The sequence below is a fragment of the Pseudomonas maumuensis genome (assembly GCF_019139675.1).
Classification (GTDB): domain Bacteria; phylum Pseudomonadota; class Gammaproteobacteria; order Pseudomonadales; family Pseudomonadaceae; genus Aquipseudomonas; species Aquipseudomonas maumuensis.
Genome location: NZ_CP077077.1, coordinates 732170 through 958520 on the forward strand (window position 1 = coordinate 732170; position 226351 = coordinate 958520).

The following is a 226351-nucleotide window of genomic DNA, read 5'->3' on the forward strand; positions in this document are numbered from 1 at the left end:
CCGGGAAGGGCTCATCGTAGTCGGTGCTGTTAGCGAGAGGACAGATGTGCCTACCACATCTAGCAAGCCCCGCTATGCATTGAATTCAGATTTGGCTGATCTCTTCGATCCGGCATTGACGGATGCAGCCCTTGAACAAGCGATTTTCGCCTGGCAGTCAAAGAATTTGACACCAAGCGCCTTAGCACGAGTGTCTTTGTTGCGTATGGGGGCAACTGGAAAATCCGGAGTTGCAGTTCAGTTTCCAAATGGTGATACTCGCACACTATCGACAGGTCCGAGCTCGATTATTTCCAAAGCAGTGGTAGAGGTATTTGCTTCAAAATTCTTGAAGCAGCCTGGTGTACTTTGGCTAAGCGAGTCTAGCAACAAGGTCGCCCACCAAGATGTAAAATTGGCTTCAGCGATTGGCCTAGATATTGTTGCGGCTAAAGATCTACCTGATCTAATTCTCGTCGATCTTGGTCCGGCAGATCCTCTCATAGTCTTCGTAGAGGTAGTTGCGACCGATGGCGCGATCACTCCTAGGCGTCAGAATGCGCTATTTGAGCTAACTGACAAAGGTGGGTTCGATCGTTCACAGGTGGTTTTTGTTACCGCTTACGCCGATAGAGAGGCGGCGGGGTTCAAGAAAACAATCACAGGCGTAGCTTGGGGAAGCTACGCTTGGTTTATGAGTGAACCAGAAAATATTGTATATTTTCAGAGCGGCTCTAGTTTGATATCGTAATAAGTGACAGGTCCTGGACGGCAAATTGGTTTGGGGCCTGTCGCTTGGTGTAATGGTTGGAGTTTGATATGCGAATTACCAAAAAAGTACTCATCACTGATTTAGATAATACGCTTTTTGATTGGGTCGAGCTTTGGGTTCGCTGTTTTTCGGCAATGCTCGATGAGATAGTAACCATTAGCGGTGTTTCTCGAGAACAATTGCTTCCGGAGATTCGTACTGTACACCAGCGACATGGGACGTCTGAGTATTCATTTCTAATCGAAGAGCTGCCGTCGCTTCAGCGCTTTCTTGCAGGCCGAAATGCACTGGAAGTTTTTTCTCAGGCTATTGATGCTTTCCGAGCAAAAAGAAAAGAGTACCTTGTGCTATATCCTGGGGTAAGTGAGGTGCTGAATGAACTAAAAAACAACGGAGTTTTAATAATCGGATATACCGAGTCTATGGCATTCTACTCAAATTATAGAGTAAGGCACCTCGGTTTAGATGGGGTTTTTGATTATATTTTTTGCCCGGAAGATCACATAGTTCCCGAAAATATTGAAGAAATTAGGCGTTATCCAGCAGAGAATTACGAGTTAAAATTGACTCGGCAGCATTACACTCCAAAGGGCTCAAAAAAGCCGGATGTCGATGTGTTGCAGTGGATAGTTTCGGATCTTAAATTGACGGCAGACGAATGTGTTTATGTTGGAGATAGCTTGATGAAGGACATCGCTATGGCCAATGACTGCGGGATTGATAGCGTTTGGGCCAAGTATGGAGTTGCTCATAGACGTGAAGAGTATAGATTGCTTCAAGATGTGACCCATTGGACGTCAGCTGAAGTTGAGAGAGAGCAGCGAATTAGTGCGCGAGATGATGTCTTTCCACGCTATACTCTAGAAGAAGGTTTTTTGGGGTTGCTGGAAATTTTCGACTTTAAAAAATTTGAGGGTGTTAGGAGCTAATATGTCACGAGACAGGGAATCGGAGATCATTGAGGTCTGGAAAGCGGTTATCAATGTCCAGGTTCATTTCAATGATATCGCAATGCGTATTCGAGGAATGTTCGTCACTATTATTCTAGCGCTATTCGCTTCGCTTGGCTTTTTGCTGGATAAGAAGATAGGTCTTCATGCAGGTAATGTAGTCATTCAATTTGCTGTTATTGTGCCGATATTTGGGGTGCTCGGAACTTATCTTTTCTACTTCATGGATAGGTATTGGTATCACCGTCTGTTGATTGGTGCAGTAAAGCAAGGTATTGCAATTGAGCAGCTCGGCTTAGCCACACTTCCAGAACTGAATCTCACTAAAGCTATTGGTGATGAAAGCCCGTACCAGCCTAGAGGTATGGCTAAAAGCTTTGCCAAATTAGTAGTTAGCCATGAGAAACTTAAAACGACGGGGATGTTGCATTCTGATGGCAAGCTCGAGTTTTTTTACAAATCGGTAATGATTGCATTGGCTTGCACCTCTCTACTAATAGCTATTATGGGAGGTGTTGAGTTTAAGGATAATAAAGCTGGGCAGCTAACTAAAAGCTCGTCTGATCAGACCGTGACTAAAGTGCCGTCGTCCAGCGAATCTCAAGATGCTGTGGGGGGATTGGCGTTGCCCCTGAGACCTGCTGAAGTTAAGGCGCAAGATAACGTATCCAATAGCGCTACTGAGGCCAAGGGGCATGCAGGTTCTTCCAAGAAACTGTCTCAAGCTGAAACTGGTGCGTCCGGAAAGATTACCGAAGTCAAAAGCGAAGCGAGCACACACAAAGCGAATCACGCTGAAACCTCTAATCAAAATGAGACGGTGACAGTTGACAGCCATCTTGATAAACAGGTCCCAAAAATTTTGACACCGAAGGTGGGCCATAAAAGTGAGAGCGTTCGGGGCGCTCCCGCATCCGTGACTATTGAGAATGTGGAGAAGTAGGTTGTAGTTGTGAGTCCCAAAGGTTTATTTTTTTTGAGCTTTGATTTTATGGTTGTAGGTGTGTCGAGAGATTGGCAGGGCAAAGTTTTTATTAAGTTTCTTAAGGACTAATTGGGCAGTAAGCTTGTAGTAATATCTGGTGGAAGGTAAGTGATTTTTTAAGTGGTGGTTAAAGAACCAGTGTAGGTGTTTTAGCTTCCAGCACCAAGGGCTGGTGATTTTCCATCTATTGCAAATGGCTTTCTGCATATAGGTTGCCTGTCTTAGGTGACGCTGTATTGTGGTGTGCGAGCCGCTCAGGGCACCGCAGAGGAATAAATTCATTTGAAATGACCTTTTCATTTCTTGGCTCCGATGTATGCAGTAGTGATATCGATTCGTTTGTGGCCTAGTTCCACTGCGATTTTTAAGCGTGCTTCTTTGTCTAACTCACGATTTATTTTATGGCACCTTCCGCCATTAACTGGAGCTAAATGTCCGGTAATTTGCTGATAGCGATCGCAGGCGTAAGATGCCCTCAGTTCATGAAAACCTTTAACGCCATGTTCTTGCAGCGTTTTACGTGCGGGTAGGACGATTTTTTGTAGGAAGTGACCATAACACTCGTTTGGTTCAAGTAGATTCTTACTGTTCCTAGGTGCTACGGCCTTTGCATATTGGAGCGCCTTTTTTACCTCATCTCCGGACGCAATCCACCGAGGAGCTCTCGCCCCAGATCGCCCGCCTTTAGTGCCTTCCTGAACATTGATCTGACCATACTTTTCGGCTTCTCGAATTAGGCGTGGCAAATTCGCTAAAATTGCTTCCCGCAGCCGCATTCCAGTTGCTCGCGCCAGTAATACGATGGCAGCTACACGTTCTTGATGCTGGTCCATCAGGGTAACCAGTAATCGCTGTAATACTTGGTACTCCTGACCGTCAGGTGCGTTGATACGTATTGTTGACCGCCGTAGTCTTAATGCCTGACTGGGACTTACGATTTGCACATCCTGATCGCCGCGAAGCGCTGCGAGGGTTCGGTTTACGCTGCTCAGGCGGTTTTGCGCGGTAGCAATGCACAGTTCGCCTTGGTGGATCTGCTGACGCAGGTATGCGACGTAGTCATCCAGCGTCTCTCGATCAATCTGGCGCGCATCGTTGTAACCGGGGCCATTCACTGACCGGCACCAGCGCACAAAGGCTTGCCAGCGATCGCTGTGCGCTTTGACCGTGGCGAAGTGGCCGCCGGCAAACAGATCCTCCAATGCCTGCCGACCGGCGTAGCTCAGTTGGCGACCGTACCCAAAGTTGCGACCGTTACGCCGACCGACCAGCGCCATTGTCTTCACCTTGATCGCAGGTTTGTAGGTGCAGCAGCAGAGCTTTCCAGTGGGAGCCAATGCTGTCCAGCTGTCCCCAATGTGCTGGGCGGATGAGAAGGGCATTTTCGCTGTGTTGGAACAGAGCGCCTTCTTCTTGCAACTGCTCGATGAACCGAGCGAGGTCGATTGACCCAGGCGTTGGAGTGGCGACAGCGGCGACACTGGCGACGACCCCCGCCGCATCTGGATTGGCATGTGGCGACAAAGTGGTGACGTTGGCGGCGACAAGCCGTAACTCGGTCGACGAGCGATTTTGCGCCTGGTAGCGGCGCACGGCGTCATTGAGGCGGAACATGGCGCACCTCGAATATGTCCCCGTCATTGTCCAGCCAGTTATGGGCAACCAGCTGCAGCAATAACTCGAAAGTGTGCCGGGTGCTTTTACGGGCAAAGCGAGGGCCGTTCCGCGTGAGATCGCGGAGGCGAAACGGTGGCCAGTTCTTCTTTATCAACCAGCGCAGCAGGCAATCAGCCTCAGCGCGAAGCTTATTCAGTGGTTCCTGTTCAGTCAGGCGTTGGTTCTCGGCCAGGTAGTAATCCATCAGCGTGGAGGCGCGCTGAATGTGCATGTCTTCCAATACAGTCGATTCCTCAACCACCGCCATCACACCAGCTATGCGTAGTACGTTCGCGGCGGCTTTGCCCGCGGCAGCTTGCACGTTGACCAGCTCGCCGAATTCCCCGGACTCGCATTCAATGGTGTCGTGAATGGCAATCCAGGCCTCACGGGCGCGGGGGCTTAACTCCAGCGCCGCAGGGTTGAGGCCACCATCTTTATGGCGTGCCCAAGGCTTCTGCATCAGCGCGGCAATGCGCAGCTGGTACAGGTGCACCTTTGGATCTCGGGTCAGGTCGATGGCTTTGTACAGCCGTTGTCCAACCAGACGCTCGGGCCAACTGATCAGGCAACGTCCCAGGATGCCTTGGTCTTTGATATCAGCGTCCTGCAGCAAGCGGTCGGCCAGGCGGGGTTGCAGCATCAAGTGCATGCTGAGACGGCGGTCATAGGCACGCAGACTTTCCCCAGCCATCGCGCGCGACCGATCAATCGGGCTACCGTCCCATAACGTCGACAAGTGAGTGATGGCCGTTATCATGTTGTCCTTATTCATGGTACTGCCGCCCAAAAACTGGCCGCCTTCATCGCTGAACAGCCCCATGCTCGGCAAACCATGGCAGAGGCTTTTGACCAGGCCTTCAATGGTCGGCTCAGCACTGAGGAGTCTCGGCTGGGCGGGTTCAGGTTGGGCGTCCAGCGCTAGCTGTGCTGACTTTTTCGAGGTTGGCGATTTCGCGGTGAGGCTCAGGGCAGCTCGGTGCGCCTTGAGTTGTTCGCCGTAGGCGATCCACTGCTGTCTCTCCCAGTCGCGTACGGCTTGCAGCGCAATTTGGTCCACCGCGCTCTTGCGATCACCCGAGCAAGCCACTGTCAGCAAGTACAGCGACAACGGATAGATTCGGCCGTCGAGGTGGACATTGGCGTGCGCCTGGCTCGCCACAGCTGCCGTGGCCAGAACGGATTGCGCGGCCATGGCGCAGGGCACGCCGATCACATCGGAGATGCGTTCCACGGCAGGCCCCAATAGATCGCCCAGCGCCGCGACCGGGTAGGGTAGGGGCGTAATCTGCTGTTCCAACAAGGGGCGTGGTGGCCCTTGTACTTCGCGCAGTAGCATAGCCGTCCTCCATTAATTACCGATCTCTCCCCCACGTCATCCCGCCAAGAATGCTGAGTGTTATCAGGGATCAAGGCCCCTGCGACCTGTGAGGATGTCCACTGACGCGGGACTGGCGGCTCTTTACGACCAGGAGCAAGGGCATCTCATGATCTGGCCTCCTGAGCACCGTTACCGGTGGGCGGGTGGAGGCTGCACTGGCTGACGAGACCAGCGCCGCGAGATCCTGAGCCACAAGCAAGCAGCAATGCGATGACCGGGGCATGCCTGACTGTCAGTCAGGTGCAGTCCATTCCTTGGGCTGCGGCACCATCATCTACAGCGCTGTTGCTGGTGACATCGGCGTTTGTCACGCCGATTGTCACGAGGGGGATTGCCGCAAAGCCATGTGCGATCAGGGCTGCCGCAGTGTCAGGAGCGCCCGTCTCTTTTCTAGAAAAAGAGACGGGCGCAAGTTGGCGCAAGAATCTGCCAAGCGATTAGGTTGCTGCAGGACAGCGCAGTACGGTGTAGCTGGCGCACGAGGGCCATGAGGTTAAAGAGCACCCATCACCAGGAAGGTGACCGGGCGAGCTGCCGGATGCTAATCGCCCTTGGGAGAACCACCGCATAAAGCGGCGTGACCTTGAAGGTTCGGGTCACCTGGGTGCTGCCAGCGGCAGCGCTTCGAGGCTTCTTTCTAGCGCCGGTGGGATGGCTGGGTCAATCAAGTTAGGCACTGCTCATTGCGCCAAAATTCGATAGCGGAAAGTGGTAGCCGTGAGTGGTGGTGAGTGGACGATGGACCGTTTATCGCTTTCTTGATGCGAGCCCCTGTGCATGGGAATGCGGAGCCTTCCCATGCACAGGGACTTTGCCTGAAAAGCGGAGAGCGAATGGAGAATTGGCGACGGTCGCTATACCAGTCGCCATTCTGTACCCCACGTGTTTCAACGTGTAGCGCCGTTGTCGCCGCTGTCGCCAAAACAGTCAGCTTGCGTTTTTAGCCGGGTCAGCGGATCGGCACAACGTTCTTGTCTCTGACTTGGCCATATGCTGAGGCGAGCAGGCTGCCGGTCGCGGCTTTCTGGATGTACTCACTCCACCAAGCCATCATCGGACGCCGGCGCTCGATGTAGACGGCTCGGTTGTAGGCGCTGCGCACCTCATCCTTGTCTACGTGAGCTAGTGCGACTTCGATGAGCTCCGGGTCCCACCCATGCTCATTCAAGATGGTGCTCGCCATCGAACGCAGGCCGTGGCTGACCAGGCGATCCTGGAACCCCATGCGTTTCAACGCCATGTTGGCAGTCTGGCTATTGGCGTGGGTGCGCGGATTTCTGTCTGACGGGAAGACGTATTCGCGATGGCCGCTGTGAGTCTTTAGTGATTGCAGCAGTGCGACAGCTTGATCACTCAACGGGATGCTGTGTGGACGGCGCTTTTTCATTCGCTCCGGAGGGATGGTCCAGACACGCCTTTCAAAATCAATGTCTGCCCAGCGAGTAGTCGCCGCCTCGACGGGGCGAGTCATCGTGTGCAACTGCCATTCGATCAGGCATCGGGTGGTGCGCTTGATACTGGCGTTCGCGATCTCCAGCATGAGCTCGGGGAGCTCTTCTGGTGGAAGCGCAGCCATGTTTTCTTTCTTCGGTTTCTTGAACACCGCACGAATTCCATTGAGCGGATTCGCGTGTATCAGGCCGGCGTTCACCCCATAGGTCATGATCTCGTTGAGTCGTTGGCTCAATCGCTTCACAGTCTCGAGGCTGCCTTTAGCCTCGATTGGGCGGAGGATTTTGATGACCATTGGGGCGGTAATTTCCGAAAGCGGTGTTGTCTTCATGCTCGGGAAAACGTGAAGGCTCAGCGATCGCCAAATGTCCTCGGCGTAGGCGGGGGTTACCGAGTCTTTCTTCAGCTCGAACCAAGCAGTGGCCACCTTCTCGAAGGTGTGCTCAGTCTCAGCAAGCTTGGCTTGCCTTACCTCATCACGTTGGACCTTGGGATCAATACCCAGGGCAAGTAGCTCGCGCGCCTCGACAGCTTTTTTTCGAGCGTTGGCTAGTGAGAGGTCGGGGTAAGGACCGAGTGCCATGTTGATGCGGCTTCTGGTCAACGGTTCGCGGTAATTGAAGTTCCACATCATCGAGCCGCTGGCTCTGACGCGAAGCTGTAGGCCGTCACCATCGCTGAGGACGAAGTCTTTACCAGTTGCCTTGACCGCCTTGAGCTGGCGATCGGAGAGACGGGTTGCTTGAGTAGGCATGAGAGCTACCTCCGGCACCGTTTTGGTATCCTAAAAATAGCACCGGGTAGCCTGGGATACCACCTGGGATACCAAACCGATTGGAACTCAAAAAACCTGCATGGCCCTCAAAAGCACTGTAACTCGTTGATTTTAGTGAGTTGCAGGCACAAAAAAAGACGTCCGTGGACGTCTTTGATTGATCATTTGGTGGAGCCGGGGGGATTTGAACCCCCGTCCGCCAGTACTCCGCTGTCGGTACTACATGCTTAGCCGTGTCTACTGATTTAATCCGCAGCCGCCCGACGGGCAGGGTGCTTTGGATGAGTTGGGTAAGTTTTAGTCGCTTCGCCCCCAACGTGCTGCACGACGATCCTGTTCTGTATGACAATCATTTCGGGTTTACAGGCATCCCCTGATGATTGCTGGACCCGAAGGTACCAGGAGGACGTGTCAGCTGCAATTAAGCAGCGAGACGTGCGCCCTCGTAGTGGTTGTCATTGGCAACTATAGAAAGTTGCAACAGTGGATTTACGAGTTCTGTTACCAACTCGGCATGCACCTAGAGTTTCGCTACCGGCGTCGAATCCTAATCGGCCCCACACTCAGCTCTAGCTGAACGTGCCTTTCAGCACGCAAGGCGGAGTATACGCGCTTGCGCGGGCGACGTCGACAGAAGGTTCGGCCGCCCGCGTGCGCGCAAGGCTCAGGTGCCGCTGCCGCCGGCCGAGCCGCTGCCCTTCTCGGTCTTTTCCAGGCGCTCGAGCACTTTGCTGGTGATGGCGATGCATTCCTTGTTGTCGCCCTTCGCCTGGGCGGCCTTGGCCTGGTCCACATGCTCGGTGATGGCCTTGTCCAGGCCTTCGGAGGTGGCGCCGGCGGTGGCCATGCTGTCGTCGATCTTCTGCAGGTTGATGGCGCACAGGTCGTCGGCGGCGAACACAGGCGAGGCTAGCAGGGTGGCGGCCGCGAACAGGGCGGATAGCGCAGTACCTTTCATGGGAGTCTCCTCGTGAGGCCTCGGGAAGGTGGGCCTGATCGGTGGACTGCCCGGGTTTGGCCAGGGTTCAATCGGTGTGTTGCCAGCGCATCGCGGGCAAAAAAAAGCCCCGGCACGTGGCCGGGGCTCTTTCATCACGCTAACGCGATCACTCCTGGTTGGCCAGTTTGTGCTCGAGGTAGTGGATGTTGACGCCGCCTTTGCAGAAACCTTCATCACGCACCAGGTCGCGGTGCAGCGGGATGTTGGTCTTGATGCCGTCGACGACGATCTCGTCCAGGGCATTGCGCATGCGCGCCATGGCTTCGTCGCGGTCCTTGCCGTAGGTGATCAGCTTGCCGATCAACGAATCGTAGTTCGGCGGAACCGAGTAGCCGCTGTACAGGTGCGAATCGACGCGTACGCCGTTGCCGCCCGGGGCGTGGAAGTGCTTCACCTTGCCTGGGCTCGGGATGAACTTCTTCGGGTCTTCGGCGTTGATCCGGCACTCCAGCGAGTGGCCGCGGATCACCACGTCTTCCTGGCGGAACGACAGCTTGTTGCCAGCGGCGATGCTGAGCATCTCCTTGACGATGTCGATACCGGTGACCATTTCCGAAACCGGGTGCTCCACCTGAACACGGGTGTTCATTTCGATGAAGTAGAAACGGCCGTTCTCGTACAGGAACTCGAAGGTACCGGCACCGCGGTAGCCGATCTCGATGCACGCTTCGACGCAACGCTTGAAGACTTCCTGACGGGCCTTCTCGTCGATGCCTGGGGCAGGCGCTTCTTCCAGCACCTTCTGGTGGCGGCGCTGCAGCGAGCAGTCACGGTCGCCCAGGTGTACGGCGTTGCCCTGGCCGTCGGACAGGACCTGCACTTCCACGTGGCGTGGGTTGGTCAGGAACTTCTCCAGGTAGACCATCGGGTTGCCGAACGCGGCACCGGCTTCGGTGCGGGTCAGCTTGGCCGATTCGATCAGGTCTTCTTCCTTATGCACCACGCGCATGCCGCGACCACCACCGCCACCGGCGGCCTTGATGATCACTGGGTAACCCACCTCGCGGGCGATCGCCAGCGCGGTTTCCGGGTCTTCCGGCAGCGGGCCGTCGGAGCCCGGCACGGTCGGTACGCCCGACTTGATCATCGCGTCCTTGGCCGACACCTTGTCGCCCATCAGGCGGATGGTGTCGGCTTTCGGGCCGATGAAGATATAGCCGGAGTTTTCCACCTGCTCGGCGAAATCGGCGTTTTCCGCGAGGAAGCCGTAGCCCGGGTGGATGGCGGTGGCGCCTGTCACTTCGGCGGCGGCGATGATCGCCGGGATGTGCAGGTAGGATTCCTTGGACGATGCCGGGCCGATGCAGACCGATTCGTCTGCCAGGCCCAGGTGCATCAGTTCACGGTCGGCCGTGGAGTGCACGGCGACGGTCTTGATGCCCAGCTCTTTGCAGGCACGCAGGATCCGCAGGGCAATTTCCCCGCGGTTGGCGATCAGAACTTTTTCGAGCTTCCCAGACATCGTTGGCTCTCCGCGAATCAAACGATGGTGAACAGCGGCTGGTCGAACTCAACCGGCTGGCCGTCTTCTACCAGGATGGCGTCGATCACACCGCCGATATCGGATTCGATGTGGTTCATCATCTTCATGGCTTCGACGATGCACAGGGTGTCGCCCTTCTTCACGGCCTGGCCGACTTCTGCGTAGTTCGGCGAAGTTGGCGAAGGCTTGCGGTAGAAGGTGCCGACCATCGGCGAACGGATCACGGTGCCTTTCAGGGCTGGTGCGGCGGCAGCGGCTTCAGCGGCCGGGGCGGCAGCGGCGGCAACCGGGGCGGCGGCAGGCGCGGCGGCCATTGGCGCGGGTGCGTAGAACTGCTGGGCGGCTGGGGTCTTGCTGTGACGGCTGATGCGAACGGACTCTTCGCCTTCCTTGATCTCCAGTTCGTCGATGCCGGACTCTTCCAGCAGTTCGATCAGCTTTTTGACTTTACGGATATCCATTAATCAGCAACTCCCAAGGTTCGGTCGGGGACGTATTTTTAAAACGTGTCGAAAACGTTTCTTCATGAGCCTCGGCCCGAAAGGGCCAAGGCCTTGTGTCATCAGGGCTGTGCGTTGGCAGCCAGGTGTTCCAGCGCGGACTCCAGGGCCAACCGGTAACCGGTGGCTCCAAGGCCGCAGATCACCCCTACGGCAACATCCGAGAAGTAGGAGTGGTGACGGAACGGCTCGCGTTTGTGCACGTTGGAAAGATGCACTTCGATGAATGGGATGCTCACCGCGAGCAATGCGTCACGTAATGCGACGCTGGTGTGGGTGAAAGCGGCCGGATTGATCAGGATGAAGTCCACGCCTTCGTTGCGCGCGGCGTGGATGCGGTCGATCAATTCGTACTCGGCATTGCTCTGCAGGTATTGCAGATGGTGGCCGGCGGCGCGGGCGCGCTGCTCCAGGTCCTGATTGATCTGGGCCAGGGTGGCGGCGCCGTAGTGCCCCGGTTCGCGGGTCCCGAGCAGGTTCAGGTTGGGGCCGTGCAGCACCAGTAGGGTTGCCATCTGCGATTCCTTGGTTTTGTAGGGCAATTCGACATAGCGCGGCGACTATGCCGCAACAGCCGCTGAGTGTCCAGTTCCCGGCAATAGCCAGCACGATGTCCGAGATTCACGCAAAGTATGTGACCGGATGATTAACTTTGGTCACTCGCAAGCGGATTTTTCAGAGGTCGCGGGAAGTTATAGACCGAGTTGGCCGCGCACGCGCGCCACAACCTGGGCAAAATCCCCGGCGTTTATCTCGCCGATCACCCGATCGGTGGTCATTTCGCTGCCGTTCGCCGCAAAGAACAGCAACGCGGGTGGGCCGAACAGGCGGTAGCGGTCGAGCAGGGCGCGCTGTTCGGCATTACTTTCGGTGATGTCGAAGCGCAGCAGGCGGAAGGCGTCGAGTTGCGCCTCCACCTGCGGCGCGTTGAGCACCTCGTGCTCGATTACCTTGCAGCTGATGCACCAGTCGGCGTACCAGTCGAGCAGCACTGGCTGGCCGGCAGCCTTTGCCTCGGCCAGGGCCGCATCGAGGGCGGCGGGGCTGGTGATGGTCTGCCAGGCGTCGGCCTTGGCTGCTGCGGGGCCGCCGGCCACAGTGGGTGGCGGCAGTGGGCGCAGCGGATCGCCCTGGCCGCTGAGGGCGCCATACCAGCAGGCCAGCGCGTAGACCAGCAGCGCCAGGCCGAGCAATTGCGCCAGGCGCTGGCGCGGGGTTTTCACCACGAACTCCAGGGCGCCGAGGAACAGCGCCACGCCGGCGGCCAGCAGGCCGATCAGCAGCAGAGTGACGGGCCCCGGCAGCACGCGGCTGAGCAGGCCGATGGCCAGGCCCAGCAGCAACACGCCGATGGCGTTCTTCACCGTGTTCATCCACGGCCCGCTCTTCGGCAGCCAGGCGGCGCCACCGGTGGCGACCAGCAACAGCGGCGCGCCCATGCCCAGGCCCAGGGCGAACAGTTTCAGGGCGCCGCCCAGCGCGTCGCCGCTGGCGCTGATGTACAGCAGCGCGCCGGCCAGCGGTGCCGACACGCAGGGCGAGACCAGCAGGCTGGACAGCACGCCGAGCACCGCCGCGCCCAGCAGCGAGCCACCTTTGGTGCGGTGGGCGAGGCTGTCCAGGCGGCTGCTCAGCGCCTGCGGCAGCTTGAGGTCGAACAGGCCGAACATGGCCAGGGCGAACAGCACGAAGAACGCGGCGAACGGCACCAGCACCCAGGCCGACTGCAGGCGCGCCTGCAGGTTCAGGCCGGCGCCGAACAGGCCCATCAGGGCGCCGAGCACGGCGAAGCTCGCCGCCATCGGCAGCACGTAAGCCAGCGACAGCGACAACCCGCGCAGGCCGCCGACCTGGCCGCGCAGCACCACTCCGGAGAGGATCGGCAGCATCGGCAGCACGCACGGGGTGAAGGTAAGGCCGACACCGGCGAGGAAGAACAGCAGCAGCGACTTCCAGGTCCAGCCCTGCTCGGCGCTTGCCGGCAGCGGGGCGCCTTGGCCATCGATGCTCAACCGCGCGGTTTCCGGCGGATAGCACAGGCCCTTGTCGGCACAGCCCTGGTAACCCACCAGCAGGGTGAAGGCGCGCGGGTCGTTGCGCGGCAGTTCGATGTCGAGCACGCCGTGGTACACCTCGACGTCGCCGAAGAACTCGTCGTGCTTGGCCTCGCCTTGGGGGATGTTCGGCGCGCCGAGCTTGATGTCCGCAGGCTCGGTGCGGAACTGGAAGCGGTGGCGGTAGAGGTAGTAGCCGTCGGTGGCGACGAAGCGCAGCTTGACGGTCTGGGCGTCGGTCTCGATCAGGCTGAGCTTGAAGGCTTCATGCACCGGCAGGAAGTCGGCGCTGTTGGACGCGGCGCCGAGGGTGGCGCTGGGGCGGTTGTCGAGCAGGCCGGTGGCGAACGCAGGGCTGGCCAGCAGCAGGAACAACAGGAAAAACAGGCGGCGCATGGCGGACTCGCGAGGTGGAACGTGGCGGCATGATAGCGGACTTGGCGAGGCTATGGGCCATCGCGGCGGTGCGGCGACCCGACTAGCCCCGCGATGTACTCAAAGCCGGAACGCCCGCACCGCCGTGTTCAACTCACCGCCCAGCTTGAGCAACTGCTCGCCCTGCTCACGCCCTTCGCCAATACGCTGCAGATTGTCCTCGCCCAGCTCGTGGATCCGCTCGCTGTGATCACGAATCTCGCTCACCGCCCCGGTCTGCTGTGCGGTCACATCGGCGATGCGCACCGCGGTGTCGGAAATGGTGCGGATGGCGCTGACGATCGCGTCCAGCGCGCCATCGGCCGACTGTGCCTGGTTGGCCGTGGCCTCGGCGTGCTCCAGCTGGGTGCGCATGCCATGCACCGAATCGCGGGCGGCTTGCTGCAGGCGGTCGATCAGCGCCTGGATCTCACCGGTGGCGCCAGTGGTGCGCTGCGCCAGCGAGCGCACTTCGTCGGCCACCACGGCGAAGCCACGGCCCATCTCGCCGGCCCGGGCCGCTTCGATGGCGGCGTTGAGCGCCAGCAGGTTGGTCTGCTCGGCAATCGCGCGGATCACCGTGAGCACGCCACCGATGGTCGCCGACTCTTCCGCCAGTTGCTCGATCATGCGGGCGTTGCCCTGCACCTCGTCGACCAGCGCGCGCAGGCCGGACAGGCTCTGGCCGATCACCGTCTGGCCCTGCTCCACGGCCCGGCCGGCATCGCGGCTGGCCTCGGCGGCTGAGCTGGCATCGCCGGCCACCTGCTGGATGGTTGCCTCCAGCTCGCCCAGGGCGTCGCGGATCTGCGCCGTGTCGCCAGCCTGGCGTTCGGCGCCGTCGTGCAGGGCGCTGCTCATACCGGCCAGGGCATGGCTGCTGCCGGCCACCTGCTCGGCGTTGTGACGGATAGTGCCGACCAGCTCCACCAGGTACTGGCGCAGGCGGTTCAGCGATTCCTGGATATCGTGCAGCTCGCGGTTGGTGCGGCCCAGGGCGATGGCTTGGGCGAAGTCGCCCTCGGCCCAGCGCGACAGCGCCGGCGCCAGGCTGGTCAGGGTCCGCGCCAGGCGACGCTGCAAGGTATCGATGAGCAGGGCGATCAGCAGGATCAGGCCGATCATCAGGCCTTGGATCAGCCGTACCTCGCCAGCGATGGTGGCGTGCAGGCCGCGAACCTCGGGCTCGAGGCCGGCGATGGCCTGCTGCACCGCTTCCAGGCGCTCACCGGTGCTGGCGGCCAGGGTGGCGCGGCGCTCGATCTGCTCGCGGGTACGTTGCAGTTCGGCAGGGTAGCGGCTGAGCAGGCTGTGCAGCTCGCGCTTCAGGCCCACGGCGATGTCTTCCTGCTCGGCGCTGGCTTGCGACTCCAGGCCCATCATCGCGGCGAAGTCATCGGCATTGGATTCGGCGGCGCGGGTCACCCCCAGTAGAGGCAGGCCGTCGATGGCCTGGGCCTGGGCGGCGATCTGTTGCAGTTCGCGGTCCACTTCGTCGGCCAGCTCGGCGCGGCCGCTGCTGACCAGCTTGTCGCGGGCCAGGGACAGGCGGCCCAGGTGCAGCGAGGCTTCCAGCAGCGGCGTCAGGTAACGACTGGCGTCGGCGTTGCCGCTGTCACGGGCATAGCTGGCCAGTTGCTCGAGGTTCGCTCCCAGCTCCCGTTCGGCTTGCAGCAGCAAGGCCTGGGGATCGCCGGCCAGCTTGCCGGCGGCGAGCAGTTCGTTGGCGGTGAAGCCCTGCAGGCTGTCGAGGCTCGGGCGCAGCTTGGCCGACAAGGGTTCAGGCCAGTCGGCCAGGGCTGCCTGCAATTGCGTGTTGGCCTCCATGGCCGCCGCGTGGCGCAGGGCGTCGCCGCTGCCCAGGTAGGCCTGGATGTTGCGCGCGGCATCGTTCTGGAACTGCTGGGACAGGCCCAGGTAGCGTTCCATCAGTTGATAGGGACGTTCCAGGGCGCGTTGCGACCACCACAGGGTCGCGCCCAGGGCAATACACACGGTCACCAGCAACAGGGTGTTGAAATTGGTCAGCCACTTCAGGCGCATAGCCGCGAACTTCCTGCGGAGGGGGAGTGGAGAAGTCGGGCCTGAAGTTATTGCGATTTTGTGACGAGGTGATGACGACGGCGGGTTGGCGCCATAAAAAAGTGGCACAGTGCCGGTATGGTGCCGGGTATGGGCAACTGCTTAGTTTTCCTGCGCCGGCCTCTCGCCGGCAAGCCGGCTCCCACACCGAGCGCGCCGCTCTCAGTCCAAGCGCCATCCCTGTGGGAGCTGGCTTGCCAGCGATGAGGCCATCACAAGCAACACAACGCGGATGGGGTTGGCGCTAAGGCTCGACCCGCACCACGCAGTTGCGCCCGGCGTGCTTGGCGCGGTACAGCGCCTCGTCCGCGGCGCTGGCCATGGTCAGCGCGTCGAGCTGCTCGTCCAGCTGCACCACCCCGGCGCTGAAGGTGCATTGCAGGTCGTGGGGCTGGGCCGGGTAATGGATTTCGGCAAAGCGTCGGCGGATCTCGTCGAGCACCTTGTGCGCCGCTTCCAGTCCGGTATTGGGCATGACGATGGCGAATTCCTCACCACCGTAGCGGCCGATAAAGTCGGTCTTGCGCAGCCGCTGCTTGAGGAACAGCGCCAGGCTCTTGATCACCCGGTCGCCCATGGGGTGGCCGTGGCGGTCATTGATCTTCTTGAAGTGGTCGATATCGAGCATGGCGAAGCTCAGAGGCTGCACCTCGCGGCGGGCGCGGAAGCTGCAGTCCTCGAGCAGTTGCAGGATATGGGTGTGGTTGTACAGCCCGGTGAGGCTGTCGCGCACCATCCGCGCCTTGAGGTGGCGGGCGCGCGCGGCGCGGTTGCGCACGGTGGTCACCAGGTGCCGCGAGCGGATCGGCTTGGTGAGGAAGTCGTCGCCGCCCTCGCTCATGGCGTCGAGCTGCTTGTCCAGGTCGTCCTCGGCCGACAGGTAGATGATCGGCACGCTGACGTAGCGGTCGTTGTGGCGGATCACCTTGGCCAGCTCCGGGCCGGTGCATTCGGGCATGTACATGTCGAGGATGATCAGGTCGGGCTGGAAGTCCGCCAGCTCGCTCATGGTGCGAATCGGCTCGGTGAGAGTGCGGGTGATGATCCCGGCGCTGTTGAGCGTTCGCTCGGTGTGCAGGGCCTGGGCGCGGGAGTCGTCGATCACCAGCACGCGGAACGGGTCGTACTGGGTGGCGCTGGTCAGCAGCTCGAGTTTCTCCAACAGGCTGGAGGCGTCCAGGGTGCCGGTGAGGAACTCCTGGCCGCCGGCGCGTACCGCGGCCAGGCGGGTCGGGGTGTCGGTTTCATGCAGGCAGAAGAACAGCAGCGGCACTGGTTGCTCCAGGCCTTGCTGGGCCTGGGCCGCCAGTTGCAGGCCGATGCCGGCGCCGGTGAAGTCGACGTCCATGACGATCGCCGACGGCAGGCGCTCGCTCATCGACGCCTGGAACGCCTCGGCGCTGCACAGCGCCTGTACGCTGAGGCCGAAGAACTCCAGTTGCTGGGCCAGGCGTTCGGCGCGGTCGTGGTCCTGCAGCACGATGTACACCGGCTTGCGCAGCGGCGGCAGGGGCACGTTGTCGAGCTGGTCACCCTTGCGCAGGCCGGTGCGCGACAGGCGCTGCATCAGGCGGTTGAGCTCGCTGATCAGTTCTGAGTTGAGGCGTGCGCTGTTGGCTTCGATGGCGCGCAGGGTCTGGCCGATGGCCGTGGACAGGCTGCCATGCTCGGGCTGCTCGAAACGTTCGGCATAGCGCTGCAGGCGCAGGTTGGCCTCGCACAGTTCGCCCAGGTCGCCGCTGGACCACTCGCCACGCTGCAGGCGCTGCCAGATCTCGAGGATCTGCCGGGCCTGGTGGATCACCCGCTGGGCAAAATGCTGCTTGAGGCGTTCGTGGCTCGGCTCGGCTGGCTGGGTCATGTCCTGACTACTTATGAGTGGGAGGGTGCAGGTTCAATGATGGCTCTATGCTAGCACCGCTTTTCCGACAAGCGAGTGCCTCGAGTCAACAAAGTGTTAAGGGACCGTAATTCAGTTGCTGACCCGTTGGTCGCTTATACGAATGGCGGCGTCTGCTTTATAGTGCTGCCACCTGGGTTTGTCGTGGCACCCTGGCCGAGGCCTGTGGTCAAAACCCTGAACCGTTCGAGACTGATTAAGGACAATGCCATGCTGGATTGGAAAAACCGCGAGGCCAAGGCCGAGCCCCGTGAGCGGGTCGAAACCCGCGGCGCCGCTACCCGTAGCTACGTTGGCGGCCTGTGGAGCCGTGCCCTGGGTACCCTGATCGGCCTCTACCTGCTGGTGTGCATCGGCCTGGGCTGGTACTGGAGCCAGGAGCCCGAGCTGTTCCCGGTGCAGCAGAACGCCCAGGCCGCCGCCGAGCGCAATGGCCAGCAGATGGTGGTCGGCTACACCACCATCGAAACCCTCAAGACCGTCGCCGGTACCCTGCTCGACAAGCCGGGTGGCTACATCTCCAACGACCGCTTCCCGCCAGGGTTGTGGATGGACAACATGCCGAGCTGGGAATACGGCGTGCTGGTCCAGGTGCGTGATCTGTCCCGCGCGCTGCGCAAGGACTTCGCCCGTTCGCAGTCGCAATCGACCGAGGACGCCGACCTGGCCAAGGCCGAGCCGCGCTTCAACTTCGACAACAAGAGCTGGATCCTGCCGTCGAGCGAGTCGGAGTTCGAAGAGGGCATCAAGTCGCTGAACCGCTACCAGGTGCGCCTGGCCAAGGGCGACCAGGGCGCGATCTTCTACACCCGCGCCGACAACCTCAACAACTGGCTGGGCGATGTGGCTACGCGCCTGGGCTCGCTGTCGCAGCGCCTGTCGGCCAGCGTTGGCCGGGTCAAGCTCAACAACACCCTGAAGACCGAGTCCGTGGCCCCAGGCCAGGCGCCGCAGGTCGACGAGGAAGTGGTCGAGACTCCATGGCTGCAGATCGACAACGTGTTCTACGAAGCCCGTGGCCAGGCCTGGGCGCTGTCGCACCTGCTGCGCGCCATCGAGGTCGATTTCGCCGACGTGCTGGCGAAGAAGAACGCCACGGTCAGCGTGCGGCAGATCATCCGCGAGCTGGAAGCCTCGCAGGAAGCGCTGTGGAGCCCGATGGTGCTCAACGGCAGTGGCTTCGGCATGTGGGCCAACCACTCGCTGGTGATGGCCAACTACATCTCCCGGGCCAACGCCGCGGTCATCGACCTGCGCCAACTGCTGTCCCAGGGCTGAGATGCCGGTCAATCCTGCCGAGGTCGCGCACCGCGCGGCCTCCGACGCCGAGCTGGTGGCCTGGGTCGATGAGCATGACCAACTGCTCGGCGCCCTGCCACGGGCCGAGTTGCGCGAACGCGGCCTGATCGGGCGCTGCACCTTCATCCTGCTGTTCAACGGCGCGGGCGACCTGTGCGTACACCGGCGGACCCTGAGCAAGGCGCTGTATCCCGGTTACTGGGATGTGGCGGCGGGGGGGATGGTCGGGGTGCAGGAGACCTATGCCGACTCGGCGGCCCGGGAGCTGGCGGAGGAACTGGGGGTGAGCGGCGTCGAGCTGCGCTTCCACGAGACGTTCTACTTCGAGCAGCCAGGCAACCGCCTGTGGGGCGCGGTGTTTTCCGCGGTGTGGGACGGGGCGTTGCGCCTGCAGCCCGAGGAGGTCAGCGAGGCGCGGTTCATCAGTGTCGAGCAGGCCCTGGCGGAAAGTGCAACGCTGCTGTATTGCCCGGACTCGCTGGTGGCGCTGCAGCGTTACCAAGCAGCTTCAGCGTGACGGCATAAGGCCTCATCGCCGGCAAGCCGGCTCCCACCTTGACCGCGGAGGCCTGGAGCCAAGCGCCGGCCCTGTGGGAGCTGGCTTGCCAGCGATGAGGCCGCCACAGGCAATAGTAGTCACTTGCTCCCACAGGTTTCGGAGCCAGCCCCGCAATGAAGTCGCAAAACTTTCGTAAAATGGCGCAATCCTGTACTTAGCAACAGGCGGATTTATCGTTACACTGCGCGCCCTTTTCGGGCTGCCGCACAACCTTGTGGCAGTAGCGCCGCCCCTGCCAGAGTGGGGCATCGCGGTCGGCTCCCGCCGACCAGTTTTTTGTCCTCGGCACAGAGGAACAAAAGTGGCCAAGAAAGCTTCTTCCTTCGCCGCCCTTGGCGGTCTCGTTTATTCCACCGATGCCGGTCGGCACTGTCCCGACTGTGGCCAGCCGGTGGACGCCTGTACCTGCAAGCAGCAGGTCATCCCCGAAGGGGATGGCATTGCCCGTGTGCGTCGTGAAAGCAAAGGTCGCGGCGGCAAGACCGTGACCACCGTCACCGGCGTCCCGCTGCCCCTCGAACAGCTCAAGGAGCTCGCCAGCACGCTCAAGCGTCGCTGCGGCACTGGCGGCGCGCTCAAGGACGGGGTCATCGAGATCCAGGGCGACCATGTCGAGCTGTTGCTCGGCGAGCTGACCAAACAGGGTTTCAAGGCGAAGAAGTCCGGCGGCTGAGTCCGTCACGGGATTTTTTGCCCAGCGCTTTCTAAACTCGGTTGCGTGCCCGGGGTCTACCCACGGGCATGGACGAATCGTCATTTTCAGCTTCTACACTGCGCCCGCTCCGTTCGGGGCAGTGTCTCAGACTTACCTATAGGGGACTTGAATGTCCGTACGACGCACACGCAAAGACGATGGTAGCCAGTGGACCGTGGCCGACAGCCGCAGTGTTTATGGCATCCGCCATTGGGGCGCAGGTTATTTCGCCATCAATGAGGCCGGGCGCGTCGAAGTGCGCCCCAACGGGCCGGCCAGCGCGCCGATCGACCTCTTCGAACAGGTCCAGGAACTGCGCCAGAGCGGCCTGTCGCTGCCGCTGCTGGTGCGTTTTCCCGACATCCTGCAGGACCGCGTGCGCCAGCTGACCGGCGCCTTCGACGCCAACATCGCGCGCCTCGAGTACCAGAGCCAGTACACCGCCCTGTACCCGATCAAGGTCAACCAGCAGGAAGCGGTGGTCGAGAACATCATCGCCACCCAGAACGTCTCCATCGGCCTGGAAGCCGGCTCCAAGCCCGAGCTGCTGGCGGTGCTGGCGCTGGCGCCGAAGGGCGGCACCATCGTCTGCAACGGCTACAAGGATCGCGAGTTCATCCGCCTGGCGCTGATGGGCCAGAAGCTCGGCCACAACGTGTTCATCGTGATCGAGAAAGAGTCCGAGGTCGCCCTGGTGATCGAGGAGGCTGCGGAGCTCAAGGTCAAGCCACAGGTCGGCCTGCGCGTGCGCCTGTCGTCGCTGGCGTCGAGCAAATGGGCCGACACCGGCGGCGAGAAATCCAAGTTCGGCCTGTCCGCCGCGCAGCTGATCTCGGTGGTGCAGCGTTTCCGTGACGCCGGGCTCGACCAGGGCATCCGCCTGCTGCACTTCCACATGGGCTCGCAGATCGCCAACCTGGCCGACTACCAGCACGGTTTCAAGGAAGCCATCCGTTACTACGGCGAGCTGCGTGCCTTGGGCCTGCCGGTCGATCACATCGATGTCGGTGGTGGCCTGGGCGTCGACTACGACGGCACCCACTCGCGCAACGCCAGCTCGATCAACTACGACATGGACGACTACGCCGGCGTGGTAGTCGGGATGCTCAAGGAGTTCTGCGACGCGCAGGGCCTGCCGCACCCGCACATCTTCTCCGAGAGCGGCCGCTCGCTCACCGCGCACCACGCCATGCTGGTGATCCAGGTGACCGACGTCGAGAGTCACAACGACGAGATGCCGACCATCGAGAACAAGGAGTCGCTGCCCGAGACCGTGCAGTGGCTGGCCGACCTGCTCGGCCCGACCGATATCGAGATGGTCACCGAGACCTACTGGCGCGCCACCCACTACATGGGCGACGTGGCCGCGCAGTACGCCGACGGCAAGCTGACCCTGGCCGAGAAAGCCCTGGCCGAGCAGTGCTACTTTGCCGTGTGCCGTCGCCTGCACAACTCGCTCAAGGCCCGCCAGCGCTCGCACCGCCAGGTGCTGGACGAACTCAACGACAAGCTGGCCGACAAGTACATCTGCAACTTCTCGGTGTTCCAGAGCCTGCCGGACACCTGGGCCATTGGCCAGGTGCTGCCGATCATCCCGCTGCACCGCCTGGACGAAGAGCCGCTGCGCCGTGCCGTGCTGCAGGACCTGACCTGCGACTCGGACGGCAAGATCAACCAGTACGTCGACGAGCAGAGCATCGAGACCAGCATGCCGGTGCATGCGGTCAAGGAAGGCGAGGACTATCTGCTCGGCGTGTTCCTGGTCGGCGCCTACCAGGAAATCCTCGGCGACATGCACAACCTGTTCGGTGACACCGACTCGGTGAACATCTACCAGAACGCCGATGGCAGCGTGTACCACGCCGGTATCGAGACCCACGACACCATCGAGGACATGCTGCGCTACGTGCATCTGTCGCCGGAGGAGTTGATGACCCACTACCGCGACAAGGTCGCCAGCGCCAGGATCACCGCCCGCGAGCGTACCCAGTACCTCGACGCGCTGCGCCTGGGGCTGACCCGCTCCTCGTACCTGTCGTCCTGATCGTACTGGGCCGCCGTGCGGCCCTTTGGCATAGTGCCGCCGCGCGGCCCCCTTGGCATAGGTGCCGCCGCGCGGCCCTCTGGTACACGGCTGCCGCCACGGGTGATTACCTGTGACGGCAGCCTTCAGGCTTTGTTGCCCAAGCGCTCGACAAGCAGGGCGGCGTAGCCAGGCAATGCACTGAAATCCCGCGAGCACAGCAGCAAGCTGCGCTTCGCCCAGGCCTCCTGCAAGGCGACCCAGCGCAGCGGCAAGCTGTGCTCCCAGCGTCGCACCGAGGTCAACGGGACCACCGCCACCCCCGCGCCACCTCCGACCATCCTGATCACCCCATCGAATCCTTCGGCGCGAACGCGCACCTGCATTCGTTTGCCGAGGCGCAGGGCCTGTTCCTCCAGATGCAGCGCCAGGGCGCTGTCGGCACCCAGCCCCACATGCCCATGGCCAAGGCTGGCGTTGAAGTCTGCCCGGTCGCTGGCCGCCAGCGGGTGCTCGCGCGGCATCACCAGCACCAGCGGATCGTCGCGAAACGGTCGGGTCTGCAGGGTTGCGCAGGGTGCGGCATTCGAGACGATGCCCAAGTCCGCCATGCCTTGGCTGATCGCCTGGACGATATGCAGGCTGGGCAGTTCCTGGATATCCACGCTCACTCCCGGATGCTCGGCCAGGTAGCTCGCCAGCAGCTCCGGCAGGTACTCGGTCAGCGCCGCCGTGTTGCACAGCAGGCGCACCTGGCCTTGCAGGCCGTGGGCGTATTGCCCGAGATCGAACTGCAGGCGCTCGACCTGCTGCGCAATCAGCCGCGCATGCTGCAGCAGGGCCTGGCCGGCGGGCGTGGGCAGCACGCCGCGGCGGTTGCGTTCGAGCAAAGGAATGCCCAGCGAGGATTCCATGGCGCGAATGCGCGCACTGGCGGCCGGCAGCGAAAGGTGGCTGCGCCGGGCGCCGGCGGTGATGTTGCCGCTTTCGAGGGTGTGCTGGAACAGCTTGAGGTCGATCAGGTCGAAATGCATCTGCCTATGTCCTGGCAAGAGTCTGCCTGAGTATATGGCAGATTTTCAGCGCGCTTGCCGCACGGCAGGATGGTGGCCATGAATACCTTCCTGGCGTTTTATCAGAACATCGGCCCGGCGCTGTCATTGCTGGTGATCCTGACCTTCTTCCTGGCTGGCGCGGTGAAGGGGGTCATCGGCCTAGGGTTGCCGACCGTCGCCATGGGCTTGCTCGGCCTGGCTATGGCGCCAGCGCAGGCAGCGGCGCTGCTGATCGTGCCATCGACCTTGACCAACCTCTGGCAGCTGGCGACCGGCGGCCACCTGCTCGCGCTGTTGCGCCGCCTGGGCGGGATGTTGGCGATGATCTTCATCGGCACCCTGCTGGGCAGCGTGTGGCTGGGGATCGACAGCGGTCCGTGGGCGGCCCATGGCCTGGGCGCCGCGTTGCTGGTCTATGCCCTCTATGGGCTGGTGGGCCCAGGGCTGCGCGTGGCGCCGGCCTGGGAGCCCTGGCTGGGGCCGCTCTGCGGGTTGCTGACGGGCGTGGTGACGGCCGCCACCGGCGTGTTCGTCATGCCCGCGGTGCCCTACCTGCAGGGCCTGGGCTTGAGCCGCGACGAGCTGGTCCAGGCGCTGGGCCTGTCGTTCACCGTCTCGACCCTGGCCCTGGCGGTCGGCCTGGCCGGACAGGACGCCCTGGGTGGCCAGGCCCTGGGGGCTTCACTGCTGGTGCTGGCGCCGGCGTTGCTGGGCATGTTCGCCGGCCAGTGGCTGCGCGGACGGATCAGCGCAGCGCTGTTCAAGCGCTGCTTCTTCATCGGCCTTGCGCTGCTGGGCGGGCACCTGCTGGTCAACGGCTAGCGGACGAAGCGCTGAGCATATCGATCATCTGGATATCGAAATCGCGCTCCAGGTAATCCATGCGATTTTCGAAGAACGCACGCATGTGCGGCAGTGCCGAATGCACGTCCAGCGCGTCCTTGCTGGCCCACACCTCGAAAAACACGAACAGGCTCGGGTCTGCCTTGTCGCGCAGCATGTGGTACTCGATGCAGCCCGGCTCCTGGCGGCTTGGCTCCACGTAAGGACGGAACAGCTGTTCGAAAGCCTCGGCCTGCTCCGGGCGGGTCTTGGCCTTGAGGATGAAGGCGTATTGCTCGGTCATGGGGAAACGCTCTGTAAGGGGAGTGAGCAAATTCTAAATCAACAATATGTTTACCATTCGTGATTTACAGGCAAAAGAATTTTGCCCAGCCCTGGCTGTTTCCCCGGCGCCCGGTTGCCTAACCTGCCGGCAACTTCACTTACAGGGCTGACCCTCCCATGAAAAAGATTCTCCTGCTCAACGGCGGTAAACGCTTCGCCCATTCCGAAGGCCGTCTCAATCAGACCCTGCACGATGCCGCACTGGCCCATCTGGACCGTGCCGGTTTCGATGTGCGCGAAACCTTCATCGATGGTGGCTACGACGTCCAGGCCGAGGTGGAGAAATTCCTCTGGGCGGATGTGGTGATCTACCAGATGCCCGGTTGGTGGATGGGCGCGCCATGGACCGTGAAGAAGTACGTCGACGACGTGTTCACCGCCGGCCACGGCAGCCTGTACGCCAACGATGGCCGTACCCGCTCCGATGCTTCGCAGAAGTACGGCAGTGGCGGCCTGGTGCAGGGCAAGCAATACATGCTGTCGCTGACCTGGAACGCGCCGCAGCAGGCGTTCGATGACCCTAGCGACTTCTTCGAGGGCAAGGGCGTGGACGCGGTGTACTTCCCGTTCCACAAGGCTAACCAGTTCCTCGGCATGACGGGCCTGCCGACCTACCTGGCCGTGGATGTGATGAAGCGCCCGGATGTGCCGGCGGCGCTGGCGGCTTATGAGCAGCATCTGGACCAGGTGTTTGGCAAGGCTCAATGACAGCGCGGCTCCAACTGTCTTGTTGTTCCTGCACGGGCCTCTCGCCGGCAAGCCGGCTCCCACAAGATGGCGCATGGCTCAAGGCTGAAGCGCACGGTGTGGGAGCCGGCTTGCCGGCGAAAGGGGCGCGTAGCGGCCCCTTGCGCGGTTGCTGCCCAACCGCTATGAATCACGGCATCCACCTGCCAAGGCCATCAGCGTGAAAACCCGATCCGAAGAACTCCAGGTATTTGTCGCCGTCATCGACAGCGGCTCGATCTCCGCCGCCGCGGAGCAGATCGGCCAGACCCCCTCCGCAGTCAGCCGCACCCTGTCGCGCCTGGAGGGCAAGCTCGGCACCACGCTGGTCAACCGCACCACGCGGCGCATGGACCTGACCGAGGAAGGGCGTTTCTTCCTGGAGCGCGCCCGGGCGATCCTCGAGCAGATGGACGACATGGAAGAGCGCCTGTCGCTGAACCGCCAGACCCCGACCGGGCGCCTGCGCATCAACGCCGCCGCGCCGTTCATGCTGCACGCGATCCTGCCGTGGATCGGCGAGTTCCGTCAGCAGTACCCCGGCATCGAGCTGGAGCTGAACACCGACGACCTGATCATCGACCTGCTGGAGCAAAGCACCGACGTGGCCATCCGCATCGGCGAACTGGCCGACTCCAGCCTGCACGCCCGTTCGCTCGGCTGCAGCCCGGTGCAGGTGCTTGCCAGCCCCGACTACCTGGCCCGGCATGGCACGCCGCAGCGGGTCGAGGACCTCGAGGCCCATTGCCTGCTCGGCTTCAGCTCCCTCGAGTCGCTCAACCAGTGGCCACTGCGCCATGCCCAGGGCGACCGCTGGGCGATCCGCCCGCAGCTGGTCGCCTCGAGCGGCGAGACCCTGCGCCAGCTGGCCATCGCCGGCGAGGGCATCGTCAGCCTGTCGCACTTCATGACCCACGAGGATATCCGCGCCGGCCGGCTGAATGTGATCCTCGCCGAGCACAACAATGGCTATCGCCAGCCGATCCACGCGGTCTACTACCGCAACACCCAGCTGGCCCTGCGCATCCAGTGCTTCCTCGATTTCATCCAGAAAAAGCTGGCGGTCTACGCCTGCTGAGTTGCCTGAACGCGACAGGGTCTGCCCGTCGGCGGCGCGAAACGACCGGGGTGTTTGCTTAGTTACAGGGCTTCGGCCTTAATGACTGATCAACAAAAACAACACCAAGGAAGTGCGCATGCGTATTGTCATGTTCCAGCCCCTGGCCCTCGGGGCCGCGATCCTGAGCTGCTCCTCCGCCTTTGCCGTGACGCTGGAAGGCGGCGCGGTGGCCGCGCCTGATCAATATGGCGCACAGGTGGCCGCCGACATCCTCAAGAAGGGCGGCAACGCGGTGGACGCCGCCGTCGCCACCGCCTTCACCCTGGCCGTGACCTACCCCGAGGCCGGCAATATCGGCGGCGGTGGCTTCATGACTCTGTTCGTCGACGGCAAGCCCTACTTCCTCGACTACCGCGAAGTGGCGCCCAAGGCCGCGACCAAGACCATGTACCTGGACGACAAGGGCGAGGTGATCGAGAACCTCAGCCTGGTCGGCGTGCGCGCGGCCGGTGTGCCGGGCACGGTGATGGGGCTGTGGGAGGCGCATCAGAAGTTCGGCAAGCTCAAGTGGAGCGAGCTGCTGACCCCGGCCATCGGCTACGCGCAGAACGGTTTCAAGATTGCCCAGAAACAGTACCAGTACCGCGACGACGCCCAGGGCCTGTTCAAGACCGCGACCAACTTCAACGACTACTTCGGCAGCATGAAGGTCGGCGAGCTGTTCAAGCAGCCGGAGCTGGCGCAGACCCTCGAGCGCATTGCCGACAAGGGCGTCAGCGAGTTCTACCAGGGCAAGACCGCCGACTTGCTGGTGGCGCAGATGCAGGCCGACAAGGGCCTGATCAGCAAGGACGACCTCAAGGACTACAAGGCCGTGTGGCGTGACCCGATCGCCATCAACTGGCGCGGCAACGTGGTCTACACCGCGCCGCCGCCAAGCTCCGGCGGCGTCGCCCTGGCCCAGCTGCTGGGCATCAAGGAAGACCGCGCGGCGGACTTCAAGGGCGTCGAGCACAACTCGGCCAAGTACATCCACCTGCTGGCCGAGATCGAGAAGCGCGTGTTCGCCGACCGCGCCGACTATCTCGGCGATCCGGCTTTCACCAAGGTCCCGGTCGACCAGCTGGTGGCCAAGGATTACCTGGCCAAGCGTGCCGCCCAGGTCAACCCCAACGCGATTTCCGCAACCGACCAGGTCAAGCCGGGGCTGGAGCCGCACCAGACCACGCACTTCTCCATCGTCGACAAGCAGGGCAATGCGGTGAGCAACACCTACACCCTCAACCTCGACTACGGCAGTGGCGTGGTGGTCAAGGGCGCGGGCTTCCTGCTCAACGACGAGATGGACGACTTTAGCGCCAAGCCGGGCGCGGCCAACGCCTTTGGCGTGGTCGGCGGCGACGCCAATGCCATCGCGCCGGGCAAGCGCATGCTCTCGTCGATGAGCCCGAGCCTGGTGGCGCGTGACGGCAAGGTGGTGCTGGTGCTGGGCACCCCGGGCGGTTCGCGGATCTTCACCTCGATCTTCCAGGTGATGAACAACCTGTACGACTTCGGCATGCCGCTGGAGAAGGCCGTGGCGGCGCAGCGCGTGCATCACCAGCTGCTGCCCAAGGACACCATCTACTTCGACAGCTATGCGCCGCTCAAGGGGCAGGTGGCTGACGACCTGAAGAAGATGGGTTATGTGCTGGAGGATCAGGGTTGGGAGATGGGCGACATCCAGGCGATCCGGGTGACCGGCGAGAAGCTGGAGACGGCGTCTGATCCGCGTGGGCGCGGGGTGGGGATGATCGTCAAGTAACAGCAGTCGGGGCCGCGCAGCGGCCCCGTTGTTACCGGTGTCAGACGCGGAACTGGCTGACCAGGGTCTGCAGGTGGCCACCCAGGCGCGCCAGCTCGACGCTGGAAGCGGCGGTCTCGTCGCTGGCCGCGGCGGTCTGTTCCGACACGTCGCGCACGTTGAGGATGCTGCGGCTGATCTCTTCGGCCACGGCGCTCTGTTGCTCGGCGGCGGCGGCGATCTGCTGGTTCATCGACTGGATGTTCGACACCGTGCGGGTGATGCTTTCCAGCGAACCACCGGCCTTGCGTGCCAGCTCGACGCTGCTGTCGGTCAGGTTGCGGCTGCCGTTCATCACCTCGGCGACCTGCTGGGTGCCCTGTTGCAGGCTGGCGATCAGGCCTTCGATTTCCTCGGTGGACTGCTGGGTGCGCTGGGCCAGGCCACGCACCTCGTCGGCGACCACGGCGAAACCACGCCCGGCTTCACCGGCACGGGCCGCCTCGATGGCGGCGTTGAGCGCCAGCAGATTGGTCTGCTCGGCCACCGACTTGATCACGTCCATGACGCTGCCGATCTTCTGGCTTTCCTGCTGCAGCAAGGTCATGGCCTCGGTGGAGCGATGCACTTCATGGGCCAGGCGCTCGATCTGGCTGATGGCTTCACCCACCACCTTGTCGCCGACACGGGCTTCGTCGTCGGCGTTGGTCGCGGCGTGGGAGGCTTGTTCGGCGTTGCGCGCGACTTCCTGCACGGTGGCGGCCATCTCGTGCATGGCGGTGGCCACCTGGTCGGTCTCGACCTTCTGGCTGTTGGCGCCGGCGCTGGTCTGCTCGGTCACCGCCGACAGCTCTTCGGCGGCGCTGGCGATCTGGGTCACGCCGTCGCGGATGCCGGTGATCAGGTCGCGCAGGGTGGTGCCCATGCGCGCGATGCCTTGCTGCAGGGCGCCCAGTTCGTCGCGGCGGGTGACGCGCAGTTGCTGGGTGAGGTCGCCGCTGGCGATGCGGTTGACCACGTCCATGGTCTCGCGCAGCGGGCGGGTGATCTGGCGGGTGATGATGAATGCGGCGAGCACGCCGACCAGCAGCGCCAGCAGGGTAGCGGTGGTCTGCAGGCTGCGGGCCTGGACGCTTTCGGCGTCACGGCGCTCGATCTGGATCTTGTACAGGTCGTCGCTGCGCTTGACGATATCGGCACCCTGCACGGTCATTTCGGCACGGGCCACGCCAATGGCGGCGGTGGCGTCGCGGAACTGACGCACGGCATCGCGGTAGGCCAGCACGGCGCTTTCGAACTGCTGGATGCGCGAGGCTTCGGCCGGCAGTTGGCGCTTGAGGCTGTCGATTTCGTTGAGGGCGTTCTCCAGCTGGCGCAGGGCGGCCTGCTCGGCTTCGCTGGTCAGGTCGGCGATGTAGCTGCGCACGTCAAGGCGCACCTGCACCAGTTGTTGCTTGGCCTTGCTGATCAGCAGGTACTGGGCCAGGCGGCTGGCATCGCTTTCGCTGCTGGACAGCACGGCGCCGCTGATCGCTTCGATGGCGTCGTTGGCGCGGGCCGCAGCCTGGTTCATCGAGTCGCGGGCGGCGAGGGTGGTCTTGTAGCCCTGGCGCATCTTCTCCAGCGAAACCCGGTACTCGCTGATGCTCTGGCCCTGCTCGCGCAGCAGCTTGAGGTTCTCGGGGCTCTTGAAGGTGTTGACCAGGTGTTGCTGCTGGCTGCCGAAGGCGTCGAGCTTGGCCTGGACGTTGCCTGCCGAGGCGTCGTCGCCGTTGGTCAGCATCCACTGCAGGCGGGCTACGCGCAGGTTGGTCAGGTCACTGTTGAGCTGGGTGATGTCGCTCATCCAGTTGCTGCGGTCGATAAGGCTGCCCAGGCTGTTCCAGCCGGTCAGGGCCAGCAGGCCGGTCAGGACCAGGACCAGGCCGAAGCCCAGGCCGAGTTTGAGGTTGACGCTGATATTGGCGAACCAACTGTTCATGCACGCTCTCCCAGAAAATGATTTCGCTCACTTGATCTCAAAAGCTGGGCGTTGTTGTTGTCAGGTAGCCCGCAGATTTGTGTAGGACTTATCGGCAACGGAGGGAGAAGCTGAAACGCTTTTTCGGCAAATTTGTAACTTGTTGAATATGTTTGTGTTTTTGACGTTGCCATTTGCGGGTAAGCCGGCTCCGCAGCAGGAGCCGGCTCGCCGGGGACGGCAATTTCAGAGGCTACGCGCGCTGAACGTGTCGCACTGGTTCAGGTCGCCGCTGGAAAATCCGGCCTTGAACCAGCGTACGCGCTGCTGCGAGGTGCCATGGGTGAACGAATCGGGCACCACGCGGCCCTGGCCCTGCTGCTGCAGCCGATCGTCGCCGATGGCGTTGGCGGCGTTCAGCGCCTCCTCGACATCCCCCGGCTCCAGCCAGTTCAGGCGTTTCTGCGCTTGGTAGGCCCAGACTCCGGCCAGGCAGTCGGCCTGCAGCTCCTGGCGTACCAGCAGGCCATTGTCGCCCTCCATGCGTTGGCCATTGCGCCGTGCGGCGTCGACCTTGGCCGAGACGCCGAGCAGGGTCTGCACGTGGTGGCCGATCTCGTGGGCGATCACATAGGCCTGGGCGAAGTCGCCGGCGGCCTTGAAGCGGGTTTCCATTTCGCGGAAGAAGGTCATGTCCAGGTATACGCGCTGGTCGCCTGGGCAGTAGAACGGCCCGACCGCCGATGAGGCGAAGCCGCAGGCGGAGTTGACCTGGCCACTGAACAGCACCAGCTTGGGGTCGCGGTACTGTTTGCCGGCCTGGGCGAACAGAGCCTTCCAGGTGTCCTCGGTGTCGCCGAGGATCGAGGCGACGAATTCGGCCTGCTCGTCGTTGGTCGGTGGTGCCTTGCCATCGACGTTGGCCGGGGCGGTCTGTTGCTGCTCCATCTGCCCGGCCAGCTGGCCGAGGATCTGCAGCGGGTCCTGCCCGGTAAGCCAGCCGATGCCGACGATCAGCAGGATGGCGCCGAGCCCAAGGCCCTTGCCGCCGCCGAAGCGCATGCCGCCGCCACCCCCTTCGCCGCGGGCATCGACCACGTTGTCGCTGCGTCGGCCTTTTCGCCATTCCATGTAGAGCTCTCCGGTTGCTGAAACATGAAGTCAAAGATTAGTTCAGCGCTGACCGAGGTGTATCCCCCGTCGCTGATACATAACCAAATGGTTATGCCTGGGACCGCTGAATTCAATATTCATCCCGTCGCACCTGCCGGAAACTGCAAGTCCGCCTGCCACGCCCAGGCGTTCGATAATTCCAAGAGAGGAAACCGGCATGCCCGCCCAGGACACCAGCCGCTTCGTGATCCGTGATCGCAACTGGCACCCCAAGGCCTTCACCCCCGACTACAAGACCTCGGTGGCGCGCTCCCCGCGCCAGGCGCTGGTCAGCATCCCGCAGTCGATCAGCGAAAGCACCGGCCCGGACTTTTCCCACCTGCGCTTCGGCGAGCACGACCATGACCTGCTGCTCAACTTCAACCAGGGCGGCCTGCCCATCGGCGAGCGCATCATCGTTGCCGGGCGGGTGGTCGACCAGTATGGCAAGCCGGTGCCCAACACCCTGGTGGAAATGTGGCAGGCCAATGCCGGTGGTCGTTACCGGCACAAGAACGACCGCTACCTGGCACCGCTGGACCCGAACTTCGGCGGTGTCGGCCGCTGCTTGACCGACCGCGACGGCTACTACAGCTTCCGCACCATCAAGCCCGGCCCGTACCCCTGGCGCAACGGCCCTAACGACTGGCGCCCGGCACATATCCACTTCTCCATCAGCGGCCCGTCGATCGCCACCAAGCTCATCACCCAGCTGTACTTCGAGGGCGACCCGCTGATCCCGCTGTGCCCGATCGTCAAGTCGATCGCCAACCCCGACGCCGTCGAACGGCTGATCGCCAGGCTCGACATGAGCCACGCCAACCCCATGGATTGCCTGGCCTACCGCTTCGACATCGTCCTGCGCGGCCAGCGCCAGACCCACTTCGAAAACCGCTGAGGAGGCCCGTCATGCCTATCGAACTGCTGCCGGAAACCCCTTCGCAGACCGCCGGCCCCTATGTACATATCGGCCTTGCCCTGGAAGCGGCCGGCAACCCGACCCGTGACCAGGAAATCTGCAACCACCTGGCCCGGCCCGATGCACCGGGCGAGCACATATTGCTGATCGGCCAGGTGTACGACGGCAATGGCCACCTGGTGCGTGATTCGTTTCTGGAGGTGTGGCAGGCCGACGCCGAGGGCCGCTACCAGGACGAGTACCACCTCGAGAACGTCTTCAACAGCTTCGGCCGCACCGCGACCACCTTCGATGCCGGCGAGTGGACCCTGCACACGGTCAAGCCGGGGGTGGTGAACAACGCCGCGGGTGTGCCGATGGCCCCGCACATCAATCTCAGCCTGTTTGCCCGTGGCATCAATATCCACCTGCATACCCGGCTGTATTTCGATGATGAAGCCGAGGCGAATGCCAAGTGTCCGGTGCTGAACCTGATCGAGCAGCCGCAGCGGCGCGAGACCTTGATTGCCCGGCGCTGTGAAGTGGACGGCAAGACGGCGTACCGCTTCGACATTCGTATCCAGGGCGATGGGGAGACAGTGTTCTTCGACTTCTGATGCCCCGGTCGGCAAGCCCGGCAACACTGGCAGGGCTTGCCGCTTGTACTAATGAGTTACGACTAATCCTTTCGTGGCGCGTCCCTGTACGCGTCGTCAAACCACTGAAATTTCGGTTGTTTTCCCGCCCTCATTGCCCCTGCCACAGGTACTAACACCAAGTTGTGAGCTACCCGATTCGGCGCCGTGCGCTTTCACTGCTGTTGTGAGCAAAACAATTAGCAGCAGCGGGAGTCCTTCCATGAACACTCAAGCGTGGATCAAGGCGGCAACGGCGCTGACGATGGCCGTGAGTCTGGGCCTTGCCGGTTGCAGCAGCGGCGGCGGCGGGCATCACAGCGAGGTTGATGGTTCGTCGTCCGATGGCGGCGCGGGTGCCGGAGCCGGTGGTAGCGGGGGCGATGGCACGGGCGGCAGTGGTGGCGGCGGTAGCGGTGGCACCACGACCCCGGGTGATGGCAGCGCCGGTACCGGTGGCGGCGGTGGCGGCACTGGTGGCACTGGTGGCACTGGTGGCGGCACCACACCCGGTGGTGGGGATGGCGGTAGTGGTGGAGGCACCACACCCACTGCGCTGGTCACCGGCCAGGTGGTCGACCAGTTGGGCAATACCGTGTCCGGGGTCGGTGACGGTGTGAGCAATCTCGGCCAGGTGATCGGTGCGCTGCCCATTGCCGGCAATACCTCGCTGAGCGGTGGCGTGGGCACGCTGGTGTCCTCCGCCGGCACTGCGGTGAACAGCGTCGGCGATGGCCTGAGCGAGGGCCTGGGGCAATTGGGTACCGGCAACAATGCCGTGGGCACCACGCTCGGCGTGGTCGGTGCGGCCACCGCCGACCTGGGCGGCGGCGTCTCCGGCCTTGGCCAGGGCGTGGCCGGGCTGGCCAGCAGCGGGCCGGTCGAGCAGGTGCCGGTGGTCAACCAACTGGTCGCCGGGGCCGGTCAAGGCGTCGACCGGGTTGGCCAGGCCGTGACCATGCTCGGCGACACCCTGTCGCCGGTCGGCACCAGCGGCCCGCTCGCCGGGGCGACCCAAGGCGTGAGCGATGCCTTGGTGCCGGTGGTCTCGCTGGTGGAAAACACGGCGGCCAATGCCACGCGGCAGACCGGGCTCGCCGGGCCGCTGAACCAGGCGCTGAACCAGACCGGTGGTGCCCTGAACCAGGCCGGCCAGCAACTGGCGGGGGCGGGCAACGGCAACCCCTTGAGCAACACGCTCGGGCAGGCGGTGGCCAATACCGGCACCACAGTCAGCACGGCGAGCGGGCTGGCCCCTGTTACCGGCGGCCCACGCAGCGGCCTGCTGGAAACCGTCGGCGGCGTGGTGGCCGGTGCCGGCAGTGGGCTGACAGCGAGCACCGCCAGCCCGACCGTAAACGGTATCGGCGGCACTTCGGTGCAGACGGGCAATACCGTCGCCAGCCTGGGCACTGTGCTCGGTGGCAACGGCGTGGCCAACAGCGCTGCCGGGGCACCGGTGGCGGCGCTGACCCAGCAGGTGGGCAGCGGGCTCAACCCGGTGGTCGCCGGTGTCTCCAGCGTGACCCAGCAAGTTGGCGCCAGCACCGGCGTCGGCGCCCCCGTGGCGGGGTTGCTGAACCAGGTCGGTGGCGCGGTGGGCTCTGCCGGCGCGCAACTGGCCGGGAGCACAGGCAACCCGGTTGTCAGCCAGGTTGGCGCGACGGTGACCGCGGTCGGTACAACGCTCGGCCAGGCGGGCAGCTTGGTCAACGGCGGCGCGCCGGCCGGTGGTCTTGGTGGCGCGCTGAGTGGTGTGTCTGGGGCTCTGGCAGGCGGGCAGCGCTGACGCCACGGGCTACGCTCAAGGTGAGTGAGACCGACCGGCGCACCGTTCGCCGGTCGGTCATCCCGCCACCCGTGGATCATGGAGTGTCCGAATGCGCCGATTGCTGCTGACGATGCTGGGGCTGTCCGCAGCCTGCCTGGCCCGGGGTGAACCCCTGCCGAGTTTCCTCAACAGTAACGAGACCGAACGTCGCCTGCCCACGCCCAACCTGCCGGTGGATGCCTACCGGCCCGACCAGCCCGGCTTGCGCGTGCCTGGCGTGGACACCGCGCGGCAACCGCCGTTGCTGATGAACACTCGGGTGGCGGTGCGCAAGGTGCGCTTCGAAGGCGGCACCGTCTACCCCCTGAGCGATCTGCGCGAGCATTTCCAGCCGGTGATCGGGCGCGAGGTCACGCTTGCCGAGCTGATCGAGATCACCCGCCGTCTCACCCAACGCTACCAGCGGGACGGCTACCTGCTGTCGTACGCCTACCTGCCGCCCCAGGACTTCGCCGATGGCCGGGTGCGGGTGGTGCTGGTGGAAGGCTACATCCACGATTATCAAATCGAGGGCGACATCGGCGCGGCGCGGGCCTACCTGGAGCGGCTGCTGGACCGGCTCAAGGCCGAGCGCCCGCTGACCCGCGAAAGCTTCGAGCGCTACACCAGCCTGGCCGGGCGTATCCCCGGGGTGACGTTCCAGGCCCAGGTGCCGCCACCGGCGACCACCGACGGCGCGACCCGCCTGCTCGCCCAGGTGTCGCGCAAACCCATTACCACTACCCTGAGCCTCAACGACGGCAGCCGCGACGACCTGCAGGCGCTGCTGGGCGCCAGCAGCAACGCGCAGACCCGCTTTGCCGAACAATTGAGCGCCAGCGTGCTGGTACCGCCCGGCGAGGACAAGGAGCATTACTACCGCCTCGACTACGGCCAGTTCCTCGATGCCGAAGGGTCGAAGCTGCTGTTGTCGGCTTCGCGCTATCGCAGCGACCCCAAGGCGCGCATCCGTCTGGACAACGGCATCGACCTGACCCAGCACCGCGAGAACGAACGCTACTCGGTGGGCATCAGCCAATCGCTGATCGCCTCGCCCAGTGAATGGCTGGAGGTGGTCGGGCGCTTCTACGTGGTCAACGACCGCATCGATTACCAGGTGGTGGGATTCCCCCTGCGCCTGGACAGCGAGACCGATATCCGCGCGCTGTCCTTCGAAGGCGACTGGCGCAAGGCCGAGGCCCGGCGCTTGCGCATTCTCAGTGCCGGTGTGTACCAGGGCCTCGATCGCCTTGGCGCCAACACCAATGCCGACTACGACCTGGACTTCCTGCGCCTGCGGGTCTCGGGCGTGCAGAGCGACAACTTCAGCGACAACTGGCAGGGCGTGGCATCGGCGGCGGCCTACTGGAGCAACGACAGCCTGCCCGACAGCGAGCGGGCGGTGTTCGGTGGGCAGAACTTCGGGCGCGGTTATCCCAGCGACCAGGGTTCCGGTGACAAGGGCTGGGGGCTGGCCTACGAGCTCAACTACAGCTTCCGGCGCGACACTGGCTGGCTCAAGGTCGTGCAGCCGTACGTGGCGCTCGACACCGCGCGAGCCTGGTTCAACGCGCTGGACGTACGCGACTCGAAGATGTCGTCGGCGGCGCTGGGGCTGCGCTTTGGCGATATGCGCTACTACAACATCGCGGTGGAGGTGGCCAAGCCGATGTCGGACATGGCGCTGGACAGCTTCAACCGGCGGCCACGACTGAACCTGAGTTTCAGTTATCAATTGTAAGGGGGCTGTGCCCCCATCGCCGGCAAGCCGGCTCCCACACTGACCGCGCACTCGAGCGCTTTCCTTGTGGGAGCCGGCTTGTCGGCGATGCGCCGCGTCAGCGGCGCCTTCTGTAAGGGCGTTGTACGGTGCCGAGTCCGGCGTTACTTCACCGCCTGCATCAACGACTTGGGAAACAGGTTGTCCAGCGTCTCGAGCAACCGGGCGTGATAGATCGGCTTGCGGAACAGGTCGAGCACCTGCAGCCGCAGCAGGTCGCTGACATCCTCCATGTCGGCATGCCCGGACATGACGATCACCGGCAAATGCTGGCGCGCGGTGTGGTCGCGCAGGCGCTGGACCAGGCCCAGGCCGCTTTCCTCGGGCATGCGCAGGTCGGTGATCACCAGGGCGACGTCGGGGTAGCGGGTCAGCAGTTGCAGGGCGGACCTGACCGAGTTGGCGGTGTGACAACAGAAACCTTCGTTTTCCAGCAGCTCCGCCAGCTCCAGCAAGGCCTCTTCCTCGTCGTCCACCAGTAGAATCTGTTGACGCAAGGAAGAGGTCGGCATGGTCGGCTCCGGGCGGTTGGGCTACAGGTCTCGCTGGTGCGGCGCGGTCATTGGGTGATCGCGGTCTGGATCTTGGTCATGATCTCCGACACTTCGCCCGAGATGGTCGGGACGAAGCCGGCCAGCACCACCGCGACCATGGCCGCGATCACCGCGTATTCGATACCGGAGGCGCCGTCCTTGCGCTGGAGGAAGGTCTTCACGTGGAGGAGGATCTGTTGCAGCAGCATGGCACATCTCCTTGCGCTCGATGGGCGCCGGTCGGAGGGGCTTGATAAGTGACACCCCTTTGCCATCAGAGCATCGCCAAGCCGCGACGGCCTGCAAATGTAAAAAAGCATTAGTCGTAAAGTATTGGTTGTAGTTGGCGGCGCTAAGTTTCTGTTTTCGTGAAGCGTCAATTTCGTGGCTCGAAAAAACCGGTGCAGGTAATGGCGAAAGACTGCGCCTCAGCTACCGTCCAATAGCGAAATAGTTACTTTTTGCCATCATTGGTCCCGGGCGTGAGGGAGAGCGCAGATGAGCAGTCGCCTGACCATGATCCTCGCCGGCCTGTTCCTGCTCGCGGCCTTGCTCGCGGGGTACTGGGGCCTGCGCTTGAGCCGTCCGCTGGAGTCGCTGCCGGCGCCCGCGATGCCACCTGCCGAAGCCGCTGTCCCGGCCGCTCCCGTACCCGTCGCGCCACCGGAACCTCCTCGTTCGCCAATTGTGATTCTGCGCAGAGCCATTGCGGCCAACACCCCCTTGAGCGAGGAGGATGTGCTCCTAGAGCGCCTGCAGGTAGTCCCGGCCGGCGCGTTCCAGCGGCTCGACCAGGTGCTCGGACGCAGCAGCAACCGACCCCTGGCGGCGGGCAGCTGGCTGGACGAATCGAGCTTCCAGGCCGGCGGCCCCCTGGCGCGGATGATTCGCGCCCATGAGCGGGCGGTCGCGGTGGCCATCGACGATGTGATCGGTGCCGCCGGACAACTGCGTCCAGGCGATTACGTCGATGTGCTGCTGTTCCTGCGTGAAGAAAACAACAACCCGCAGTCCTCCGCCCAGGTGGTGCTGCCGGCCCTGCGCGTGCTGAGTGTCGACCAGCAGATGGGCCTGGCCAACGACGGGCGCCCGGCCCAGACCGCCGAAGAGCAGAAGGCCCGCCGCGACCAGCAGTCCATTGGCGGCAACCCGGTGCGTACCGTGGGCTTGGCCGTACCCGAGGCCCTGGCCAGCCGGCTGATGCTGGCCGCCCAGGCCGGAACCCTGCGCCTGGCGGTGCGCAGTGCCGACGAGGCGCTGTTGGCGGGCTATTGGTCCGGCCAGGACGCCAGCCCGCAGCTGGAAACGGCCAACCGCGATCTCTACCGCTTCAGCCAGCTGTCCCAGGTGCCCCTGGCCAGCCAGACGGCGGCCGCGGCGGCGAGCGCGTCGACCATGCAGATCATCCGCGGTGCGCAGAACAGCGATAACAACAAGACTCCCTGAACCGGCAAGGATGCGATCCATGCGTAGTTCTTTGCGTGTTATTCCACGAGGCAACTGGTTGCTCCCGGCGCTGCTGGCCCTGGCCTTGCTCGCACCGACGGCGCAGGCAGCCGCGAAGGGTTGCGCGGCCTTCGGCCAACTGCCCTCGGTCATCGAGATGGATCAGGGCCTGCAGCAGGAACTACGCCTGCCGGTGGCCATCACCCGGGCGGCGGTCGGCGAGCCCAAGGTCGCCGATGTGCAGCCCAGCGGCGAGCGGGCCGTGCTGCTCACAGCGGTGGGGCAGGGCAGCACCAGCCTGATGCTGTGGACCGACTGCGCCGCCCAGCCGCACCGCGCCATGCTGTTCGTCAAGGGCCGGGCCAGCGCCGACATGGCAGAGACCGCGCAACTGCCCACGGCCCAGGAGGACCTGCCCGTGCAGGTGCAGGCCGATATCCGCTTCGTCGAGGTGCGCCGGCTGAAGTACAAAGAGGCCGGCGCGCGGTTGTTCTTCAAGGGCTCGAACAACAGCCTGATCGGCTCGCCCAATACCGTGCCCAACACTGTGGTGCGCCCCGGTTACGTGCCGAGCATCGCCACCGGCACCAACCCGGTGACCTACGCCGATGTGCGGCCCGGCATCCCGCTCGACAACGACGTTTTCAACATTGTCTGGGGCGGCGGCAGCAGCCGCTTCCTGGCGATGATCAACGCCCTGGAGAACAGCGGCTTCGCCTACACCCTGGCCCGCCCCAGCCTGACCGTGCTCAGCGGCCTGACCGCGAGCTTCCTGGCCGGTGGCGAGATCCCCATCCCGGTGCCCAGCAGCGGCAGCGACAACGTGTCGATCGAGTACAAGGAGTTCGGCGTGCGCCTGGCGCTGACCCCGACCGTGGTCAGCCGCAACCGCATCACCCTCAAGGTGGCGCCCGAGGTCAGCGAGCTCGACTACAACAACGCAGTGGTCATCGCCGGTACCCAGGTGCCGGGCCTGAGCGTGCGCCGCACCGACACCAGCATCTCGCTGGCCGATGGCGAGAGCTTCATCATCAGCGGGCTGATCAGCAGCAACGTGCGCTCGGCCGTGGACAAGATGCCGGGCCTGGGCAACCTGCCGATCATCGGCGCGTTCTTCCGCCAGTCGGCGCTCAACCGCGAAGAGACCGAACTGCTGATGATCGTTACCCCGCACCTGGTCCAGCCACTGGCCGCCAATGCGCGCCTGCCGGAGCTGCCGGGCGAGGCGCTGCGCACCTACGACCCCAGCTGGGGCCGCCTGTTCTTCATGGAAAACGGCAATTTCGAAGGCCGTGGCGGGTTGTCCCAATGAGCGAAAGCCTGAACCAGACCTACCTGGCCCTGACCCGCAACGACGAAGACCTGCACTGGCTGCAGGGCGCGTTGGCGCCGCTGGGGCAGGTGATCGGCGCCAGCAGTGCGAACCTCGACGAGTTGCTGGCGCTGGTCGACATGACCTTCAGCAACCTGGTGTTCATCGGCCTGGACCGCGAACAGCTGATTGGCCAGTGCGCGCTGATCGAGGGCCTGCTGGAAGCCAAGCCGATGCTGGCCATCGTCGCCCTCGGCGACGGCATGGACAACCAGCTGGTGCTGCACGCCATGCGCGCCGGCGCCCGCGACTTCGTCGCCTACGGCTCGCGCGCCAGCGAGGTGGCGGGGCTGGTGCGGCGCCTGGGCAAGCGCTTGCCGACGGCCACCAGCAACCCCAGCCTCGGCGGCCTCACCGTGCTCTACGGCGCCCAGCGCGGCGCCGACGGCGCGCTGCTCACCACCCACCTGGCGCGGGTGGTACAGGAGAGCGGGCAGCAGACCCTGCTGCTCGACCTTGGCCTGCCCCGCGGCGACAGCCTGGCCTTGCTGGGCCTTGAGGCGTCGTTCCATTTCGGCGATGCCCTGCGCCACCTGCGCCGGCTCGACGCCACCTTGATCGACAGCGCCTTCACCCGCGACAAGGGCGGCCTGCGCATCCTCGCCTATGCCGACAACGACGAGGCCCTGCAGCAGTCCAGCGCCGCCGAGCTGCACATGCTCCTCGGCGCTCTGCGCCAGCACTTCCAGCACATCGTCGTGAACCTCACCGGGCAGGCCGACAGCGAGGCGCTGCGGACCCTGGTCAGCCACTGCGACAAGCTGATCGTCTACACCGACCAGAACATCCTCGACTGCCGGCGCAATCTCGACGTGCTCGAGCAGTGGCGCGACCGTGGCATCAAGCTCGAACACGCCAGCCTGCTGGTGGACCGCTACCTGCGCCAGGTGGCGCCGGATGCCGAGGCCCTGGCCAAGCGCTACGGGCTGCCCTTGCTCAAGGTCATGCCGTACAGCCCGGAAGTGCGCTTGAACGCCAAGAACCAGGGCCTGAGTCTGTTCGAACTGGCCCCGCGCGAAAGCCTTACCCAGGCCCTGCGCGGGCTTGGCGAGCGCCTGGCGCGGCGCTCGGAAAACCTGGCGCCGCCGGGCCAGACCTGGCTGCGCCGGCTGTGGGGCAACCGATGATCAGCGAAGAGCCCTTTGGCGGGCCACGTCACGCGGCCAGTGATCCGCAGGCGCTCAAGCGCGCCTTGCACCGGCACGTGATCGATGCCATCGAGGACAGCGGCCGCAACCTGCTGGAGGGCGCGCGGCCGGTGCTGGCGCAGTTCGTCCTCGAGCAGGTGGGCGACTATGTGGCGCGCCTGCGCCTGGCGCTGTCGCGCTACGAGATGGAGCGCCTGGCCGAGGAGATCGTCGACGAGCTCACCGGTTATGGTCCGCTGGAGGTGCTGCTGCGCGATCCGAGCGTCACCGAGATCCTGGTCAACGGCCCGTACCGGGTATTCGTCGAGCGCTCCGGCCTGCTGCAGCAGACCGACCTGCGCTTTATCGACGCGCACCATGTCGAGCGGGTCATGCAGCGCATCCTCGCGCCCCTGGGCCGGCGCCTGGACGAGTCGTCGCCGATGGTCGATGCGCGCATGCCCGATGGCAGCCGGGTCAACGCGATCATCCCGCCGGTAGCCCTGGACGGGCCGTGCCTATCGATCCGCAAGTTCCGCCAGGACATGCTCAAGAGCGCCGACCTGCTGGCCACCCGGGCCATCGACCAGCCCATCTACGACTTTCTCGAACGCGCCGTGGGCCGGCGCTGCAACATCCTGGTCAGTGGCGGCACAGGCACCGGCAAGACGACCCTGCTCAATATCCTCAGCCAGATGATCGCGCCCCAGGAGCGCCTGGTGACCATTGAGGACGTGGCCGAACTGCAGCTGCACCACCCGCACGTGGTGCGCCTGGAAACCCGCCCGCCGAATGCCGAGGGCCACGGCGAGATCAAGGCCAGCGAGCTGATCCGCAATGCCCTGCGCATGCGCCCCGACCGCATCATCCTCGGTGAGATCCGCGGCGCCGAGGTGCTCGATGTGATGACCGCGATGAACACCGGCCACGACGGTTCGATGAGCACGGTGCATGCCAATACCGCCCAGGACGCCCTGCTGCGCCTGGAGACCCTGGTCGGCCTGACCGGCCGGCAGGTCGCCGAGAAGACCCTGCGGCAGATGATCTGCGCCGCGCTGGACGTGGTGATCCAGCTGACCCGCCTGGCCGATGGCCGGCGCTGCGTCAGCGAGGTGCTGGAAGTGGTCGGGGTGCGTGACGATGTGTATGTCACCAACACCTTGTTCCGCCTGGACCGGCGCAGTGGCGAAGGCTTTCTGCGCGAGGCGCCGAACCCCGCCGGCGGCAAGCTGCGCCACGAAGGAGTGCTGTGATGGGCCCGCTGCTGCTGGCGCTGTCGCCCCTGTGTCTGGGCATGGCCTTGCTGCTGTGGCGCCTGGGCCTGTACAAGCGCGGCGAGGAGCGCATCCTCGAACGCCTGGGCCGGGCCTACCGTGCCGTGCGCAGCGGCACGGCACGGCGCGACTGGCTCGACCCGTTGCTGCAGCGTGCAGGCCTTGCCCATGCCGATTTTTCCCCGCGCCCCTGGCTGCTGGGCTGGCTGGCGCTGACCCTGCTCGCCGGCCTGCTGGCCGGCTGGGCGGCGGCGCTGATGGTGCTGGCGGGCTTGCCTCTGCTCGGCCACCTGTACCTGGGTTGGCGCTGCCGGCGCCGCCTGCAGCAAATCGTCCAGCAATTGCCCGGCCTGCTCGACTACAGCGTGCGCAGCCTCAAGGCCGGGCGCACCCTCAACGAGGCGGTGCTTGGCGGCGTCGACAGCACCCGCGAGCCGTTGCGCTCGGCGATGCTGCGGGTGCGGCGCAACGTGCAGCTCGGTGTGCCGCTGGAGGATGCCGTCAGCGAGTTCGCCGAACTCTACGGCCAGGCCGAGCTGCGCATGTTCGCCCTGGGGCTGCGCATCAACCAGCGCCACGGCGGCAACGCCAGCGAACTGATGGAGAACCTGATCAAGCTGATCCGCGAGCACGAGCAGGGCGACCGGCAACTGCGCGCCATGACCGGCGAGACCCGCATCACCGCGTGGATCCTCGCCGCGCTGCCGCTGGTGATGGTCGGCTACTTCCTGTTCGCCAACCCGACCTACCTGCTGGCCATGTGGCGTGACGCCAGCGGCCAGATGATGCTGCTGTTTGCCTTTGTCATGCAGGCGGTCGGCTGCCTGGTGCTGTGGCGCATGATGAGGAGCCTGTGACCATGGCCTTGATGCTCAGCGCCCTGTGCCTGTTCGCCGCGTTCGCCCTGCTGGCCGCGCAGGCCATCGGCCAGTGGCGCGCTCGCCAGCGCGTGGCGCGGCGCCTGCAGGGGCGGCTTGACCGAGACGAGCGCCTCGGCGACTGGTTGCAGTGGCTGGGCAGCAGCCCCTGGGGACGGCGCCTGCAAAGGCTGGACGGCGAGACCCAGGCGCTGCTCGACCGCCTGGGCTGGCGACGCAGCCGGCAACGCGCGCTGTTTGCCGCCGTGCAGTTGGGGTCGCCACTGCTGGCGGTGGGGGTGACGCTGTTGCTGGCTCATGGTCTGCCCGGAGAAAGTCCTGGGCACTGGGGCGTGCTGGTGCTCTGTGCGCTGGGCGCGGGCTACCTGTTGCCCAAGCGCCTGCTGGTCGTGGCGGCGGCTCGGCGCCAGCGGCGGATCGCCGGGGAGGTGAGCCTGTTGATCCCATTGCTGCGCATTCTTTTCGAAACCGGGCTGGCGGTGGAGCAGGCTCTGCGGGTGCTGGCCCAGGAAGGCCGCAGCCTGGTGCCGAACATCAGCGACGAGTTGCGCCTGGTGTTGCAGCGGGTCGATTCCGGCCTGGCCCTGGGCCCGGAGCTGGAAAAGACCGCGCGCCTGCTGGCGGTGGACGAGCTCATCGACACCTGCGTCATTCTCCAGCAACTGCTGGTGCAGGGCAGTGGCTCGATGAAGTCGCTGCTGGCGCTCAAGGAACTGCTCGACGACCGCCGCCTGACCGGCCTGCAGGAGCGGGTATCGAAGATGTCGGCGAAGATGTCGGCGGTGATGATGGTGTTCTTGTTCCCGGCTCTGCTCATCGTCCTGGCCGGGCCGGGGTTTTCCGCCCTGGCGCGGGCCTTGGGCTCATGAGCGCCTGCACGTCTGCGTATTGAAAGGGGAGATGCACAATGAAAGCCATCCTGACCTTCATCAGCCTGCTGCTGCTCACCGGCTGCGCCGGGCAGCCTCCCGAAGGCCTGGCGCGGCTGCTGGGCGGCGGCACTTGTGGCAAGCCCGACGCTGACCAGCAGTTGAGCCTGGACATGGCCGACCAGATGATCAGCGAAGGCCGCCCGCACGCCGGGCTGGCCCATCTGGAGCAGTTGCCCGAGCAGCTCGACCAGGTGCGTCTGCGCAAGGCCAAGGTGCTGCGCCTGCTTGGGCGCCCAGAGGCCGAACCGCTTTACCGCAGCCTGCTCGGCGGCTGCCTGGCCGCCGAAGGCGAGCACGGCCTGGGGCAACTGGCCTCGGCCCGTGGCGACGACCCCCAAGCCCTGCGCAATCTGCAACGCGCGGCGCGGCTGGCGCCCACCGACGAGAAGGTGCGTAACGACCTGGGCGTGGTGCAGATGAACCTGGGCAATCACGAACAGGCGCGTTTCGAATTTCTCACCGCCATCGAACTCAAGGACGACAACCCGCTGCCGGCCGTCAACCTGGTGACCTTGTCGCTGGTGCAGGACAACTGGCGCCAGGCGGAGGATCTGGTCAATCGCCTGCACCTTAAGCCCGAACAGTTCGCCGAGGCCCAGGCCCGGGCGCAGCGCATCCTTGCCAACGGGCGTGGCCCGCTGGCCGCCACCGAATCCCCGGCCGCGGCCATCAACTGAGCGGAGGTGATCATGTTCAAACCCTGGATCGTCCTGGCCTGCCTGGGCGCGTCACTGCCGGCACTGGCCGAAGACCCGCCGCGCCAGCCGCGCCCGCAGACCGCCACCGAAGCCCTGTTGCAGGTGCAGGCGAGCAACCGCCAGGCCTCCAGCGTGCGCCAGGTGCAGACCGACAAGGAACGCGACCAGGCCATGCAGCGCTGGCTGGACAGCTACAAGTATCCGATCCCGGATTTCTACCGCTGGACCAAGATCAGTTCGTCGAACAATTGAGAGCGCACAGGTTGATGCAGTCAGCAAAACGATAAGGGCCGCTCTGCGCCCCATCGCTGGCAAGCCAGCTCCCACAAGGGCCACGTACTGCCTGAAGTTTGCGCAAACCTGTGGGAGCCGGCTTGCCGGCGATGGGCTGCGCAGCAGCCCCAGTCACGCTGGTTGGCGGTCGTCAGCAGATCAATGGGTGGTAAAGCGCTGATGCACCGGCGAAGAGCGTGGGGTCAGCGCCAGCGCCAGCTGCGTGCGGTTGTGCATGTGGGTCAGGCGCAGCACCTGGGACACGTACAGCTTCACCGTGTTTTCGGTGATGCCCAGTTCGCAGGCGATCTGGTAGTTGGTCTTGCCCTTGCTCACCAGCCGGGCGACTTCCAGTTGCCGCGGCGACAGCTTCTCGAACGCCGCCGGCAGCTCCGGCTCGCCTTCCTCGCTATCGCCGGCGCGCCGATGAGCGCCCTGGCCCCGGGCTTTTTCCAGGTCTTGGTAGAGGTCGTCGATGGACTCGGCCAACTCCTGCAGGCGCTGGTTGAGGCTGCCCAGTTCGCGGAAGTTGCGCCGCCGCTCCAGCAGCGCGGCTTCCTGCCGACGCACGCCTTCGAGCAACTCTTCCAGGTCCATGGGTTTCTGGTAGTAGTCTGCAAAGCCCTCGCGCAGGGCGCGGATCACGTCCTGCTTGTCGGCGCGGCCGGTCAACATGATCGCCTCGAACATGCGCTGCGGCCCGGCGATCTGCTTCAGTGTGCGCACCAGTTCGATGCCATCGCGTTCGGGCATGTGCAGGTCGCACAGGATCAGGCCGATGGTCTCGTCCGCCTTGAAGCAGTCGATGCCCTGGCTGGTGGAGTGGGCGGGGACACAACGGTAGCCCTCGCTTTCGAGGAACTCGCATAACTCTTCGACGATCACTGGCTGGTCGTCGACCACCAGCACTTTCACCTCACTGACGGGTTTGTTCACGATCAACTCCCTGTTGTATCGGCCCTGCTCCCGGGCCAGACGCTCTGGCAGTTAGAAAAGTAGTCGCACTTTGCCGTTATGTACATCGGTCCTACTCCAGATTACGACCCTTCGGTCGTTTATTGGATCCATACGGCTGTCAGAAGGAAGCCCGCGAGCACATAGGGGGCGAAGGGCTGCTTGTCGCCGACCTGTTCGGCCAGCGCCTGCAGGCGCTTCTTCACCTTGGGGTTGAGCAGGGTCCACAGGCGCCGGCGGCCGAACATCCAGGCCAGGACGGTGACCCCGGCGCCGATGAAGGTGCCGAGCACGTACTGCGGGCTGGTGGCCAGGGCCAGGGCGCCCATCAGTTTCACGTCGCCGGCGCCGAAGCGGCCAAGCATGTAGCCGGGCAGGGTGAGCAGCATGACGATGGCCAGGCCCCAGCCGGCCTCGCTGGCGTCGGCGCCGATCCAGCTGCGTCCGGTGGCGAACAGCCAGGCCAGGGCGCACGCTGCGACGCCCAGGGTCAGGGCGTTGGAGATTTGTCGTTCACGGACATCTTGTTCGGTGCACAAGGCAAGCCACAGCAGGAGAACAATGCTTTGCATTGGCAAAATGCCATCCCTATTCGTTGAACGGTTCTATGCTTTCAGACAGGTCTCACAGTCAGGGTAGACGCGAACATGAAAGCAGGCCCGGCGGGACAACAAAAAGGCGCGGCTGCCATCGAGTTTGTCGCGGTATTCATGGTGTTTTTCGCGGTGTTCTATGGCTTGGTCAGCTACGCCTTGCCGATGCTCATGCTGCAGTCGTTCAACCAGGCCAGCAGCGAGGCGGTGCGCCGCTGCGTGTCCGTGGACCCGAGCAGCCAGACCTACGAGCTGGACGTGCAGGGGCTGGCTCGCCAGGTGATCGGCCAGCAACTGGCGTGGATGCCCAATGCGCTGGGCTTCAACGTGAACACCGATACCCGGGTCACCGTCAGCACGGACAAGGTGCTGACGGTGGTGATCGACTATCCCCGCGAACGCCTCAACCGCGTCTTGCCAACCTTGTTGCTGCCCGTGATCGGTGACGTGCCCAAGCTGCCCGCGCGGCTGCAGGCCCAGGCGAGCCTGCAACTGTGAGTGGTGGTCTGTTCGACCGCTGGTTCGCCGTGCCGGCCCCCGCCCAGGCGCCCGAGGCGACACCCGCCGTGGGTCTGCAATTGTGGCTCGACGACCAGGCGCGGGTGCTGCGCCTGGCCGGCCCGCTGCGCAGCTTGCTGGCTTTGCCCGGCCAGGCTGGCGCGCGGGTGCATGACTACCTTGAGCGACACAGCTGGCTGGTACTCGAAGGCCAGCCCGCCGACTGGCAGGGGCAGCCACTGGACCTGGACTTCCATACGGTCATGGGCCACGCCCTTCATACCCGCGGCTGGCTGCAACGCCACGAGCAGGGCTGGATGCTGCAACTGTTCGATATCGGCGATCTGCTCCGCGAACAGCGCTGGGATCGCCAGCGGCCCCTGCTCGGGGAGATCGGCCATGCCCTGCGTGAATGCGGTGCCGAGCGCCTGGCGCAGACGGTACGCGAGCAGTTGCGCAGCCTGGCCGAGCACTGGCAGGCTGCCGCGCTGCGCCTGGTGCTGCGCGAGCCGGGCGGCTGGCGACACTACGCCAGCAGCGACGAGACCTGGCCCTGGCCCGATGACCGGCGGCTGCGGGATCGGCTCGAGCGATGGCCGGCCCATACTCTGATCGACGTGCGCGACGACCCCGAACTGCTGGCGCTATGTGGAGGCGCCTCGCTGTTCCTGGTGCCTTATCGGCAAGGTTTGGAGGCCGAGGCCTGGATGTTGTGCGCCGGAGCGCACCAGGTGCCTGCGCTCGACATGGCCCTGGCCCTGGTGCGGACCTTGACCGAGCCACTGCTGGTACGCCATCGCCGCCAGCAACTGCAGCACCAGGCCCATCACCTCGACGACCTGCAGCAGCAGTTGGGCGCGGGCTGGTGGGAGTGGCCGGCGCACGGCGACCTGCAGTTGGACCCGGCCCTGGCCACGACCCTTGGCCTCGACAGCCGGCTCGACCTGACCCAGTGGCTTGCCCGTCTGCACCCGGCCGACCGCGAACCGGCGCAGCTGGCACTGGATCAGGCGCGTGAAGGGCAGGCCTTGAGCCTGGGCGTGCGCCTGCTGGACAGCGACCCGCTCGCGGCACCGCGCTGGTTCCATTGGGCCGGCCAGGGCCGGGGCGGCCAACTGCGCGGCTTCCTGCTCGATATCAGTGCCCTCAAGGCCCAGGAACAGCAAGCCGGTGCGGCCCGGGCGCGATTGGAAAACCTCATTGCCCGCTCACCCGCGGTGATCTACGTGCAGCGCTATGCCGAGGGCGCGCTGCACAGTGACTTCTATAGCGCCAGCCTGGCGCCGTTGCTGGGCTGGGAAGGCGACGGCGAACTCGCCCGCCAGCCGGGCCTGGCGGTGCATCCGGACGACCGCCCGCTATGGCTGGAGCGTACTCGCGGCCTGCTGCGCGATGGCCAGGTGCGTTGCCGCTATCGCCTGCGCGACCACCTCGGTGGCTACCACTGGATGCTGGACGAGGCTCGCCTGCTGCGTGACGACCTCGGCCAGCCGCTGGAAGTGGTCGGCCTGTGGCTGGACGTCAGCGAAGCCACCGAGGCCGCCGAGCGCATGCGCCAGAGCGAGGAGCGCTACCGCGTGCTGGTGGAGGACTCACCGGCGATGATCTGCCGCTATCGCCCGGACCTGACCGTGCTGTTCGGCAACCGCCCGCTGGCCGACTACCTGGGCTGCATGCCCGAACAGTTGCAGGGCATGGATCTGGGGCATTGGTTGTCCGCCGAGCAGCGCGAAACGTTCCTCCAGCGCTTGCAGGCCTTGACCCCCGAACAACCGGTGAGCAGCGCGGAGATCTGTTTGCAACTGCCCGGCCGTGAGCACGCCTGGTGGGTCTGGGCCGATCGCGGGCTGTTCGATGGCGAAGGCCGTCTGCTGGAGGTGCAGGCCGTGGGCCGCGACAACACCGAGGTGCGGCGCAGCCAGCAGCAGCTGTTGCAGGGTGCCAAGATGGCCACCCTCGGTGAGCTGGCCACCGGCTTGGTACACGAAATCAACCAGCCGCTCAACGTGATGCGCATGGCTGCGGGCAATGCTCTCAAGCGCCTGGAGAACGGCGCCGCCGATCCGGCCTACCTGGCGGACAAGCTGCGCCGCATCGAAGCCCAGGTCGAGCGTGCTGCCCGCTTGGTCGATCACATGCGCGTATACGGTCGGCGCTCGACCGTCGAGCGTGAGCGCTTCGCCGCTTGGGACGCGGTGCAGGGCGCCCTGGCACTGCTCGAGGAGGGCTTGCGCGGCAAGGGCGTGGAGCTGCACCTGGAGTCGCCGGAGTCGATGCCACAGGTGCTCGGGCATCAGGACCAGCTGGAGCAGGTGCTGATCAACCTGATGGTCAATGCCCGCGATGCCTTGTTGGAAAAGCAGGTGGCGCAGCCATGGATCCGCGTGCGCCAGGCGCTGCACGGTGAGCGGTTGTGGCTACTGGTGGATGACAATGCCGGCGGTATCGATGCAAGGCTGCAGGCGCGGATCTTCGAACCCTTCTTCACCACCAAGCCGGCCGGTGTCGGCACCGGGCTGGGGCTATCGGTCAGCCATGGCATCGTCAGCCAGATGGGCGGCGGGCTGACGGTGAGCAACTCCTCCGAAGGCGCCTGTTTTTGCATCGACCTGCCAGTTCACAGCACCAATTGAGCATGGCCGCTTGAGCAACTGAGGTTGGCGCCGACCTCGGCAGTGGCCAGATCGATGCCCAGTACCTTGAGCAAGCCGCTGACCAGGGGATCGAGCAGCGGGCTGAGCAGGTTCCTGATTACCGGCTCGAGGATGTTCTTCACCCCGTCCAGCAGGCCAGCAGTGAGCACCAGCACCTGGCCGAGGCCACTGTTGCCGATGGGCTTGTAGGCTTCCAGGTGAACACCGGAGAGGGTGCCGGAAAGACTGGCCACCACCTGGGCCTGGTCGGTATCCATAGGCTGGAACATCGGATCCTGGCCGATGGTGCGCGGCGCATGGTCCCCGGCGAAGAGCAGCGGTTTTTCCGTCGGGCCGCTGCCGAGCAGCTTGCTGTCTACCCGCAGGCCGATGCCGCCACCGGCATAGGGCACGCGTGTGCCGCAGGAGGGTGGCAGGATCAGCAGACGGCTGCAGACATTGGTGCCGATGTCGATGACCGGCAGAGCCTGCACTTTGACCAGGTCAGGCCCCTGGGTGAGGAAGTCGGCCGGTGAATCGAACCTGCCGATCGCGATCCTCGCCGCCGAGCGCTGGGTGAGGGTGTTCAGGCTCTTGGGGGTGCAGCTGTAATTGTCGGGCGGTGCCGGGCGCAGACGGCTGGTGCCCTCGGCCACTTCGATGCCGATGTCGATGTGCAACTGACTGTCCAGCAGCCTGATGTCGCTGACCTTGCACGGAATGCCCAGGGCGCAGGTCAGCGACTGCACAGTGCCCAGCAGGTTGAGGCTGAGCAGGTTGTTGAGTACGTTGGTCAAGGGCGCCGCCAGGTCCAGTACGGCATTGAGCAATCCGGCGATACCACTCAGCAGGGGCAGGTCCAGGGACACCAGCGCGCGGATCTGCGCGGTATGCACGCGCAACTCATCGCTGCGCGGGTCGCCGACGGCGGAGTTCTGCGGGGGCTGGATCACCTTCAGATACACGCGGCCATTGATCAGTCCCAGCACGTTGATGGGGATCTCGGCATTCACCGCTTGTCGATTAGCCGCCAGTTGAATCATGGCCTGGATCAGTTGCAGCACTTGCACGTTCGCGTCCAGGCCCGCCTGGACAGTACCGGTTTGCAGGTTGAGCAACTGCCCCAGGGTGATCTGCCCTTTGAGGTCCGCGGCGAGTTTGAGCAGATTGCCGGTCACCTCCACGGCGGCGCCGCTTTGCTGCAGTACCTTGACGGCGACGTTTAGCAGCTTGTCGGCGGTGGTCTGGAGGTTCAGCAGCTGCTGGTAGTCGCCCAGGTTCAGGTGCAGGTCGGTGGACAGTGCGTCGAGGTAATCGAGCAGGTTGAGCTGGGTATCGGCGATGCCTTGCCAGCCCAGCACGCTGAGCTGCGTGCTGCCGCCGATGGCTTTCAACAGGGCGTTGAGAATGGCCGACTGCATCGAACTGACCTGCAGCAGTGTGCTGCGAATGCTCAGCATTGCCTGGGGCGGCCCAGGGCTTGCGGCCACCGCGCTGGCGCGCAGGGTAGTGGTGCGGGCGATGGCACCGCCCTGCACCAGTGCGTAGATGCCACCGGCGAAGCTGGTGACCACCACATTGCTGACCTCGACCTTGATCGCCTCGTTGCGCTGATTGTCGGCAGTGAAGGTGCGCAGGTTGTCATTGCCGGTGCGCAGGTAGCCGCAGCTGGCGATCAGCGGGTTGAGCGGCGAATGGCCGTTGCGGGTGGCGGCGGTGCGGGCCAGGGTGGATGCCTGCGGGCCGCTGCCGGTGCAGGCACCGTCATGCTCGGCGGCTTCCAGCGCAGCCATGTCGGCGATGCGTTGCAGCTTGCGTTGTTCGAGGTAGAGGCGGCCGCTGTCGACGGTCAGGAGCATGAAAACCAGGGCCAGGCCCATGGTCAGCGCGGCCATCAGGCCGATCGCGCCGCGTTGGCGCACAGCGGAACGGGGAACCACGGGCACTCCTTTGCCGGCCTATGGCCCGGCAGCGCGGCGGCGGTGCAAGGAGTGTAGTCAAGGTGATGGCAAGTTGCCTTGATCGAAGTGCCCTGCCCCCAGCGACGCATCGCCGGGGCGGGGCAGCGGGTTTGCCCCGCCATCAGGGGCTCAATGTGGTGGGTAGTTGCTCAACACCTGGGTGACGGTCTTCTGGATCGCCGCATTGCGCTCCTGCGGGCTGGGCGGGTAGTTGTTCATGATCTGTTCGGCGCTGCCCCGCCACACCAGCTTGCCGTCACGCCCATCGAACAGGTCGACCTGGATGGTCGCCACCTTGTAGTCGACGCTGCGGGTCTCGTTGTACATCGGCCCGCCCCAGTAGCCGCCCCAATAACCGCCCCAGGCGCCGCCGTAGTTGGTGGTGATCTGCTGCTGGCGGTCTTCGACGATCAGATAGGCGCGCACCTTCACATCGGCCCGGGCATTGCCCTGGGCCGGGCGCAGGCCGCGCTGGTCGAGCTGGCCGGCGACCGCCTGGCGAATGCGTTGCTCGGTCAGGTCGCTCTTGATCCGCGGGTCGTCCGGGCGATATTGCAGGCCCGGCTCCTGCCAGGCCCAGCTGCGGTAGGCGGCGAAGTCGCGGCTGGCGTCGAAATCGTGCTGCACGTTGTTGCTCGAGCAGGCGGCCAGCAGCAGGGCGAAGGACAATAGAACGAGACGGCGCAACATGATGGTTCTCCGTGGGAGGTTAGCTGGGAGGATAGCCGCTCATCGCCTTGCTCACCGACTCGCGCAGGGCGCTCTCGCGTTCACGCGGCGAGTCCTTGTCGCTGCCGCTTTCGGCACTGGCGCTCCACACCGGCTGGCCGTTGCGAGCATCGAACAGGTCGATGCGCACCACCATCACCTCGACTTCGTAGGTGCGCACGATCGGCACGCTGGCGTAGCCACCATAGCCGTTGCGATAGCCACCGTAGCCGACGCCACCGTAAGGGTAGGGGCCGTAGTAGGGATCGTAGTCGTAGTCGCGTACTTGGCGCAGGCGCCGTTCCACGCGCACGTCGGCGCTGACCAGCAGGTCGGCGGGCGCATTGTGCGCCGGGCGCAGGCCGTGCTGGTCGAGGGCGCCGCTCACCGCGTCGGCCAGCTGGCCCGGCGTGGCGTTGACCAGGCCCCCGGGTGGCTGGTTGTTGCGCCAGCTCCAGCTGCGGTAACGGCCGTAGTCGCGTGCCGGTGCGGGGTAGGCGCTGGCGTCGAAGGTACCGGCGGCCTGCGGCGGTGCCGGTGGCAGCGGCTTGCCGCTGGCGACATAGGGGTTGCTGCCCTGGCAGGCGGCCAGGGCGAGGGGGAGCAGGGCCAGGCAGAGCAGACGGTACGGCATGGATCCTCCTGGCGAGCGGGTCAGTGGGGGCGGCACATCCAGTGCAGGTAGCGGCCCAGGCCGGCGAAGCTGGGGTGGCGGCGGTGCGCCAACTCCATTTCCAGCAGGTCGAGCAGCTCGGCCTTGGCCTGGAACTCCTTGGGCATGTAGTCGTGGAATACCCGTACGCCGCTCTCGCTTTCGACCTGCCACAGAGCTTCAAGTTGCGCCTTGAGCTCGCGTGGATCAAGAGGTTTCTGTGGCGTGAGGCTCTGCTTTTCACCGGCCAGGCGATTGTGCCGCAGCTTGCGGAAATGGCCCTTGAGCAGGTTGCGGTAGACCAGCGCGTCGCGGTTGTAGAAGGCCAGCGACAGCCAGCCGCCCGGCGCGGTCAGCTGGTGCAGCACCGGTAGGATGCTTTCGGGCTCGGCCAGCCATTCGAGCACGGCGTGGCACAGCACCAGGTCGTAGGGTTCGGTGAGTTGGCCCAGCAGGTCCTGCCAGGGCGCCTGGATGAACGTGGCCTGCTGGCCAGCCTCGGCGAAGCGCGCACGGGCGCCGTCGAGCATCGGCGCGGCGGGTTCGGCGAGGGTCAGGTGGTGGCCACGCTGGGCCAGCCACAGGGCCATGTGCCCGAGGCCCGCGCCGATATCGAGCACCCGCAGGGGGCGGTCGGGCAGGGCTTCGGCCAGGTCGGCCTGGAGCACCGCCAGGCGGATCGCCCCCTTGGCGCCGCCGTAGATCTTCTCGGCGAAGCGGCTGGCCAGCTCATCGAAATGACGGTCGTTCATTTGGCGAAGCGCCTCTCGCTGTCGGCGAGCTTGGCCCGCACCACCTCGTTCATGTCCAGGCCCAGCTCGCTGCACAGCAGCAACAGGTAGAGGACGATATCGCCCACTTCCTGGCCGGCGTGGGCAAGCTGGTCGGCGGGCAGCTGGCGCGACTGGTCTTCGCTCAGCCACTGGAAGATCTCCACCAGCTCGGCCATTTCGACGCTGGCGGCCATGGCCAGGTTCTTCGGGCTGTGGAAAACCCGCCAGTCGTTGGTGTCGCGGATGCGGTGCAGGCGTTCGGTCAGTTCTTGCAGGTTCATCGGGATCTCCTCGTGGCGCATAGCTTCCGGCGAGGTTCCTTGCAAAGCAAGCCCGATCAGAGCGCGCGCCAACTGCCGACCATGTGTACCAGCCCACCGTGGCCATCCAGGCGCAGCTCGCCCGTCGGCCCCGCCTCGCTGGCGCTCAGCACCACCTCCGAAGGCAGGCGCACCGGCTTGTGGAAATCCACGGCGAATTCATAACCGGCTTTCGGCAGGTGCCCCTGCAGCGCCGCCAGCGCCATGGCCTTGCTCCACATGCCGTGGGCGATGGCCCGGGGGAAGCCAAACAGGCGGGCGCTGAGGCGGCTCAGGTGGATCGGGTTGTAGTCGCCGCAGACCCTGGCATAGCGCCGGCCGATGTCGCTGTCGGCGTACCAGCGGGTGGCCTCCGGCAGCGCGGCAGGTGCCTCTGCGGTGGCGCTGGTGGCCTGTTGCTCGAGCTTGAGGCCGCGCACCAGCATGCGGCTGGTCTCGCGCCAGAGCAGCCCGAGCCCGTCCTCGGCCTCGGTCACCAGGTCGAAGGTGCCGCCTTTTTCGTGGGGCTGCAGGTTGTCGGCGTACACCGCGAAGCGCAGCCCATCGATACCGCCCAGCGGGCGCAGCACCTGCAGGCTGTTGTGCAGATGCACCAGCCCGAGCAAGGGGAAGGGGAAGTCGTCGCCGGTGAGCAACTGCAATTGCAGGCTGAAGGCCATGACGTGCGGGTAGGTGCCCGGCAGGCGGCCGTCATCGGCGAAGTGGCAGAGCCGGCGATAGGCCGCCAGGTTGGCGGCATCGACCCGCAGGTAGCAGCGCAGGCCCGGCTCCGGCAACTGGCTGCCACGGATCTTGCGTCTGCCGAGGGCGCGCAGGTAGAGGTTCAGGCGTGAGTCGGGGCTATGCAGGTCGTGCCAGGGTCGGGTCATGGTCAAGCTCCCATCAAGGCCTGGCCGCAGACCCGCAGGGCCTGGCCGTTGACCGCGCCGGAACCTGGCTGGCTGAGCCAGGCGATGGCCTCGGCGACATCCTGCGGCAAGCCGCCCTGGCCGAGTGAGCTCAGGCGCCGGCCGGCCTCGCGCAGGCCCATGGGCATGGCCGCGGTCATGTGCGTTTCGATAAAGCCCGGCGCCACCGCGTTGATGCTGGCGCCCTGCTCGGCCAGGCGCGGCGCCCAGGCCTGGGCGAAACCGATCAGCCCGGCCTTGCTGGCCGCATAGTTGGACTGGCCACGGTTGCCGGCGATGCCGCTGACCGAGGCGAGCAGGGTGATACGGGCGTCGGAGTGCAGCTTGCCACCCTCGAACAGCGCCTGGGTCAGCACCTGTGGAGCCTTGAGGTTAACGGCCAGCACCGCGTCCCAGTATTCCGGGGTCATGTTGGCGAGGGTCTTGTCGCGGGTGATGCCGGCGTTATGCACCACGATGTCCAGGCCTTGCGGCAAGGCTTCGAGCAACTGCGCGGCGGCATCGGCGGCGCAGATGTCCAGGGCCAGGGCACGGCCGCCCAGGCGCGCGGCGAGGGCGTCGAGGTCGCGCTGCGCCTGGGGTACGTCGAGCAAGGTCACCTCGGCGCCATCGCGGGCCAGGGTCTCGGCAATGGCCGCGCCGATGCCACGGGCGGCACCGGTGACCAGGGCGTGGCGACCGGCCAGCGGGCGGGTCCAGTCTTCGACCTGGGCGGTACACGCCGACAGGCGCAGGACCTGCCCGGAAACGAACGCACTCTTGGGCGAGAGGAAGAAGCGCAGCGCGCCTTCGAGCTGGTCTTCGGCGCCGTCACCGACATACAAGAGATTGGCCGTGGCGCCGTTGCGCAACTCCTTGGCCAGCGAACGGCTGAAACCCTCCAGGGCGCGTTGGGCGACACTGGCTTGCGCATCGTCCAGGCTTTCCGGGGCGCGCCCCAGGATCAGCACATGGGCGCTGGGGGCCAGGCTGCGCAGCAAGGGCTGGAAGAATTCGCGCAACTGCTTGAGCGCATCGCTGTCGGACAAGTGACTGGCATCGAACACCACGGCTTTGAGTTTCGGCCCCAGGCCCGCGACCCAGGCGGGGGCGTCGAGCGCTTCGGCGTCGAAGCCGTAGCAATCGGCGGTCAGGCGTGGGGCGATTGCCGCGACCTGGCTGGCCAGCGGGCCGCCACCGAGCACCAGCGCGCCCTCGATGGGGCGCAGGCGCCCGGCCTGCCAGCGCTCCAGCGGCACCGGGCGCGGCAGGCCGAGGGCATCGACCAGTTTGCGGCCAAGGGTGGAGTTGGCAAAGCCCAGATAGCGGTCGCTCATGTACGGTTCTCCCTGAAGGCAAGCATGCAAGTGTGGACCAACTTTGTGGCAGGGTCGTTCGAATAGCCGAAAAGAACCTAGTCTTAAGGCTCAAATTGTTTCAGGAGGAACAGGCATGCAGTCAATTCGCCGGGTCGCGATCCTGGGGGGCAACCGGATTCCCTTCGCCCGCTCCAATGGCGCCTACGCCAAGGCCAGCAACCAGGCGATGCTCACCGCCGCCCTCGAAGGCCTGGTGGAGCGTTACCGCCTGCATGGGCTGCGCCTGGGCGAGGTCGCGGCGGGGGCGGTGCTCAAGCACTCGCGTGACATGAACCTGACCCGCGAGTGCGTGCTCGGCTCGCGCCTGTCGCCGCAGACGCCGGCCTACGATATCCAGCAGGCCTGCGGCACCGGGCTGGAGGCGGCGTTGCTGGTGGCCAACAAGATCGCCCTGGGGCAGATCGACAGCGGCATCGCCGGCGGCGTCGACACCACCTCGGACGCCCCCATCGCCGTGAGCGAAGGGTTGCGCCAGATCCTGCTGCAGGCCAACCGTGGCAAGAGCCTCGGCGAGCGCCTCAAGCCTTTCCTCAAGTTGCGTCCGGGCCTGCTCAAGCCCGAGCTGCCGCGCAACGGCGAGCCGCGCACGGGGCTGTCGATGGGCGAGCATTGCGAGCGCATGGCGCAGACCTGGCAGATCGAGCGCGGCGACCAGGATGCGCTGGCGCTGCTCAGCCACCAGCACCTGGCGACGTCCTATCGCGAGGGATGGCACGACGACCTGCTCACGCCTTACCTGGGCCTGACCCGCGACAACAACCTGCGCGCCGACCTCACCCTGGAACAGCTGGCCAAGCTCAAGCCGGTGTTCGAGCGCAGCGGCCTCGGCACGCTCACCCCGGGCAACTCCACGCCGCTGACCGATGGCGCCTCGCTGGTGCTGCTCGGCAGCGAGGCCTGGGCCGAGGAGCATGGCCTCAAGGTGCAGGCCTACTTGGTCGACGGCGAGGCGGCGGCGGTGGATTTCGTCCATGGCCAGGAGGGCCTGCTGATGGCGCCGGTGTACGCGGTGCCACGGCTGCTGGCACGCAACGGCCTGACCTTGCAGGATTTCGATTTCTACGAAATCCACGAAGCCTTTGCCGCCCAGGTGCTATGCACCCTCAAGGCCTGGGAAGATGCCGATTACTGCCGCACACGGCTGGGGCTCGATGCGCCGCTCGGTGCGATTGACCGTAGCAAGCTGAACGTGAAGGGCAGTTCGCTGGCCGCAGGGCACCCGTTCGCCGCGACGGGTGGGCGGATTCTGGCGAACATGGCCAAGCTGCTCAGCGAGCGGGGCAAGGGGCGCGGCCTGATCTCCATCTGCGCGGCGGGCGGGCAGGGGGTGACGGCGATCGTCGAGCGATAGGTTCGGCGTTGCCTGCGATGGCTGATACCCTTGTCCGTCCCGAGACACCAGGCCCTATCATGTCGACTATCGGCCCGCGCCCCATCCCCACCCTGGATCACCTGCCCAGGCCGCTCTACGCCCGCGCCGAGAGCCTCGGCGCCGGCTCCTGGACCACCCGCCACCGCCACGACTGGGTGCAGTTCTCCTATGCCATCAGCGGCGTGCTCGGCGTGTACACCAGCGATGGCAGCTACTTCGCCCCGCCGCAATGGGGCGTGTGGATCCCGGCCGGCACCGAGCATGAAGTGGTGACCTCGATGCAGGCCGAGATGCGCAGCCTGTATGTGCGCAGCGATGCCTGCCCATGGTCGCCCAGCGAATGCCGGGTGCTGGAGGTCACGCCGCTGGCGCGTGAGCTGATCAAGCAGTTCTGCACCTTCGCGGTGGCCTATCCGCAAGGCGACAGTGCCGAGGCGCGGCTGGTGGCGGTGTTGCTGGACCAACTGCGCACCCTGCCGCAGGTGGGCTTCTCGCTGCCGTTGCCGCGCCATCCGGGTTTGCTGGCGCTGTGCAACGGATTGATCGCCGCGCCCGACCAGGTGCAGACCTTGCAGCAGTGGGCCGTACAACTGGGGGTGTCGGAAAAGACCCTGATGCGCCTGTTCCAGCGAGAGACGGGGCTGAGCTTTCGCAACTGGCGCCAGCGCATGCGGCTGTTGACGTCGCTGGCGCTGCTCGAAGCGGGGGAGAGCGTCACCCAGGCGGCGCTGGGCTGTGGCTATGACTCGACCTCGGCCTACATTGCCGCGTTCAAGCAGTTGTTCGGGGCGACGCCGGGGGAACTTCGCCTGTAGTCGGTAAAAGGCCGGTCGGTGGGCAACCGCGCATCTACAAGAGCGCGCGTGCCCACCGACGGCGACTCAGGTCCTGAACCTGCGCACCAGCGCATCCAGCTCGTTGGACAGCCCGGCCAGGCTCTCAGAGTCCTGGCGCGCCGCCTGGGCCAGTTCCGCCACCAGTTGGGCATCGCCATGGATCTGGCTGATGTGGCGGTTGATGTCCTCGGCCACCTGGTGCTGCTCCTCGGCGGCGGTGGCGATCTGGGTGTTCATGTCGCGGATGACGTCCACCGATTCGCGGATCTGGCCGAAGCTGTCGCGGGCCAGGCCGATACGGCTGACCGATTGCTGCGACACCTCGATGCTAGCGTGCATCTGCTCGGCGACCTGGGCCGTGCGGCTGGCCAGGTTGCCCAGCAGGCCGTCGATCTCGGCGGTGGAGTCGGCGGTGCGCTTGGCCAGGGCGCGGACTTCGTCGGCGACCACGGCAAAGCCGCGGCCCTGCTCACCGGCGCGGGCCGCCTCGATGGCGGCGTTGAGCGCCAGCAGGTTGGTCTGCTCGGCAATCGAGCGGATGGTGCCGAGGATCGATTGGATGGCATTGCTGTCGCGTTCCAGTTGCTGGATCGACTGCGCCGACTGCTCGATTTCCTGGCTCAGGCGGTCGACGCTCTGGACCGCCGCGTCGATCTGCTGCTGCCCTTCGCGGGCCTGCTGCTGGCCGCTGTCGGCCGACTGCGCGGCCTGGCTGCAGGAACGGGCCACTTCGTTGGCGGTGGCGACCATCTCGTGGAAGGCGGTGGAGACCATGTCCACCGCCTCGCGCTGGCGCCCGGCGGCTTCGGCCATGTCGCCGGAGACGCGGGTCGAGCTGTTGGAGGTGCTGAGGATCTTGCTAGCCGCACCGCCGATATGCTGGATCAGGCTGCGGATCGCGCCGAGGAACTGGTTGAACCAGCTGGCCAGCTGGGCCGTTTCGTCGCGGCCGCGGATCTCCAGGTTGCGGGTCAGGTCGCCTTCGCCCTGGGCGATGTCCTCCAGGCCGCTGGTGACGCTGTTGATCGGGCGCACGATGAGCTTGGCGAACGCCGCGCCCACCACGGCGAACACGGCGGCCAGGAGCAACGCGACGACGCCGATCAGCCAGGTAAGGCGGGTGGTGGTCTGCATCACTTCGTCATGCTGGATCAGGCCGATGAAGGTCCAGCCGAGTTTCTCGTCGGGGTAGACGTTGGCCATGTAGCGCTCGCCGTTCAACTGCACTTCGGCCAGGCCCTTGCCGGCCTTGGCCAGCTCGGCGTAGCCGTCGCCCAGGCTGGCGAGCTGCTTGAAGTTGTGGCTGGCGTCGCGCGGGTCGACCATCACGTTGCCGTTGTTTTCCATGAGGATCAGGTAGCCGCTCTCGCCAAGCTTGATCTGCTTGACGATCTCGGTCAGGCCCTTGAGCGACACATCGATGTTGACCACGCCGCCCGGGTTGCCCAGCGTGTTGGCCACGGCGCGCACGGTGCTGACCAGCACGGCATCGTCGCCGGCCCAGTAGTAGGGCGCGGTGCGCAGGGTCTTGCCGGGGTTGGCCATGGCCGTCTGGTACCAGGGGCGGGTGCGTGGGTCGTAGTTGGCCATTTTTGGATCGCCCGGCCAGAACGCGTAGCCGCCGTCCTTCAGACCGTAGGACACATAGGCGTAGTCCGGGTGGCTCTGGGCCAGGCGGCTGAACAGGTCGAACAGCGCCTTGTCCTGCTCGCCGGGGGCGATGCTGGCGGCATCGGCGCTGATGTGCTTCTTGACGTTGTCAGCGCTGGCCGCCACCAGGGGTTGCGCGGCCAGGTAGTCGACGTTCTGGGTGATGCCCTGGAAGAAGATGTCCATGGCGTTGCCGACCTGGCGAATCTCCCGGCTGCTGTTGTCGAGGAAATCGTCGCGGGCTTCGCCGCGCAGGTTGAGCACCACCAGGGTGGCGACCAGGACGATGGGCAGGCCGGCGATGATGGCGAAGGCCCAGGTGAGTTTCTGCTTGATGTTCATCCACGCTCCCAGAGTTGTTCTTGTCGTTGCACGAGGCTGTAACAGTGCATCGGCAAAGCCTGGGTTTTATGTAGGTGAACGCCCGTATTTATTGGGTGAAAAGGCTATTCAAGGGGATATTGGTCGGGGCTGGCTAATATGGCATACCAAAAGGTGTCTGCAGGAACGGCATGCTGCCGCTCCCGCAGACGATGCCCTCAGTGACAGCAGCCGCTGCCATTGGCCAGGTCCTTGAGGATCGGGCAGTCCGGGCGGTCGTCGCCCTGGCAGTGGGCCACCAGCTCACCGAGGGTGTCGCGCAGGCTCACCAGCTCTTCGATGCGCTGGTTCAGCGCGTCGATATGCTGCATGGCCAGGGCCTTCACGTCGGCGCTGGCACGCTGGCGGTCCTGCCACAGGGTCAGCAGCTTGGCGACTTCGTCCAGGGAGAAGCCCAAGTCCCGCGAGCGCTTGATGAACGCGAGGCTGTGCAGGTCTTCCTGCTGGTACAGGCGATAGCCGCTTTCGCTGCGCGTGGCGGGGCGCAACAGGCCGATGGACTCGTAGTAGCGGATCATCTTGGCGCTGAGCCCGCTGCGGCGGGCGGCCTGGCCGATGTTCATGGCGCCTCCTGGTCGATGGCGGTGGGTTTCCAGGTTTTCAGCCACAGGGCGTTGCTGACCACGCTGACGCTGGACAGGGCCATGGCGGCGCCGGCCAGTACCGGGTTGAGGTAACCCAGTGCGGCCAGGGGGATGCCGACTAGGTTGTAGATGAAGGCCCAGAACAGGTTCTGGCGGATCTTCGCATAGGTCTTGCGGCTGATGTCCAATGCCGCGGGCACCAGGCGCGGATCGCCGCGCATCAGGGTAATACCGGCGGCCTGCATGGCCACGTCGGTGCCGCCGCCCATGGCGATGCCGATATCGGCGGCGGCCAGTGCCGGGGCGTCGTTGATGCCGTCGCCGACCATGGCCACCACGCCTTGCTGCTTGAGCGCGGCGACTGTAGCCGCCTTGTCCGCCGGCAGCACTTCGGCATGCACGTCATCGATGCCCAGGGCGTCGGCCACCACCTTGGCGCTGCCACGGTTGTCGCCCGTCAGCAGGTGGCTGCTGATGCCACGCGCATGCAGTGCGTCGATGGCCGCGCCGGCGCCGGGCTTGAGGCTGTCGCCGAAGGCGAACAGGCCGAGCACGCGAGGGTGCTGGCCGCGTTCGATCAACCAGGACAGCGTGCGGCCCTCGGCTTCCCAGGCCTGCGCACTGTTGGCCAGGTCGCCCGGCGGCAGGCTGTTTTCGTCGAGCAGGCGGCGGTTGCCCAGGGCCAGTTCACGGCCATCCACCTGGCCGGCGATGCCGCGACCGGTGAGGGACTGGCTGTCAGCAACCTGCGGCACGTGTAGGCCTTGTTCGGCACAGGCGTCGAGCACCGCCTTGGCCAATGGGTGCTCGCTGCCACGTTGCAGGGCGCCGGCCAGGCGCAGCAGCTCGCCGTTGTCGCCGTTGCTGGCCTGGCTGTGGACGATGCGCGGGCTGCCCGAGGTGAGCGTGCCGGTCTTGTCGAACACCACGCTGTTCACCGCATGGGCACGCTCCAGTGCTTCGGCGTCCTTGATCAGGATGCCGTGGCGGGCGGCGACGCCGGTGCCGGCCATGATCGCGGCGGGCGTCGCCAGGCCGAGGGCGCATGGACAGGCAATCACCAGCACGGCGACGGCATTGATCAGGGCGGTTTCCAGCGGCGCACCGGCCAGCCACCAGCCGACCAGGGTGATCAGCGCCAGCACCAATACTGCCGGCACGAACACCTGGCTGACCCGGTCGACCAGTTTCTGGATGGGCGCCTTGGCCGCCTGGGCGTCCTCGACCAGGCGGATGATGCGCGCGAGCACGGTCTCGGTGCCCAGGGCCAGGGTTTTTACCAGCAGCCGGCCTTCGCCGTTGATGGCCCCACCGGTTACCGAGTCGCCAGGCGCCTTGGGTACGGGCAGGCTTTCGCCGCTGATCAGCGCCTCATCGGCATGGCTGCTGCCTTCGAGCACTTCACCATCGACCGGGAAGCGCTCGCCGGGTTTGACCAATACCAGGTCGCCCAGGCGCAACTGACTGATCGCCACCTCTTCCTCGCGGCCTTCGATGACCCGCACCGCCCGTTCCGGGCGCAGCGCCTCCAGCGCCCGGATGGCGCTGGCGGTCTGGCGTTTGGCGCGGCTTTCCAGGTACTTGCCCAGCAGCACCAGGGCGATGACCACCGCCGAAGCTTCGAAATACAGGTGCGGTTCCATACCGTCGTGGGCGTTGGCCCATTGGTACAGGCTCAGGCCGTAGCCGGCGCTGGTGCCAAGGGCAACCAGCAGGTCCATGTTGCCGGCACCGGCGCGCACGGCCTTGCAGGCGGCGACGTAGAAGCGCGCGCCGAGGATGAACTGCACCGGCGTGGCCAGCAGGAACTGCGCCCAGGCCGGCAGCATCCAGTGCATACCGAAGGGTTGCGCCAGCATCGGCAGTACCAATGGCAGGGCCAGCAGCAGGGCGGCGCCGACTGCCAGGCGTTCGTTGCGCAGGCGGCATTGGGCTTGGGCCTGGTCATCGTCGGCGGTGCGCGGCAGGCTGGCGCTGTAGCCGGCCTTTTCCACCGCGGCGATCAACACGCCGTCATCGACGGCCTGCAAAACTTCGAGGTGGGCGCGTTCGCTGGCCAGGTTGACGCTGACCTGCTCGACCCCCGGCAGCTTGCCGAGGGCGCGTTCGACACGGCCGGCGCAGCTGGCGCAGGTCATGCCGCCGATCTGCAGTTCGAGGGTGCGGGTGGGGACGCTGTAACCGGCGTCGCGCACCGCGCCGACCAATGCCGGCAGGCTGTCGGCAGGCGCCTGGACCCGGGCCTGCTCGGTGGCCAGGTTGACGCTGACATGTTCGGTGCCGGTGACCTTGCGCAAGGCGCGTTCGACCCGACCTGCGCAACTGGCGCAGGTCATGCCGCTGATCGGCAGGTCGAAGGTGGTGGATGCGGGCATGGCTCTCTCCTCCGTGGATAGGCCTTCAGCATCAACCTTGCCATGCGGGCAAGGTCAATAGCCCAGGTTGGCCTGCCTCAATTCCAGGCCCTTGTGCCCTGTGGCGATGCGGTACTTCTTGATCTGCCCAGCCTGCAACGTCAGGCGCGTGCTGCGCTGGTCCTCGATACCCGGGGCGCAACCGGGCATCTGCCCAGGGAGCAGGCGCAGGCGCACGTCGACAGGGCCTGGCGGCAGGTTGAACGAGGTCGACTGCTCCTGGAACAGCCGGCCGGCCAGTTGATCGTTGAGGTAGATACCGATCTCGCAACTGCTGGCCACTTCCAGGCGTTCCCGGGAAATCATCAGCACGCTGTAGTCCGAGTTGCCTTCGGCGCTGGCCGGTGGCACCACGGCCAGCGCGCCCAGCAGTCCGACTAGGCTCATTGCTGCCCTGATCATGAAGAATCTCCTGCTTGCCAAAATCGTCAAAGGCGCAGCTTGGCCGAGCCGCGCGCGGATTTCCAGCCCGGCCGTTTGACGCGGAACTTGACCTTGCCCCGATGGCAAGGCTGAAAGTGGACAAAACCCACAAGGAGGCAACCTCGATGCAAGTGTTCAACGTACAAGGCATGACCTGTGGCCATTGCGTGAAAGGCGTGACCCGGGCGGTGCAGGAGCAGGATGCGACGGCGCGGGTGGAAGTGGACCTGGCGGCGAAGCAGGTGCGGGTGGACAGTGCGCTGGCGGCGGATCAGATCCTCGCGGCGATTCGTGAAGAGGGGTATCAGGCCGAGGTGGCCTGAGTTATCGCGCAGTGCGCATGGCGATAGCCTAGCGGCGCCTATTGGATCGAGCGCCGCCCGCGCGACGCATCGCGGATGAATCCGCACCTACATCTGTTGCAACGTGGCCATGCCTGATAGGCCATGGTTGTTAGCCTTGTGCGCTCGACGCGGTTTTTCGGTGGGCATTGCTGCCGACTCACCTGTCTTGAGCCCTGCGCCAAGGCTGGCAACCATGGCCTGACAGGTTCGGTACGTTGCAACAGACGTAGGAGCGGATTCATCCGCGATGCGCCGCGCGGGCGGCGCTCGGTCTGAGAGACGGTGCAAAGTTTCCGTCATGCACCTATAAAATCAATACAAAGGTTTTCAGGTAGACTAACCGACTTGCTTAGCCTGCTACGGATTCTCCATGAACCTGCGAACCCTGCTGATTCTCGGCGCCCTGAGTGCGTTCGGGCCTTTGGCGATCGACTTCTATCTACCGGCCTTCCCGGCCATGGCGCATGCCTTCGCCACCGACGAAAAGCATGTGCAGGCGACCCTGGCCGCCTACTTCCTCGGCCTGTCCCTGGGCCAGCTTGCCTATGGGCCAGTGGCCGACCGATTCGGCCGGCGCATCCCACTGTTGTTCGGGGTCGGCTTGTTCACCGTGGCCTCCCTGGCCTGCGCCTACGCCCCCAACCTCGACAGCCTGATCGTGGCGCGCTTCGTCCAAGCCTTGGGCGGCTGCGCCGGGATGGTGCTGTCGCGGGCGATCGTCAGCGACAAGTGCGACGCGGTGGCCTCGGCCAAGGTGTTCTCGCAACTGATGCTGGTGATGGGCCTGGCACCGATCCTCGCGCCGATGCTCGGTGGCGTGCTGGTCAATGTGTCCGGTTGGCAGTCGATCTTCCTCGCCCTGAGCCTGTTCAGCGCGGCCTGCCTGGTGGCCGTCGGCCTGGGGCTGCCGGAGAGCCTGCCGGCCCATGTGCCGCGCCAGCCCTTGTCGGGCGCGCTGCGCCAGTACCTGCGGTTGTTCGGTGACCGGGTGTTCGTCGGCCATGCGTTGACCGGCGGCATCGCCATCGCCGGGATGTTTGCCTACATCGCCGGTTCACCGTTCGTGTTCATCAAGTTGTACGGGGTGCCCGCCGAGCACTATGGCTGGTTGTTCGGCACCAACGCCGCAGGCTTCATCCTGATGGCCCAGGTCAATGCGCGCCTGCTGGCCAAGCGCGGCCCGGCGTTCCTGCTGGCGCGGGCAGTGTGGCTGTACCTGGTGGCGGCGCTGGCGCTGCTGCTGGTCGCAGCGTTGCGCCCAGCGCAGTTGTGGCCATTGCTGGTGCCGTTGTTCGTGTGCATCGCCAGCCTTGGCTGCATCATCCCCAACGCCTCGGCCTGCGCCATGAGCGGGCAGGGCGCGCGGGCCGGCAGCGCCTCGGCGTTGATGGGCTGCTTGCAGTTCAGCGTCGCTGCGGGCGCGGCGGCGCTGGTCGGGGTGCTGCACGATGGCAGCGCGGTGCCCATGGCGTTGGTGATCAGCCTGTGCGGCGCACTGGTGGTCAGTGTCGCATTGCTGACCCGGCGCCTGCAGGCCAGCCGGCCTGCTTGAGCGGATGGGGCGCGTTTAGGCGTGCCTCCAGCAGGGCCACGAACGACCGTGCCTCGGCCTCGCTACGGAAACTCACCACATGCTGGTCGAGCTGGACCTGCCAAGGGCAGGCGGGATTTCGGTTCGACGCACTGACGACAATCTTCATCGCGATCCACCTCCAGTGAGTGGGAGCGGAACTAGTGTAGCGCCGCCCCCGGCACTCGCCATGGGCGGGACCAGTCCCCTGACTGACGGTCATGACGGCCTGAAGTAGGGAGGGTTTCTGCTTTGCATGACGGATTTTTTACCCTTTCTGTAGGGTTTTTCGAGCTTCTTGATAAGGGCTGTCAGTCATGTTCCCGCTGCAGCCACGGCAAAACCGGGGCATGAGCCGCTTCTGCTGGGTGGAGCTCTGACAGACGCATCTTTCAGAACGGTAATTGGAGGTGCAACGCCGCCCCGCCCCGGTCAAGTCTCCCTCAAGGCGCGCACCCTCCAGCGGCTTATACTGCCCCCGGCGCCCAATGCCAGCGTGGGATTCTTCCTGGCCTGGCGCTGACCATCCGGCACACGAACCATCCCGTGCTTGCCCGCACAGGCGGCAGGGCGTCTGCGGTAACCACCTTCAGACGAGATTCATCAGGGAGCTTCATTTTCATGACCGCAGTCCGCAGCATCAGCCAGATCGCCAGCCTGATGGCCGAACCCAAGCGCAGCGCCATGTTGTGGGCGTTGATCGATGGCACTCCGCGTGCGGCGGACGAGCTTGCCGTGCTCACCGGTCTGAGCACCTCCTCGGCCTGCGCACACCTGTCGCTGTTGTCCAGCGCCGGGTTGCTCAGGCATGAGGCACGTGGGCGCAAACGCTTCTTCCGCCTAGCCACGCCGGAGGTCGGCACCGCGGTGGAAGCCCTTGCCAGCGTGCGGCTGGCCACGCGTCCGGTTGGAGGGCAGGATGCTTCGTTGCAGATCCCCCTGTCGATGCGCAAGGCACGCCTGTGCGGCGATCATCTGGGCGGCGAGGTGGCTGCGGCGCTGCTTCAGCGCCTGCATGTAGCGGGTTGGCTCGAGGGTAATGCGCAGCATCTGGCGGTTAGTCAGGATGGCAAGGGACAACTGGAAGCGCTGGGGGTGTTCATCGACGCACTGGCCGCCGCCGACCGGCGTGGCTGTGTGATCTGCCACTGCAGCAAGTGGAGCGATCAGGGCCCCCATCTGGGGGGGTACCTGGGCAAGGCATTGCTCAGGTTGTTCACCCAGTCGGGCTGGGTGCGTGAGCAGGAAGGTAGCCGGGCGGTGCATCTGACACCGCTCGGCCAGCAGCAGATCAACGCGATCGCCTGCCTGCCCTCGCGCCAGGCCGGTTAGCGCACCAGGCGTGCGTCCAGGCTGTTTTGCGCCAGGCGGCGTGCCTGGTCCTGGGTCATGCCCAGATGTTCGTGCAGGGCATGGAAGTTCTCGGTGACGTAACCGCCGAAGTAGGCTGGGTCATCGGAGTTGACCGTGACTTTCACGCCACGCTCGAGCATATCGAGGATGTTGTGCTGGCTCATGTGGTCGAACACGCACAGCTTGGTGTTGGACAGTGGGCAGACGGTCAGCGGGATCTGCTCGTCGATGATGCGCTGCATCAGGCGCTCGTCCTCGATGGCGCGCACGCCGTGGTCGATACGCTGGATCTTCAGCAGGTCGAGGGCTTCCCAGATGTACTCGGGCGGGCCTTCCTCGCCAGCGTGGGCCACGGTAAGGAAGCCTTCGCTGCGGGCGCGGTCGAAGACGCGCTGGAACTTGCTGGGCGGATGGCCTTTTTCTGAGCTGTCCAGGCCCACGGCGACGAACGCATCGCGGAAGGGCAGGGCCATGTCGAGGGTTTTATGTGCCTCGTCTTCGCTCAGGTGGCGCAGGAAGCTGAGGATCAGGCCGCTGCCGATGCCAAGCTGCTCACGGCCATCCTTTAGGGCGCGGTTGATACCATCGAGCACCACCTCGAACGGGATGCCTCGGTCGGTGTGGGTCTGCGGGTCGAAGAACGGCTCCGTGTGGATAACGTTCTGCGCCTTGCAGCGCTGCAGGTAGGCCCAGGTTAGGTCGTAGAAGTCCTGCTCGGTGCGCAGGACATCAGCGCCTTGATAGTAAAGGTCGAGGAATTCCTGCAGGTTGTTGAAGGCATAGGCGCCGCGCAGGGTTTCGACATCTGCCCAAGGCAGCGCGATCTTGTTGCGTTCGGCCAGGGCGAACAGCAGTTCGGGCTCCAGCGAGCCCTCCAGGTGCATGTGCAGTTCGGCCTTGGGCAAGGCGTTCAGCCAGTCATACATGTGTGCAATCTCGATCAGGTACGGTTGGCCGCCATTCTACAGGGCCTGGCCGGGCAATGCGCCCACCGAGGCCCGTCACGCCGTGGATCACCAGGTGAGCGGCTCGCCCTTGTAGTTGATGAAGCGCAGGCCACCGTTGCCGCTTTGCGCCTTGATCTGCTCGAGCATGCCACGGGTGCTGGTGTGTACGTCGATCTCGGCATTCTCGCCGCCCATGTCGGTCTTCACCCAGCCCGGATGCATGGCCAGTACGGCAAGGTCGGGGCGCTGCAGCTCGACCACGAAGCTGTTGATCATCGAGTTGAGGGCGGCCTTGCTGGCCTTGTACAGGCAGATCTCGCCGCCATCGGGGATGGTCACGCTACCCAGGATCGAGCTCATGAAGGCCAGCACGCCGCTGCCTTCACGCACTTGGCTGGCCAGGCGCCGGGCCACGCGGATCGGCGCCACGGCGTTGGTCATGAACAACTCGCCGATCTGCTGTACCTGCACGCTTTCCAGGTCCTGCGGCAGCGGGCCCATGACTCCGGCGTTGACGAACACCAGGTCGAACACTTCACCTTGCAGGCGCTGCTTGAGCCCGTCGAGCTGGGCGGTGTCGTTCATCTCCAGGCGCTCGATACGCACACCGGAAACCTCGCGCAGAGCGCCTGGCTGTTGCGGATCGCGTACGGTGGCGACGACATTCCAGCCATCTTCGCGCAGGCGTTGCACCAGCCCGAGGCCAAGGCCTCGGGAGGCGCCGATGATCAGGGCGTTCTTGTTTGCGGTCATTGCGATACTCCATATCAAAGGCGGGGCGAGCGCTGTTGTGCATAGTTTCGCTCGCCGCGCGACAACGGGGTGATTGCCCTCCACCTGGAAAGGCCTGGGTGACGAGCATAAACCAGGTGCCTGACGCTTGCCTTGTGGAGACTGATCAAAAAATAATCGATTGCCTGGAGCGCCTGTGGGAGCAGGGCCTGGCGCTGTAGTTCACGGGTTATCCACAAGCCGCTCCACAGTATTTGTGTGCAAGCGCAGCAGGCCTGAAAATGGCGGTTTGGGGGCGGGCTTACATTGAAAACTGGGGATAACTCACAGTCTTTCAGTCACTTGTGCCGGTGTCACACAAATGTGATCAAAATATGCTCAATGCTTCGCAGGCCTTGTCGTACAAGGCCTGTATCAGCTTGCCCCAAGCTTATCCACAGGCAGGCCCACAGTAGTTGTGGGCAACGCTCACTCTCTTTCCAGCAGGATGCGACCGCGGCTCAGGTCGGCGAGTTGCTGCTGCAGTACGTCGAGGTGGCTTTCACCCAGGGCGATGCGCAGGTCGACGCCGTTGGCGGTGAACTGCTCGTCCAGCACCACGCCGTCCACCTCAGCCAGGCGCAGCTTGAGCAGCGCCAGTTCGCTGAAGGTGCAACTGCAACTGAACGCGCTGCGCTGCACCAGCACGCGCTTGGGTGCCTGCTGCAGGCATTTGTTGGCGCCGCCGCCGTAGGCCCGGGCCAGGCCACCGGTGCCCAGCTGGATGCCGCCGTACCAGCGGATCACCAGCACCACCACCTGGTCGCAGTCCTGGGCTTCGATGGCGGCGAGGATCGGTCGCCCGGCCGTGCCGCCCGGTTCGCCGTCATCGCTGCTGCGGTACTGGGCGCCGAGCTTCCAGGCCCAGCAGTTGTGGGTGGCCGCCAGGTCGCTGTGGCGTTCGATGAAGGCCATGGCCTCGGCGGGGCTGCCGATCGGGGCGGCGAGGGTGATGAAGCGGCTCTTGCGGATTTCTTCGCGCAATTCGCAGAGCTCGAGCAGGGTAGAAGGCATAAGTCCGGGTCAGGCGGGCGTGCTGATGCCGCAGCCTTTGAGAATGATGTGGATAAGATTGTTGCTGGCGTCTTCCATGTCCTGTTTGGTCAGGCGGCTGCGGCCGGTGACCTGGCAGATCTGGGTGGCGAAGTCGGCGTAGTGCTGGGTGCTGCCCCAGAGCAGGAAGATCAGATGCACCGGGTCTACCCGGTCCATCTTGCCGGCGTCCATCCAGGCCTGGAACACCGCGGCGCGGCCACGGAACCATTCACGGTAGTCGGCGCTGAAGTACTCGCTCAGGCACTCGCCGCCGCTGATCACTTCCATGGCGAAGATCCGCGAGGCCTGCGGGTTGCGCCGGGAGAACTCCATCTTGGTGCGGATGTACTGGCTGAGCGCCTCGGCCGGGTCGTCCTCCACGCTCAAGGCGTTGAAGGTGCTGTCCCACAGCTCGATGATGTTGCTCAGCACCGCGATGTACAGGCCCAGCTTGTTGGTGAAGTAATAATGCAGGTTGGCCTTGGGCAACCCGGCCTTGAGCGCGATGGTGTTCATGCTCGTGCCCTTGTAGCCGTGGCGGGCGAACTCGTCCTCGGCGGCCTGAATGATGGCCTGTTCGTTCTTCTGGCGGATGCGGCCGGCGGGCTTGCCCGAGGTGGGGGAGCGATGCGCAGGGACTTCTAGGGTCATGGACGATTCCGGGCGGGTCGTTACGGATGTTCGACAGATTACCTGCCTGTGGCGAAGTGACAAGCATTAGCGTCAGGGACAGGCATCAGCGTGTCGCAGCCAGGCTCTCGAGGAAGCTTTCGAGCACCAGGTTCGGCCGCCGGCCCTTGCGCGTCACCCAGCTCAGGCCCAGGTCATAGAAGCGCTGGGCAGGCTTCAGCGCCCGTAGGCGCCCTTGCTGCACCCAGAAGCTGGCGTAGTGGTCGGGCAGGTAGCCGATGTAGCGGCCCGTCAGGATCAGGAAAGCCATGCCTTCGCGGTCCGAGGCGCTGGCGGTGCAGTGCAGGGCCTGGTAGTGCGCCTGGATGTCTGCGGGCAGGCGGAAGGTTGGGGCGATCGCGTCCTGGGCGTTGAGGCGATCGTCATCGATCTGCTGGTCGTCGGCGTAGAACAGCGGGTGGCCGACCGCGCAGTAGAGCAGCGAGCGCTCGCTGTACAGCGGCTGGTATTCAAGCCCCGACAGCGGGCTGGTCTGCGGTACCACGCCCACGTGCAAGCTGCCGTCGAGCACACCTTGCTCGACCTGGCTGGGGGCGATCATGCGGATCTGGATGCGCACGTCGGGGCCACGGTCCTTGAGTTCGGCCAAAGCATGGGTGATGCGCATGTGCGGCAGGGTGACCAGGTTGTCGGTGAGGCCGATGTTCAGCTCGCCGCGCAGGTGCTGGTGCAGGCCATTGACCTCGGTGCGAAACGACTCCAGGGCGCTGAGCAGTTGCAGCGCCGAGTGGTAGACCTCGCGCCCCTCCTCGGTCAGCGAAAACCCCGCCCGGCCGCGCTGGCACAGGCGCAGGCCCAGGCGTTGCTCGAGGTCGTTCATCTGCTGGCTGATGGCCGAGCGGCCGATGCCCAGGACGTTTTCCGCAGCCGAAAAGCCGCCGCACTCGACCACGCTGCGGTAGATCTTCAATAGGCGAATGTCGAAATCGCTGACTTGGGCGAGGGGATCGGGGCGTCGGCTCATTAGTTTAGTTATCCGCTGACTGAAGGTTAGAAAAGCTGGGTTTTTCGAACTTTATCGCCGTGACAACTTAGCTGCAACAACACCCATCGTTGCCTAATCGTCTTTCGAGGAACCGCCCGATGAACATGCCCGAATCCGCTCAAGCCGGTCTGGCCAGCCAGCTCAAGCTGGATGCCCACTGGATGCCCTACACCGCCAACCGCAACTTCCAGCGCGACCCGCGGCTGATCGTGGCGGCCGAAGGCAACTACCTGGTCGACGACAAGGGCCGCAAGGTGTTCGACGCCCTGTCGGGCCTGTGGACCTGCGGCGCCGGGCATACCCGCAAGGAGATCAGCGAGGCGGTAGCTCGCCAGGTCGCCACCCTCGACTACTCGCCGGCCTTCCAGTTCGGCCACCCGCTGTCGTTCCAGCTGGCCGAGAAGATAGCCAACCTGGTACCGGGCGACCTGAACCACGTGTTCTTCACCAACTCCGGCTCCGAGTGCGCCGACACCGCGCTGAAAATGGTACGTGCCTACTGGCGCCTGAAAGGCCAGGCCACCAAGACCAAGATCATCGGCCGTGCCCGTGGCTATCACGGGGTCAACATCGCCGGCACCAGCCTGGGTGGCGTCAACGGCAACCGCAAGCTGTTCGGTCAGTTGCTGGACGTCGACCATCTGCCCCACACCGTGCTGCCGGCCAACGTGTTCAGCAAGGGCATGCCGGAAGAGGGCGGTATCGCCCTGGCCGACGAGATGCTCAAGCTGATCGAGCTGCATGACGCCTCGAACATCGCCGCGGTCATTGTCGAGCCGCTGGCCGGCTCCGCCGGTGTGCTGCCGCCGCCGAAGGGCTACCTCAAGCGCCTGCGCGAGATCTGCAGCCAGCACAACATCCTGCTGATCTTCGACGAAGTGATCACCGGCTTCGGCCGCATGGGCGCCATGACCGGTGCCGAAGCCTTCGGCGTGACCCCGGACCTGATGTGCATCGCCAAGCAGGTCACCAACGGCGCCATCCCGATGGGCGCGGTGATCGCCACCGGCGAGATCTACCAGACCTTCATGAACCAGCCGACCCCTGAGTACGCGGTGGAATTCCCCCACGGCTACACCTACTCGGCGCACCCGGTCGCCTGCGCCGCCGGCATTGCCGCGCTGGACCTGCTGCAGAAGGAAAACCTGGTGCAGTCCGCCGCCGAGCTGGCGCCGCACTTCGAGAAGCTGCTGCACGGCGTCAAGGGCACCAAGAACGTCGTCGACATCCGCAACTACGGCCTGGCCGGCGCGATCCAGATCGCCGCGCGCGACGGTGATGCCATCGTTCGTCCGTACGAGGTGGCCATGAAGCTGTGGCAAGCCGGCTTCTATGTACGCTTCGGTGGCGACACCCTGCAGTTCGGGCCGACCTTCAACACCCAGCCACAAGAGCTGGACCGTCTGTTCGACGCCGTGGGCGAAGCCCTCAACAAGGTCGACTGATTTTTCCGATTCTGACGTCGGGCGCGTGAGTACCACGCGCCTGTCTCTACCTTCTTTATCTGGAGTTATGCATGAGCATTGTTCAGCACCTGATCCACGGCGAGCTGGTCAGCAAGGGCGAGCGCACCGCCGATGTCTTCAACCCCTCGACCGGCCAGGCCGTGCGCAAGGTCGAGCTGGCCAGCCGCGCCACCATCCAGCAGGCCATCGATTCGGCCAAGGCCGCCTTCCCGGCCTGGCGCAACACCCCGCCGGCCAAGCGCGCCCAGGTGATGTTCCGCTTCAAGCAACTGCTTGAGCAGAACGAAGCGAAAATCTCGCAGATGATCAGCGAGGAACACGGCAAGACCGTAGAGGACGCTGCGGGCGAGCTCAAGCGTGGCATCGAGAACGTCGAGTTCGCCTGCGCCGCCCCGGAGCTGCTCAAGGGCGAGTACAGCCGCAACGTCGGCCCGAACATCGACGCCTGGTCCGATTTCCAGCCGCTGGGCATCGTCGCCGGTATCACCCCGTTCAACTTCCCGGCCATGGTGCCGCTGTGGATGTACCCGCTGGCCATCGCCTGTGGCAACGCCTTCATTCTCAAACCGTCCGAGCGTGACCCGAGCTCGACGCTGTACATCGCCCAGTTGCTGCTGGAAGCCGGCCTGCCTAAGGGCATCCTCAATGTGGTGCATGGCGACAAGGAAGCGGTCGATGCGCTGATCGAGGCGCCAGAGGTCAAGGCCCTGAGCTTTGTCGGCTCGACGCCGATCGCCGAATACATCTATGCCGAAGGCACCAAGCGCGGCAAGCGCGTCCAGGCATTGGGCGGCGCGAAGAACCACGCGGTGCTGATGCCCGACGCCGATCTGGACAACGCGGTCAGCGCACTGATGGGCGCTGCCTATGGTTCTTGCGGCGAGCGCTGCATGGCCATTTCGGTGGCGGTGTGCGTCGGCGACCAGGTGGCCGATGCGCTGATCGCCAAGCTGGAGCCGCAGATCAAGGCGCTGAAGATCGGTGCTGGTACGTCTTGCGGGCTGGACATGGGCCCGCTGGTGACTGCGGCCGCCCGTGACAAGGTGGTGGGTTACATTGACGACGGCGTTGCCGCTGGCGCCAGGCTGGTGGTCGATGGTCGTGGCTTGCGTGTAGCCGGTAACGAAGATGGCTATTTCGTCGGTGGCACCTTGTTCGACAAGGTCACTCCCGAAATGCGCATCTATAAGGAAGAGATCTTCGGGCCGGTGCTTTGCGTGGTGCGGGTGAACAGCCTGGAGCAGGCCATGCAGTTGATCAACGAGCATGAGTACGGCAACGGTACCTGCATCTTCACCCGTGACGGTGAGGCGGCGCGGCTGTTCTGCGACGAGATCGAAGTGGGCATGGTCGGCGTCAACGTGCCGCTGCCGGTACCGGTGGCGTATCACAGCTTCGGTGGCTGGAAGCGTTCGCTGTTTGGTGACCTGCATGCCTATGGGCCGGACGGTGTGCGTTTCTATACCCGTCGCAAGGCGATCACCCAGCGTTGGCCGCAGCGGGCCAGCCATGAGGCGTCGCAGTTTGCCTTCCCTAGCTTGTAAGGCGCAGGGATGAAAGCGGGGCGGCCGAGAGGCCGCCCCGCTTTGTTTTGAGGTTTTGCTTTATATAACTGAAATAAAGGTTGACGAGGTTTCAGATCCCCTTATAATGCGCCCCACTTCCAGCGACATCGGAACGAAAAACTCCTTGAATATCAATGAGTTGATCGATCAAGAGGGTTGCGGAGGTGCTTCGATCGTCAGGTCGGCAGCGGTGAAAAAGGCAGTTGACAGCAGGTTGTAACGCTGTATGATTCGCCTCCCGCTACGAGAGATCGCAGCGAGTCAAGTGTTTGAAGTTGAACGGGTTTCTCGCAAAATACTTCAAAATAAACGCTTGACAGTAAATGAGGAAAGCGTAGAATGCGCGCCTCGGTTGAGACGAAAGATTCTTAGCCAAACGCTCTTTAACAAATTGAATCAAGCAATTCGTGTGGGTGCTTGTGAGTATGGACTGATAGTCGCCAAGATTATCAGCATCACAAGTGGCCATGCGAGAAATCACATAGTCATTTGAGATTGCTGAGCCAAGTTTAGGGTTTCTTAAAAACCCAAGCAGTATTGAACTGAAGAGTTTGATCATGGCTCAGATTGAACGCTGGCGGCAGGCCTAACACATGCAAGTCGAGCGGATGACGGGAGCTTGCTCCTTGATTCAGCGGCGGACGGGTGAGTAATGCCTAGGAATCTGCCTGGTAGTGGGGGACAACGTTTCGAAAGGAACGCTAATACCGCATACGTCCTACGGGAGAAAGCAGGGGACCTTCGGGCCTTGCGCTATCAGATGAGCCTAGGTCGGATTAGCTAGTAGGTGAGGTAATGGCTCACCTAGGCGACGATCCGTAACTGGTCTGAGAGGATGATCAGTCACACTGGAACTGAGACACGGTCCAGACTCCTACGGGAGGCAGCAGTGGGGAATATTGGACAATGGGCGAAAGCCTGATCCAGCCATGCCGCGTGTGTGAAGAAGGTCTTCGGATTGTAAAGCACTTTAAGTTGGGAGGAAGGGTTGTACGTTAATACCGTGCAATTTTGACGTTACCGACAGAATAAGCACCGGCTAACTCTGTGCCAGCAGCCGCGGTAATACAGAGGGTGCAAGCGTTAATCGGAATTACTGGGCGTAAAGCGCGCGTAGGTGGTTCGTTAAGTTGGATGTGAAAGCCCCGGGCTCAACCTGGGAACTGCATCCAAAACTGGCGAGCTAGAGTATGGTAGAGGGTGGTGGAATTTCCTGTGTAGCGGTGAAATGCGTAGATATAGGAAGGAACACCAGTGGCGAAGGCGACCACCTGGACTGATACTGACACTGAGGTGCGAAAGCGTGGGGAGCAAACAGGATTAGATACCCTGGTAGTCCACGCCGTAAACGATGTCAACTAGCCGTTGGAATCCTTGAGATTTTAGTGGCGCAGCTAACGCATTAAGTTGACCGCCTGGGGAGTACGGCCGCAAGGTTAAAACTCAAATGAATTGACGGGGGCCCGCACAAGCGGTGGAGCATGTGGTTTAATTCGAAGCAACGCGAAGAACCTTACCAGGCCTTGACATGCAGAGAACTTTCCAGAGATGGATTGGTGCCTTCGGGAACTCTGACACAGGTGCTGCATGGCTGTCGTCAGCTCGTGTCGTGAGATGTTGGGTTAAGTCCCGTAACGAGCGCAACCCTTGTCCTTAGTTACCAGCACGTTATGGTGGGCACTCTAAGGAGACTGCCGGTGACAAACCGGAGGAAGGTGGGGATGACGTCAAGTCATCATGGCCCTTACGGCCTGGGCTACACACGTGCTACAATGGTCGGTACAGAGGGTTGCCAAGCCGCGAGGTGGAGCTAATCTCACAAAACCGATCGTAGTCCGGATCGCAGTCTGCAACTCGACTGCGTGAAGTCGGAATCGCTAGTAATCGCAAATCAGAATGTTGCGGTGAATACGTTCCCGGGCCTTGTACACACCGCCCGTCACACCATGGGAGTGGGTTGCACCAGAAGTAGCTAGTCTAACCTTCGGGAGGACGGTTACCACGGTGTGATTCATGACTGGGGTGAAGTCGTAACAAGGTAGCCGTAGGGGAACCTGCGGCTGGATCACCTCCTTAATCGAAGACATCAGCCTGCTGATGAGCTCCCACACGAATTGCTTGATTCATTGTGTAAAGACGATGCTGTAACGCGACCCTGTTATAGGTCTGTAGCTCAGTTGGTTAGAGCGCACCCCTGATAAGGGTGAGGTCGGCAGTTCAAATCTGCCCAGACCTACCAATTACTTGGTGCGGCTGGTCAATGGGGCCATAGCTCAGCTGGGAGAGCGCCTGCCTTGCACGCAGGAGGTCAGCGGTTCGATCCCGCTTGGCTCCACCACTCTTTCAGGTTTCGCAGCACTGCTCAGAACTTAGAAATGAACATTCGGTGATGAATGTTGATTTCTGACTTTTGTCAGATCGTTCTTTAAAAATTCGGATATGTGATAGAAATAGACTGAACACCAGTTTCACTGCTGGTGGATCAGGCTAAGGTAAAATTTGTGAGTTCTGCGCGAAAGCGCGACGTACGAATTTTCGGCGAATGTCGTCTTCACAGTATAACCAGATTGCTTGGGGTTATATGGTCAAGTGAAGAAGCGCATACGGTGGATGCCTTGGCAGTCAGAGGCGATGAAAGACGTGGTAGCCTGCGATAAGCTTTGGGGAGTCGGCAAACAGACTGTGATCCAGAGATCTCTGAATGGGGGAACCCACTCAGCATAAGCTGAGTATCTTGTACTGAATACATAGGTGCAAGAGGCGAACCAGGGGAACTGAAACATCTAAGTACCCTGAGGAAAAGAAATCAACCGAGATTCCCTTAGTAGTGGCGAGCGAACGGGGACCAGCCCTTAAGCTGGTTTGAGATTAGTGGAACGCTCTGGAAAGTGCGGCCATAGTGGGTGATAGCCCCGTACACGAAAATCTCTTGCCAGTGAAATCGAGTAGGACGGAGCACGAGAAACTTTGTCTGAACATGGGGGGACCATCCTCCAAGGCTAAATACTACTGACTGACCGATAGTGAACCAGTACCGTGAGGGAAAGGCGAAAAGAACCCCGGAGAGGGGAGTGAAATAGAACCTGAAACCGTATGCGTACAAGCAGTGGGAGCCTACTTTGTTAGGTGACTGCGTACCTTTTGTATAATGGGTCAGCGACTTATATTCAGTGGCGAGCTTAACCGAATAGGGGAGGCGTAGCGAAAGCGAGTCTTAATAGGGCGCTTTAGTCGCTGGGTATAGACCCGAAACCGGGCGATCTATCCATGGGCAGGTTGAAGGTTAGGTAACACTGACTGGAGGACCGAACCGACTACCGTTGAAAAGTTAGCGGATGACCTGTGGATCGGAGTGAAAGGCTAATCAAGCTCGGAGATAGCTGGTTCTCCTCGAAAGCTATTTAGGTAGCGCCTCATGTATCACTGTAGGGGGTAGAGCACTGTTTCGGCTAGGGGGTCATCCCGACTTACCAAACCGATGCAAACTCCGAATACCTACAAGTGCCGAGCATGGGAGACACACGGCGGGTGCTAACGTCCGTCGTGAAAAGGGAAACAACCCAGACCGTCAGCTAAGGTCCCAAAGTCATGGTTAAGTGGGAAACGATGTGGGAAGGCTTAGACAGCTAGGAGGTTGGCTTAGAAGCAGCCACCCTTTAAAGAAAGCGTAATAGCTCACTAGTCGAGTCGGCCTGCGCGGAAGATGTAACGGGGCTCAAACCATGCACCGAAGCTACGGGTATCACCTTTGGTGATGCGGTAGAGGAGCGTTCTGTAAGCCTGTGAAGGTGAGTTGAGAAGCTTGCTGGAGGTATCAGAAGTGCGAATGCTGACATGAGTAACGACAATGCGAGTGAAAAACTCGCACGCCGAAAGACCAAGGTTTCCTGCGCAACGTTAATCGACGCAGGGTTAGTCGGTCCCTAAGGCGAGGCTGAAAAGCGTAGTCGATGGAAAACAGGTTAATATTCCTGTACTTCCAGTTATTGCGATGGAGGGACGGAGAAGGCTAGGCCAGCTTGGCGTTGGTTGTCCAAGTTTAAGGTGGTAGGCTGAGATCTTAGGCAAATCCGGGATCTTAAGGCCGAGAGCTGATGACGAGTGCTCTTTAGAGCGCGAAGTGGTTGATGCCATGCTTCCAAGAAAAGCTCCTAAGCTTCAGATAACTGGGAACCGTACCCCAAACCGACACAGGTGGTTAGGTAGAGAATACCAAGGCGCTTGAGAGAACTCGGGTGAAGGAACTAGGCAAAATGGCACCGTAACTTCGGGAGAAGGTGCGCCGGTGAGGGTGAAGCACTTGCTGCGTAAGCCCACGCCGGTCGAAGATACCAGGCCGCTGCGACTGTTTATTAAAAACACAGCACTCTGCAAACACGAAAGTGGACGTATAGGGTGTGACGCCTGCCCGGTGCCGGAAGGTTAATTGATGGGGTTAGCGCAAGCGAAGCTCTTGATCGAAGCCCCGGTAAACGGCGGCCGTAACTATAACGGTCCTAAGGTAGCGAAATTCCTTGTCGGGTAAGTTCCGACCTGCACGAATGGCGTAACGATGGCGGCGCTGTCTCCACCCGAGACTCAGTGAAATTGAAATCGCTGTGAAGATGCAGTGTATCCGCGGCTAGACGGAAAGACCCCGTGAACCTTTACTATAGCTTTGCACTGGACTTTGAGCTTGCTTGTGTAGGATAGGTGGGAGGCTTTGAAGTGGGGACGCCAGTTCTCATGGAGCCATCCTTGAAATACCACCCTGGCAACCTTGAGGTTCTAACTCAGGTCCGTTATCCGGATCGAGGACAGTGTATGGTGGGTAGTTTGACTGGGGCGGTCTCCTCCCAAAGAGTAACGGAGGAGTACGAAGGTGCGCTCAGACCGGTCGGAAATCGGTCGTAGAGTATAAAGGCAAAAGCGCGCTTGACTGCGAGACACACACGTCGAGCAGGTACGAAAGTAGGTCTTAGTGATCCGGTGGTTCTGTATGGAAGGGCCATCGCTCAACGGATAAAAGGTACTCCGGGGATAACAGGCTGATACCGCCCAAGAGTTCATATCGACGGCGGTGTTTGGCACCTCGATGTCGGCTCATCACATCCTGGGGCTGAAGCCGGTCCCAAGGGTATGGCTGTTCGCCATTTAAAGTGGTACGCGAGCTGGGTTTAGAACGTCGTGAGACAGTTCGGTCCCTATCTGCCGTGGACGTTTGAGATTTGAGAGGGGCTGCTCCTAGTACGAGAGGACCGGAGTGGACGAACCTCTGGTGTTCCGGTTGTCACGCCAGTGGCATTGCCGGGTAGCTATGTTCGGAAGAGATAACCGCTGAAAGCATCTAAGCGGGAAACTTGCCTCAAGATGAGATCTCACTGGAGCCTTGAGCTCCCTGAAGGGCCGTCGAAGACTACGACGTTGATAGGTTGGGTGTGTAAGCGCTGTGAGGCGTTGAGCTAACCAATACTAATTGCCCGTGAGGCTTGACCATATAACACCCAAGCAATTTGCGCGTAAGCCGAATTGTGGTGGTGAAGACGAAGCAACCGAAGATTCGTAAGACCACAAATATCGCATATCCGAATTGGCTGGCATGTCTGCAAGGACGTACTGGCAACCGAATTTCTTGACGACCATAGAGCATTGGAACCACCTGATCCCATCCCGAACTCAGCAGTGAAACGATGCATCGCCGATGGTAGTGTGGGGTTTCCCCATGTGAGAGTAGGTCATCGTCAAGATTCATTTCGCAAAACCCCTATCTGCGCGAGCAGGTAGGGGTTTTGTCTTTGTGCCCGGAAAACTCATGGCCTGACCGGGCAGCATCACGAGACCCTGCCTGCTGTCTCCGTGATAAGGTTTCCCGTCAGCATCAACCGCATTTCCGAGAGCTCCTATGCCGCAGACCACCTCACTCCACCCAGGTTTCATGATCGTCCAGGGTAATCGCCTGGACGAGCTGCGCAATCTGGTGGTGAGCGTGATGCGCCGCTACCCTCTGGCACCATTGGAAAACGAAATTGCCCTGGTACAGAGCAACGGTATCGCCCAATGGCTGAAGCTGGCCCTGGCAGAGGACCCGCAAGATGACGATCAGGGCGGTTGCGGGATTGCCGCTGCCATCGATGTACAGCTCCCAGGCAGCTTTATGTGGCAGCTGTACCGCCGTGTGTTGGGCCGTGATGAAATCCCCGAGGTCTCGCTTCTCGACAAGGCCCCCCTGACCTGGCGCCTGATGCGCCTGCTCCCGGAGGTGATCGAGCGCCCACACTTCGAACCACTGCGCCGCTTCCTCACCGACGACAGTGACCTGCGCAAGCGCTACCAGCTGGCTGAACGCCTCGCCGACCTGTTCGACCAGTATCAGGTCTACCGCGCCGACTGGCTCAAGGACTGGGCAGACGGTGCCCATGTACTCAATACCGCCCGTGGCGAGCGTAAGCCCTTGGCTGCTGGCAATCGCTGGCAGGCCGAGCTGTGGAGGCTCCTGCTCGAGGACGTGGGCGAGGAGGGCATGGCTCAGAGCCGAGCCGGTGTGCATCAGCGCTTCATCGAGCGGATCAACAGTCTGGAGCAGGCGCCCCCGGGGCTACCGGCGCGGTTGATAGTGTTCGGCATTTCGTCGCTGCCCGCACAGATCCTCGAAGCGTTGGCAGGCCTCGCCCGTTTCAGTCAGGTGCTGCTGTGCGTACATAACCCCTGTCGTCACCACTGGGGCGATATCGTCGCCGACAAGGACCTGTTGCGTCACCAGTACAAGCGCCAGCAACGCAAGCAGGGCATGCCCCTGCAACTGGACGATGAGCTGCTGCACCAGCATGCCCACCCGCTGCTCGCGGCCTGGGGTAAGCAGGGGCGCGACTATATCAACCTGCTCGACAGCTACGACGATCCGGGCAGCTACCAGAGCGTCTTCAGCGAGGGCCGCATCGATCTGTTCAGTGATGCGCAACCCAAGACCCTGCTCAACCAACTGCAGGACGATATCCTCGAGCTGCGCCCCTTGGCCGAGACGCGTACGCAATGGCCAGCAGTCGATCCGGCCAAGGACCGCTCCGTGCGCTTCCACCTGGCCCATAGCCCGCAGCGCGAAGTCGAGATCCTCCACGACCAGTTGCTCGCCCGCTTCAGCGCCGACCCGACTCTGCGCCCTCGCGACGTCATCGTCATGCTGCCGGCCATCGACACCTACGCGCCGCATATCCGTGCTGTGTTCGGCCAGCTCGATCGCAACGACCCGCGCTACATCCCCTTCACCCTGACCGACCAGGGCCAGCGTGGTCGCGACCCGCTGCTGATTGCGCTGGAGCACCTGCTCAAGCTGCCCGACAGCCGCTTTGCCGTCAGTGAAGTGCTCGATCTGCTGGACGTACCGGCCGTGCGCGCTCGTTTCGCCATCCAGGAAGGCGACCTGCCGACGCTGCATCGCTGGATAGAAGGGGCGGGCATCCGCTGGGGGCTGAGTGCCGAACAGCGCGCCAGCCTGGGGCTGCCGGAAGGCCTGGAGCAGAACAGCTGGCGATTCGGCCTGCGTAGGATGTTGCTGGGGTACGCGGTCGGGGTGGGCGAAGGCTGTGACGGCATCGAGCCTTATGATGAGATTGGCGGTCTCGATGCCGCATTGATCGGGCCGCTGGTGGCCTTGCTCGATGCCCTGGAGGTGGCCTGCCAGGCACTGACCCAGCCGGCCTCGGCGCCAGATTGGGGGGCACGGCTGCACGCCCTGCTGCAGATCTTCTTCCTGGCCGAGAACGAACACGACGAGTTGCTCCTGGTGCAACTGCAGGATCTGCGCGATACCTGGCTGGAGACATGCGAGGCGGTGGGCCTGCAAGATCTGCTGCCGCTAACGGTGGTGCGCGAGGCCTGGCTGTCGGGGTTGGACCAGGGCAAGTTGTCGCAACGCTTCCTTGCCGGTTCCGTGAACTTCTGCACCCTGATGCCCATGCGCGCCATCCCGTTCCGCGTGGTCTGCCTGCTGGGCATGAACGATGGTGACTATCCACGCGCCCAGCCGCCGCTGGACTTCGACCTGATGGCCAGCGACTATCGCCCGGGCGACCGCTCCCGGCGAGAGGATGACCGTTACCTGTTGCTCGAAGCCTTGCTGTCGGCACGTGACCAGCTCTATGTCAGCTGGGTCGGGCGCAGTATCCGCGACAACAGCGAGCGCCCGGCCTCGGTGCTGATCGGGCAACTGCGCGACCACCTGGCCGCCGGCTGGCAGCTCGCTGGGGCCAAGGCCGAGTTGCGCGATGACGCTGGGCAGCAGTTGTTGCATGCGTTGACCCAGGAGCATCCGCTGCAGCCGTTCAGCCAGCGCTATTTCCAGAAAGGCAGCCCGCTGTTCAGCTTTGCCCATGAGTGGCTGGCTTTGCATAAGGCCGAGGACGGTGCAGCGACCGCCGCTATCGGGCTGTCGCCCTACGTCAGCGATGAACCGCTGAACCTGGTGCAGCTTCAGGATTTCCTGCGCCACCCGGTACGGCATTTTTTCAGCCAGCGCCTAAAAGTGTTCTTCGAAACGTTGGAAGCGCCGACGCCGGACGAAGAACCCTTTGTCCTCGATGCCCTGCAGCGCTATGGCCTGAGTGAAAGCCTGCTTGGCGCTGCGCTGGCCGACCCCGACAACGCCGAGCGAGCTTTGCAAACCCAGGCCCGGAGGCTGCAGGCCTGCGGGCTGCTACCGTTGGCCGGGTTCGGTGAGGCCTTGCAAGCGGAGCTGATCCAGCCGCTGCCGGACTTGCTGCAACGCCATCGACAGTTGCTGCAGCGCTGGCCGACGCTGGTCGAGGGGGCCCTGCCGATTCACTTCGAACAGGGCGCGCAGCGCCTGGAAGGCTGGCTCGGCCGTGTGTACCAGGGCGAAGACCAAAGCCTGCTGAGCATCGCCACCGTGCCCAATACCCTCAGTGCCGGGCGCAACAGCCTGAAATGGCATCGCCTGATCCCGGCCTGGGTCATGCACCTTGCCGCCTGCGCCTCGGGCTATCCGCTGCACAGCGCGTTGGTGGCCAGCGACCTGACCTTGCTGTTGGCACCCCTGCCGCAGGCCGATGCGACACAGCGCCTGGGCGAGTTGCTGGTGGCACGCCAGGCGGGAATGAACGCGCCCTTGCCCGTCGCGGCCAAGACCGCCTTCGCCTGGCTCGCCCAGGAGGACCCGGACAAGGCCCTGGCCGCCGCAGCCCGGGCCTACGAAGGTGACGGCCAGAACAGCTTCGGCGAGCGCAGCGAGAGCCTGGCCCTGGCCCGCCAATACCGTGACTTCGCCGCACTGGCCCTCGACGAAACCTTCGAGGGTTGGTGCGAAACGCTGTATCGCCCCTTGTTCGCGGCGCCCTGGCAAACCCTGGGCAACCCGGAGAGCGCCCAATGACCCAAGCCCGCCCCCTGGCGCTGAACTTTCCCCTGCACGGCAGCCAACTGATCGAGGCCAGCGCCGGCACCGGCAAGACCTTCACCATCTCGGCCCTGTACCTGCGTCTGATCCTCGGACATGGCGGCGAGCAGGGTTTTGCCCGCGAGCTGCTGCCGCCGCAGATCCTGGTGGTGACCTTCACCGATGCGGCGACCAAGGAACTGCGTGAGCGTATCCGTGCGCGCCTGGCTGAAGCGGCGCGCTTTTTCCGCGGCGAACTCGAGGACGCCGACCCCTTGCTGCACCTGCTGCGCGAGGATTATCCACAGGCGCACTGGCCACGCTGTGCCAACCGTCTGGAAATCGCCGTGCAGTGGATGGACGAAGCGGCGGTGTCGACCATCCACGGCTGGTGCCAGCGCATGTTGCGCGAGCATGCGTTCGACAGTGGCAGCCTGTTCACCCAGAGCCTGGAAACCGATCACAGCGAGTTGCTGGGCCAGGTCATGCGCGACTACTGGCGGCGCTTCTGCTACGGCATGCGTGGCGAGTCGCTGGCCTGGGTGCGCGGCAACTGGGGCAGCCCCGATGCCTTGTTGCCAAGGATCAGGCCACTGTTCGGCCGAGTGCGTGGCCAGGTGGACGATCAGGAGCCGCAAGCCTTGATCGAGGCGAACCTGCGCCAGCGCACCGAGCAGTTGGCCCAGCTCAAGGCCCCTTGGGCCGCCTGGGCCGATGAGCTGCAGCAGATCTGCCGCGATGCCGTGGCCGCCAAGCAGGCGGACGGGCGCAAGTTGCAGGCACGCTACTTCGAGCCCTGGTTCGACAAGCTACGCGCCTGGGCCGGTGATGAGCAGGCCATGGAGCTGGACCTGGGCACCGGCTTTACCCGGCTGACCCCGGCTGGGATGGCCGAGGCGTGGAAGGCCGGCGAGCCACCGCAGCACCCGGCGCTGCACGCCATGGCGGCCCTGCGTGAACAGCTGCAGGGCCTGGCCAGCCCCGATGCGCGCCTGCTCGAGCATGCCGCCGCCTGGGTTTCGGCGCGCTTCGAGGTGGAGAAGCGTCGACGCGCCGAAATGGGCTTCGACGACATGCTTTTGCGCCTCGAGCATGCCCTGGGCAGCGATGCCGGCGAGCGCCTGGCAGCGTTGATCCGCGAGCAGTTCCCGGTCGCGATGATCGACGAGTTCCAGGACACCGACCCGGTACAGTACGGCATCTTCGAGCGCATCTACCGTATCAGCGAGAACAACCCGGACACGGGCCTGTTCATGATCGGCGACCCCAAGCAGGCGATCTATGCCTTCCGCGGCGCCGACATCTTCACCTACCTGGCCGCGCGCCGCGCCACCGCCGGGCGCCTGCACAGCCTGGACACCAACTACCGCTCCAGCCAGGCCATGGTCGAGGCGGTGAACCGGGTATTCCTCCAGGCCGAGGAGCGTGCCGAGGGCCGTGGGGCATTCCTGTTCCGGGCCCATGGCGACAACCCGCTGCCCTTCGTCGAAGTACGCGCCAAGGGCCGTGGCGAGCAACTGCTGGTGGCCCGGCAGCCAAGCGCGGCTCTCTGTTGCTGGCAGCTGGAAAGTGATGAGCCGGTTTCCAGCACCTTGTATCGCCAGCAACTGGCGGCCAGTTGCGCGAGCCATATCGTCGAGCTGCTCAATGGCGGGCAGCAAGGCGTCAGTGGTTTCGCCGACGCCGCTGGCAAGTTGCGCCCCTGCCTGCCCTCGGATATTGCCATCCTGGTGCGCGACGGCCGCGAGGCCCAGCTGATCCGCGCCGAGCTGGCCGCCCGCGATGTGCGCAGCGTGTACCTGTCGGACAAGGACTCGGTGTTCGCCGCCCAGGAGGCCCACGACTTGCTGGCTTGGCTCAAGGCCTGTGCCGAGCCGGACTCGGAGCGCCTGCTCAAGGCCGCCCTGGCCAGCCTGACTCTCGACCTGCCGCTGGTCGAACTGGAGCGCCTGAACCAGGACGAGCGGGTCTGGGAGGGTTGGGTGATGCGTTTTCGCCGCTACCGCGACATCTGGCAACGCCAGGGCGTGCTGCCGGTGCTGCGCCGCCTGCTGCATGACTTCCAGCTGCCTCGCGCGTTGATGGGGCGCAGTGACGGCGAACGCGTGCTGACCAACCTGCTGCACCTGGCCGAGCTGCTGCAGCAGGCGGCTGGCGAGCTGGACGGTGAACAAGCGCTGATCCGCCACCTCACCGAGCACCTGGCCAACGCCGGGCAAGCGGGCGAGGAGCAGATCCTGCGCCTGGAAAGCGACGAGCAACTGGTCAAGGTGGTGACCATCCACAAATCCAAGGGCCTGGAATACCCGCTGGTGTACCTGCCGTTCATCTGTACCAGCAAACCGGTGGACGGCCAGCGCCTGCCCCTGGGCTGGCATGATGACCAAGGCGTGGCGCACCTGACCCTGACGCCGAATACCGAGCAGATCGAGCGCGCCGACGACGAGCGCCTGGCCGAGGACCTGCGCCTGCTCTACGTTGCCCTGACCCGTGCCCAATACGCCTGCTGGCTGGGCGTCGCCGACCTCAAGCGCGGCACCCAGCGCAGCTCGCAACTGCACCGTTCGGCACTGGGTTACCTGCTCGGCGGCGGGCTGCCGTTGCCCGCCTCCAGCCAGCTGGGCGAGTGGCTCCAGGCGCTGGCGGCGAGCAACCCGGCCATCAGCCGGGAGGCGCTGCCCGAAGTGCAGACACAGAGCTATCGCACGCCGGACAGCCAGCGCGAACTCCTGCCGCCGCGCAAGCCACGGCGCGCCGCCGCGGAACACTGGTGGATTGCCTCCTACAGTGCCCTGCGGGTGGGCGACCAGACGCTGATCGCCGACAGCTCCCAGGCCCAGCAACTGCTGGACGACGAGGTGCTGGACAGCCAGCTGCTGCGCGAGGTCCCGGCCGAGGCGGGCGACATCCACCGCTTCCCCCGGGGGCCGAACCCGGGGACCTTCCTCCATGGCCTGCTCGAATGGGCGGGCCGCGAAGGCTTCGCCGAGATCAGCAGCCAGGCCGAGGTGATCGAGCGCACCGTGGGGCGGCGCTGCAATCGACGCGACTGGACCGGCTGGATCCCCACGCTGACGCAGTGGCTGCAGCAATTGCTGCTGCAACCCATGCCGCTGCAGGAGGCCACCCTTACCCTGGCGCAACTGAACCATTACCAGATCGAAATGGAGTTCTGGTTCGCCAGCCACCAGGTCGACGCCCTGCGCCTCGACTACCAGGTGGCGCGCCATACCCATGGCGGCGCGGCGCGCCCGGCCGCGCAGCCGACCTTGCTCAATGGCATGTTCAAGGGCTTCATCGACCTGGCGTTCGAGCTCGATGGGCGCTACTACGTGGCCGACTACAAGTCCAACTGGCTTGGCCCCGACGCCGAGGCCTATGGCGACCTGGCGATGGAGCAGGCGATCCTCGAACACCGCTACGACCTGCAGTACGTGCTCTACCTGCAGGCCCTGCATCGCCAGTTGCGCGCCCGCCTGCCTGACTATGACTACGATCGGCATGTCGGTGGCGCCGTGTTCATCTTCCTGCGCGGCGTCACGTCGGCAGGCCACGGGCTGTATCATGCGCGGCCACCCCGGGCGCTGATCGAGCAGCTCGACGCGATGTTCCGGGGGGAGCAAGAACCTGAACAACAGGACCTGTTTGCCGGAGCCGCGCCATGAGCCGCAACCTCGATGACCTGCTGCCCACGCCATTGCAGGCGGAGCATCTGAGCGCCCTGGCGCCGCTGAGCGCCAGCCACGACCTGCTGGCGTTGCTCGATCGCTGGGTCGAGCGCGGGTGGTTGCGTGCCCTGGACCGGGCCTTCGTGAGCTTTCTCGAGGAGCGGGCGCCAGGCAGTGACCCTTTGGTCCTGCTCGCCGCGGCGCTGGCCAGTCACCAGCTGGGGCATGGGCATGTGTGCCTGGATCTGCGCCAGACACTCGCTGAACCAGACTTCGCCCTGTCGCTGCCACCGGAAGGCGATGCCCTCGCCGGGCCGCTGCTGCTGCCTTCGCAACTGCTAGCCAGCCTTGACCTGGGTACCTGGCTGCAACGGATTGCCGAGAGCCCGCTGGTCGCGGCGGGCGATAGCGTCGAACAGCGCGCCCGGCCATTGGTGCTGAGCGCCGAGCGCCTGTATCTGCGCCGTTACTGGGCCTACGAACGGCGGATCGACGGCGCCTTGCATGAGCGTCTGGCGCGTCATCAGCCTCAGCCTGCCGATCTTGCCCAGCGCCTGGCGCAGCTGTTCGACGGCGGCTCGGCGGCCGGCGCGGTGGACTGGCAGAAACTGGCCTGCGCCCTGGCCACCCGTGCCGGTTTCAGCGTGATTACCGGCGGCCCCGGCACCGGCAAGACCACCACCGTGGTACGCCTGCTGGCGTTGTTGCAGGGGCCGGCGGTCGAGCAAGGCCGACCGCTGCGTATCCGCCTGGCGGCACCGACCGGCAAGGCCGCGGCGCGCCTGACCGAGTCCATTGGCCAGCAGGTCGAGCGCCTGCAGGTGGACGTTGAGGTACGGGCGCAGATCCCCACCGAGGTCAGCACCGTGCATCGCTTGCTCGGCAGCCGCCCGGGCTCGCGGCACTTCCGCCATCATGCCGGCAACCCGTTGCCGCTGGATGTGCTGGTGGTCGATGAAGCCTCGATGATCGATCTGGAGATGATGGCCAACCTGCTCGACGCCCTGCCGCCGAATGCGCGGCTGGTGCTGCTGGGCGACAAGGACCAGCTGGCTTCGGTGGAAGCCGGGGCGGTGCTGGGCGACCTGTGCCGCGACGCCGAGGACGGCTGCTACTGGCCGCAGACCTTGGTCTGGCTGGAGCAGGTGGGTGGGCAGTCGCTGGCGGGCATCGGCCTGAAGCAGGGCGATGGCCAGCGCAATCCGCTGGCCCAGCAGATCGTGATGCTGCGTCATTCGCGGCGCTTCGGCGAAGGCAGCGGCATCGGCCAGCTGGCGCGCCTGGTCAATCGCCAGCAGGCGCTGGAGGCGCGGGCGTTGCTGGCGGCCCGGCCTGCGGACGTTCATTGCCTGACTTTGGGCGGCGAGCACGACAAGCGCTTCGATCGCCTGCTGCTCGACGGCCTCGGCCAGGGCGCCGAAGGCCCCCAGGGTTACCGAGGCTACCTGCGCAGCATCGGTCGGTTGCGCCCGCCACCAGGCACCCCAGGCGACGACCCGCGTTGGGAGCGCTGGGCGGCGGAGGTACTGCAGAGCTTCGAAGCCTTCCAGCTGCTTTGCGCCGTGCGCAGGGGCGCCTGGGGCGTCGAAGGCCTGAACGAACGCGTGGCCCGGGTGCTGCACAATGCCGGGCTGATCGATAGCCAGCAACCCTGGTACGAGGGCCGCCCGGTACTGGTCACCCGCAATGACTACGGTCTCGGCCTGATGAACGGTGATATCGGCATTGCCCTGCGGGTGCCGGACGAGCAGGGCGAGGCGCTGCTGCGCGTGGCCTTCCCGCGCAACGATGGCAGCGGTGGGGTGCGCTTCGTCTTGCCCAGCCGGCTCAGCGAAGTGGAAACGGTGTTCGCCATGACCGTGCATAAGTCCCAAGGCTCGGAATTCAGCCATACCGCGCTGGTGCTGCCGGATGCCTTGAACCCGGTGTTGACCAAGGAGCTGGTGTACACAGGCATTACCCGTGCCAAGCATTGCTTCAGCCTGATCGAGCCGCGCGCCGGGGTGTTCGAGGAGGCGGTGGGGCGCAAGGTCAGGCGTGTCTCGGGGCTGATGCTGGAGCAAGTCTGACTCTGGAGTTCGCCGCCGATATGCTATCGTTGCGGCATTATCCGCAAACATTTTGTGAGATTTCCCCCCATGACTGTGGCTGTCTCGGCCTTGAGACGAGTGACGGGTTGTGCGCTCTCGCTGCTGATGGCCACGCTGTTGTCGACCGGCGCTCCCGCCTGGGCGGGCAGTGCCGCGTCGGATGCGCAGGCGCAGCAACGGGCCAAGGCCGTGACCCAGGTGGTACTGGGAATCCTCAGCTACGCGCGCTGGCCTGCCAACCCTACCCCCCTGCGCCTGTGCCTGGTCGGCCCCACCGAGTACGCCGACGACTTGATCAAGGGCAACGTGCAGAACTCCGGGCAACCCCTGCAGGTTAGCCGCCTGCTGGCCGACGACCCGAGCGTGGCCAGCGCCTGCGATGCCATCTACCTCGGCAAGCTCGACAAGCTGGAGCGTGAACGGCTGTTCCAGCGGGTCAATGGCCATCCGGTGCTGAGCATCAGCGAAGCCGACGATCCATGCACGGTGGGCAGCCTGTTCTGCCTGCGGGTCGGTGATCAGCAGGTGGCGTTCGACGTCAACCTCGACTCGGTGGCGCGCAGCGGCGTGCGCATCCACCCCAGCGTGCTGCAGCTGTCGCGACGGCGGGCAGGACAGCCATGAAACGTTCAGCCAAGCGCTTCAGCCGGCCGACCCTGCGCGCCGTGCTCGGGCGTGGTCACCTCGGCGTGGCCCTGCTGGCCGCCGGTCTGGCCGGGGTACTGGTAACCCTGCTCGGGGTGGCGGCGTTGCGCGTGTATGCCAGCCACAACCTGCACTTGATCGCCCGCTCCATCAACTACACCGTCGAGGCCGCCGTGGTCTTCGACGACAGTGCCGCGGCCAACGAGGCCCTGGCGCTTATCGCCTCCACCGAGGAGGTGGCCGACGCCAAGGTCTACGACAACGACGGCGAACTGCTTGCCCATTGGCAACGCGATGCGCCAGGGCTCATGGCGCAGTTGCAGACTCTGGTGGCGCGCAGCCTGCTGGAGGAGCCGATCAACATGCCGGTGCAGCACATGGGCCAGCGCGTCGGGCATATCGAGTTGACCGGGCAGGGTGGCAGCCTGGTGCGCTTCCTGCTCAGCGGCCTGGTCGGGATCCTGGTTTGCACGGTGCTCAGTGCGGTGCTGGCGCTGTACCTGTCACGGCGTCTGTTCGGCGACATCATCCGGCCTCTGCGCAACCTGGCCAGCGTTGCCCATGCGGCGCGGCGCGAACGCAGCTTCGACCGCCGAGTGCCGCAAACCCAGATCGCCGAGCTCAACGAGTTGGGCAACGACTTCAATGCCCTGCTCGATGAACTGGAGGTGTGGCAGAGCCACCTGCAAAGCGAGAACGAGACCCTCGCCCACCAGGCCAGCCATGACAGCCTGACCGGTCTGCCCAACCGCGCCTTCTTCGAAGGGCGGCTGAGTCGCAGCCTGCGCAACGCCGCACGCACTGAAGATCACTTGGCCCTGTTGTTCCTCGACAGCGACCATTTCAAGCAGATCAACGACAGCCTCGGCCATGCGGTGGGAGACGAAGTGCTGATCAGCGTGGCCAGCCGGGTGCGTGCGCAACTGCGCGAGCATGACCTGGTGGCGCGTCTGGGCGGCGACGAGTTCGCCGTGCTGCTGACGCCGCTGCACTCGCGCGAGGATGCCCAGCGTATCGCCGAGAAGATCGTCGCCAGCATGAAGCTGCCGGTGCAGCTGGAGGATGGTACCAGCCTCACCACGTCGCTGAGCGTTGGTATCGCCTATTACCCGGACGACGGCCGCGACCCGGCCAGTCTGCTCAATGCCGCCGATGCGGCGATGTACCAGGCCAAGCGCAATCGCCGCGGCCATTGGCAAGTGGCACAGACGGAACGCTGTGCCAACGATGCAAAGAACAGGAGCTGAACCGTGACCAAGCTTTTTTCCGTACTGCGTTTCCCGTTATTCACCCTGCTGCTGGCGCTGTTCGCCCTCACCGGCTGCCAGAGCGTGCCGCCCAAGGGGCTGACACCCGAGCAGGTCGCCGTGCTCAAGCGCGAGGGCTTCGCCCCGACCGATGACGGCTGGGCGTTCGACCTGTCCGGCAAGGTGCTGTTCGGCAGCGACCTGGACAGCCTTAACAGCCAGAGCGAGTCGATCGTCGAGCGCATCGGCAAGGCGTTGCTGTCGGTGGATATCCAGCGCGTGCGCATCGACGGCCATGCCGACGCCTCGGGCAAGGCCGCCTACAACCAGCAGTTGTCCGAGCGCCGCGCGCAGAGCGTGGCAAAGGCCTTGGCCGGCATCGGCATGCAGCCGCAGAACATCCAGACCCGCGGCATGGGCAGCAGCCAGCCGGTGGCAGACAACCGCACCGCCGCAGGGCGCATGGAGAATCGCCGGGTGTCGATCGTGGTGGGGTCGGAGTGATACCGACATCGCGGGGCTTGCCCCGCGATGATGCCTACCCTCAATCCCGAGCGAACTTCATCTCCCGCGTCTCCCCCATCAACAACGGCGCATTGGCCTCGGTCACCTCGCGGATGTAATCCCACAGCAGGGTGATCCGCTTCAACTTGCGCAGGTCCTCCCGGCAGTACATCCAGAACTGCCGCGTCACCTCGATCTGCTCCGGCAGCACCGTCACCAGCCGTGGGTCCTGCGCCGCCAGGAAGCACGGCAGGATCGCCAGCCCACGCCCCTGCAACGCCGCCGTGTACTGGGCGATCACGCTGGTGCTGCGCAGGTGCGCGTTGGCGTTGGGGATCAGGTTGGCCAGGTACAGCAGCTCCGAACTGAAGGCCAGGTCGTCCACGTAGCTGATGAACGGGTGGCGCCCCAGGTCGGCGATCTCGCGGATGGGTTCATGGTTGTCCAGGTAGTCCTGGGTGGCATACAGGCGCAGGCGGTAGTCGCACAGCTTGCAGCACACGTAAGGCCCATGTTCCGGGCGCTCCAGGGCGATGACGATATCGGCTTCGCGCTTGGACAGGCTGATGAAGTGCGGCAGCGGCAGGATGTCCACCGAAATCGCCGGCCAGGCATCGACGAAGTGGCTCAGCTGCGGGGTGACGAAGAAGCTGCCGAAGCCTTCGGTGCAGCCCATGCGCACATGCCCCGACAACGCCACGCCCGAGCCCGAGACTTGCTCGCAAGCCATGTGCAGGGTGCTCTCGATCGACTCGGCATAACCCAGCAGACGCTGGCCCTCGGCGGTGAGGACGAAGCCGTTGGTCCGCGATTTCTCGAACAGCAAAGTGCCCAGCGCCCCTTCCAGTGAACCGATGCGCCGCGACACCGTGGTGTAGTCCACGGCCAGGCGCTTGGCCGCACTGCTGGCCTTGCGGGTGCGCGCTACCTCAAGAAAGAACTTGAGGTCGTCCCAGTTCAGCGCGCTCAGGGAGGTGAGGTCTTTTTGCATGATGATCCGGTTTTTTTGTGCATTCTTGTTGGATGTTTGCACATCTATACTCGATCTCAGCCCCTGTACGCCACCCCGTGTCCATGCCGGCGTAGGCGTCTTCGTTCCGACAATAATTCCAAGGAGAGCGCAGATGAACGCACCCCAGACGCCCGACCAGACCAAGGTCGAGCAGGTCAAGCTGCTGATCGACGGCCAATGGGTCGAGTCGAAAACCACCGAGTGGCGCGACATCGTCAACCCGGCCACCCAGCAAGTGCTGGCGCGTGTGCCGTTCGCCACCGTCGAGGAAGTGAACGCCGCGGTGGCCGCCGCCGAGCGTGCCTTCAAGACCTGGCGCGACACCCCCATCGGCGCGCGCATGCGCATCATGCTCAAGCTGCAGGCGCTGATCCGCGAACACAGCAAGCGCATCGCCGTGACCCTCAGCGCCGAGCAGGGCAAGACCATTGCCGATGCCGAGGGCGATATCTTCCGCGGCCTGGAAGTGGTCGAGCACGCCGCCTCCATCGGCACCCTGCAGATGGGCGAGTTCGCCGAGAACGTCGCCGGCGGCGTCGACACCTACACGCTGCGCCAGCCGATCGGCGTGTGCGCCGGCATCACCCCGTTCAACTTCCCGGCGATGATCCCGCTGTGGATGTTCCCGATGGCCATCGTCTGCGGCAATACCTTCGTGCTCAAGCCGTCCGAGCAGGATCCGCTGTCGACCATGATGCTGGTCGAGCTGGCGCTGGAGGCTGGCGTGCCGGCCGGCGTGCTCAACGTGGTGCATGGCGGCAAGCAAGTGGTCGATGGCATCTGCACCCACCCGGACATCAAGGCGATCTCTTTCGTAGGCTCCACCGAAGTCGGCACCCACGTCTACAACCTGGGCAGCCAGCACGGCAAGCGCGTGCAGTCGATGATGGGCGCCAAGAACCACGCCGTGGTGCTGCCCGACGCCAACCGCACCCAGACCATCAACGCCCTGGTCGGCGCCGCCTTCGGCGCGGCCGGCCAGCGCTGCATGGCCACCTCGGTGGCGGTGCTGGTGGGCAAGGCCCGCGAATGGCTGCCGGATATCAAGGACGCGGCGAGCAAGCTCAAGGTCAATGCCGGCAACGAGCCGGGCACCGATGTCGGCCCGGTGGTCTCCAAGCGCGCCAAGGAGCGGGTGCTGGGCCTGATCGAAAGCGGCATCAAGGAGGGCGCCAAGCTCGAACTGGACGGCCGCGACGTGAAGGTGCCGGGCTACGAGCAAGGCAACTTCGTCGGCCCGACCCTGTTCTCCGGGGTGAAGACCGACATGCAGGTCTACACCCAGGAAATCTTCGGCCCGGTGTTGGTGACTTTGGAGGTGGATACCCTCGACGAGGCCATCGCCCTGGTCAACGCCAACCCGTTCGGCAACGGTACCGGCCTGTTCACCCAGAGCGGCGCGGCGGCGCGCAAGTTCCAGAGCGAGATCGACATCGGCCAGGTCGGTATCAACATCCCGATCCCGGTACCGGTGCCGTTCTTCAGCTTCACAGGTTCGCGCGGTTCCAAGCTCGGCGACCTCGGCCCGTACGGCAAGCAGGTGGTGCAGTTCTACACTCAGACCAAGACCGTCACCGCCCGCTGGTTCGACGATGACAGCGTCAATGACGGTGTGAACACCACCATCAGCCTGCGCTAAGGAGCTCGTCATGCGTATCGCATTCATCGGCCTGGGCAACATGGGCGCGCCCATGGCCCGCAACCTGATCAAGGCCGGGCACCAGCTCAACCTGTTCGACCTGAACAAGACCGTGCTGGCCGAACTCGCCGAGCTGGGCGGGCAGGTCAGCACCTCGCCCAAGGACGCCGCCGCCAACAGCGACCTGGTAATCACCATGCTGCCGGCCGCCGCTCATGTGCGTGGCGTGTACCTGGACGAAGAAACCGGCGTGCTGGCCGGCATTCGCCCCGGCACCCCGACCGTGGACTGCAGCACCATCGATCCGCAGACCGCCCGTGAGGTCTCCAAGGCCGCGGCGGCCAAGGGCATCGACATGGGTGATGCGCCGGTCTCCGGCGGCACCGGTGGCGCGGCGGCCGGCACCCTGACCTTCATGGTCGGCGCCAGCGCCGAGCTGTTCGCCACGCTCAAGCCGGTGCTGGAGCAGATGGGCCGCAATATCGTGCATTGCGGCGAAGTCGGCACTGGGCAGATCGCCAAGATCTGCAACAACCTGCTGCTGGGTATCTCGATGATCGGCGTGTCCGAGGCCATGGCCCTGGGCAATGCGCTGGGCATCGACACCAAGGTGCTGGCCGGGATCATCAACAGCTCGACCGGACGTTGCTGGAGTTCGGACACCTACAACCCGTGGCCAGGCATCATCGAGACTGCCCCGGCTTCACGGGGTTACACCGGCGGCTTCGGCGCCGAACTGATGCTCAAGGACCTGGGGCTGGCCACCGAGGCCGCGCGTCAGGCGCACCAGCCGGTGATCCTGGGTGCCGTGGCCCAGCAGCTGTACCAGGCCATGAGCCTGCGCGGCGAGGGTGGCAAGGATTTCTCGGCGATCGTCGAGGGGTACCGCAAGAAGGATTGACCCGCGAGTGGACTTGATCGCGGACCGTATGGTCTTCCCCCTTGTAACTGCGCACCTTGGGGGAAGAGCATGCGATTCGCGATTTTTTTTGCCCGCGATCTTCCAGGCAATGAAGCCCCTGTGGGAGCTGCGGTTCGCCGCTGCGACTTGCCAGCGATGCAGGCAGCGCGGTTTTGGGCACCGGCTTTGCCGGTGATCGCCGGCAAGCCGGCTCCCACAGGATGTGCGTTTTTGCCGAACGATCAGGCAAAGACGAAATACTTGCGCACCGTCTCGACCACTTCCCAGGTCCCTTTCATCCCCGGCTCGATCACGAACACATCCCCCGCCTTGAGATGCTTCGGCTCCTCGCCTTCCGGGGTGACGATGCAATAGCCATCGAGGAAATGGCAGTACTCCCACTTCTCGTAGTTGACCTCGAACTTGCCTGGCGTGCAGATCCAGGTGCCCATGATCTTGCTGCCGTCGGCGGACAGGTAGGCGTTTAGGTTGACGGTGTGCGGGTCGCCGCCGATGCGCTTCCACTTGGTCGCGTCGACCACCGGGGTCGGGCAGGTTTCGCGCAGGACGGTGATGAAATCGGACATGGCGTGGCTCCAAGTAACGGGTGAGATGACGCGTCACCATAGGGCCATCGACGTACGGGCAGTTGCCTGGGCTCGACGTCCAGCTGTCAGAGCGCGCTATGCTCAGGTGCTTGCCGGATGCCTTGCAGCGCCTATGAGATCGAGCGCCGCCCGCGCGGCGCATCGCGGATGAATCCGCTCCTACATTTTTTGCAACGTACCGAACCTGTCAGGCCATGGTTGCCAGCCTTGGCGCAGGGCCTGAGATAGGTGGAGCGGCGGCAATGCCCACCGAAAAATCGCGTCGAGCGCACAAGGCTTACAACCGTGGCCAATCAGGCATGGCCACGTTGCAACAGATGTAGGAGCGGATTCATCCGCGATGCGCCGCGCGGGCGGCGCTCGATCTCACCGACACTGCAAGGCTTTCGCCAAACCCCAGTACCTCACGCCCACCAATACCGCACGAAGTGGAAGAACACCGGCGCGGCGAAGCACACCGAGTCCATGCGGTCGAGCATGCCGCCGTGGCCTTCGATCATGTGGCCCCAGTCCTTCACTCCGCGGTCGCGCTTGATCGCCGACATCACCAGCCCGCCGAAGAAGCCCATGGCATTGACCGTCAGCGCCATCAGCGCCGCCTGCCAGAAGGTGAACGGGGTGATCCAGCACAGCAGCGCGCCGACCAGGGTAGCCAAGGCCACGCCGCCGGCCAGGCCTTCGACGGTCTTCGACGGCGACAGGTTGGGCGCCACCTTGCGCTTGCCGAACAGCTTGCCGCAGACGTACTGCAGCACGTCGCTGATCTGCACCACCAGGATCAGCCAGGCGATCAGCAGCAGGTTGCGGCCTTCGTAGCCGGGGATGTCCAGGGTCATCAGCGCCGGCACCGAGGACACGCAGTACACCGCGATCATCAGGCCCCACTGCACCTTCGAGGCGCGCTCGAGGAAGCGCGTGGTGTCGCCGCCGAAGCTGGCGAGGATCGGCAACAGCAGGAACAGGTACACCGGGATGAAGATGCTGAACAGGCCGTACCAGTCCATGGCGATCAGCAGGTACTGCACCGGCAACGCCACGTAGAACGCCGCCACCAGGGCGGGGTAGTCGCTGCGTCGGGTCGGGGTGAGGGTCATGAACTCGCGCAGGGCGTAGAACGAGACGCCGTAGAACAGCACGATGACGCCGTACTTGCCGAACAGGAAGGCGATGCCGATCACCAGCACCATCACCCACCAGGCATTGATGCGCGCGTTGAGGTTGTCGATCACCGCATGCGGCGCGGGGCCGGCACGCCACTTGAGCAGGCGGCCGACGAGGCTGGCGAGCAGCAGCAGGGCGCCGATACCGGCGAACAGCGACAGGGTGTTGTGATCCATCTCAGGCTTCCTTCGGGGCCAGGTTCAGCAGGGCCTGGCGGGCCCGCTCGAGAAAGGCGTGCTTGGCTTCGTCCGGTTGCAGGTGCAGCGGCTCGCCGAAACTCAGGGTACACAGCAGGGGCAGGGGTAGCGCCCGGCCTTTGGGCATGACTCGATTGAGGTTGGCGATCCACACCGGCACCAGCTCCACCTGCGGGTTGGCCGAGGCCAGGTGGAACAGGCCGCTCTTGAACGGCAGCAGCGGGTCATCGGTGAGGTTGCGCGTGCCTTCCGGGAAGAAGATCAGCGAGTCACCCTGGGCGAAGGCGTCGAGCACCGATTGCAGCGGGTTGCCCTCGCTGGCCTGCTGGCGGTCGATCAGCACGCCGTTGAACACCTGGCGGATCAGGAAATCGCGGATGCCCGGCTTGCACCAGTAGTCGGCGCCGGCCACTGGCCGGGTGCGGCGGCGCAGCGGCTCGGGCAGCGCGGCCCAGAGCAGCACGAAGTCGCCGTGGCTGCTGTGGTTGGCGAAGTACAGGCGCTGCACCGGTTGCGGGGTGCAGCCCAGCCACAAGGCGCGGGCACCGGTGATCAGGCGGGCGGCAGAGGTGATGACGAAGGCAGTCAGGCTGGCGAGCATCGGGGGTTATCCGGTGAAGGGGAGGGTGACGGCGAGCAGCAACTGCGCGGCCAGGCACAAGGCCTGACGGCGCAGCAGGGCCAGGGCGGCCTCGCTGCGCGCAGGCCAGCCGCGTGGATCGTCGGCGGTCGGCTTCAGACGCAGTTCGAACAGTGTACGGTCCAGGGCCTGGGTATCGGCGGGCAGGTCGTCGCGGCTGGCGAGCCGGGCGAACAGCTCGGCATCCAGGGCCACGCGTATGGCCCAGTACTTGTGTGCCAGGCCGAGCGCCAGCAACGCTGCGCAGAACACCCGGGGTAGCGCTGGCAACGGCACGCCCAGCATGGGCGCCAGGCTGCAGGCCAGGGCCAGCAAGGTGATGCCGTCGGACCAGCGCTCCAGTTGGCGGCCACGGGCGAGCAGGCTGGCGACGACGAACAGGTTCATGGCTGTATCTCCAGCGGCCGCAGGGCCTGGCGGTGGGCTGGATGCAAGACCACGCCGGGGCGCGCCTGGCGGATCAGTGCTTCGGCATGCGAGATTGCCTTGCAGCGACCGCTGACCACCAGCCAGGCGGCGACCGCGCTGGCGCTGCGTGAGTAGCCGAGTGCGCAGCAGACCAGCACCGGGCCGTGCCGGCGCAGGTGTTCGATGGCCTCGGCAGCTTGCTGCAAGGTCTGCGTGTCAGGGGCGATCAAGTCCAGTGACGGAAGATTCAGATAGGACTTGGGGGCGCGGGCTTGCCCCGCGCTGAGGCCGGGGCAGATCAGCTCCGCGCTGAGGTCGATCACCGCCGAGAACTGCATGACATCATCCGTTCCCGGCACACGCCCGAGGTACACCCCCTCGCATACCTCATCCGCCTGCGGGTGGCGCCAGGTCCACAGCCTTGAATTGATCCAGGCCCCAATCAGGTAAGGCGCCAGCAATGCCGTCGCCGCGACCGACAGCCGGCCATCGCTGCCTTTCTGGAAACCTTGCGCCCCGAACAGCGCATAGTTCAACGCTACCAACAGCAGTGAAAACCCAGGCCAGAGCAGCCACAAGGCGGTGTGTCCCAGCTTGAACCCGAGTACGGCCAGCACCACCGCGCCCAGTCCATAACGCAACGCCAGCCGCCAGCGTTTGGGATCGCGTGCCAGGCGCGCCTGCTGCCAGGGCAACGGCCCTTGTTGCGGCCACAGCCACAGGCAGACGAACCCGGCCAACGCCCCGGTCGGTACATCGATGAAGTGATGCTGCCAGGTGCTCAGGACCGACAGCCCGATCAACCCCATCCAGCCGTGCACCAGCCAGCGCCAGGCTGGATGCCGCGTATGGCGGGCGAACATCGTCCAGATGATCACCAACAGCGCGATATGCAGCGAAGGCGCCTGGTTGTAGGGCTTGTCGAAGCCCATAAGTACATCGAACAGCCAGCCGAACAACCCCGACAGCTCGGGGCGCTCGAAGGTGAAGCGCAGCGGCCAGAGCAGGAAGCAGGCCACGCAGATCACCTGTGCCGTGAGCAATGCCAGGGCATGTCGGTCCATCTCGCGACGTGTACGCGGCAGCAGGAACGACAACCCGTACAGCAGGTCGATCGACCAGTACGGGATGATCGTCCACGGCCACAGCGGCATATGCCGTTCCCAGACGAACACCAGGCTGCCGATATCATCGCGTCCGGCCGTGTAGGTGTTGGCCAGGCCGTAGCTGAGGAAAAACAACGGCCCGAGCAGCAGCAGCCAGAGCACGCCGCGGCGGATCAGCCCGGTTTCACGGGCCATCAGCGCACCCGCTGCGCCAGGCTGACGCTGAAGATGCCCCATTCATCGATGCGCTGGGTGATCTTGCGGAACCCTGCGGCCTCGACCAACTGATCCATCTCTGCCTGGCTGCGTCGGCGCATCACCCAGGCCTGGCCGCCGCGGTGGCTGGTCAGGGCGCGGGCGATCATCTCCAGCTGCGGATGCCAGGGCTGGCCGGTGTAGACCAGGTAGCCGCCGTCCTCGACGGCATCGGCCAGGCCCGCCAGCGAATTGCCGACCAGCTCGTTGCTGGCGAACAGCTCGTAGAGGCCCGAGACCACCGCGAGGGTGGGGCGTGGGGTGAGGCTGGCCAGGCTTTGCCGATCGAAGGCATCGCCCTGGACGAAGCGGGCGATCTCGACGAGGCCTTTTTCGCTGATCAGTGCGTTGCCCTGTTGCACGTTCAGCTCGCTGTAGTCGCGCAGCAGGATCGAGTCGGGCAGTTGCTGCAGGCCCTGCAAGGCCTCGAGGATATAGCGGCCATGGCCGGCGGCGATATCGACGATATGGACCGGGCGCTGCTGCTCGCGCAACTGGGCGATGGCCAGGCGCAACAGCTCCTCGACGTTCAGCTTGCGCTGGCGGATACCGCGCCAGCCGATGGCGTCCAGGTAGTTGCGGTCGACCAGCTCGCCCAACCGGCCTTTGCCGGTCGGCGTATTGCGGTAGACGTAGTCGAGGGTCGAGCCGGAGTCGAAGCCGGTGTCGAAGCCCAGTTTCACCCCCTCGGAAAGGCCTTTGCCCAGCCGCAGGCCGGCACGGGTGGCGCGCCAGTAGAGGTCGCGTGGCGAATGGCGTGGCAACGGCGCAGCCAGGCTTTCGGCCTCGGCGCAGCTGGCGCCGCTCCTGTCGGCGTCCAACAAGGAAGGGCGCGCTGACGGCGCGTCGAAGCAGTGCGCGACGAAGCGTTCGATCCGCGCCAGGGCGTGGGCGCGGTCGCGCTCGCCAAGGGTGTCATGGAAGAAGCCGGGCAGGATGTGCTTTTCCTTGCGTGCGCTGCCCAGGCGCTCGAAGAACTGCTCCTGCGGCTTGCGCTCGACCACCAGGTCCGCGCCGGAGATCAGCAGTTGCGTCGGCACCTGGATTGCCTGGGCGTCGGCCACCACGCGGTCGGCGGCGTCATACAGGCCCAGCAGCATGGTGACCGAAATGGGCCGGCTGATCAGCGGGTCGGCGACATACGACATGACCCGTTCCGGGTCATGGGTCAGTAAGCGCGGCTTGACGTAGCTGTTGACGAAGAAGTTGCCGCGCAGGGCCTTCATCAGCTTCAGGCCGGGGCGGGCGAAGGGCACGTAGAGCTTGACCTTGAACGCCGGCGAGGCGAGCACCAGGCAGCGCACCTTGGGCGCATAGTCATGGGCCCAGGTGGCGATCAGCACTGCGCCGACGCTTTGCGCCAGCACCACCATGTCGGGTTCTGCGATGCCATGGCTGGCCTGGAGGTGCTCGATGAAGGTCTGCACGTCGCGCACGCTGGTGGCGAAGCCCGGGCTGTCGCCGCGTGCTCCTGGCGATTGGCCATGGCCGCGGGCGTCCCAGGCGAAGAAATCGTAGCCGGGCATGTTCAGTTCGTCGGCCAGGTGGGCCATGCGCCCGCCGTGCTCGTGGCCACGGTGGAACATCACCACGGCGCGGCGTGGTTGATGCTCGTTGCGCGTGGCGGGCCACTGGCGATAGTGCAGCTCGACGCCGTCATGGGTGCAGAAATGCAGCGATTGCGCTTGGCGCATGGCGAATATCCTTGTCCGGCAGCGAGGGGCTCAGCGGGTTTCGGCCAAGCCGTGGCGAACCCGGTTGTACAGGGTATAGAGCGAGAGCAGCAGGATCACCAGCAGCAGGCCATTGATCCAGCTCGCGGCCAGCAGCCCGAACGCCACGCCGGTGCCCAGCACGCCGAAGGCGAAGGCCCGGTCGCTCTTGCCCATCGGCCCGTCGTAGCGGCGTGACGCGCCGGCCAGCGGGCCCATTACCCCGGCGTATTCGCTGATCACGGCGAACACCACCACCAGCACCACCAATGTCGGCGAAACGCCCGGCAACAGGGCGAACGGCAGGTACAGCGCGGTGTCGGCGATCACGTCGCACAGTTCATTGAGGTAGGCGCCGAGCCTGGACTGCTGGCCGAACTCGCGGGCGAGCATGCCGTCGACCGCGTTCAGCGCCATGCGCAGCAGCATCCACAGTGGTATCAGGATGAACAGCCAGGTGGCCTGGTGCTGCCAGGCGAGCAGCAGGCCAAGGACGATGGAGACCGCCGCGGCGGCGACGGTGACCTGGTTGGCGGTGACGCCACGCTCGTACAGGCGTTGCACCGAAGGGCGCAGCAGCGCCTGGAAGCGGGGTTTGAGCTGGTAGATGGATGGCACGGCGAATTCCCTGTCATGGTGCTGCATGGCCGCGATTGTGGGGAATCAGGCCGGGCGACGGCAAGGGGGCAGGGGAGGGCTTTATGCCTGTTTCGTGATGCAGCGCCGCAAAGCGGCGCTGGTCTCAGCGAATCCAGCGGTCGCGCTGTCGCAGCCGCCACCCTAGCCACCCCAGCGTAACCGCCCGCAGCACCATGAAGCCGAGGAACGCCCACCACAGCCCATGGTTGCCGAACCCGCGCATGGCAAGCGCCAGGGGCAGCGCGACGGCTACCGACAGCAGCATCGCATTGCGCATCTCCCGCGCCCGTGTCGCGCCGATGAACAGACCGTCGAGCAGGTAGCTCCATACGGCTACCAATGGCAGCACCGCCAGATAAGGCAGGTAGGGATACGCCGCGTCGCGCACACTGGCGATATCGGTCTGCAGGTCGATGAACAGGTGCCCGCCGAGCAGGAACAGCACGGCGAAAACCAGGCTGACGATCAGCGACCAGCCGCAGGCCACCACCAGTGCCCGCTTCAGGGCACTGCGGTCACGGGCGCCGATGGCATGGCCGCACAGGGCCTCGACCGCATGGGCCAGGCCATCGAGGGCATAGGCGGTGAGCATCAGCCCGTTGAGCAGCAGGGCATTGGCCGCCACCGTAGCCTCGCCCAGACGCGCGCCCTGCACGGTGAGCAGCAGGAACACTATCTGCAGGGCCAGGCTGCGCAGGAAGATGTCGCGGTTGACCGCCAGCAGCGGCCGCCAGCTTTGCCAGCGTTTCAGCGCGGCCCAGGCGATCTGCCCGGAGTAGATGCGCAAGGCCGGGCGGGTGAGGGCCAGGCCGAGCAGGGCGGCGCTCCATTCGGCGATCACCGAAGCCCGGGCCGAGCCGACCACCCCCCAGTCCAGGCCAAGCACGAACCACAGGTTCAGGGCGATGTTGAGCAGGTTGGTGGTCAGCAGGATCGCCAGCGGCGCCCGGGCGTTCTGGGTGCCGAGGAACCAGCCGACCAGGGCATAGCTTGCCAGTGCTGCCGGCAGGCCGAGCAGGCGGGTATGGAAGAAGGCTTCGGTCGAGGCCTGCAGCGCCTCGCTGGGCTGCATCGCCTGCAGTGCCAGCTGGCTGAAGGGCAGGGCCAGCAGGCCGATCAGCACGGCGAAAGCTAGTGCCAGCAGCAGCCCCTGCACCAGCACCTGGCGCAGCGCGGCGCCGTCGGCGCGGCCAGCGGCCTGGGCGGCGAAGCCGGTGGAGCCCATGCGCAGGAAGCCCAGCAGACCAACCATGAAAGTGAACAGCGTGGCTCCGACGGCCACCGCGCCCAATTGATGGGCATGGGGCAGGTGGCCGATCACCGTGCTGTCGACCAGCGCCACCAGCGGCACCGAGATGTTGGACAGGATCATCGGCGCGGCCAGGGCCCAGACCTTGTGGTGGGTGGGGCGGTTGCGCCAGGCGGTGGACAGTGAAGACATGCACATCCTTCATATCAGGGCCGCTTGCGCCCCATCGCCGGCAAGCCGGCTCCCACAAGGCGGCCTCGGTCCCTGTGGGAGCCGGCTTGCCGGCGATGGGGCGCGAAGCGGCCCTTGCAAGTTCAAATGCGCTCATTGTACCGGCCCGGCAACCTATTGGCGCGAACACGGTCTCACTTGCCGCGCATCGCCAGGAAAGCCCCGAACCGTTGCGCTATAGTTGCCCCCCTCACGTACACGCTGCCGAAGAGTTCTCTCTCAAATGCTCAACAAAGGATTGTTGCTGGCCTGCGCGCTGGCCCTGCTCAGTGCCTGTGATTCTTCCACCCCGGACAAGCCATCGGCGCCCGCCGCTGACGCCGCTGCCGTCGCGCCCGTCGAAACCCGGACGGCCAAGCGCGAAGATCCGGCAGTGCTCGCCAAGCGCTATGCCGGCCGCGAGCTGACCGTGCTGGACGTCTCGGAAGTGCAGCTCGACGGCGCCAGCACCCTGTCGGTCAGTGTCTCCGCGCCGCTGGATGCCAACCAGGACTTCGCCGGCAAGTTGCACCTGGTCGACACCGTCAAGGGCAAGGTCGACGGCGCCTGGGAACTCTCCGACAACCAGATGGAACTGCGCCTGCGCCACCTGGAGCCGCAGCGCAAGATGGTCCTGACCATCGACAAGGGCCTGCTCTCGGTCAACGGCAACCAGCTGCAGGCCGAATCGGTCAGCCGCTTCGAGACCCGCGACATGCAGGCCACGGTGGGCTTCGCCAGCCGCGGTTCGCTGCTGCCCACGCGCCTGGCCGAAGGCCTGCCGGTGATTGCCCTGAACGTCGACAAGGTCGATGTCGAGTTCTTCCGCATCAAGCCGGACATGCTCTCGAGCTTCCTGGTCAACTGGGGGCGCAACAGCAGCCTGTACTACTACCAGTCCAAGGAAACCCTGGAGATGGCCGAGCTGGTCTACAGCGGCCGCTTCGACCTCAACCCCGCGCGCAACACCCGCGAGACTGTGCTGCTGCCGATCGCCGGGATCAAGCCGCTGCAGGAGCCAGGCGTGTACCTGGCGGTGATGCGTGCCTCGGGCACCTATGACTACTCGCAGCCGGCGACCCTGTTCACCCTGAGTGACATCGGCGTCTCGGCGCACCGCTATCGCGACCGCCTGGACGTATTCGCCCAGGCCCTTGAGGGCGGCAAGGCGCTCAAGGACGTCACCCTCGAGCTGCACGACGACAAGGGCAAGCTGCTGGCCCAGGCCAAGACCGACGGCGACGGCCATGCGCAGCTGCCGATCACCGCCAAGGCCGATACGCTGATCGCCACCCAGGGTGTGCATACCACCCTGCTGCGTCTGAACACCGCGGCGCTGGACCTGGCCGAGTTCGACATCACCGGGCCCCAGGCCAACCCGCTGCAGTTCTTCATCTTCGGCCCGCGCGACCTGTACCGGCCAGGCGAGACCGTGCTGCTCAACGGCCTGCTGCGCGACCAGGACGGCAAGCCGGTCAAGGCCCAGCCGGTGAACGTGGAAGTACGCCGCCCCGACGAGCAGGTCAGCCGCAAGTTCGTCTGGGAGGCCGACCAGAACGGCCTGTTCCAGTACCAGCTGCAACTGGCCAGCGAAGCGCCGACCGGCCGTTGGCAGTTGCTGCTCGACATGGGCGGTGGACGCAAGCAGGTCTACGAATTCCTTGTCGAGGACTTCCTCCCCGAGCGCCTGGCGCTGGAGCTCAAAGGCAGTGCCGCGCCGCTGGCGCCGGAGCAAACCGCCACGATCCAGGTCAATGGTCGCTATCTCTATGGTGCGCCCGCCGCCGGCAACCGCCTCAGTGGCCAGGCCTACGTGCGTCCGTTGCGTGAAGCGGTGAAGGCGCTGCCGGGCTATCAGTTCGGCGCGGTCACCGAGACCGAGCTGAACCAGGACCTGGAACTGGACGAAGTCACCCTCGACCAGAACGGCAAGGCCCGCATCGACATCGAAAGTCGCTGGGCTGAAGCCCGCTCGCCGCTGCAACTGACCGTGCAGGCCAGCCTGCAGGAGTCCGGTGGTCGGCCGATCACCCGGCGCCTGGAGCAGCCGATCTGGCCTGCCGAGCGCCTGCCGGGCCTGCGCGGCCTGTTCGACGGCGAAGAAACCGACGGCGACGGCCCGGTGGAGTTCGAGTTCCTGGTGGCTGACCGCGACGGCAAGAAACTGGCCGCCGACAACCTGAAGGTACGGCTGATCCGCGAGCGCCGCGACTACTACTGGAACTACTCGCAGAGCGATGGCTGGAGCTACAACTACAACGAGAAGTTCCTTACCCAGGCTGAAGAAACCGTCAGCGTGAAGGCCGGATCCACCGCCAAGCTGAACTTCCAGGTGGAGTGGGGCCCGTACCGCGTCGAGGTGGAAGACCCGCAGACCGGCCTGGTCTCCAGCGCCCGCTTCTGGGCCGGCTACCGCGCCCAGGACAACGCCGAGGGCGGCGCCGTGCGCCCCGACCAGGTGAAGATCGCCCTGGACAAGCCAGCCTACAAGGAAGGCGGCAGCGCCAAGGTCACCGTCACCCCGCCGGCCGCCGGTAGCGGCTACCTGATGATCGAGTCCGCCGACGGCCCGCTGTGGTGGCAGGAAATCGAGGTGCCGGCCGAGGGCAAGACCTTCGATGTCGAACTGGACAAGAAGTGGGCGCGCCACGACCTGTACATCAGCGCCCTGGTGATCCGCCCGGGCGAGCGCAAGGCCAACGCCACGCCGAAACGTGCCGTGGGCGTGCTGCACCTGCCGCTGGACCGCGCCGAGCGCAAGCTGGCCGTATCGCTGCAGGCACCGGAGAAAATGCGGCCCAAGCAACCGCTGACCGTCAAGGTCAAGGCGGTCAACGCCGATGGCAGCGTGCCCAAGCAAGTGCATGTGTTGTTGTCGGCGGTGGACGTGGGCATCCTCAACATCACCGACTTCAAGACCCCCGATCCGTTCGCCAGTCTGTTCGGCCGCAAGGCCTACGGCGCCGACCAGTTGGACATTTATGGCCAGTTGATCGAAGCCGGCCAGGGCCGCCTGGCCAGCCTGGCCTTCGGCGGTGACGCCGCCATGGCCAAGGGCGGCAAGCGCCCGAACACCACGGTGACCATCGTTGCCCAGCAGAGCCTGCCGGTTACCCTCGATGAAAAAGGCGAGGGCCAGGCCAGCGTCGATATCCCTGACTTCAACGGTGAACTGCGCCTGATGGCCCAGGCCTGGACCGAGGAACACTTCGGCATGGCCGAAGGCAAGACCGTGGTCGCCGCGCCGCTGATCGCCGAGCTGTCCGCGCCGCGCTTCCTCGCCGGTGGCGACCAGACCCGCCTGGCGCTGGACCTGGCCAACCTGTCCGGCCGTGACCAGCAACTGAGTGTGCAGGTGTCCAGCGAAGGTCAACTGAGCCTGGTCGGTGGCGCGCAGCAGAACTTCAGCCTCGCCGAAGGCCAACGCACCACCCTGATGATCCCGGTGCAGGCCCAGGGTGGCCTGGGCCAGGGCAAGGTCCGCGTGCAGGTCAACGGCCTGCAGCTGCCGGGTGAGCCGGCCAGTACCTTCGAGCGTGAATGGACCCTGGGTATTCGCCCGGCCTACCCAGCGATGCTCAAGCACTACCGCGTGGCCCTCAAGGACCAGCCCTGGAGCCTGCCCGACAGCGACCTGGCCGAGTTCGAGCCTGCGGGCCTGGAGGCCAGCCTGGCGTTGTCGAGCCGCCCACCGCTGAACCTTGCCGAGCAGATCCGCGCCCTGGAAGCCTACCCCTACGGCTGCCTGGAGCAGACCACCAGTGGCCTGTACCCGTCGCTGTATGCCGATGCCGACAGCCTCAAGCGCCTGGGCATCAAGGGTGAGCCGGCCGATGTGCGCAAGCGCAAGATCGAGATGGGCATCGAGCACCTGCTGGGTATGCAGCGCTACAACGGCAGCTTCGGCCTGTGGAGTTCGGACAGCGAGGAGGAATACTGGCTGACCGCCTACGTCACCGACTTCCTGCTGCGCGCCCGCGAGCAAGGCTACGGCGTACCGGCCGAGGCGCTGAAGAAGGCCAGCGAGCGCCTGCTGCGCTATGTGCAGGAGCGCAACCTGATCGAAGTCGACTACAGCCAGAACGCCGACCACACTCGCTTCGCCGTGCAGGCCTACGCCGGCCTGGTGCTGGCGCGCAGCCAACAGGCGCCGCTGGGCGCCTTGCGCAGCCTGTTCGAGCGTCGCGCCGACGCCCGCTCCGGTTTGCCATTGGTGCAACTGGCGGTGGCGCTGGACAAGATGGGCGACAAGCAGCGTTCGCAGCAGGCGCTGCAGGCGGGCCTGGCGGTCACCCGCGGCAAAGGCTGGCTGGCCGACTACGGCAGCGCCCTGCGCGACCAGGCGTTGATCCTGTCCCTGCTGCAGGAGAACAACCTGGCCGCCAATCAGGTCGACCAGCGCCTGTTCGGCCTGTCCGACGAGTTGGCCGCCAACCGTTGGCTGTCCACCCAGGAGCGCAACGCGCTGTTCCTTGCCGGCCGTGGCCTGCTGGGCAAGCCGGAGGGCAATTGGAAGGCCCGCCTGGACAGCGCCGGCGAGGTCCGCGAGTTCGACAACAATGGCTCGGGCATGAAGCTCGAGGGCCCGCTGCTGGCCTCGCCGTTAACCGTACAGAATCAGGGCGGCGATACCCTGTACCAGCAACTGACCTTGTCCGGCTACCCGCGCCAGGCTCCGGCCGCCAGCGGCAATGGCCTGGAAATCCGCCGCGAATACCTGGGCATGAATGGCCAGGCACTGGATGTGCGTAACCTGCGCAGTGGCGACCTGGTGCTGGTGCATCTGGCGCTCAAGGCACAGGACCAGGTGCCCGACGCTCTGGTGGTGGACCTGCTGCCGGCAGGCCTGGAGCTGGAGAACCAGAACCTGGCGCAGAGCGCCGCCAGCCTGGACAACGCCAGCAGCGCGGTGAAGCAATGGCGCGAGTCGATGCAGAACGCCAGCGTGGTACACCAGGAGTACCGTGACGACCGCTACGTGGCCGCGCTCAAGCTCGACAGCTACGGCACTACCCACTTGCTGTACCTGGCCCGTGCGGTGACGCCGGGCAGCTACCGCATTCCGCCACCGCAGGTGGAGTCGATGTATCGGCCCAACCTGCAGGCGATCGGTGAAAGCCAGGGCGAGATGGTGGTCCGCGCTCGCTGAAGCCGCACAGGAGATGAATCGTGGGAGCGGGGCAAGCCCGCTCCTACAGGAAAGTGCGAAGCCTTCAATGCACCACCCAGCTCAACACCCACAACCCCAACAACGCCCAGATGATCCCGAGGATGATCGATGCGCGCATGAACGCGCGGACCGCCGAGTACAGCAACATCAGGCCGACGATAAGCGCCAGGATGCTCACCAGCGAGGTGTCCATCCCCAGCGTGCGCGCCAGGCCATCGATGAAATTGCCACCGGCGTTGGCCAACAGGTTGAACAACCCGCTCAAGCCATCGACGATGAACCGGATCACCGAACCCAGTGCCTGGCCCAGCCATTCGAAAAAACCTTCTACATGCATAGTCGCTTCCTGATCAACGAATCGGCGATTCCCAGCCTTTGGCCATCACCTGGCCCGGTCGGTTCCCGATGCCAAGCTTAGCGCGCCCGCGCCTGACCAGGCTGCTGCGGCGTGTCGCCGTCAGTGTGCTGTTGGGCATGGCCCTGCTGTGGCTGGCCGACCGTATCTGGCCATTGCCCATGCCGGGCGACGACCTGGCGCGGGTGGTGCTGGCCGAGGATGGCACGCCGTTGTGGCGCTTCGCCGATGCCGACGGCGTGTGGCGCTATCCGGTCAGCCCGCAGGAAGTCTCGCCGTTGTACCTTGAAGCCCTGCTCGCCTACGAGGACCGCTGGTTCTATCATCACCCCGGCGTCAACCCCATGGCCCTGGCCCGGGCCGCTTGGCTCAACCTGCGTGGCGGGCGGGTGGTGTCCGGCGGCAGCACCTTGTCGATGCAGGTGGCGCGCCTGCTCGACCCGCACGAGCGCACCTTGCCCGGCAAGCTGCGCCAGCTGTGGCGCACGGCGCAGCTGGAGTGGCACCTGTCCAAGGACGAGATCTTGCAGCTGTACCTCAACCGGGCGCCGTTCGGCGGCACCTTGCAGGGCGTGGCGGCGGCCAGTTGGGCGTACCTGGGCAAGTCGCCGAAACACCTCACTCCGGCCGAAGCCGCGTTGCTTGCCGTGCTGCCCCAGGCGCCGAGCCGGCTGCGTCCGGACCGCCACCCTGAACGCGCCCAGCGTGCCCGGGACAAGGTGCTGCAGCGCCTGGCCGAGTACCAGGTGTGGCCAGCCCAGCGCATCGACGAGGCGCGTGAGGAGCCGCTGTTGCTAGCGCCACGTCAGGAGCCGGCGCTGGCGCCGCTGCTGGCCCGGCGCCTGAGTACCCCGAACAGCCCGCCACTGATCCGTACCACCCTGGACGCCGCCTTGCAGCGGCGCCTCGAAGACCTGCTGCTGGGCTGGCGCGCGCGCCTGCCCGAGCGCACCTCGGCGGCGTTGCTGGTGGTCGAAACCCAGAGCATGGCCGTGCGCGCGTATCTCGGCTCCATCGACTTGAACGATGAGCGCCGCTTTGGTCACGTGGACATGATCCACGCCCTGCGATCGCCGGGTTCGACCCTCAAGCCGTTCCTCTACGCCATGGCCATGGACGACGGCCTGATCCACTCCGAATCGCTGTTGCAGGATGTGCCACGGCGCTACGGCGACTACCGCCCCGGCAACTTCTCCATGGGCTTCAGCGGCCCGGTGTCGGCCAGCTCGGCGCTGGCGCTGTCGCTCAACCTGCCGGCGGTGCAACTGCTCGAGGCCTACGGCCCGAAACGCTTCGCCGCGCAGATGCGCATGGGTGGGATGCCGCTGGTGCTGCCGCCGCTGGCCGAGCCGAACCTGTCGTTGATCCTCGGTGGCGCGGGTAGCCGGCTGGAAGACCTGGTCGGTGGCTATGCCGCGCTGGCCCGTGGTGGGCTGAGCGCGCAGGTGCGCCTGCAACCCCAGGATCCATTGGTGGAGCGCCGTTTGCTGTCGCCGGGCTCGGCCTGGATCACCCGACGCATTCTCAGCGGCCTGGCGCGGCCGGACCGTGACCCCCACGCCGAGCTGGTGCAGCGTCCGCAGTTGGCCTGGAAGACCGGCACCAGCTACGGCTTTCGCGATGCCTGGTCGGTGGGCGTCGGCCCGCGCTACCTGATCGGCGTGTGGATCGGCCGCCCCGACGGCACCCCGGTGCCGGGCCAGTTCGGCCTGGCCTCGGCGGCGCCATTGATGCTGCAGGTGCATGACCTGCTGAGCAACCGCGATAGCCAACGCGGCATCGAAGTGCCGGTCGAGCCGGTGCCGGATTCGGTCGGTGTGGCAGCGATCTGCTGGCCATTGGGCCAACCGATGAACCGTCAGGATGCGAACTGTCGTCGCCAGCGTTTCGCCTGGACCCTCGACGCCACCACGCCACCGACCCTGCAGGCTGCCGACCAGCCGCTGGGACTGGGTTTGCGCGAAACGGTGTGGCTCAACGAGGGCGGTTTGCGTGTCGATGCCTCCTGTCCCGGCGCCAAGGCCCATGACGTCGCGCTGTGGCCGGCCCCGCTCGAACCGTGGTTGCCCAGCGCCGAACGCCGGGCAGCGCGGCTGCCGGCTGTCGACCCCGCTTGCCCACCGCGGATGGCGGCCAGCGCGCCACCGCTGTCGATCGTCGGGGTGCGGGGCGGCGACAGCCTGCGCCGTCCGGCCACCAGCCATGAGCCGCTGCAGGTGCGGGTGTCGGCATTGGGTGGGGTAGGGCGGCGCTGGTGGTTCCTCAACGGCCAGCCCTTGGGCGAGACCCAAGGACAGGACAGCCTGCAGGTGAGCTTCGAGCAGGCCGGGCGCATCGAGTTGAGCGCTTTGGATGAAAGCGGTGAGACAGCGCGGGTGGAGTTCCAGGTCAGCGAGTAAGCCCGTTGCGCAGGCTCAGTCATGCCCCACCATCAGGCCGAAGGCATCGGTCTGATGGTGGGGCGGCAGGGACAGCATGGTATGGGCAGCGCCCGCTTCCTCGCGGCTCAGCGCCGAACCAGCAGCACCCCGCTTTCCATGTGGTGGGTGTAGGGGAACTGGTCGAACAGCGCGCAGCGTTCGATACGGTGGGTATCGTGCAACTGGGCAATGTTCTGCGCCAGGGTTTCCGGGTTGCAGGAGATGTACAGGATGCGCTCGAAGCGACGGGTCAGCTCGCAGGTGTCCGGGTCCATGCCGGCGCGCGGCGGATCGACGAACACGGTGCCAAAGTCGTAGCTCTTCAGGTCGATGCCTTCCAGGCGGCGGAACGGGCGGACCTCGTTCAGGGCCTGGGTCAGCTCTTCGGCCGACAGGCGCACCAGGCGCACGTTGCCCACGCCGTTCTCGTCGAGGTTGTGCAGCGCGGCGTTGACCGAGGTCTTGCTGATCTCGGTGGCCAGCACCTGGCGGGCGCGGGTGGCCAGCGGCAAGGTGAAGTTGCCGTTGCCGCAATACAGCTCGAGCAGGTCGTCCTGGCGCTCACCCATGGCCTCGAAGGCCCAGCCGAGCATCTTCTGGTTCACCGCGCCGTTGGGCTGGGTGAAGGCGCCTTCGGGCTGGCGATAGCTGAAGGTGTACCCGGCGATGTCGAGCTTCTCCACCGCGTAGTCGCGGCCGATCACCACGCGCTTGCCTTTCGAGCGGCCAATCACGCTGACGTTCAAGTCGCTGGCCAGGTGCTGCGCGGCAGCTTCCCAGGCTTCGTCCAAAGGGCGGTGATAGCACAGGGTGACCATCGCATCACCGGCCAGGGTGGTGAGGAACTCGACCTGGAACAGGCGGTTGTTCAGGTCTTCATTGGCCTGCCAGGCGGCTTTCAGGCGTGGCATCAGCTCATTGATGCGCTCGCTGGCGATGGGGAAATCGTCGATCAGAATCGCCTTGTGTTTCTCGCCCGGGGCAAACATCGCGTAGTGACGTTGACCGCCCTCGCGCCACAGGCGGAACTCGGCGCGCAGGCGATAGTGCTCGCGCGGCGAGTCGAACACTGCCGGCTCCGGCGCGCCGAACGGTGCCAGCAGGTCGCGCAGGCGGGCGGCCTTGGCCGCCAGTTGCGCGTCGTATTGTGAAGGATCCAGGACTGCACTCATGCGGGGAACCAACCCAGCTTGATGACGAACAGGATGGACAGGATCACCAGCGCCGGGTTCAGGTCGTGGCGACGACCGGAGATCAGCTTGATGGCGGTCCAGGCGATGAAACCGAAGGCGATGCCGTTGGCGATCGAGTAGGTCAGCGGCATGGCCAGGGCGGTCACCACCACCGGCGCGGCTTCGGTGACGTCGTCCCAGTTGATCTCGGCCAGGCCCGAAGCCATCAGTACGGCGACGAACAGCAGCGCCGGAGCGGTGGCGAAGGCCGGCACGCTGCCGGCCAGCGGGGCGAAGAACAGCGCCAGCAGGAACAGGATGGCGACCACGATGGCGGTCAGGCCGGTGCGCCCGCCGGCACTCACGCCCGCCGCCGACTCGATGTAGCTGGTGGTGGTCGAGGTGCCCAGCAGCGAACCGGCCATGGCGGCGGTACTGTCGGCGATCAGGGCGCGGCCCATCTTCGGCATGTGGCCGTCCTTGCCCATCAGGCCGGCGCGCTTGGCCACGCCGATCAGGGTGCCGGAGTTGTCGAACAGGTCGACGAACAGGAAGGCGAAGATCACGCTGATCAGGCCGACGTCCAGGGCGCCGGCGATGTCCAGTTGCAGGAAGGTCGGGGCCAGCGATGGCGGCATCGAGACCACCCCGCCGAACGGCGTGACGCCCAGCGCGATCGCGGCCACGGTCACCGCCAGGATACCGATCAGCACGGCGCCGCGAACCTTCAGCGACTCCAGGGCGACGATCAGGAAGAAGCCCAGGGTGGCGAGGATCGGCGCGGGTTTGCTGAGGTCGCCCAGGCCCACCAGGGTGGCCGGGTTATCGACGACGATGCCGGCGTTATGCAGGGCGATCAGCGCCAGGAACAGGCCGATGCCGGCAGCAATGGCCGAGCGTAGCGGCAGCGGGATGCTGTTCACGATCCATTCGCGAATGCGGAAGATCGACAGCAGGAAGAACAGCACCGCGGAGAGGAACACCGCACCCAGCGCCACTTGCCAGGTATGGCCCATGTGCAGGACCACGGTGTAGGTGAAGAAGGCGTTCAGGCCCATGCCCGGCGCCAGGGCGATTGGGTAGTTGGCGATGATGCCCATGGTCACCGAGCCGATGGCCGCGGCCAGGCAGGTGGCGACGAAGAGCGCGCCCTTGTCCATGCCGGTCTCGCCGAGGATGCTCGGGTTGACGAACAGGATGTAGGCCATGGCCAGGAAGGTAGTGACGCCCGCGAGAATCTCGGTGCGCACGTTGGTGTTGTGTGCTTTTAGTTGAAACAGCCTTTCCAGCATGCCTGCTCCCCGGGCGCCCTCGCGCCGTGAATGTATCGACCCCAACAGCAAAGCACAGACCGTACCGGGTGCCGTGGTTTTGTGTGGGGTGGAAAAAAGCCGCGCATCATACCAGCAAGGATGGCGGGGGCCTATGGCCATTGGGGAAGGCAATCGGGCAACGGTGTTGTCTTCCTGCACTGGCCTCATCGCTGGCAAGCCAGCTCCCACAGGGATGGCGCTTGGCTTGAAGGCGGCACGGTCGGTGTGGGAGCCGGCTTGCCGGCGAGAGGCGGGTGCAGGACAAACCAGCATGCTGCCCCCGCGCGAGATTGCCTAATCTCTGGGTGCCAGCAGGTCGATCAACCGTTATGCATACGGTCGCGATGGGTCAACGTCGGGAACAGCTTCATCCATACCCCGGTCACCAACAGCGTGCCCACGCCGCCGAGCACCACCGCCGGGACTGTGCCAAACCAGTGCGCGGTCAGCCCCGACTCGAATTCGCCGAGCTGGTTCGAAGCACCGATGAACAGCCCGTTCACCGCGCTTACCCGGCCGCGCATCTCGTCCGGCGTCTCCAATTGCACGAAGGCACCGCGGATGACCATGCTGATCATGTCCGCCGCGCCGAGCACCACCAGCACCGCCAGGGAGAACCAGAACGAGGTCGAGAGGCCGAAGGCGATGGTCGCCACGCCGAACACGCCGACCGAGGCGAACATGATCAGGCCTACCTTGCGCTCCACCGGGAAGCGCGCCAGCCACAGCGACATCAGCAGCGCGCCCACCGCCGGCGCCGAGCGCAGCAGACCCAGGCCCCAGGCGCCGGTGAGCAGGATGTCCTTGGCGAACACTGGCAACAGCGCGGTGGCGCCGCCCAGCAGCACGGCGAACAGGTCCAGGGAGATGGCGCCGAAGATGTCCGGGCGGCTGCGGATGAAGCGCACCCCGGCCAGCAGCGATTCCAGGTTGGCCCGACCGCGCTGGGGCAGTTGCTGGCGCGCGTCGAGGCTCAGGGTCAACAGGCAGGCGATGAGGTAGAGGGCCACGGTCGGGCCATACACCCAGGTACTGCCAAAGGCGTAGAGAAAGCCGCCGACCGCCGGGGCGACGATGGTCGCCGATTGGGTGGCCGAAGCCGACGCCGCCACGGCTCGAGGGAACAGCCCGGGCGGCACCACGTTGGGCAGCAGCGCCTGGGTCGCCGGCATCTCGAACGAACGGGTGGCGCCGAGCAGGAAGGCCAGGATGAAGATCAGCTCGCGGCTGACGTTGTCGCTGACGCTGCCCAGAGCCAGCGCCAGGGCGATCAGCGCCTGCAGGGTCTGGCACAGGGCGGCGACCTTGCGTCGGTCGTAGCGGTCGGCGACATGGCCGGTATGCAGCATGAACAGCACCCTGGGTGCGAACTCGACCAGCCCGACCAGGCCCAGATCGAGGACATTCCCGGTCAGTTGGTAGAGGTGCCAGCCAATGGCCACGGTGAGCATCTGGAAGCCGCTGGCGGTGAATACGCGGGCCAGCCAGAAGGCCAGGAAAGGGCGGTGATGACGCAGCAATTGCGGGGCGGAATCGGACATCGGGGAGCCTGCAGCCTCGGAGATAGAGGGGGCTGCAGAGTAACATCTGTTTGTAACAAATAGTTGCTGAAAGTCGCGTGGATCACCTGTCGCCCCTTCGCAAAAGAGGGTGAGGCAACCGGTCACGCGGCAATCAACCACACATCCGGATGGGTCATTCAGGACTATGCTTCCATTCAGTCGTTGATCTGGATCAATCGTTCCAAATGCAACGATCTTGGCCTTCGGGCCGGAATCCCCGCGATCGAACAGAACAATTCCAACGCGCCGCACTCGATACCCGTGGGGGCAGTGGGCGACAGGCCATGAGCCCGGTCGCCGGATTACCTGAAGAGGAAGCACCATGTTCGGATTGGAAGCCCTAGAGCTCGCCCGAATCCAGTTTGCCTTTACCGTGTCCTTTCACATCCTGTTCCCGGCCATCACCATTGGCCTGGCGAGCTACCTGGCGGTCCTCGAAGGCCTTTGGCTGAAGACCGGCGACAACACCTACCGTGACCTCTACCACTTCTGGTCGAAGATCTTCGCCGTGAACTTCGGTATGGGCGTGGTCTCGGGCCTGGTCATGGCCTACCAGTTCGGTACCAACTGGAGCCAGTTCTCCGACTTTGCCGGATCCATCACCGGTCCCTTGCTCACGTACGAGGTCTTGACCGCCTTCTTCCTCGAGGCCGGTTTCCTCGGCGTCATGCTGTTCGGCTGGAACCGTGTAGGCCGTGGCCTGCACTTCTTCGCCACCTGCATGGTGGCCCTCGGCACGCTGGTGTCGACCTTCTGGATCCTCGCCTCCAACAGCTGGATGCAGACGCCCCAGGGCTACGAGATCGTCAATGGCCAGGTGATTCCGGTGGACTGGTTCGCGGTGATCTTCAACCCGTCCTTCCCCTATCGCCTGATGCACATGGCCACCGCGGCCTTCGTCGCCACCGCGTTCTTCGTCGGCGCCTCGGCGGCCTGGCACCTGCTGCGCGGGCGTGACAACCCGGCGGTGCGCAAGATGCTGTCGATGGCCATGTGGATGGCCTTGGTGGTGGCGCCGATCCAGGCCGTGATCGGCGACTTCCATGGTTTGAACACGCTCAAGCACCAACCGGTGAAGATCGCCGCCATCGAAGGCCACTGGGAGAACAAGCCCGGCGAGCCGACGCCGCTGATCCTGTTCGGCATTCCCGACATGCAGGCCGAAACCACCCGCTTCAAGGTCGAGATCCCAGCCTTGGGCAGCCTGATCCTGACCCACAGCCTGGACAAGCAAGTGCCGGCGATGAAGGAGTTCCCGCCTGAGGACCGACCCAACTCGACCATCGTGTTCTGGTCGTTCCGGGTCATGGTTGGCCTGGGCATGCTGATGATCTTCGTCGGCCTGTGGAGCCTGTGGCTGCGCAAGCGCGGCACCCTGTACAGCTCGCGTCCGTTCCTCTACCTGACCCTGTGGATGGGCCCGTCGGGGTTGATCGCGATCCTCGCCGGCTGGTTCACCACCGAGATTGGCCGCCAGCCGTGGGTGGTCTACGGGTTGATGCGCACCGCCGACGGTGTGTCCAACCACAGCTATGCACAACTCGGCTTTACCCTGGTGATGTTCGTGGTGGTCTACTTCGCGCTTTTCGGCACCGGCCTGGGCTACATGATGCGCCTGGTGCGCAAAGGGCCGAAGACCGGTGAAGGCGATGAGCACACCCCCGGTGGCCCTGGCCAGAAACGTACGCCGGCGCGGCCATTGTCCGCCGCCGATGAAGGCCATGAGGCCGACTCCAGCAGCCTGAGCAAGGGGAACTGAGATGGGTATCGATCTTCCGCTGATCTGGGCCGTGATCATCATCTTCGGCGTCATGATGTACGTGGTGATGGATGGTTTCGACCTGGGCATCGGCATGCTCTTCCCCTTCGTCCAGGACGAGCGTGACCGCGATGTGATGATGAACACGGTCGCCCCGGTATGGGACGGCAACGAAACCTGGCTGGTGCTGGGCGGGGCGGCGCTGTTCGGGGCTTTCCCACTGGCCTACTCGGTGGTGTTGGAGGCGCTGTACCTGCCGCTGATCCTGATGCTGGTGGGCCTGATCTTCCGGGGCGTGGCCTTCGAGTTCCGTTTCAAGGCCAGGGCCAACAGGCGGCATATCTGGGACAAGGCCTTCATCTGGGGTTCGCTGGTGGCGACCTTCTTCCAGGGCGTGGCCCTGGGCGCCTTCATCGAGGGCTTCAAGGTGGTCGACCGCAAGTTTGTCGGTGGCACACTTGATTGGCTGACGCCGTTCACGGTGTTCTCGGGTCTGGGCCTGATCGTCGCCTACACGCTGCTGGGCTGCACCTGGTTGATCATGAAGACCGAAGGGCCGCTGCAGCAGAAGATGCATGACATGGCCCGGCCACTGGCGCTGGTGTTGTTGGTGGTGATCGGCATCGTCAGCCTGTGGACGCCGATCGCCTATCCACAGATTGCCGAGCGCTGGTTCAGCATGCCCAACCTGATCTGGTTCATGCCGGTACCGATCCTGGTGCTGGTGACCTTCTACGGTCTGCTGCGGGCGGTGGCACGCAATGCCCACTACACCCCGTTCCTGCTGACCCTGGTGCTGATCTTCCTCGGCTACAGCGGGTTGGGCATCAGCCTGTGGCCGAACATCATCCCGCCGTCGATCAGCATCTGGGATGCCGCGGCGCCGCCGCAGAGCCAGGGCTTCATGCTGGTGGGCACGCTGTTCATCCTGCCGTTCATCCTTGGTTACACCTACTGGAGCTACTACGTGTTCCGCGGCAAGGTGACCCATGAAGACGGCTATCACTAGGAGCGCCGGGCGATGAATGTCGAAGAGAAGAAACCGCTGTGGCAACGCCTGGGTTGGCTGGTGCTGATCTGGGGGCTGAGCGTGGCAGCGCTTGGGGTGGTGGCTTATGGCATGCGCATGTTCATGAATGCGGCAGGCCTGAGTACCCACTGAGTCATTGAGTCATCGCGGGGCAAGTCGCACGGCTGCGACTTGCCCCGCGATGCTTTTATTTCCGGGCCTTGAGCACCACGAATTTCGGCGTTGCCGCGACCTGCTCGACGCCTCGGAACAAGCGCGCCAGCTTGCTGTGGTAACCCAGGTGGCGGTTGCCGACGATGTACAGCGCGCCACCGACCTCCAGCGCTTCCCGAGCCTGCTGGAACATGCGCCAGGCGAGGAAGTCGCCCACCACCTGCTGCTGGTGGAACGGTGGATTGCACAGCACCACGTCCAGCGATTGTTTCTCCTGCCCCGCCAGGCCGTCCGCGGCCCTGATCGTCACCTCGCGTTCGCCCAGTGCCGCCCGCCAGTTCTCCCGCGCCGACTGCACCGCCATGTACGACTCGTCGACCAGGGTGAACTGCGCATCCGGATTGGCCAGGGCGCTGGCAATCGCCAGCACGCCATTGCCACAGCCAAGGTCGGCGACCCGGGCGCGACCCAGGTCACGCGGCAGGTGTGGCAGGAAGGCGCGGGTGCCGATGTCCAGGCCTTCGCGGCAGAACACGTTGGCGTGGTTGACCAGCTCCAGGGCCGGCGTGTCCAGACGATAGCAGCTGGGGTAGGGGGAGCGGGCGACAGGCCGTTGCGCGACTGTGGCAGTCAGCAGACGCGCTTTCTTCTGTGCCAGCGACGCCTGCACCGGGCCGATGTACTTCTCCATGAGGTCGCCGGCGGCTCGGGGCAGGTGCTTGATCATCGCCCCGGCGATCACCTGGGCGTCAGGCGCCAATTGGCCCTGCAGGCGGATCAGTTGCTCCTCGAGCAGGGCCAGGGTCTTGGGCACGCGCACCAGCACGCGGTCGAACGGGCCCTGTAAGGGCTCGCTGGCCGGGATGAAAGGCACGCTGTCGAACGGCCTGCCGTTTCCAGCGAGGTTTTTCTCCAGGGCCAGGTGCGCCAGGTGCGAGTCGCCGCTGCTGGTCACGTCCAGATGCCCGGCCAGGCTGGCGGCCAGGGCGCCGAAACTGTCGTTGAGCACCAGCACCTTGCAGCCTGCGCCCGGTGCCTGGGCGGCCAGGTGTTCCAGCAGGTATTGGTCGGCGGCATCGAACGCCAGCAGCGGGTCGTTGGCTTGCTCCGGCTGGCGGATCAGGTCGAGGTCGGCGAAGGGGCTGTTGAACAGGGGCATGACGTGGGGCTCTGCTGCGTATCTGCCCGGCGCGCTGTGCGGCGGGCTTGCGGCGGGGGATTCTACAGGGCTTTGCGCCTGGGCGGGGGACGGGCTGTCAGAGCAGTCCGCGCAACGCGGCGATGGCGATGGCGCCGGCTTTGTTGGAGGCGTTGGTCTTGGTGATCACACTGCGGATATGGAAGTTCACGGTGCTGGGCGACAGTGAAAGGATCATCGCCACGTCGGCGGCGGTCTTGCCGGCAGCGGACCACTTGAGTACCTCAAGCTCACGTTCGCTCAGTTGCGGTGGTGGGCTGAACTTCGCCAGATGGTGTGTGCTGAGCGCGGCATGCAAGATGTTGCATAGCCACATTACCTGAGCGCTCTTCTCGTACAATTCTTCATGGCAAATCGCGCCTTGCGCCCTGGAGACGCTCAACTGACTTTCGTTGTGCTGCTGGTCATGCACCGACTGACTCCAACCATGGACCAAGCCATGCCCGCAGGCGGCCTCACGCAGGTGTGGCACCTCCCGAAACAGTTCGTCGCTCCAGACCAGTGGTAGCGTGGTCTGATGGCACTTTGATACTGCAGGGTCTATCTTGATGAAGTCTTCAGCCTGATAGTGCTCATTCCAAGCGCTGGGATAATTGTTATAGAGGATCACCTGTGGGCCACGGGCGGCGACATGCAGATGCAGCGACAGGCCGACGAACTCCATGCCCAGCGCCTGGGCCAGTTTCACGGCGTGGCCGAACAGCTGCTGAGGCTCTTTCTCCTCCAGCATCCGCTGGAGCTGCTCACTCTTCCAATGTGGCATCGTTGAAGCTCCCTTTTGTGTCGCAGTGGATCCAAAATCAGCGTTGCACGGTCCGTAGTGTAGGAAAACTCCTAATGGTGTGCTGGGTTTTTTTGTTATAGCTGTCTCGCTTTCTTAGGTGATTGCGCTCGGTTCCAAGCGATACCCTACAAACCGACGGTGTTTATCTCGGCTGCTTTGCGCGACACTGTGCGCACTTGATCCGTGGAGCCCGTCATGACCGCCAGCGCCGACAAATTCACCCGCCAGACCCTGCTCGGCGTCCAGCCCCTGACCCCCAACCTGTTTTCCCTGCGCGTCACCCGCGATGCAGGTTTTCGCTTCCGTGCCGGACAGTTCGCCCGGCTGGGCGTACACAAGGCCGATGGCAGCGTCGTCTGGCGTGCCTATTCCATGGTGAGCGCGCCCCATGACGAGTTTCTCGACTTCTTCTCCATCGTGGTGCCTGGGGGCGAGTTCACCAGTGAGCTGAGCCGGCTTGGCGAAGGCGATACCCTGCTGATCGACCGTCAGGCCTTCGGCTACCTGACCCTCGATCGCTTCGTTGGCGGTCGTGATCTATGGCTGCTGGCCACCGGCACCGGTATCGCGCCGTTCATGTCGATCCTGCAGGACTTCGAGGCCTGGGAGCGCTTCGACAACATCAAGCTGGTCTACTCGGTGCGCGAGGCGAAGGAGCTGGCGTATGTGGACGAGATCGCCGCACTGGAGCAGCGCGACTACCTGGCGGAGTTCGCGGGCAAGCTGCAGTTCATTCCGGTGGTGACCCGAGAACAGCATCCGGGTGCATTGAACGCGCGGATTACCACGTTGATCGAGAACGGTGAACTGGAAAAGGCGGCGGGGCTGGCGCTGTCGCCGGAGCATTCACGGATCATGCTGTGCGGCAACCCGGAGATGATCGACGAGACGCGCAAGGTGCTCAAGGCGCGGGACTTGCAACTGAGCCTGAGCAAGCGGCCGGGGCAGGTGGCGGTGGAGAACTACTGGTAAGGAACAATGGCGCCTTTTGGATCGCCGTCACTGGGGCCGCTGCAAAGCGGCCCCAGTCGTTTTGTGCTTCAGGGCTGGCGATTCTGTGCCTTGAGCAAGTCGCGAATCTCGGTCAGCAGGGTTTCTTCGGCACTCGGCACCGGCGGCGCGGTCGGTGCTACGGCTTCTTCGCGCTTGAGGCGGTTGATCACCTTCACGCCCATGAAGATGGCGAAGGCGACGATGATGAAGTCGAGGATGGTCTGGATGAATTTGCCATAGGCCATTACCACGGCCGGTACGTCGCCTTCGGCAGCTTTGAGTGTGATGGCCAGGTCGCTGAAGTCGACACCGCCGATCAGCAGGCCGATAGGGGGCATGATCACGTCACCGACAAAGGACGAAACGATCTTGCCGAACGCCGCGCCGATGATGATACCCACCGCCATGTCGACGACATTTCCCTTGACCGCGAAGGCCTTGAATTCACTGAGCATGCCCATGCTGTATTCCTTTGTTACGAATGGAGAGGTAAACGCAGTGTAAGCCACTAAAACGCTACATGCGTGACGTTCGCAGCTACAGACTGTTCATAGAGCGAATAGTTTTGTCGCCCACCGAGGCCTCCGGGGCACGTCGGTGTTCGGCTATCATGGCGGTTTTTTCCAGGAGACTCCGCCCATGGCCAAGGCCAAGCGTTTGTACGGCTGCACCGAGTGTGGCGCGACTTTCCCGAAGTGGGCCGGCCAATGTGGCGACTGCGGGGCCTGGAATACCCTGGTTGAGACCATGATCGAGAGCGGTGGTGCAGCGGCACCGAGCGGGCGTGCCGGCTGGACCGGGCAGCAGGCGCAGATCAAGACCCTGGCCGAAGTGAGCGTCGAGGAGATCCCGCGCTTCACCACCAGCAGTACCGAGCTCGACCGCGTGCTGGGTGGTGGCCTGGTGGATGGTTCAGTGGTGTTGATCGGGGGCGATCCGGGTATCGGCAAATCGACCATCCTCCTGCAGACCCTGTGCAACATCGCCGTGCAGATGCCGGCGCTGTATGTCACCGGCGAGGAGTCGCAGCAGCAGGTGGCCATGCGCTCCCGGCGGCTGGGCCTGCCCCAGGACCAGCTCAAGGTCATGACTGAAACCTGTATCGAGACCATCATCGCCACCGCGCGCCAGGAAAAGCCGCGGGTGATGGTGATCGACTCGATCCAGACCATCTTCACCGAACAACTGCAGTCGGCGCCGGGTGGCGTGGCCCAGGTGCGCGAGAGCACAGCGTTGCTGGTGCGCTACGCCAAACAGAGCGGCACGGCGATCTTCCTGGTCGGTCACGTGACCAAGGAGGGCTCGTTGGCAGGCCCCCGGGTGCTCGAGCACATGGTCGACACCGTGCTGTACTTCGAGGGCGAGTCCGACGGCCGTCTGCGCCTGTTGCGGGCGGTGAAGAACCGCTTCGGCGCGGTCAACGAACTGGGTGTGTTCGGTATGACCGACCGCGGCCTCAAGGAGGTCTCCAATCCGTCGGCGATCTTCCTCAATCGGACCCAGGAGGAAGTGCCCGGTAGCGTGGTCATGGCCACCTGGGAAGGCACCCGGCCGATGTTGGTGGAAGTCCAGGCGCTGGTCGACGACAGCCACCTGGCCAACCCGCGGCGGGTGACCCTGGGCCTGGACCAGAACCGTCTGGCCATGCTGCTGGCGGTGCTGCACCGGCACGGCGGTATCCCCACCCATGACCAGGACGTGTTCCTCAACGTCGTCGGCGGGGTGAAGGTGCTCGAGACCGCCTCCGACCTCGCATTGCTGGCGGCGGTGATGTCCAGCCTGCGCAATCGTCCGCTGGCCCATGGCCTGCTGGTGTTCGGCGAGATCGGCCTGTCGGGCGAGGTGCGCCCGGTGCCCAGTGGCCAGGAGCGTCTGAAGGAAGCGGCCAAGCATGGCTTCAAGCGGGCCATCGTGCCCAAGGGCAATGCGCCGAAAGAAGCACCCGCCGGTTTGCAGGTGATTGCCGTGACCCGTCTGGAGCAGGCGCTGGACGCACTGTTCGAATAGGTCGTCTTCTTGCAAGTGATTCTCAGTAACGAGTAGCATACGCCACCTTGCGACCACCTCATGGAGCGCGTGTGGCGGAGTTAGACCTCAAGCGGCTGTTTCTCAAGCACGCGAAAAACCTTCAGGGCCTGCTCTCGCGCAAGGTGCGCGACCCGCAGCTGGCGGCCGACCTGGTGCAGGACAGTTTCCTGCGCCTGGCCGAGCAGCAGCGTCACGAGCCGATCGACAATGCCCAGGCCTACCTGTATCGCACCGCGCATAATCTGATGATCGATCATGTGCGCCAGCAGCAGCGACGCAAGACCGACACGGTGCCCCACGAGGCCTTCGAAGCACTCGTCGAGGACGGCCCAGGGCTCGAGGAGCAGGCCGTACGTGAGCAACACCTGCGTCGCCTGCGGACGATCCTCGGCGAGCTGCCCGAGCGCACCCGGGAAATCTTCCGCCTCAACCGCCTGGAAGGCATGACCCATGCCGAGGTCGCCCGGCACCTGGGGATCTCCGACAGCTCGGTGCAAAAGCATCTGGCCAAGGCCCTGGCCTATGTGATGCAGTGCCTGCAGGAAACCGAATGACCAACGGTTTACTGACAAATGCCGCTTCAGACGTCAGCCCAGACATAACCAGATCGCGAGAGAACCGTGTGAGCAGCCAGACCGAGCAAGCCATCCGCGAGCAGGCCGCCGAGTGGGTGGTGCTGGAGGAGAGCGGCCCCCTGAGCCCGGAGCAGCAGTTGGCGCTGGCGCAATGGTGCGCCAGCGATCCGCGCCACGCGCATGCCTATGCCTTTGCCCAGGCGACCTGGGCCGACCTTGGGCAGATGGCGAGCCTGGCGCCGACAGCCCCGCGCCGGGCGCCTGTCGAGTGTGCCGAGCGCCCGCGTGGCCGACGCAGGCCAAGGCGGTGGCGCTGGGCGGCGGCAAGCAGTGCGTTGCTGCTGCTGGCAATACTGGGGGTCGATCAGGGGCCCCGGGTGCTGCTCGAGTGGCGTGCCGATTACGCCACCGCAGCTGGCGAAGTACGCCGTGTCAGTCTGCCGGACGGCAGTGTGGTCGACCTCGATGGCGGCAGCGCCGTGCAGCTCGACTTCGATGGCCAGCAACGCCGGGTGCGCCTGTTGGCGGGGGAGGCGGTGTTCAGTGCGGCGCCTGTCAGCGCGGACGAGCCACGTCCCTTCGTTGTCGAATATGCCGGTGCCACCAGCCAGGCACTGGGCACGCGATTCGTGGTGGGCGAGGCGGGTGACGGCGGTTGGGTGGGTATGCTTGAACACAGCGTCGAGGTGCGGCTGCAGGCGACGCCTACCCAGGGAGTTGCCCATCAGCTCCTGCGTGAGGGGCAGGCACTGCGCTACGACCACGCCCAGGGTATCCGGCCCTGGCCAGGCCCCGATCCGCAGCGGGCCACCGATTGGCAACGAGGAGTGTTGGTGTTCGAACGTCAACCCCTGGCCGAGGTGGTCGAGCGCCTGAATCGTTATCGCGATGGCCGCCTGATGGTGGTCGATGCTGCGCTGGCGCAGCGGGAAGTGAGCGGGGTGTTCCGCCTCGACAACCTGGCTGTCGCCGCCGATACCCTCACCCGCGAGCTCAAGGCCAAGCACCTGCAACTGCCGGGCTTGACGTTGATCTATTGAGCGCTTTGAAAAAAACTTGCATTTGAGGTTACTGAGTTTTCCCGTGCAGCTCGTCTGACTGTTGAGATTGATTTTCATTACTAGAAAACGCCAACAGACGAGACGCGCAGTGAGCACGCAATCAACTCGACCCCGCTGGCCTCTGAGCCGCATCGCCCTTGCCGGCAGCCTGGCCCTGGGCACCTGCACCCTGTCGATGGGAATCGGCATGGTGCAGGCCGCCAACGCCTCCAGCAGCGCCAAGCACAAAGTCATTCAGTTCGACATTCCTGCCCAACCCCTCGACAGCGCCGTACTGGCCTATGCCGAACAGTCCGGGGTACAGGTGTTCTTCGACAGCCGAACCTTGGCCGGCCTGCAGAGCGAGGGGTTGCACGGCGGCTACAGCATCGAGGAAGGGCTGCACCGGTTGCTGCGCGGCATGCCCGTGCGCTATCGCTTCAGTGCTCCGGGCCAAGTGGGCCTGGAGCGCTTGGCGGAGGGCGGCCAGGTCATGGAGCTGGGCGCCACCCATATCGATTCGGCGCGTGACGGCGACTGGGTCTACCAGACGCCACGCTCGGTCAGCGTGATCACCCGCGAGCAGATCGACAAGCGTCCGCCGCGTCACGCCGCCGACCTGCTCGAGCAGACTGCCGGGGTGTACACGGCGGTCAACCAGCGCGACCCCGGGTTGTCGGTGAACATCCGCGGCGTGCAGGACTATGGCCGAGTCAACATGAACATCGATGGCATGCGCCAGAACTTCAGCGTCAACGGCCACCAGCAGCGCAACGGCACGATGTTCATCGACCCGGAGTTCGTCAGCAGTGTCGAAATCGACAAGGGCAGCCAGTCCGGCATGGGCGGCGCGGGCGTGCTGGGTGGTATCGCCACCTTCAATACCCTCGATGCTCGCGAGTTCATCGGGCCGGGCAAAGAATACGGCGGACGCGTGCGCGCCGGGCATGGCATCGGCGAGCTGGGCAATGGCACCTACTTCAACGGCAGTGGTGTGTTTGCCTTCGGCAACGAAAAAGGTGATGTGCTGCTGGGCATGAGCGAGCGCCATTTTGGCGACTATCGTGCAGGCACCCGCAACCGTGACAACCTCGGCAGCGAAATGCGCGTGCGCAAGTTCTACCCTCGGGCCTGGAACAACTGGTTGGAATCCGAAGTCGGCGACATGGATACCGTGACCCGTTCGAATCTGCTCAAGCTGGGCCTGAACCTGGCTGAGTACCAGCGCCTGCAGTTGAGCTACCTGGAGACCGACACCGACAGCAAGGACGCCTGGACCTGGCTGGCCGATGACGGCAACGCGTTCTACTACCGACGTTCGGCCAGCAGCGATGTCAGCGCCAAGAACGTCGCGCTCGACTACAGCTACGCGCCGGACAACGACCTGATCGACTTCAAGGCCAAGCTGTACTTCGTCACCACCCGCCAGGACCGCTGGAACAACAGCAATACCGCCAGTGCCAGCAGCGGCAACCTCTACGCGCCCTATACCGATCACTTCCAGACCGACACCTGGGGGCTGCAGGCGCAGAACACCTCGCGGTTCTACTTCGGCCAGAGCAACAGCCTGCAGTTCAACTATGGTGCCGAACTGTTTCTCGACACCTTCAAGCCCAGCAGCGACCGCATTCCGGCCGCCAACGAGAAAAGCAACCCGTTCGTTACCGGGGCCGACCCAGATGGCAAACGTGCGATGGGTAGCCTGTTTGGCGATGTCACCTTCGAGCACGGTGGTTGGCTGACATTGGATGCGGGCTTGCGTTACGACCGTTATCGGCTCACCGGCAAGACTGGGCTGACCACCTGGATGTACCCCCAGGGTGTGACCGGTGTGGACATCCTCAGAGAGCGTACCGAGTTGATGTATGACGTCGAGCGCGAAGAGGGGCGTTTCTCGCCGACCTTCGGTATCGCGGTCAAACCGGGGCTGGACTGGCTGCAGCTTTATACCCGTTGGGGCCGTGGCTGGCGCCCGCCGGCGGTGACCGAAGCGTTCATGAGTGGCAAGCCTCACGGCGGTGGCAACGAGATGGTCTACCCCAACCCCTTCCTCAAACCAGAGAGTTCGCACAACTGGGAGGCTGGGTTCAATGTGTTCAAGGAGTCGTTGTTTCGCGAGGGTGACCGCCTGGGCATGAAGGTCGCGTACTTCGACACGCGGATCGATAATTTCTCGTTCCTCGACTACAGCGCCGACTTGCCCGGTACCGATGTGACCGGCTTGTCGCTGGGGCAGAGCGCTTACCAGAACAACCTCAAAGGCACCACGTTCCGTGGTGTGGAGTATTCGCTCGACTACGACAATGGGCGTTTCTACACCCAGCTCAGCTACACCCACATGATCGGCAGCAATGACTTCTGCTCCAAGCAGCTGTACATGGGCGGCGGCACCAAGCGGGTGTCGGCGGGAGAGCAATGGGTAGACATGGATTTCGGCGGTTTCACCATTCCCGTGCTGATGCCGGCCTACAGCATCGTCGACGATCCCGCGCTCAACGATAAGGTCAGCTGTGGCGAAATCATGGGCAACGCCGCCTATATGCCGTCCGACCGGGGCGCGCTCACCGCCGGCTTGCGTTTCTTCGACAACACCTTGGATGTCGGCGCCCGCCTGCGCTACAGCGCGGGCAATGGCGAGCACCTGAACAGCCAGGGCTTCGGCAACCTCGAAAAGGCGCGCTGGCCGGAATACAAGGTGTACGACCTGTATGCCAGCTACTGGGCGACCAAGCAGCTGAACATCGCCCTGTCGCTGGAGAATGTCACCGATCAGGCCTACTTCGTGGCCATGGGCGATGCCAACAACCTGTCCCTGGCAAGGGGGCGGACCCTGACCGGCATGCTCGAGTACCGCTTCTGATCCCCCAAGTTCGCCCGATCCCGGGCAACACGCAGGCAATGAGTGCCTGCGTCTTCAACGGCAAGACCAAGAGGAATTGAAATGTCTCTCTCCGTTACCTACGCGGCTTCCTTCGCCAACGTCACCGTCGACCAGTACCTGTCGGTCTGGGCCACCGGTTTCAAGACCGCCGACCACAACGCCAGCAACACCGGCGGCTTCAACGAAGGCGGCACCGATGGCAGCCAGTACGCCATTCGCGGCACCAACGGCTCGAACTACGCCGTGATCGCCCAGAGCGATACCCAGACCGGCCTGCACTACGTCTGGGACGCGGCACTGCCGGCTGGCAACAACCTGAACCACTACCTGTACGGCGAACTGGACACCGTGACCCTGGGCAACAACCTGCTCAAGGACGCCAGCGGCAACTACAGCGTGCAGTCGCTGGCTGTGAGCTTCGACGGCCTGGACCTGAGCGCTGCGCAAGGTGCCGGCCGTACCGGCAACGATGTGCATAACGTCATCTACAACCTCATGCAGGGCAAGACCGGCGCGCTGGAAACCGTGCTCGACAACCTGCTGGCCGACTATGGCGTCTCCACCAACAGCACCTTCGCCCAGATCGACGCGGCCCTGGCTGCCGGCCCGGTTCACGCGGCCTCCGCCGAAGCGGTCGGCGTGCAGGCACTGCCTGAGGATCTGGCCCTCGCGGCCTGAGCGCAGGCATGAAAAAGCGAATGGAAGGTCGCCCTGCCATTCGCTGATCTGATGCACTTACCCCGCAGCCCGTGTCTTTGCCGGGCCCAGGCTGCGGCGGTGCGAATTTTGTGGCGACGATGGCGCGAATGCAATCGCCTGTCGGCGCCTTCTATGAGGTTTCCATCAAATGCGAACCGCTCCCGCCGCGGCCAATGAAGTGCTGCGGGCGCTCAAGGCCTGCCGTGCCGGGCTTGGCAACGTCGCGTTGTTCACCGCGGTGATCAACGTACTGATGCTGGCGCCGGCGCTGTACATGCTGCAGGTCTACGACCGGGTCTTGTCGTCGCGCAACGAGATGACCCTGCTGATGCTCAGCCTCATGGTGCTCGGGGTGTTCGCCTTCATGGGGCTGCTGGAGTGGTTGCGCAGCCAAGTGGTGATCCGCCTGGGCACGCGCATGGACATGGACCTCAACCCACGGGTGTTCGAGGCCGCCTACGAGGCCAGCCTCGCCGGCCACAAAGGCGCGGCGGGGCAGATGCTCGCCGACCTGACCGCGCTGCGCCAGTTCGCCACCGGCCAGGCGTTGTTCGCCTTTTTCGATGCACCGTGGTTCCCGGTGTACCTGCTGGTGATGTTCATGTTCAGCCCATGGCTGGGCTTGATGGCGCTGGTGGGCGCGGTGTTGCTCGCGGTACTGGCGTGGATCAACGAGCGCCTGACCCAAGCGCCGTTTGCCCAAGCCGGGCAGTTGTCGCAGCAGGCGGGCCTGGAGGCCAGCGCCAACCTGCGCAATGCCGAAGTGATCGAGGCCATGGGCATGCTCGGCGCCGTGCGCCAGCGCTGGGCGCGTTTGCACCACGGCTTTCTGGCTCAGCAGAACCTGGGTAGCGAACGCACTGCGGCGGTTACCGCGCTGACCAAGACCGTGCGCCTGGCCCTGCAGTCGCTGGTGCTTGGCCTTGGTGCCTGGCTGGCCATCGAACAGTTGATTACGCCGGGGATGATGATCGCCGGCTCCATCCTCATGGCCCGCGTGCTGGCGCCGATCGACCAGCTGATCGGCGCCTGGCGCCAATGGAGTGGTGCGCGTCTGGCCTATCAGCGCCTGAGCGAGTTGCTGCAGGCTCAGCCCGCACGCCCAGCCGGCATGCCGTTGCCGACACCGCAGGGCAAGCTCACGGTCGAGCAGGTCGGCGCGACGCAACCGGGCAGCAGTCGCCTGTGCCTGCACAATCTGGGTTTCGAGCTGCCAGCGGGTGAGTCACTGGGGATCATCGGTCCCTCCGGCTCGGGCAAGTCGACCCTGGCGCGCTTGCTGGTCGGCGCCAGCGCTCCGGTCAGTGGCAAGGTGCGCCTGGACGGCGCCGACCTGCGGACCTGGGACCGTGGTGCGCTGGGCCAGCACATCGGCTACCTGCCGCAGGATGTGCAGCTGTTCGCCGGTAGCATTGCCGACAACATCGCCCGTCTGGGCCTTGTCGACGCTCAGCAGGTGGTCGCCGCGGCGCAGCTGGCGGGCGTCCATGACATGATCCTCGCCATGCCGGGCGGCTACGACACGCTGCTGGGGGAGGGCGGCATGGGGCTTTCCGGTGGCCAGCGCCAGCGCATCGGCCTGGCACGTGCGCTGTACGGGCTACCAGCGCTGATCGTGCTCGACGAGCCCAATTCCAATCTCGATGAAGCTGGGGAAAAGGCGCTGGTCGAGGCCATTGCCAGGCTGCGTGAGCACAAGCGCACGCTGATCCTGATCACCCACAAGTCTTCGCTGCTGGCCGGCCTGGACAACCTGCTGATGCTCAAAGGTGGCCAGCTGCAGGCCTTCGGCCCCACCGCCCGGGTGTTGCAGGACGCGCAACGCGCTGCTCGGCCCGCGCCTGTCGCAGCGTCCTCCACCCGCAATCCCATCGGCCTGAACGTCACGTTCGGCCAGCCAAGAGCCTGACTGATGAGCATCCACGCCCTTTCCCCGCAAAAGACCGAGGCGAGCCTGCTCAGCCTCGATGAACATCGACCTGGCCGTGTCGGTCGTTGGCTGGTGCTGGCAGGCTTCGGCGGTTTCCTGCTGTGGGCTGCGCTGGCGCCCTTGGACAAGGGCGTGCCGGTCAGCGGTAGCGTGATGGTCGCCGGCAGCCGCCAGGCCGTGCAGCACCCCACGGGTGGCGTAATCGAGCAGTTGTTGGTGCGTGACGGTGACACGGTGAGCGCGGGCCAGGTGTTGCTGCGCATGGACGCGACCCAGGCCCAGGCCCAGGTCGGTTCGTTGCGGGTGCAGTACGTCAACGCCCGCGCCGGGGAGGCCCGTCTGCTTGCCGAGCGCGATGGTCGGGCGACGATTGCATACCCCGAAGACCTGCAGGCCCAGGCAAACCTCCCCTGGGTGGCTACGGTGCTGGAAGGGCAGCGCCAGCTGCGCGGCAGCCGGGCCCAGGCGCTGGACATGGAGCTGGGTGGCCTGCGCGAGAGCATTGCCGGTGCCGAGGCCTCGCTGCAGGGGCTGCAAGGTTCGCTGGCCAGCAAGCAGGCCCAGCGCGATGCGCTGGACGAGCAGTTGCGCGGCCTGCGCGAGCTGGCCCGGGACGGCTACATCGCCCGCAATCGCCTGCTCGACAGCGAGCGCCTGCTGGCCCAGGTCAATGGCTCGATCGCCGAGGACTTCGGCAGCATCGGCCGCACCCGGCGCCAGGTGCTGGAGCTGAAGCTGCGTATCGGCCAGCGCCAGCAGGAGTATCAGAACGAAGTGCGTCAACAGCTCGCCGAGCTGCAGGCCAGCGCCGAGGATCTGGACAACCGGCTGCGCAGCGCCGAATTCGAGCTGGCCCATGCCCAGGTGCGCGCCCCGGTGGCCGGCACGGTGGTCGGCCTCAGTGTGTTTACCAACGGTGGAGTCATCGCCCGTGGCCAGCAACTGATGGAGATCGTGCCGCGCGATGCGCCTTTGCTGGTCGATGCGCGAGCCTCGGTGGACATGATCGACCGCCTGCGCCCGGGCTTGCCGGTGGAATTGATGTTCGTGGCGTTCAACCAGAGCACCACGCCGCGGGTGGACGGTGAAGTGACCCTGGTCTCTGCCGACCGCCTGGTGGACGAGAAGACTCAGCAGCCTTATTACCAGGTGCGCATCAAGGTCAGTGAGCACGGCCTTGGGCAACTGGCGGGCCTGGATATCCGCCCCGGGATGCCGGTGGAGGCCTTCGTACGCACCGGTGAGCGCTCGATGCTCAACTATCTGTTCAAGCCACTGGCTGACCGGGTGCATGTCGCCTTGGCCGAGGAATAAGGGTGATGCCTGTACTTTTGCGTTTCGCCTGCCCGCTGCTGCTGCTCACCAGCCTGTCGGCGCAGGCCCTGGACCTGGGTGATGCCTATGCCCTGGCCTTGCGTAACGACCCGACCTGGCAGGGCTCGATTGCCGAGCGGCAGGCCGGGCTCGAAAACCGGGCGATAGGCCGCGCAGGCCTGCTGCCGAAGCTGTCGTACCGCTACAACCGTGCCCGCAACGACTCGCAGGTGACCCAACGCAGCCAGTTCGGCGACGTGACCACCCAGCGCGATTACCGCAGCTACAGTTCGACCCTGACCCTCGAGCAGCCGCTGTTCGACTATGCCGCCTGGAGCGACTACCGCCGGGGGGTGGCTCAGGCCGCGCTGGCCGACGAGCGCTACCGTGGGCGTGGCCAGGAACTGATGGTGCGGCTGTTCGGCGCCTACAGCGAAGCGTTGTTCGCCAATGAGCAGATCGCCCTGGCCCAGGCCCAGCGGCGTACCTTTGCCGAGCAACTGACACTCAACGAACGCCTGGTCAAAGGTGGCGAGGGCACCCGCACCGATGTGCTCGAGACCCGGGCCCGTTATGAGCTGGCCCAGGCCCAGGAGATCGAGGCCGGTGACAATCTCGATGCAGCGTTGCGGGCCCTGCAGGCGATCATCGGCGAGCCGGTAACGGTCGAGGATCTGGCGCCGATGACCGGCGACTTTCGCGTCCAGCCACTGACGCCCGCGCGTTTCGAGCCCTGGCGCGAACTGGCCGTCGCCCACAACGCCGAGCTGGCCAGCCAGCGCCATGGGCTGGAGGTCGCCGAGCAGAACATCGAGCGTCAGCGGGCCGGACATCTGCCTTCGTTGAGTGCCTATGCCAGCAAGGGTATTTCCAGCTCCAGCTCCGAGAGCAGCTACAACCAACGCTACGACACCGACAGCATCGGCGTGCAGCTGAACGTGCCGCTGTTCGCCGGTGGCGGCGTGTCGGCGTCGGTGCGCCAGGCCCGTGCCCAGCGTGATGCCGCAGGCTTCGAGCTGGACGCGCAACTGCGCGAGACGGTCAACCAGTTGCGTCGACAGTTCAATCTGTGCGCCAGCGGCACGGCGAAGATCCGCGCCTACGACCTGGCGGTGAAAGCCGCCGCAGCGCTGGTGCAGGCCACGCGCAAGAGCGTGCAGGGGGGCGAGCGGGTCAACCTCGATGTGCTGGATGCCGAGCAACAGCTGTTCGGCGCCAGGCGTGACCTGGCCCAGGCGCGGCATGAGTACTTGCGGGCGTGGCTGCAGCTGCGGTATCTGGCGGGGGTGCTGGAGGCCGCTGACCTGAATGTGTTGAACCGGTACTTCGTCGCACACCTGTAGGTCTGGCCGGGGAATGAAAAAAGGGAGCCGACGATGCGCGTCGGCTCCCCACGATGACCGTCCTGGTCAGCGATCAGTGTTCGGCAACCGCCTTGCGCCTTGGCGCCTGGTTGCCGTGTTCGTCCAGCTCCATGACCGGGACTTCGTTGCCCTCGGCGTCGAACAGTTTGCCGTCCTTGAAGTAGTCGCCATCGCGCAACGCCGAGATGTCCGAGTACTGGATGGTGCGTTCGTAGGCCGCGGCGAATACCGACTGGTTCTCCGAGTTGCCGGTGGTGAAGTGGTTGAAGATCAGGTTCAGCAGGATGGCCATGATCGCCGCCGAGCTGATGCCGGAGTGGAAGATGGTTTCGAACCAGCTCGGGAAGTTGTGGTAGAAGTTCGGCGCCGCGATCGGGATCATGCCGAAGCCCAGCGAGGCGGCGACGATGATCAGGTTGACGTTGTTCTTGTAGTTGACCTTCGACAGGGTGCGGATACCGCTGGCCGCCACGGTGCCGAACAGCACGATGCCTGCGCCACCCAGTACCGGGGTGGGGACCGCGGCGATTACCCGGCCCATGATCGGCAGCAGGCCCAGCACCACCAGGATCACACCACCGGTGGCCACCACATAGCGGCTCTTGACGCCGGTCACGGCCACCAGGCCGACGTTCTGGGCGAAGGCGCTCTGGGTGAACGAACCGAAGATCGGCGCCAGGATGCTCGATGCCATGTCGGCGCGCAGGCCATTGCCCAGGCGCTTGGAGTCGACCTTGGTGTCGATGATCTCACCCACCGCGAGGATGTCGGCCGAGGTTTCCACCAGGGTCACCATGATCACGATGCACATCGACAGGATCGCGGCGATGTGGAAGGTCGGCATGCCGAAGTGGAACGGGGTGGGGAAGGCAAAGATCGGGCCTTCCGTGACCTTGCTGAAGTCGGTCATGCCCAGGGCCCAGGCGATCAGGGTGCCGGCGACCATGGCCAGGAGGATCGACAGGCGCGAGATGCTCGCACTGCCCAGCTTGCTCAGCAGCAGGACGATGGCGAAGGTCAGTGCCGCCAGGCCGATGTTGGCGACGCTGCCGAACTCCGGCGAAGCGCTGTTGCCGCCCATCACCCAGCGCGCGGCGACCGGCATCAGGGTCAGGCCGATGGTGGTGATGACGATGCCCGTTACCAGTGGCGGGAAGAACTTGGTGATACGCGAGAACACCGGAGTGATCAGGAAGCCGATCAGCGAGGCCGCCATCACCGCTCCCAGCACCGACTGCAAACCGCCGCCGCTCTGGCTGCCAAGGATCGCGCCCATGGTGGCCACGCCGGCGAAAGACACCCCCTGCACCAGCGGCAGCTGGCAGCCGAAGAACGGCAAGCCGAGGGTCTGCAGCAACGTCGCCAGGCCACCGGCGAACAACGAGGCGGCGATCAACAGGCCGATCTCGGCCGGCGCCAGGCCGGCGGCCTGGCCGAGGATCAGGGGTACGGCGACGATCCCTCCATACATGGTCAGGACATGCTGCAGCCCGTAGGCCAGGTTGGCGCCGAGGCCGAGGTTTTCGTCCTCGGGGCGCGGGGCGGGAGACGTGCTGGGGGACGTGGTCATTGGAGCAGGCTCTCTGTTTATTGTTGTGCCGCTACTGTAGACAACTAGTGGAAATAATTGCCACTAAAATTGTATACAAAGTTTTGATCGTAGCGACGGAACGGGTGCGTCCAGGTGGCGTGAAACCTGGATGCATGTTGCGTTCCAACATGCAGGGAGCTGTTGCAGAGGGGTGTGTACAAAGTGTCTGGCGAGGGTAGGAAAGCTGTCTGACTGGACAAGAAAGCCGTCAGGGCCAGATTGTTAGCAGGCTAAGATATATCAATCTTCGATGAGTTCGCGCAGCTCGCGCATCATTTCGGTGCTGTCACCCACGTTCAGTTCCACCAGACGGTGCAGATGGGTCATCGAATCGATGTCGATGTGCAGGCAGATGAAACCCAGGCGGCTCGGCTCCTCGTGGCGCAGTTCGACCTGCATCAGCACTCGGGTTTTCTTGTCGTTCAGGTGGATGATCGCTTCGAAGTCCTGGGTAAGGTCGGCATCCCAGGGATGGGGGCGTTCGATCAGCAAACCCTTGAGCGACAAGTCGAGCAGTTTCACCGGCCAGCGTTGTTCACCCTGGCGCAGCTCGGTGGGGGCATCGAAGGCGATGCGCTGGAAACGGCGACGTTCGTCTTGGGAGCTGGTCATGGCTGGATCCTCGTCAGATCTTCTGACTATAGCCCAGCCATGGGTATCTCAGCCGAAGGATCAACAGACGCTATTTAGCGCTGACGATATTCACGTCGCTGCAGTTGTAGAAGCCTTCGCCGGCTGAATCATCCCGCTGCCAACGGCTGTAGATGACACGTTTGCCGGTGTGTTTCTTCAGATCGACGTCCAGCTCGTAGTAGCCGTTCACGGGGGCGACGTTACCGATTTTCTGCACCAGCTCCAGGTCGTCCCAATTCAGCGCGCGTTGCGCGGGGTCGTAATCTGGCTTGGACACATAGATTTCCCAGAAACTGGGATTATGTACGGCCTGGATCTTGTAGCGCATGCGCACCTTGTCGTCGGTCCCCTTGCGCAGTTCCTGAGTGGCCCACGCGGCGGGTTGATCCAGACCGCTCTTGTCGTTGGCTACCAGGTGCAGCCCGTTCCAATCCAATCCCAACGTGCGCACAATTTTGTCGAGTGCGTTCTTGACCTGGCTTAGCGAATCCGCCGCCACGACATTGCCCGCCGAGCACAGCTGCCCGTCGGGAATAGCCTTCTTGACTGCTTCGATGTTGTTGAAGTCCTTGACGTTCTTCGACACTTCGTGCCACTGGTTGAACTGGTAGGCCGCCTGCAGGGCGTCGTTGCCGAACTTGCGGTAGACGTGCTGGTAAGCCGCTTTGCAGCCGGGGCTCTTGATACCTGTGCCATCCTCTGGCCAGTAATAGTCCTGTGCGTTGTGGCAAGCCAGTTGGCGTGCCACGGGTACCTCCATGGCGCCATGCATTGGCTCGATGGGGGCGGCATGGGCAGGTACCGCCGCAGTGGCGAGCAGGCCGATGAAAGTGGTGTGAAGCAGGTACTTGGGTTTCACTGTGAACATCCTTGTGTATTCAAGACCTGATCAAGATGCACCCGGGACAGTGGCCCGACAACTGACAGAATTACCAGGGGAGTTGCGGTGGCGCCGCTCTAGGTCGGAGTCCGTGGGGGAGCGAGGACGCTCATCTGGATATGGTAATGGAGGCGAGCAGGCCCTAGACTCAGAGGGCTGTCTATTCCAACCACTTAGCTGGAAGCATGCCATGAACAACAATAACAGCCTGCTACGCCATATCCCGTGGCTGGCGCTGGCAGTCATAGGGGCCTGCGCGCTGGGTGTGGTCGCCCTGCGTCGCGGTGAGGCGATCAACGCCTTGTGGATCGTGGTCGCGGCAGTGGCCATCTACCTGGTTGCCTACCGTTACTACAGCCTTTTCATCGCCACCAAGGTGATGCAGCTCGACCCTCGCCGGGCCACGCCCGCGGTACTCAACAACGATGGCCTGGATTACGTCCCGACCAACAAGCACATTCTCTTCGGTCACCACTTCGCCGCCATCGCCGGCGCCGGCCCGCTCGTGGGCCCGGTACTCGCCGCACAGATGGGCTACCTGCCCGGCACGCTGTGGTTGATCGCCGGCGTGGTGTTGGCCGGCGCGGTGCAGGACTTCATGGTCCTGTTCCTCTCCACCCGCCGCAACGGCCGCTCGCTGGGCGACATGGTCCGCGAGGAGATGGGCCGCATCCCCGGCACCATCGCCCTGTTCGGCTGTTTCCTGATCATGATCATCATCCTCGCGGTGCTGGCGCTGATCGTGGTCAAGGCCTTGGCCGAGAGCCCGTGGGGCATGTTCACGGTGATGGCGACCATCCCGATCGCGATGTTCATGGGCATCTACATGCGCTACATCCGCCCGGGCCGCATCGGTGAGATCTCCATCGTCGGCGTGGTCTTGCTGCTGCTGTCGATCTGGCTGGGAGGGCAGATCGCTGCGGATCCGGTGTGGGGGCCGGCGTTCACCTTCACCGGCGTGCAGATCACCTGGATGCTCGTGGGCTACGGTTTCGTCGCCGCCGTGCTGCCGGTATGGCTGGTGCTGGCACCGCGCGACTACCTGTCGACCTTCCTCAAGATCGGTACCATCGTCGGTCTGGCCATCGGTATCCTGGTCATCGCGCCCGAGCTGAAAATGCCGGCGCTCACGCAATTCACCGACGGCACCGGGCCGGTGTGGAAGGGCACCCTGTTCCCGTTCCTGTTCATCACCATCGCCTGCGGCGCGGTGTCCGGCTTCCACGCGCTGATCTCCTCGGGGACCACGCCGAAGCTGCTGGACAACGAAACCAACGCCCGCTACATCGGTTACGGCGGCATGCTGATGGAGTCGTTCGTCGCCATCATGGCCATGGTCGCCGCCTCGGTGATCGAGCCGGGCGTGTACTTCGCCATGAACAGCCCGGCCGCGGTGGTCGGTGCCGACGTCGCCTCGGTGGCGCAGACCGTCAGCAGCTGGGGCTTCATGATCACCCCCGAGCAACTGGAGGCCACCGCCCGCGACATCGGTGAGCACACCATCCTCGCCCGTGCCGGCGGTGCGCCGACCTTGGCGGTCGGTATCGCGCAGATCCTCCACCAGGTGCTGCCAGGTGAGAACACCATGGCGTTCTGGTACCACTTCGCCATTCTGTTCGAGGCGCTGTTCATCCTCACCGCGGTGGACGCCGGTACCCGTGCCGGTCGCTTCATGTTGCAGGATCTGCTGGGCAGCTTCGTTCCGGCCTTGAAGCGTACCGAATCGTGGACCGCCAACCTGATCGGCACGGCCGGCTGCGTGGCCCTGTGGGGCTACCTGCTGTACCAGGGCGTGATCGACCCGTTGGGTGGCATCAACACCCTGTGGCCGCTGTTCGGCATTTCCAACCAGATGCTGGCCGGTATCGCTCTGATGCTGGGCACCGTGGTGCTGATCAAGATGAAACGCCAGCGCTACGTCTGGGTCACCCTGCTGCCAGCCGTGTGGCTGTTGATCTGCACCACCACCGCGGGCCTGATCAAGCTGTTCGACCCTAACCCGGCGGTGGGCTTCCTGGCCCTGGCCAAGAAGTACAGCACCGCGCTGGACGCCGGCCAGGTGCTGGCTCCGGCCAAGGACATCGGCCAGATGCAGCACGTGATCTTCAACGCCTACACCAACGCAGGCCTGACCGTGCTGTTCCTGATTGTGGTGTTCAGCGTGCTGTTCTTCGCCGTCAAGGTTGGCCTCGCCGCCTTGGGCCGCAAGGAGCGCACCGACAAGGAAACCCCGTTCCAGGCTTTGCCTGACGCTTGAGAGGAATGCCGCGATGTTCAACGACCTGGGTCGACTGGGCAAGTACCTGGGGCAGGCCGCCCGCCTGATGGTCGGCATGCCCGACTACGACAACTATGTCGAGCACATGCAGACCAAGCACCCGGACAAGCCGGTGATGAGCTACGAGGCGTTCTTCCGCGAGCGCCAGGAAGCGCGTTATGGTGGCAAGTCCGGGCCCAAGTGCTGTTGAACCCGCGACACGCATGAACCAGTGGGAGTCCGGGCAACCGGGCTCCCACTTTCATTTTCAGCTGCAGGAGACAACCGCGTGCAAACGCCGATTCCCGTTACCGTGCTGACCGGCTTTCTCGGTGCCGGCAAGACCACCCTGCTCAAACATATGCTCAAGGCCGAGCACGGCCTGAGGCTCGCCGTGATCGAGAACGAGTTCAGCGAGGCCGGCATCGACAGCCAACTGCTGGGCGATGAACCGGTGCAGGTCATGACCCTGGCCAACGGCTGTGTGTGCTGCAGCATCCATGGCGACCTGACCCGTGCCCTGTACCTGCTGCTCGAACGCCTGGACGCCGGCGAGATCGCCTTCGACCGCCTGGTGATCGAATGCACGGGCCTCGCCGACCCGGCGCCCGTGGCGCAGACCTTCTTCATCGACGAAGAGCTGCGCGAGCGCTACATCCTCGACGGCATCATCACCCTGGTCGACACCGCCCACGCCGAGCTGCACCTGACCCAGGCCATTGCCCAGGCCCAGGTCGGCTTTGCCGACCGCCTGCTACTGAGCAAGACCGATCTGGTCGAGCCGCAGGTGGTCGACGCTCTGCGCGAGCGCCTGGCGCGCATCAATGGCCGGGCAGCGATCCGCGTGGTCGAACATGGTCGAATCGACCTGGCCGAACTGCTCGATGTGCGCGGCTTCAACCTCAACCCAGACCTGGGCATCAGCCCCAAACCCAGCTTGCGCCCGGTCCTCAAGCCCGCCACCCCGGATCGCATTTCGACGCTGGTGTTGCGCACCGAAACGCCGTTGGATATCGATCGGCTCAGCGACTTCATGAACGAGCTGCTGGAGCAGCACGGCAAACAGCTGCTGCGCTACAAGGGCGTGTTGAATATCGCGGGTGAAGATCGCCGTTTGGTGTTCCAAGGCGTGCTGAAGCTGTACGGCTTCGACTGGGACACCGAGTGGAAGGAAGGCGAGCCGCGGGAGAGTGTGATGGTATTCATCGCCGATGATCTGCCCGAGGAGAAGATTCGGGCCGGTTTCGAAGCTTTGAGCCAGGCCTGAGTGGGATACTGCTGACTGTTCAATGCCGCCGTAAGGCTGCTTTTTTACGTCTCGTACCAGATGTCGCACCAGCCCGATGAAGTACAAGCATGAAAAAGCCCGGCACTAGGCCGGGCTTCTTCATTTCAGGCGTGTGCCAATCAGTTGCCGTACACCGGCAGCTTCTTGCAGATGGCCTTGACCTTCTCACGCACGGCGTCGATCACCGCTTCGTTGTTCAGGTCGTCCAGGATGTCGCAGATCCAGCCGGCCAGTTCGCGGCACTCGGCTTCCTTGAAGCCACGGGTGGTGACGGCTGGGGTGCCGAAACGCAGGCCCGAAGTGATGAACGGCGAACGTGGGTCGTTCGGTACCGAGTTCTTGTTGACGGTGATGAAGGCCTTGCCCAGGGCGGCATCGGCGTCCTTACCGGAGATTTCCTGCTTGATCAGCGACAGCAGGAACAGGTGGTTCTCGGTGCCGCCGGAGACGACGTCGAAGCCACGCTCGATGAACACGCTGGCCATGGCCTGGGCGTTTTTCACGACCTGCTGCTGGTAGGCCTTGAACTCAGGCTGCAGGGCTTCCTTGAAGCAGATCGCCTTGGCGGCGATGACATGCTCCAGCGGGCCGCCCTGGGCGCCCGGGAAGACCGCGGAGTTCAGCTTCTTCTCGATGTCGGCGTTGGCACGGGCCAGGATCAGGCCGCCACGTGGACCGCGCAGGGTCTTGTGGGTGGTGGTGGTGACCACGTCGGCGAACGGCACAGGGTTCGGGTACACGCCAGCGGCGACCAGACCGGCCACGTGGGCCATGTCGACGAACAGGTAGGCACCGACCTTGTCGGCGATTTCGCGGAAGCGTGGGAAATCCAGCACTTGCGAGTAGGCGGAGAAGCCGGCAACGATCATCTTCGGCTTGTGTTCCAGGGCCAGCGCTTCGACTTCGTCGTAGTCGATCAGGCCGTTGGCGTCGATGCCGTACTGGATGGCGTTGTACAGCTTGCCCGAGGAAGAAACGCTGGCACCGTGGGTCAGGTGGCCGCCGTGGGCCAGGCTCATGCCCAGGATGGTGTCACCGGCCGACAGCAGGGCCAGGTAGACAGCGGCGTTGGCTTGGGAACCAGCGTGCGGCTGGACGTTGGCGTAGTCGGCGCCGAACAGTTCTTTGGCGCGGTCGATGGCCAGTTGCTCGACGACGTCGACGTACTCGCAACCACCGTAGTAGCGCTTGCCTGGGTAGCCTTCGGCGTACTTGTTGGTCAGAACCGAACCCTGGGCCTCCATGACCGCCGGGCTGGTGTAGTTTTCGGAAGCGATCAGCTCGATATGTTCTTCCTGGCGCAGGGCTTCTTGCTGCATGGCTTCGAAGAGCTCGGCGTCGTACTTGGCAATGGTCAAATCACGGCTGAACATGGCGGTCCTCAAGGATCGGGCAGAATTGGGGGAGCATTCTAACCGATTGATTCGCCGCTGGCATATGAAGTGGCATCAAGTCGCGGACCAATGGCCCTCATATTGCAAGCCGCGCCGCGACTGGGCTGGAGTTGACTTCGGGGTCCGCTTTTCCGATGCTGCGCCGTACTCTTGCAGGACCGTGTGACACTCCCGTCACTGGAACATGAACAACGTCTCGTTGCTGAACTGTGCCTCGAACTGGTTGGCCGGCATCGGCCTGCCGAACAGGTAGCCCTGTACCTCGTCGCAGCCATGCTCACGCAGGAATTCGAGCTGCTCGTGGGTCTCCACGCCCTCGGCGATCACCGCCAGGTTGAGGCTGTGGGCCATGGCGATGATCGCCCGGGCGATCTGCGCGTCCTGCTCGCCTTCGGGCAGGCCGTCGACGAAGGTGCGGTCGATCTTCAGCACGTCGATGGGGAACTGCTTGAGGTAGTTGAGCGACGAGTAGCCGGTGCCGAAGTCGTCGACCGCGATGCTCAGGCCCAGGTTCTTCAGGCTGTCGAGGATCTGCATGGCCTCGTTGACCTCACGCATCAGGATGCTTTCGGTCAGCTCCAGCTCCAGGCACGCCGGCGGCAGCCCGGTTTCGTCGAGGATGGTGGCGATACGCGTGCCCAGCTGGCCGTCGGAGAACTGCCGGGCGGAGATGTTCACCGACACCTTGGGCACACGCACTTTCTGCTGGTGCCAGGCCTTGAGCTGGCGGCAGGCCTCGCGCAGTACCCAGTCGCCGACGTCGACCACCAGGCCCAGTTCCTCGATCACCGGGATGAAGTCGCCCGGCGGCACCAGGCCGCGGGTCGGGTGGCGCCAGCGCAGCAGCGCCTCGGCGCCGGTCAGGCGCTTGCCGTCGCCGCTGAACTGCGGCTGGTAGTAGAGGATGAACTCGTTCTGCTCCAGGGCATGGCGCAGGTCGCTTTCCAGCTCCAGGCGCTCCAGGGCGCTGGCGTTCATGTCCGCCTGGTAGAACTGGAAGTTGTTCTTGCCGCGTTCCTTGGCGTGGTACATCGCCGTGTCGGCGTTCTTCATCAGCTGGCTGAGCTCGCTGCCGTCTTGCGGGCTCAGGGCGATGCCGATACTGGCGGTGACGAAGAATTCGCGGTTTTCCAGGACGAACGGGGTGACCAGCCCGTCTAGGATGTTCTCGGCGACATGGATGGCGCGGTTGAGCGCCTGTTCGCGGCTGGCCTTGGGCTGCAGCAGCAGGGTGAACTCGTCGCCGCCCATGCGTGCCACGGTGTCGTCGTCGTCGACGCAGGCCAGCAGGCGCTCGGCCATGTCCTTGAGCATACGGTCACCCGCCGCATGGCCGAGGGAGTCGTTGATCGGCTTGAAGCGGTCGAGGTCGAGGAACATCAGCACCACCCAGGCCTTCTGCCGCTCGGCCTGTTGCAGGGCGGTATACAGGCGGTCCTGGAACAATGTGCGGTTGGGCAGGTGGGTGAGGGCGTCGTAGTAGGCCAGGCGATGGATGCGCTGCTCGCTGGCCTTGCGTTCGCTGATGTCGGTGAAGAAGCATACGTAGCTGGCCAGGTCGCCTTCGTCGTCGAGCACCGCGGTAATGCCCACCCAGGCCGGGTAGTGCTCGCCGTTGCGCCGTTTCAGCCAGACTTCGCCTTCCCAGCTGCCGCGCTGGCTCAGTTGCTTGAGCACGTAGCCTTGCTGGGCGTTCTGTTGCTGCTCGACGGTAAGCATGCCGGGGAGCTGGTCGAGCACCTCGGCCACGGCATAGCCGCTGACGCGGGTGAACGCTTCGTTGGCCTGGACGATATAGCCGGCCGGGTCGGTGATGAGGATTGCCGAGGTGGAGTGCTCGAACACGGTCGCGGCCATGCGCAGGTCTTTTTCGGCACGGCGTTGCTGGCTGATGTCGCGGCCCACGCCGAGCACCCCCTCGAAGCGCTCGTGTTCGTCCCACACCAGCACCAGGCGCAGCTCGATGGGGATCTTGCGGCCGTCGGCGCGCAGGCAGTCGAACAGGAACAACTGCGTGGGCAGGGTGCTGCGCAACTGGGCCAGCTGGGTGCTGTCGTCCAGTACCTTGCTGACGCGCTCGAGCAGGTTGTAGACCCCGCTGAGCTGGGCCGGGTTGGCAATGATCGACTGCCAGCCGTTGGCGAAGATCCAGTCGGCCTGGTAGCCCAGCACCGCTTGCACCGACGGGCTGACATAGTTGAGTTGCAGTTGGCTGTCGGTGGAGAAGATCACGTCGCTGATGCTCTCGGCGAGCATGCGGTAGCGCTGTTCGCTGTCGCGCAGCGACTCGCTGGCCTCGATCTGCACGGTGACATCCTTGCCCACGCCGATGATGCGGGTGACCAGGCCTTCGCTGTCGCGGGTCAGCACCTGTTCGCGGATGTCGTAGCAACGCCAGCTGCCGTCGCGGTGGCGGAAGCGCAGCTGGCAGTGCAGCGACTGGCCATAGCCGGTGTCTCGCTGTTGTTGGCGCAAGGCGCGGTAGTGCTCGGCGTCGCCGGGGTGCAGGAGCATCTCCCAGAAGCGGTCGCCCATCTGCGCCAGCTCCGCGCGGTCGTAACCCAGGGTCTGGCCGAGGTGGCGGTTGCTGAAGATCATCCGCTGGCTGTTCACATCCTGCACATAGAGCTGGTCGGGCACGGTGCGCACCACGTCCGACCAGAAACCCTCGCGTTCGAGCAGCGACAGCTCCACCTGCTTGCGGCTGGTGATGTCGCTGATGCTCAGGATCACTGCCTGGTAGTCGCGGCGCTGCTGCGGCAGGCGGGCCATCAGCCACAAGTGCAGTTCGCCGCCCAGCGGGGCCGGCAGGCGCACCTCCAGCTCAAGCTGCGGACGCTCTTCGATCAATGCGTCGAGCAACTGCATGCCGATACTGTCGCGGCCGTCGCCGCTGCCATCGATCAGGCGCTGCCAGGCGCCTTCGTGGCAGTCGACGTTGAGCAGTTGGCGAGCCACCTGGTTGATCTCGGTGATCTTCAGTTCCGCCAGGAGCGTGCGGCGCAGCTTGGTGTCCAGGGCCAGGCTCTGCTTCAGTGCGGCGCGGTTGCGCAGGTGGTAGCGGTCGAGCTGCCCCGGCAGGCTGGAGAGATCGAGCACGCACAGGGCCACGCCGGTGCCCTCGAAGATTTCCTGATAGCGCCGACGGTCTTCCTGCAAGGCGCGTTGGCGGCGGCGCATGTTGATCAGCGCCAGCACCGGCAACAGCGCGCAGAACAGCACCAGTACGCATTTGCCGAGCAGCGCCGGCAACAGCCGGTCACGGGCCAGGCCGGCATCGAACAGGCCACGCAGTTGCCAGGTGCTGTTGTCGATGAAGGCAAGCATCACGCTTTGCAGAGGCTCTTCGCTGGTCTGCCGGTGCCTGTGGCGCTCGATGACCACGCCGCTGCGGCTGTTTTCCAGCAGCCACAGGGGGTGTGTGGGGCCGTCAAGGTGACGGGTCAGTTCCTGATAGTAGTCCGGGCTCAGGCGTAGCAGCCAGTATCCGCGGTCTTGTTCGGTCGGTTGGCGCAGCAGCAGGTAAAGCCGTTGATTGTCGGCATCGTTGCCATAGAAGAACGCCCGGCCCTGGTTCAATTGCAGGAGGTCGTCAATCAGCTGACGGTCCGGGGTGCCGTTCAGGGTGTCGCTGCGCACCTGCCCGGCGGCATCCAGCCAGGCCAGGTCGCGCAGCGCCGGCAGACGGGCCTGCAAGGTGGTGAGCAGGGTCGGCAGAGCGACGGGCGCCGGAGGTTTGACGTACGGCTGGACTAGGTTCAGCGATTGCTGGGCCTTCAGCGCCATGTTCAGGCCCAGATGGTCGGCCAGTTCGGCACTGGTGGCCAGGCTCTGCTGGCGCAGGTCGGCCTGGGTATGGCGGAACTGGGCGAACAGTTGCCACAACAGCAAACCCAGCAGAATCAGGGCGAGCAGGGCCAGCGCCCCCTTGAGCGAGCCACGCAGGTGTGCGCCGGCCGTGGAATCGGCAGGACGCAGGGATGACGGTTGCGTGAGATTGGTCAAGCGTTGGGTCCTGCGATTGGGCTGGCGATGGCAGGGGTTGCGTTCTCGCGGCATGCACGGCCCGTGCCGTGGTTGCTGGCGCACTATAAGACGCCCACGGGAAGCCGACTAGCATGCCTTCAAATATGGCAAAGTGCCAGTCCGTGTGTCCGATGCCACCTGGCAGTTGGTCATGCCGGTTCGGCAAGTCCCTGCAACCTGTGCGAGAATGCCGCCCGCTTCATAGTCAACGCATCGGAGATGTACGGTTTTGGTTACCCACTATTCCACCAATGGCCTCGATTCCGCCTGCGGGCGTAGCAGTCAGACGCTGGTCAGCACTGCCGTGGCCGAGGACGTATCCTGCAAGACCTGCCAGCGCTCGCTGGCCAAGCCGGACACGGCTGCCGCCAGTGCCAACAAGACGCCGTCGCTGGCCGAGCTGCGCAAGTCGGCCAAGGCTGCCGCCGAGCCGGTCGCCCAGGTTGCCGCACAACCCACCGCCAAGCCCACTGCCGCGCCTGCCAAGGCCGTGAGCAAGCCGGCAGGCAAACCTGCCCGCAGCGGTGGCTTCAGCGTCAAGTCCGCCTGGGCCGCGCGCCTGGCCGAGCAATCGGACCGTTGCCGCCTGCCGCGTGGCAAGGCCAGGCAGTCGCACGTCTGAGTCCGCGCCAAGCCCGCCCCACCCATTCCGGTGTGGGCGCGGGCTTGCCCCGCGATGGCCCTGCCATCTAGCCATCTGTGCAACGCCGCGACTTGGCGTAGAATGGCCAACTTTGTTCAATGACACCCCGTAATCACATCCCCTGGCCAATGCCGGGGCGCGTGTCTTTACCTATCTGATAGAGGGCTTGGTTTTGGCTCAATACGTCTACACCATGCATCGGCTGAGCAAGGTCGTGCCGCCGAAGCGGGAAATTCTCAAGAATATTTCCCTGTCGTTCTTCCCAGGTGCCAAGATCGGCGTGCTGGGCCTGAACGGCGCGGGTAAGTCGACCCTGCTGCGGATCATGGCGGGCGTCGACAAGGAATTCGACGGCGAAGCCCGTCCGATGCCCGACATCAACGTCGGCTACCTGCCCCAGGAGCCGCAGCTGGACCCAAGCAAGACCGTGCGTGAAGTGGTCGAGGAAGCGGTCAGCGTGATCAAGGACGCCCAGGCCCGCCTGGACGAGGTCTACGCCGCCTACGCCGACCCGGATGCCGACTTCGACAAGCTGGCCGCCGAACAGGCCAAGCTCGAGGCCATCCTGCAGGCCGCCGACGGCCACAACCTCGAGCGCCAGCTGGACGTCGCCGCCGACGCCCTGCGCCTGCCGGCCTGGGAGGCGAAGATCGAGCACCTGTCCGGTGGCGAGAAACGCCGCGTGGCCCTGTGCCGCCTGCTGCTGTCGGCCCCCGACATGCTGCTGCTCGACGAACCGACCAACCACCTGGACGCCGACTCGGTAGCCTGGCTGGAGCGCTTCCTGCACGACTTCCCCGGCACTGTGGTGGCAATCACCCACGACCGTTACTTCCTCGACAACGTCGCCGGCTGGATCCTCGAGCTGGACCGCGGCGCCGGCATCCCGTACGAAGGCAACTACTCGGGCTGGCTGGAAGCCAAGTCGGATCGTCTGGCGCAGGAATCCAAGCAGCAGAGCGCCCACGAGAAGGCCATGAAAGAGGAACTGGAGTGGGTGCGCAAAGGCGCCAAGGCCCGCCAGTCCAAGTCCAAGGCCCGTCTGCAGCGCTTCGAAGAGATGCAGTCGCAGGAATTCCAGAAGCGCAGCGAGACCAACGAGATCTACATCCCGGCCGGCCCGCGCCTGGGCGACAAGGTCATCGAGTTCAAGAACGTCACCAAGGGTTATGGCGATCGCGTGCTGATCGACAACCTGTCGTTCGCCATGCCCAAGGGCGCCATCGTCGGCGTGATCGGTGGTAACGGTGCCGGTAAATCGACCCTGTTCCGCATGCTGATGGGCAAGGAGCAGCCGGACTCGGGCAGCATCGAGATCGGCGAAACCGTGCAGTTGGCCTGCGTCGACCAGAGCCGCGAAGACCTGGACGGCAGCAAGACCGTGTTCCAGCAGATCTCCGACGGCTCCGACCAGATCCGCATCGGCAGCTACGAGATCCCGTCGCGCACCTACGTCGGCCGCTTCAACTTCAAGGGCGGCGACCAGCAGAAGTTCGTCAAGGACCTCTCCGGTGGTGAGCGTGGCCGCCTGCACCTGGCCCTGACCCTGAAGGAGGGCGGCAACGTCCTGCTGCTCGACGAACCGTCCAACGACCTCGACGTCGAAACCCTGCGTTCGCTGGAGGAAGCCCTGCTGGACTTCCCGGGCGCCGCCATCGTGATTTCCCACGACCGTTGGTTCCTGGACCGTGTGGCCACTCACATCCTGGCGTACGAAGACGACTCCAGCGTGGTGTTCTTCGAAGGCAACTACACCGAGTACGAAGCCGATCGCAAGAAGCGCCTGGGCGACGCCGCTGCCCAGCCGCACCGCGTGCGTCACAAGAAACTGGCCCAGTAAGCCGGTTTTCGCTGCACAACGATGGGGCCTCAGGGGCCCCATTTTTGTGCCTGGCTTTCAGGGGTGAGGAGGGCTGCGTGGGAGCGGGCTTGCCCCCGCTATTGCGGCGTTACAGGAGAGCGAGGAGCGGTTTTCTCTCACGAGTACGCTCAGAAAACTTGTATACAGTTATAGAAAGCGCACCAATTAATTTCATAAAAACGACATTGCGCCCTGTTCCAGTGCGATTGGTTCTTGGTACATTCCCGAAAAAACCAAAAACAATCCCTCTCTTGGTGAGATGTCTACCATGATCGAATCTGTCGACGATTTCCTGGCCCGGCTGCAACAGCGCGACCCGGCCCAGCCCGAATTCCACCAGGCCGTGGAGGAGGTCCTGCGTAGCCTGTGGCCTTTCCTCGAAGCCAACCCTCACTACCTGCAGGCAGGCATTCTCGAACGCATGGTCGAACCCGAGCGCGCCGTGCTGTTCCGTGTGTCGTGGGTCGACGACCAGGGCAAGGTCCAGGTCAACCGCGGCTACCGCATCCAGATGAGCAGCGCCATCGGCCCGTACAAGGGCGGCCTGCGTTTCCACCCGTCGGTCAACCTGGGCGTGCTCAAGTTCCTGGCCTTTGAGCAGGTGTTCAAGAACTCGCTGACCTCGCTGCCCATGGGCGGCGGCAAAGGCGGCTCGGACTTCGACCCGAAGGGCAAGAGCGACGCCGAAGTGATGCGCTTCTGCCAGGCGTTCATGAGCGAGCTGTACCGCCACATTGGCGCCGACCTCGACGTGCCGGCGGGTGACATCGGCGTTGGTGCCCGCGAGATCGGCTTCCTGTTCGGCCAGTACAAGCGCCTGGCCAACCAATTCACTTCGGTGCTGACCGGCAAGGGCATGACCTATGGCGGCAGCCTGATCCGCCCGGAGGCCACCGGCTATGGCTGCGTGTACTTCGCCGAAGAGATGCTCAAGCGCCGCGACCAGCGCATCGACGGTCGCCGCGTGGCGATCTCAGGTTCCGGTAACGTCGCCCAGTACGCGGCGCGCAAGGTCATGGACCTGGGCGGCAAGGTGATCTCGCTGTCAGACTCCGAAGGCACCTTGTACGCCGAAGCCGGCCTTACCGATGCCCAGTGGGACGCGGTGATGGAGCTGAAGAACGTCAAGCGCGGCCGTATCAGCGAGCTGGCCGAGCAGTTCGGCCTGGAGTTCCGCAAAGGCCAGACGCCCTGGAGCCTGGCATGCGATATCGCGCTGCCGTGCGCAACGCAGAACGAACTGGGCGCCGAAGATGCCCGTACCCTGTTGCGCAATGGCTGCATCTGCGTTGCCGAAGGGGCCAATATGCCGACCACCCTGGAGGCTGTGGATATCTTCATCGAGGCCGGCATCCTCTACGCACCGGGCAAGGCCTCCAATGCCGGCGGTGTGGCCGTGTCGGGCCTGGAGATGTCGCAGAACGCCATGCGCCTGCTGTGGACGGCCGGGGAGGTGGACAGCAAGCTGCACCACATCATGCAGTCGATCCACCATGCGTGCGTGCATTATGGCGAAGAGGCCGATGGCAGCATCAACTACGTCAAGGGCGCCAATATCGCCGGCTTTGTGAAGGTGGCTGACGCCATGCTGGCCCAGGGCGTGGTCTGATTGGATAAATTGGGGTCGCTCCGCGCGGCCCCAGTGATTTCAATGCTCACCCAGAATGGCCAGCACCTCGATCATCTGATCCCCCGCCGGTCGTCGCCACAGCACTTCATCCCCAGGCCCGGCCCCCAAAAGCGCCCGCCCCAGCGGCGAGCCCCAGTTGACCAACCCCTGGGCGGCATCGGCCTGATCCTCGCCCACCAGTTGCACCTGATGCTCCTGGTCATGCTCATCGACGAACCGCACCAGGCTGCCGATCTGCACCTTTTCCGTGGACGTTGCAGCAGGTACCACCTGCGCGCTCTGTACCCGGGCGGTGAAGTAGCGCAGGTCACGCTCGGTATCGGCCAGACGCTGCTTGTCGGCATCGCCCTCGGCCTGCAGCTCGGCGCGCAATGCATTGAGCGCAGTTACCCGTTGCTGCAACTGCGCCAGGCCGCTGGCGGTGACATAGTTGGGCTGGTCGCTGACCAGGCGCTCGACCGGCTGGCTGGCCTGGGCGGCGGCCTGGTCTTCATTGACGAATGCTCGGCTCATGGTTGGCCTCCTTGTGCTGGAGACCATGGTGGCAGGCTGCGGGTTTCAACAGTTGTCCATTTACGACGTCAGTTGCGGCGGTAGGCACGGGCCGCACCCTGGTCTTTCTCCTGCTGCCAGTCGCGGTCACGCTCGTCCCAATAGCGTTCGCGATACTCGCGCAGGTCTTCGTTGGACTGCATGGCGTGGCACTGGCGAAAGCCATCGTCCCAGCCGCTTTCGTACTGGCGGTTGTGCAGGTAGCGCGGGACATCCTTGCGAAAGTCGCCGGCCATCAGCCCGGCGGCCTGGCGACCGCTGCTGCAACCGTCCTGGAAACCGTCGGCGTAGGCGGGCGGGTAGCCCTGGTTGACCATCTGTTCATGGGTGGTTTCGCAACCCGCCAGCATCAAGAAAAACAAGGCTAAACAGTACCGCGACATGACCACAGGACCCTCGGATTCATACCGCAAAGTCTAGGTCGGGAATTGTTGGCCCGATGTCAAAACGCTGTCGAAGGATTGCACCGGGACTGGGGCCGCAAAGCGGCCCAGGTGCTCAGTACTGATACCACTTCAACTCCAGCATCACCTCGTTCTGCGCCGTGGCCAGGTGGCTGAACTGGCGTGAAGCACTCAATCGCAAGCCCAGGTCGCGACTGATCTCCCATTGCTGGTTCAGGCTCACGCTGCGCCGCACTTCGCCGTTGGTGAAAAAATCACCCTTTGCCTCCAGCGTCAGGTTGCCCAGCGGGTTGCGCCACAACAGCCCGCCGTTGAACCCGGCGGCGGGCGAAATGAACTCGGCGAAATCGTTGTGATGCTCGACCCGCACCGTGCCCAGGGCAAAACCCAGCAGGTCGTCACTCAGTTGCCAGGTACCGCCGGCGCCGCCGTTGACATGGCTGACCAGCACCTCGTCTTCGTGCTTGCCCGGCACGCGTTCCAGGCCGCCGGCGACCTGCCACGACCATGGTTTTAGCAGTTCGTTGCGCGGTGTCAGCGAGCGGATGGTGGCCAGGTCCAGGCGCTGTACCTGCCAATCGTTGCCCTCGTACTGGCGCAGCTTGAGCTGCAGGATCTCGATCTGCGCGCCGAGGGGGAAACTGTCCATGTTGTCGTTGAGGTCGTGGTAGGCCATGCGCAGGCCATACTCGGCGTAGGCGCGGTCCTCACGGGTACCCACCCCCAGTTGCCAGGTGCGCGACTGGTGGCCGTCCTCCGGCAGGCCGGGCCGCTCGATCTGTAGTGGCGGCGGCGGGTTGCGGTTGATCGCCCTGAGCAGTTCATAGCTGCGGCCGGCCTGGGCTGGGTCGCGTTCCTGGCCATTGGCGCGGTAGCGCTCCAGCCGGTAGGCGGCGTCCTGTACCAGCGCCTGGCGGTCGCGGGGCAGGGCGGTGAAGGAGGGGCTTTGCAGCTGCGCGGTATCGGCGCTGATGGCCAGCACCTGCTGTTTTTCCTCGTGATCCAGCGGTTCGGCACGGGCCAGCAGTTCACGCTCGCGGGACGGGCGGTAGCGCACGTCCGCCACCAGCCCGGACTGCTTGACCGCCTTCACGGTGTCGGTAGGGATGGCGGTCAGCGGGAATTGCGAGGTCAGGTCCAGGCTGGGGCGTGCCACCTGCAACAGCTCCAGCAGGCGATAGGAGCAGTTCTCGTCGAAGAAGAAATAGTCGAACTTGATCTGCTTGAGCTCCCACACGTGCTCGACCATACGCCCGGTCTCTTCCGGGGTCAGGTCCAGCTGGTACTCCCACAGGTCGCGGTTTTCCAGGCTGCGGTACTCGGACAGCTTTTCCTGGTAGGGCATCATCGCGAACAGCCCGGGATAGCCACCCATCAGGCCTTTCCAGGCATAGAGGATGCTGTTGTCGCTGCCCTCGATGTAGGCGCCGAAATTGATCGCGTAGCTCAGCAGCGTGGTGTCGTCACGCCGGGTATTGGACTGGTCGATGCGCAGCAGCGTATGGCCGAACATCGACGACGGGCTGTTGAGATAGGCCGCCGGGAAGATCAGCGCCGCGCTGTGCGGGTCGATCGATTTGTACCAGGTATCGAATTCCTGGCAGGCCGGGCTAGGCAGGTCGGTGAGGGCCAACTGTTCGCGCAGCCAGCGGGTGCGTGCCGGGAACACGCACTGGGCGTGCTTGTCGCCCAGGCTGGCCGGGGCATACAGCGCGGCGACCGTAGCCTGCAGCTCCTGCTCCGGGTGATGCGCGCCATCCTCGGCGAGAAAGAAGCGCGGGTCGTCCACATAGCTGCGCCAACCGCCAAGCTTGGCGGTCTCGTAGTGTCCCAGGGCGATCCAGTAGGGCGTGGCCGCCAACTGCTGGACGCGGGCCGGGTCTGGTTGTGGGGCGGCATGAAGCGGTGCGCTGACGATCAGCGCCAGGGGAACGAGGCGTTTGAGCATGTCGGGCAACTACTTCCTGATGATGCCGAAAGGTGAAGCGCCAAACCCGCCCCGCTGCCGGGGCGGGAGGCGTGGAACTCAAGCCTCGGTGGCGTACTTGGCCAGTTGCGGGTCGCTCTTGAGCACCGCCAGGGTGTTGGAGTGGACAGTCTCGGCAGTCACGTCGGCGCTGCTGAAGATCTGCTGGAAGTGCTCGTGGGTGACGGCGGCGAAATGCGCGCGGTCTTCAGGCGCCACACCAAGGACCACGGCATAGGTGGTCAGGGCTTCGCCCTGGCCCTGGGCCATGTCTTCGGAGAGCTCGTTCATCATGCCGTTCATGGCGAACCAGGATTTGCCGCCATAGGTGAGTGCGGCCTTGGTCGAGCAGCCGTTGGTGCCCGAGGTCATGCCGAAGGTTGCGTTGCCGGAGGTGCCGTTGGTGGTGGAGGCCAGGAAGTGGGCCGGCGTGCCGCGCTGGCCCTCGAACAGCAGGTTGCCCCAGCCGCAGTTCGGGCCGCCTGGCGCTTCGGCCATGGCGTTGATCGAGACAGCGGCGAACAGAGTACCCAGAAGAATCCGTTTCATAGCGTTGTTCTCTTTCTCAAGTGACGTACCAATGGTCAGGTTTCTGGCAACGCGGTTGCCAGGGCGGGAGGATTTCCATCCCCCTGCGCAGCTTGGAGTTTAGGCACGATCCAAAGGTTGCGTTGTTTATTGCGAAAAATTGCTTGCGTGATTGCCTGGCTTGGGCTGTGACATAAAGTCCCACGGAGCCTTGCCGCTGCGCGCTGGCAGCGCCAGAATGCCTTTCATCCGCCCCGCCGAAGTAAGGAAACCCAATGCCCGATCCTGTCGCCTCGCGCCTGCGTCTCGCGCCAGAAGCCCTGACCCGGCGTTTCTCCGCTGAACAGTTTGCTTTTTCCAATACCGACGATCTGGAGCCGTTTCGTGGTGTGCTGGGCCAGGAGCGTGCCGTCGAGGCCCTGCAGTTCGGCGTGGCGATGCCGCGCCCCGGTTACAACGTGTATGTGATGGGCGAGCCCGGCACGGGCCGGTTCTCCTTCGTCAAGCGTTACCTCAAGGCCGAAGGCAAGCGTCAGCACACTCCGGCCGACTGGCTTTACGTCAACAACTTCGAGGACTCCCGCGAGCCCCGCGCGCTGGAGCTGCCGGCCGGCAGCGCCCATGAGTTCCTCAGCGATATGAACGGCCTGATCGACAACCTGCTGGCCACGTTCCCGGCGGTGTTCGAGCATCCTTCCTACCAGCAGAAGAAGAGCGCCATCGACCGCGCCTTCAACCAGCGCTATGACCGCGCGCTGGATGTGATCGAGCGCGCTTCGCTGGAGAAGGACGTGGCGCTGTACCGCGACAGCAGCAATGTCGCCTTTACCCCCATGGCCGATGGCAAGGCGCTGGACGAAGCCGAATTCGCCCAACTGCCTGAGGAATTGCGCGAGCGCTTCCACGAGGACATCGCCGAGCTCGAGGAGCGCCTGAACGAGGAACTCTCCAGCCTGCCGCAATGGAAACGCGAATCGAACAACCAGTTGCGCCAGCTCAACGAGGAAACCATCACCCTCGCCTTGCAGCCGCTGCTGGCGCCGCTGTCGGAAAAGTACGCGGAGAACGCCGCGGTGTGCGCCTACCTGCAATCGCTGCAATTGAACCTGCTGCGTACCGTGGTCGAGCAACTGGTCGATGACAGCAAGACCGACGCGGTGGCGCGCAAGATGCTCGAGGAGCAATACGCCCCCAACCTGGTGGTCGGCCACCCAGGCAAAGGCGGGGCGCCGGTGGTGTTCGAGCCGCATCCGACCTACGATAACCTGTTCGGTCGCATCGAATACAGCACCGACCAGGGCGCGTTGTACACCTCCTACCGCCAGCTTCGCGCCGGTGCGTTGCACCGAGCCAATGGCGGCTTCCTGATTCTTGAAGCCGAGAAGATGCTCGGCGAGCCCTTCGTCTGGGACGCCCTGAAGCGTGCCTTGCAGTCGCGCAAGCTGAAGATGGAGTCGCCGTTGGGCGAACTGGGCCGTGTCGCCACCGTGAGCCTGACGCCACAGATGATCCCGCTCAGCGTCAAGCTGGTGATCATCGGCTCGCGCCAGCTGTACTACGCGCTGCAGGACCACGACCCGGACTTCCAGGAGATGTTCCGGGTGCTGGTGGACTTCGATGAAGACATGCCCATGGTCGACGAGAACCTGGAGCAGTTCGCCCAGTTGCTGCGCACCCGTACCAACGAGGAAGGCATGGCGCCGCTGACCAGCGACGCGGTGGCGCGCCTGGCCACCTACAGCGCGCGCCTGGCCGAGAACCAGTCGCGCTTGTCGGCGCGTATCGGCGACCTGTTCCAGCTGGTCAGCGAGGCCGACTTCATCCGCCAGCTGGCCAGCGAGAGCATGACCGACGCCGGCCACATCGAGCGGGCGCTCAAGGCCAAGGCCCAGCGTACCGGGCGGGTTTCGCAGCGGGTACTCGACGACATGCTCGCCGGGATCATCCTGATCGACACCGAAGGCGCGGCGATCGGCAAGTGCAACGGCCTGACCGTGCTTGAAGTAGGCGATTCGGCGTTCGGTATGCCGGCGCGCATCTCTGCCACCGTCTACCCGGGCGGCAGCGGTATCGTCGACATCGAGCGCGAGGTCAACCTGGGGCAGCCGATCCACTCCAAGGGAGTGATGATCCTCACCGGCTACCTGGGCAGCCGCTATGCCCAGGAGTTCCCCCTGGCGATCTCGGCGAGCATCGCGCTGGAGCAGTCCTACGGATATGTCGACGGCGACAGCGCCTCGCTGGGCGAGGCATGCACGCTGATCTCGGCGTTGTCGCGTACCCCGCTCAAGCAGTGTTTCGCCATTACCGGTTCGATCAACCAGTTTGGCGAGGTGCAGGCGGTCGGTGGGGTCAACGAGAAGATCGAGGGCTTCTTCCGTCTTTGCGAAGCCCGTGGGTTGACCGGTGAACAAGGGGTGATCATCCCGCGTGCCAACGTCGCCACGCTGATGCTCGACGAGCGGGTGGTGCAGGCGGTTGAAGCCGGACGTTTCCACGTCTATGCCGTCAGCCAGGCCGACGAAGCCTTGAGTCTGCTGGTTGGCGAGGAGGCCGGTGAGATGGATGACAAGGGCGAATTCGCCGAGGGCAGTGTCAACGCCCGGGTGGTCGAGCGCCTGCGGGTGATCGCCGAGATGATCAGCGAGGAAGAAATCAAGGAAGCCGAGAAAGAGCGCCTGGAGGAGGTCATCGCCCAGGCCAAGCCTGCGTAAGTCAATAAACTGGCGCTAGCGGCGAAGTGCTACCGTTCAGCGCCAGTTTTCCAACTTTTTCCTTAGGTCGGCTACAGTGGAACTTAAGGACGTTATCAGGGTTCAGGATGGAAACAGCCTGTTGGTTTCAGGCTGAACAGGGCTTTACAGAGGGGACGCCGTCATGCGCAACCTCAGCCTCACCCGCCAGTGCCTGGGCCTGGTGACCCGCATCGAATGCAGCATCCGCCCACTGGCCGGCGACAATGGCATGTGGACCTTGCTGTTCGCCGCCGGCATGGCCGGTGAACAACCCTCGGCGATCAAGGCCCAGGGCCCGTTCCACGGGCCGATGGTGGCCGAATCGGTGATGAACGCCATCGTCGACAGCCTCACTCTCCATGGCTATCAGGTCGCTGAAGATCCGCAGATCTGGTGCCTGCACCTGCAGGCCCAGTTACGCCGGATCAACGGTGAGCGCTGCCGAAATCTTGGGGACTATCAGTTCCATCCCGAAACCTGACCTCCATGGCCTCATCGCCGGCTAGCCGGCCATAGGTATCGAGGATGTGTCGGGGCCTGCGGCAACTGACCGCAGGCTTTTGCTGTCACAGGTGGCTGGATATACTCGCGCTCGCTTTTCCAGTCACTTCAGAGTCCCTTATTGTCCATGGAACGTATCCTCGAAAACGCGATGTATGCCTCGCGCTGGCTGCTCGCCCCGATCTACTTCGGCCTCTCGCTGGGCCTGCTGGCACTGGCCCTGAAGTTCTTCCAGGAAATCATCCATGTCCTGCCCAACGTCTTCACCCTCGCCGAAGCCGACCTGATCCTGGTGATCCTGTCGCTGATCGACATGTCGCTGGTTGGCGGCCTGCTGGTGATGGTGATGATCTCCGGTTACGAGAACTTCGTCTCGCAACTGGACATCGACGAGAGCAAGGAAAAGCTCAACTGGCTGGGCAAGATGGATTCCTCGTCGCTGAAGATGAAGGTCGCCGCGTCGATCGTCGCCATTTCCTCGATCCACCTGCTGCGGGTGTTCATGGATGCGCAGAACATCTCCACCGACTACCTGATGTGGTACGTGATCATCCACATGACCTTCGTCATTTCGGCATTCGTCATGGGTTACCTGGATCGCATCACCAAGCACTGATCCGTCTGCTCTCATCGCGGGCTTGCCCCGCGATGCTTTTCAGCTCCTGACGGATGGTGGCTTGTACTTTCAGCAGGTCTGTACAAAAAATGAGCACTCATGCGTGGTTCCCGCAGCGAGGTACGCCCATGAACCTGCATCAGCTCAACACCGAGGCCAGGGCTGGCCATGTCGACGAACTCAACCTGATCGCCATCGAAGGCGGTGATTACCTGCTCGAGGCCCGGGTCAAGGGCCGCGCCCACCCACTCGACGACCCGCGTGGTCAACGCTTGCGCGTGCATTCGGTCGAGGATGCGCGCCTGCTTCTGCAATCGATCCCCTTGCTGTCGCTGAACCTGGTGCACTGGTCCGTGCAGGACGAGATGTGCGGCATGGGCACGCACCCGGAAGAAGACCTCAAAGTACCGATCTCCCAGCGTTCGGCCTGGTAGCTGCTTCGCGCGGCGCCAGTGTGCTAGGCTGCTCGCCCTTTTCATCAGGGCGCGGATGCAGTGCGCCCTCAAGCGGAGCACGCCAATGTCCGAACTCAATCTGTCCACCGACGAATCCCGCGTCAGCTACGGCATCGGCCGTCAGCTGGGTGGCCAGCTGCGCGACAACCCGCCACCGGGCGTCAACCTGAACGCCATCGTCGCCGGCCTGACCGACGCCTTCAACGGCGCCGACAGCCGCGTCAGCGAAGAAGACCTGTCGGCGGCCTTCAAGGTCATCCGTGAAGTGATGCAGGCCGAAGCTGCTGCCAAGGCCGAAGCCGCCGCTGCCGCCGGCAAGGAATTCCTGGCTGACAACGCCAAGCGTGAAGGCATCGTGACCCTGGCCTCGGGCCTGCAGTACGAAGTGCTGACCGCAGGCGAAGGCGCCAAGCCGTCCCGCGAAGACAACGTGCGTACTCACTACCACGGCACCCTGATCGACGGCACCGTGTTCGACAGCTCCTACGATCGTGGCCAGCCTGCCGAATTCCCGGTTGGCGGCGTGATCGCCGGCTGGACCGAGGCCCTGCAACTGATGAACGCCGGCAGCAAATGGCGCCTGTACGTGCCGAGCGAGCTGGCCTATGGCGCGCAAGGCGTCGGCAGCATCCCGCCGCACAGCACCCTGGTGTTCGACGTCGAGCTGCTCGACGTTCTGTAATACTGTCGGGGCCGCTTTGCGGCCCATTCGCGGGCAAGCCCGCTCCCACAGGAACAGCACAAGACCTTAGGTCGTTGCGATCAGTGTGGGAGCCGGCTTGCCGGCGATGGGGGCAGGCCTGCTAAATTCAGTTCCAATCCGTTCCCCCCGGGCGCAATGCCCGCGCATAGCAGAACAGGAACAGGTTCCTCACCAGCTCCTTGAGCACTCCCGGCTCACTCGAATTCAGTCCCATAAGGTCCAGGTCGCCCTGGTCGCGCAGTTCATCGAGCGCGTCTTCCTCGAGCACGGCGCAGACTTCGCCAGTCTCGCGATGCAGGATGCGCAGGTAAGGGTGGGGGCGGTCGAGCCAGGCGTCGATCAGATAGGTCATGGCTACTCTCCTTGGATAGCGGTTCCAATGAGAATAATTCTTATTATCAAAATAGCAAGAGACTATTGGAAGAATTCTTCCGAATGGTCCCGGCGATCCTGTTGCAGGATCTGTCAGGGCCGCCCGTTGGGCAGCCCCAAGGGGCAGGCGATCAGACTTTGCGCACGAACTCGGACTTGAGTTTCATCGCGCCGATGCCGTCGATCTTGCAGTCGATGTCGTGGTCGCCGTCGCACAGGCGGATGTTCTTGACCTTGGTGCCGACCTTGACCACCAGGGACGAACCCTTGACCTTGAGATCCTTGATCACGGTGACGGTGTCGCCGTCCTGCAGGACGTTGCCGACCGAATCCTTTTTCACCACGTCGTCGCTGGCGGCTTCGGCTTCGCCGTTGGCCGACCATTCGTGGGCGCATTCGGGGCAGATCAGTTGGGTGCCATCCTCATAGGTGTATTCGGAGTTGCATTGGGGGCAGGGTGGCAGAGTGCTCACGGCGTTTCCTTTCAAGTACAGGCGATTAAAGGCGCACATTGTATAGGGTTTAGTGATTTTCTGCACAAACGCATCGCGGGGCTAGCTCGCTCCCACGCCAGGATGTGTGCTGGCGCGGGAGCGGGCTAGCCCCGCGATAGGGTGATGCGATGTATCAGTGCGTACGCGCTACGGCAAACTCGCTCAGCTCTACCAGTGCATCCCGGTACTCGCTGGCCGGCAGCACTTCCAGGCAGGCGATGGCGCGGGCGACGTAGTCGCGGGCCATCTGCGCGGTGTAGTCCAGGGCGCCGGATGCCTCGACGGCGATGCGGATCTGCTCCAGGTCCTCCAGGCCACCTTTCTGGATCGCCTGGCGCACCAGCGCGGCCTGCTCCGCGGTGCCTTCGCGCATGGTGTAGATCAGCGGCAGGGTCGGCTTGCCTTCGGCCAGGTCGTCGCCGACGTTCTTGCCCAGGGTCTCGGAGTCGCCCTTGTAGTCGAGCAGGTCGTCGACCAGCTGGAAGGCCACGCCCAGGTGGTCGCCGAAGGTACGCAGGGCCTCGCGCTGCGCGTCCGTGGCGCCGGCCAGGGCCGCGGCGCTGTGGGTCGAGGCTTCGAACAGCATCGCGGTCTTGCCGCGGATGACCTCCATGTAGATTTCCTCGGTGGTGCTGGCGTCACGCACGCGCGACAGCTGCAGCACTTCACCTTCGGCGATCACCCGGGTGGCCTTGGAGAGGATCTGCATGACCGGCATCGAGCCCAGCTCGACCATCATCTCGAACGAGCGCGAATAGAGGAAGTCGCCCACCAGCACGCTCGGCGCGTTGCCCCACAGGGCGTTGGCGGTGGAGCGGCCACGGCGCATGCCGGACATGTCGACCACGTCGTCATGCAGCAGGGTGGCGGTGTGCAGGAACTCTATGGTCGCTGCCAGCAGGCGCAGGTCGTCGCCCTCGCGGCCCAGAGCCTTGCCGCACAGCAGCACCAGTAGGGGGCGCAGGCGTTTGCCGCCGGCGGACGTGATATAGTCGCCGATCTTCGATACCAGCGGCACGCGCGAGGTCAGCTGCTTCTTGATGATCTCGTCGACGGCGCTGAAGTCATCAGCTACCGCGCGGTAGAAGGTTTGGGGTTGCATCGGCTGCTCCATTGAGGTTGCGCGGCATGCTAGGTCGCAGGTACCGGTGTGTCAAGGCGCGGTGGCCGTGGCCCCGGGCCGGTACTTGCAAGCATTTATGGGGTTGCGTACAATCGCGCACCCTAACTTCCTGGGCAGCACCTGCCTTACGCAATTGCACCGGGCCGTTCCAGCCCTGTGCAGCCATGCCAGCCAATACTCATCATATAAAGCGCTGGGTGAGCAGGATTATCGGAGAAATACCATGTCTTACGCAGTAATCGTTACCGGCGGCAAGCAGTACAAAGTCGCTGAAGGTGAATTCCTCAAGATCGAAAAACTGGAAGTCGCCACTGGCGAATCCGTGACCTTCGATCGCGTTCTGCTGGTCGCCAACGGTGAAGAAGTCACCATCGGTGCTCCAGTTGTTGCTGGTGCTAAAGTAGTGGCCGAAGTCGTTTCGCAAGGCCGTCACGACAAGGTTCGCATCATCAAGTTCCGTCGTCGTAAGCACCACATGAAGCGCATGGGCCACCGCCAGTGGTTCACCGAAATCAAAATCACCGGTATCCAGGCTTAATCGCCCCGATCCCCTGAATTTATTGGAGAATTGAACCATGGCTCACAAGAAGGCTGGTGGTAGTACTCGTAACGGTCGCGACTCAGAATCGAAACGCCTTGGCGTGAAGATGTATGGCGGTCAGGTCATCAAGCCTGGCAACATCATCGTCCGTCAGCGCGGCACCGAATTCCACGCTGGCTACGGCGTTGGCATGGGCAAGGATCACACCCTGTTCGCCAAGATCGAAGGCGTGATCAAGTTCGAGAAGAAAGGCGAGTTCATGCGCCGTTACGTGAGCATCGTCGCCGCTTAATCGCGACGTCGCTCCAGAAGCCCCGTCATGCGACGGGGCTTTTTCGTTTGTGGTGAGCCTCTTGCAAAGCTGTTTGAATGGGCTGCCGGCGTTGGTTTCTGGTTCGTACGGGGCCGCCGCGCTCATCTTTGCAAGAGCCTCATGGTTTTCTGGTTTTCGACTCGTCGTCCGACGAGAGGCGGTTTTGAATGAAGTTTGTAGACGAAGTATCGATCCGGGTTAAGGCCGGTGACGGCGGCAACGGTTGCATGAGCTTCCGCCGCGAGAAATTCATCGAGAACGGTGGCCCCAACGGCGGCGACGGCGGTGACGGCGGCTCGGTGTACATGGTGGCCGACGAGAACCTCAACACCCTCGTCGACTATCGCTATACCCGCCACCACGAGGCCCAGCGCGGCCAGAACGGCGGCAGCACCGATTGCACCGGCAAGAAGGGCGAAGACCTGTTCCTGCGCGTGCCGGTCGGCACCACCGTGATCGACGCCTCCACCCAGGAAGTGATCGGTGACCTGGTCACTCCGGGCCAGAAGCTGATGGTCGCCCAAGGCGGCTGGCACGGCCTGGGCAACACCCGTTTCAAGTCGAGCACCAACCGTGCGCCGCGCCAGACCACCCCAGGCAAGCCGGGCGATCAGCGCGACCTGAAGATGGAAATGAAAGTCCTGGCCGACGTCGGTCTGCTGGGCCTGCCGAACGCCGGCAAGAGCACCTTCATCCGCTCGGTCTCGGCCGCCAAGCCGAAGGTCGCCGACTACCCGTTCACCACCCTGGTGCCGAACCTGGGCGTGGTCAGCGTCGACCGCTGGAAAAGCTTCGTCATCGCCGACATCCCCGGCCTGATCGAAGGCGCCTCCGAAGGTGCCGGCCTGGGTATCCGCTTCCTCAAGCACCTGGCCCGTACCCGCGTGCTGCTGCACCTGGTCGACCTGGCGCCGCTGGATGGCAGCAGCCCGGCCGACGCCGCCGAGGTGATCATCAACGAGCTGGCGCAGTTCAGCCCGGCGCTGGTCGACCGTGAGCGCTGGCTGGTGCTGAACAAGGCCGACATGATCATGGACGACGAGAAGGATGAGCGCGTCAAGGAAGTGGTCGAGCGCCTGAACTGGGACGGCCCGGTGTACGTGATCTCGGCTATCGCCAAGCAGGGCACCGAGAAGCTCAGCCATGACCTGATGCGTTATCTGGAAGACCGCGCCGACCGCCTGGCCAACGACCCGGCCTACGCCGAAGAACTGGCCGAGCTCGACCAGCGCATCGAAGACGAAGCCCGTGCCCAGCTGCAGGCCCTGGACGACGCCCGCACCCTGCGTCGCACCGGCGTCAAGAGCGTGCATGACATCGGCGACGATGACGACTGGGATGATTTCGAGGACGACGAAGACGGCCCGGAAATCATTTACGTGCGCGACTGACCGGTTGCAGTACACTAAACGCCGCTCTCTGGAGCGGCGTTTTTGTATCCACGGTATCTACAGATTCGACATAGGTTGGAAGAGAAGATGCGAAGCAAGGTGACTGGCGCCAAGCGCTGGGTCGTGAAGATCGGCAGCGCGCTGCTGACCGCCGACGGCAAGGGCCTCGACCGGGGCGCGATGGCGGTGTGGGTCGAGCAGATGGTGGCTCTGCGTGAAGCGGGCGTGGAACTGGTGCTGGTCTCCTCCGGGGCCGTGGCGGCGGGCATGAGCCAGCTGGGCTGGACCACGCGACCGAGCGCGATGAACGAGCTGCAGGCCGCCGCCTCGCTCGGCCAGATGCGCCTGGTGCAGGCCTGGGAGTCGAGCTTCGGCGAGCACGGCAAGCACACCGCGCAGATCCTCCTGACCCACGACGACCTCTCCGACCGCAAGCGTTACCTCAACGCCCGCAGCACCCTGCGCACCCTGGTCGACCTGGGCGTGGTGCCGGTGATCAACGAGAACGACACCGTGGTCACCGACGAGATCCGCTTTGGTGACAACGACACCCTGGCGGCGCTGGTGGCCAACCTGGTGGAAGCCGACCTGCTGGTGATCCTCACCGACCGCGACGGCATGTTCGACGCCGACCCGCGCAACAACCCCGAGGCCCAGCTGATCTACGAAGCCCGCGCCGATGACCCGGCGCTGGACGCCGTGGCCGGCGGCACCGGCGGCGCGTTGGGCCGCGGTGGCATGCAGACCAAGCTGCGCGCCGCGCGCCTGGCCGCCCGTTCCGGCGCGCACACCATCATCATTGGTGGCCGTATCGAGCGCGTGCTCGACCGCCTCAAGGCCGGTGAGCGCCTGGGCACCCTGCTGTCGCCCGAGCGCGGCATGCTCGCCGCGCGCAAGCAGTGGCTGGCCGGCCACCTGCAGACCCGCGGCACCCTGGTGCTCGACAACGGTGCCGTGAAGGCCCTGCGCGAATCGAACAAGAGCCTGCTGCCGGTCGGCGTGAAGACCGTGCAAGGCAGCTTCCGCCGTGGCGAGATGGTGGTCTGCGTCGGCCCCGACGGCCTGGAAGTGGCCCGTGGCCTGGCCAACTACAGCGCCCTGGAGGCGCAGAAGATCATCGGCCAGCCGTCCGATGCCATCGAGAGCCTGCTGGGCTACAGCGCCGAGCCTGAGCTGGTGCACCGTGACAACCTGGTGTTGGTCTGAAGGAGATGCAAGTGCTTAAAGGATTGATTGCCGCCGCCGCGCTGGCACTGCCGATGCTGGCCGGGGCCGAGGAAATCGGCCAGGTTTCCACCGTGTTCAAGTTCGTCGGGCCGAATGATCGCATCGTCGTCGAGGCGTTCGACGACCCGAAGGTCGATGGCGTGACTTGTTACCTGTCGCGAGCCAAGACCGGTGGCCTGAAAGGTGGGTTGGGTCTGGCCGAGGACCGTGCCGAGGCGTCGATTGCCTGCCGTCAGGTTGGGCCGATCCAGTTCAAGGGTGAACTCAAGGATGGCGAGGAGGTGTTCAAGGAACGCACCTCGCTGGTGTTCAAGACCATGCAGGTGGTGCGTTTTCTCGACAAGAAGCGCAACACGTTGGTGTACCTGGTGTACAGCGACCGCGTGATCGAAGGTAGCCCGCAGAATGCGGTGACGGCGATTCCGATTGTGCCGTGGGCACAGCAATAACTGGCTGAATCTAGGGAGGCCTTCGGCCTCCTTTCGCTGGCAAGCCAGCTCCCACAGAGTCCATGCCAGCCACAATTCCTGTGGGAGCCGGCTTGCCGGCGAAAGGGCCGCAAAGCGGCCCCATACACCTGATCAGGCCAACTCTTCGGCCTCATCCTCACGCACGATCGCCTTCACCTCGTCGCGACGGCTGATGTACTTCCAGTCCGCCTCGTCGATGTAGATGCCGTTCGGCCCGCTGCCACCTTCCAGGTCGATTGCCACCCGCGCCGACACCTGCGGCTTCACGCTCGCCAGGATCGGCACGAAGCCCAGCTGCTGGCTGGTTTCCAGCAACGCCGCCTGGTTGCGTTCGTCGATGTCCGCCGCCTCGTCGAGGTAGTACGGCAGGCGAATGCGCCCGGCCAGGTCGCGGTCCATCAGGTGCAGCAACAAATACATGTTGGTCAGCGCCTTGATGGTCATGGTGGTGCCGTTGGACGCGGCGCCATCGATGTCGGCGTGGATCACCGGCTGGCTGTTGATCTTGGTGATCTCGAAGGCCAGTTCGAACAGGTCCTTCAGGCCCAGCTGGTTGTGGTTGGCCGCCACCAGCCGCGCCAGGTACTCCTTGGCCTCTTCGTTCTTGTGATCCTGCTCGGCGCTCTGGGTCAGGTCGAATACCGACAGGGTCTCGCCTTCCTCGTACTGGCCGGCGCTGTGGATGATCTGGTCGATGTGCTTGAGCGCTTCCTTGTTCGGTGCCAGCACCACGCGGAAGCTCTCCAGGTTCGACACCTGGCGCTTGTTGATCTCGCGGTTGAACAGCGCCAGCTGGTGCTCGAGGCTGTCGTAGTCGCTGCGGATGTTGCGCAGGGTCCGGGCGATGTCGGTGACTGCTGCGCGGCGGGCCTTGGCCAGGGTCAGCGCTTCCTCGGTGCGGTGCGAGTAGGCGTTGATCAGCAGCTGCAGGCGGCGCTCCATGTCGTCTTCGCTGTCGAACTTGGCCACGCCCTTCAGGCGCACCTGGGCGTACAGCGCCTCGATCTGGTTGTCCACGCGCTGCAGGGCCTGCCAGCTGTCCTGGTAGTCGTTGAGCAGCGGCAGCAGGTTGTCCATGGAGTCGTCGATGGCTTCCATGAACGGCGTGCCGAACGGCAGGTCGGCCGGCAGCAGCTGGCGACGGCGCAGGGCGTCTTCCAGGGTGCGCTGCTTGGCTTCGAGGTCGGCGATCTGCCGGCCCACCAGTTGCAGCTTGGCCGACAGCTGCTGGACGCGCTCGGTGAAGGCGTCGCTGGAGCGCTTGAGCTCGTCCTGGGCGGCTTCCAGCTGGCCCAGTTGCTCCATTTTTTCCGGCTCTTCGGCGGCCAGGGTCTCGGTGCGGCGGAAGTCTTCCAGGGCCTTCTGCGCATCCAGCACCTGCTGGTACAGCGCCTCGGTCTGCGCCTTGCTCGCGGCGCGGTCGAGGGCCACGGCCTGCTGGGTCTTGAGCTGCTTGAGCTCCTTCTCCAGGCGCTCTTTCTGGTCGCGCAGGGCGGCGCGGTCGGCCAGTGCCTGCAGCGCGGGTGGGTCGATGTGCGAGATGTCGATGGACAGGCCCGGCACTTCGAAGCGCTCGCCCTTGAAGCGGTCGAGCACGCCTTCCAGGGTTTTCACCCAGACGTCGCTGTCGTCCAGCTCGATGCCGCGCTCACCCATCGGCAGGCTGAACAGCGCGCCGTTGAACAGGCGCATCAGGCGGTCCACGTCCTGCTGCGAGAACTCCTCGCGCAGGCGGGCGTAGCTGTTGTTGTCGGCGTGGTCGAGCTGCTGCTTGACCGCCTTCACACGCTTCTCAAGGTCGCGCACGCGCTCGTCGAGGTCTTCGGCGGAGAACTGCCGCGACTGGGCCAGGGCGCCGGCCAGTTCGTCGTGGGCGTCCTTGGCGGCCAGCAGTTGCTGTTCCAGGGTCTTGACGTCGGTGACCAGGGCGAAGCGGTGCTTGAGCACCGACAGCTCACCCAGCCAGCGCTGGATACCGGTGATCTCGCGCTCCAGACGCATCAGCTCCTGGGTACCGCCGCGCTGGTCGTTCTGCAGGCGGTCCTGCTCGCCACGGTAGTGCTCGGATTGGATTACCAGCTCTTCCTTGCGCGCCATGGCGTATTCCTGCCAGGTGCCCAGCAGGTTATCGAGCAGTGGCGAGATGCGGTGCAGCTTGCCGCGCAGGATGTCGCGCTGGGCCACGCCGCCGGCCAGGGCCTCGACCAGCGGGCCGGCAGCCACCAGGGCGTTGTAGTCGCCCTCCATGCGGCGCACGTCGCGGAAGGCCTCTTCGCAGGCGGCGATGTAGTCGACGCTACCTGAACGCAGGCTGTGTTCGAAGGCGTCGAGGAACAGCTGCTTGAGCTTGGCGGCGGTGATTTCGCGCATGTGCAGCAGGTTGATGAACAGCGCGCGGAAGGTCTTCAGGCTCTGCTCGCTGGTCGAGCGCAGCGGGATCAGGGTCAGGTCCAGCGGCACCGAGGTGTGGCCGCCGACCAGCAGCCGGCGCAGTTCGTCCGGCTTGAGCTCGTAGGCCTTGAGGCCATGGCGCTCGAGGTTGGTGAACAGCTCTTTCTGGCGCAGGCAGGTGTCGTCTTTCTGGTAGTGGGCCAGGTCCAGCTCGCCCTGGTAGGCGAAGAACTGGTGGCCGAAGCCGCCACCCGGCCCGCGGCCGACCACGCCGATCACGTGCGGGCCGTGGGGCAGGTTCAGTTCGGTGAGGATGTAGCTGGTGTCGCTGGCGAAGTAGAAGCGCCGCGACTGCTCCAGGCTGTACTTGCCGAAGCTCATGTCGGACATGCGCGCCAGGATCGGGAACTGCAGGGCGTTGATCGACGCCGATTTACCCAGGTTGTTGGCGCCGTAGACCGACAGCGGGTGTTCCAGGGGGAACAGGCCGAGGCTGTAGCCGGCGGTGTTGAGCAGTGCGAAGCGGCGGATGCCGTAGCGTTCCTGGCTCATGCGTCAATCTCCTGTTGCTCTTCGCGGATCGCCCGGGCCAGGGCATCCTCTTCGCTTTCCTCGCCATCGAACGGGGTGAGGTCGAGCGGGTCGTCGGTGCGGTTGAGTTCTTCGGGCGTCTCTTCCACCACCAGCACGGGTACCGGCAGCGGCAGGTCGCTGTGCAGGGTGGCGGCCAGGTCGCGGTCCTGCTGGACCGACAGGCAGACATCGAGGAAGCGGTGCATCGGCGGCAGGAAGCGGTAGATGCCGCCTTCCTCATGGGCAAAGCCGAGCTGGCTCATGCGGCGCATGATCTTTTCTTCGAGCTCGTCGACGGTCTGCACTTCGGCCTGCAGGAACAGGTCGCGGTACTTGTCCAGCAGTGACGGCAGTTCGTCACGGCCGATGCTGCCACCGTCGAGCACGGCCATCGGGTCGCGCCCCTGGTCGGCGAGGTGCTCGACCAGGATGAAGGTGAACAGCGACAGGCGCTGGGCGGTCTTGTTGACCTGCGCGGCGGCTTGCTCGGGGACGAAGTAGTAGAAGCCGCGGGTATCGCACACCAGCTCGAAGCCCAGGGCCTTGAACAGGGTGCGGTACTGGTCCTGGAAGTTCGACAGCTGGGCGTACAGCTCCGGGTCGCGGCGGCTGACGTGGAAGCCCTTGAACAGCTCGCGGAAGATCGGCGCGAGCTGGGACAGTTCGGAAAGATCAAGATGCATGGGTGGGGCTCGCGGTGGATTCGGTCGTGGTCGCCGGCTTGTCGCGGCTGGAGGTCAGGGCGAAGGAGCGCAGGCTGACCAGGTGTTCGCGGGTGAGGTATTGCTGGCGATCGAGGCGTTCGCGGCTGAAGCGCTTCTCGCGCGACAGGCGCGAGAACCAGTACAGCAGTTCGTCGGTGGCGCCTTCAGGCTCCTGCTCCAGCAGCCAGACCATCAGGTCCGGCAACGGCAGGGCGTCTTCGCAGCGCTCGAGCATTTCCTTGACCGTGCGCGGGGCGCGGGGCAGCGGGCCCTTTTGCGTCTTGTGCGCCTTGGGGAAGCGCGCGGGCTTGGGCTCGAAGCGGGCCAAGGCGTAGACGTAGGCCTCGACCTGGCTGGCGCTGCCGAGGAAGGTGCTCTGCGGGCGGGTGAACATCGGCATGGCCGCCTGCGGCACGGCGTCGATGCCCTTCTTGCGGATCACCGACAGGGCCAGCGCGGCGCCGCGGGTCACGGCGTTGTGCCGGCGCGCTTCTTCACGCAGCGGCAGCAGCAGCTCGCGGGCGTGGCGCAAGGTCAGCTGGGCGCTGGTCTGCATCTCGAGGATGCGCGCGTGGGTGCGCAGCAGCATGTCGTCGTCGACCAGGTGGCCCAGGCGCGCCTGCTCGCCCAGCAGGCGCAGCAGCACGGTCTCGACCTTGCGCACGCCCTGCTCGAAGGCGCCGTCGGCGTTGACCAGCTGGATCATCGGCTCGACGTACTCGTCCCAAGTCGCCAGTACTTCGGCGTAGCGCTGGCGCAGGGGGATCTGGCGGTTGCTGGTCTTGGCCCGCTCGGCTACGGCCACCAGCGCCTGCTCGTCGTTGTCGAGCTTCTTCAGTACATCGCGCACGCGCATGTCGAGCAGGCGCAGCTGGCGCGCCAGGTCGTCGCTGTCGCGGTTGTCGAAGGCGTCCTGGATATGCCCGGCCAGGCGCTCCAGGTGGCGCAGGTAGGCCTCGATCTCCAGGCACAGGCCCAGCCGGTGCTCGCGGCGCAGGTAGGCGAGGAAGTCGTGGATCTGCGCGTTGAGCTCGAAACGGTTCGGGCTCTTGGCCACCGGGACCAGGATGTCCAGGCGGATCCACACATCGAGCAGCTGAGTGATGTCCTGCGGGGTGCTTTCCACCTGCTGGCGGGCCAGCTGCTGGCGCAGCTCGACCAGGCTCAGGGTGCCCTGGTCGAAGCGCTCGCACAGCGGCTCGATCAAGGCCCAGTGTTCGGCTAGGGCGCGCAGGACGCGCTTGGGTTCGATCATTGGCGGGTCGACTCGTTGCCAAATAAAAGCGGCGATTGTACTGCATCCGGGGGGGAGGATTTCACCCCTTGGTCTGTAATGGGGGATTGCCTGAGGTTTTGTGGGGTTTTCACTGGCCCTATCGCTGGCAAGCCAGCTCCCACAAGGTCCGCGCTGCTTTCGTGGGAGCTGGCTTGCCAGCGATGAGGTCGGTACAGGCGATAAATTCCGCCAGCCTGTTGCAGCACGATCTCCCCAACGGCGTTAGAATGCCCGCCTGATTTCGCCCACCGGATACCCGCGCCTTGCTGATCGAGTCCCGCCGCCGCGCCTACCTGTCCGCCATGCAAGTGGTGCATTGGCTGCCGCGCGCCGAACTGCCGTTCGCCGCGCCGTCGCGGCCAGAGCTGCTGTTGCCGGTGGCCCCGGTCGACGAGGTCGACTTCGAGGTGCGTCCGGCCGCTCCTGCAGCTGCGCCGAGCGCCACCCCGGCAGCCCCTCAGGCGCGTGCCGAGCGGCCGAAGATCGAGATCCCGCGCCCGGGCAGCGCGCCGAAAGTCGCCGCCAAGCCGGTCGAGGTCGAGGCAGAGCCTCCCGCGCCGCGCCCGGCGCCTGTGCCACCACCACGCTTCGCCCTGCAGTTGCTGCGTGCCGGCGACTGTCTGCTGCTGGTGGAACTGGCCACCGGCCAGCCGTTCCAGAGCCGCGACCCGTCCTACCTGCTGCTCAAGGACATGCTGCGCGCCGCCGGCCTGCCGGACGCCCCGCAGATCATTGGCGAGCCGGTGCGTTGGCCGCTACTGATGCGCGGCAACATGGACCAGGGGCCGGATGCCGCCCGGGACTTCGTCCAGGGCTTTATCGCCGCGCGCCTGGAAGAGGCGCCGTGCGCCTGCCTATGGCTGATCGGCCTGCCGGCCATTCGCTTTGCCGGCCAGGCCGACGCCGAAGCCTACTACCAAGAACTCAAGGTCGACCTGCTCGGCGATGCCTGGGCCTTGCCCGGCCTTGAACTGTTGATGGACGAGCCGCAGCGCAAGGCGGACGTCTGGAAAGCCATGCGCCAGCTGATGGCGCGCTGGAAACGCGTTGAATGAGTGACTCGATCAGTTTCCGCCCGGCGACCGAGGCGGATCTGGATACCCTGCTGAAGATCGAATATGCCGCCTTCAGCCATCCCTGGACCCGCGGCATCTTCCAGGATGCGCTGAAGTCCTACGAAGTGTGGCTGATGTTCGACGGCCAGCAGCAGGTCGGCCATGGCGTGATCAACGTGATCATCGATGAGGCGCACCTGCTCAACATCACCGTAAAGCCGGAGAACCAGGGCTGTGGCCTCGGCCTGCGCCTGCTTGAGCACTTGATGGCCCGGGCCTACCAGCTCAATGGCCGGGAGTGTTTCCTGGAAGTGCGTGCCAGCAACCAGTCGGCGTATCGCCTGTACGAGCGCTATGGCTTCAATGAAGTCGGCCGGCGCCGTGACTACTACCCGATGGCGGGCGGGCGGGAAGATGCGCTGGTGATGGCCTGTACGTTGCTGGAAGACTGATTTCGCACGCTGTCTTGTGTTGGGGCCGCTACGCGCCCATCGCTGGCAAGCCAGCTCCCACAGCGTGAAGGCGGCGCGGTCGGGGTGGGAGCCGGCTTGCCGGCGATAGGGCCGCATCGCGGCCCCTTGTGCAAGTAACTCAGATCTCTGGGTGCTGCACTTCGACCGGTTTACGCAGGTCGCGCAAGCTGCGCGTCACCGTTCCGGTATTGCACTTGGCTGCCGCCTGCTCCGGGGTCATCTCGCGGATGGTGCGGTAGAACAGTTCGCAGGTCTGCTTCTTCTGGGTTACCTGCCACTTGCTGGTGCAGGCTTCCAGGGTGAGCTTGGCATCAGCCTGCGGGTTGCGCCCGATGCCGGCCTGCCAGCAGGCGGCGGAGAGGTCCTGGCCCATCATCTTCAGGCCCGCGGCGTCGGCCTTGTCCTGGTCGCCGTCGTAGCTTTTCGGGTCGGCGGCGTACCAGATCGCGCTCGGGTGGTTGGCGCCGAGCACGGGCACCTTGGCGCTGTTGGGCTCGGGGCTGATGCTCACCAGGCCGAGCACGTTGACCTTCGGCCCATACTGCTGCTGGATCCAGGCCCGTACCGGCGCGCCGAACGCGACCATCGGCAAGGCGCCTTTGCCGTCGTGGGTCAGGGCCACTTCCTTGACCATGCGCACCTGGTAGTCGTTGAAGTAGCTGTAGACCCCTTCCAGGTCCTTGCCGGCGCTGGCCGGCGCGGCGATCGGGGCGATGTCGACGATGGTCTGGTAGGCCGGGGTCTGGGTCGCCTCGACACCATTGAAGGTCAGAAGCTGCGCCCAACGGTCGGTGGTGTTGGACTTCAGGTAGTCCTGGTAGCGGGTCAGCGAGTAGTCCGGCGGGAAGTGCAGCAGCTCGATGCTGCGGCGGTTCTCCAGGGCCATGCCCAGGGGCAGGAACAGGTACCAGCTGTAGTCCCAGCCGCCTTTCTGGTTGAGGCGGGTGGCGCCCTGGTAGGCCAGCTCGCCGCTGTCGAGCAGCTTGCGCAAGGGTTCGGCGTAGCTCGCCGGTACGTCGCTGATGCTGGCGTGCAGCTTGTCGTTGTCGCGGTGTACCGTGACCTTGGCATTGGCATAGCCGTCGCGCTGCACGCTCTGGGTGAGGTAGTGCTCGACGGTCTGTTCGAGTGTCCAGTCGCGGTAGCAGATCACGTTGCAGTTGTTGGGGTAGGCGAACAGCCGGGTGACCCGCTGGGCATCGCCCAGGTCGATCTGCGCGTCGGCCATGGCCAGGCCGCTGAAGGCGAGGGCGGCCAGGCCCGATACAGCAATCTTGTGCATGCTTAACTCCTTGTCAGTGGCCGCCAGGACGGCGGACCGCCCATGGTGGATGAAGAGGTGGGGGAATGAAAAGCGCCAGGATATGGCTATTGGCTAGCGCGCTGATCGGGCTGGGTGCGGTGCAGGCCGATGAACGCGATGTGTGGATGTTCGCCCAGTGGGCCGGGGATCACGAGAACCGCAGGTTTCGTGAAATGCTGGTGGACGCCCGGCTGTATGGCGTGGTGCCGATCCATCAGTTGCTGCGTTCGGCCTCGGATTGGCGCCTGTGCAAGGCTTCACCCTTTGCGGTGCCGCCGGCGAGCCACTGGCCGGCGGTGCGTTCGACCCTGGCATTGATCAAGACCCTCGACCAGCAGGGCATCCTGCGTCAGTTCGAAGTGGTGTCGGCCTACCGTGATCCCCGTCTCAATGCCTGTGCCGGCGGTGCGCCGAGCAGTGCGCACATGCGCGCCTTCGCCGTCGACCTGCTGCTGCCACCCTGGGCCGACCCGAACCCGCTGTGCCGCTTCTGGCAGCAGCACGGCCAGGCCTGGAACATGGGGCTTGGCCGTTACCCCTCGGGGCGTATCCATATCGACACGGCCGGTTATCGCACCTGGGGCGGTGACGGCGGGGCCGGGTCGTCGTTCTGCAGCAAGCCCAGGTGAGCCAGGCAGGCCCGGCACTCGTCGCCGACCCACTGCGCGAAGCGCTGGCGCTTGCTGCCGTCGTCCAGCGGCTGCGGGCTGAGCAGGTGGTAGCCGGAGCCATCGCGCAGGAAGCTGTACGGCGCCTGTAGCTGGCCATTGTCCAGTTCGTCGCGAACCATCAGCGCCGAGGCGATGGCCAGCCCCATGCCCGCGCTGGCGGCCTGGATCGACAAGTAGAAGTGCTCGAAGTCGCTGCGCGCCGTGTGCCGGATGCCTTGGCCGCTCAGGCGTAGCCAGGTGGCCCAGGCATCGGGGCGGGTGGCGCTGTGCAGCAGGCGTTGGCCCTTGAGGTCTGGCCTTGCGACCGGGCCGATCCACTCATCGCAGATCTTCAGGCTGTGCAGCTGGCGATCCCAATGGAAGTCATCGCGGCGCAGTGCCAGGTCGATGCGGCCACGGGCGAAGTCCACCGGCCCGCCGGCCGCCACCAGGTGCAGCTGCAGGTCGGGGTGTGCGGCGTGAAAGCGCGGCAGGCGCGGGATCAGCCAGCGCATGGCGATGGTCGGCTCGCAGGAGACCACCAGTACGTTGTCTTCAGGCTGCTGTTGCAGGCGCTGCACGGCGCCCTCCAATTGCTCGAAGATCGACTGGGTGGTGCTGTGCAGCTCGCGACCGGCGGGGGTGAGAAAGATTGCCCGGTTGCGCCGTTCGAACAGTGCCACGCCGAGGCTTTCCTCGAGCAGGCGCACCTGGCGGCTGACGGCGCCGTGGGTGACATGCAGATGCTCGGCGGCGCGTACGAAGCTTTCAGTGCGGGCGGCGATGTCGAAGTAGCGAAAGGCGGTGAGGGGAGGCAGTTTCATGTTCTGGCCTGTTCTGGCCCCGTCGCTCGATAAAGATGTGTGAGTAAAAATAGCAGATAAGGCTGACGATAAATCGATTTTTAGCTGTAGCTGGCACCAGGATAATTCGATCTTCCGTGAATTTTCATCGAGGATCGCTGTTTGTGAACGAACTCATCGCCGTTGCCCTTTTCACTATCCTGGCCGTCATCAGTCCTGGTGCCGACTTCGCCATGGTCACCCGCAGCAGTTATGCGCAAGGCCGCAAAGCTGGCCTTGCTGCCGCGGCAGGCATCGCCCTGGGCGTGCAAGTGCATGTGCTGTACACCGTGCTCGGCATTGCCGTGATCATCAGCCAGAGCCCCACCCTGTTCCTGGCCATGAAGGTGGTAGGGGCGGGCTACTTGGTGTACCTGGGCTACAAGTCGCTGACCAACACCACGCGCATCCGTCTCGACGATCTGGCGCCTAGCGCGTCCAGCGTGGCGAGCGCGTTGCGCACGGGCTTTCTGACCAATGCGCTGAATCCCAAGACCATGCTGTTCGTGGTCAGCGCCTATACCCAGGTAGTGCGGCCGGGCAGCCCGCTGGCGCTGGACTTCGCCTATGGCGCGTTCATGTCGTTTGCCCATTGGGTGTGGTTCAGCCTGGTGGCGGTGTTCTTTTCCAGTGCGCGATTGCGTGCGGCGATGATCGAGCGCCAGCGCACGGTTGACCGGGTAATCGGGGTGGCTTTGATCGGCCTGGGGCTGGCCGTGGTGGTGGCGGGAGTGAAGTAACGTTTTCGCGGGCAAAGAAAAAGGGCTTATCTTTCGATAAGCCCTTTTAGAAGGTGGTGGCTACACAGGGACTTGAACCCCGGACCCCAGCATTATGAATGCTATGCTCTAACCAACTGAGCTATGTAGCCAACTTGGCGCGCATTATTAGCTCGAATCGCGATCCTGTCAACAACGTTTTCAAAAAAATTTTCCAACCTTTCAAAAGCTTAGCCGGGAAGGGCGCCTCAGCGCACGATCAGCCAGTGGCCGAGCAGGTCGTGCAGGCGCAATTGCTGATCGGCGGCCAGGCGCTCGAGGCTCTGCGCCGGGTGGTCGAGGTCGAAATCGCCGCTGACCCGCTGATAGGTCGCTTGTTCGTTCATCATCCAGACACGCTGGCCACGATAGTCGGCCAGGCGCTCCAATACTTCGCCCAACGGCAAATTCCGGGCCTTCAACTGACCGTTGCGCCAGGCGTCGACCAGTTTGGTGTCGATCTTCTCGACGGAATTAATGCGCGATTCACTGAACGTCACCCGTTCGCCGGCATTCACCAGGCGCTGGTCGCCACCCTGCAGGACTGCGGCCTTGCCGTTGAGCACCACCAGTTCGTCATGGTCGGCATGGCGGGCGATCTGCAGGCGGGTGCCGAACACTTGGATCCGGGTGTCATCGACCTGCACCTCCATGGCCCGGCCATCGAGCATCACCTCCAGGTAGATCTGGCCCTGCACCAGATGCAGTTGGCGGGTGCGGCCACGCAGGTCGACATTCATCGCGCTGGCGCTGTCCAGGTGCAGGGTCGAGCCGTCGGCCAGGCGCACGCTACGGCGTTCGCCGCTGTCGGTGTGCAGTTCGCTGCCCAGCCGTTGCATCAGCGGCCAGTAGATCCAGGCCAGTGCTGCCACCAGTACAAGGAACAGCAGCGCCAGGCACAGCCCGGCACGGCTGTGCCGCACCTTGGCGACCCGTGGTCGTGGTCGGGCCGCCGGGACCTGCAACTGCTGCCAGTAAGCTTCGAGCTGAGCATAGGCCCTGGCGTTGAGCGGGTCCTGGCACCAGTTGGCGAACGCCTGGCGCAACGCTTCGTCGCAACCGGGCTGGCGCAGGCGGGAGAACCAGTCCAGGGCTTCCTGCTCAGGGTCGGGCTGAGGTTGCAGGGCGGGCATCGGGCTCATGGGGCGGGCTACTCGCAAGGGCGGGCGGTTTCGCCCAGCGTTCAAGGAGGAAGATGGTCTGGGATGCTAAATATATTGAGAACCATTTACAAGTACGTTGCGTCGGGTGCTCCACTGGGAAATAAAAAGGTAGCTTCGTATCTATTTGTTTCACGATAATCGGATCCCAACCCGCGGACGGATACCAGTCATGGCCATCAGCAGCACCCCGACTTCCAGCGCCAGCAGCCCGGCAAGCACGGCGACGCCGCTGGTGATGAGCATCATTGGTTTCTGCGCTCTGGCGCACTTGATCAACGACTTGATCCAGGCGGTGCTGCCGGCGATCTACCCGATGCTCAAGGCCAACTACGACCTGAGCTTCGCCCAGATCGGCCTGATCACCCTGACCTTCCAGATCACCGCTTCGTTGTTGCAGCCTTGGGTGGGGTTCTTCACCGACAAGCGGCCCATGCCGAACCTGTTGCCGCTGGGCACCCTGTGTACCCTGGTGGGCATCGTGATGCTGGCCTTCGTCGGCAGCTTCCCGATGATCCTGCTGGCCTCGGCACTGGTGGGCATCGGCTCCTCGACCTTCCACCCGGAGACCTCGCGCATTGCCCGGCTGGCTTCGGGCGGGCGCTTCGGCCTGGCCCAGTCGAGCTTCCAGGTCGGCGGTAACGCCGGCTCCGCCCTTGGCCCGTTGTTGGCGGCGGCAATCGTCATTCCCTTCGGCCAGACCCACGTGGCCTGGTTCGGTGTGGCCGGGCTGTTCTTCTTTGCCGTGACCCTGATGCTGCGCCGCTGGTACAAGGAACACCTGAACCAGGCCAAGGCACGCAAGGCAGTGCAGGCCACCCATGGCATCTCGCGCCAGCGGGTGATCATGGCCTTGGTGGTGCTGGGCCTGCTGGTGTTTTCCAAGTACTTCTACATGGCCAGCTTCACCAGCTACTTCACCTTCTACCTGATCGAGAAGTTCCAGCTGTCGGTGGCCAGTTCACAGCTGCACCTGTTCCTGTTCCTCGGCGCGGTGGCGGCGGGCACCTTCTTTGGCGGGCCCATCGGTGACCGCATCGGGCGCAAGGCGGTGATCTGGTTCTCGATCCTCGGCGTGGCACCGTTCACCCTGGCGCTGCCCTATGCCGACCTGTTCTGGACCACCGTGCTCAGCGTGGTGATCGGCTTCGTCCTGGCTTCGGCGTTCTCGGCCATCGTGGTGTATGCCCAGGAGCTGGTGCCGGGCAATGTGGGGATGATCGCCGGGATCTTCTTCGGGCTGATGTTCGGGTTTGGCGGGATCGGCGCGGCGCTGCTGGGGTATGTGGCTGACCTGCGTGGGATCGAGTATGTGTATGGGGTTTGCTCGTTCCTGCCGTTGTTTGGGTTGTTGGCGGTGTTTTTGCCGTCTACTGGCAAGTAATGACGGGTTTGGACTCAGATAGGCCTCTCTGTGGAGAGGCCTAATGTTTTTCAGATTTCACTTCTGATGTTGCTCAAGGTGTCTCGGGGCTGGCTGTCTTGTAATGCGTCAAGGCGTGTGATAGTTGCTGTAATTTTTTCTTTTAAAGGTGAGATCTTTTTTATTAAGTAATTGGAGTAGTTTGCATTATCTTTGGGCGTGTTGGATTTTGCCGCTATTTTAAGAAGTTCTAGTTTGCTTTCGCGGTTTTTTAGCTTTGCTTCCCGGTTGTCCAGTTTTTGGATGAGTTGCTTGTCTTTTTTTGTGATGCCTACATAATTTTCCCAGCCTGGGTAGTAATATAGCGTGCTGTGCTCGGCTATGGTTTTGCTCGCAACAGCATCATTGAATGATATTTTGGTAGTCTTCCCTATACTGAAGTCGTAGTTTTTAGGTGTTGGCCTAAGTATTCCTTTAGAGGGTTTCTCTGGTGAGTGGCCTGAGGAATCAAGTAAGTTTATGGGGTCTCCTAAGCAGTAGGCATAGCTGTTGATTCCACCATCGTCAAAAGGGCTGACACTGTCGGGAGAGCCGAACCGCATAATTGTGGAGTAGTATGCCCGATAGCCATCGCCGAGTAAGTAGTAGCCTGATGGGGCACGAGCCTCGCCATTGAATCCCAACAGGGATAGCATTCGATTGCTGGCTTGATCATATCCAAATGCGCAAAAACTTAGTTGTTGGATACCCTGTGGTTTCTGTAGTAAAAGGGGTGTGCCTTGCACATCGGTTCCCAGTAGAGTTGTTTGTTCAGAGTTGTTTGGCATGGCGGCGGCCTGAAAGGGTTTATAAGGGCTTGACATTGTGCTGTCTGGAGTGATTTGGCAACTGTCACAAATATCAGGTGACTGTTTCGATCTTGCGTAATGATGGGTTTCAAACTGGCAGCTTCGCTGCTTGACCATGGGCTTATGAGCCGCTGCGGTGATGATCAGATTGACGCCTCAGCGCTCCCTGGCCTAGAGTGCCGCCTCCTCAACTCCTGCGTAGCCGATGCAATGCGCCGTACCCGTAGTCTTCGCCCACACCGCCAGCCTGTCGCCCCGACAGCGCGCCGCGCGTGGCCGAGTGACACGGTGCTCAAGCGTCGACGCAGCGTCTTGTTCGCCTTCACCTTCTCGCCACACCTTGCCCTGAACTGATCCGCGCCCCTGCGTAGCGCGCCTTCCCGGCGTGACGGTGGGCGTCTGCGTTCGAACATCTTTCAGCGGATTTTCCAGTCGGCCAGGGCCAGAGCCCCTGCGCGCCGGCTTGCAAGGAGTGGTACATGAACATGCGTTTGCTGGCGGGCCTGTTGTTCGCCGTGTCGGTGGTCGGTTTCAGCCTCGGGGCGAGCCTGCCGCTGGTGTCGTTGCGCCTGCACGAGGCGGGGGCGGGGACGCTGGAGATCGGCATCATCTCGGCGATCCCGGCGGCCGGCATGATGCTCTCGGCGTTCATGGTCGACGCCTGCTGCCGGCACCTGACCCGGCGCGTCATCTACTTGCTGAGCTTCAGCCTATGCACCTTGAGCATCGCCTTGCTTGAGTGGGCCTTCGACTCGATGCTGTGGCTGGCGCTGCTGCGCCTTGGGCTGGGCATCGGCATGGGCATCGCGATCATCCTCGGCGAGTCGTGGGTCAACGAACTGTGCCCGGAGCACAACCGCGGCAAGATCATGGCGCTGTATGCCACCAGCTTCACCGGCTTCCAGGTACTCGGCCCGGCGCTGCTCGCATTGCTGGGCGCCAACAGCCCATGGCTGACCGGCGTGGTCACCTTCTGCTATGGCCTGGCCTTGCTGTGCATCCTGTTCACCGTGCCCAACGATCATGTCGAGCATGAGGAAGACGCCAAGAGCTTCGGCCTGGCCGGTTTCTTCCGTGTCGCCCCGGCCTTGTGCGTGGCGGTGCTGTTCTTCTCGTTCTTCGATGCCGTGGTGCTGTCGCTGCTGCCGGTATACGCCACCAGCCATGGTTTCGCCGTGGGCGTGGCGGCGCTGATGGTGACCGTGGTGTTCGCCGGCGACATGCTCTTCCAGCTGCCGTTGGGCTGGCTCGCCGACCGGGTCGAGCGCACCGGGCTGCACCTGGTATGCGGGTTGGTGGCAATGATGATCGGCATCGCCTTGCCCTGGCTGCTGCAGATGACCTGGCTGCTATGGCCGCTGCTGGTGGTGCTCGGCGCGGTGGCGGGGGGCATCTATACCTTGGCGCTGGTACTGATCGGGCAGCGCTTCAAAGGCCAGGACCTGGTCACGGCGAACGCCAGCGTCGGCTTGCTGTGGGGCGTCGGCAGCCTGGTCGGGCCGCTGGTCAGCGGCGCGGCGATGGACGTGGCGCCCCATGGCCTGCCCATGGCGCTGGCGCTGATGGCGGGGCTGTTCGTGTGCTTCGCCCGCCAGGCCTATCGCCGGGCAGGCAAGCTTCAGGCTGTAGCGGACTGACCCCCAGCCATCGAACGGCAGGTCAGAACGATCCGCGCAAGGTCACCGACACATTGCGCGGATCGCCCCAGTAGTACCCGGTCGGCGTCGGCGCCACCTGGCGGTAGTACTTCTTGTCGAACAGGTTGTTGGCGTTCAACTGCAACGAATAGTTGTCGTTGAAGCGGTAGTTCACCATCGCGTTGTACACCGCATACCCCGACTGCGAAGCTTCGGCTGTGCCGCTGCGGTTGTAGATGGCGCTCTGCGCCTGCACGCCGCCGCCCACGGTCCAGGCCTGCAGCTCGCCCGGCAGGCGATAGCTGGTGAACAGGCGCAGCATGCGCTTGGGGTCGGTGGTGCGGATCGGGTTGCCGTTGTTGCCGGTGGTGTCCTTGAGGTATTCGGTGGTGTTGTAGGTGTAGCCGCCGGTCACGTTCCAGCCCGGCAGCACTTCGCCGGAAATCTCCAGCTCGAAGCCCTGGCTGCGGTTCTTGCCCGCGGCGACCTTGCAATAGCCGCTGGTGTAGTTGGGCAGGCACGGGTTCGGCCCGCTGAGGTCGTCCAGTGCGTTGCCGACCTGGTAGATGCGGAAGAACGCCAGCGAGGTGTTCAGCCGGCCCTCGTAGAACTCGCCCTTGATCCCGGTCTCGTAGGCTTCGCCGGTGACCGGCTCGAGCACGGAGCCGGCGGCATCGGTGTTGGTCTGCGGGTTGAAGATCTCGGTGTAGCTGGCGTAGGTGCTGAAGTTGTCGTTGAGGTCGTAGATCAGCGCGGCGTAGGGCACGATCTCGTTGTCGACGCTGAACTTGCCGTTGGCCTTGGTGTTGTTTTCCTGCTCGTAGTCGTACCAGTTGGCGCGGGCGCCGATGATCGCGGTGAGCGGATCGGCCAGGGAGATGCGCCAAGTGGCGTAGGCGCCTTCCTGGGTGGTGCGGGTGCGCACCGGGTGGGCGGTGATGTTGATGCTCGGGTTGGCCAGACTTGTCTTCGGGTCCCAGGTGCGGATGTCGAACACGCCCGATTGCACATTGTTGGTGGCCGAGGCGTAGGAGTCGTTGCGGATGCGCTCGACGCCCAGCATCAGCTCGTGGCTGCGGCCCAGCAGGTCGAACGGGCCGTTGAGGGTGGCGCTGAGGTTGTTCTGCAGGCTCTCGCCGCCATCGCCTTCGGTTACCTGGTAGCTCATCAGGTAAGGGTTGCGGGTCGGGTTGGCGGTGCCGGTGGCACGGCTGAAGTAGGTCTGCTTGAAGCCGTTGTCATCCAGCTCGAAGTGGGTGCGCTGGGCCATCAGCTTGAGCGTCCAGTCGTTGTCGAAACGATGCTCGAGCTCGGCGAAGGTCTGCAGGTTGCTGCGGTTCCAGCGGTTCCAGTCGGCGCCCAGGTAGGTGCTGCGGCCGAACGGCAGTGGCGAGCCGTCGTAGTCGGCCGGCAGGTTGCCCCAGGCGCCGGTGGCGTCGAGCTGGGTCCACTCGAGGCCAGTGGTCAGGGTGGTGCTGTCGTCGAGATCGAAGGCCATGACCCCGTACAGCACATCCTTGCGCTCCTGGCGCGATTGCTGGAAGTGGTCCTTCTCGTCATGCACCGCGATCACCCGGCCACGCACGTTGCCAGTCTCGGTCAAGGGGCCGGAAAGGTCGGCGACGTAGCGCTGGGCATCCCAGGTGCCGAGGGTGACGCTGCCTTCGCCCTGAAATTCATAGGTGGGGCGCTTGCGCACCAGGTTGACGGTGCCGGAGGGGTTGCCGGCGCCGCGCAGCATGCCGGTGGCGCCGCGCAGGATCTCGGCGCGGTCGAGGATCGCCGAATCGCTCTGGATGAACGAACCACCGCCGCTGCTCTGCACCACGGTGGCGCCGTCGTACTGGATGGCGTCGATCTGGTAGCCGCGCGAGTAGTACTGCACCCGCTCACTGTCGGTCAGGTTGACCACCACGCCTGGGGTCTGCTCGAGCAGGTTGGTGAGGTTGGTGATGTTCTGGTCGTCGATGCGCTGGCGGGTGACCACGGTCACCGATTGCGGCGTGTGGCGGATGCTCTGTGGCGTCTTGCCGATGGTGACCGCCCCGGTGGTGTAGGAGCCGCTGTGCTCGGTGGTCTCGCCCAGGCGGTTGCTGGAGATGCTGGTGGCGCCCAGTTGCAGGGCATCGCCCACCTCCAGGGCGGGTATCAGCAGGAAGCTCTTTTCGCTTTCCTGCTGGACCTGCACATCGCTGCCCTGCAGCAGGATCTGCAACGCCTGCGCACTGTCATGGCGGCCCTGCACGCCTTGAGTGGTCTTGCCCTGCAGGCTGCCGGCGTCGTACGACAGGTTCAGCCCGCCCTGGCGCGCCAGCTGGTCCAGCGCGGCGGCCAACGGGCCGGCGGGGATGTTCCAGTCGCGCTGCTGGCTCTGGCTGGCGGGCGCGGCGACGGCGACTGGCGGCAGCACGCCTGCGCAGGCCATGCCCAGGCCGAGGGCGGCAGCGTGGATGGCATGGCGCAGGGTGGCGTTGCGAGGGGAACACGGGCGAATCATGAAGCGCTCCTGAAGGTTGTCAGACCACTGTTCGGGCTTGTTTTCCTTCAGGCCGGACGAGAATGAGATTCCACCTCATTTATTTTCATTAGTTGTTCAGGCGGCGCCGATGCTCACCCAATAGCGTGTGCGGTAGTCGATGCGCACTGGCAGGCTGCGGGCGACCAGGAGCAGGACCTGATCGGTGTCGGCCAGCTGGTAGGTGCCGGAAACCTTCAGCCCGGCCACCTCCGGCGCGCAGCGCAATACGCCGGGGCGGTAGCGCGATAGCTCGTCGATGAACTCGCCGAGGGGCATCTGCTGCACGCTGAGCACGCCGTCGGTCCAGCCCCAGGGGTCGCCATGCAAGGTGGCGGGTTGGTATTCGCCCTGGGCGAACACTTGCAGCACCTCGCCAGGCTTGACTGAATGTGCGGCGCTGGAAGCGGGGAACAACGTCACCTCGCCCCGGCGCACGGCCACCAGCAGGCCCTGGGCATTTTCGCGCAACAACAGCTGGCCGCCCTGGGTGCCCAGAGCGCCGACCGGGGTGTCGATGCTGAATGGGCGGTTGTCGTTGGCGTTGCTGTCTAGGCTGATTTCGCCGCGCAGCAGGGTCAGGCGGCGTTGGTCGGCGCTGTAGCGCAGGTCGATGGCACTGGCGGTGTTCAGGCGGATCAGGCTGCCGTCGCTGCCGAGCAGTTCACGGCGCTCGCCGGTGGCGGTGCGGCTGTCGGCCATCCAGGCCGACAGGCCCAGCGGTTCGCGCGCCGCCCAGCCAGCGGCGCCACCCAGGGCCAATACCGACAGCAGCTTGAGATGGTCGCGCCGGCTCATGCGTCGGCGCTCGGTACCGGCGAGGGTCTGCCGACTCAACTCGGCGGGCAGGCTGGCCAGTTCGTCACCGAGGCTGCTGACCCGCTGCCACGCCTGGGCATGCTGCGGGTGGCTGGCCAGCCAGCGCTGGAACTGCTGTTCGGTGCGTGGGCCGGGGCTGTCGTAGCGCAGTTTGACCAGCCATTCGATGGCCTGGTCGACCTGGGCCTGGGTCGGTATCTGGTCAGGCGTCGGCATAGCGCATCCGGTAGCAGACGCCCAGGGCCTTGGCCAGGTCGCGTTCCACGGTGGCCCGGGAAACATCCAGGCGCTGGGCGATCTGTGCCAGGATGAGGCCGTCGAGCTGGGCCAGCAGGAAGGCCTGGCGGGCCCGTGGCTTGAGGCGTTGCAGGGCAAGGTCGAGGCGCTCGAGGGTGTCGAGGATCAACAGGCGTTGCTCCTCGCTGGGTGCCTCTTGTTCCGGCAGGTTGGCCAGGCTTTCCAGGTAGGCTTTTTCCAGGGCGCGACGGCGGAACTGGTCGATCATCAGGCCACGGGCGATGCTGCTCAGGTAGGCGCGTGGCTCTTTGAGCGGCGAGGCCTGGCGCGCCTTGAGCAGGCGCACGAAAGTGTCCTGGGCCAGGTCGGCGGCGTTCTCCCTGCAACCCACCCGGGCGCCGAGCCAGCCGCGCAGCCAGCGGTGATGGGCCTGATAGAGCAGATCGACCTCGGCCGGTTTCAGCGTGTCTTCGATCTGCATCGTCTGGAGAGCCTGCCCGGATAATGTGATTGTTAATAGTTCTCAATTCTATGCGCGGCGCCACGGGCGGATCAATGGTATGCCAACGATTCGATGGGCAAGATTGAGCGTTTCACCGATGAACGGTTGGATTAGGCTGAGAGATTGTGCCCATGGGAACGCCAACGATGATTCTTGCAGACCTTTCCCCGCAGGCCTTTGCCGATGCCTCTGCCTGGCTGGCCGGGCAGGATGCGGACTGGGCGCGGCATATTGCCGCCGTGGGGCCCTGCCTGCATCGGGCCACCCCCGGGCGCGAGCCGTACGAAGCGCTGGTGCGGGCCATCGCCTACCAGCAGTTGCATGCGCGGGCGGCCGAGGCGATCCTCGGGCGACTGCTGGCGTTGTTCCCGGATGGAGCGTTTCCCTCGCCCAGACAGTTGCTGGCGGTGACGCCGGAGGCGATGCGCGCCTGTGGGCTATCCGCGAGCAAGATCGCCACGGTCCACGGGATCGCCCAGGCGCGTGTGGAGGGTGTGGTGCCCAGCCGGGAAGAGGCGCTGCATATGTCGGATGCTGCACTGGTCGAGCGTCTGGTGGCGTTGCGCGGAGTGGGGCGTTGGACGGTGGAGATGCTGCTGATCTATAGCCTGGAGCGATCGGATATCCTGCCGGTGGACGACTTCGGCGTGCGCGAGGGGTATCGGAGCATGAAGGGCCTGGACAAGGCGCCGACGCCCGCGCAGATGCGGGTTTTGGGCGGGGCGTGGAGCCCGTACCGTACCGTGGCGGCCTGGTACCTGTGGCGGGCTTGACCCGTGATTGGCCCGTTGAAGATAACGCAAGATTCGGAGTGTTCACTTTCGGCTAACCCGCCAAGCTCAGCGCATCGAACCAAGGAGAGGCGCCATGAACCACGCCCCGACCACCTACACCACCGACGCTGAACGCTGGCACGCCGTGCAGTCCCGCGACACCGCCGCGACCGGCCATTTCGTCTATGCCGTGCGCACCACCGGCGTCTACTGCCAGCCCGCCTGCAAGTCGCGCCTGGCCAAGCGTGAGAACGTCGAGTTCTTTGCCGACCCCGGCCAGGCCGAGGCAGCCGGCTACCGCGCCTGCAAGCGCTGCAAGGCCGGGCAGGGCAGCCGGCGCACCGACTTGGTGGCCCGCGCCTGTCGCCTGATCGAGGCCAGTGAAACCGCGCCCAACCTCGACCAGCTCGGCAGCGAGCTGAACGTCAGCCCCTTCCATCTGCATCGCCTGTTCAAGGCCGAGACCGGCCTGACCCCCAAGGCCTACGCTTCGGCCTTCCGCGCCCAACGTCTGCGCCAGCGCCTGGATGCTGCCGACAGCGTCACCGAGGCCATCTACGACGCGGGCTACAACTCCAACAGCCGGTTTTACGAGAGCGCCGCCGAGCGGCTGGGCATGCGCCCGCGGGAGTACCGTGCCGGCGGCCAGGGGGCCACCATCCATTTTGCCGTGGCCCAGTGCTCGCTGGGAGCGATCTTGGTGGCCCAGAGCGAGCGCGGCATCTGCGCGATCCTGCTGGGTGACGAGCCCGAGCCCTTGCTCAAGGACCTGCAGGACAAATTCCCCAAGGCCCGGCTGATCGGCGGCGATGACACCTTCGAGCGGCTGGTGGCCGAGGTGATCGGCTTCGTCGAGGCGCCGGCGCTGGGCCTGGCGTTGCCCCTGGATGTGCAGGGCACGGCGTTTCAGGAGCGGGTCTGGCAAGCGCTGCGCGAGGTGCCGCCCGGGACCACGGTCAGCTACACCGACATCGCCGAGCGTATCGGCGCGCCCAAGGCCGTGCGGGCGGTGGCCCAGGCCTGCGCGGCCAACGCGATCGCCGTGGCCATTCCCTGTCATCGGGTGGTGCGCCGTGACGGCGACCTCAGTGGCTACCGCTGGGGCATCGAGCGCAAGCGTCAGTTGCTGGACCGAGAGACGGCACTCTCCTGAGCGCGCGGACCGAGTAGAATTCACGCCCTGTCGAGTTGCGTAGAGGAACATTCGATGAGGCGTGTCAGCCTTGACCGATTCTATGCGGGGATTTTCGCCCTGCTGTTGTGCCTGGCCGTCCCGGCCTGGGCTGCCCCGGCCACGCCGGCATCGCGCCTGGCCGTGGCCGAGCAGCAGGTGCTGGACGAGAACGCCAGCCTGGAAGAGTTGAGCGAACGACTCGACCAGATCCGCCAGGGCGTCACCAGTAACGCCAACGACGACCTGCTCGCGCAGTTGCGCCAGTCGGCCCTGCAGGTGCAACGCCAGGCCGATGTGCTGGCCACCCAGCGCACCGCCGACGTGCAGCGCCTGGACGACCAGCTCAACGTGCTCGGCCCGCCCATGGCCGAAGAGGCCGAGAGCCTGACGCGGCAGCGCAAGCAGCTCACTGACGAAAAGAACAAGGTGGTCGCCGAGCAGAAGGACGCCACCACGTTGACCCAGTCGGCCCGTGACCTGTCCACGCAGATCGTCAACCTGCGCCGCAGCCTGTTCAACTCGCAGATCACCAGCCGCGCCGCCAGCCCGTTGAGCCCGGCGTTCTGGTCGAGCCTGATCCGCCCCACCGACGACGACGTGGCGCGCCTGCGCGACCTGCGCGGCGAGGTATCGGATGCCATGGCCAGCGCCTTCAGCGCCGAACACCGCTGGTTGTTCATCACCGCGCTGGTGGCGGCGGTGCTGGTCTGGACTCTGGTACGGCGGCTGCTGGAGCGCCTGTTGGCCGATGCGATGATCCGCTGGCTGCCTGAAGGCCGCCTGCGCCGCAGCGCCCTGGCCCTGAGCGTCAGCCTGGCCACGCTGGGCACCATCTCCGGCTCGGTGTCGCTGCTGCGTTGGGGCCTGGAGAGCAGCGCCGAACTGGGTACCGACCTCGCCAGCCTGACCAACCATATCCTGGCGTTGGTGATCTTCAGTGCCTTCATCTCGGGCCTGGGCCGCGCCATGCTGATGCTGCAGCGCCCGTCCTGGCGCCTGCCGCCGATCGCCGACGAGGTGGCCAGCGCCTTGGGCTGGTTCCCCAAGGTGCTGGCCCTGGCGTTGATGGTGCTGCTGACCCAGGAGCGCATCAACAGCGTGATCGGCACCAGCCTGGCGCTGACCCTGGCGACCAACGGCGTGACAGCGCTGGTGGTGTCGCTGCTGTTCGTCGTGGCGCTGCTGCGCTATCGCCGCGCCCACCGCCTGCACGACCTGGAACGCCCCAAGGGTCTGGCCGGGCTGATCCCGTTCGTGATCGTGGTGTGGGTGGCGGCGGTTCTGCTGACCCTGCTCGCCGGCTACCTGACGCTTGCCTACTTCCTCACCGCCAAGCTGCTGTGGGTCAGTGTGGTGGTGACCTGCGCCTACCTGCTGGTGACCGTGTTCGGCGACCTGTGCGAAACCCTGCTGTCGCCGCGCCAGCCTGGTGGCCTGGCGCTGGCCTCGGCGCTGGGCCTGCAGCAACGCCACCAGGCCCAGGCCAGCACGGTGCTGGCGGGCATCGGCCGCACACTGCTGCTGTTTGCCGCCGCGTTGCTGATATTCATGCCATCGGGCACCAGCCCCGGCGAGCTGCTGCTGAGCCTGGCGGACTGGGACGGCACCGGTGGCAAGGTGCTGGGCAACCTGAACATCGTGCCCCAGGACATCTTCCTGGCGGTGGCGATCTTCCTCGGTGGCTGGTTCGCCATTCGCGTGGTCAAGCGCTGGCTGAGCGAACGGCTGCTGCCGGAAACCGACATGGACGCCGGCATGCGCGCCTCGCTGGTGACCCTGGTCGGCTACCTGGGCTTCCTGTTCCTGGCCATGCTGGTGATGTCCACCCTGCACATCAACCTGACCAGCCTGACCTGGGTAGTCAGTGCGCTGTCGGTGGGTATCGGTTTCGGCCTGCAGCAGATCGTGCAGAACTTCATCTCCGGCCTGATCCTGCTTACCGAGCGTCCGGTGAAGGTGGGTGACTGGGTGAGCCTGGCGGGTGTCGAGGGTGATATTCGCCGGATCAACGTGCGCGCCACGGAAATCCAAATGTCCGACCGCTCGACGGTGATCGTGCCCAATTCGCAGTTCATCTCGCAGAACGTGCGCAACGTGACCATGGCCAATGCCCTTGGGGTGGTGGGCATCACCCTGACGCTGCCGCTGGAGACCGACCCTGCGAAAGTGCGTGAGGTGTTGCTGGCGGCGTACAAGGAGCACGAGTCGATCCTCGACGCGCCGGCCACCTCGGTGACCTTCAAGGACCTGACCAGCAGTGGCATGGTCATCGGTGTGAGCGGCTATGTCGCGTCGCCGAGGCAGGTATCGGGCACGCGCAGCGACCTGCTATTCACCATTCTCGGGCGCTTGCGTGAAGAGGGCATCGCCCTGTCGTCGCCGGCGAGCATGGTGCTGGTGCAGGAGAACGTTCGCCAGGCCGACGAACCGGCATAAGGCCAATCGCGGGGCAAGTCGTATCGGCGCACCGATGTGACTGGCCCCGCGATAGTGTTCTAAGTGATATCGCGAAAAGGCGACCATGTGTTCGCCAATAGCCTTGCAGCGCTTATGAGATCGAGCGCCGCCCGCGCGGCGCATCGCTGGCAAGCCAGCTCCCACATTTGTTTCGGGCCAGTTATGCCTGCGCCGCCGCGGCTGTACGCCTTGTGGGTACGACGCGGTTTCAATATGGGCGCCACTGGTGTCCCACCTGTCTCAAGACATGCACCAAGGCGGACAGCGACAACTTCACAGAACAGACTGGCCCGAAACAAATGTGGGAGCTGGCTTGCCAGCGATGCGCCGCGCGGGCGGCGCTCGATCTTGTAGGCGCTGCAAGGCAGTCGCCGAACACCTGCCTGCCTCCCCATTTCCTTAAATGGGACGCCTAAAAAATCACCCCAAGCACCGCGTCACATGCTTCACCGACTGATATCCCGAAAGCCCCCAAGGCCCGAGCTCACGCCCGATCCCGCTGCCCTTGGTCCCGCCCCACGAGGTCTCGACGAACACCGCCTGCACCGAGTTGATCCACACATGCCCCACCTCCAGCGCATCGGCGACGCGCTCGGCGCGTTCCAGGTCGGCGGAGCACACGGTGGCGACCAACCCGAAGCGGCTGTCGTTGGCCTGGGCGATGGCCTCGGCCTCGCTGCCGAAGCGCCGCGCGCACAGCACCGGGCCGAAGATTTCTTCGCCCCACAGGCGACTGCTTACCGGTACATCCACATACAACGTCGGGCTGACGAACCAGCCGTCGCGGTCCAGCGCGGTGCCGCCGGCCAGGCACTCCAGGCCTTCTTCGCGGGCGGTGGCGAAATAGCCGGCGACCTTCAGCCACTGCGCCTGGCTGGTCAGCGGTCCCATGTCCACTTCTTCAGATAGCGGGTTGCCCACGCGCAACGCCGCCAGTGCCGCCTGCAAGCGCGGCAGCAGGGCATCGGCGATGCCGTCCTGCACCAGCAGGCGCGAGGTGGCCGAGCACATCTGCCCGGCGTTCCAGGTGATGCCGGCGACGATCCACTCCACGGCCTGGTCGACATCGCAATCGTCGAACACCACGATGGCCGACTTGCCGCCCAGCTCCAGGGTCACTGGCCGGCACTGGGCCGCGGCGGCGCGCATCACCTGGCTGCCGACGCCGTTGCTGCCGGTGAACGACAGCTTGTCCAGGCCGTTGTGGCCGCTCAGCGCAGCGCCGGTCTCGGCCTTGCCGCCCACGATGTTCAGCACGCCGGCCGGCAGACCCAGCACCTCGGCGATCTGGCCGTAGGCCTGCTCGATCAGCGGGGTGATTTCGGAGGGCTTGAGCACCACGGTGCAGCCGGCCGCGAGGGCCGGGGCGAGCTTCCAGGCGCTGGTTACCAGCGGGAAGTTCCACGGCACGATCAGGCCGACCACGCCCACCGGCTCAAGGCGGGTGCGGGCGGTGAAGCCCGGCGCCGCCAGGGGCACGTCACGGTTTTTCGCCGGTAGCTGCTCGGCCAGGTCGGCGTAGTAGGCGAAGGTGGCGATGGCGTCGTCCAGGTCGATCTCGGCCTCGTGGCGCGGCTTGCCGTTGTTGCGCATCTGCAGGGCGATCAAGTCGTCGCGGCGCTGGCCCAGCTGTTCGGCGAAGCCGCGCAGGTAGTTGGCACGCTCGGTGGCGCTGACGGTCTTCCAGGACGTCAGGGCACGGCGCGCAGCGGCCACGGCCTGGTCGACCTGGGCGCTGCTGGCGGCCATCAGTTCGGCGAACGGCTGGCCGTCGGACGGGTTGTGGACAACGATGCAGTCGCTGCCCTGGCCTTCGACCCAGCGGCCGTCGATGTAGTGAGGAGTGGTCATGGTCGGATTCCAGTCAGGCCATTTCGGCAGTGGTCACGGGCTTTACCGGCGTGCTTTTGCAACGCACCCAGCGCGGGCCACGGGGGCCATACACGCCAGCCGGTTCAGGGAACAGGTTGAGCAGGATCAGGTACAGCACGGCGGCGATGCCGAGGGTCACCGGCAGGCTCAGGTCGATGCCGCCGGCGAGCTCGCCCAGCGGGCCGACGAACTGCCCGGGCAGGTTGACGAAGCACAGGCCAACCACCGCGCTGGGGATCCACGCGCCCATGCCGCGCCAGTTCCAGCCGTGGTCGAACCAGTAGTGGCCGCCTTGCTGGCCGCGGGTGAACACCTGCAGGTCGTCGGCATGGTAGAAGCCGCGACGGGTGATCAAACCGAGGATCATGATCACCATCCAGGGGCTGGTGCAGGTGATGATCAGCACGGCGAAGGTCGACACGCTCTGCACCAGGTTGAAGGTGAAGCGGCCGACGAAGATGAAGCCGATGGCCAGCACACCGATCAGCAATGTGGCGGCGGCGCGGCTGAGCAGGCGCGGGAACACGCTGGACATGTCCAGGCCGGTGCCGTACAGCGCCGTGGTGCCGGTGGACATGCCGCCGATCACCGCGATCAGGCACACCGGCAGGAAGAACCAGCCCGGCGAAATCGCCAGCAGGCCGCCGACATAGTTGTTGGCGGCGATGTAGTCCGGTGCCTGGCTGGCCACCAGGGTGGCGGTGCATAGGCCGAACAGGAACGGGATCAGCGTGGCGGCCTGGGCGAGGATCACCGCCAGCATGATGCGCGACTTGGGCGTCTGGCGCGGGATATAGCGCGACCAGTCGCCGAGGAAGGCGCCGAACGACACCGGGTTGCTCATGGCCAGGATCGCCGCGCCGACGAATGCCGCCCAGAAGCCGGCCTGGCCGAGGTTGACGCTGCCGGCGTAGCCCGCATCGAAGGGGCCGGCGAAAGCGAAGATGCCCAGCAGGAACAGCAGGCTCGAGGCCCACACCGCAATCTTGTTGACCCACAGCATGAAGCGGAAGCCGAAGATGCACACCACCAGCACCAGTATCGCGAACAGGCCATAGGCCAGGCCCAGGGTCAGGTCGGTTTCCGGCAGGCCGACCAGGCGCTTGGCGCCGCCGACCAAGGCATCGCCGGAGCTCCATACCGACAGCGAGAAGAACGCGACGGCGGTCAGCAGTGACAGGAACGAGCCGACGATACGCCCATGCACACCGAAGTGCGCGCCGGACGATACCGCGTTGTTGGTGCCGTTGAGCGCGCCGAACAGGCCCATCGGCGCGAGGATCAGCGCACCCACGCCGACGCCGAGCAGGATCGCCCAGACCCCGGCCTGGAACGACAGCCCGAACAGCACCGGGAAGCTACCCAGCACGGCGGTGGCGAAGGTATTGGCACCGCCGAAGATCAGGCGGAACAGGTCCAGCGGGGCGGCGTCGCGTTGATCGTCGGGGATCTGTTCGACGCCATTGGTCTCGATACCGGTCGAGTGGCTCATGGTGATGCTCCAGCGCGAATGTTGTCGGCCGTCGGGCGGCCTTGTTGTGGGTGCGATGGCAGTGCGGCAAGGCCGCTTGAAAGGGGATCAGGCCGGCGAGACGACCGACAGGTGCTCATGACAGGCCAGCCAGCGGTCGCCGTGCAGACGGAAGACGATGGTCTCGCGTTCGTTCAGGTCGAGGGTCTCGCCGGCGACGCGCAGGCGCGTGGCCACGTCGTGCATGAAGATCGCCACGTCGCCCTGCAGGCTCACCTGGGCATTGCTCGACTCGCAGCCGAGCACGGCGAAACCGTCCGCCTGCCAGCTGGCCCAGAGGTCTTCATAGGCACGGCGTGACAGCAGTGGTTGCGGCACGGTGTGGAAGAGGAAGGTGGCGTCTTCGCTGAAGCAGGCGAAGTAGCGGGCGGTGTCGTTGCTGGCGAAGGCGGCGACGAGGTCGGCGGCGGCCTGCCGTACCTGGAGTGTCTGGTCCACGGGAGTGGCCTCACGGTTTATTGTGATTGTTGGTGAAGCGATTCTGGTGGGGGCGGGCGAGGGGAAGAATCGCTGTGGACAAATAATCAGTTCAGGAAATCGTGAACCAATGGGGTGCTGCGCTTTACCCGGGTGTTGCCACTGGCTAAGGTGTCGGCAGCCTTGACTTCATCAAGGTTCAAGATCGTATTCACGCTTCCAGACTTGATGGACATTCCCATGAGCCAGTATCAGCCGCCACTGACCGTGACACCGCGCATGCTGGCGCTTGTTGCCGATATCAGCGAAAAGGTGGGGGCTCTCACGGCCAATCGGGAAGTGGCGCTTACCCCGCAACTGCGCCGGGGCAACCGCATTCGCACCATCCAGGCCTCGCTGGCGATCGAGAACAACACCCTGAGCGTCGAACAGGTCACTGCAGTTCTGGAAGGGAAGCGGGTACTCGGCTTGCCGCGTGAAATCCAGGAGGTGCGCAATGCCTTTGCCACTTATGAAGCGATGGGCGGCTGGCAGCCCGAGCGTCAGGCCGATCTGCTGGCTGCCCACAAGCTGCTGATGATGGGCTTGATCGACGACGCCGGTCAGTTTCGCCAAGGGGGTGTCGGTATCTATCGCGGCCAGCGCCTGTTGCACATGGCACCGCCTGCCAGTCGCTTGCAGCCGCTGATGCATGATCTGTTGCGTTGGTTGAGCGCCAGTGACTGGCACCCGTTGATCAGCAGTTGCGTCTTTCACTACGAGTTCGAGTTCATCCATCCCTTCGCCGATGGCAACGGGCGGATGGGGCGTCTGTGGCAGACGCTGATACTGAGCCGCTGGCGCCCGGTACTCGCCTACTTGCCGGTGGAGTCGGTGATCTGTGCCCAACAGGAGGCGTACTACGGTGCGCTGGCGGCTGCGGATCAGGCTGGTGAGGCCACGCCCTTTGTCGAGTTCATGCTTCAGGCGCTAGGCCAGGCATTGGCCGAGGCGAGTGAGACCGACCAAGTAACCGACCAAGTAACCGACCAAGTAACGCGATTGCTGGACGTTCTGAAACCGGGTGTCGCGCTGCGCGCCAATGAACTGATGGAGCGCCTCGGATTGTCTCACCGTCCGACCTTCCGAGCGAACTATCTCAAGCCTGCGTTGGCTGACGGTTTGATCGAAATGACCGACCCTGATGCGCCGCGCAGCCCGACGCAGCAATATCGCCGTGTCATAAGGTAACCGCTTGTGCAGGCCAGCCAGTTATCGTTGGCCGACTGACGGTCGGCCTTGTGCGTGTTGATTGCCTACGCTGGATACTCCCTACCCGCAAAGCAAGGAGTTCAGCCATGGCGTTCCAATACAAGCGATTGGACAAGAACAACGCTGCCGTCCTGCTGGTCGACCATCAGGCCGGCCTGTTGTCGCTGGTACGCGACATTGACCCGGACCGGTTCAAGAACAACGTGCTGGCGCTGGCCGACCTGGCCAAGTACTTCAAGCTGCCGACCATTCTCACCACCAGCTTCGAGACCGGCCCCAACGGCCCGCTGGTGCCCGAGCTCAAGGCGCAATTTCCCGACGCGCCGTACATTGCCCGCCCCGGCAACATCAACGCCTGGGACAACGAAGACTTCGTCAAGGCGGTGAAAGCTACCGGCAAGAAGCAACTGCTTATCGCCGGGGTAGTGACTGAGGTGTGCGTGGCCTTCCCGGCCCTCTCGGCGCTGGAGGAGGGCTTCGAGGTGTTCGTGGTCACTGACGCTTCCGGCACCTTCAACGAACTGACCCGCGACTCGGCCTGGCGCCGCATGGAAGCTGCCGGAGCGCAGTTGATGACCTGGTTCGGCGTGGCCTGCGAGCTGCACCGTGACTGGCGCAACGACATCGAAGGGTTGGGCACGCTGTTCTCCAACCACATTCCCGACTACCGCAACCTGATGACCAGCTACGACAAGCTGTCCAAGTAAGTCTTGACTGGCGCCGTGAGGAATCATTGCGCCATGTTCAACGCGCCAGCTCGTGGCATGGCCGACCAGAACGCCAGGCCCGCCGCCAATGCGGTCAGCGCGGCGCCGGCCCAGGGGGTGGCCGCCAGCGTCGCCCCGGTGATTACCACGCCGCCGATGGCCGAACCCAGCCCGACGCCCAAGTGCATGGCCGACATGTTCAGGCTCATGCCGGCTGGGAAGGTGTCCGGGCCACGGGTCGCCAGGTAGCTCTGCACCACCGGTGAGGTGGTCCAGCTCAGCCCGCCCCAGAGCATCATGGTCGCCAGGAACAACCATGGCGTGCCCACGCTCAAGGGCAGTACCAGCAAGCTGGCGAGATAGAGCAGCGGCGCCAGCGCGATGGAGCGGCCTGCGCCGAGCCGGTCCGCCATCCAGCCGCCGACATAGCCGCCCGAAACACCGGCGATGCCGAAGGCGGCGAATACTGCCGCCAGCCATTGCAGCGGAATGTCGGCGACCTGGTGCGCATAGGGGGCCAGGTAGGCGAAGACCGTGAAGTGGCCGGCAATCATCAGCAGCGACACGCCCTGGGCTGCCATCAGGCGGCTGTCGCGCAAATGGCGGAAATAGCTGCGCAGGGCGATGCGTTCGCTGCTCTGCAACTGCGGCAACCCTTGCCAGGCCATCAGCAGCACCGCCAGCGCCAGCACGCTCAGCCCGGTGAATACGCCGCGCCAGCCCAGCACGTCGCACAGCAGCATCCCGGCCGGCACCCCCAGCACCAGCGAGCTGCAGATGCCCATGAAGATCACCCCGATGGCGCGGCCACGCAGGGCCTCGGGCACCATGCGCGTGGCCATCAGGGTGCAGGTCAGGCAGGTCAGGGCGCTGGTCGCGGCCATGCCTATGCGCGCCACCAGCAACGCGGTATAGCCAGGCGCCAGGGCCGCGGCGAGGTTGCACAAGGCGAACAGGGCCAGGGTGATGCAGAGCAATCGTCGCAGAGGGAAACGGGTGGTCAGCAGGGGAGAGAAGGGCGCGGCGAGGGCGAAGCTCAGGGAAAAGACCGTGGTCAGTTGCCCGGCGATCCCGAGCGGGACCTGCAGGCCATCGGCCAGGGCCGGCAGGATGCCGACCGTGATGTTTTCTGCCATGCCCGTGACGAACGTCGCCAAGGCCAGCAGCCAGATACGCGGGCTCATTGTGTTGCCTCCGATAAACAGGCCGGCCAAGGTCCGGACCCATTTGTCCCGACGGTTGACCGGCAAGGGTCAGGTCCATCGGGTTTCGAGGCAGTGCTTCGGTTATCCCGGTTCAAGCAGGGGGAGTGTAGGGCTGGTCGGGTACACGCGCAACCTGAGCAGGCGCGCGCTTGCTCATCACTTCAGCTCGGTTTCGATGAACACCACTTCGTGATCGCTGGCATTGACCACGTTGTGCTCCACACCGGCTTTGCGGAAGTAGCTCTGGCCTGCGACCAGAGGCGCATGTTTGTCGCCCTCCGGGGTCTCCAGCAACAACGTGCCATCGGTCATCGGCACCACCACGTAGTCATGGCCGTGCAGGTGCCGGCCAGTCTCGGCACCTGGGGCGAAGCGCCATTCGGTGACGATCACTTCGTCGGTGTTCACCTGCACGGTGGGGACTGCCTTGGGGCGTTGGGTCTGCTGCGTCATGGGTTAGGCCTGTTCACGGAAAAGCGTCCAGCCTGGACCGCTTGCTCGGTGGTTTAAATCCAAGTCTGCTGGCAGTCAGTCGTGTGAACGCTCAACTTTTCCGGCGCAAACGAACGCGGGGCCAGCCCGCTCCCCCAGGCTCAAGGTTGAGCCTGGGGGAGCGGGCTGGCCCCGCGATGCGAAACGCCCTGAAAACTACAGCGTGATCGCCTTCAACTTGAGCCCCATGGCCTGGGCCTGCACTGCCGCGCCGCTGAAGGCCGCCGCATTGCTCGGTGGTGGTGTGGGGCCGTGCACATGCGCGGCCAGTTCGGTGTTCATCGCCTGGACCAGCTCGAGCAGGTCGCAAAGCACCTGCAGCACGTTCACCGCCTCCGAGCCCAGCCAGGTCTTCGGCGCCTGCAGGCGCTGGCTGAGTTTCACCACGCTTTCGCGCAACCCCTCGATGCGTTCCTGGACGTCGCCGCCGATTGCCGCGTTGAGTTTCTGCCCAACCGCCAGGTTCAGGTCGCGCCCGGTGGCCTGGTGCAGATCGTCGAGGGCGGCCAGGCTGGCGGAGCCGCCGGACAGCAGCTTGAGCGCGCCGAGGGCCTCGATCTTCTTCACCCCGCCCACGGTCTCGGTCGAGTGGTCGTCCACCGTCCGCGCATGGCTCTGGAACTGCTCGGTATTGGCCAGCGCCTCGACCTCGCGCTCGATCGCCTTGTCGCGGATCCGGCCATCGGTCTGGCGCAGCCAGTTGCCATCGGCGTCGGCGCGCTGCTGGCAGGCCTCACTGTGCTGCCATACCAGATCACCCTTCGGCACCCTGGGTAGGCTGAGCCCGTGGGGCAGGATCTGCTGGATGAACGGTTTGTGGGGCAGGCCGTAGGCGAACGACACCACCACGGTGGTGCCTTCTTCGGGGAAACCGAACATGCCGCGCTCCTGCCCGCCCATGGGCGCCGGCAGCGGCAGGCTGGTGAACACCGGCAGCGCCGGGTCGGGCTCGCCATCTGGTAGCAGCACCTGGACATCGACACCGAAGCGCGGGCGGAAGTCGTCGCACAGCCCGGGCGCCGCTGGCGCATCGGGGACCGCGACCACCCGGCCGAAGCGCGGCAGGTGGTAGCCGCCGGTGATCTCGGGGAACTGGCGCGCTACGGCGCGGCGGATTGCGTCTTCCATCGGATAGCCATCTGGTTGCCGGCCAGCGTGACATGGGTCACGCGCTCGCCGTGGTTGATCGGTGCGCCTGGACGCAGCCCTGGCAGGGCGGCAATCGTGGCGCTCTGGTTGCCCTGGTAGTTGTCGAACAGCTTCATGGGCAGTTGCAGCGCGGGGCGAGCGCCGAAGTAGCTGTCGGCCCAGCTGCCCACGTACACCTCGCCATTGCCCTGCTGCTGCCAGATGAAGTCGGGGATGTCGAACACTTGGGCCAGGCTCTCCATGGCCTGGAAGCCGGCGGCCAGGCTGTAGAAGAACGGTGCGCGCACCGATGCGTAGGGCCGCTCGGGCACGCGAAAGCGCAGGCCGGTCTGCTGGCCGACCTGGTCGAGCACGCCGCGCAGGTCGACATGGCGCAGGTTCATCGGCAGCGGCCTGGCCAGGATCGCCGCCAGCTCGCGGCAGAACAGCACCTGCTGCCTGGCGTTGGCGGTGGTGCAGCGCTCGACGTAGCCGATGAAATGCCGCTGCAGCGTGCTGTCGTTGTAGCCGATGTCGAGGGTGACCAGGCCCTTGAGCGGTGCCTCGGCCTGGACGATGAAGGTCGCCCGCCCCGGGTTGCGCAGCTCCAGACGCACATCCGCCCTGATCAGGTCATGGCGTTCGCCTGCCACGCTGAGGACCTGATGCAGTTTCATGGTTTCTCCCCCAGCCAGTCGTCCACTTTTTTCAACAGCTTTTCGAAACTGGTCAGCTCCGGATCCTTGTCATCCTCGTCATCTTCCGCCCCTGCCGCGGCGCCGGGTGCGGCCTGTGCCTTGACGCGCTTTTTGGCGCGGCGCTTCTCGACCTTTTCCGGGTTGGAGGTCTTCTCGGCCAGGCCGAACTGCACCCGCCAGCAGGCCAGCGCATCGTCCTCCCGGACATTGACGTTGTCGGCGAAGCACACCTGGCGGATGCCGAAGGCCTCGGCCGTGTCGCTGACGATGCGGTAGGTCTTGAGCTGGCCGCCACTCTGGGTGGCTTCGGCCAGGCGCATCAGGTTGCGCAGCCAGACGCTGTTGACGTAGGGGATGGTCAGGGTGACGGTGAGGGTCTTGGGTTTGAAGCCTTTGTGCGCAGTGTCGGTGTTGCTGGTCTGGCCGGACAGGTCCTCGGCTTCGATGCGCAGGTTGCCGGTGACTTTCAGGGTCTTGCCCTGGACTGGCTCACCATCAAGCAGGAGGAGTGTCATAGGCCCACCATTTCACGGACAAAGCTCAGGCCCTTCTGCGAGCCGACCAGGAGCGCGCCGGCGCTTATCACCCATTCATGCCCCGGCGCGTTACCGTCCAGCAGACTGCGCCGCAACTCGGCAGTGCTGCCCGGGGCGAGCATGCGCGCTTGGATCAGGCTGCTGGCCTGGTCGTCTTCGAGCACTCGGCGCAGATCGCCCAGTTTTTGGTCGCGTTCGCGCTGCTGAGCTGCTTTACGGCCCGCCAGCGCCGCAAGGTCGCCCATCGGGGCGCTATCTGCGGCGTAGCCCTCCAGGACCGCGATCTGCCCTGCCATCGACTGCTGGGCGGCCTTGAGCACGGTGCAGCGCTCCAGGGGCAGCGGCTGCCAGCGCGGCAGTTGGCCCGCCTGCGGGATCTGCCACTTTTCGGTTTCCAGCTTCGCCAGGTGCTCGGCACGCCGTTGGGCACGTACCAGGTCCGGTACCGGCATAAGCGCATTGAAGCGCGCTAGGCTCGCGGCGAGCTGATCGAAGCGGGTAGCCAGGAACAGCAGGCACAGGGCGTGCTGATTACCCTGGGGCCGGCCTTCATCTGTGGTGTCGGTCAGCTTGTTGGCCAGCGCCTGCAGAAGGTTCGGCGCTGACAGGAAGCGCTGGTAACCGAGCCCCTGGCCAACCCCGGATTGGAACGGCGTTATGGTAAGGCAGGCCGGCGCATCGCTCAGTTGCTCGGCCAGCGCCTGGCGTCCCGCGCTGATCGCGCCCTGGGCGGCGGCGCCGACCGGGCCGGGGTTGGTGGTGGCGTGCTGCTGCAGGCCTTCCAGGCGCTTGCCCGTGCTGGCCAGCTCGCCGCCGGCCAGTGCCTGGGCGGCGCCCAGCTGGTTCATCCAGGCGGTGGCTTCGGTCGGCCAGCGCATGGCCACGGGTGACCAGGTCATGCCGACGCCTCCTGCACCCATACCGGCTCAAGTGGGCGACTTGCACGGTCAGGAAATGCCTCGGACTGGGGCCAGTCACGGAGCGCCTGCAAGTAGGCAAGCAGCTCGGTGAAGCGCTCGCCGGTAAGCGTTGTGCTGCGCTGCATATCCAGCTCGTCGCGATGACGCTCACGCAACCACAGCACGTCATTCACCGCAGCATCGCGCCAAGTCCGCTCGGTAGCCTCAATCTGCTCTTGCGTCTTCGGTGGGTTCAGGTAGGCCTGAAGTTCAGCACCTGTCATCAGCACCAGGTCATCGACTTTGAATTCATCTTCCGAGCCGTCAGCGGCGTACGCGTAGACTTGGCCTGTCCCCTGCTGTCGGTAGTGCTTGTTCATCGGTACTCACTCCATCTCTCAATCAGGTCGTTGGTGTCTTCACGGAACAGCGCGTAACTGCCGCCTGGCGGCACCGGCCCCTCCAAAGTTGTTTGACTTCCCACGGACATGTACGCCCTGGCCCAAAGCCCCCCAGAGATGTAGAGGCTGGCCGACAGATTGCCCCCACCCGGATCGCGCACGTGGACGGAAACCCAGATGGTCTTGTTTGTAGTGTTGGTGTAATTGACCCCCCAGGCCCGGCTAGCCGTCATGTCCTGCGTCGTCTGATTCACGCCGAACACCACTTCTGCAAGCCTGCGCGGGGACATGTAAGTCCCGGAAGACACCTTGCTTACAGCGTCCTGCAATGTGGCCTCTACAACGGCAAAACCCTTTGCAGTCAAAACCTCATCCCAGTCGGCCCAAGCACCGTCCCATACCCGGTACGCACACCGCCCTTTGTTCGCAGTTGCGCCCGTCAGACGCTGCACGCAGTAGCTATCACCGCCGCCAACCTCGATTAGATGCCGGCCCTGCACCCAACCTGGTGGCAAGCCAGCAAGGCCAGTGGCAGGCGTGATGAACTTCCCACCCGTGCGGTACTTCGCCATGTCCGTTTCGCTGCTGACAGCCTGGCCCCCGATGCCGTGATCACCGTTTCTGAGCATCGAACCTGGCGTTGCGTCGGTCTGGCTGATGTTCTTGACCAGGTTGCCGCTGTGCCAGACTTTGACCCAAGGCTTCCAGCTCCCGCCGTCGTCGGCACTGCCGCGAAACATGAACTCGTTGTCACGGGCATTAATCTGCTGCTGCCCAACGTTGCCAGACGCACGCCGCATAACGAGCAAGGGGGAGTAAGCATCGCCGAAGTTGGTAGAGCCGGCTCCGCCCGCGCTGTAGAAACCCGGGAGGATTGCCGCGTTGGCGTCATTCACATACTTGGGCGAACCCTGCCCTAGCCCCCACCCCCCGGTACTTACAAAGTCAGCGAGGATCTGCGCAAAGGGCTGCGCGTCGGTAATGCCATATCCGGCCAACGTAGTGGGTTTGCCGCTGGTGATCTTGCTCCAGTCCAGGTTCGGCACGTCGAGCGGATTCAATACCTCGCTGCCGATGACCTGCCCCTTGGCGTTGATAACTACCTTCGGATAGGCCCCGGGTACCACGCCCAGGTCTGGCAGTTTCGTCTGCATGATCACATCGCTGCCGCCGTCGAAATCCACGTGGCCGGCGATATCGCCCTGCAGCGCAATTTGGCGCGCCTCGCTCAGGCGCCGGGCCTTGCCAGCGGATGTAGTGCCATCCTCCAGGTCGGCTACCGATTTACGGCTGGCAAAGTGCTCGACCAGTGGCCCGTCGATCGGCTTGGCGGCGCGCAGGTCGATGATCTTGCCCGAGGCTGTCACTTCAGCCAGCTGGATGCAGTAGACCCAGCCGTCTTGGGTCTGATAGTCCCTTTGGTCGGGCTCGTACACCACTTTCCAGTACGGGACCACGTCGTTCTGCTCGCGGCGCAGGGTAAGGCGGATCCACACCTGGGTCGCACCGCTGGGCGCGTTCATGGCCTGGGCTTTGGCCAACGCCAGGCGCATGCCCTCCAGGTAGGCGATGCCGGCGGCCAGTTGGTAGTCGTTGCCCACCTTCTGGAACTGCAAAGCGTCGCCGAAGAAGCACGCTCGCCCATACACGTCGCGATTGCTCAGGCGCTCGCGCTCGTCGATGCCTTTCAGGCGCACGGTAAAGTCATGCTGCCAGGTGCTGGCATCGATGGTGATGCCGGTCAGTTCCTGGGCGCCGCTGTATTCCACCAGGATATTGCGGGTGACGTTGTTGCCGATCTGCAGCGGCGGGATGTTGCGCCGTTTCTGCTGCAGCGGCAGGTAGGCCACGGCGAACAGCACGCCCTCGGCGCTTTCCAGGCCCATCCAGTTCCAGTCGAAGTCGCCGATGTCGCTGCCCAGCATCGAGCTGTAGACGACTTGGTTGGGGTTCACGTAGCCGCTGTTGCCCGCCGGGATGTCGTAGCTATGCACGATCTGGCTGGCCGGCGGCTTGGTCGCGGCGCGGTCGACTGGCGTGTTCGGGTCGAGCCCGGGCACATTGGCGTAGATGAAGCGGGTGATCTGCAGGACTTCCTTGGCCCCCTGCTTCTGGGCGATCAGGCTTTCGCCGGCGAAAGTGATTCTGGCCACGGCGGGCTCCTAGAGCGTGGCGACCAGCGTCTGCTGGTCGTCGTTGAATTGGACTGCGGCGATGCGCAGTGTCACGGGGGTGATGCTGACGAAGTCGTAGCGGCGGCAGGTCCGGCCGTACTGCTGGATCAGCACCCGCAACAGCTCGGGGTTTTCCGACAGTTGCGAGTCGGAAAGGCGCAGCAGGACCACATCCCAGTCGCGGTCCGGCATACGCTCGTCGATCTCGACATAGCCGACACCCAGCCGACGCAGGATGCGTTTGAGCCCTGCGGTGCTGCCGGCATCGACCGCGTTGATGAAAGCGAACTTCACCCGCAGCCGGTACAGGCTTTCCGGCTCGTCCTTGAAGCGGGTGATATCGCGCTGCCAGGCGAGCAGGTCCAGCACGGTGAGGTGGCAGGTCTCGGCATCCATCTGCAGCAGCGGCCAGCGCAGCCATTCGGTCACCCTGGCCCACCAGGCCTGGGCGGCGTCCTTGAGCTTGGTCAGTTCGCTGCCGGCGAGCCAGAACGGTAGTTTCAGCGGGCTCATACCAGGTCCACCCGCAGGTTGGCGATGCGCGCGATGCTCAGCGGCGAGACGATGTCTTCGTTGGCGAAGTGCAGCGATTCGATGTCGTCGAAGGCCTGGTGCAGCTCCTCGGCCAGGCGGCTGAAGGAGAACCGCGATTGTGGGTAGGTCAGCGTCGGGCGGTAGTCGCTGGCCGTGCTTTCACGGAACGCCGCGCGGATGAACTGGGCAATGCCTTGCTGCAATGCCTCGCGGCGCTTCGTCGTCAGGTTCGCCCGCGGCCAGACCGTCAGCGCGATGTCGTGCCGCGTCTCGGGCATGACCATCACCAGCAGGTCGTCGCCGTGGCCGTGGTTGCCCTCGTCGCGCACGTGGGCGTTGATCTGCTCCAGGTACGATTCCGCTGGCACGTCGGCGTCGAACAGCACGTAGGCGTTGGCGCTGCCCGGACCACGCGGCGCGTCGTGGAGGAAGTACACGCCGTCGGGGCGCACGCCAGGGAAGGCGGCGATCATGGCGCGGTAGACCGCGTCGGTGTGCCATTGGTTGACCGCGCTGAACTGGTTGCGAGTGCGCAGGCGCAGTTGCTCGTCGGGCTCGGGGTCGGCTCCGGGCGAGGTCATCCAGCCGTCGTCATTGACCACCTGGACGATCCCCGTCACTGGCTCGGGCAGGATGGCGTAGTAGCCGGGCGCCAGGTTGTAACCGCTGCCGACCTGCTGTGCCTGGACCTTGACCGATTGTTGCAGGCGACCGTCGGGGAACAGCGCATCCTCGACCGTCACCAACTGGTAGACGTGGGCGTTGATCGCGGCGGATTGCACCACGACGCCAGCGCGCATCAGCAGCTCGCCGGCGCTGTTCTCGCGGGTGAACAGCAGTTGCCCCTGGGCCTTGGTCGCGCCCTTGCGCTCGATGTTCACCGCCCAGGCCAGGCTGTCCAGCCAGGCGCCGCTGGCGGTCTTGACGAAGAAGTTGGGTAGTACGGTGTCGCTGATGAAACCGACCAGCCAGAGCACCGGCTTGGTCACCAGCGCCGTCACCAGCCGCCAGAACGGCGAGTAGGCGCTGGTGTTGCTGAGCTTGCTGCCCTGGGCGGCCACTTCAGCCTCCCAGGCCTTGTGCAGGGCCGCCTCGGTGGTGGGAATGCCGGCGTCGGCCAGCACCTTGCGAAAGTCCAAGTCGCTCACAGGTATACCTCGATGTCACCGAATTTCAGGGTTTTCGCCGTGACCCGGTACACGCCCGGCCGCTCTTGCAGGATGCGGGCGGTACCGGGCAGCAGGCGCTCGTCGTCCTCCACCAGCAGTTCCAACTGCAGGATGCAGTCGGCCTGGCGCTGGCGGCTGCGCTCGGCCACCAGGGTCACCAGCAGGCCGCTGTCGCGGATCATGTGGGCGATGTCCTGGGCGATGCTGGCGCGGTCCTCGATCAGCAGCGGTTGATGGGAAGGGTCCAGTACCAGGTCGTTGTCGTGGATCAGCAGGTCGATGTAGTCGCTCATCAGCCCACCGCCATTTCCATCATCTGTTCGAGCTCCAGCGGGTTCATGGCCTTGCTGGTGTTGATCTCGATCCTCTCGACGTGCATGCGCCGATCCTGGGTCTGGGTGCTGCTCTGGATCTGGGTCATCAGCCCTCCCTGGGGAACACTCGTCGGGCTGGCCGGCGAGAGGTTGAGTGCGGTCTGGGTCATGCGCTGGCGCTGTTGGTCGAGTTGCTCGATCGGCGTCATCAGCGGGGTGGGTGCAGGCACCTGCATCAGGTGCTTGATGGACGGTGGCTGGCTGGTGATGGGCAGGATGCCGATCGGCGCGACCTGGCCAGGCAACTGAGGCACTTCGGGCGCCTTTGGCAGATCGCCGAACCGTGTCTCGATGTGTACGCCCGGGATCTTGTTGAGCATCTCGATCAGGCCGTCCACCGCGCTGCGGAATATCCTGCTGATGCCGTCCCAGGCGCTTTTCGCGAAGTCCGCCCAGCCACTCATCGAGCCGAAGATGTTGCCCAGTGCGGTGAATTGCGCGCTGACCCACTGGAACGCCGTGCTTTCGAGCAGGGCCGCCTTGAAATCGTCCCAGTACCTGACGACCAGGGCGACGATCGTGATCAATACGGCGATGCCGGCGACAACGAGGCCAATCGGGTTGGCGTACATGGCCGCGTTGACCAGCCAGGTCACGGTTTGCCAGGCGAGCATGGCCAGGCGCAGGGTGCCTAGCACCGCGATCATCAGCAGCACCCTGCCGACCAGGAGCACGCATTGAATGGAGTGCAGGATGAACACGGCCAGGCTGCGCAAACCGGTCAGGTTGAGCAGTGCCCAGACGGTCTGCAGCCCCAGCACGGCGACCCGGGCGATGCCGACGGCGACCACCAGTGCGCTCAGGGCGGCGCCCATGCCGGCGATGGTCAGTGTGGCAATGCCGACGACCCGGGTGATATTGGGGAACAGCTTGATCCAGCGGACCAGGGTACTGGCGATATCGACCAGGCGTGTCATCAGCGGCTGCAGGATTGGAATCAGCGCCTGGCCGAAGGCGATGCGCAGCCCTTTTACCGCAGCCCCGAACTGCTGCCAGGGGTCGACCATGGCCTTGGCCATCTGTTCGGCCTGTTCAAGGCCACGCACCTGGCCCAGCTTGTCGATGCCGTTCTTGAGACGGTCGGTGTCCTGGGCCAGGGCGCCGATGAGCTGGGCTGCCTCACCGCCGAAGGCCTCGGTGATCTTGGCGTTGGCCGCAGCGCCGCGTAGGTCGCCGAACCTACCCTGCAGCTTGGCCAGGATGTCCAGCATCGGCAGGACCTTGCCATTGGTATCGGTGAACTGCATGCCGAGCTTGTCCGAGGCGTCCTCGATGTTTTCGAAGAAGGCCTTGTAGAGCCCACCGGCCGCGCTGCCGTCCATGCTGCCGGACAGGCTGCCGATCACGGCCATCTGCTCGGCCAGGCCGATGCCGGCGGCGGAGGCATGGGCGCCGGCCTCCTTGAAACCATCCTTCATCTGTTCGCCGCTGGTGCGGAACAGCTGGACCGCCAGGGCGGTCTGCCCGCCCAGGATCTTGACCCATTGGCCCTTGCCCATGGCGTCGGCCTGCTGTTTCTGCAGGTTGTACATCGTGCCGACGTACTCGGCCATCACGCCTTGGTCGGACTTGGTGGCCTTGGCCAGCACGCTGCTGGCGTAGGTGAACGTGGCCAGCTGGGAGCCGGAAAGGCCCTTGATCGCGCCTTCGATCTTGTACGCCGAGGCGACGAAGTCCCGGGCGTTCTCGCCATAGGCGATGGAGAACGCCAGGGCTTTGCTGTTCAAGGCCTCCAGGGCGTCCTCGGCCACGCCAAGCGAGCGCACGTCCCCAAGGGCACGGTTCATTTCCAGGGCGGGCTCAAGGAAGGTGCCAAAGCCGCTGGCGGAGTTTTGCAGCTTCTGCGTGCCATCGCTGATCTGCTTGATGGCGGCCTGACTTTTCTCGGTCAGCTTGTTGAAACCTTGGGTCATCCTCGCCAGCGGCGCGGTGACTTTGTCGGTCAGCGACAGGATGAAATCCAGCCGGCTGATTGCGGTGTTCGCGCTCATGGGATGTCAGCTTCCGTTGAATGCACGTGCGATGCCGTTGGCGATGGCGATTTCCATTCGCCGCCAGTGCTCGTCCTCCAGCCATTTGGCCGTGCCCAGGTTCTCGGGCGTGGCGGATGCACCGGGCAGCCAGCGTTCGGTCAGGGCCAGCAACTGGCCCAGGCCGTCCTCGGTCAGTCGCTCTGCGTGGCCGAGCGCTTTTTTACGGTGACCTCGACGGTCGGCGCGTATTCCTCGACCAGGGCACCAGCCAGCTGGATGACGGTCATCGGGTTGGCCAGCAGCGGCTTGAGCTGGTCCTTGTGCTCGGGCTTCACGGCGGTGACCAGCAGGTTGTTGGCCGGGGCGACCTTGTTGGACGGGGTCAGGGCGTTGATGTACTTGGTCATCAGCGCCGGATCGACGGCGAAGTCCAGGGACAGCTCGCCGACTTCAAGGGTGATTTCGGTGCGTTGGGTCATGGGGTACTACTCCAATGAAATACGGGAATCAAAACGAAGGGGTGAGCGCTGTGCTGCGCTCGTGGCGGTGCTGGCAGGGAACGCAGCGGCGCATGCCACCCAAGGCGCGGCGCGCCTCGGGGATCTCGTCGCCGCAGTCCGCGCAATCGGTGAGGCTCGGCCCAGTCGCCGCCCGTCGGTCACGCACAGCGGCGATCGCCAGATCACGCCTGAGCTGTTCCAGGGCCTGGGCGCGGTCGAATGGGCACACCATCAGCTCAGGCCCTCGACCTCGGCGAAGGACAGGTACGGCACGCCGTTGACATGGATGAAGTCCGGGCTGGTGACGTCGAACGGCAGCTTGTGCTTGGTCTTCTCGCCGCCCTTGGCGTCGATGTTGAGCAGGCTGGAGATCTTGAAGCGGCAGCCGAAGGCCTCGACGCGGATCTCGTCGGTGGGGGTCTTGGCGTAGAACAGCTGGTCGAAGGTGCCCAGCTGGCGGAAGCTGCCGGCCTTGGCGGCAGCTTCGATGATCAGGTTGAAGTTGCTGGTGTCCACTTCCAGCTCGCCGCTGGCGGCCACGTCGCCGGCGACCCAGCCATCCGGCACGCCCTTGGTGTGGGCCACGGCGCTGTTGTCGGTGATGTCGAGGGTTGCGCTTTCAACGTGGATCTTCAGGTCGCCCACGTTGATGTCGAAGTTCAAGCCACTGATCTTGGCCATGGGTTACTCCTGGTTGTCCTGGGAAAGGTCCAGCGCGATGTTCGCGGTGATGTCCTTGGGGCAGTTGTGCGGGCGGATGCGGATGAACACTTCCACCTGGGTGTGGCTCTTCCAGACGATGACCAAGTCGCCGTCGCGCGGCGGCTGGATTTCGCCCGGGAACACTTCGCCGGCGAATTTCACCGCCTTGGCCATGCGGCGCAGCGGCGCCATCAATGCGCTGGTGTTGGCGGCCATGCTGGCGGGGCTGTTGTTCAGGCGGCGGTCACCGATACGGCGGATCAGCAGCGGACGGACCTGGCGGGCGGCCTTGTCGGCCAGGCGCAGGTATTCCAGGACCTGGAAGTCGCTGGCGGCGGTGTCGAGCATGTTGGCATCGCCCCAGTACACACCCTCGTAGTCCGGGTAGGTCTGGGATACGGAGAAGCGTGCCTTGTCCAGCTCGCTGCGTACTGCCGAGGGCAGCGGTACGCCGTCCTTGTCCGCAGGCACGCTGCCCAGGCCCAGGACAGGGCCACTGGCGACGCGCATCGGGGTATCGGCGATGCTCCAGGCGGCATTGGCCAGGCGACCGGCGAGCACGCCCAGGTCGTTGCCGTGCAGCTGCGGCACCACCACGACACGTGGCGCGGCGATACCGTCGGTGAGCGCCTTCTGCTCGAGCACGTAGTCCGACCAGGTCACGGTCGGCAGGATGCCGGCGGACGCGGCCAGGACGAACGAACGCCGGCCATGGCGAGCGTTCAGCTGTTCGGCGGCGGTGTGCAAGGCCAGCAGTTCCGCGCCGGCGGTCACCGGCTTGGTGACGACGATGCCTTCGACCGAGTAGCCGTGTTGCTGGGCGTACTCCAGGGCGCTGGCCCAGTCGCCTTCGGCGCCGATCGGCGCGGCCAGGCAGGCCCAGCGGCTGCCGCCGTTGGCGCGGGCGGCGATCAGTTGGGTCTTCAGGTCGCTGGCGGCCACGCCTAGCTCGTTGTCCAGGTCGCTGTCAGTGTTCAGGGCCAGCAGCTTGCCGACGTTCTTGGCGGCGGGGCCGATGAAAAGGAAGTAGCGCTCGATCTCGGTCACGGCACCCTGGCCGAGGTTGAGATTGTTCACGCTGATTTTACCGAGTGCCATAGGTTGCCTCGTTAGCGGGGTGATTGAAGGGTTGTGCCGGAGCCTGCCAATCAGGTTGCCGGCGGGACGGGCGCTGGGCCCGGGTAACAGGTCAGGGGAGAGGGCTGCCCTGCACGACCACATCGCCTTGTTCGGCGATCCACAGGTCGTGGTGCTGGAATGACCAGGTCTTGCCGAAGACCTCGATTTCTCCGGCTGCGTCCTCGGTCAGGTAAAGGGGCTCGACGAACTCCAGGGCCAGCGACACATCCAGCAAGTCGCTGCCTGGGGCCTTCTGTTTTACGGTGAGCGTCGGTGCCGGAAGGGCGAACAGATGGCGCCCGGGGTCTTTGGCTTCCAGCCAACTCCCGGCGAGGGCCATCAGGCGTCCGGGGTGATCGTTGAAGTCGTCGAGATCGAACAGGGCGCGGTAGCGCAGGTTGCCCATGTGCAGGCCTAGTTCGGTCTGTGTCCATGTCAGTTGCAGGTCGAGTTGCTGCGCCCAGGCATGCAGTTGTTCAGCGGGCACCAGCTGGCGTTCGAGCAGGTAGGTGGTCAGTGCTTTCAACTGGTTCATGGGGCTGACCTCGGGGCGGGGTTGCCTGAAAAAGTCATCGTTGGGTACTCGTGTGAGAGTGGCTGGCCCTAAGGAGCGGCATTCCAAAAAGCCCGCCGTGCAGGCTTTTCAGTAATGCGCGTGGTCACCGCTGGCCACGACTGGTGACGCCATGCGGTTGCGCTTCGAATTGGTGACTCCGACCGCGGCCGTGTGCCCGCCGGATAACTGATCGTGGTGCTTTACGCTGCACACCCGGGCCAGTTGCCAACCCTCTGAACAGTCGAGGCCTGTTCATCGCTGCCTGTGTAACAACCGGTTGCTGTCCGGTTCGAGATACAGATTATGCAGCAATGCATATGCAGTCAATGCGAATGTGGAAATATTTATGCATAAAGAATTGCCAATATGCATATCGGTCTTTGCGGGCGGGGGTTGTAGGGCTTTTCTGTAGGCGAAAAAAAACCCGCCGAAGCGGGTTTTTTCAGGGGCACTGCATCAGACGTTGAAGCGGAAGTGCATCACGTCGCCGTCCTTGACGATGTAGTCCTTGCCTTCAAGGCGCCATTTACCGGCTTCCTTGGCACCGCTCTCACCCTTGAACTGGATGAAGTCGTCATAGGCCACCACTTCGGCGCGGATGAAGCCTTTCTCGAAGTCGGTGTGGATAACGCCGGCCGCCTGCGGCGCGGTGGCGCCCACGCGCACGGTCCAGGCACGCACTTCCTGCACGCCGGCAGTGAAGTAGGTCTGCAGGTTGAGCAGTTCGTAGCCGGCGCGGATCACGCGGTTCAGGCCAGGCTCTTCCAGGCCCAGGGCCTCGAGGAACATGTCCTTCTCCTCACCGTCGTCGAGCTCGGCGATCTCGGCTTCGATCTTGTTGCACACCGGTACCACGACCGCGCCTTCTTCCTCGGCGATGGCCTTGACTACGTCCAGGTGCGGGTTGTTGTCGAAGCCATCTTCGGCAACGTTGGCGATGTACATCACCGGCTTGCTGGTCAGCAGGTGGAAGCCGCGGATGACGGCTTTTTCGTCGTCAGCCATGTTCTTCATCAGGCTGCGTGCCGGCTTGCCTTCGGTGAAGTGCGGGATCAGTTTTTCCAGGATGGCCTTTTGCGCCAGGGCATCCTTGTCGCCGCCTTTGGCGTTGCGGGCGACCTTCTGCAGTTGCTTCTCGCAGCTGTCGAGGTCGGCGAAGATCAGTTCGAGGTCGATGATCTCGATGTCGCGCTTGGGGTCGACACTGTTGGAAACGTGGATCACGTTCTCGTCTTCGAAGCAGCGCACCACGTGGGCGATAGCGTCGGTCTCGCGGATGTTGGCGAGGAACTTGTTGCCCAGGCCTTCACCTTTCGAGGCGCCAGCAACCAGGCCGGCGATATCGACGAACTCCATGGTGGTCGGCAGGATACGGTTCGGCTTGACGATCTCGGCCAGCGCGGCCAGGCGTGCGTCGGGCATCGGCACGATGCCGCTGTTCGGCTCGATGGTGCAGAAGGGGAAGTTCTCCGCCGCGATGCCGGACTTGGTCAGGGCGTTGAACAGGGTGGACTTGCCGACGTTGGGCAGGCCGACGATGCCGCAATTGAAACCCATGGGTATTCCCCTATCTAAAAGTGTCAGGCCTTCTGGCTGTGCAGTTCGCGCATCGCCTTGGCGAAGTCGCCGGCAAGCACGTCGGGCATCACGCCGAGGGCAAAATCGATGCTGGCGTCGAGCTTCTCCTGCTCGGCGCGCGGCGCGCGGCCCAGGACGAAGTTAGAGACCAGTTTGGCGTCACCCGGGTGGCCGATGCCAAGCCGCAGGCGGTGGAAGTCGTTCTGGTTGCCGAGCTGCGCGATGATGTCGCGCAGGCCGTTGTGCCCACCATGGCCGCCGCCTCTCTTGAGCTTGGCGACGCCGGGGGGCAGGTCGAGTTCGTCGTGCGCCACCAGGATCGCTTCCGGCTTGATGCGGAAGAAATTCGCCAGAGCCGCCACGGACTGGCCGCTACGGTTCATGTAGGTGGTGGGGATCAGCAAACGAACATCGTTGCCTTGATGGCTGAATTTAGCCGTCAGGCCGAAATACTTTTTGTCAGCGGACAGCGAGACACGCTGGGCGCTGGCGAGGCGTTCAACGAAAAGAGCCCCTGCGTTATGCCGGGTCTGTTCGTATTCGGGGCCGGGGTTACCCAGGCCGACGATCAACTGGATGGCGGTCACGTCAGGGGCTCTTCCTTGGAGTTGGTGGGTTACGGTGCGCGCGGCACTGTAACCCGATCAACGCCGGCGTGCGAGTGGATTACTCGGCAGCGCCTTCAGCAGCTTCAGCGGCAACGCGCGGGGCGTGGACGTTGGCAACAGCTTTGTCATCACCGTGGGCCAGAGCGACGAACTCTACGCCTTTCGGAGCTTTCAGGTCCGACAGGTGGATGATGGTGCCGACTTCGGCCTTGGACAGGTCGACTTCGATGAACTCAGGCAGGTCTTTGGCTTCGCAGGAAACTTCGATCTCGGAAACGACGTGCGAAATCTCGCCGCCTTTCTTGATCGGGGCTTCTTCGCCGACGAAGTGAACCGGGACCTTGGCGGTCAGCTTCTGGCCAGCAACGACGCGAACGAAGTCGGCGTGCATGATGAAGCCTTTGGCTGGGTGACGCTGCATGGCCTTGACCACGACGTTCTGCTTGGCGCCGTCGACATTCAGTTCGATAACGTGGCTGAAGGCAGCTTCGTTTTCGAACAGCTTGGCGATTTCCTTGGCCACGATGGTCAGGGACTGGGCTTCTTTATCGCCACCGTAGACAACGGCAGGGATGTTGGCGGAGTGACGCAGGCGGCGGCTCGCACCTTTCCCCAGGTCAGTACGCGCTTGGGCGTTCAGGATGAAATCAGTCATTTTGCTTCTCCAAAATAGCCCCCCGAGGGCGTTTGCGACCAGCGCCAACGGGGATGGCAAAAAAGCCCCGCCCCAACGAATGCTGGGGCGGGGCGCTTCATATCAACACGTGTTCCGCTTAGCGGAACATCGCGCTGATCGATTCTTCGTTGCTGATGCGGCGTACCGCTTCAGCGACAACCGGTGCGATATCCAGCTGGCGGATACGGTCACAGGCTTGAGCAGCGGCGGACAGCGGAACGGTGTTGGTCACCACCAGCTCGTCCAGTACCGACTTCTCGATGTTCTCGATCGCGCGGCCCGACAGGACAGGGTGCGTGCAGTAGGCATAAACCTTGGCAGCGCCGTGTTCTTTCAGGGCCTTGGCCGCGTGGCACAGGGTGCCGGCGGTGTCGACCATGTCGTCTACCAGGATGCAGGTGCGTCCTTCGACGTCGCCGATGATGTGCATAACCTCGGAGTGGTTAGCCTTTTCGCGGCGCTTGTCGATGATCCCGAGATCGACGCCCAGGGACTTGGCGACGGCGCGAGCACGCACCACACCACCGATGTCCGGGGAAACGATCATCAGGTTCTCGAAACGCTGGTCTTCGATGTCGTCGACCAGTACGGGCGAGCCGTAGATGTTGTCGACGGGGATATCGAAGAAACCCTGGATCTGGTCAGCGTGCAGGTCGACGGTGAGTACACGGTCGATACCTACGACAGTGAGCATGTCAGCGACGACTTTGGCGCTGATGGCTACACGTGCCGAACGCGGACGGCGGTCCTGGCGGGCGTATCCGAAGTAAGGAATCACGGCGGTGATTCGCGACGCTGAGGAGCGGCGGAAGGCGTCGGCCATCACTACCAGTTCCATCAGATTGTCGTTGGTTGGGGCACAGGTGGGCTGAATGATGAAGACGTCTTTACCGCGGACATTTTCGTTGATTTCAGCACTGATTTCGCCGTCGGAGAACTTACCGACAGAAACATCACCCAGTGGAATATGCAGCTGACGTACGACACGCCGAGCCAGATCGGGGTTAGCATTCCCCGTGAAGACCATCATCTTGGACACGCGCAGTACCTGAAGGCTGAGGGTAACCTGGATGAGTATAAGAAATGGCAGGGGCGGCTGGATTCGAACCAACGCATGGCAGGATCAAAACCTGCTGCCTTACCGCTTGGCGACGCCCCTGTATCTGTTGCTGCGAATTCTTATGAACTCGACTTCTTGATCAGACTTTGCAGCTTGCGATGCAACATCGAAACATTGCTTCCTTTCGCCACAAACCCTGTTTGGGTCTCTGAAAGAAGGGCCAGAACTTTATCAGCTTCGGCTTTGCTTGGGAAGGCCCCAAACACACAACTTCCAGTGCCGGTCATTCGAGCTTCGGTAAATTTACCCAATGAAATCAGCGCATTGCGAACTTCAGGATAACGTTGCTCTACTACCGGTTGGCAGTCATTTCGACTGTTTCCCTCGGGAACGGGGCGCATCTTAAGGGGGAGGGAATCACGTGTCAACTCTGGATGCGAAAAAATTTCCGCTGTGCTGACAGACACTTGCGGTACCAGCACGACATACCAGGGTTCGGCGGGGTCGACCGGGGTCAGTTGCTCCCCAACACCCTGGGCAAAGGCAGCATGGCCGCGGACGAACACCGGCACATCGGCGCCAAGCGAAAGGCCCAGGGCCGCCAGGCGGTCTTCGTCCCAGTCCAGCTGCCACAAGTGCGCAAGTGCCAGCAGGGTGGTCGCCGCGTCAGAGCTGCCGCCACCGATGCCGCCGCCCATGGGCAGTACCTTGTGCAGCCAGATGTCGGCACCGAGCTTGGTGCCGGACTGGGTCTGCAGCATCCGCGCCGCGCGAACGATCAGGTTGCTGTCGTGGGGCACGCCGTCAATTTCCGTCCGCAGGCAGATCTGGCCATCGTCGCGCAGGGCGAAGCCCAGTTCGTCGCCGTGCTCGAGAAACTGGAACACGGTTTCCAGCTCGTGGTAACCGTCGGCGCGGCGCCCAGTAATGTGCAGCCACAGGTTGAGCTTGGCCGGTGCAGGCAGTGTCAACTTTTGCATCGAATCAGTGTCCCAGCTGGCGTGGCTGCCAGTCCTTGACCACCAGGGTCACGTCGATGTTCTCGCCGTGCAGCTTCAGGCGCTCGGGCAGCCAGTAGCCGTTCTGCTCCACATAGCTCAGGTATTCGACCTTCCAGCCGTCCTGGGCGAGGCTGGCCAGGCGGCTGTCGCCGTCGAGGGTCAGCTGGCTCTTGCTGTCCGGGGCGGGCAGGCCGCGCACCCACCAGACCAGGTGCGACACAGGCAGGCGCCAGCCCAGTTGCTCTTCCAGCAGGGCCTCGGGGTTGGCCGCCTCGTAGCGGCCCTGGTTGGCGACTTCCAGCACCACGCCGCCGGGGCGCCCGGTCAGGCGTGCCGCGCCGCGGCCCAGGGGGCCGGCCAGGCGGATGTCGTAGTAGTCCTGGCGTTGCAGCCAGAACAGCGTGCCGCTGCCCGAGTCACGCGGGGCGCGGATGCCGACCTTGCCGTTGATCTGCCAGCCGTCGAGGCTGCCCAACTGCTGTTTGTGCTCGCGCCACAGCTGCGGGTTGCCCTGGCCCTGCACGGCTTCCTTGCTGCCGAAGCCGGCGCAGCCGGCGAGCAGGGCGATGAGGGTGAAGGTGATGCAATGACGCAGGAACATGGTTTACAGGCTCTCGGATCCGGTCAGGCGCAGGAGGGTCTTGCGCAGGATGGGGCTGTCGGCCTGGGCTTCGAAGCCCTTGGCCCAGACTTGGCGGGCTTCGCGGCGTTTGCCGTTGGCCCAGAGGACTTCGCCCAGGTGGGCGGCGACTTCATGGTCGGGGAAGCGTTCGAAGGCCAGGCGCAGCTGGCGCTCGGCTTCCTCGAGGTTGCCGGTGCGATAGGCGATCCAGCCCAGGCTGTCGAGCACGGCCGGGTCGTCCGGGGTGAGCTGGTGGGCTTTTTCGATCAGCGCCTTGGCTTCGCCGTAGCGGGTGGTGCGGTCGGCCAGGGTGTAGCCCAGGGCGTTGAGGGCCATGGCGTTTTCCGGCTCGCGGGCGATGATGGCGCGCAGGTCTTTTTCCATTTGCACCAGGTCGTTGCGCTTCTCGGCGAGCATGGCCCGGGTGTAGAGCAGGTTGAGGTCGTCGGGGTAGCGCTTGATTGCCTGCTCCAGCACTTGGGCTGCCTGGGTTTCCTTGCCGTTGTTGCCCAGGCTTTCGGCCTCGATCAGATACAGCTGGATGGCGTAGTCCGGCTGCGCCTCGCGGGCCTCGGCGAGCAGTTTCGAGGCTTCGGCGCTGCGGCCGTTGGCAATCAGGATATCGGCCTGGCGCAGTTGTGCCGGCAGGTAGTCCGGGCCGGGGCCGACCAGGGCGTACTCGCGCAGGGCGGCGGCTGGTTGGCTGCGTTCTTCACGGATACGGCCGAGGTTGAGGTGGGCGGCATCGACATTGGCGTCACGCTCGACCAGTTCCTGCAGGTAGCCTTCGGCCTCGTCCCAGTGTTTGGTTTCCAGGCATACCAGGGCCAGCGAGTAGCGGATCTCGTCGTCTTCCGGGTATTGCTGGAGCAGGCTTTCGAACTCGGCCTTGGCGTCGTCGATGCGGTCCTGCTCGACCAGGGTGCGCGCGTAGGTCAGGCGCAGGCGCTTGTCTTCGGGGTTGTCGCGGATTGCGCCGCGCAGCAGCGGCAGGGCCTCCGGACCGCGCTCCAGGGCCTGCAGCAGGCGGGCGCGCAGCAGCACCGGGGCGATCTCGCCATTCTGTGGCGGGTGGGCTTCGAGCAGGTCGAGGGCCTGTTGCGGCTTGTCATCCTGGTTCAGCAGCAAAGCCTTGCCAAACACCAGCTGGCTGTTCTCGGGGTACTTCACCAGCAGGCGGTCGAAGCTTTGCATCAAGCCGTCGCGGGTATGCTGGTCGGTCTCGGCGGCCGACAGGGCGAGGAAGTCGAAATGGGTATCGCCCTGGCCTTGCAGCACCTTCTCCATATAAGTCATGGAGTCGTCGTAACGCCCGGCGCGGGCCAACTGGATGGCGGCGGCGCGCTGGGCGTCGAGGTTCTGCGGGTCGTTGCGGGCCCAGATCAGCGCGGTGTCCAGGGCCGGTTCGTCGGCGCCCAGGTACTCGGCGATGCGATAGGCACGTTCGGAGACGGCCGGGTCCTGGGTCTTTTCGGCCTGATCGACGTAGTTGGCCAGGGCGATGTCGAAGCGGTTGCGCTGGCCAGCCAGCTCTGCCACCAGCAGGCTGTACAGGGTGTCCTGCTTGAACGATCCGTACACCACGGGCTTTTCCGCGCTCTTGCCGGCGTCGGCGGCGGGCGTCTGGACGTCCGTCTTCGGGGCCAGGCTCTGGCAGCCTTGAAGCAGGGCGAGGGCAAGCAGCAATGCGTAGGATTTGTTCATAGGGGCTTAATAAAGAGGCTAAACCGGCGGTCGGAGCATGATGACACAAGCGCGATGGCAAACCCACCTGCGAAGCATCAGGTTAACTGCGACCATGGCCGGGGGCTGGAGGTTCCGGTATCGGGCTGATGATCGTGTTGACGCGGTCGGCGCAGCCGCGGTGCGAGCGCTTCGAGGCTACGGCGATTAGGCCGGTCGATCAGGTCAATAGCGAACGGTGGTTGTTCTGGAACCTGCGAAGTAGGACAATTATCGGCTTCACGTCCCAACCAGCGATCTTGCATGGCCTTTCTTGCCCTTGGTATCAACCATAAGACTGCCTCGGTAGACGTACGCGAGCGCGTGGCGTTTACGCCCGAGCAGCTGGTCGATGCCCTGCAGCAGCTGTGCCGACTGACCGCCAGCCGCGAAGCGGCGATCCTGTCGACCTGCAACCGTAGCGAACTCTACATAGAACAGGACCACCTTGCCGCCGATGCCGTGCTGCAATGGCTGGCCGACTATCACCAGTTGAGCCTCGACGAACTGCGCGCCAGCGCCTACGTCCACGAGGAGCATGACGCGGTCCGGCACATGATGCGCGTGGCCTCCGGCCTCGATTCGCTGGTGCTCGGCGAGCCGCAGATCCTCGGTCAGATGAAATCGGCCTACGCCGTGGCGCGCGAGGCCGGCACTGTCGGCCCGCTGCTTGGGCGCCTGTTCCAGGCCACCTTCAGTGCCGCCAAGCAGGTGCGCACCGATACCGCCATCGGTGAGAACCCAGTGTCGGTGGCGTTTGCCGCAGTCAGCCTGGCCAAACAGATCTTCTCCGACCTGGGCCGCAGCCAGGCGCTGCTGATCGGCGCCGGCGAGACCATCACCCTGGTCGCCCGCCACCTGCACGAGCAGGGCGTGCGGCGTATCGTCGTGGCCAACCGTACCCTGGAGCGCGCCAGTATCCTCGCCGAACAGTTCGGTGCCCATGCGGTATTACTGGCGGACATCCCGCAGGAGCTGGCCAACAGCGACATCGTCATCAGCTCCACCGCCAGCCAGTTGCCGATCCTGGGCAAGGGCGCGGTGGAGAGCGCGCTGAAGCAGCGCCGGCACAAGCCGATCTTCATGGTCGACATCGCCGTGCCGCGAGACATCGAGCCGCAGGTCGGCGAGCTGGACGACGTTTACCTCTATACCGTCGACGACTTGCATGAAGTGGTCGCGGAAAACCTCAAGAGCCGCCAGGGCGCGGCCCAGGCCGCCGAGGAGCTGGTATCGGCGGGCGCGGACGATTTCATGGTGCGCCTGCGCGAGCTGGCGGCGGTGGACGTGCTCAAGGCCTACCGCCAGCAAAGCGAGCGCCTGCGCGACGAGGAACTGCAAAAGGCCCAGCGCCTGCTGGCCAACGGCGGCAACCCCGAGGACGTGCTCATGCAGCTGGCCCGGGGCCTGACCAACAAGCTGTTGCATGCACCCAGCGTGCAACTGAAAAAGCTCTCCGCCGAAGGCCGCCTCGATGCGCTGGCCATGGCCCAGGAACTCTTCGCCCTCGACGAGGGCTCGACGGACAAATCCCCGCAATGAAAGCGTCGCTGCTGAACAAACTGGACACGCTCCAGGACCGCTTCGAGGAACTCACCGCGCTGCTCGGTGATGCCGAAGTCATTTCCGACCAGACGCGCTTTCGCGCCTATTCCCGTGAATATGCCGAAGTCGAGCCGGTGATCGGCGCCTATAAAGAGTGGCGCAAGGTTCAGGACGACCTTGAAGGCGCACAGGCGCTGCTCAAGGACGCCGACCCCGATCTGCGCGAGATGGCGGTCGAGGAAGTGCGTGAAGCCAAAGAGCTTTTGGTGGGCCTGGAGTCCCAGCTGCAGCGCATGCTGCTGCCCAAGGACCCCAACGACGGGCGCAACGTGTTCCTGGAAATCCGTGCCGGTACCGGTGGCGACGAAGCGGCGATCTTCTCCGGCGACCTGTTCCGCATGTACTCGCGCTATGCCGAAAAGCGCGGCTGGCGCCTGGAGATCCTCTCCGAGAACGAAGGCGAGCACGGTGGCTACAAGGAGATCATCGCCCGGGTCGAAGGGGACAGCGTCTACGGCAAGCTGAAGTTCGAGTCCGGCGCGCACCGTGTGCAGCGTGTGCCGGAAACCGAGTCGCAAGGCCGTATCCATACCTCCGCCTGCACCGTGGCGGTGTTGCCCGAGCCTGACGAGCAGGTGGCGATCGAGATCAACCCGGCCGACCTGCGCGTGGACACCTACCGCGCATCCGGTGCCGGCGGCCAGCACGTCAACAAGACCGATTCGGCGATCCGTATCACCCACTTGCCCACCGGCATCGTGGTCGAGTGCCAGGAAGAACGTTCGCAGCACAAGAACCGTGCCCGTGCCATGTCCTGGCTCTCGGCCAAGCTCAACGACATGCAGACCAGCGCAGCGCAGAACGCCATCGCCAGCGAGCGCAAGCTGCTGGTCGGCTCGGGCGACCGCTCCGAACGCATCCGTACCTACAATTATCCGCAGGGCCGGGTCACCGACCACCGCATCAACCTCACCCTTTACTCGCTCGACGATATTCTCGCCGGTGGCGTAGACGCGGTGATCGAACCGTTGCTGGCCGAATACCAGGCCGACCAGCTGGCTGCCCTGGGGGACTGAGATGACCATCATCGCCAGCTTGTTGCGCAATGCACAGTTGCCCGACTCGCCGACCGAACGGTTGGACGCCGAGTTGCTCCTGGCCGCGGCCCTGGGCAAGTCGCGCAGCTACCTGCACACCTGGCCCGAGCGCATCGTCAGCAGCGAGGCGGTAGCCGCCTTCGCCAGCTACCTCGAGCGCCGGCGCGCCGGTGAACCGGTGGCCTATATCCTCGGCCAGCAGGGGTTCTGGAAGCTGGACCTGGAAGTGGCGCCGCACACGCTGATCCCGCGCCCGGACACCGAGCTGCTGGTGGAGACCGCCCTGGAGCTGGTTTCGCCCAAGCCCGCCCGGGTGCTCGACCTGGGCACCGGCACCGGGGCCATCGCCCTGGCCCTGGCCAGCGAGTGTCCCGGTTGGCAGGTGACGGCGGTGGACCGTATCGACGAGGCCGTGGCCCTGGCCGAGCGCAACCGCCAGCGCCTGGGCCTGGGCAATGTCCAGGTGCGTGCCAGCCACTGGTTCGACGCCCTCGCCGGTGAACGTTTCGACTTGATCCTCAGCAACCCGCCCTACATCCGCGCCGCAGATCCGCATCTGGTGGCCGGTGACGTGCGTTTCGAACCCAGCAGCGCACTGGTGGCCGGTGAAGACGGGCTGGACGATCTGCGCGTGATCGTCGCCCAGGCGCCAGGGCATCTGGTGCCCGGCGGCTGGCTGCTGCTCGAACATGGCTACGACCAGGCCCCGGCGGTACGCGAACTGCTGGCGGCCAGCGGCTTCATCGAGGTCGCCAGTCGTACCGATTTGGGCGGCCACCAGCGTATCAGCCTGGGGCACCTGCCATGCTGAGCGACCTGGAACTGTTGCGTTACAGCCGGCAGATCCTGCTGTCGCAGGTGGACATCGACGGCCAGTTGCGCTTGAAGCACGGCAAGGCGCTGGTGATCGGCCTTGGCGGTTTGGGCTCGCCGGTGGCGCTGTACCTGGCCGCTGCCGGTGTCGGCCAATTGCACCTGGCCGATTTCGACACCGTCGACCTCACTAACCTGCAACGCCAGGTCATTCACGACAGCGACAGCGTCGGCATGAGCAAGGTGGATTCGGCGATCAAGCGCTTGCAGGCGATCAACCCGGAAATCACCCTGGTCGCCCATCGCCGGGCGCTGGACGAGGATTCGCTGGCCGCCGCCGTGGCGGCGGTGGACGTGGTGCTGGACTGTTCCGATAACTTCGGCACTCGGGAAGCGGTCAATGCCGCCTGTGTCTTGGCCGGCAAGCCGTTGGTCAGCGGTGCGGCGATCCGGCTCGAGGGCCAGTTGTCGGTGTTCGACACACGGCGTGACACCAGCCCCTGTTACCACTGCCTGTATGGCCATGGCAGCGAAGCCGAACTGACTTGCAGCGAGGCCGGGGTGATCGGTCCGTTGGTGGGGCTGGTCGGTAGCCTGCAAGCACTGGAGGCCCTGAAGCTGCTGGCAGGTTTTGGCGAGCCACTGGTGGGTCGCCTGTTGCTGATCGACGCCTTGAGTACTCGCATGCGCGAGCTGCGGGTCAAGCGCGACCCTGCCTGCGCCGTATGCGCCACGCGCCATGGCTGAGCGCACGGCGCCGGTGGGCGTGATGGACTCCGGCGTCGGCGGCTTGTCGGTGCTGGCCGAAATCCAGCGCCTGCTGCCCAACGAGTCCTTGTTGTACGTGGCCGACAGCGGCCATGTGCCGTATGGCGAGAAATCGCCGGACTACATTCGCCAGCGCCTGCGGCATATCGCCGGGTTTTTCCACGAACAGGGCGCCAAGGCCATGGTGCTGGCGTGCAACACCGCCACCGTGGCCGCGGTGGCCGACCTGCGCGAGCTGTACCCGGACTGGCCGCTGGTGGGCATGGAGCCGGCGGTCAAGCCAGCAGCGGCGGCGACCCGCTCCGGCGTGGTTGGCGTGCTGGCGACCACCGGCACCCTGCAGAGCGCCAAGTTCGCCGCGTTGCTCGATCGCTTCGCCAATGACGTGCGGGTGATCACCCAGCCTTGCCCTGGCTTGGTCGAGCGCATCGAGGCGGGGGATCTTGCCAGCGAGCAATTGCGCCAGTTGCTGTCGGGCTATGTGAAGCCTTTGCTGGCAGCCGGTTGCGACACCTTGATCCTGGGCTGTACGCACTATCCGTTCCTGCGGCCGATGCTGGCCGAGATGGTGCCGGCGCAAGTGGCGATCATCGACACGGGCGCTGCCGTGGCGCGCCAACTGCAGCGTTTGCTGGGGGCGCATGAGCTGCTCAGCGAAGGGCCGCCGCGGGCGACGGCATTCTGGAGTAGCGGCGAGCCAGGCAACCTGCAGAAAGTCCTGCCGTTGTTGTGGAAGCGCCCCGCTTGCGTGCAGCGCTTCCTGCCTTGAAACGTGCGGTCAACTGCGCTTCGGTAACGGCCACAGCTCGCCTGGATCGATAACCTCCAGCACCAGCTCGGGTTGGCGCTGATCCAGGCGTGCCAGCAACTCTTGCGCGGCGCTTTGCGCCGTCCAGGGCTCCGGAACGGCTTGCACCGAGGTTGCCGGGGCCTTCAGCGATTGAGGCCCCACCACGGTCAGATCGATGCCCAGCGTGTGCAGAGCGTTGCGTTGCTCGCTCAGCCATGTTGGCAGGCTATTGCCGCCACTGAGCGGTTGATTCGGCTCGAACAGCTGCAATGCCGAATAGCGGCTGAGGATGGCCATGACCTGCGGTTTCGCGCCCTTGGCCAACAACGGTAGCGCGGCGCTCAGGCACTGGTACGTGGCTTGTTGGTTGCTGCTGACGATCTGCTCGAACAGATCTGCAGCCGTCACATCGTCGCCCAGGTAATCGCAGGTCCCGGCATTGATGATCAGGCCGTCGAGCCCATCCAATTGCGCCTGAAGCCGCTGGCTGGCGTCCTGCAAGGGGCCGAAAAGTCGCAGCAAGCGTGTGCCGTGACGTGCCCCCAAGGTATCGAGTTCCTGGCTATCCCTGCCACTGGCGGCCACCGTGTGCCCCTGTGCGAGCAACTGTTCCACCAAGGCCAGGCCAATTCCATGGCTGGCTCCTGTAATCCAGAAACGACGTGTCATGCTCTATGCCCCTGATCCTGCCAGCTGGACAAGCTTTTGAAGGCTTCCAATGCGCGTTGGCGGCTGCTATCGAGATCGACTATCGGGTTCGCGTAATGATTTGTAGCAAATAGATCGGCAGATTTCACTGGGTAATGAATCGATTTATCGTCCTTTTCTTCCAGTTCGGGCAGCCATCGCCGAATGAACGCACCTTTCGGGTCGAAGCGTTGTGACTGGGTAACGGGGTTGAAGATCCGGAAATAGGGCACCGCGTCGGTACCGGTCGACGCGCTCCACTGCCAGCCGCCGTTGTTGGCGGCCAGGTCGCCGTCTATCAGGTGACGCATGAAATGCCGTTCGCCAAGCCGCCAGTCGATCAGCAGGTTCTTGCTGAGGAACATGGCGACGATCATGCGCAGGCGGTTGTGCATCCAGCCGGTGTGCAGCAACTGACGCATGGCGGCATCGATAAGGGGGAAGCCGGTGCGCCCTTCCTTCCAGGCCTGCAGATCGTCGGGCGCGTCGCGCCAGGGCAGTGCTTCTGTCTGCAGGCGGAAGGCGCGATGACGCGAGACGCGGGGGTAGCCGACCAACGTGTGCTTGTAGAACTCCCGCCACAACAGCTCGTTGATCCAGGTCTGCACACCGACGCCACCGCTGTCGAACTCACCCTGGTTGCTCGCCAGGGCCGCGTGCAGGCACTGGCGTGGCGAGATCACACCCGCCGCCAGGTAGGGAGAAAGTTGGCTGGTGCCAGCCTTGGCGGGTAGGTCGCGCAGGTGCGCGTAATCCTCGACGGTCTCGGCGACGAAGCGCTGCAGCCGTTGCCGTGCTTCATCCTCACCGGCGGGCCAGAGCTGGCGCAGGGCATCGGACGGGGTATCGAAGCCTTCGATATGCTCGGGAATGGCGTCGCTGTCGATCCCCAAGGCATGTTGACGCTGTACGGGTCGAGCAAGGGGCGGCAGGCTGCGATGCAGATGTTCCAGGCAGACCCGTTTGAACTGGCTGAAGACCTGAAAATACTGGCCGCCGCGGGTCAGTACGCTGCCGGGCCGGAACAGCAACTGGTCGAGGTGAGCGATTGCGTCGATGCCGACCTGTTGCAACAAATCGCGGGTCGCCTCGTCACGCCGGGTCTCGTTGAGGCCGTATTCATCGTTCCAATGCACGGCTTCGATAGCGTGTTGGCGGCAGACATCGAGCACGCATCGAGGAACTTGATCCCAGCTGTCGGTCTGGCGTATCAGCAGGGGCACGTTCAGCGCCTCCAGCGACTGGCGCAGCGTTCGCAGGTTGCGCAGCCAGAAGTCGACCTTGCAGGGCGCGTCATCATGGGCCAGCCACTGGCCGGGGCTGGCGACCCAGAGGGCCAAGGTCGGGCCGCGCTGGCAGGCGGCCGTTAGAGCGGTGTTGTCGTTGACACGCAGGTCACTGCGTAGCCAGATCAGTTGCATGGAATGCGAGCCCAAGGTTGGTCAGGGTTGCTGAAGGCCGCGCAAGGCGGCTTGCGGGCTGTCGAACAGGTGCAGGTCGGGTAGCGACAATGCGCGTAGTTCGCTCTCATGAAGAGTGACCGTGCCGCCGCCCAGGAGTTTCCTCACGTTGATTTCACGCAGCATGCGGGCCAGCGCGACGAGGTCAGGGCGGCGTCCGAGATGCAGCAGCAGTGCTTGTGGCCGCAGCCGCTCCACGGCCAGGCGCAACTGGCGAGGCTCGACAGACCACTCGAGAATCTCCAAGGGGTAGCCATGGCTGCTCAGCAGCCAGGCACAGAGCCAGAACTCCGGGTCGAAGGGGGTATCGTCGGTGCGGGCGAGCAGTACGCAGGGGCCGGCGAGCGAGTGGCCATCGTGATAGATCCTCGCCCCTAGCTTGCTGCGCAGCCAGGTCTGGAAGAACACCTGTTCCAGGCGGGCGTCGAAATGGGTTTGCCAGCGTAGGGTGAGCGCCTCGAGCAGGGGCAAGAACAGGCGTTCGCAGACCGTCACGGCAGGGTAGAGGGCCATCACCTGGTTCAACAGTTGGTCCAGGGGACGCTGGGCAAGGTGGGCGATCGATGCGATCAGTTGTTCGGTACGATCGCCCCATTCGCCTTGCAGAGCTGTTGGGGCGCTCGTCGTGTTGTCCAGCAGCTCGCACACTTGACTGATTGCCGCGCCGCGCTCGAGCCAGCGTAGTGCGGCCTGGACCCGCTGCACCTGGTCTTGTGGGTAGAGGCGATGGCCCTTGGGGGTGCGCTGAGGCTTGATCAGGCCGTAGCGACGCTCCCAGGCGCGCAGGGTGACTGGGTTGACGCCGGTCAGGCGGGCCACTTCGCCGATGGGTAACAGTTGGTCAGATGGCATTGCGCAGCCCGAGGTCTTCCGGATGGGGTTGCAGGTAGGCTTGTTGCAGCAGGTAAGGATCGGGATAGCTGCGCAGGTGATGCTTGAGCAGGGTCAAGGGCACGACCAATGGCACCACGCCTTTCTGGTACTGGCCGATGACCTGTCGCAGCTCCTCCTTGTCCGCCTGGCCCAAGTCGTTGCGCAGGTAGCCGCTCAGGTGCTGCAGTACATTGCCGTGGGTGCCGCGGCTGGCGCAGCGGCGCAATGCCTGCATCAGGTGACTGAAGTAGCGTGGGCCGAGCTGCGCCGGGTCATCGTCGCGGCGCATGCTGCCAAGCAGGCGGCCCAACTGGCGATAGCCCTGCGGATTGTGGGCCATCAGCAAATATTTGTAGCGAGCGTGGAAGTGGATCAATGCGCCACGGCTCAGCCCTTGCTGCAGCAGTTGCTGCCAGTCGGCGTAGGCGTAGACCCGGGCGATGAAATTTTCCCGCAGCACTGGATCGTGCAGGCGACCTTCCTCCTCGACCGGCAGGTCCGGACGCCGCTCGCAGAATGCCGCGGCATAGGCACCACGTCCCCCCTGGTGGGCAGGACGGCCATCCTCCTGGTAGACCTTCACCCGTTCAAGCCCGCAAGACGGCGATTTCTGCATGAAAATGTAGCCGCAGATGTCGTCGAGCTGGTCGGCCATCTGCTCCCCGTAGGCGCGTAGCGGGCCGGCGAAGTCGGTGCTGCTGTTGCGCGTGCCGGTGACTGCCGGATGCTCGGGATCACCGACCAGGCGAATGGGCTCGCGCGGCGTTCCCAGACCGATAGCGACCTCGGGGCATAACGGTACCCAGTCGAAATGTCCATCGAGCAGGTCCAGACACAGGCTTGAGGCTTTGTGGCCTGCGTTGTAGCGCACATTCAAGCCGGTCAGGCAGGCACTGATGGCCAGGCGTGGCTTGCGGCTGGAAAGGGGAGCGTTCATCGCGGTCTCCGAAATACCTGTACAGAAGGAGCAGTTTGTACAAGTCAATTTCAGCACAGATGAAAACTTATACAAGCATAATTTTTGTATAAGTCTTGCGCACGCTTACTCGAGGTGCTCCAGCAGACGCCTGGCGGCCTCCTGGCCGCTGAGCCAGGCACCTTCGACGCGCCCGGACAGGCACCAGTCGCCACAGGCGTACAGGCCCAGGTCGGCATCGGCCAGTGTGCCCCATTCGTGGTTGACCGCAGGGCGGGCGTACAGCCAGCGGTGGGCGAGGGCGAAGGTGGGCGCGGGCACCACGCAGCCAACCAGTTCGGCGAATGCTCCCCACAGTTGCTCGATCACTTCCTCCTTGGGCAGGTCGATGTGCTGCTTGCTCCAGTTGGAGGTGGCGTGCAGCACCCAGGTGTCGAGTTGCTCGTCGCGGCCTGGTTTGCTGCGGTTGCGGGCCAGCCAGTCGAGCGGGTTGTCCTGCACGAAGCAGCCCTGCATCGGGGTTTCCAGCGGTGTCTGGAAGCCCAGGGCGATGGCCCAGGTCGGCTCCATTTGCACGCCGGCGGCGACCGCCGCGAGCTTGGGCGCGGCGGCCAACAAGGGGGTGGCCTGGGGCGCAGGTACGGCGATCACTACCCGGCTGAATGGCCCGTGGCTGCAACCTTCGGTGTCCTGCAGGTGCCAGTACTGCTTGCCGCGGAACACCTCGGCGATGCGGCAGCCGAAGTTCACCGTGACATCCTTGAGTAGGCCGCGAGTGATGGCGCTCATGCGCGGCACGCCGACCCAGCGCGTCTGTTCGTCGGGGGAAGGGGTCAGTTGGCCATCGCGGTAGTTGTACAGCTGCGGCTTCCATTGTTCGGCCCAGCCTGAAGCGACCCAGTGCTGAACCTGCTCGACAAACCGCCGGTCACGGGCAGTGAAATACTGCGCGCCCAGGTCGAGGGCTCCGGCGTCACTGCGCTTGCTGGCCATGCGGCCACCGCTGCCATGGCCCTTGTCGAACAGGTGGACGGTCTGCCCGGCCTTCTGCAGGGCCTGGGCTGCGGACAGGCCGGCGATACCGGCTCCGATGATGGCGATGGGTACTGTCATGATGGCCTCTTCGAACCTAGCTTCACGCAGCGTACGCTGCCCAGCAAACCTGTACAATGCACAATGTTTGTATAAGGTTATTCCGCTCGATAGGCTGGTGGCCTATGTTTATCCGAGAGCGATCGGTCAAAAAAGTGCCTTGATCTTAAAAATAGACCACGGCTGCCAAGTGTGAGGACACAGCCATGCATATATTGCTGACCGGCGGTACCGGCCTTATCGGCCAACACCTGTGCCAACGGTGGCTAGGCGAGGGCCATCGGCTGACGGTCTGGAGCCGCAGGCCGGAACAGGTGGCGAAAATCTGTGGCACTGGAGTGCGTGGCGTCGCGCGGCTGGACGATATCGCCGAGGACGACACAGTGGATGCGGTCATCAACCTGGCCGGTGCGCCCATCGCCGATCGGCCCTGGACTGCGGCGCGGCGCACTCTGCTCTGGGCCAGCCGGGTGGCGCTCACCGAACAGTTGCTGGCCTGGCTGGAGAGTCGTGAGCAGAAGCCGTCGGTGCTGGTTTCAGGCTCTGCGGTGGGTTGGTACGGCGATGGTGGCGAGCGCGAGCTTACGGAGACTTCGGCGCCGGTGAAGGAGGACTTCGCCAGCCAGCTGTGCATCGCCTGGGAGGAGACCGCGCTGCGTGCCCAGGCATTGGGGATCCGCGTGGTGCTGGTGCGTACCGGCCTGGTGCTGGCAGCCGATGGCGGCTTTTTGTCGCGCCTGCTCCTGCCCTACAAACTGGGCCTGGGCGGGCCTCTGGGCGATGGCCGGCAGTGGATGCCTTGGGTGCATATCGACGATCAAATCGCCTTGATTGATTTTCTCATGCAGCACAAGGATGCGAGCGGTCCTTATAATGCCTGCGCGCCGGAGCCGGTGCGCAATCGGGAGTTCGCCAAGCGTCTGGGCCGTACCTTGCATCGCCCGGCGTTCATGCCGATGCCGGCCCTGCTGCTCAAGGCCGGGCTTGGTGAATTGTCGACCCTGCTGCTCGGTGGCCAGCGCGCCCGTCCGGTGCGCTTGCTGGCGGCAGGTTTCACGTTCCGCTTCAACGATCTGCAATCGGCCCTGGACAACCTGTCCAGCCGCCTCTGACATAGGACGCTGCATGACCGATCACGCTCTGCTGTTGGTCAACCTGGGCTCGCCGGCCTCCACCTCGGTGGCCGACGTGCGCCGTTACCTCAACCAATTCCTCATGGACCCGTATGTGATCGATCTGCCTTGGCCGGTGCGGCGGTTGCTGGTGTCGCTGATCCTGATCAAGCGGCCGGAGCAGTCGGCCCATGCCTACGGGTCGATCTGGTGGGATGAAGGTTCACCCTTGGTGGTGCTGACCCGCCGCCTGCGCCAGGCGATGCTCGAGCATTGGCCCCATGGCCCGGTGGAGATCGCCATGCGCTATGGCGAGCCGGCACTGCCTGA

At 64.5% G+C, this 226351-nt stretch carries 194 protein-coding genes, 4 tRNA genes, 3 rRNA genes, 1 other RNA gene and 3 pseudogenes (2 of these 205 cut by a window edge); 93 read left to right on the forward strand and 112 right to left on the reverse strand.

Features of this window, described 5'->3' with window-relative positions; all coding sequences use genetic code 11:
- The 3 genes from KSS90_RS03465 to KSS90_RS03475 form a co-directional block, all read left to right on the forward strand.
- Window positions 1–730 carry the 3' portion of a BsuBI/PstI family type II restriction endonuclease gene (locus KSS90_RS03465; RefSeq protein ID WP_217868201.1) on the forward strand. Its footprint begins 323 nt before the window's first position, so 730 of the gene's 1053 nt are visible here — the last part of the coding sequence; its start codon lies off the left edge, out of view; it ends in the stop codon at window positions 728–730.
- Window positions 731–798: 68 nt separating this feature from the next.
- Window positions 799–1680, forward strand: a complete 882-nt coding sequence (locus KSS90_RS03470) for an HAD family hydrolase (RefSeq protein ID WP_217868202.1) — start codon at window positions 799–801, stop codon at window positions 1678–1680.
- Between the two features lies 1 nt (window position 1681).
- Entirely contained in the window at window positions 1682–2644 is a 963-nt protein-coding gene (locus tag KSS90_RS03475) for a hypothetical protein (RefSeq protein ID WP_217868203.1), read from the forward strand.
- Between the two features lie 338 nt (window positions 2645–2982).
- Here KSS90_RS03475 and KSS90_RS03480 read toward each other — a convergent pair whose 3' ends face one another.
- From KSS90_RS03480 to KSS90_RS03535, 12 genes are all read right to left on the reverse strand, one after another.
- Window positions 2983–3963 carry an integrase domain-containing protein gene (locus KSS90_RS03480; RefSeq protein ID WP_217868204.1) on the reverse strand — a complete coding sequence of 327 codons (981 nt, stop codon included), beginning with the start codon at window positions 3961–3963 and terminating at the stop codon, window positions 2983–2985.
- Window positions 3941–4300: a hypothetical protein gene (locus tag KSS90_RS03485; RefSeq protein ID WP_217868205.1), complete on the reverse strand. Its 360-nt coding sequence runs from the start codon at window positions 4298–4300 to the stop codon at window positions 3941–3943. The genes KSS90_RS03480 and KSS90_RS03485 overlap by 23 nt, the downstream gene beginning before the upstream one ends.
- Window positions 4284–5681: a YfjI family protein gene (locus KSS90_RS03490; protein ID WP_217868206.1), complete on the reverse strand. Its 1398-nt coding sequence runs from the start codon at window positions 5679–5681 to the stop codon at window positions 4284–4286. Before KSS90_RS03490 ends, KSS90_RS03485 begins: the two co-directional genes overlap by 17 nt.
- A gap of 991 nt (window positions 5682–6672) precedes the next feature.
- The gene (locus tag KSS90_RS03495) at window positions 6673–7929 is read right to left on the reverse strand and encodes an integrase domain-containing protein (protein WP_217868207.1); all 1257 of its coding nucleotides are present in this window, start codon (window positions 7927–7929) and stop codon (window positions 6673–6675) included.
- Window positions 7930–8116: 187 nt separating this feature from the next.
- Window positions 8117–8509, reverse strand: a transfer-messenger RNA (tmRNA) gene (gene ssrA, locus KSS90_RS03500).
- Window positions 8510–8614: 105 nt separating this feature from the next.
- Window positions 8615–8908, reverse strand: a complete 294-nt coding sequence (locus KSS90_RS03505) for a PA2433 domain-containing protein (protein WP_217868208.1) — start codon at window positions 8906–8908, stop codon at window positions 8615–8617.
- A 148-nt stretch (window positions 8909–9056) separates the two neighbouring features.
- Entirely contained in the window at window positions 9057–10412 is a 1356-nt protein-coding gene (accC, locus tag KSS90_RS03510; RefSeq protein WP_217868209.1) for an acetyl-CoA carboxylase biotin carboxylase subunit, read from the reverse strand.
- Between the two features lie 17 nt (window positions 10413–10429).
- Complete coding sequence (gene accB / locus KSS90_RS03515; RefSeq protein ID WP_023631559.1) at window positions 10430–10894, reverse strand: acetyl-CoA carboxylase biotin carboxyl carrier protein; 465 nt, start codon at window positions 10892–10894, stop codon at window positions 10430–10432.
- A gap of 101 nt (window positions 10895–10995) precedes the next feature.
- Complete coding sequence (aroQ, locus tag KSS90_RS03520; protein WP_011535870.1) at window positions 10996–11448, reverse strand: type II 3-dehydroquinate dehydratase; 453 nt, start codon at window positions 11446–11448, stop codon at window positions 10996–10998.
- A 177-nt stretch (window positions 11449–11625) separates the two neighbouring features.
- Entirely contained in the window at window positions 11626–13383 is a 1758-nt protein-coding gene (locus KSS90_RS03525; protein ID WP_217868210.1) for a protein-disulfide reductase DsbD, read from the reverse strand.
- Between the two features lie 99 nt (window positions 13384–13482).
- Entirely contained in the window at window positions 13483–15444 is a 1962-nt protein-coding gene (locus KSS90_RS03530) for a methyl-accepting chemotaxis protein (RefSeq protein WP_217868211.1), read from the reverse strand.
- A gap of 283 nt (window positions 15445–15727) precedes the next feature.
- Complete coding sequence (locus tag KSS90_RS03535; protein ID WP_217868212.1) at window positions 15728–17344, reverse strand: diguanylate cyclase; 1617 nt, start codon at window positions 17342–17344, stop codon at window positions 15728–15730.
- A 249-nt stretch (window positions 17345–17593) separates the two neighbouring features.
- On the opposite strand from KSS90_RS03535, the gene KSS90_RS03540 reads away from it, so the two are divergent.
- The 4 genes from KSS90_RS03540 (at window position 17594) to speA (ending at window position 21979) form a co-directional block, all read left to right on the forward strand.
- On the forward strand, window positions 17594–18661 hold the full coding sequence (locus KSS90_RS03540) for a DUF2333 family protein (protein WP_102684474.1): 1068 nt from the start codon (window positions 17594–17596) through the stop codon (window positions 18659–18661).
- A 1-nt stretch (window position 18662) separates the two neighbouring features.
- Entirely contained in the window at window positions 18663–19199 is a 537-nt protein-coding gene (locus KSS90_RS03545) for an NUDIX hydrolase (protein WP_217868213.1), read from the forward strand.
- Window positions 19200–19542: 343 nt separating this feature from the next.
- Window positions 19543–19914 carry a translation initiation factor Sui1 gene (locus KSS90_RS03550; RefSeq protein ID WP_217868214.1) on the forward strand — a complete coding sequence of 124 codons (372 nt, stop codon included), beginning with the start codon at window positions 19543–19545 and terminating at the stop codon, window positions 19912–19914.
- Window positions 19915–20065: 151 nt separating this feature from the next.
- Complete coding sequence (gene speA / locus KSS90_RS03555; RefSeq protein ID WP_217868215.1) at window positions 20066–21979, forward strand: arginine decarboxylase; 1914 nt, start codon at window positions 20066–20068, stop codon at window positions 21977–21979.
- 125 nt (window positions 21980–22104) lie between these two features.
- On the opposite strand, the gene KSS90_RS03560 is transcribed toward speA, so the two are convergent.
- On the reverse strand, window positions 22105–22992 hold the full coding sequence (locus KSS90_RS03560) for a LysR substrate-binding domain-containing protein (RefSeq protein ID WP_217868216.1): 888 nt from the start codon (window positions 22990–22992) through the stop codon (window positions 22105–22107).
- Window positions 22993–23070: 78 nt separating this feature from the next.
- On the opposite strand from KSS90_RS03560, the gene KSS90_RS03565 reads away from it, so the two are divergent.
- On the forward strand, window positions 23071–23835 hold the full coding sequence (locus tag KSS90_RS03565; RefSeq protein ID WP_217868217.1) for a sulfite exporter TauE/SafE family protein: 765 nt from the start codon (window positions 23071–23073) through the stop codon (window positions 23833–23835).
- Here KSS90_RS03565 and KSS90_RS03570 read toward each other — a convergent pair.
- Window positions 23825–24139 (reverse strand): putative quinol monooxygenase, encoded by a 315-nt coding sequence (locus tag KSS90_RS03570; RefSeq protein ID WP_217868218.1) that lies wholly within the window; start codon window positions 24137–24139, stop codon window positions 23825–23827. The two genes, KSS90_RS03565 and KSS90_RS03570, sit on opposite strands and share 11 nt — an antisense overlap.
- A gap of 158 nt (window positions 24140–24297) precedes the next feature.
- Here KSS90_RS03570 and mdaB point away from each other — a divergent pair, with 158 nt between their 5' ends.
- The 3 genes from mdaB (at window position 24298) to ggt (ending at window position 27770) form a co-directional block, all read left to right on the forward strand.
- Window positions 24298–24888, forward strand: coding sequence for an NADPH:quinone oxidoreductase MdaB (gene mdaB, locus KSS90_RS03575; RefSeq protein ID WP_217868219.1), 591 nt, complete (start codon window positions 24298–24300; stop codon window positions 24886–24888).
- Window positions 24889–25087: 199 nt separating this feature from the next.
- On the forward strand, window positions 25088–25984 hold the full coding sequence (locus KSS90_RS03580; RefSeq protein WP_046854125.1) for a LysR family transcriptional regulator: 897 nt from the start codon (window positions 25088–25090) through the stop codon (window positions 25982–25984).
- Between the two features lie 118 nt (window positions 25985–26102).
- Window positions 26103–27770 (forward strand): gamma-glutamyltransferase, encoded by a 1668-nt coding sequence (gene ggt / locus KSS90_RS03585; RefSeq protein ID WP_160290628.1) that lies wholly within the window; start codon window positions 26103–26105, stop codon window positions 27768–27770.
- A gap of 40 nt (window positions 27771–27810) precedes the next feature.
- Here ggt and KSS90_RS25815 read toward each other — a convergent pair whose 3' ends face one another.
- The 3 genes and pseudogenes from KSS90_RS25815 to ypfJ all read right to left on the reverse strand — a co-directional run bounded on the left by KSS90_RS25815 (window position 27811) and on the right by ypfJ (window position 30840).
- Window positions 27811–28674, reverse strand: coding sequence for a methyl-accepting chemotaxis protein (locus KSS90_RS25815; RefSeq protein ID WP_375538113.1), 864 nt, complete (start codon window positions 28672–28674; stop codon window positions 27811–27813).
- A 39-nt stretch (window positions 28675–28713) separates the two neighbouring features.
- Window positions 28714–29595 (reverse strand): annotated as a pseudogene (locus tag KSS90_RS25820) (methyl-accepting chemotaxis protein); the annotation flags it as partial.
- 360 nt (window positions 29596–29955) lie between these two features.
- The gene (ypfJ, locus tag KSS90_RS03595) at window positions 29956–30840 is read right to left on the reverse strand and encodes a KPN_02809 family neutral zinc metallopeptidase (protein ID WP_217868221.1); all 885 of its coding nucleotides are present in this window, start codon (window positions 30838–30840) and stop codon (window positions 29956–29958) included.
- A gap of 199 nt (window positions 30841–31039) precedes the next feature.
- Here ypfJ and pcaH point away from each other — a divergent pair, with 199 nt between their 5' ends.
- The 4 genes from pcaH (at window position 31040) to KSS90_RS03615 (ending at window position 35945) form a co-directional block, all read left to right on the forward strand.
- Window positions 31040–31759 carry a protocatechuate 3,4-dioxygenase subunit beta gene (gene pcaH / locus KSS90_RS03600; protein ID WP_094012489.1) on the forward strand — a complete coding sequence of 240 codons (720 nt, stop codon included), beginning with the start codon at window positions 31040–31042 and terminating at the stop codon, window positions 31757–31759.
- 11 nt (window positions 31760–31770) lie between these two features.
- Window positions 31771–32376, forward strand: coding sequence for a protocatechuate 3,4-dioxygenase subunit alpha (gene pcaG, locus KSS90_RS03605; RefSeq protein ID WP_217868222.1), 606 nt, complete (start codon window positions 31771–31773; stop codon window positions 32374–32376).
- A 241-nt stretch (window positions 32377–32617) separates the two neighbouring features.
- Window positions 32618–34183, forward strand: coding sequence for a collagen-like triple helix repeat-containing protein (locus KSS90_RS03610; RefSeq protein ID WP_217868223.1), 1566 nt, complete (start codon window positions 32618–32620; stop codon window positions 34181–34183).
- A 91-nt stretch (window positions 34184–34274) separates the two neighbouring features.
- On the forward strand, window positions 34275–35945 hold the full coding sequence (locus tag KSS90_RS03615; protein ID WP_217868224.1) for a ShlB/FhaC/HecB family hemolysin secretion/activation protein: 1671 nt from the start codon (window positions 34275–34277) through the stop codon (window positions 35943–35945).
- A 143-nt stretch (window positions 35946–36088) separates the two neighbouring features.
- Here the strand turns inward: KSS90_RS03615 and KSS90_RS03620 are convergent, their stop codons facing one another.
- Both KSS90_RS03620 and KSS90_RS03625 read right to left on the reverse strand, forming a co-directional pair.
- Window positions 36089–36496, reverse strand: a complete 408-nt coding sequence (locus KSS90_RS03620) for a response regulator (protein ID WP_217868225.1) — start codon at window positions 36494–36496, stop codon at window positions 36089–36091.
- A 47-nt stretch (window positions 36497–36543) separates the two neighbouring features.
- Window positions 36544–36726 carry a Flp family type IVb pilin gene (locus KSS90_RS03625; RefSeq protein ID WP_217868229.1) on the reverse strand — a complete coding sequence of 61 codons (183 nt, stop codon included), beginning with the start codon at window positions 36724–36726 and terminating at the stop codon, window positions 36544–36546.
- A 289-nt stretch (window positions 36727–37015) separates the two neighbouring features.
- Here KSS90_RS03625 and cpaB point away from each other — a divergent pair, with 289 nt between their 5' ends.
- Genes cpaB through KSS90_RS03665 form a run of 8 tightly spaced genes read left to right on the forward strand, consistent with a single transcriptional unit; the run spans window position 37016 to window position 44496 of the window.
- Entirely contained in the window at window positions 37016–37963 is a 948-nt protein-coding gene (gene cpaB, locus KSS90_RS03630) for a Flp pilus assembly protein CpaB (RefSeq protein WP_217868232.1), read from the forward strand.
- A 19-nt stretch (window positions 37964–37982) separates the two neighbouring features.
- Window positions 37983–39275, forward strand: a complete 1293-nt coding sequence (locus tag KSS90_RS03635) for a type II and III secretion system protein family protein (RefSeq protein ID WP_217868233.1) — start codon at window positions 37983–37985, stop codon at window positions 39273–39275.
- Window positions 39272–40462 carry a CpaE/TadZ family protein gene (locus KSS90_RS03640; RefSeq protein WP_217868234.1) on the forward strand — a complete coding sequence of 397 codons (1191 nt, stop codon included), beginning with the start codon at window positions 39272–39274 and terminating at the stop codon, window positions 40460–40462. The genes KSS90_RS03635 and KSS90_RS03640 overlap by 4 nt, the downstream gene beginning before the upstream one ends.
- Entirely contained in the window at window positions 40459–41715 is a 1257-nt protein-coding gene (locus KSS90_RS03645; protein ID WP_217868235.1) for a TadA family conjugal transfer-associated ATPase, read from the forward strand. The genes KSS90_RS03640 and KSS90_RS03645 overlap by 4 nt, the downstream gene beginning before the upstream one ends.
- Window positions 41712–42593, forward strand: coding sequence for a type II secretion system F family protein (locus KSS90_RS03650; protein ID WP_217868237.1), 882 nt, complete (start codon window positions 41712–41714; stop codon window positions 42591–42593). The genes KSS90_RS03645 and KSS90_RS03650 overlap by 4 nt, the downstream gene beginning before the upstream one ends.
- A 2-nt stretch (window positions 42594–42595) precedes the next feature.
- Window positions 42596–43483 carry a type II secretion system F family protein gene (locus KSS90_RS03655; protein WP_217868239.1) on the forward strand — a complete coding sequence of 296 codons (888 nt, stop codon included), beginning with the start codon at window positions 42596–42598 and terminating at the stop codon, window positions 43481–43483.
- Window positions 43484–43521: 38 nt separating this feature from the next.
- A complete protein-coding gene (locus KSS90_RS03660; protein WP_217868241.1) occupies window positions 43522–44223 on the forward strand; it encodes a tetratricopeptide repeat protein in 702 nt (233 codons plus the stop codon).
- A 12-nt stretch (window positions 44224–44235) separates the two neighbouring features.
- Complete coding sequence (locus KSS90_RS03665; RefSeq protein ID WP_217868242.1) at window positions 44236–44496, forward strand: DUF3613 domain-containing protein; 261 nt, start codon at window positions 44236–44238, stop codon at window positions 44494–44496.
- A 180-nt stretch (window positions 44497–44676) separates the two neighbouring features.
- On the opposite strand, the gene KSS90_RS03670 is transcribed toward KSS90_RS03665, so the two are convergent.
- On the reverse strand, window positions 44677–45459 hold the full coding sequence (locus KSS90_RS03670; RefSeq protein ID WP_437180051.1) for a response regulator: 783 nt from the start codon (window positions 45457–45459) through the stop codon (window positions 44677–44679).
- Window positions 45460–45572: 113 nt separating this feature from the next.
- Window positions 45573–46043: an A24 family peptidase gene (locus KSS90_RS03675; protein WP_038706832.1), complete on the reverse strand. Its 471-nt coding sequence runs from the start codon at window positions 46041–46043 to the stop codon at window positions 45573–45575.
- 75 nt (window positions 46044–46118) lie between these two features.
- Between KSS90_RS03675 and KSS90_RS03680 the strand changes: the two genes are divergently transcribed.
- Window positions 46119–46562, forward strand: a complete 444-nt coding sequence (locus tag KSS90_RS03680) for a TadE family protein (RefSeq protein WP_217868244.1) — start codon at window positions 46119–46121, stop codon at window positions 46560–46562.
- Window positions 46559–49195, forward strand: coding sequence for a PAS domain-containing sensor histidine kinase (locus tag KSS90_RS03685; protein WP_225933130.1), 2637 nt, complete (start codon window positions 46559–46561; stop codon window positions 49193–49195). The genes KSS90_RS03680 and KSS90_RS03685 overlap by 4 nt, the downstream gene beginning before the upstream one ends.
- Here the strand turns inward: KSS90_RS03685 and KSS90_RS03690 are convergent.
- From KSS90_RS03690 to KSS90_RS03720, 7 genes are all read right to left on the reverse strand, one after another.
- Window positions 49180–51135: a pilus assembly protein TadG-related protein gene (locus KSS90_RS03690; protein ID WP_225933131.1), complete on the reverse strand. Its 1956-nt coding sequence runs from the start codon at window positions 51133–51135 to the stop codon at window positions 49180–49182. The genes KSS90_RS03685 and KSS90_RS03690 overlap by 16 nt on opposite strands.
- A 150-nt stretch (window positions 51136–51285) precedes the next feature.
- Window positions 51286–51846, reverse strand: coding sequence for a DUF4136 domain-containing protein (locus KSS90_RS03695; protein ID WP_217868245.1), 561 nt, complete (start codon window positions 51844–51846; stop codon window positions 51286–51288).
- A 19-nt stretch (window positions 51847–51865) separates the two neighbouring features.
- The gene (locus KSS90_RS03700) at window positions 51866–52498 is read right to left on the reverse strand and encodes a DUF4136 domain-containing protein (RefSeq protein ID WP_217868247.1); all 633 of its coding nucleotides are present in this window, start codon (window positions 52496–52498) and stop codon (window positions 51866–51868) included.
- Window positions 52499–52518: 20 nt separating this feature from the next.
- Window positions 52519–53268, reverse strand: a complete 750-nt coding sequence (locus KSS90_RS03705; protein ID WP_217868249.1) for a methyltransferase domain-containing protein — start codon at window positions 53266–53268, stop codon at window positions 52519–52521.
- Entirely contained in the window at window positions 53265–53570 is a 306-nt protein-coding gene (locus tag KSS90_RS03710; RefSeq protein WP_102684835.1) for a MazG-like family protein, read from the reverse strand. Before KSS90_RS03710 ends, KSS90_RS03705 begins: the two co-directional genes overlap by 4 nt.
- 56 nt (window positions 53571–53626) lie before the next feature.
- A complete protein-coding gene (locus KSS90_RS03715) occupies window positions 53627–54478 on the reverse strand; it encodes a MaoC family dehydratase (RefSeq protein ID WP_217868250.1) in 852 nt (283 codons plus the stop codon).
- Between the two features lie 2 nt (window positions 54479–54480).
- Window positions 54481–55833 (reverse strand): 3-oxoacyl-ACP reductase, encoded by a 1353-nt coding sequence (locus KSS90_RS03720; RefSeq protein ID WP_217868251.1) that lies wholly within the window; start codon window positions 55831–55833, stop codon window positions 54481–54483.
- Window positions 55834–55948: 115 nt separating this feature from the next.
- Here KSS90_RS03720 and KSS90_RS03725 point away from each other — a divergent pair, with 115 nt between their 5' ends.
- Both KSS90_RS03725 and KSS90_RS03730 read left to right on the forward strand, forming a co-directional pair.
- Window positions 55949–57226 carry an acetyl-CoA C-acetyltransferase gene (locus KSS90_RS03725; protein ID WP_217868253.1) on the forward strand — a complete coding sequence of 426 codons (1278 nt, stop codon included), beginning with the start codon at window positions 55949–55951 and terminating at the stop codon, window positions 57224–57226.
- Window positions 57227–57285: 59 nt separating this feature from the next.
- Window positions 57286–58062 (forward strand): AraC family transcriptional regulator, encoded by a 777-nt coding sequence (locus KSS90_RS03730; RefSeq protein ID WP_139668445.1) that lies wholly within the window; start codon window positions 57286–57288, stop codon window positions 58060–58062.
- A 66-nt stretch (window positions 58063–58128) separates the two neighbouring features.
- On the opposite strand, the gene KSS90_RS25825 is transcribed toward KSS90_RS03730, so the two are convergent.
- The 5 genes and pseudogenes from KSS90_RS25825 to KSS90_RS03750 all read right to left on the reverse strand — a co-directional run bounded on the left by KSS90_RS25825 (window position 58129) and on the right by KSS90_RS03750 (window position 63514).
- The gene (locus KSS90_RS25825) at window positions 58129–58896 is read right to left on the reverse strand and encodes a methyl-accepting chemotaxis protein (protein WP_371918344.1); all 768 of its coding nucleotides are present in this window, start codon (window positions 58894–58896) and stop codon (window positions 58129–58131) included.
- A 90-nt stretch (window positions 58897–58986) separates the two neighbouring features.
- A pseudogene (locus KSS90_RS25830) lies at window positions 58987–60075 on the reverse strand (HAMP domain-containing protein); the annotation flags it as partial.
- 197 nt (window positions 60076–60272) lie between these two features.
- On the reverse strand, window positions 60273–60677 hold the full coding sequence (gene cueR, locus KSS90_RS03740; RefSeq protein WP_023631307.1) for a Cu(I)-responsive transcriptional regulator: 405 nt from the start codon (window positions 60675–60677) through the stop codon (window positions 60273–60275).
- On the reverse strand, window positions 60674–63073 hold the full coding sequence (locus KSS90_RS03745; protein ID WP_217868256.1) for a heavy metal translocating P-type ATPase: 2400 nt from the start codon (window positions 63071–63073) through the stop codon (window positions 60674–60676). The genes cueR and KSS90_RS03745 overlap by 4 nt, the downstream gene beginning before the upstream one ends.
- Before the next feature lie 54 nt (window positions 63074–63127).
- A complete protein-coding gene (locus KSS90_RS03750) occupies window positions 63128–63514 on the reverse strand; it encodes a hypothetical protein (RefSeq protein ID WP_023632214.1) in 387 nt (128 codons plus the stop codon).
- A 146-nt stretch (window positions 63515–63660) separates the two neighbouring features.
- Here KSS90_RS03750 and KSS90_RS03755 point away from each other — a divergent pair, with 146 nt between their 5' ends.
- Both KSS90_RS03755 and KSS90_RS03760 read left to right on the forward strand, forming a co-directional pair.
- Window positions 63661–63858, forward strand: coding sequence for a heavy-metal-associated domain-containing protein (locus KSS90_RS03755; protein ID WP_217868257.1), 198 nt, complete (start codon window positions 63661–63663; stop codon window positions 63856–63858).
- A 391-nt stretch (window positions 63859–64249) separates the two neighbouring features.
- Entirely contained in the window at window positions 64250–65431 is a 1182-nt protein-coding gene (locus tag KSS90_RS03760; protein ID WP_217868258.1) for a multidrug effflux MFS transporter, read from the forward strand.
- Here the strand turns inward: KSS90_RS03760 and KSS90_RS25550 are convergent.
- Entirely contained in the window at window positions 65382–65579 is a 198-nt protein-coding gene (locus KSS90_RS25550) for a hypothetical protein (RefSeq protein WP_225933132.1), read from the reverse strand. The genes KSS90_RS03760 and KSS90_RS25550 overlap by 50 nt on opposite strands.
- 491 nt (window positions 65580–66070) lie before the next feature.
- Between KSS90_RS25550 and KSS90_RS03765 the strand changes: the two genes are divergently transcribed.
- Window positions 66071–66781 carry an ArsR/SmtB family transcription factor gene (locus KSS90_RS03765; protein ID WP_217868259.1) on the forward strand — a complete coding sequence of 237 codons (711 nt, stop codon included), beginning with the start codon at window positions 66071–66073 and terminating at the stop codon, window positions 66779–66781.
- Here KSS90_RS03765 and KSS90_RS03770 read toward each other — a convergent pair.
- From KSS90_RS03770 to KSS90_RS03790, 5 genes are all read right to left on the reverse strand, one after another.
- Entirely contained in the window at window positions 66778–67728 is a 951-nt protein-coding gene (locus tag KSS90_RS03770; protein ID WP_217868260.1) for an adenosine deaminase, read from the reverse strand. The two genes, KSS90_RS03765 and KSS90_RS03770, sit on opposite strands and share 4 nt — an antisense overlap.
- Before the next feature lie 87 nt (window positions 67729–67815).
- Complete coding sequence (locus KSS90_RS03775) at window positions 67816–68502, reverse strand: SDR family oxidoreductase (protein ID WP_217868261.1); 687 nt, start codon at window positions 68500–68502, stop codon at window positions 67816–67818.
- Window positions 68503–68949: 447 nt separating this feature from the next.
- Entirely contained in the window at window positions 68950–69534 is a 585-nt protein-coding gene (locus tag KSS90_RS03780; RefSeq protein ID WP_217868262.1) for an IMPACT family protein, read from the reverse strand.
- A gap of 9 nt (window positions 69535–69543) precedes the next feature.
- Window positions 69544–70206, reverse strand: a complete 663-nt coding sequence (locus KSS90_RS03785) for a TetR/AcrR family transcriptional regulator (RefSeq protein ID WP_046854151.1) — start codon at window positions 70204–70206, stop codon at window positions 69544–69546.
- Window positions 70207–70291: 85 nt separating this feature from the next.
- The gene (locus tag KSS90_RS03790) at window positions 70292–71209 is read right to left on the reverse strand and encodes a LysR family transcriptional regulator (RefSeq protein ID WP_046854152.1); all 918 of its coding nucleotides are present in this window, start codon (window positions 71207–71209) and stop codon (window positions 70292–70294) included.
- Window positions 71210–71328: 119 nt separating this feature from the next.
- Between KSS90_RS03790 and aptA the strand changes: the two genes are divergently transcribed.
- The 13 genes from aptA (at window position 71329) to yfiB (ending at window position 91782) form a co-directional block, all read left to right on the forward strand.
- Window positions 71329–72675 carry an omega-aminotransferase AptA gene (gene aptA, locus KSS90_RS03795; protein WP_217868265.1) on the forward strand — a complete coding sequence of 449 codons (1347 nt, stop codon included), beginning with the start codon at window positions 71329–71331 and terminating at the stop codon, window positions 72673–72675.
- Between the two features lie 71 nt (window positions 72676–72746).
- On the forward strand, window positions 72747–74240 hold the full coding sequence (locus tag KSS90_RS03800) for a CoA-acylating methylmalonate-semialdehyde dehydrogenase (RefSeq protein ID WP_046854154.1): 1494 nt from the start codon (window positions 72747–72749) through the stop codon (window positions 74238–74240).
- 560 nt (window positions 74241–74800) lie between these two features.
- Window positions 74801–76337 (forward strand): 16S ribosomal RNA (locus tag KSS90_RS03805).
- An 86-nt stretch (window positions 76338–76423) separates the two neighbouring features.
- Window positions 76424–76500: transfer RNA gene (locus KSS90_RS03810), tRNA-Ile, on the forward strand.
- Window positions 76501–76523: 23 nt separating this feature from the next.
- A tRNA-Ala gene (locus KSS90_RS03815) sits at window positions 76524–76599 on the forward strand.
- A 245-nt stretch (window positions 76600–76844) separates the two neighbouring features.
- Window positions 76845–79737, forward strand: a 23S ribosomal RNA gene (locus KSS90_RS03820).
- A 134-nt stretch (window positions 79738–79871) separates the two neighbouring features.
- Window positions 79872–79987 (forward strand): 5S ribosomal RNA (gene rrf / locus KSS90_RS03825).
- The 16S, 23S and 5S rRNA genes sit together here with 2 tRNA genes alongside, the layout of an rRNA operon.
- 155 nt (window positions 79988–80142) lie before the next feature.
- Window positions 80143–83625: an exodeoxyribonuclease V subunit gamma gene (gene recC / locus KSS90_RS03830; RefSeq protein ID WP_217868266.1), complete on the forward strand. Its 3483-nt coding sequence runs from the start codon at window positions 80143–80145 to the stop codon at window positions 83623–83625.
- Entirely contained in the window at window positions 83622–87293 is a 3672-nt protein-coding gene (gene recB, locus KSS90_RS03835) for an exodeoxyribonuclease V subunit beta (protein ID WP_217868268.1), read from the forward strand. The genes recC and recB overlap by 4 nt, the downstream gene beginning before the upstream one ends.
- Window positions 87290–89365 (forward strand): exodeoxyribonuclease V subunit alpha, encoded by a 2076-nt coding sequence (gene recD, locus KSS90_RS03840; protein ID WP_217868270.1) that lies wholly within the window; start codon window positions 87290–87292, stop codon window positions 89363–89365. The genes recB and recD overlap by 4 nt, the downstream gene beginning before the upstream one ends.
- 69 nt (window positions 89366–89434) lie before the next feature.
- Entirely contained in the window at window positions 89435–90010 is a 576-nt protein-coding gene (gene yfiR / locus KSS90_RS03845; protein WP_217868271.1) for a regulatory sequestration protein YfiR, read from the forward strand.
- On the forward strand, window positions 90007–91278 hold the full coding sequence (dgcN, locus tag KSS90_RS03850; protein WP_217868276.1) for a diguanylate cyclase DgcN/YfiN: 1272 nt from the start codon (window positions 90007–90009) through the stop codon (window positions 91276–91278). The genes yfiR and dgcN overlap by 4 nt, the downstream gene beginning before the upstream one ends.
- 3 nt (window positions 91279–91281) lie before the next feature.
- On the forward strand, window positions 91282–91782 hold the full coding sequence (yfiB, locus tag KSS90_RS03855) for an outer membrane lipoprotein YfiB (RefSeq protein ID WP_217868277.1): 501 nt from the start codon (window positions 91282–91284) through the stop codon (window positions 91780–91782).
- Between the two features lie 40 nt (window positions 91783–91822).
- On the opposite strand, the gene KSS90_RS03860 is transcribed toward yfiB, so the two are convergent.
- Window positions 91823–92773 carry a LysR family transcriptional regulator gene (locus KSS90_RS03860; RefSeq protein ID WP_217868278.1) on the reverse strand — a complete coding sequence of 317 codons (951 nt, stop codon included), beginning with the start codon at window positions 92771–92773 and terminating at the stop codon, window positions 91823–91825.
- Window positions 92774–92906: 133 nt separating this feature from the next.
- Here KSS90_RS03860 and KSS90_RS03865 point away from each other — a divergent pair, with 133 nt between their 5' ends.
- Together KSS90_RS03865 and mmsB are read left to right on the forward strand one after the other, a co-directional pair.
- Window positions 92907–94433: a CoA-acylating methylmalonate-semialdehyde dehydrogenase gene (locus KSS90_RS03865; protein ID WP_038707313.1), complete on the forward strand. Its 1527-nt coding sequence runs from the start codon at window positions 92907–92909 to the stop codon at window positions 94431–94433.
- Between the two features lie 10 nt (window positions 94434–94443).
- Window positions 94444–95334: a 3-hydroxyisobutyrate dehydrogenase gene (gene mmsB, locus KSS90_RS03870; RefSeq protein WP_217868280.1), complete on the forward strand. Its 891-nt coding sequence runs from the start codon at window positions 94444–94446 to the stop codon at window positions 95332–95334.
- A gap of 242 nt (window positions 95335–95576) precedes the next feature.
- Here the strand turns inward: mmsB and KSS90_RS03875 are convergent, their stop codons facing one another.
- The 8 genes from KSS90_RS03875 to KSS90_RS03910 form a co-directional block, all read right to left on the reverse strand.
- Window positions 95577–95921 (reverse strand): cupin domain-containing protein, encoded by a 345-nt coding sequence (locus KSS90_RS03875; RefSeq protein WP_023631693.1) that lies wholly within the window; start codon window positions 95919–95921, stop codon window positions 95577–95579.
- 425 nt (window positions 95922–96346) lie between these two features.
- A complete protein-coding gene (locus KSS90_RS03880; RefSeq protein ID WP_023631694.1) occupies window positions 96347–97279 on the reverse strand; it encodes a phosphatidate cytidylyltransferase in 933 nt (310 codons plus the stop codon).
- 1 nt (window position 97280) lies between these two features.
- Window positions 97281–97901 (reverse strand): lysophospholipid acyltransferase family protein, encoded by a 621-nt coding sequence (locus KSS90_RS03885; RefSeq protein ID WP_217868282.1) that lies wholly within the window; start codon window positions 97899–97901, stop codon window positions 97281–97283.
- Between the two features lie 6 nt (window positions 97902–97907).
- Window positions 97908–98327, reverse strand: a complete 420-nt coding sequence (locus KSS90_RS03890; RefSeq protein WP_217868283.1) for a hypothetical protein — start codon at window positions 98325–98327, stop codon at window positions 97908–97910.
- Window positions 98324–99649 carry a phosphatase PAP2/dual specificity phosphatase family protein gene (locus KSS90_RS03895; protein WP_217868285.1) on the reverse strand — a complete coding sequence of 442 codons (1326 nt, stop codon included), beginning with the start codon at window positions 99647–99649 and terminating at the stop codon, window positions 98324–98326. Before KSS90_RS03895 ends, KSS90_RS03890 begins: the two co-directional genes overlap by 4 nt.
- Window positions 99649–101403, reverse strand: a complete 1755-nt coding sequence (locus KSS90_RS03900) for a bifunctional alpha/beta hydrolase/class I SAM-dependent methyltransferase (protein ID WP_217868287.1) — start codon at window positions 101401–101403, stop codon at window positions 99649–99651. Before KSS90_RS03900 ends, KSS90_RS03895 begins: the two co-directional genes overlap by 1 nt.
- A gap of 30 nt (window positions 101404–101433) precedes the next feature.
- Window positions 101434–102039, reverse strand: a complete 606-nt coding sequence (locus tag KSS90_RS03905) for a CDP-alcohol phosphatidyltransferase family protein (RefSeq protein ID WP_217868289.1) — start codon at window positions 102037–102039, stop codon at window positions 101434–101436.
- Between the two features lie 124 nt (window positions 102040–102163).
- Complete coding sequence (locus tag KSS90_RS03910; RefSeq protein ID WP_217868290.1) at window positions 102164–103501, reverse strand: MATE family efflux transporter; 1338 nt, start codon at window positions 103499–103501, stop codon at window positions 102164–102166.
- A 262-nt stretch (window positions 103502–103763) separates the two neighbouring features.
- Here KSS90_RS03910 and KSS90_RS03915 point away from each other — a divergent pair, with 262 nt between their 5' ends.
- Window positions 103764–108668 carry an alpha-2-macroglobulin gene (locus KSS90_RS03915; protein ID WP_217868291.1) on the forward strand — a complete coding sequence of 1635 codons (4905 nt, stop codon included), beginning with the start codon at window positions 103764–103766 and terminating at the stop codon, window positions 108666–108668.
- A 64-nt stretch (window positions 108669–108732) separates the two neighbouring features.
- On the opposite strand, the gene KSS90_RS03920 is transcribed toward KSS90_RS03915, so the two are convergent.
- Window positions 108733–109026, reverse strand: coding sequence for a hypothetical protein (locus KSS90_RS03920; RefSeq protein WP_023631497.1), 294 nt, complete (start codon window positions 109024–109026; stop codon window positions 108733–108735).
- A 68-nt stretch (window positions 109027–109094) separates the two neighbouring features.
- Here KSS90_RS03920 and pbpC point away from each other — a divergent pair, with 68 nt between their 5' ends.
- On the forward strand, window positions 109095–111443 hold the full coding sequence (pbpC, locus tag KSS90_RS03925) for a peptidoglycan glycosyltransferase PbpC (RefSeq protein ID WP_217868292.1): 2349 nt from the start codon (window positions 109095–109097) through the stop codon (window positions 111441–111443).
- 107 nt (window positions 111444–111550) lie between these two features.
- Here the strand turns inward: pbpC and trmA are convergent, their stop codons facing one another.
- The 3 genes from trmA to KSS90_RS03940 form a co-directional block, all read right to left on the reverse strand.
- Entirely contained in the window at window positions 111551–112636 is a 1086-nt protein-coding gene (trmA, locus tag KSS90_RS03930) for a tRNA (uridine(54)-C5)-methyltransferase TrmA (protein ID WP_217868293.1), read from the reverse strand.
- Window positions 112633–113928, reverse strand: coding sequence for an NCS2 family permease (locus KSS90_RS03935; RefSeq protein ID WP_038707321.1), 1296 nt, complete (start codon window positions 113926–113928; stop codon window positions 112633–112635). The genes trmA and KSS90_RS03935 overlap by 4 nt, the downstream gene beginning before the upstream one ends.
- A 341-nt stretch (window positions 113929–114269) precedes the next feature.
- The gene (locus KSS90_RS03940; RefSeq protein ID WP_102684554.1) at window positions 114270–115490 is read right to left on the reverse strand and encodes an MFS transporter; all 1221 of its coding nucleotides are present in this window, start codon (window positions 115488–115490) and stop codon (window positions 114270–114272) included.
- Between the two features lie 343 nt (window positions 115491–115833).
- Here KSS90_RS03940 and KSS90_RS03945 point away from each other — a divergent pair, with 343 nt between their 5' ends.
- From KSS90_RS03945 to KSS90_RS03955, 3 genes are read left to right on the forward strand one after another with little or no spacing between them, the layout of a single operon-like run.
- Window positions 115834–117270 carry a cytochrome ubiquinol oxidase subunit I gene (locus tag KSS90_RS03945; protein WP_217868294.1) on the forward strand — a complete coding sequence of 479 codons (1437 nt, stop codon included), beginning with the start codon at window positions 115834–115836 and terminating at the stop codon, window positions 117268–117270.
- 1 nt (window position 117271) lies between these two features.
- On the forward strand, window positions 117272–118279 hold the full coding sequence (gene cydB, locus KSS90_RS03950; RefSeq protein ID WP_023630573.1) for a cytochrome d ubiquinol oxidase subunit II: 1008 nt from the start codon (window positions 117272–117274) through the stop codon (window positions 118277–118279).
- 12 nt (window positions 118280–118291) lie between these two features.
- Window positions 118292–118432 carry a DUF2474 domain-containing protein gene (locus KSS90_RS03955; protein ID WP_023630574.1) on the forward strand — a complete coding sequence of 47 codons (141 nt, stop codon included), beginning with the start codon at window positions 118292–118294 and terminating at the stop codon, window positions 118430–118432.
- Window positions 118433–118487: 55 nt separating this feature from the next.
- Here the strand turns inward: KSS90_RS03955 and KSS90_RS03960 are convergent, their stop codons facing one another.
- Together KSS90_RS03960 and KSS90_RS03965 are read right to left on the reverse strand one after the other, a co-directional pair.
- Window positions 118488–119612: a methyltransferase gene (locus KSS90_RS03960; RefSeq protein ID WP_217868296.1), complete on the reverse strand. Its 1125-nt coding sequence runs from the start codon at window positions 119610–119612 to the stop codon at window positions 118488–118490.
- A gap of 97 nt (window positions 119613–119709) precedes the next feature.
- On the reverse strand, window positions 119710–120414 hold the full coding sequence (locus tag KSS90_RS03965) for an autoinducer binding domain-containing protein (protein ID WP_217868301.1): 705 nt from the start codon (window positions 120412–120414) through the stop codon (window positions 119710–119712).
- 216 nt (window positions 120415–120630) lie between these two features.
- Here KSS90_RS03965 and KSS90_RS03970 point away from each other — a divergent pair, with 216 nt between their 5' ends.
- Window positions 120631–121407 (forward strand): ferredoxin--NADP reductase, encoded by a 777-nt coding sequence (locus KSS90_RS03970; RefSeq protein ID WP_217868302.1) that lies wholly within the window; start codon window positions 120631–120633, stop codon window positions 121405–121407.
- Window positions 121408–121475: 68 nt separating this feature from the next.
- Here KSS90_RS03970 and mscL read toward each other — a convergent pair whose 3' ends face one another.
- Window positions 121476–121889: a large-conductance mechanosensitive channel protein MscL gene (gene mscL / locus KSS90_RS03975; protein ID WP_050706920.1), complete on the reverse strand. Its 414-nt coding sequence runs from the start codon at window positions 121887–121889 to the stop codon at window positions 121476–121478.
- 178 nt (window positions 121890–122067) lie between these two features.
- Here mscL and radA point away from each other — a divergent pair, with 178 nt between their 5' ends.
- From radA to KSS90_RS04015, 8 genes are all read left to right on the forward strand, one after another.
- Entirely contained in the window at window positions 122068–123435 is a 1368-nt protein-coding gene (gene radA / locus KSS90_RS03980; protein WP_217868303.1) for a DNA repair protein RadA, read from the forward strand.
- Between the two features lie 71 nt (window positions 123436–123506).
- Window positions 123507–124010, forward strand: a complete 504-nt coding sequence (locus KSS90_RS03985) for an RNA polymerase sigma factor (RefSeq protein ID WP_217868304.1) — start codon at window positions 123507–123509, stop codon at window positions 124008–124010.
- Between the two features lie 68 nt (window positions 124011–124078).
- Complete coding sequence (locus KSS90_RS03990; protein ID WP_217868305.1) at window positions 124079–125071, forward strand: FecR family protein; 993 nt, start codon at window positions 124079–124081, stop codon at window positions 125069–125071.
- 196 nt (window positions 125072–125267) lie between these two features.
- Window positions 125268–127931 carry a TonB-dependent receptor gene (locus KSS90_RS03995; RefSeq protein ID WP_217869733.1) on the forward strand — a complete coding sequence of 888 codons (2664 nt, stop codon included), beginning with the start codon at window positions 125268–125270 and terminating at the stop codon, window positions 127929–127931.
- 81 nt (window positions 127932–128012) lie between these two features.
- On the forward strand, window positions 128013–128630 hold the full coding sequence (locus KSS90_RS04000) for a heme acquisition protein HasA (RefSeq protein WP_217868306.1): 618 nt from the start codon (window positions 128013–128015) through the stop codon (window positions 128628–128630).
- A gap of 169 nt (window positions 128631–128799) precedes the next feature.
- Window positions 128800–130560 (forward strand): type I secretion system permease/ATPase, encoded by a 1761-nt coding sequence (locus KSS90_RS04005; protein WP_217868308.1) that lies wholly within the window; start codon window positions 128800–128802, stop codon window positions 130558–130560.
- 3 nt (window positions 130561–130563) lie between these two features.
- Entirely contained in the window at window positions 130564–131895 is a 1332-nt protein-coding gene (locus KSS90_RS04010) for an HlyD family type I secretion periplasmic adaptor subunit (protein ID WP_217868309.1), read from the forward strand.
- A gap of 5 nt (window positions 131896–131900) precedes the next feature.
- Complete coding sequence (locus KSS90_RS04015; RefSeq protein ID WP_217868310.1) at window positions 131901–133238, forward strand: TolC family outer membrane protein; 1338 nt, start codon at window positions 131901–131903, stop codon at window positions 133236–133238.
- A 73-nt stretch (window positions 133239–133311) separates the two neighbouring features.
- On the opposite strand, the gene KSS90_RS04020 is transcribed toward KSS90_RS04015, so the two are convergent.
- The 3 genes from KSS90_RS04020 to KSS90_RS04030 all read right to left on the reverse strand — a co-directional run bounded on the left by KSS90_RS04020 (window position 133312) and on the right by KSS90_RS04030 (window position 136342).
- Window positions 133312–134829 (reverse strand): nucleobase:cation symporter-2 family protein, encoded by a 1518-nt coding sequence (locus KSS90_RS04020; RefSeq protein ID WP_217868311.1) that lies wholly within the window; start codon window positions 134827–134829, stop codon window positions 133312–133314.
- Window positions 134830–135090: 261 nt separating this feature from the next.
- Window positions 135091–135462, reverse strand: a complete 372-nt coding sequence (locus KSS90_RS04025) for a PilZ domain-containing protein (protein WP_217868312.1) — start codon at window positions 135460–135462, stop codon at window positions 135091–135093.
- Between the two features lie 70 nt (window positions 135463–135532).
- On the reverse strand, window positions 135533–136342 hold the full coding sequence (locus KSS90_RS04030; protein ID WP_217868313.1) for a lytic polysaccharide monooxygenase: 810 nt from the start codon (window positions 136340–136342) through the stop codon (window positions 135533–135535).
- A gap of 211 nt (window positions 136343–136553) precedes the next feature.
- Between KSS90_RS04030 and KSS90_RS04035 the strand changes: the two genes are divergently transcribed.
- The 3 genes from KSS90_RS04035 (at window position 136554) to yjiA (ending at window position 139887) form a co-directional block, all read left to right on the forward strand.
- Window positions 136554–138620 (forward strand): carbon starvation CstA family protein, encoded by a 2067-nt coding sequence (locus KSS90_RS04035; protein ID WP_217868314.1) that lies wholly within the window; start codon window positions 136554–136556, stop codon window positions 138618–138620.
- Between the two features lie 13 nt (window positions 138621–138633).
- Entirely contained in the window at window positions 138634–138831 is a 198-nt protein-coding gene (locus tag KSS90_RS04040; RefSeq protein WP_008094130.1) for a YbdD/YjiX family protein, read from the forward strand.
- A gap of 78 nt (window positions 138832–138909) precedes the next feature.
- A complete protein-coding gene (gene yjiA / locus KSS90_RS04045) occupies window positions 138910–139887 on the forward strand; it encodes a GTPase (protein WP_217868315.1) in 978 nt (325 codons plus the stop codon).
- A 140-nt stretch (window positions 139888–140027) separates the two neighbouring features.
- On the opposite strand, the gene glyA is transcribed toward yjiA, so the two are convergent.
- Window positions 140028–141281 (reverse strand): serine hydroxymethyltransferase, encoded by a 1254-nt coding sequence (gene glyA, locus KSS90_RS04050; protein ID WP_217868316.1) that lies wholly within the window; start codon window positions 141279–141281, stop codon window positions 140028–140030.
- Between the two features lie 195 nt (window positions 141282–141476).
- Window positions 141477–144461: pseudogene (locus KSS90_RS04055) on the reverse strand (sensor domain-containing protein); the annotation flags it as partial.
- Between the two features lie 1096 nt (window positions 144462–145557).
- Here KSS90_RS04055 and KSS90_RS04060 point away from each other — a divergent pair.
- The 3 genes from KSS90_RS04060 to gdhA all read left to right on the forward strand — a co-directional run bounded on the left by KSS90_RS04060 (window position 145558) and on the right by gdhA (window position 149441).
- Window positions 145558–145950, forward strand: a complete 393-nt coding sequence (locus KSS90_RS04060; RefSeq protein ID WP_217868318.1) for a hypothetical protein — start codon at window positions 145558–145560, stop codon at window positions 145948–145950.
- A 193-nt stretch (window positions 145951–146143) separates the two neighbouring features.
- Complete coding sequence (ettA, locus tag KSS90_RS04065) at window positions 146144–147811, forward strand: energy-dependent translational throttle protein EttA (protein WP_038707327.1); 1668 nt, start codon at window positions 146144–146146, stop codon at window positions 147809–147811.
- Window positions 147812–148100: 289 nt separating this feature from the next.
- Window positions 148101–149441: an NADP-specific glutamate dehydrogenase gene (gdhA, locus tag KSS90_RS04070; protein ID WP_046857193.1), complete on the forward strand. Its 1341-nt coding sequence runs from the start codon at window positions 148101–148103 to the stop codon at window positions 149439–149441.
- 39 nt (window positions 149442–149480) lie between these two features.
- Here gdhA and KSS90_RS04075 read toward each other — a convergent pair whose 3' ends face one another.
- From KSS90_RS04075 to KSS90_RS04090, 4 genes are all read right to left on the reverse strand, one after another.
- Window positions 149481–149975 carry a GreA/GreB family elongation factor gene (locus KSS90_RS04075; protein WP_217868319.1) on the reverse strand — a complete coding sequence of 165 codons (495 nt, stop codon included), beginning with the start codon at window positions 149973–149975 and terminating at the stop codon, window positions 149481–149483.
- Between the two features lie 68 nt (window positions 149976–150043).
- Window positions 150044–150397, reverse strand: coding sequence for a hypothetical protein (locus KSS90_RS04080; RefSeq protein WP_217868320.1), 354 nt, complete (start codon window positions 150395–150397; stop codon window positions 150044–150046).
- A gap of 115 nt (window positions 150398–150512) precedes the next feature.
- The gene (locus KSS90_RS04085) at window positions 150513–152366 is read right to left on the reverse strand and encodes an Lnb N-terminal periplasmic domain-containing protein (protein ID WP_217868321.1); all 1854 of its coding nucleotides are present in this window, start codon (window positions 152364–152366) and stop codon (window positions 150513–150515) included.
- Between the two features lie 78 nt (window positions 152367–152444).
- Entirely contained in the window at window positions 152445–152933 is a 489-nt protein-coding gene (locus KSS90_RS04090) for a DUF3015 domain-containing protein (protein WP_023630569.1), read from the reverse strand.
- A 254-nt stretch (window positions 152934–153187) separates the two neighbouring features.
- Here KSS90_RS04090 and KSS90_RS04095 point away from each other — a divergent pair, with 254 nt between their 5' ends.
- From KSS90_RS04095 to bamJ, 5 genes are all read left to right on the forward strand, one after another.
- On the forward strand, window positions 153188–155626 hold the full coding sequence (locus tag KSS90_RS04095; RefSeq protein WP_217868322.1) for a Lon protease family protein: 2439 nt from the start codon (window positions 153188–153190) through the stop codon (window positions 155624–155626).
- Between the two features lie 163 nt (window positions 155627–155789).
- The gene (locus tag KSS90_RS04100) at window positions 155790–156128 is read left to right on the forward strand and encodes a PA4575 family protein (RefSeq protein WP_023631147.1); all 339 of its coding nucleotides are present in this window, start codon (window positions 155790–155792) and stop codon (window positions 156126–156128) included.
- A gap of 147 nt (window positions 156129–156275) precedes the next feature.
- A complete protein-coding gene (locus KSS90_RS04105) occupies window positions 156276–156764 on the forward strand; it encodes a TIGR00645 family protein (RefSeq protein WP_023631146.1) in 489 nt (162 codons plus the stop codon).
- A gap of 128 nt (window positions 156765–156892) precedes the next feature.
- Window positions 156893–157198, forward strand: a complete 306-nt coding sequence (locus tag KSS90_RS04110; protein WP_046857188.1) for a DUF6482 family protein — start codon at window positions 156893–156895, stop codon at window positions 157196–157198.
- Window positions 157199–157283: 85 nt separating this feature from the next.
- Complete coding sequence (gene bamJ, locus KSS90_RS04115; protein WP_046857187.1) at window positions 157284–157901, forward strand: BamJ family beta-barrel-assembly machinery protein; 618 nt, start codon at window positions 157284–157286, stop codon at window positions 157899–157901.
- Window positions 157902–158028: 127 nt separating this feature from the next.
- Here the strand turns inward: bamJ and KSS90_RS04120 are convergent, their stop codons facing one another.
- The 3 genes from KSS90_RS04120 to KSS90_RS04130 all read right to left on the reverse strand — a co-directional run bounded on the left by KSS90_RS04120 (window position 158029) and on the right by KSS90_RS04130 (window position 159890).
- Complete coding sequence (locus KSS90_RS04120) at window positions 158029–158274, reverse strand: PA4570 family protein (RefSeq protein ID WP_038707330.1); 246 nt, start codon at window positions 158272–158274, stop codon at window positions 158029–158031.
- A gap of 151 nt (window positions 158275–158425) precedes the next feature.
- Window positions 158426–158767, reverse strand: coding sequence for a zinc ribbon domain-containing protein YjdM (locus KSS90_RS04125; RefSeq protein ID WP_046857186.1), 342 nt, complete (start codon window positions 158765–158767; stop codon window positions 158426–158428).
- Window positions 158768–158921: 154 nt separating this feature from the next.
- Window positions 158922–159890 carry a polyprenyl synthetase family protein gene (locus KSS90_RS04130; RefSeq protein ID WP_217868323.1) on the reverse strand — a complete coding sequence of 323 codons (969 nt, stop codon included), beginning with the start codon at window positions 159888–159890 and terminating at the stop codon, window positions 158922–158924.
- A gap of 244 nt (window positions 159891–160134) precedes the next feature.
- Here KSS90_RS04130 and rplU point away from each other — a divergent pair, with 244 nt between their 5' ends.
- The 5 genes from rplU to KSS90_RS04155 all read left to right on the forward strand — a co-directional run bounded on the left by rplU (window position 160135) and on the right by KSS90_RS04155 (window position 163832).
- A complete protein-coding gene (gene rplU, locus KSS90_RS04135) occupies window positions 160135–160449 on the forward strand; it encodes a 50S ribosomal protein L21 (RefSeq protein WP_003247466.1) in 315 nt (104 codons plus the stop codon).
- Window positions 160450–160486: 37 nt separating this feature from the next.
- On the forward strand, window positions 160487–160744 hold the full coding sequence (gene rpmA, locus KSS90_RS04140) for a 50S ribosomal protein L27 (RefSeq protein ID WP_003247464.1): 258 nt from the start codon (window positions 160487–160489) through the stop codon (window positions 160742–160744).
- A 188-nt stretch (window positions 160745–160932) separates the two neighbouring features.
- Window positions 160933–162156, forward strand: coding sequence for an Obg family GTPase CgtA (cgtA, locus tag KSS90_RS04145; RefSeq protein WP_217868324.1), 1224 nt, complete (start codon window positions 160933–160935; stop codon window positions 162154–162156).
- 87 nt (window positions 162157–162243) lie between these two features.
- Window positions 162244–163362, forward strand: a complete 1119-nt coding sequence (proB, locus tag KSS90_RS04150; protein WP_046857183.1) for a glutamate 5-kinase — start codon at window positions 162244–162246, stop codon at window positions 163360–163362.
- Between the two features lie 5 nt (window positions 163363–163367).
- On the forward strand, window positions 163368–163832 hold the full coding sequence (locus KSS90_RS04155; protein ID WP_094010320.1) for a CreA family protein: 465 nt from the start codon (window positions 163368–163370) through the stop codon (window positions 163830–163832).
- A gap of 132 nt (window positions 163833–163964) precedes the next feature.
- Here the strand turns inward: KSS90_RS04155 and mksF are convergent, their stop codons facing one another.
- The 3 genes from mksF to mksB are packed head-to-tail and all read right to left on the reverse strand — an operon-like array spanning window position 163965 to window position 168776.
- Complete coding sequence (gene mksF, locus KSS90_RS04160) at window positions 163965–166796, reverse strand: Mks condensin complex protein MksF (protein WP_217868325.1); 2832 nt, start codon at window positions 166794–166796, stop codon at window positions 163965–163967.
- On the reverse strand, window positions 166793–167500 hold the full coding sequence (mksE, locus tag KSS90_RS04165) for an Mks condensin complex protein MksE (RefSeq protein ID WP_046857180.1): 708 nt from the start codon (window positions 167498–167500) through the stop codon (window positions 166793–166795). The genes mksF and mksE overlap by 4 nt, the downstream gene beginning before the upstream one ends.
- Entirely contained in the window at window positions 167490–168776 is a 1287-nt protein-coding gene (mksB, locus tag KSS90_RS04170; RefSeq protein ID WP_046857179.1) for an Mks condensin complex protein MksB, read from the reverse strand. The genes mksE and mksB overlap by 11 nt, the downstream gene beginning before the upstream one ends.
- A gap of 284 nt (window positions 168777–169060) precedes the next feature.
- On the opposite strand from mksB, the gene KSS90_RS04175 reads away from it, so the two are divergent.
- Both KSS90_RS04175 and rimI read left to right on the forward strand, forming a co-directional pair.
- Complete coding sequence (locus tag KSS90_RS04175) at window positions 169061–169852, forward strand: energy transducer TonB (RefSeq protein WP_217868326.1); 792 nt, start codon at window positions 169061–169063, stop codon at window positions 169850–169852.
- Complete coding sequence (gene rimI, locus KSS90_RS04180; RefSeq protein ID WP_046857177.1) at window positions 169849–170304, forward strand: ribosomal protein S18-alanine N-acetyltransferase; 456 nt, start codon at window positions 169849–169851, stop codon at window positions 170302–170304. Before KSS90_RS04175 ends, rimI begins: the two co-directional genes overlap by 4 nt.
- 139 nt (window positions 170305–170443) lie before the next feature.
- On the opposite strand, the gene KSS90_RS04185 is transcribed toward rimI, so the two are convergent.
- Complete coding sequence (locus KSS90_RS04185) at window positions 170444–171607, reverse strand: hypothetical protein (protein ID WP_217868327.1); 1164 nt, start codon at window positions 171605–171607, stop codon at window positions 170444–170446.
- A gap of 65 nt (window positions 171608–171672) precedes the next feature.
- Between KSS90_RS04185 and KSS90_RS04190 the strand changes: the two genes are divergently transcribed.
- On the forward strand, window positions 171673–172257 hold the full coding sequence (locus tag KSS90_RS04190; RefSeq protein WP_217868328.1) for a D-Ala-D-Ala carboxypeptidase family metallohydrolase: 585 nt from the start codon (window positions 171673–171675) through the stop codon (window positions 172255–172257).
- Here KSS90_RS04190 and KSS90_RS04195 read toward each other — a convergent pair.
- A complete protein-coding gene (locus tag KSS90_RS04195) occupies window positions 172197–173102 on the reverse strand; it encodes a LysR substrate-binding domain-containing protein (RefSeq protein ID WP_217868329.1) in 906 nt (301 codons plus the stop codon). The genes KSS90_RS04190 and KSS90_RS04195 overlap by 61 nt on opposite strands.
- Before the next feature lie 143 nt (window positions 173103–173245).
- Between KSS90_RS04195 and KSS90_RS04200 the strand changes: the two genes are divergently transcribed.
- Window positions 173246–173860, forward strand: a complete 615-nt coding sequence (locus KSS90_RS04200) for a LysE family translocator (RefSeq protein WP_217868330.1) — start codon at window positions 173246–173248, stop codon at window positions 173858–173860.
- A 54-nt stretch (window positions 173861–173914) separates the two neighbouring features.
- Here the strand turns inward: KSS90_RS04200 and KSS90_RS04205 are convergent.
- Window positions 173915–173991 (reverse strand) — tRNA-Met (locus KSS90_RS04205).
- Window positions 173992–174087: 96 nt separating this feature from the next.
- Complete coding sequence (locus KSS90_RS04210; protein WP_217869734.1) at window positions 174088–175011, reverse strand: FecR family protein; 924 nt, start codon at window positions 175009–175011, stop codon at window positions 174088–174090.
- A 199-nt stretch (window positions 175012–175210) separates the two neighbouring features.
- Here KSS90_RS04210 and KSS90_RS04215 point away from each other — a divergent pair, with 199 nt between their 5' ends.
- Window positions 175211–176422 carry an MFS transporter gene (locus tag KSS90_RS04215; protein WP_217868331.1) on the forward strand — a complete coding sequence of 404 codons (1212 nt, stop codon included), beginning with the start codon at window positions 175211–175213 and terminating at the stop codon, window positions 176420–176422.
- A gap of 50 nt (window positions 176423–176472) precedes the next feature.
- Here the strand turns inward: KSS90_RS04215 and KSS90_RS04220 are convergent, their stop codons facing one another.
- Complete coding sequence (locus KSS90_RS04220; protein ID WP_225933133.1) at window positions 176473–177264, reverse strand: RHS repeat-associated core domain-containing protein; 792 nt, start codon at window positions 177262–177264, stop codon at window positions 176473–176475.
- Between the two features lie 464 nt (window positions 177265–177728).
- Between KSS90_RS04220 and KSS90_RS04225 the strand changes: the two genes are divergently transcribed.
- On the forward strand, window positions 177729–178886 hold the full coding sequence (locus KSS90_RS04225) for an MFS transporter (RefSeq protein WP_217868333.1): 1158 nt from the start codon (window positions 177729–177731) through the stop codon (window positions 178884–178886).
- A gap of 22 nt (window positions 178887–178908) precedes the next feature.
- On the opposite strand, the gene KSS90_RS04230 is transcribed toward KSS90_RS04225, so the two are convergent.
- The 3 genes from KSS90_RS04230 to KSS90_RS04240 form a co-directional block, all read right to left on the reverse strand.
- Window positions 178909–181383: a TonB-dependent siderophore receptor gene (locus KSS90_RS04230; protein ID WP_217868334.1), complete on the reverse strand. Its 2475-nt coding sequence runs from the start codon at window positions 181381–181383 to the stop codon at window positions 178909–178911.
- A 96-nt stretch (window positions 181384–181479) separates the two neighbouring features.
- A complete protein-coding gene (locus KSS90_RS04235; protein ID WP_217868335.1) occupies window positions 181480–182436 on the reverse strand; it encodes a FecR domain-containing protein in 957 nt (318 codons plus the stop codon).
- The gene (locus tag KSS90_RS04240; RefSeq protein WP_217868336.1) at window positions 182423–182938 is read right to left on the reverse strand and encodes a sigma-70 family RNA polymerase sigma factor; all 516 of its coding nucleotides are present in this window, start codon (window positions 182936–182938) and stop codon (window positions 182423–182425) included. Before KSS90_RS04240 ends, KSS90_RS04235 begins: the two co-directional genes overlap by 14 nt.
- A 167-nt stretch (window positions 182939–183105) precedes the next feature.
- Here KSS90_RS04240 and KSS90_RS04245 point away from each other — a divergent pair, with 167 nt between their 5' ends.
- The 3 genes from KSS90_RS04245 to KSS90_RS04255 all read left to right on the forward strand — a co-directional run bounded on the left by KSS90_RS04245 (window position 183106) and on the right by KSS90_RS04255 (window position 187342).
- Window positions 183106–183732 carry a DNA-3-methyladenine glycosylase family protein gene (locus KSS90_RS04245; RefSeq protein ID WP_217868337.1) on the forward strand — a complete coding sequence of 209 codons (627 nt, stop codon included), beginning with the start codon at window positions 183106–183108 and terminating at the stop codon, window positions 183730–183732.
- 94 nt (window positions 183733–183826) lie between these two features.
- Window positions 183827–184885: a bifunctional DNA-binding transcriptional regulator/O6-methylguanine-DNA methyltransferase Ada gene (ada, locus tag KSS90_RS04250; protein ID WP_217868338.1), complete on the forward strand. Its 1059-nt coding sequence runs from the start codon at window positions 183827–183829 to the stop codon at window positions 184883–184885.
- A gap of 54 nt (window positions 184886–184939) precedes the next feature.
- Window positions 184940–187342, forward strand: coding sequence for a DUF3772 domain-containing protein (locus KSS90_RS04255; RefSeq protein ID WP_217868339.1), 2403 nt, complete (start codon window positions 184940–184942; stop codon window positions 187340–187342).
- Between the two features lie 441 nt (window positions 187343–187783).
- On the opposite strand, the gene KSS90_RS04260 is transcribed toward KSS90_RS04255, so the two are convergent.
- From KSS90_RS04260 to KSS90_RS04270, 3 genes are all read right to left on the reverse strand, one after another.
- Window positions 187784–189214, reverse strand: coding sequence for an aldehyde dehydrogenase family protein (locus tag KSS90_RS04260; protein WP_217868340.1), 1431 nt, complete (start codon window positions 189212–189214; stop codon window positions 187784–187786).
- A 13-nt stretch (window positions 189215–189227) separates the two neighbouring features.
- Window positions 189228–190727: a purine-cytosine permease family protein gene (locus tag KSS90_RS04265; RefSeq protein ID WP_046857161.1), complete on the reverse strand. Its 1500-nt coding sequence runs from the start codon at window positions 190725–190727 to the stop codon at window positions 189228–189230.
- A gap of 87 nt (window positions 190728–190814) precedes the next feature.
- Window positions 190815–191204 (reverse strand): YybH family protein, encoded by a 390-nt coding sequence (locus KSS90_RS04270; RefSeq protein ID WP_217868341.1) that lies wholly within the window; start codon window positions 191202–191204, stop codon window positions 190815–190817.
- A 219-nt stretch (window positions 191205–191423) separates the two neighbouring features.
- Between KSS90_RS04270 and KSS90_RS04275 the strand changes: the two genes are divergently transcribed.
- Both KSS90_RS04275 and ycaC read left to right on the forward strand, forming a co-directional pair.
- Complete coding sequence (locus KSS90_RS04275) at window positions 191424–192413, forward strand: Fic family protein (protein ID WP_217869735.1); 990 nt, start codon at window positions 191424–191426, stop codon at window positions 192411–192413.
- Between the two features lie 107 nt (window positions 192414–192520).
- The gene (ycaC, locus tag KSS90_RS04280) at window positions 192521–193141 is read left to right on the forward strand and encodes an isochorismate family cysteine hydrolase YcaC (protein ID WP_217868342.1); all 621 of its coding nucleotides are present in this window, start codon (window positions 192521–192523) and stop codon (window positions 193139–193141) included.
- 23 nt (window positions 193142–193164) lie between these two features.
- Here ycaC and KSS90_RS04285 read toward each other — a convergent pair whose 3' ends face one another.
- From KSS90_RS04285 to KSS90_RS04410, 26 genes are all read right to left on the reverse strand, one after another.
- On the reverse strand, window positions 193165–194325 hold the full coding sequence (locus KSS90_RS04285) for an MFS transporter (protein ID WP_217868343.1): 1161 nt from the start codon (window positions 194323–194325) through the stop codon (window positions 193165–193167).
- Between the two features lie 177 nt (window positions 194326–194502).
- Window positions 194503–194799, reverse strand: coding sequence for a cupin domain-containing protein (locus KSS90_RS04290; protein WP_217868344.1), 297 nt, complete (start codon window positions 194797–194799; stop codon window positions 194503–194505).
- 195 nt (window positions 194800–194994) lie between these two features.
- Entirely contained in the window at window positions 194995–195966 is a 972-nt protein-coding gene (locus KSS90_RS04295; RefSeq protein ID WP_217868345.1) for a hypothetical protein, read from the reverse strand.
- Window positions 195939–196643: a hypothetical protein gene (locus tag KSS90_RS04300; protein WP_217868346.1), complete on the reverse strand. Its 705-nt coding sequence runs from the start codon at window positions 196641–196643 to the stop codon at window positions 195939–195941. Before KSS90_RS04300 ends, KSS90_RS04295 begins: the two co-directional genes overlap by 28 nt.
- Window positions 196640–197179: a baseplate complex protein gene (locus tag KSS90_RS04305; protein WP_217868347.1), complete on the reverse strand. Its 540-nt coding sequence runs from the start codon at window positions 197177–197179 to the stop codon at window positions 196640–196642. Before KSS90_RS04305 ends, KSS90_RS04300 begins: the two co-directional genes overlap by 4 nt.
- Window positions 197176–198099: a hypothetical protein gene (locus KSS90_RS04310; protein WP_217868348.1), complete on the reverse strand. Its 924-nt coding sequence runs from the start codon at window positions 198097–198099 to the stop codon at window positions 197176–197178. Before KSS90_RS04310 ends, KSS90_RS04305 begins: the two co-directional genes overlap by 4 nt.
- Complete coding sequence (locus KSS90_RS04315) at window positions 198096–198479, reverse strand: phage tail assembly chaperone (protein ID WP_139668576.1); 384 nt, start codon at window positions 198477–198479, stop codon at window positions 198096–198098. Before KSS90_RS04315 ends, KSS90_RS04310 begins: the two co-directional genes overlap by 4 nt.
- Window positions 198476–200653, reverse strand: coding sequence for a phage tail-collar fiber domain-containing protein (locus KSS90_RS04320; RefSeq protein ID WP_217868349.1), 2178 nt, complete (start codon window positions 200651–200653; stop codon window positions 198476–198478). Before KSS90_RS04320 ends, KSS90_RS04315 begins: the two co-directional genes overlap by 4 nt.
- A 9-nt stretch (window positions 200654–200662) precedes the next feature.
- On the reverse strand, window positions 200663–201187 hold the full coding sequence (locus KSS90_RS04325; RefSeq protein WP_217868350.1) for a phage tail protein: 525 nt from the start codon (window positions 201185–201187) through the stop codon (window positions 200663–200665).
- Window positions 201184–202356: a baseplate J/gp47 family protein gene (locus KSS90_RS04330; protein ID WP_217868351.1), complete on the reverse strand. Its 1173-nt coding sequence runs from the start codon at window positions 202354–202356 to the stop codon at window positions 201184–201186. Before KSS90_RS04330 ends, KSS90_RS04325 begins: the two co-directional genes overlap by 4 nt.
- Window positions 202353–202670, reverse strand: a complete 318-nt coding sequence (locus KSS90_RS04335; protein ID WP_046857148.1) for a DUF2590 family protein — start codon at window positions 202668–202670, stop codon at window positions 202353–202355. The genes KSS90_RS04330 and KSS90_RS04335 overlap by 4 nt, the downstream gene beginning before the upstream one ends.
- Entirely contained in the window at window positions 202670–204742 is a 2073-nt protein-coding gene (locus tag KSS90_RS04340) for a phage tail tape measure protein (protein ID WP_217868352.1), read from the reverse strand. The genes KSS90_RS04335 and KSS90_RS04340 overlap by 1 nt, the downstream gene beginning before the upstream one ends.
- A 6-nt stretch (window positions 204743–204748) precedes the next feature.
- Entirely contained in the window at window positions 204749–204895 is a 147-nt protein-coding gene (locus KSS90_RS04345; protein WP_217868353.1) for a DUF6890 family protein, read from the reverse strand.
- A gap of 20 nt (window positions 204896–204915) precedes the next feature.
- Window positions 204916–205203 carry a putative phage tail assembly chaperone gene (locus KSS90_RS04350; RefSeq protein WP_217868354.1) on the reverse strand — a complete coding sequence of 96 codons (288 nt, stop codon included), beginning with the start codon at window positions 205201–205203 and terminating at the stop codon, window positions 204916–204918.
- A 28-nt stretch (window positions 205204–205231) separates the two neighbouring features.
- Window positions 205232–205456, reverse strand: coding sequence for a TraR/DksA family transcriptional regulator (locus KSS90_RS04355; RefSeq protein WP_110703025.1), 225 nt, complete (start codon window positions 205454–205456; stop codon window positions 205232–205234).
- Window positions 205456–205905, reverse strand: a complete 450-nt coding sequence (locus KSS90_RS04360; protein ID WP_046857144.1) for a phage protein — start codon at window positions 205903–205905, stop codon at window positions 205456–205458. Before KSS90_RS04360 ends, KSS90_RS04355 begins: the two co-directional genes overlap by 1 nt.
- 3 nt (window positions 205906–205908) lie before the next feature.
- Window positions 205909–207024: a DUF2586 domain-containing protein gene (locus tag KSS90_RS04365; RefSeq protein WP_217868355.1), complete on the reverse strand. Its 1116-nt coding sequence runs from the start codon at window positions 207022–207024 to the stop codon at window positions 205909–205911.
- Between the two features lie 91 nt (window positions 207025–207115).
- Window positions 207116–207580 carry a phage tail protein gene (locus tag KSS90_RS04370; RefSeq protein WP_217868356.1) on the reverse strand — a complete coding sequence of 155 codons (465 nt, stop codon included), beginning with the start codon at window positions 207578–207580 and terminating at the stop codon, window positions 207116–207118.
- Between the two features lie 477 nt (window positions 207581–208057).
- Window positions 208058–209158: a redox-regulated ATPase YchF gene (gene ychF, locus KSS90_RS04375; RefSeq protein ID WP_023629554.1), complete on the reverse strand. Its 1101-nt coding sequence runs from the start codon at window positions 209156–209158 to the stop codon at window positions 208058–208060.
- Between the two features lie 23 nt (window positions 209159–209181).
- Entirely contained in the window at window positions 209182–209766 is a 585-nt protein-coding gene (gene pth / locus KSS90_RS04380; RefSeq protein ID WP_023629555.1) for an aminoacyl-tRNA hydrolase, read from the reverse strand.
- A 79-nt stretch (window positions 209767–209845) separates the two neighbouring features.
- Window positions 209846–210442: a 50S ribosomal protein L25/general stress protein Ctc gene (locus KSS90_RS04385; RefSeq protein ID WP_011532196.1), complete on the reverse strand. Its 597-nt coding sequence runs from the start codon at window positions 210440–210442 to the stop codon at window positions 209846–209848.
- Window positions 210443–210560: 118 nt separating this feature from the next.
- A complete protein-coding gene (locus tag KSS90_RS04390; RefSeq protein ID WP_016391678.1) occupies window positions 210561–211502 on the reverse strand; it encodes a ribose-phosphate pyrophosphokinase in 942 nt (313 codons plus the stop codon).
- Window positions 211503–211547: 45 nt separating this feature from the next.
- Window positions 211548–211622: transfer RNA gene (locus KSS90_RS04395), tRNA-Gln, on the reverse strand.
- Window positions 211623–211642: 20 nt separating this feature from the next.
- Complete coding sequence (gene ispE / locus KSS90_RS04400) at window positions 211643–212503, reverse strand: 4-(cytidine 5'-diphospho)-2-C-methyl-D-erythritol kinase (RefSeq protein WP_217868357.1); 861 nt, start codon at window positions 212501–212503, stop codon at window positions 211643–211645.
- A 4-nt stretch (window positions 212504–212507) separates the two neighbouring features.
- Entirely contained in the window at window positions 212508–213125 is a 618-nt protein-coding gene (gene lolB / locus KSS90_RS04405; protein WP_046857139.1) for a lipoprotein insertase outer membrane protein LolB, read from the reverse strand.
- Between the two features lie 3 nt (window positions 213126–213128).
- Window positions 213129–214850, reverse strand: coding sequence for a tetratricopeptide repeat protein (locus tag KSS90_RS04410; protein ID WP_217868358.1), 1722 nt, complete (start codon window positions 214848–214850; stop codon window positions 213129–213131).
- 282 nt (window positions 214851–215132) lie between these two features.
- Between KSS90_RS04410 and hemA the strand changes: the two genes are divergently transcribed.
- Genes hemA through murI form a run of 5 tightly spaced genes read left to right on the forward strand, consistent with a single transcriptional unit; the run spans window position 215133 to window position 219860 of the window.
- Complete coding sequence (hemA, locus tag KSS90_RS04415; protein WP_038707349.1) at window positions 215133–216410, forward strand: glutamyl-tRNA reductase; 1278 nt, start codon at window positions 215133–215135, stop codon at window positions 216408–216410.
- The gene (gene prfA, locus KSS90_RS04420; RefSeq protein WP_023632111.1) at window positions 216407–217489 is read left to right on the forward strand and encodes a peptide chain release factor 1; all 1083 of its coding nucleotides are present in this window, start codon (window positions 216407–216409) and stop codon (window positions 217487–217489) included. The genes hemA and prfA overlap by 4 nt, the downstream gene beginning before the upstream one ends.
- 1 nt (window position 217490) lies before the next feature.
- Window positions 217491–218321: a peptide chain release factor N(5)-glutamine methyltransferase gene (gene prmC / locus KSS90_RS04425; protein WP_217868359.1), complete on the forward strand. Its 831-nt coding sequence runs from the start codon at window positions 217491–217493 to the stop codon at window positions 218319–218321.
- A complete protein-coding gene (locus tag KSS90_RS04430; protein ID WP_217868360.1) occupies window positions 218315–219070 on the forward strand; it encodes a molybdopterin-synthase adenylyltransferase MoeB in 756 nt (251 codons plus the stop codon). Before prmC ends, KSS90_RS04430 begins: the two co-directional genes overlap by 7 nt.
- Window positions 219063–219860 (forward strand): glutamate racemase, encoded by a 798-nt coding sequence (murI, locus tag KSS90_RS04435; RefSeq protein ID WP_217868361.1) that lies wholly within the window; start codon window positions 219063–219065, stop codon window positions 219858–219860. Before KSS90_RS04430 ends, murI begins: the two co-directional genes overlap by 8 nt.
- A 9-nt stretch (window positions 219861–219869) precedes the next feature.
- Here murI and KSS90_RS04440 read toward each other — a convergent pair whose 3' ends face one another.
- From KSS90_RS04440 to KSS90_RS04460, 5 genes are all read right to left on the reverse strand, one after another.
- On the reverse strand, window positions 219870–220550 hold the full coding sequence (locus tag KSS90_RS04440; protein WP_217868362.1) for an SDR family oxidoreductase: 681 nt from the start codon (window positions 220548–220550) through the stop codon (window positions 219870–219872).
- The gene (gene phrB / locus KSS90_RS04445) at window positions 220547–221989 is read right to left on the reverse strand and encodes a deoxyribodipyrimidine photo-lyase (protein WP_217868363.1); all 1443 of its coding nucleotides are present in this window, start codon (window positions 221987–221989) and stop codon (window positions 220547–220549) included. Before phrB ends, KSS90_RS04440 begins: the two co-directional genes overlap by 4 nt.
- 21 nt (window positions 221990–222010) lie before the next feature.
- On the reverse strand, window positions 222011–222880 hold the full coding sequence (locus KSS90_RS04450) for a MerR family transcriptional regulator (protein WP_217868364.1): 870 nt from the start codon (window positions 222878–222880) through the stop codon (window positions 222011–222013).
- Entirely contained in the window at window positions 222870–223838 is a 969-nt protein-coding gene (locus tag KSS90_RS04455; RefSeq protein ID WP_217868365.1) for a DUF523 and DUF1722 domain-containing protein, read from the reverse strand. Before KSS90_RS04455 ends, KSS90_RS04450 begins: the two co-directional genes overlap by 11 nt.
- Before the next feature lie 105 nt (window positions 223839–223943).
- Window positions 223944–224930 carry an NAD(P)/FAD-dependent oxidoreductase gene (locus KSS90_RS04460; protein ID WP_217868366.1) on the reverse strand — a complete coding sequence of 329 codons (987 nt, stop codon included), beginning with the start codon at window positions 224928–224930 and terminating at the stop codon, window positions 223944–223946.
- A 185-nt stretch (window positions 224931–225115) separates the two neighbouring features.
- Here KSS90_RS04460 and KSS90_RS04465 point away from each other — a divergent pair, with 185 nt between their 5' ends.
- Both KSS90_RS04465 and hemH read left to right on the forward strand, forming a co-directional pair.
- On the forward strand, window positions 225116–226021 hold the full coding sequence (locus tag KSS90_RS04465; RefSeq protein WP_217868367.1) for a TIGR01777 family oxidoreductase: 906 nt from the start codon (window positions 225116–225118) through the stop codon (window positions 226019–226021).
- A 13-nt stretch (window positions 226022–226034) separates the two neighbouring features.
- On the forward strand, window positions 226035–226351 hold the 5' portion of the coding sequence (gene hemH / locus KSS90_RS04470; RefSeq protein ID WP_217868368.1) for a ferrochelatase. Its footprint extends 697 nt past the window's final position; 317 of the gene's 1014 nt are visible here — the first part of the coding sequence; the start codon lies at window positions 226035–226037; the stop codon falls past the right edge of the window.

Bases quoted from the DNA above. Each gene is read 5' to 3' on its own strand.
- KSS90_RS03470 (WP_217868202.1), top strand. From the start codon at position 799: ATGCGAATTACCAAAAAAGTACTCATCACTGATTTAGATAATACGCTT.
- KSS90_RS03475 (WP_217868203.1), top strand. From the start codon at position 1,682: ATGTCACGAGACAGGGAATCGGAGATCATTGAGGTCTGGAAAGCGGTT.
- KSS90_RS03480 (WP_217868204.1), bottom strand. From the start codon at position 3,963: ATGGCGCTGGTCGGTCGGCGTAACGGTCGCAACTTTGGGTACGGTCGC.
- KSS90_RS03485 (WP_217868205.1), bottom strand. From the start codon at position 4,300: ATGTTCCGCCTCAATGACGCCGTGCGCCGCTACCAGGCGCAAAATCGC.
- KSS90_RS03490 (WP_217868206.1), bottom strand. From the start codon at position 5,681: ATGCTACTGCGCGAAGTACAAGGGCCACCACGCCCCTTGTTGGAACAG.
- KSS90_RS03495 (WP_217868207.1), bottom strand. From the start codon at position 7,929: ATGCCTACTCAAGCAACCCGTCTCTCCGATCGCCAGCTCAAGGCGGTC.
- KSS90_RS03505 (WP_217868208.1), bottom strand. From the start codon at position 8,908: ATGAAAGGTACTGCGCTATCCGCCCTGTTCGCGGCCGCCACCCTGCTA.
- accC (WP_217868209.1), bottom strand. From the start codon at position 10,412: ATGTCTGGGAAGCTCGAAAAAGTTCTGATCGCCAACCGCGGGGAAATT.
- accB (WP_023631559.1), bottom strand. From the start codon at position 10,894: ATGGATATCCGTAAAGTCAAAAAGCTGATCGAACTGCTGGAAGAGTCC.
- aroQ (WP_011535870.1), bottom strand. From the start codon at position 11,448: ATGGCAACCCTACTGGTGCTGCACGGCCCCAACCTGAACCTGCTCGGG.
- KSS90_RS03525 (WP_217868210.1), bottom strand. From the start codon at position 13,383: ATGCGCCGCCTGTTTTTCCTGTTGTTCCTGCTGCTGGCCAGCCCTGCG.
- KSS90_RS03530 (WP_217868211.1), bottom strand. From the start codon at position 15,444: ATGCGCCTGAAGTGGCTGACCAATTTCAACACCCTGTTGCTGGTGACC.
- KSS90_RS03535 (WP_217868212.1), bottom strand. From the start codon at position 17,344: ATGACCCAGCCAGCCGAGCCGAGCCACGAACGCCTCAAGCAGCATTTT.
- KSS90_RS03540 (WP_102684474.1), top strand. From the start codon at position 17,594: ATGCTGGATTGGAAAAACCGCGAGGCCAAGGCCGAGCCCCGTGAGCGG.
- KSS90_RS03545 (WP_217868213.1), top strand. From the start codon at position 18,663: ATGCCGGTCAATCCTGCCGAGGTCGCGCACCGCGCGGCCTCCGACGCC.
- speA (WP_217868215.1), top strand. From the start codon at position 20,066: ATGTCCGTACGACGCACACGCAAAGACGATGGTAGCCAGTGGACCGTG.
- KSS90_RS03560 (WP_217868216.1), bottom strand. From the start codon at position 22,992: ATGCATTTCGACCTGATCGACCTCAAGCTGTTCCAGCACACCCTCGAA.
- KSS90_RS03565 (WP_217868217.1), top strand. From the start codon at position 23,071: ATGAATACCTTCCTGGCGTTTTATCAGAACATCGGCCCGGCGCTGTCA.
- KSS90_RS03570 (WP_217868218.1), bottom strand. From the start codon at position 24,139: ATGACCGAGCAATACGCCTTCATCCTCAAGGCCAAGACCCGCCCGGAG.
- mdaB (WP_217868219.1), top strand. From the start codon at position 24,298: ATGAAAAAGATTCTCCTGCTCAACGGCGGTAAACGCTTCGCCCATTCC.
- ggt (WP_160290628.1), top strand. From the start codon at position 26,103: ATGCGTATTGTCATGTTCCAGCCCCTGGCCCTCGGGGCCGCGATCCTG.
- KSS90_RS25815 (WP_375538113.1), bottom strand. From the start codon at position 28,674: ATGGGCACCACCCTGCGCGACCTGATCACCGGCATCCGCGACGGCGTG.
- ypfJ (WP_217868221.1), bottom strand. From the start codon at position 30,840: ATGGAATGGCGAAAAGGCCGACGCAGCGACAACGTGGTCGATGCCCGC.
- pcaH (WP_094012489.1), top strand. From the start codon at position 31,040: ATGCCCGCCCAGGACACCAGCCGCTTCGTGATCCGTGATCGCAACTGG.
- pcaG (WP_217868222.1), top strand. From the start codon at position 31,771: ATGCCTATCGAACTGCTGCCGGAAACCCCTTCGCAGACCGCCGGCCCC.
- KSS90_RS03610 (WP_217868223.1), top strand. From the start codon at position 32,618: ATGAACACTCAAGCGTGGATCAAGGCGGCAACGGCGCTGACGATGGCC.
- KSS90_RS03615 (WP_217868224.1), top strand. From the start codon at position 34,275: ATGCGCCGATTGCTGCTGACGATGCTGGGGCTGTCCGCAGCCTGCCTG.
- KSS90_RS03620 (WP_217868225.1), bottom strand. From the start codon at position 36,496: ATGCCGACCTCTTCCTTGCGTCAACAGATTCTACTGGTGGACGACGAG.
- KSS90_RS03625 (WP_217868229.1), bottom strand. From the start codon at position 36,726: ATGCTGCTGCAACAGATCCTCCTCCACGTGAAGACCTTCCTCCAGCGC.
- cpaB (WP_217868232.1), top strand. From the start codon at position 37,016: ATGAGCAGTCGCCTGACCATGATCCTCGCCGGCCTGTTCCTGCTCGCG.
- KSS90_RS03635 (WP_217868233.1), top strand. From the start codon at position 37,983: ATGCGTAGTTCTTTGCGTGTTATTCCACGAGGCAACTGGTTGCTCCCG.
- KSS90_RS03640 (WP_217868234.1), top strand. From the start codon at position 39,272: ATGAGCGAAAGCCTGAACCAGACCTACCTGGCCCTGACCCGCAACGAC.
- KSS90_RS03645 (WP_217868235.1), top strand. From the start codon at position 40,459: ATGATCAGCGAAGAGCCCTTTGGCGGGCCACGTCACGCGGCCAGTGAT.
- KSS90_RS03655 (WP_217868239.1), top strand. From the start codon at position 42,596: ATGGCCTTGATGCTCAGCGCCCTGTGCCTGTTCGCCGCGTTCGCCCTG.
- KSS90_RS03660 (WP_217868241.1), top strand. From the start codon at position 43,522: ATGAAAGCCATCCTGACCTTCATCAGCCTGCTGCTGCTCACCGGCTGC.
- KSS90_RS03665 (WP_217868242.1), top strand. From the start codon at position 44,236: ATGTTCAAACCCTGGATCGTCCTGGCCTGCCTGGGCGCGTCACTGCCG.
- KSS90_RS03675 (WP_038706832.1), bottom strand. From the start codon at position 46,043: ATGCAAAGCATTGTTCTCCTGCTGTGGCTTGCCTTGTGCACCGAACAA.
- KSS90_RS03680 (WP_217868244.1), top strand. From the start codon at position 46,119: ATGAAAGCAGGCCCGGCGGGACAACAAAAAGGCGCGGCTGCCATCGAG.
- KSS90_RS03695 (WP_217868245.1), bottom strand. From the start codon at position 51,846: ATGTTGCGCCGTCTCGTTCTATTGTCCTTCGCCCTGCTGCTGGCCGCC.
- KSS90_RS03700 (WP_217868247.1), bottom strand. From the start codon at position 52,498: ATGCCGTACCGTCTGCTCTGCCTGGCCCTGCTCCCCCTCGCCCTGGCC.
- KSS90_RS03705 (WP_217868249.1), bottom strand. From the start codon at position 53,268: ATGAACGACCGTCATTTCGATGAGCTGGCCAGCCGCTTCGCCGAGAAG.
- KSS90_RS03710 (WP_102684835.1), bottom strand. From the start codon at position 53,570: ATGAACCTGCAAGAACTGACCGAACGCCTGCACCGCATCCGCGACACC.
- KSS90_RS03715 (WP_217868250.1), bottom strand. From the start codon at position 54,478: ATGACCCGACCCTGGCACGACCTGCATAGCCCCGACTCACGCCTGAAC.
- KSS90_RS03720 (WP_217868251.1), bottom strand. From the start codon at position 55,833: ATGAGCGACCGCTATCTGGGCTTTGCCAACTCCACCCTTGGCCGCAAA.
- KSS90_RS03725 (WP_217868253.1), top strand. From the start codon at position 55,949: ATGCAGTCAATTCGCCGGGTCGCGATCCTGGGGGGCAACCGGATTCCC.
- KSS90_RS03730 (WP_139668445.1), top strand. From the start codon at position 57,286: ATGTCGACTATCGGCCCGCGCCCCATCCCCACCCTGGATCACCTGCCC.
- KSS90_RS25825 (WP_371918344.1), bottom strand. From the start codon at position 58,896: ATGGCCGAAGCCGCCGGGCGCCAGCGCGAGGCGGTGGACATGGTCTCC.
- cueR (WP_023631307.1), bottom strand. From the start codon at position 60,677: ATGAACATCGGCCAGGCCGCCCGCCGCAGCGGGCTCAGCGCCAAGATG.
- KSS90_RS03745 (WP_217868256.1), bottom strand. From the start codon at position 63,073: ATGCCCGCATCCACCACCTTCGACCTGCCGATCAGCGGCATGACCTGC.
- KSS90_RS03750 (WP_023632214.1), bottom strand. From the start codon at position 63,514: ATGATCAGGGCAGCAATGAGCCTAGTCGGACTGCTGGGCGCGCTGGCC.
- KSS90_RS03755 (WP_217868257.1), top strand. From the start codon at position 63,661: ATGCAAGTGTTCAACGTACAAGGCATGACCTGTGGCCATTGCGTGAAA.
- KSS90_RS03760 (WP_217868258.1), top strand. From the start codon at position 64,250: ATGAACCTGCGAACCCTGCTGATTCTCGGCGCCCTGAGTGCGTTCGGG.
- KSS90_RS25550 (WP_225933132.1), bottom strand. From the start codon at position 65,579: ATGAAGATTGTCGTCAGTGCGTCGAACCGAAATCCCGCCTGCCCTTGG.
- KSS90_RS03765 (WP_217868259.1), top strand. From the start codon at position 66,071: ATGACCGCAGTCCGCAGCATCAGCCAGATCGCCAGCCTGATGGCCGAA.
- KSS90_RS03770 (WP_217868260.1), bottom strand. From the start codon at position 67,728: ATGTATGACTGGCTGAACGCCTTGCCCAAGGCCGAACTGCACATGCAC.
- KSS90_RS03775 (WP_217868261.1), bottom strand. From the start codon at position 68,502: ATGACCGCAAACAAGAACGCCCTGATCATCGGCGCCTCCCGAGGCCTT.
- KSS90_RS03780 (WP_217868262.1), bottom strand. From the start codon at position 69,534: ATGCCTTCTACCCTGCTCGAGCTCTGCGAATTGCGCGAAGAAATCCGC.
- KSS90_RS03785 (WP_046854151.1), bottom strand. From the start codon at position 70,206: ATGACCCTAGAAGTCCCTGCGCATCGCTCCCCCACCTCGGGCAAGCCC.
- KSS90_RS03790 (WP_046854152.1), bottom strand. From the start codon at position 71,209: ATGAGCCGACGCCCCGATCCCCTCGCCCAAGTCAGCGATTTCGACATT.
- aptA (WP_217868265.1), top strand. From the start codon at position 71,329: ATGAACATGCCCGAATCCGCTCAAGCCGGTCTGGCCAGCCAGCTCAAG.
- KSS90_RS03800 (WP_046854154.1), top strand. From the start codon at position 72,747: ATGAGCATTGTTCAGCACCTGATCCACGGCGAGCTGGTCAGCAAGGGC.
- recC (WP_217868266.1), top strand. From the start codon at position 80,143: ATGCCGCAGACCACCTCACTCCACCCAGGTTTCATGATCGTCCAGGGT.
- recB (WP_217868268.1), top strand. From the start codon at position 83,622: ATGACCCAAGCCCGCCCCCTGGCGCTGAACTTTCCCCTGCACGGCAGC.
- recD (WP_217868270.1), top strand. From the start codon at position 87,290: ATGAGCCGCAACCTCGATGACCTGCTGCCCACGCCATTGCAGGCGGAG.
- yfiR (WP_217868271.1), top strand. From the start codon at position 89,435: ATGACTGTGGCTGTCTCGGCCTTGAGACGAGTGACGGGTTGTGCGCTC.
- dgcN (WP_217868276.1), top strand. From the start codon at position 90,007: ATGAAACGTTCAGCCAAGCGCTTCAGCCGGCCGACCCTGCGCGCCGTG.
- KSS90_RS03860 (WP_217868278.1), bottom strand. From the start codon at position 92,773: ATGCAAAAAGACCTCACCTCCCTGAGCGCGCTGAACTGGGACGACCTC.
- KSS90_RS03865 (WP_038707313.1), top strand. From the start codon at position 92,907: ATGAACGCACCCCAGACGCCCGACCAGACCAAGGTCGAGCAGGTCAAG.
- mmsB (WP_217868280.1), top strand. From the start codon at position 94,444: ATGCGTATCGCATTCATCGGCCTGGGCAACATGGGCGCGCCCATGGCC.
- KSS90_RS03875 (WP_023631693.1), bottom strand. From the start codon at position 95,921: ATGTCCGATTTCATCACCGTCCTGCGCGAAACCTGCCCGACCCCGGTG.
- KSS90_RS03880 (WP_023631694.1), bottom strand. From the start codon at position 97,279: ATGGATCACAACACCCTGTCGCTGTTCGCCGGTATCGGCGCCCTGCTG.
- KSS90_RS03885 (WP_217868282.1), bottom strand. From the start codon at position 97,901: ATGCTCGCCAGCCTGACTGCCTTCGTCATCACCTCTGCCGCCCGCCTG.
- KSS90_RS03890 (WP_217868283.1), bottom strand. From the start codon at position 98,327: ATGAACCTGTTCGTCGTCGCCAGCCTGCTCGCCCGTGGCCGCCAACTG.
- KSS90_RS03895 (WP_217868285.1), bottom strand. From the start codon at position 99,649: ATGGCCCGTGAAACCGGGCTGATCCGCCGCGGCGTGCTCTGGCTGCTG.
- KSS90_RS03900 (WP_217868287.1), bottom strand. From the start codon at position 101,403: ATGCGCCAAGCGCAATCGCTGCATTTCTGCACCCATGACGGCGTCGAG.
- KSS90_RS03910 (WP_217868290.1), bottom strand. From the start codon at position 103,501: ATGTCTTCACTGTCCACCGCCTGGCGCAACCGCCCCACCCACCACAAG.
- KSS90_RS03915 (WP_217868291.1), top strand. From the start codon at position 103,764: ATGCTCAACAAAGGATTGTTGCTGGCCTGCGCGCTGGCCCTGCTCAGT.
- KSS90_RS03920 (WP_023631497.1), bottom strand. From the start codon at position 109,026: ATGCATGTAGAAGGTTTTTTCGAATGGCTGGGCCAGGCACTGGGTTCG.
- pbpC (WP_217868292.1), top strand. From the start codon at position 109,095: ATGCCAAGCTTAGCGCGCCCGCGCCTGACCAGGCTGCTGCGGCGTGTC.
- trmA (WP_217868293.1), bottom strand. From the start codon at position 112,636: ATGAGTGCAGTCCTGGATCCTTCACAATACGACGCGCAACTGGCGGCC.
- KSS90_RS03935 (WP_038707321.1), bottom strand. From the start codon at position 113,928: ATGCTGGAAAGGCTGTTTCAACTAAAAGCACACAACACCAACGTGCGC.
- KSS90_RS03940 (WP_102684554.1), bottom strand. From the start codon at position 115,490: ATGTCCGATTCCGCCCCGCAATTGCTGCGTCATCACCGCCCTTTCCTG.
- KSS90_RS03945 (WP_217868294.1), top strand. From the start codon at position 115,834: ATGTTCGGATTGGAAGCCCTAGAGCTCGCCCGAATCCAGTTTGCCTTT.
- cydB (WP_023630573.1), top strand. From the start codon at position 117,272: ATGGGTATCGATCTTCCGCTGATCTGGGCCGTGATCATCATCTTCGGC.
- KSS90_RS03955 (WP_023630574.1), top strand. From the start codon at position 118,292: ATGAATGTCGAAGAGAAGAAACCGCTGTGGCAACGCCTGGGTTGGCTG.
- KSS90_RS03960 (WP_217868296.1), bottom strand. From the start codon at position 119,612: ATGCCCCTGTTCAACAGCCCCTTCGCCGACCTCGACCTGATCCGCCAG.
- KSS90_RS03965 (WP_217868301.1), bottom strand. From the start codon at position 120,414: ATGCCACATTGGAAGAGTGAGCAGCTCCAGCGGATGCTGGAGGAGAAA.
- KSS90_RS03970 (WP_217868302.1), top strand. From the start codon at position 120,631: ATGACCGCCAGCGCCGACAAATTCACCCGCCAGACCCTGCTCGGCGTC.
- mscL (WP_050706920.1), bottom strand. From the start codon at position 121,889: ATGGGCATGCTCAGTGAATTCAAGGCCTTCGCGGTCAAGGGAAATGTC.
- radA (WP_217868303.1), top strand. From the start codon at position 122,068: ATGGCCAAGGCCAAGCGTTTGTACGGCTGCACCGAGTGTGGCGCGACT.
- KSS90_RS03995 (WP_217869733.1), top strand. From the start codon at position 125,268: ATGGGAATCGGCATGGTGCAGGCCGCCAACGCCTCCAGCAGCGCCAAG.
- KSS90_RS04000 (WP_217868306.1), top strand. From the start codon at position 128,013: ATGTCTCTCTCCGTTACCTACGCGGCTTCCTTCGCCAACGTCACCGTC.
- KSS90_RS04005 (WP_217868308.1), top strand. From the start codon at position 128,800: ATGCGAACCGCTCCCGCCGCGGCCAATGAAGTGCTGCGGGCGCTCAAG.
- KSS90_RS04010 (WP_217868309.1), top strand. From the start codon at position 130,564: ATGAGCATCCACGCCCTTTCCCCGCAAAAGACCGAGGCGAGCCTGCTC.
- KSS90_RS04015 (WP_217868310.1), top strand. From the start codon at position 131,901: ATGCCTGTACTTTTGCGTTTCGCCTGCCCGCTGCTGCTGCTCACCAGC.
- KSS90_RS04020 (WP_217868311.1), bottom strand. From the start codon at position 134,829: ATGACCACGTCCCCCAGCACGTCTCCCGCCCCGCGCCCCGAGGACGAA.
- KSS90_RS04025 (WP_217868312.1), bottom strand. From the start codon at position 135,462: ATGACCAGCTCCCAAGACGAACGTCGCCGTTTCCAGCGCATCGCCTTC.
- KSS90_RS04035 (WP_217868314.1), top strand. From the start codon at position 136,554: ATGAACAACAATAACAGCCTGCTACGCCATATCCCGTGGCTGGCGCTG.
- KSS90_RS04040 (WP_008094130.1), top strand. From the start codon at position 138,634: ATGTTCAACGACCTGGGTCGACTGGGCAAGTACCTGGGGCAGGCCGCC.
- glyA (WP_217868316.1), bottom strand. From the start codon at position 141,281: ATGTTCAGCCGTGATTTGACCATTGCCAAGTACGACGCCGAGCTCTTC.
- gdhA (WP_046857193.1), top strand. From the start codon at position 148,101: ATGATCGAATCTGTCGACGATTTCCTGGCCCGGCTGCAACAGCGCGAC.
- KSS90_RS04075 (WP_217868319.1), bottom strand. From the start codon at position 149,975: ATGAGCCGAGCATTCGTCAATGAAGACCAGGCCGCCGCCCAGGCCAGC.
- KSS90_RS04080 (WP_217868320.1), bottom strand. From the start codon at position 150,397: ATGTCGCGGTACTGTTTAGCCTTGTTTTTCTTGATGCTGGCGGGTTGC.
- KSS90_RS04085 (WP_217868321.1), bottom strand. From the start codon at position 152,366: ATGCTCAAACGCCTCGTTCCCCTGGCGCTGATCGTCAGCGCACCGCTT.
- KSS90_RS04090 (WP_023630569.1), bottom strand. From the start codon at position 152,933: ATGAAACGGATTCTTCTGGGTACTCTGTTCGCCGCTGTCTCGATCAAC.
- KSS90_RS04095 (WP_217868322.1), top strand. From the start codon at position 153,188: ATGCCCGATCCTGTCGCCTCGCGCCTGCGTCTCGCGCCAGAAGCCCTG.
- KSS90_RS04100 (WP_023631147.1), top strand. From the start codon at position 155,790: ATGCGCAACCTCAGCCTCACCCGCCAGTGCCTGGGCCTGGTGACCCGC.
- KSS90_RS04105 (WP_023631146.1), top strand. From the start codon at position 156,276: ATGGAACGTATCCTCGAAAACGCGATGTATGCCTCGCGCTGGCTGCTC.
- KSS90_RS04110 (WP_046857188.1), top strand. From the start codon at position 156,893: ATGAACCTGCATCAGCTCAACACCGAGGCCAGGGCTGGCCATGTCGAC.
- bamJ (WP_046857187.1), top strand. From the start codon at position 157,284: ATGTCCGAACTCAATCTGTCCACCGACGAATCCCGCGTCAGCTACGGC.
- KSS90_RS04120 (WP_038707330.1), bottom strand. From the start codon at position 158,274: ATGACCTATCTGATCGACGCCTGGCTCGACCGCCCCCACCCTTACCTG.
- KSS90_RS04130 (WP_217868323.1), bottom strand. From the start codon at position 159,890: ATGCAACCCCAAACCTTCTACCGCGCGGTAGCTGATGACTTCAGCGCC.
- rplU (WP_003247466.1), top strand. From the start codon at position 160,135: ATGTCTTACGCAGTAATCGTTACCGGCGGCAAGCAGTACAAAGTCGCT.
- rpmA (WP_003247464.1), top strand. From the start codon at position 160,487: ATGGCTCACAAGAAGGCTGGTGGTAGTACTCGTAACGGTCGCGACTCA.
- cgtA (WP_217868324.1), top strand. From the start codon at position 160,933: ATGAAGTTTGTAGACGAAGTATCGATCCGGGTTAAGGCCGGTGACGGC.
- proB (WP_046857183.1), top strand. From the start codon at position 162,244: ATGCGAAGCAAGGTGACTGGCGCCAAGCGCTGGGTCGTGAAGATCGGC.
- KSS90_RS04155 (WP_094010320.1), top strand. From the start codon at position 163,368: ATGCAAGTGCTTAAAGGATTGATTGCCGCCGCCGCGCTGGCACTGCCG.
- mksF (WP_217868325.1), bottom strand. From the start codon at position 166,796: ATGAGCCAGGAACGCTACGGCATCCGCCGCTTCGCACTGCTCAACACC.
- mksE (WP_046857180.1), bottom strand. From the start codon at position 167,500: ATGCATCTTGATCTTTCCGAACTGTCCCAGCTCGCGCCGATCTTCCGC.
- mksB (WP_046857179.1), bottom strand. From the start codon at position 168,776: ATGATCGAACCCAAGCGCGTCCTGCGCGCCCTAGCCGAACACTGGGCC.
- rimI (WP_046857177.1), top strand. From the start codon at position 169,849: ATGAGTGACTCGATCAGTTTCCGCCCGGCGACCGAGGCGGATCTGGAT.
- KSS90_RS04185 (WP_217868327.1), bottom strand. From the start codon at position 171,607: ATGCACAAGATTGCTGTATCGGGCCTGGCCGCCCTCGCCTTCAGCGGC.
- KSS90_RS04190 (WP_217868328.1), top strand. From the start codon at position 171,673: ATGAAAAGCGCCAGGATATGGCTATTGGCTAGCGCGCTGATCGGGCTG.
- KSS90_RS04195 (WP_217868329.1), bottom strand. From the start codon at position 173,102: ATGAAACTGCCTCCCCTCACCGCCTTTCGCTACTTCGACATCGCCGCC.
- KSS90_RS04210 (WP_217869734.1), bottom strand. From the start codon at position 175,011: ATGCCCGCCCTGCAACCTCAGCCCGACCCTGAGCAGGAAGCCCTGGAC.
- KSS90_RS04215 (WP_217868331.1), top strand. From the start codon at position 175,211: ATGGCCATCAGCAGCACCCCGACTTCCAGCGCCAGCAGCCCGGCAAGC.
- KSS90_RS04220 (WP_225933133.1), bottom strand. From the start codon at position 177,264: ATGTCAAGCCCTTATAAACCCTTTCAGGCCGCCGCCATGCCAAACAAC.
- KSS90_RS04225 (WP_217868333.1), top strand. From the start codon at position 177,729: ATGAACATGCGTTTGCTGGCGGGCCTGTTGTTCGCCGTGTCGGTGGTC.
- KSS90_RS04230 (WP_217868334.1), bottom strand. From the start codon at position 181,383: ATGATTCGCCCGTGTTCCCCTCGCAACGCCACCCTGCGCCATGCCATC.
- KSS90_RS04235 (WP_217868335.1), bottom strand. From the start codon at position 182,436: ATGCCGACGCCTGACCAGATACCGACCCAGGCCCAGGTCGACCAGGCC.
- KSS90_RS04240 (WP_217868336.1), bottom strand. From the start codon at position 182,938: ATGCAGATCGAAGACACGCTGAAACCGGCCGAGGTCGATCTGCTCTAT.
- KSS90_RS04245 (WP_217868337.1), top strand. From the start codon at position 183,106: ATGATTCTTGCAGACCTTTCCCCGCAGGCCTTTGCCGATGCCTCTGCC.
- ada (WP_217868338.1), top strand. From the start codon at position 183,827: ATGAACCACGCCCCGACCACCTACACCACCGACGCTGAACGCTGGCAC.
- KSS90_RS04255 (WP_217868339.1), top strand. From the start codon at position 184,940: ATGAGGCGTGTCAGCCTTGACCGATTCTATGCGGGGATTTTCGCCCTG.
- KSS90_RS04260 (WP_217868340.1), bottom strand. From the start codon at position 189,214: ATGACCACTCCTCACTACATCGACGGCCGCTGGGTCGAAGGCCAGGGC.
- KSS90_RS04265 (WP_046857161.1), bottom strand. From the start codon at position 190,727: ATGAGCCACTCGACCGGTATCGAGACCAATGGCGTCGAACAGATCCCC.
- KSS90_RS04275 (WP_217869735.1), top strand. From the start codon at position 191,424: ATGAGCCAGTATCAGCCGCCACTGACCGTGACACCGCGCATGCTGGCG.
- ycaC (WP_217868342.1), top strand. From the start codon at position 192,521: ATGGCGTTCCAATACAAGCGATTGGACAAGAACAACGCTGCCGTCCTG.
- KSS90_RS04285 (WP_217868343.1), bottom strand. From the start codon at position 194,325: ATGAGCCCGCGTATCTGGCTGCTGGCCTTGGCGACGTTCGTCACGGGC.
- KSS90_RS04290 (WP_217868344.1), bottom strand. From the start codon at position 194,799: ATGACGCAGCAGACCCAACGCCCCAAGGCAGTCCCCACCGTGCAGGTG.
- KSS90_RS04295 (WP_217868345.1), bottom strand. From the start codon at position 195,966: ATGGAAGACGCAATCCGCCGCGCCGTAGCGCGCCAGTTCCCCGAGATC.
- KSS90_RS04300 (WP_217868346.1), bottom strand. From the start codon at position 196,643: ATGAAACTGCATCAGGTCCTCAGCGTGGCAGGCGAACGCCATGACCTG.
- KSS90_RS04305 (WP_217868347.1), bottom strand. From the start codon at position 197,179: ATGACACTCCTCCTGCTTGATGGTGAGCCAGTCCAGGGCAAGACCCTG.
- KSS90_RS04310 (WP_217868348.1), bottom strand. From the start codon at position 198,099: ATGACCTGGTCACCCGTGGCCATGCGCTGGCCGACCGAAGCCACCGCC.
- KSS90_RS04315 (WP_139668576.1), bottom strand. From the start codon at position 198,479: ATGAACAAGCACTACCGACAGCAGGGGACAGGCCAAGTCTACGCGTAC.
- KSS90_RS04325 (WP_217868350.1), bottom strand. From the start codon at position 201,187: ATGAGCCCGCTGAAACTACCGTTCTGGCTCGCCGGCAGCGAACTGACC.
- KSS90_RS04335 (WP_046857148.1), bottom strand. From the start codon at position 202,670: ATGAGCGACTACATCGACCTGCTGATCCACGACAACGACCTGGTACTG.
- KSS90_RS04340 (WP_217868352.1), bottom strand. From the start codon at position 204,742: ATGAGCGCGAACACCGCAATCAGCCGGCTGGATTTCATCCTGTCGCTG.
- KSS90_RS04350 (WP_217868354.1), bottom strand. From the start codon at position 205,203: ATGACCCAACGCACCGAAATCACCCTTGAAGTCGGCGAGCTGTCCCTG.
- KSS90_RS04355 (WP_110703025.1), bottom strand. From the start codon at position 205,456: ATGGTGTGCCCATTCGACCGCGCCCAGGCCCTGGAACAGCTCAGGCGT.
- KSS90_RS04360 (WP_046857144.1), bottom strand. From the start codon at position 205,905: ATGGCCAAGATCAGTGGCTTGAACTTCGACATCAACGTGGGCGACCTG.
- KSS90_RS04365 (WP_217868355.1), bottom strand. From the start codon at position 207,024: ATGGCACTCGGTAAAATCAGCGTGAACAATCTCAACCTCGGCCAGGGT.
- KSS90_RS04370 (WP_217868356.1), bottom strand. From the start codon at position 207,580: ATGAACCAGTTGAAAGCACTGACCACCTACCTGCTCGAACGCCAGCTG.
- ychF (WP_023629554.1), bottom strand. From the start codon at position 209,158: ATGGGTTTCAATTGCGGCATCGTCGGCCTGCCCAACGTCGGCAAGTCC.
- KSS90_RS04385 (WP_011532196.1), bottom strand. From the start codon at position 210,442: ATGACTGATTTCATCCTGAACGCCCAAGCGCGTACTGACCTGGGGAAA.
- ispE (WP_217868357.1), bottom strand. From the start codon at position 212,503: ATGCAAAAGTTGACACTGCCTGCACCGGCCAAGCTCAACCTGTGGCTG.
- lolB (WP_046857139.1), bottom strand. From the start codon at position 213,125: ATGTTCCTGCGTCATTGCATCACCTTCACCCTCATCGCCCTGCTCGCC.
- KSS90_RS04410 (WP_217868358.1), bottom strand. From the start codon at position 214,850: ATGAACAAATCCTACGCATTGCTGCTTGCCCTCGCCCTGCTTCAAGGC.
- hemA (WP_038707349.1), top strand. From the start codon at position 215,133: ATGGCCTTTCTTGCCCTTGGTATCAACCATAAGACTGCCTCGGTAGAC.
- prfA (WP_023632111.1), top strand. From the start codon at position 216,407: ATGAAAGCGTCGCTGCTGAACAAACTGGACACGCTCCAGGACCGCTTC.
- prmC (WP_217868359.1), top strand. From the start codon at position 217,491: ATGACCATCATCGCCAGCTTGTTGCGCAATGCACAGTTGCCCGACTCG.
- KSS90_RS04430 (WP_217868360.1), top strand. From the start codon at position 218,315: ATGCTGAGCGACCTGGAACTGTTGCGTTACAGCCGGCAGATCCTGCTG.
- murI (WP_217868361.1), top strand. From the start codon at position 219,063: ATGGCTGAGCGCACGGCGCCGGTGGGCGTGATGGACTCCGGCGTCGGC.
- KSS90_RS04440 (WP_217868362.1), bottom strand. From the start codon at position 220,550: ATGACACGTCGTTTCTGGATTACAGGAGCCAGCCATGGAATTGGCCTG.
- phrB (WP_217868363.1), bottom strand. From the start codon at position 221,989: ATGCAACTGATCTGGCTACGCAGTGACCTGCGTGTCAACGACAACACC.
- KSS90_RS04450 (WP_217868364.1), bottom strand. From the start codon at position 222,880: ATGCCATCTGACCAACTGTTACCCATCGGCGAAGTGGCCCGCCTGACC.
- KSS90_RS04455 (WP_217868365.1), bottom strand. From the start codon at position 223,838: ATGAACGCTCCCCTTTCCAGCCGCAAGCCACGCCTGGCCATCAGTGCC.
- KSS90_RS04460 (WP_217868366.1), bottom strand. From the start codon at position 224,930: ATGACAGTACCCATCGCCATCATCGGAGCCGGTATCGCCGGCCTGTCC.
- KSS90_RS04465 (WP_217868367.1), top strand. From the start codon at position 225,116: ATGCATATATTGCTGACCGGCGGTACCGGCCTTATCGGCCAACACCTG.